Origin of the sequence: Micromonospora sp. DT31 (genome assembly GCF_049841795.1) — a bacterium.
Taxonomy (GTDB): Bacteria; Actinomycetota; Actinomycetes; order Mycobacteriales; family Micromonosporaceae; genus Micromonospora.
Genome location: NZ_JBNCKZ010000003.1, coordinates 30186 through 260871, shown reverse-complemented (window position 1 = coordinate 260871; position 230686 = coordinate 30186). Strand labels below are relative to the sequence as shown.

Below are 230686 nucleotides of genomic sequence, written 5' to 3'. Positions count from 1 at the left end.
ACACCCAGGCCAGCGGCACCAGCGGGACCATCAGGTTCACCAACGTGGGCTACAACGGGCAGGTCGGCGCCGGGCAGTCGACGAACTTCGGCTTCCAGGGCACCGGCACCGGTCCGGGCGCCACGGCCACCTGCGCCGCCTGACCCCACCCACCGGATGCGGCGGCCCGGCGCGGAGGACCACCCTCCGCGCCGGGCCGTCGCGCCACGTCCGCGCCGACCGTCCGGCGTCCCCGCCGGGCGGGACCGGCGGGCCGGTCAGTCCGCCATGGGACCCCGGTCGCTCCTCGCCGGGTCGGGCGCCGGCTCGGCCGGGATGCCGGCGGCGCCCCTCATCGTGACGGCGCGACCCGGCGTGTAGCCGTACTCCCGGGCGAAGGCGGAGATGAAGGCGGACGGGCTGGCATAGCCGATGCGCCGGGCGACCTCGCCCACCGGCCGGGTCTCCAGCAACGCCAACGACGCGCGCAGGCGCAGCTTCGTCCGCCACCGGGAGTACGACATGCCGAACTCCCGGGCGAAGTCCCGCTGCAGCGTCTTGACGCTGACGTGCAGGCGGTCGGCCCATTCGGCCAACCCGGTGGCGTCACTCGGATCCCGTGCCAGGGCGGTCGCGACGGTCACCGCGACGCCCGGGCCGCCGGTCGGCCGGCCGTCGACCGGCAGGGACCGCGGGGTGAGCCCGGCCATGATGCGGCTCCGGGCTTCGGGGGCGTCGCGTTCGTCGTACCCCCGATCGGTGAGGGCGAGCACGAGCCGGGCCGCCCCGGCGTCGATGGCGGCGACGCCGGCTCCCAGCCCGTGCAGGGCGGGGGGCACCTCACGCAGGCAGATCCGGTAGACGCTCTGCCGGTCCGCCGCGTGCACCTCGTGGGTCACCGCCCGGTGCACCCAGAAGACCTCGTCGGGTCCGACGAATGCGGTGTGCCGACCCTGGCGGGCGGAGAGCAGGCCATCGGGTGACCAGTAGAGCTGGTGCAGGAAGTCCTCCCGCTGCTCGGCGAACGCCAGTCGGGCCACCGAGCGGTACCGCAGCACGAGGATGCCGTCGGGGCGGCCGAGTCCGTAGCCGAACTCCTCGCAGCTGACCGGATCCGCCGTGATCGGGCCGGTGACCATCGCGCTCTGACCTCTCCCCGACATCGGTTGACCTCTCGGCGACATTCCGCCGAGGGAAGTAAGGCTAACCTAACCTGTGCAGCCCAGCGGGGTTGCCACCCTATAGAACCCCTCGAAGGAAACTGGCAGATGTCCGTACGACAGCACTGGCGCCTGATCGCCGCCGCGGCAGCGACGCTCGCCGTGGTCACCGGTTGCGGCTCCGACGGCGACGAGGCCGCCGGGAAGTCCGACACCGCGGCGACCCGAGTCTTCTCCGCCGACAACGGTGAGATCAGCATCCCGGCCGACCCCAAGCGCGTCGTCGCCACCGGCTACGCGGTGCCGGTCCTGATCGAGGCGGACGCTGCCCTGGTGGGCGTCTCCAGCTGGAAGCGCGGCCTGGCCATGATGACCGAGCAGGACCGGGCCACCTACGACAAGCTGCCGAAGGTCGCCGGCGAGGCCGCGGCCGAGACGAACTACGAGGCCGTCGCCGCCGCCAAGCCGGACCTCATCGTGATCGGGGTGCCGAAGCCGGCGCTGGGCAGCATCGACATGAAGCGGCTGGAGAGCATCGCGCCCGTCGTCGCGATCGGCCCCACCACCCCCGACGCCTGGCGTGAGCTGTCCCGCCGGCAGGCCGACGCCGCCGGCCGCAGCGCGAACCACCAGGCGGCCAAGGAGGCGTACGAGAAGAAGGCCGGCGAGCTGAAGGCCAAGTACGGCACCGCCCTCGCCGGTCTGAAGTTCGGGCACGTGGGCAGCTACGGCGAGATCGCCAAGGGCACCTTCCACCGCGAGTTCGCGGGTTCCTGGGGCACCAACATCGCCCAGGACGCGGGCGTGACCTACTACGGCGAGGTCAAGGAGAAGGGCGGCGGCGGGCTCGACGTCACCGAGTACCCGGCGATCGAGGAACTGCCGGAGAGCCTCGGCACGGCCGACGCCGTCACCTACACGCTCCAGCCCGACGGCACCCCCGCCGAGGCGGTGAAGCAGGTGCTCGACTCCGCACTGTGGAAGAACCTGCCGGCGGTCAAGGCCGGCCGGGTGTTCGGCGTGCGGTACACGGAGGCGGCGACGTACGAGTCAGCCCTCAAGACGCTCGACTCCATCGACAAGGCGTTCGAACCGCTGCTCGCCCGATGACAGTGGATCGTTCCGACCCGGCCGGCCGGGTCGCCGCCCACCACCGCGCCGGCACCGGCACGACCCGGATCGGCTACCCCATCGGGGTACGCCGAGTCCGGGTCGTCGCCCGGCAGCGGTTGACCCCGCGCATGCTGCGGTTGACCCTCGGCGGCCCGGCTCTCGCCGACTTCCACACCTACCAGGCGGACGACCACATCAAGATCGTCTTCCCGGAGCCGGACGGCACCCGGCGCGACCCCGTCCCGGACGGGCAGGGAATGCTCGACTGGCCGCGCCCGATGCCGCCCACCCGCAAATACACGGTGCGTCGCTACGATCCCGCCGCGCCCGAACTCGACCTGGACTTCGTCCTGCACGACGGCGGGCTCGCCTCGACCTGGGCGGACACCGCCGAGGTCGGCGACGAGGTGACGATCGCGGGCCCGCCCGGGGCGAAGGCGTTCCCGCACCACTACGACCACTACGTCTTCGCCGTCGACGCCACCGCCCTGCCCGCCGTCGCCCGATGGCTGGAGGAGTCACCGGCCGACGTGTCGGCGCATGTGGTGGCCGAGGTCGACGCCGCCGAGCGGGACTACCCGCTGGCAACGCGCGACGCGGTGACGGTGACCTGGCTGGTGCGCGAGGGCGGCCACTCCACACTGGCGGAGACCGTGCGGTCGCTGCCCCTGCCGCCCGGCCGGACGTTCCTCTTCGCGGCCGGCGAGGCGACCGACGTCCGGCCGCTGCGCGCCTGGCGAACCGACCGCCTCGACTCGCTGGTCACCGGTTACTGGAAACGCGGAGTCGCCGGGCTTGAAGACTGACCTGACCCGTCGGGTGACGTTCCTTCTCGTGTCCGCCGCGCTGCTCGTCGTCGCGGCGGGCGCGAGCATGGCGGTGGGCGCGCGCACCGTCGCGCCGGCCGAGGTGTGGCGCGCGTTCGCCGACTTCGCGGGCACCACGGACCATCTCGTCGTACGCGACATCCGGCTGCCCCGTACCCTCCTCGGCATCTGCGTCGGCGCCGCCCTCGGCGCGGCCGGATCACTGATCCAGACGTTGACCCGCAACCCGCTCGCCGAGCCCGGCATCCTCGGCGTGACCGCCGGGGCAGGCTTCGCGATCAACCTGGGCGTGCTCGTCGGCGTCGCCGGGTCGCAGGCCGGCCAACTCGTCCTCGCGGTGGCCGGCTCCGCCGTGGCCGCGGTCGTCGTCTACGCCGTCGGGCGGGCCTCGCCGCTGCGGCTGGTCCTCGCCGGGGTCGCGCTGAGCTGGGTCCTGATGGGCGTCTCGCTCGGCCTGCGGCTGGGCTTCCCCGACGTCTTCGACAGATACCGATTCTGGTCGGTGGGGGCGCTGGCCGGCGCCGAGCGGACGCCGTTGGTGCTGCCCCTGCTGGTGACCGTGGCCGCGCTGGTCGCCGCGATGGCCGCGACCCGGCCGTTGAACGCGCTCGCCCTCGGCGAGGACGTCGCGCACGCGCTCGGCGCCCACGTGACCCGGATCCGGATCGCCGTCCTGGTGCTCGTCACCGTGCTCACCGGCGTCGCCACCGCGGTCGCCGGCCCGATCGCGTTCGTCGGGCTGATGGTTCCGCACCTGGCCCGTCGGTTGGCCGTCGACTCGATTCCGTGGATCACCGGATACTCGATGCTGCTCGGGCCGATCCTGCTGCTCGTCGCGGACGTCAGCGCGCGGGTCCTGCTGCCCACCGGCGAGGTCCCGGTGGCGATCGTCACCGCGTTCCTGGGCGCCCCGGTGCTCATCTGGGCGGTCCGCCGCTACGGGGCGGCGGCGCTGTGAGCACGGTGACGCTGCGCGCGGGGCGGGTCCTGGTCGCGGTCGAACGGCGCTCGACGGTCGTCGCGGCGGGCCTGGTCGCGGCCGCCGCGGCCCTCGCCCTGCTGGGCCTCTGCCACGGGCAGGACTGGGCCACGCCGACGGAGGTGTTCGACGCCCTGTTCCGGGGCGGGGACGCGGCCGTCGTGATCCGCGAGTGGCGGCTGCCGCGGGTGGCCGCGGCACTGGTCTTCGGCGCCTCCCTGGGGCTGGCCGGGGCGGTCTTCCAGAACCTGACCCGCAATCCGCTGGGCAGCCCCGACGTGATCGGCCTCGACGCGGGCGCGTACACCGGCGCGCTGGTGGCGATCACCCTGCTCAACGGCACCGCCGGGCAGCTCGCGGCGGGGTCGGTGGCGGGCGGCCTGCTGGCCGCCGCGCTCATCTACGTGCTGTCGCTGGACTCCGGGCTCAGCGGCCTGCGGCTGATCGTCGTCGGGATCGCCGTCAACGCGATGCTGACCGCGCTCAACTCCTGGATCGTGCTGCGGGCCGAGATCGACGTGGCGCTCGCCGCGACCGGGTGGAACGCCGGTTCACTCAACGGCGTCGACTGGTCCGAGGTGCGGCTCCCGTTCGCCGTCATCGGCGTGTTCGTCCTGCTGCTCGTGGTGATCTCGCACGCCATGCACCAGGCGGCGCTGGGCGACGAGATCGCCCGGACCACAGGCGTACGCCTGGGCCGGCTGCGGCTGCTGCTGGTCCTGGCCGGTGTGGGCTGCACCGCGACGGTGACCGCGGTGGCCGGGCCGGTCGTGTTCATCGCGCTCGCCGCACCCCAGATCGGCCGGCGGCTCGCGCGGGCCGCGGGTGTGCCCCTGGTGCCGGCGGCGCTGACCGGCGCGGTGCTGCTGCTCGCCGCCGATCTCGTCGCGCAACTGCTGCTCGCGCCGGTCGCGTTGCCGGTCGGCGTGGTCACCACGGTGATCGGCGGTGGCTATCTCATCTGGCTGCTCGGCATGGAGGTGAAACGACGGTGACCAGCCGCCTGATCGCGGAGGACGTCACACTCGGCTACGGCGAGCGGGTGGTGTCGTCGCGGGTGAACCTGGCCGTGCCGGACGGCGCGTTCACGGCGATCGTCGGGCCCAACGCGTGCGGGAAGTCGACGTTGCTCAAGGCCCTGGTCCGGCTGCTCACGCCGTCGTCGGGCGTGGTGCGCCTGGACGGCCTCGACGTCGCCGCGCACCGGCCGAAGCGGTTCGCCCGTCAGGTCGGCTTCCTGCCGCAGGGCCTCGTCGCGCCGGAGAACATCGCGGTGCGGCGGCTCGTCGCCCGGGGTCGCTACCCGCACCAGTCCCTGCTCGGCACCGGCTCGGCCGCCGACGAGGAGGCCGTCCGGTCGGCCATGGCGGTGGCCGGTGTCACGGACCTGGCCGAGCGGCCCGTCGAGGAACTCTCCGGCGGGCAGCGGCAACGGGTCTGGATCGCGATGGTGCTGGCGCAGGAGACGCCGTACCTACTGCTCGACGAGCCCACCACCTTCCTCGACATCACCCACCAGTACGAGCTGCTGGCGCTGTTCGCACGGCTGCGCGACGAGGGACGCACGGTCGTCGCCGTGCTGCACGACATCAACCAGGCGTGCCGGTTCGCCGACCACATCGTCGCGATGAAGGGCGGCCGGGTCGTCGCGCAGGGACCACCGGCGGACGTGGTGGACGCCGACCTCATGCGGGAGGTCTTCGGGCTGCCCAGCATGGTGATGCCGAACCCGGTCACCGGCACCCCGATGGTGGTGCCGACGGTCTAGCGCCGTACGCGCAGTGGGATTTTGCACTCCCAGTGCACTTGTCTCGGTTTCCGTGGCTGTCTAGCGTCACACCATGGCTGACTCGTGGACGTTCGCCGTCGATCGTGACGATCTCGCACATACCACGCTCGTCGACGGCGCGGCACCCGCCCTCGCCGCCGGGGAGGCGTTGCTCCGCGTCGATCGCGTCGGCCTGACGGCCAACAATGTGACGTACGCGGTACTCGGCGACGCGATGCGCTACTGGGAGTTCTTCCCACCCGAGCGACACGGGCTGGACCGGCGGTGGGGCCTCCCGCCGCTGTGGGGCTTCGCCGAGGTGACCGCGTCCACCGTGCCCGGGGTGGAGCCCGGCCAACGGGTCTACGGCTACCTCCCGCCCGCCGGTCATCTCGTGGTGCGCCCCGACCGGGTGGACGGGACCGGGTTCCGGGACGCGAGCGCGCACCGCACCGACCTGCCCTCCCCGTACAACGCGTACCGGTCGACCACCGGCGACCCCGCCTACCGGGCCGACCAGGAGGACCTGCTCGTCCTGTTCCGCCCGCTGTTCTTCACCTCGTTCATGCTGGCCGACCAGGTCGCCGACAACGACTTCTACGGCGCGCGGTCGCTGGTGCTGTCGTCGGCGTCGAGCAAGACGGCGTACGCCGCGGCGTACGAGCTGCACGGCCGCGGCCCACGCCTGGTGGGACTCACCTCGCCCGGCAATCTCGACTTCACCCGGTCACTCGGCTGCTACGACGAGGTCGTCTCCTACGACCACGTCGACACCCTGGACGACGTCCCCACCGTCTACCTGGACCTGTCCGGTGCGCCGGCGACCCGGGCCGCCCTGCGCGGCCACCTAGGCGACCGGCTCGTGCGGGACATCGCCGTCGGGCTCACCACCCAGACGCCCAACGCGGCCGCCGCCGAGGAGGTGTTCTTCGCGCCGGTGCAGATGCGCAAGCGCCGGCAGGACTGGGGCCGCGAGGGCCTCGACGCGCGGTTCACCGACGCCTGGCAGCGGTTCGCTGAGGTGGTGAGCGGATGGCTCGACGTGCGGCCGGGTAGCGGGCCGCAGGCGCTGCGGGACGCGTGGCGTGAGGTCGTCGCCGGCCGTACGCCACCCCGGGTGGGCCACGTCGTGCAGCTCTGAGCCGCCGGATCGGCCGGCACGCGTTAAGCTGTGGAGGCGGGGTGTGCCGATGGCCTGTCGCCAGACCCGTCCCGTCCCCTTGCTTTTCCACGGTTTCCCAGCCGCCGATGACTGAGTCGCGCGCTGCCGTGCAGATTCTCTTGGAGCACCACGTGCCCGATACGACATCCGCCCTGAATCCCTTCAGCATCGAGGGTGGCCTGGTCATCGACCCCGAGCGCAGCCCGGCAGCCGACATCAGCGCCGACTCGATGACCCGCTTGCGTACGCCGTTCGCGGCCCAGACGCCGGCCCGGAAGAGGACCGACGAGTCCGCCAACCGCTGACCGTCACCCGGCCCGGCTATCGTGCCGGCATGGGGATCAATTCGTCCGCCGTCGCCGCCGCCTTCCTCGCGGACAGGCCCGCCGACGGTGTCGATCTGAGGCTGTTCGGCCAGTTCGCCGGTTCCTGGCTGCTTGACTGCACGGAATACGACCCCGACGGATCATCGACTGTTCGCCGCGGCGAATGGCACTTCGGGTACGCGTTGGGTGGGCGGGCGACCACCGATGTCTGGATCCTGCCCGGCGTCGAACACGGCGTCAGCGTGCGATTTCCCGACCCCGCCGCAGGTGCGGGGGTCTGGCGGTCGACGTGGGTCGGACCGGGCCGGCGCCGGACGCACACCTTCCTGGCGTCTCGGGTCGGCGATCAGATCGTGCTCGACGGCGGCGATCTGCGCTGGGCCTTCTTCGACATCGAGGCCGCCGCGTTCCACTGGCGCAACGAGGCGCAGCAGCCCGACGGGACGTGGCAGCTTCAGCAGACGTTCCGCGTGTGGCGGCAGAGCTGACCCACCGGACAGGCCGGCCGATCGACGGATCACCTCGTGCCGTCGGCCGGCGCTCCGGTCGGTGTCGAACCGATGTGCGGCAGCCGCAGGGCCGTCACCCGCCTACCCTGATGCCCGGTGAACCTCCGGCAGCGCAAGAAGCTCACCGACCGCCTGATGGCGTCGCTGCTACGTGACGATCTTCCGGCCGTCGTCGCGCTGTTGCGCGCGGGAGCAGATCCGAACGCGGCAACCCGTGACGACACCACGCCTCTCTACCCGGGGCGCGGATCCGAACCTTCGCGAGGACCACGGCTGCGAGCTGTCACCGCTGGAATGGGCCGTCCGAGGTGGCCACACCGGGACGGCGGCGTTGCTCGGGGGCACGCCTTCGCCGAACTCGGCATCGCCCGCCGGGGGGAGCTGACCCGCCGGGCGGTGGCGCCCGACCGGGGCCGGCGCACGTGATCGGCGTGATGCAGCGTGGCGGATCAGGGGGGCAGACTGGGCGAGGTGGAAGACAACATGAGAGTCACCTTCTGGTTCGATCCGGTGTGCCCCTTCACCTGGAGTACCTCCCGCTGGCTTGTGGACGTCGCCGGCCGTCGCGACGTCGAGGTGACCTGGCAGGTGATGAGCCTCGCCATCCTCAACGCGGACAACGAGGTGCCCGAGCAGTTCCGCGAGGCCGCCCAGCAGGCCCCGCGCGCCCACCGGGTGCTGGTGGCCGCGGAGCGTGCCCACGGCACGGAGGCGCTGGGGCGTCTCTACACCGCGCTGGGTTCGCGGCTGCACGAGAAGGGCGAGCGGATCGGCCCCGACCTGCTCGCCGGCGCGCTGGCCGACGCGGGGTTGCCCGACGAGTTGCGCGGCAGCATGGACGACGAGTCACTCGACCCGTTGGTGCAGCGCAGCCACGACGAGGCGCAGGCCCGGGTGGGGACCGCGAGCGGCAGCCCGGTGCTGGCGATCGGTGACCGGCCGGCGTACTTCGGGCCGGTCGTCACCCCGGTGCCGGAGGGTGCGGCGGCCGACCGGCTCTTCGACGCGCTGCTGCTGCTGTCGGCGGTGCCGGAGTTCAGCGAACTGAAGCGCGCCCGCGGGCAGGCCTGACCGGCCCTTCGAAGGGCCCACCGTGACGACGGGTGACGTACTCGACGGTCGCGCGCAGCACCACGCGGCCGGTTGTCGGGGTGCCTCGGCCTCGTCGTGACAGCCACGCGACCGACCGGGGCAGGCTGGCCACCCTGATGACCGACGGCTAGAAAATCTAGGTGGAAGAGACTAGACATCTTCTGTGGGGTGACATACTGTTCTTCGAGTCGAGAAGAAAGATCCGTCAGAACGCAGACGGGCTGCCCGGGTTGTGAGGTCACGACGGGTGGCGCGGAGAGGGACAGGATTCATCGTTTCCTCCCCAGAAGCAGTGGGAGCACGTCACCCGGTGTGAGACGAGCCGGGACGCAGGTGGGGCCGAGGTTCTTTCGGGGCTCCAGCTGATGTTCGCCGTACGTGTGAGGGGCCATGAAGTCGCGTGGGCTCCGGCACCGGCGGACCGTACGTCAGCCAGGAAACGAGTAGCAGAGGAAAGGGAGGGCCCGTACACCGTTGGATCGCCCGCCGTCGGCCGTCAACACAGGCCGGGCGGACACCGCAGTTCCCATCGAACGAGAGGTGGTCTCCGGTCACGCATATGCGATCCTCGCACCCGAAGCCGTCAATGGCGGCTCGTGCGGATATGTCAAGCCGACGTTCCTGTCGGCAGATGGTGTTCTGACCCGTAACCCTGGGCCCCGGCGCGTCAGCGCCGGGGCCCTCGACGTGGAGGTGGCATGGGGCAGAACCCCGACGACATGTTCGGCGATGAGAACTACCCGGCCTACACGATCGGCCAGGTCGCGGAGATGCTCGGCACCACGCAGGACTTCCTGCGCCGCGTGGACGAGGCGAAACTGATCAACCCGCACCGCTCCGCCGGTGGGCACCGCCGCTACTCCCGCTACCAGATGCGCCTTGCAGCCCGGGCCAGGGAGATGGTCGACCAGGGCACCGCCCTGGAAGCAGCCTGCCGGATCATCATCCTCGAAGACCAACTCGAGGAGGCCCTGCGGCAGAACCAGAACCGGGACCAGCAGCACGGCACAGGGCGACACGACTGACCGGGCCGCCGCCGGGTGTGGTCGCCGGCCGGCTCATCAACCTGTTGGTGCTCGGGTGTCGGTGAGGGGGCTGCGGCGGTGAAACGTGGTGTGCCGGCCGACCTACGCCGGCCGGCGGCGGTTCACCTGCCGGCGGAATAGGGTAGGCCGGGAATCGTCGGTGGGGAGGCTGTTGTGGGCTTGCTGTTGTCGGTCCGGCCGGGGCGGGGTTGCACCGTGCTCGAGGTGCGTGGCGAGCTGGACATGGCGACGTCCCCGCAGTTGCGTGAGGGCCTGCAACGGTTGGTCGACGCGGGTGACCGCCAGGTGGTGGTGGACCTGGCCGGGGTGGGATTCATGGACTCCAGTGGTCTGGGTGCGCTGGTGTTGATGTTCAAGGCGTTGCGGGAGGTCGGCGGTCGGTTGTGCCTTGCTGCGGTGCAGCCGGCCGTGCGTACCGTCCTGACGGTCACGTCGGTGGACCGCGTGATCCCCGTCTATGACGGTGTGCGGGCGGCTGAAGCCGGGGCGCCGGCCACGAACCACGTAGCAGGGGATTAGTCAGTCGGGCAGCGCGGTGCTTGCGCGCGTTTGGTCGGCGCCGGCGCTGGTACGCCGGTCCTCGCTGTGCCCGCCGTGCCAGTCGAGGATGAACAGGGTGGCGTCGTCGGCCAGTGTCGGTCCGCTGACCTCGAGGACGGCGTCGGCCAACGCCCGGGCGGCCTCGCGTGGATGCAGACCGGTGATCGACCGCAGCATGGTCGGCAGATCGAGGGCGGCGGCGTTGCGCTCCCGCATGCCGTCGGTGACCACCACCAGGCGGTCGCCGGGTCGCAACGCGATCTCGCCGGCGTGGTGTTCGGCGTCGGCGAACATGCCCAGCGGAAAGTTCGGCGGTAGTGGCAGCGTCCGGGTGTCTCCGTCGCGTACCAGAATCGGCGGGACGTGCCCGGCGTTGAGCAGCGCGCAGACCCCGGTGCGCAGGTCGAGACGGCCGAGGACCGCGGTGATGTAGCTGCCGGGCACGGTGGTGTGTCTGGCCACGTCGGCATTCGCCGCGTCGGCCTGCTCCACCAGGCCCACCCCGCGGCGTCGGCTGTTGCGCAGGCTGCCCACGCCCAGGGTGGCGGTCAGCGCGCTGGCCACCCCGTGGCCCATCGCGTCGGTGACACTGAAGTGCAGCACGTCGCGGGCGAGGCTGTAGTCGAAGGTGTCCCCGCCGATACTCGCGGCGGGCTCCAGCCAGCCGGACAGGGTGAACGCGCTGGCCTCACACGTGAACGAGGCGGGCAGCAGGCGACGCTGGATCTCCCCGGACAGGGTGAACGGAGTGGTCCGTTGACCCCACTCGAACAGGTCGGTGTACCGCCGGCTGGCGATCACCACGTACGCCAACACGTGTGCCGTACGGCTGATCGCTCCCAGCGCCCGCGGGTCCGGCTCGGCCGGCAGGATCATCTCGAGCAGGCCGATCGCCTCACCGCGGTCGGTCACCGGCGCCAACACCGTGCACCCGTCCGGCTGCGGGACGACCTGCACCGTCTGGGTGCGCAGTGCCTGCTCGGCGGGACCGCCGTCGAACGGCATCACCGTGGCGACCTCATCACCGCCCCGAGGTGGCTCACCGGTCCCTTCCAACGGCACGTGGGCCAGCCGGACCAGCGCCCGACCGCTGAGGTCCGCGATCAGAAACGCGACGGTACGTGCCTTCAGCGCCGCACCGAGTTCCCGGGTCACCGCCTCGACCGCCTCGACCGGCGAGGCGTTCTCCGCCGCGTCCAACATCCGCGCCACGATCAGCCCTTCACTGCTCTCCACTGATCGAGCGTACGAGACTCGGCCGGTCGTCGCCGGGCACGAGGATCGGCACGGTGACGGCGACAGCACAGCTCACGCGCATTCGCGCCGGTGGAGGCTGGCCGGTTTTCGCACGTCGGTCCGCGATGTCGCTGACCCGTGTTCGCGGGGTTCACCGCGGGCCCAGCCCGGTGCGCCCGTCGACAAGCTCACGCACGATGTCCAGGTGACCGGCGTGCCGAGCGGTCTCCTCGATGACGTGCAGCACGATCCGGCGTAGGTCGGTGGTCTGCGATGCCAGCGGCTCGTCCGGGTGCCGGCCGGCAGCCGTCGCCGTCAACGGGGACGCGGCGATGATCGCGTCCGAGATCCGGCACTGATCGCGATAGAAGCCGAAGACCTGGGCCGGCGATCGGGTCGTGACGAGCGGTGTGTGGTCGTCCGGCCAGGGCAACGGCTCGGCCGAACCACGGAAGATCTCCTGGAACCAGTGGCGCTCCGCGTGGCGGAGATGCTCCACCAGCCCGAGCGGCGACCACCCGGAGGGCAGGACGGACATTCGCAGCGAGGTCTCGTCCAGGTCCGCCAGGACGGCTCGGATGCTGCCCCGCTGACACTCGAGGAACTCACACAGCGCGGCCTTCTCCACATCGATCGTCATCACGGCGCCAGGTTGGCGGGCGACGCCGACACTTTCGGGGAAGGAGCCGGGTGGGACGGGCGGCCTGACCGGCCCCACGGCGGGAGACCGGGAGCAGGACTGACGGTCACCGTCGTGCGCAAGCCGGGCGAGGTCGAGTGCGACATCAGCCCGTCGATGCGGCACGCGCAGGAGTTGCTACTCGCGGATCTCCATTTCCGCCACCAGTCCGTCCTTGAACCGGTAGACATGCGTGACGGTGTGATCCGCGAGCGTTGCCCCGGTCTTGTCGCGGACGACCTGATGGACGGTCACGGCGACACGACCGTCGGCCTCCGGGACGATCGCCGTCGGCACGACTGTCGGTTCAAGTTGGTCCCACTGCCTGCGCCAGTACGCGCTCACCTGGTCGCGGCCGTGGACGAGGCCCCCCTCCCAGCCGTTCGGCCAGGACACGTCCGGCGTCATGGCGGCCAGCAGTGCGGGGATGTCACGTTCGTTGAAGGCTGCGTAGAGAGCCGTGAGCCGAGTCTCCGATGTCGCGGGTTCCGGCGAGTTCATCGAACCAGCATGGTTGATGGACCACCCTCGTGGAAGTTCGCCTCGCCGTCAGCAGAATGCGGGAAACTCCGTCCTGATTGCCTGAGCTGGTCGCCCTCTTTCTGGGGTGACCGGCGAGAGTCGGGCGGTGACGTGTCGGGTGGGGTTGTGGTGCCCGTCGGGTTGTGACCAGAACCGACGGGCGACAACGGCTCCGGTTCAGGTGATGATGAGCCCGAGGCCGAGGGTGATTACCCCGGCGCAGAGGCTGAGGGCTCCGATCCAGAGCAGGATGATGAGTTTGTTGGGTCGGGTGGCCCCTTTGCCGAGGGAGGAGAGGAAGAAGCCGGCGGACATCAGCGCGGCCGCGATCGGTGTGCCGAGTCGGGCGATCCAGAGGGTGATGCCGGACAGGTTGGTGGAGTCGACGAGGAGCAGACCGACCAGTCCCAGTGTTACCAGCACACCGGCGTGGGCGTGGCCGGCGCGGGCGAATGCGGTCTGGAAGGGGGTCATCTCCACTTGGCCGCGGGCGACGCGGGTGAGGAACCAGCCGCCGAAGGCGATGGTGACGATGGTCAGCAGCATGGCGCCGGCGATTATCCGGCTCTCTGTGCTGAGGGTGAGGGTGGTCATGGGTCTCCTGTCTGAGGTCTGGTGCGGGGTTCAGCGGTGGGTGCTGTTCCGTTCGCCGGCGGGGGGTTGTGTCAGCGACCGGCGTCCAGTGCGGATTTGGGCAGTCCCAGTTCTCGGGCCAGGTCGGCCAGTTCGATTTCGAAGAGCAGGCCGGCTTCGTCGCCGATGGATCGGGTCAGTCCCATGGATTCCAGGCAGACCACCCCGTACAGGCGTAGCCAGCAGCGGGTGAAGGTGATGGCCGCGAGGCTGTTGGGCAGGGGTACCGCCAGCCTCTGCAGGAGCCGTTCGGCGAGGGTCGCGGTGTCGGCCACGTGGGACTGTGGCTGCATCTCGGGGATGTCGTACTCGTTCCACAGGTCGGCGAAGATGACGGCGAAGAGCCCGCCCACCTGCCGGCGGGCCTGCCTCACCGGCGTGCCTTCCTCCGGCGAGACCGGGATGATCAGGGAGAACTGGAACTCCCGGGAGTGTTCGACCGCCCAGCGGCGCAACGCCCGACTGGCCACGACGAGTCGCCCGGCGGTGTCACCGGGGTCGATCCGGTCGACCTCACTGGAGATGTACTCGGTGAGCTCGTCCAGGGTGGCCACGAGCACCGCGTCCATGAGGTCGCGATGACTGCCGAAGTAGCGGTAGACCCCGGGTGCGGTCATGCCCATCTCGCGGGCGACCGCGCGGATGGTCAGGGCCTCCGCGCCCTGGCTGGCCAGGATGTCCCGGCTGACCGAGATGAGTTCCCGCAGCGTGGCGTCCCGGACCCGCTGTCGTCGGGTCAGGGGAGGCGGCACGGTTCCCTCCACGGCTCGGGCCTCCTTTCGGCGCGAACTTGGCCACGCGTCGGACTCCGCTGCGCGTATCCGGTTCAGGACCGTCATGTTATCGCATGTTAACTCTAGCTTCTAACGCTAGCGGCTGCGTCAGCGTTAAGCTAACGTTGCGGTCACTCGCGTAAGTTGCCAGGGGGGCGTCAAGGTGGACGTAGCAGGTCTGGAGCCCGGTCCAGAGGCACACGCGCATGACGCTGGCAGAGGTGCGGGCGAGGTGGTGGCACCGGCATCGGTGCTCGGTGGTCGCTCGGCGCTGCTCGTCGTCGCGTGTCAGGCCGGGGACCAGGCCGCGTGGTCCGAGCTGATCAGCACCTACTCCCCGGTTGCCTGGTCGGTCGCCCGGTCGTTCCGGCTGCGCACCGCCGACTGCGAGGACGTCTGTCAGGCGACCTGGCTGCGGGTCGTGGAGAACATCCACCAACTGCGTGAGCCGCGGAAGCTGGCCTCGTGGCTGGTGACCATCGCCCGCCGGGAGGCGATGAAGCAGGTGAAGCAGGAGCGCCGGCAGGTGCCGATCGGCGACAACGCGCCCTTCGAGGCATGGCCCGACGATGCCGCCGCGGTGGTGGAGGAGGTCATCGTGAACCGCTCGGAGGATGCCCGGCTGAGGACCGCCTTCCGGTGTCTGGACAAACAGCACCAGGCCCTGCTGGCCATGCTCCTGCGCGAGCCCGCGATGAGCTATGACGAGATCAGTGTCGTCCTGGGTATCCCTCGCGGCTCGATCGGCCCCACCCGCAACCGCCTGCTGCGTCGGCTGCGCGAGAGCGTCCAGCCCCAGCTCGCCCTGGCCGGCTGACCTCCGGCCCTCCCACCGCGACGTCCGCACCCTCGGCGGGAATCCCGTGGAAGAAGTGCAATGCCCGAGTTTCGCCGCCTCCATTTACCGGGCGTGCCCAAGATTTTCCGGGGCCCTGACGGCTTCCCCTTTACGACATATTGGCGGACTGGATTTTCGTAAAAAAATCTCGCTCGTGAATGTATCCAGGGCGCCGACTGTCCACTCTGTATAGGGGAGGGAGCCGGACCCGGCTCTTCGCACGGAGGAAGAAGTCGGAGACGGGAGGACACGGGTGACTCCTCGAGTGGCAGTGGTCGGCGCGGGGATCGCGGGTATGTCCGCTGCCTACCACCTGCGAGACGACGCCCAGGTGACCCTGTTCGAAGCTGATTCGAGACTGGGTGGCCACGCGAACACCATTGAGGTTCAGGAGGGCGATCGGACGCTCGGCCTGGACACCGCCTTCATCGTCTACAACGAGGCGCACTACCCGATGATCGCCAAGTTCTTCGGCGAGCTGGGGGTGCAGACCCAGGACCACCCCGGACAGTTCTGCTTCTTCGATCTCGACCGGCAGCGCAGCTACGTGTCGGAGGACTTCGAGCTGACCGAGGAGCAAATCGGGCAGCGGTACGACGCCGACTTCACCGACCTGTGGCGCGAGGCCCGGCGCTTCCAGAGCGAGGCGCCACGCGACTTCATCCGGCGCAGAGCCGACATCCCGCTCGGCGACTACCTCGACCGCAACCGCTACAGTGCGGCCTTCCGTTATGGCTTCGTGGTGCTCATCGCCACCGCCGCCTGGTCGGTGCCGGCCGAGCGGATCTGGGAGATGCCGGCCAGCACGATCATCGCCTTCTTCTTCGCCCACGGCCACGAGGGCCTGGGTGGGCAGAGCGCCCCCTGGCGTACCGTCACCGGTGGCAGCATCAACTACGTGCGCAAGGTCGCCGAGCGGTTTACCCAGTCCGGGGTGGACGTCCGGGTGAACGCGCCGGTCGGGCAGGTCCGCACCGAGGGCCACCACGTCGTCGTGCACGGCCCGGGCGGGCCGGAACGCTTCGACTACGCGGTGCTCGCCACGCACGCCGACGACGCGCTGGGAATGCTCGCCGAGCCGACTCCCCGCCAGCAGCGACTCGACCCGATCCGCTACCACGGCACCCGGGCGCTGCTGCACGGTGACGCCTCCGTGATGCCGGCCGACCGGCAGCGGTGGCGCAGCTGGAACTACGGGCGCGTCGGCGACGGTGAGGAACAGCGGTCCTGGGTCGTCTACCACCTCAACACGTTGCAGCACCTCGACGCCGAGCGAGACTACTTCGTCACCCTCGACTGCCCGATCGAGGCCCGCGACGAACTCGTCATCCACGAGATGGCCTACCGACACCCCATTCTCACCAACGAGGTCCGCGCCCTCCAGCGGGACATCCATTCGATCAATGCCGACGAATCGCGGATCAAGTTCGCCGGCTCCTACTTCCATTCCCGAAAGATGGGAATCGACATCATCGGCAGCCATGAATCAGCATTCGACTCCGGTGCTGCCGCCGCCGAAGCCGTCCGACGTACCGCCGGAAAGAATTCCCGGTAGATCGGCATGTCGCCGGGGGGCGACCTCGGCGACGCATGTGGTCGGGAACGGCCGTACTTATCCAGCCATGAACGGAGCATGTGTTCGCCATGCCCGTAAACGGTCCGAAGCGAGGATGCGATGACAGATCAGGTGACCACCCGTTCCGATGCCGCGCTGACCGAGGGCGGGGTCCGCGACTGGTTGGTGGGAAAGATCGCGCACCGGTTGGGCGTACCCACCGAGCAGGTGAACGTCGACCAGTACTTCGACGAGTTCGACCTGGACTCCACCGAGGCCCTGGTGCTCTCCGGTGAGCTGGAGAACTGGCTCGGATTCGACCTGGAGACGACCGCGCTCTGGTACCACCCGACCATCAACGAACTCGCCGGCTACATCGTGGAGAAGCAGCGCGATGCGAAGGCATGACCGGCAGCCACCCGAGGTGGTGACCCGCGTCGGGGAGGCCGGACCAGAGGCGCGTGCGGTGGTCCTGGTGCACCCGGGGGCACTGCCGGCCACCGTCTACGCCGACCTCGCCGCCGCGCTGGCGCCCGCCGCGGCCCTGCACGTGGTCAACCTGGATCAGGTGCCGGAGTACTTCGAGGCGGCGCTGCACGGCGGTACGCCGGTCACCTCGATCCCGGCCCTGGCCCAGCGGGTCGCCGACGAACTGCGGCGGCGTGCCCTGACCAGCGGCCGGTGGTGCCTGGCCGGCTGGTCGTTCGGCGGCGTGGTGGCGCTGGAACTGGCCGGGCTGCTCGCGGCCCGCGAACGCCCCGACGCGCTGCTCGCCCTGGACAGCATCGCGCCGGTGCCGGAGTACACCGCACTCGACGGTGACCTCGACGACGCCGAGGTGCTGCGCTGGTTCGCCATGTACCTGGGCGCCCGCCGCGGTGTCGAACTCCCGACGGCCGGGTTGGCCCTCGGGGATCGCGAGAGCGGGCTGCGCACGCTGCTCGACCTGGCCCGCGAACACGGTGCGGTCCGGGACGACACCACCCTGCCGGGGCTGCGCAAGGTGCTCGACGCGTACCTGCAGGGCTTGATCCGCAACAACCGGCTGGCGCAGGCGTACGAACCACGGCGGTCGCCGGTGCCGGTGGTGCTGGTCCGGCCCGAGCGGGGCCTGCTGGACGTACCGGATCCGTTGGGCTGGCGGTCGCTGGCCGAGGACCTGACGGTGCTGGGGTGCCCCGGCGACCACTACACGATGCTGCGGGACCGAACGGCCGTGGACCGGATCACCGGTACGGCACGTGACCTACTGGGCGAGGGTGCCGACCCGGCACCGGCCGGCGGCGGCACCCGTACCGCCAACCGGCCGCCCGTCACCGACCACGAGACGTTATCGACCGGAACGGACCGTGTCATGGACAGTGACAACACAGCCCCCCGCCGGATGGCGGACACCCCCATCGCGATCGTCGGACTCGGCGCGCTCTACCCGCGCTCCGGTGACCTGACGGAGTTCTGGGGCAACGTGGTCGACGCCGCCGACTGCATCGAGGACGTGCCCGAGACGCACTGGCGGATCTCCGACTACTACGACCCCGACCCGAAGGCACCGGACAAGACGTACGCCAAGCGCGGCGGCTTCGTGCCCACGGTGCCGTTCAACCCGCTGGAGTTCGGCCTGCCGCCGAACACCCTGGAGATCACCGACGTCTTGCAACTGCTCAGCCTGGTGGTCGCGAAGCAGACCTTGGCCGACGCCGGCGCACCGGACGCCAAGTGGTACCGCAAGGAGCGGACCGGCGTGGTGCTCGGCATCACCGGGGCCAACTCGCTCACCCAGCCGCTGGCGACCCGGTTGCAGACGCCCGTGCTCAAGGAGGTCGTCCGCAGCTGCGGTCTGAGCGAACGCGACGCCGAGGAGATCTCGTCCAAGTTCGTCAAGGCGTTCGCCCCGTGGGAGGAGCACTCCTTCCCGGGCATGCTCGGCAACGTCGTGGCCGGCCGGATCGCCAACCGGTTCGACTTCGGCGGTACCAACTGCACGGTGGATGCGGCCTGCGCCAGTTCGCTGGCGGCCATCCACTCGGCGGCGGCGGAGCTGATCGCCGGCCGGGCGGATCTGATGATCACCGGCGGCTGCGACGCCGAGAACACCATCCTGATGTACCTCTGCTTCTCCAAGACCCCGGCGTTCTCCAAGGCCGGCGACATCCGGCCGTTCGACGAGAACGCCGACGGCACACTGATCGGCGAGGGCATCGGCATGCTGGCGCTCAAGCGGCTGGCCGACGCCGAACGCGACGGGGACCGGATCTACGCGGTGCTGCGCGGCATCGGCACCTCCAGTGACGGCCGGTTCAAGAGCATCTACGCCCCGCGCAAGGAGGGCCAGGTCGTCGCGCTGCGCCGGGCGTACGAGGACGCCGGCTTCGGCCCGGAGCAGGTCGGCCTGATCGAGTGCCACGGCACCGGCACCGCCGTCGGCGACCTCACCGAGGTCAGTGCCCTCAAGGAGGTCTTCGCGGCGGCCAGCGACGAGCGCAACTTCGCCGCGGTGGGGAGCGTCAAGAGCCAGATCGGCCACACCAAGGCCGCCGCCGGTGCCGCCGGCATGATCAAGTCGTCGCTGGCGCTCTATCACAAGCTCCTGCCGCCGACGATCAACGTCGACAAGCCCCGCGCGGCGATGGGCTTCGACGACTCCCCGTTCTACGTCAACACGAGGACCCGGCCGTGGATCCTCGAACCGGAGCGTCCCCGCCGCCGGGCGGCGGTCTCCTCGTTCGGCTTCGGTGGGACGAACTTCCACTGTGTCCTGGAGGAGCACGACCCGACCGGTACCGGGCTGGCCGTGCTGCACCGCACCTCGCGGGTGCACCTCTGGCACGGCACCGACCCGCAGGCGCTGCTGACCCAGGCCCGGGAGTACCCGGACGGGTCGGCCGAGGACGCGCCGGTGTCGGCCGGACACGCCCGGCTGGCCGTGGTCGCCCGCGACGACGCCGAGCGCGACGAGTTGCGGGAGGCGGCCTGCCTGCGGATCGCCGACAACCCGACCGCCGAGTCGTTCGAACTCCCCCGTGGGGCGTACTACCGTCGGGCGGCCGCGAACACCGGCAGGGTGGCCGCGCTCTTCGCCGGCCAGGGCAGCCAGTACGTCTCGATGGCGGCCGAGGCCGCGGTCTCGGTGCCGCCGGTGCGAGTGGCCTTCGACGCCGCGGCGGCGCACTTCGCCGGGGCCGAGGCGCTGGGCCGGGTGGTCTTCCCACCGCCGGCCTTCGACGACGCCACCCGTGACGGGCAGGAGGAGGCGCTGCGGCGCACCGACTACGCCCAGCCGGCGATCGGCGCCGTCTCCGCCGGCCAGTACACCTACCTGCGGGAGCTCGGTTTCACCGCCGAGGGTGCGCTCGGGCACAGCTTCGGCGAGCTGACCGCGCTCTGGGCCGCCGGCAGTCTCCGTGACGAACAGTTCTACGCGCTGGCGAGGGCACGCGGCGCGGCGATGGCCGAGCGCAGCGGCGCAGACAGCGACGACCCGGGCACCATGGCGGCCGTCCCGGCCGACCGGCCGACGGTCGAGCGCCTGCTCGACGGCCACCCGGACGTCGTGATCTGCAACATCAACGCGCCGGACCAACTGGTCGTCGGCGGTGGCAGCAAGGCCGTCGCGACGTTCGTCGAGGCATGCCGGGCGGCCGGGGTCGACGCCAAGGCGCTGCCGGTGGCCGCTGCCTTCCACACCCGGTACGTGAGCCACGCCGTGGACCGTTTCGGCGCCGCCGTCCGGCGGGCCACCGTGGGCCGGCCGGAGATCGCGGTCTACGCCAACACCGAGGGCGCCAGCTACGGCGCGGACACCGACGAGAACGCCCGGGTCCTGGTGCAGCAGCTCGCCAACCCGGTCGGATTCGCGCCCCGGATCGCGCAGATGTACGACGACGGTTTCCGGGTCTTCGTCGAGTTCGGACCGAAGAAGATCCTGGCGGGCCTGGTACGTCGGGTGCTGGCCGACCACCCCGACGTCGTCGTGCTCTCCGCCGACGCCGGATCGGGTCGCGACAGCGACCGCGCACTGAAGCAGCTCGCCGCACGGCTGGCCGTCCTCGGACTGCCGCTGACCGGATTCAACCGCTACCAGGCGGTGGCCAGCCGGCCGCCGCGCACCGAGGGGATGATGATCGAGTTGAACGGTGTCAACTACGTACCGGAGGGGCGCCGCCGGGACTACCAGGAGGCGCTGCAGAACGGATACCGGGTCGAGGGGAGCCGGGCCACGCCGCCGGCCCCCGTCGCGGCTCCGAGCGTGGCGATCGACGGCAACGGCCACAACGGCAACGGCCACAACGGCAACGGCCACAACGGCAACGGCCACAACGGCAACGGTCACGCCGTGCCGGGTCAGCTGGTGCCGAGCGTCGGTGCGATCGCCGCGAGCCACCTCGCCATGCACGGCGACTACCTGCACAACCAGCTGCGCCTGTCGGAGCGGCTGACCAACCTGGTCGAGGAGGGCAGCCGGCGGCACGACGGTCCGGCCGACAACGTGATCGCCGGTATCACCGCGATCGCCGAGCACAGCCTGGCCATCGGGCAGAGCCACACCTCGGCCAGCGAGGTGCTGCGCAGCTTCGCGCAGCTGGAGACCACCATGGTCGCCCCCGGCACCATGATCGACTACAACCCGGTCATCCACCAGCCGGCCGTGCCGGCGAGCCAGCCGCCGGCGATCGGCGCCGCCCAGCAGTACGGCTGGAACAACGCGACGGTCAACGGCCACGCGCCGCAGGCCGCCGCTCCGGCGTACGTACCGGAGGCCATCCAGCAGGCTGTGCCGGCCTCTCCCGCCGTGGCCCCGGCCCCGCCCGTCGCGGCACCCGCCGCCCAGGTCGCCCCGGTCGCCCAGGCCGCCCCGGTCGCCACCGCGGATGCGGACACGGTCCGGACCGCACTGCTGGACATCGTGGCCGACAAGACCGGCTACCCGACCGACATGCTGGACCCGTCGATGGACGTCGAGGCCGACCTGGGCATCGACTCCATCAAGCGGGTGGAGATCATGGGTGCGTTGCGGGAGTCGTTCCCCGGCTCGCCGTCGGCCAGCCCGGAGCGCCTGGCCGAGCTGCACACGCTCGACGACATCGTCCACTTCGTGGCGCAAGCAGCGGCCGAGGCGACCGGAGCGGAGGTGGTGAGCGGCCCAAAAGCTGAACGCCTGCCCCGGATCGACCGGTGGCAGGCCAGCCTGATCCGGCTCCCGGCTCCCGACCGGCGGGACAAGGCGTACCGGGCCCACCCGGTGGCCCTGCTGACCGGGGCCGGCGGCCCGCTCGCCGACGCGCTCGCCGACGCCCTGACCGCCGCCGGCTGGCGGACCAGGCAGGCCGGTGAGCCGTACGACGAAGGACTGGACCTGGTGCTCTACCTGGCGCCGGAGCAGGCCGACAACCCCGCCGCCGCCACGGCGGTACTGCGCGAGGCGGCCCTGCTGGCCCGCGACGTCCAGCGTCCGCTGGAGCACACGGCCGAGGGCTCCCGGGCGGCGTTCGTCACGGTGGCCCGGCTGGACGGCCGGCTCGGCGTGGCCCCGTCCACCGGTACCGCCGAGGCGGCGGAGCTGGCCACGGTCACCCTGGGTGGTCTCTCCGGGCTGGTGAAGACGCTGGCCATCGAGGCGCCGTCGGTCTACTGCCGGGCGGTCGACGTGGCGGCCGGACTGCCGGCGTCGCGGGTGGTCGACCTGCTCCTCGACGAACTGCACGACGCCGCTGCCTCGGTGCGCGCGGTCGGGCATGACGCCGACGGCGCGCGGTGGACCACCCGGCTGGCCGCCGGACCGGCGTACGCGGAGGGCCCCAAGGTCGCCCCGCCCGGACCGGAGGACCTGCTCGTGGTCACCGGTGGCGGACGCGGCGTCACCGCGGCCTGCGTCACCGGCCTGGCCCGCGAGTACGGCGTCAGCCTGCTGCTGCTGGGCCGCACCCCGCTGGCCGACGAGCCGGCGTGGGCCGAGGGGGTGCCCCTGGAGCAACTGAAGGGCGCGATCGCGCGGGCGCTCAAAGCCGACAGGGCGAAGGTGACCCCGAAGGACGTCGAGCGGCGCTTCCAGGAGCTGAAGGCGCAGCGGGAGATCCGCCGGACGCTGACGGAGGCCTCCGCCGGCGGGTCGAGGGTCACCTACCTGCCGGCCGACGTGACCGACCCGGACACGCTGCGTACCGTGCTGGCCGAGCACCGCGACCGGATCACCGGCCTGGTGCACGGTGCCGGTGTCCTCGCCGACCAGCTCATCGTGGACAAGCGCCCGGAGGACATCGACCGGGTGCTGGGCACGAAGCTGACCGGCCTGGCGAGTCTGCTGGCCGCGCTGGACACCGACCGGCTGCGGCACGTGGTCCTCTTCTCGTCGGTTGCCGGTTTCTTCGGCAACCGGGGGCAGTCGGACTACGCGATGGCCAACGAGGCGCTCAACCGGATCGCCTCCCGGCTGCGCGGAGCCCGCCCGGACGCCCGGATCACCTCGATCAACTGGGGTGCCTGGGCCGGCGGGATGGTGACCCCGGAGCTGGCCCGCCTCTTCACCGAGCGCGGCGTGGACCTCATCCCGCTGGAGACCGGGGTCCGGATGTTCACCGAGCAGTTCAGCGCTGCGCACTCGGCCGACCTGGTCACCGTCATCGGGCCGGACAAGCCCCTGTTGGAGGCCGAGCCCCGGCCACTGCCGGCCGACGGGGTCCGGGTGACCCGGGAGCTGGCCGGCCTGCGCGACGAGGCGGTCCTGACCGACCACCGCATCGGTGAGCACGCGGTGCTGCCGACGACGGTGGCGCTGGGCGGGATGCTGGCCACCGCCGCGGCGGTGACCGGGGTACCGGCCGCCGGGGCGCGTGACTTCGCCGTCCTCAAGGGCGTGGTTCTCGACGCCGAGGCGCCGCGGCGGCTGCGCTTCCTGGTCACGCCCGGCGACTCCGGCATCCGGGTCGACGTGCGGGACGAGGCCGACCGGCCCCGCTACCGGGCGGTCATCGAGACGGCGGGCCCCACCGGCCCGGCGCCGCGGTTGACCGGTCTACCCGGCACCGACGCCGGGGAGGAGACCACGGCGTACGTCGACGGAACCCTCTTCCACGGCGAGACGCTGCGCGGTCTGCGTCGGGTCCTCGACCCGCGCCGCCGGATGGTCCTGCTGGCCGAGCTGCCGGACACGCCGGTGGCGCAGGGCGCCTGGAGCACCGACCGGTACGACCCGGCCCTGGCCGACCTGCTGCTGCAGGCGGTGCTGGTCTGGGTGCGCCGGCACACCGGCCAGGCGAGCCTGCCGACCAGCATCGGCCGGGCCGAACTGTACGCGCCGATTCCCACCGGGGAGTCCTTCCTGATCGTGGTCGACGAGGTCACGGTCGGCGGCCCCACGGTGCGCTGCACCGTCAGCGCCTGCACGACCGACGGGGCGGTCCTGGTCCGGTTCACCGGGGTCCAGGCGATCGTCCGGGACAACGGGGACATGCAGTCCACGTCCAACGCACGCTGACACACCCTGCGGATGGAGAGTCATGTCCACGCCAGAGCACGTCGCGGGGACCAGCACCGGACAGGAGCCCGTAGCGATCGTCGGGATCTCCTGCCTGCTGCCCGGCGCGGAAACACCCGAGCAGTTCTGGGCCAATCTGCGGTCCGGGGCGGACCTGCGTCGCCCCGGTGGCCGCGAGGTGTTCGGCACGGACGAGTCCGTCCCCGGCGGGTGGGGTGACCCGGAGCACCGGGTCACCGCCACCCGGGGCGGGTTCGTCACGGAGCCCACAATCGACCTGACCGGCCTGCGGATCCCGGCGGCGAAGCTGAACCGGCTGGACAAGGTGGTCCGGTGGCCGCTGTACACCGCCCGCCGGGCGCTCGCCGACGCCGGCATCGGGGAGGACTCGCCGGTACTGGCCCGTACCGGCGTCATCCTGGGCAACTACGCCTTCCCCACCGAGTCCTCGGTGCGGGCCTGCCTGCCCCTGGTACGCGAGGCGGTGACCGCCGGCCTGCGGCAGGCCGGGCTGGACCTGCCGTCGGCCGCGCCGGCCGGCGCGGCCGACGTCGAACCGGCGGACATGTGGCCGTTCGGCCTGCCGGCCACGGTTCTCGCCAACGCCCTCGGCCTGGGCGGCACCCGGCTGACCCTGGACGCGGCCTGCTCCTCCGCGCTGTACGCGTTGGCCCTGGCCCGGAGCTACCTCAGCGCGGGCCACGCCGACGTGATGCTCGCCGGGGCGGTCTGCGCCCCGGACCCGCTCCTGATCCACCTCTCCTTCTCGGACCTGAAGGCCTTCCCGGCCAACGGGATGAGCCAGCCCTTCGACGGCCGGTCGGCGGGCATCGTGACCGGTCAGGGCGCCGGGGTCTTCGTCCTGAAGCGGCTCGCCGACGCCCGGCGCGACGGTGACCTGATCCACGCCGTACTCGGCCCGATCGGGCTGAGCAACGACGGGGCGGGCGGCCACCTGTTGACCCCGCGCAAGGACGGGCAGATCGAGGCGTACCGCCGCACCTACCTGGACCACGGCCTCGACCCGGCGCAGGTCGACTACATCGAGTGCCACGCCACCGGTACTCCGCTCGGTGACGGGACCGAGCTGCGCGGGGTGGCCGAGTTCTTCGCCGGGCGGGGAGGCGTCCCGCCGCTGGGCTCGGTGAAGGGCAACGTGGGCCACCTGCTGACCGTCGCCGGCTTCACCAGCATGCTCAAGGCGATCCTCGCGCTGCGGCACGGCACCGTCCCGGCAACCCCCGGGGTGGAGCAGCCGCTGCGTCCCGCCGACGCGCTCCCCGCCGCCGACAAGGTGGTCCTGACCCAGCGCCCCTGGCCGGTGCCGCGGGTCGACCGCGACCCGGCGCACCGGGTCGCGGCGGTCTCGGCGTTCGGCTTCGGCGGTACCAACGCGCACGCCATCCTCACCACCGACTCGGCCGCCGACGCGGTGCTGGCCGGAGCGGTCATCCCGGCCGGGGCGACCGCGTCGGGCGGCCTGCCGGGGACCGGGCGGCTCGCCCTGGTGGGGCTGGGGCTGCGGGCCGGGCCGCTGACCGACGTGGCGGCCTGGGAGGCGATGGCCCGCACCGGCACGCCGGCACTTGTCGACCGCCCGGAGCCCCGCTGGTACGGGCTCGCCGGGGCCGACCCGGAGGACACCGCGCACGCCGAACGGGCCGGGTACGTCGAGACGATCGACGTGGACGCCCGCACCTACCGAATCCCGCCGGGTGAGCTGGGCTTCGCCAACCCGCAGCACCTGCTCCTCTTCGAGGCGGCCGAGCAGGCCCTGCTCGACGCCGGCTACGCCCCGCCGCCGGCCCGGGTACGCGCCGACCAGCTGCCGCAGCGGCGGGTGGCGGTGGTCGTCGCGATGGAGATGGAACCGCGTACCCACACCCACCGGGCCCGCTTCGACATCGGTGCCCACGTCCGCGCGGAGTGCGCGCGGGCCGGGCTGACCCTCGACGAGGAGGCGCTGGCCCGGCTGGAGAGCGCGGTGCGCGCCGGGGTGCACGACCCGATCGGCGCCAACGAGGTGCTCAGCTACATCGGCAACATCATGGCCAGCCGGATCTCCTCGTCCCGGAACCTGACCGGCCCGTCGTTCACCATTGCCGCCGATGCCACCTCCGGTGCCCGCGCCCTGGAGGTCGCCCAGATGCTGCTGCTCGACCCCACCGTGGAGGCGGTCCTGGTCGGTGGGGTGGACCTGGCCGGCGGTATCGAGAACGTGATCACCCGGGCCGCGGTGGCCGCCGCCGGCGGAACCGCACCGCCGGTGCCCGGCGACAGCGCCGCAGTGGTCGTGGTCACCCGCCCCGACGATGCCGCCGGTCGGCGGGTCTACGCCACGGTGGAGTCGGTGGCGGTGGCGGTGGCGGTGGCCGGCGACCCGGGCGGCGCGGGGGCGGCGTTGGCCGCGGCGAGTGCCGCCGGACTCGCCGCCGCCGGCCGGGACACCGCCGAGGTGGACTACCTCGAACTCGCCTCGGCACCCGTCGCCGATGCCCTGGCCGGCCTGGCCGCGGCGTGGCCGGGCGGCCCCGACGACGACGGCTGCCTCATCGGTGGTGCCGCCGCCCTGGTCGGTGAGACCCAGCAGGCCTCGGTGCTGACCGCGCTGGTCAACGCGGCGTGCTGGCTGTACCGGGCCGAACTGCCCGCCACGCCGGCACCGCTGCGCGAGGCGTTGGCCGAGCTGCCGGCCTCCCGACTGGAAGTGTCGGTCGAGCCGATGCCGTGGCTGCGCCGCCGCCGGGACACCCCCCGGGTGGCCGCCGTGGCGGCCTGGGACGCCCGGCCACTGGCCGGCGACAACACCGCCGCGCACCTGGTCGTGACCGGTGCCGACACCGTCGGGACGCAGGTCGAGGTCGACTGGCGGGCCACCACCGGGCACCTGATGCTGGCGATCAGCGCCGACGACGCCACGACCATGACCGACCTGGTCCGGCAGTACCGATCCGCCCTGGAGCGGGGCCGCGACCCGTGGGAGCTGGTTCGCGAGGCGGCGCCGCGCAGCGGCAGTCGACGCTTCACGGCTGTACTGGTCGCCGCGGACGGTGAGCGGCTGCGCCGCGAACTCGACGCCGCCGAGCGGGACCTGCCGGGCGTGCTCGGCAACGGCGGCGAGTGGGCCACCCCGGGCGGCAGCTTCTGCACCGGTCGTCCGGTCGGCGAAGGGCGGGTCGCATTCGTCTACCCCGGCGCGTTCACCAGTTACCCGGGGGTGGACCGGGACCTGTTCCGGCTCTTCCCCGGTCTGCTGGAACGCTTCGAGGCCGAGGCGGACCGGCCTCGGGACCGGTTCAAGCAGCGCTGGCTCTACCCGCGCGGCGCCCGGCCGGTGCAGCGCCGGGACCTGATGCGCCACGAGGAGCGGCTGATCGAGGAGATCCCGGTCCTGCTGGCCGCCGGCACCAACACCGCGGTGCTGCGTACCCAGTTGCTGCGCGATGTGCTCAACGTCGTCCCGCAGGGCGGCTTCGGCTACAGCCTCGGCGAGAGCAGCATGCTCTTCGCGATGGATGTCTGGGCCGCCGCCGCCCGCGACGACACGAAGCTGGCGGCCACCCCGCTCTTCCGTGACCGGCTGCGCGGTCCCAAGCACATGGTCCGCGAAACCTGGTCGTTGCCGGCCGACACCCCGGACAGCGCGGTCTGGGTCAGCTACGTGCTGCTCGCCGGTGAGGAGCCGGTACGCGCGCAGATGACCGGCTTGGACCGGGTCTTCCTCACCCACGTCAACACCCCCCGCGAGGTGGTGGTCGGCGGCGATCCGAGCCAGGTCAAGGAGCTGATCAGACGGGTCGGTTGCCAAGCGGCCAAGGCGCCTGCCAACCACGTGATGCACTGCCCGGTGGTCGACCCGGGGCTTGCCGAGCTGGCCGAGCTGAACCGGTATGCCGCCGGTGCGGCCGAGCCCGGTCTGGAGCTCCTCTCCGCCTTCGATCACGACACCGTCGACCCGACCGACCTGGAGACGGTCGCCGAGCGGATCGCCTGGACGCTGCGCAGCACCATCGACTTCGCCCAGCTCACCCGGACCGCGTACGACCGGGGTTTTCGCTTCTTCGTCGAGGTGGGCCCCGGTGCCACCTGCACCCGCTGGATCGGCGAGACCCTCGCCGACCAGCCGCACGTGGCGGTCTCGGTGGACCGCCGGGGCGTCCCGGTGGCCGCCGCCCTCGCCCAGGCGCTGGCCCGGCTGGCCAGTCACGGCCTCCCGGTCGACCTGGGCCGGCTGCTCGGTGGCCCCGAGCCGGTGGTCGAGGCCACCGGTGGCCGCCGCCTGGTGCGCACCGTCCCCTGCGGTGGGGAGTCGATCGTCCGACGGGTCGCCGACCGGGCCGCCGGAGTTCTCGAACACATCGAGCGCGAGACGCCTACCGTCGTCGCGCACGCCCCCGAGGTGGTGCCCGCTGCCATGACCGATCCCACTGTGCACTGGCCCGAAGAAATCATCACCGTCGACGGCGAGCCTTTCGTCTTCCTGCCTCCCGCCGCCGCGTCGGTCGCCCCCGCCGGCCAGTCGGCCGAGAGCCCGAACCGGGACGTCTCGACCGTCGACCTGACCGCGCTGTCCGGCGGCGGCGACGGCACCCTGACGGCCCGTCGGGTGCACGCCGCGCGGACCGGACCGCAGCGGCTGCACTCCCGCTGGTCGGCCGGTCAGCTCCAGCGCCCCGCGCAGAGCCCGATGGCGGCGGTGGCCGCCCTGGCCGCCCGGGTCGTCGAGGCGCACCGGGCGGCCCTGCGCGCCCACCACGTGATCCTCGACAACGCGGTCACCCAGTTGGAACTCTCCGTCGGCGGCGCGACCGCCCCGGGCAGCGGCGACATCCCGCCGCCGGCCGGCGGTACGCCCGATCCGCGTGGTGACCGTCCGGTCTGGGACGAGGCGGACCTGCTGGAGTTCGCCGCCGGCCAGGTGGCCAAGGTCTTCGGCCCGGAGTACGCGGAGATCGACGGCTACCGGGTGCGGACCCGGCTGCCCGAGCCGCCGTACCTGTTCGTCACCCGGGTCACCGAGCTGACCGGACAGCGCGGGGTCTTCGAGCCGTCGACGATCACCACCGAGTACGACGTACCCGTCGGCTCCTGGTACAGCGTGGACGGTCTGGTGCCCTGCGCCGTCACCATCGAGGCCGGGCAGTGCGACCTGCTGCTGATCAGCTATCTGGGCATCGACCTGCGCAACAAGGGGGAGCGGGTCTACCGCCTGCTGGACAGCACGCTTGTCTTCCACGGCCCGCTGCCCCGCGAGGGGCAGACCCTGCGCTACGACATCTCCATCAACCGGTTCGTCTGGAACAACGACGCGCTGCTCTTCTTCTTCAGCTACAAGTGCTACGCCGACGGCGAGTTGATCCTCGAACTGCTCGACGCCTGCGCCGGGTACTTCAACAAGAGCGAGTTGGACAGCTCCCTCGGAGTGGTCCTCTCCGACGCCGACCGCAAGCGGCGCGCCGGGTTCGAGCGGACCTGGTTCAAGCCGTTGGCGCGTACCGAGCGCACCTCCCTGAGTACCGCGGACCTGGAGCTGCTGACCGAGGGGCGTCGCGCCGAGGTCTTCGGCCCGGCCTGGGACCAGGGCGACGCGAACCGGTCGCTGCGGCTGCCCACCGAGATGCTGCGCATGATCGACGAGATTCCGCAGGTCGACCGGCTCGGCGGCCCGTGCGGACTCGGTGAGCTGACCGCGATCAAACGGCTGGTGCCGGACGGTTGGTACTTCAGGTGCCACTTCCCCGGTGACCCGGTGCTCGCCGGCTCGATGGTCGCCGAGGGCGGCGTGCAGCTGCTCCAGACGTTCGCGATGTACCTGGGCATGCACCTGGTCCTGCCGGACGCCGAGTTCCAGTCGGTGCCGGGGCTCAAGACCGAGGTCAAGGTCCGCGGACAGATCACCCCGGACACCACCGAGATCCGCTACCACGCCGAGATCATCGAACTGACCCTGCTTCCCCGCCCGACGGTGATCGCCGACCTGACCGTCTACGTCGGCGACAAGCCGATGGTGGCGATGCGCAACTTCGGCGTACAGATCCGGGAGAAGGCGGGCACCCCGTACCGGCCGGGTGCAGGCGGGAACCCGGAGTTCCTCGGCCGGCGCAACACCCTCGGCGAGACCGCGTTCATCAACGAGCTGCACCTGGCGCACGCCGCCAAGGGCGATCTGGGCACCGCCATGGGGCCCGAATTCGACATCTACCACGACCGGCGGGCACCGCACATCCCCAACGGCGACTTCCAGTTCGTCGACCGGATCATGTCGCTGGAGGGCACCCGGGGCGTGCTCAAGCCGGGCGCCGAGATGGTCACCGAGTACGACTCCCCGCCCGAGGCCTGGTACTACGCCGACAGCCCGACCGGCAACATGCCGAACTGCGTGCTCATGGAGACCTCGCTCCAGGCGGCCATCCTCTGCGGCTACTACCTCGGCGCGACCCTGGCCCACCCCGACGACGAGTTCGCCATCCGAAACCTGGACGGCAAAGCCACCCTGGTCAAGAACGTCCACCTGGCCGGCAAGACGATCCGGCAGCACACCACGATGCTCTCCAGCCAGGCGGTCACCGGCGCCACCCTGCAGAACTTCCGCTACGAGCTTTCCGCCGACGGCGAGGTCTTCTACGTCGGCGAGTCGATGTTCGGCTACTTCACCGAGGCGGCACTGGCCAACCAGGTGGGGCTGGACGCCGGCAGGTACCTCCCGCCGTGGCTGGGGGAGCAGACCGGCCTGGACCCGGCCCGGGTCCGCCGGTTGCCGGTACGCGCCGACGAGCGCTGGCGCACCCCGCACCCGCGTAGCGGGCTGCGCCTCGGCAACGGGCACCTGGAACTGGTCGACGAGGTCACGGTGGTGGCCGACGGTGGCAGGCACGGCAAGGGCTACCTGCTCGGCACCCGGCTGATCGACCCGGCCGACTGGTATTTCACCTGCCACTTCCACCGTGACCCGGTGATGCCCGGCTCGCTGGGCGTGGAGTCGGTGATCCAGGGCCTGCAGGCGTACGTGATCGAGGCCGGGCTCGCCGACGACATCCCACACGCCCGGTTCACCTCCCCGGTGGACGTGGCGATGGGCTGGAAGTACCGGGGCCAGATCCTGCGACCCGACGGGGAGATGACCTTCGACCTGCACGTGAAGGAGATCCGTCGGGAGACCGGCCGGCTGCTGGTCGTCGCGGACGCCAGCGTCTGGAAGCCGGGCCTGCGGATCTACGAGCTGACCGATGTCGCTGTCGAGGTTCGGTCCGGCGTCGCTGCCGGCCGGGGAGAGTGAGACGCCATGACCGTCACCGTCCAACCGACCGTCCCCGCCATCGGACCCGCCGCACCCGTCGAGCAGAGCCCGGTGCACGTCGATCCCGCCGGGATCCGGGCCGCCCTGGGCCGGCTGGAAGAGCCGGCCTTCGTGGTCCGCGTCGGCAACGGGATCGGCGTGAGCAACCAGCAGCCCGCCTCGGCCGCCTCGGTGCTCGCCGCCGTCGGCCCGTTGACCCCGGAGCGCCTCGGTGACGCCAGCTTCCGGGCCCGCCACGGCCTGCGCTACGCCTACATGGGCGGGGCGATGGCCGGCGGGATCGCCTCCGAGGACCTGGTCGTGGAGCTGGCCCGGGCCGGCTACCTGGGCTCCTTCGGTGCCGCCGGGCTGCTGCCGGAGCGCATCGAGCAGGCCCTGGGGCGGTTCCGCGCCGAGCTCGGGCAACTGCCGTACGCGGTGAACCTGATCCACGCCCCGAGCGAGGAGGAGTTGGAGCGCGCCGGGGTGGAGCTCTTCCTCAGGTACGGGGTGCGCTGTGTGGAGGCTTCGGCCTTCATGGACCTCACCCCGCACATCGTCCGGTACCGCGTCGCCGGCCTCGGCCGGGACCGGCAGGGCCGGGTCGTGGCCGGCAACCGGGTGATCGCCAAGGTCTCCCGTCCCGAGGTGGCCGCGAAGTTCCTCAACCCGGCCCCCGCGTCGATGGTCGCCGACCTGCTGGCCCGCGGGCTGATCACCGCGGAGCAGGCGGAGCTGGCCCGGCTGGTGCCGATGGCCGACGACATCACGGTCGAGGGGGACTCCGGCGGGCACACCGACCGGCGTCCGCTGATCGCCCTCTTCCCGGTCATCGCCGCGCTGCGCGAGGAGGCCCAGCGCCGACTCGGGTACCCGGTGCGGATCGGGGCCGCCGGTGGCCTGGGAACCCCCGCCTCGGTCGCCGCCGCCTACGGCCTGGGCGCCGACTACGTGGTGATCGGCTCGGTGCATCAGGCGTGCGTCGAGTCGGGCACCTCCGACCAGGTCCGCACGATGCTCGCCGCGGCCGGGGTGGCCGACTGCGACATGGCCCCGGCGGCGGACATGTTCGAACTCGGCGTGGACCTGCAGGTGCTGCGCAAGGGCACCCTCTTCCCGATGCGTGCCCGCCGCCTCTACGAGTCCTACAAGCTCTACGACGGTATCGAGGCGCTGCCGGCCGATGAGCGCACCCGGCTGGAGACCCAGGTCTTCCGCCGGCCGCTGGACGACGTCTGGACCGACGTGCAGGAGTACTTCACCCGGCGCGACCCGGCGCAGTTGCAGCGGGCCGGCAAGGAGCCGCGCCGCAAGATGGCGCTGATCTTCCGCTGGTACCTCGGGATGGCCTCGCGCTGGGCCAGCGTCGGCGAGGGTGACCGGGCCGCGGACTACCAGGTGTGGTGCGGGCCGGCGATGGGCGCCTTCAACGACTGGGTGGCCGGCACCGACCTCGCCGAGCCGGGCAACCGGCGGGTGGCCCGGGTGGCGCGGGAGCTGATGCGCGGCGCGGCGTTCACCAGCCGGGTGCAGCAGCTGACCCTGGCCGGGATCCGGTTGCCGGTGTCGGTGCGGTCGTACCGCCCGGGGGGTGTGTCGGCGTGACCGGCGCACTGGAGACCGGGACACTGACCCGGTTCGCCGCCGCCGCCGAGCTGGACCGGTCGCTGGGCGATCCCGCGGACGGGCGCAACCCGTACGGCTTCCGCGCCGCGGTGGCCCGGGACGAGGCGGCGGCGTTCCCCGCCGCCCTGGCCGCCGCCGTCGGCCCCGCGCTGCGCCGGTCGTACGTGCCGCGGGCCGACGGCGGCACGCTCAGCGGCGGCGACGAGACCCTGATGACGGTACGCGTCGCCGCCCGGCGGGACCTGACGGTGATGCCGGCGACCATGTTCAGCATCACCGCCGCCACCTGCGTCCTGCTGGCCGGAGACGCCGGCCAGCGGCAACGTGTGGTGGAGCTGCTGGGGCGCGGTGGCGCGGTCGGCTTCGCGATGACCGAGGTGGAACACGGCAGCGACCTGCTCGCCAACGCCTGCCGACTGGAGCCGTGCGACAACGGCGGTTACCGGCTCTGGGGAGCCAAGTGGCTGGTCGGGCTCGGTGACCGGGCGGAAGCGCTGCTGGTCTGCGCCCGTACCGGGCAGCGAGGGCCGGGGGCGTTCACCCTGGTGCTGCTGGAGGGGCCGCTGGTCGCGGCCTGCCGTACCGAGGTCCGCCCGAGCAGTGGAATGCGCGGCATCGGCCTGGCCGGTTTCGACTTCGCCGGCATCCCGGTCCCGGCGGACGCTCTGGTGGGGCCGGTCGGTCGAGGGCTGGACGTGGCGATGCGGGCGATGCAGCACGTCCGGGTGATGAGCACCGGGGCGAACCTGGCCGCCGCCGACTCGGCGCTGCGCTGGGCGCTGGACTTCACCGCCGCCCACCGGGTGGCCGGCAAGCCGCTGGCCGCCATGGCGCAGACCCGACGGCAGCTCGCCACGGCCGCGACCGCGCTGCTGGCGATGGAGGCCGGAGCGCTCGGCGCGGCGCGGGCGCTGCATCTGGCGCCGGAGGCGGAAGGGCTCTGGTCCAGCGTGGTCAAGCAGGTCTGCACGGACGCCTCGGCGGACGTCTTCCAGCGCTGCGGCGACCTGCTCGGCACCCACGCCCTGCTGCGGGACGGTTTCGCGGCGGCCTTCGACACGTTCCGCCGGGACAACGCCGTGGTCCGGCACATCGACACCGGGCCGGTGGCGAATCTGCGCCTGGTCACCACCTCGTTGACCCAGTGGGCGCTGACCGGTCAGCCAGGCTCCACCCTGGACACCGCCGCACTCTTCGACCTGTCCGGGGTGCTGCCGGAGGCCCGGCTGGACGCGTTGACGGTGGCCGGCCGAGGCGACCCGGTCACCTGTGGCCTGCCGGTGATCGTCGACCGGGTACGCGCCGAGCTCTCCACCGTCGACGGTCCGTTCGCCGCCGCCGCCGTGCAGGCCGTCGCCCGGCTGCGCACCGCGCTCGTCGGTCAGCTCAGCCGGGTCGCCGGGCTGCTGGAGAGCCGTCGGGGCGGGGCGGCGCCGGACCTGCTGGAGGAGTCGGAGCGGTTCTGCTTCCTGCACGCCGCGGCGAGTTGCGTGCACCTGTGGTGGGCCAACCGGCACAAGCCGCTGCTGGGCGGTGCCGCCGGTGACCCGCACTGGCTGGCGGCGACGGTCAGCATCCTGCTGGCTCGGGCCGAGGGCGGCACCTGGCGCCTCCCGGCCGACCTGGTGGAACCGATGTACCTGTCGCTGGACCGGTTGCACGCCGACGGTCGGCTGATCTCCGTCGCCGCGTTGCCGTTGGCCGAACACGACCGCGTCGGAACGAGGAAGGGGTGCACCCCGTGACCGTCAAGAACCAGATCGCGGTGGCCGAGGAACTGGAGCGCTACCTCGGTGACCCACACGATCCGTCGAGCCCGATGTCCTTCGAGACGGTCCTGAGCTACGACGAGCGTGAGGAGTTCCCTCATGAGCTGGTCGGCCTGCTGCAGCGCTGGCAGTTGCACGAGTACTGCCTGCCGACGGCCTTCGGCGGCCGGGCCGGCGACGTCGAGGTCGGCTTCAACCTGCTGCGGCTGGTGGCGCGTCGCGACCCCACGGCGGCGACTGCGCTGATGCTGACCGATCTGGCGTTCATGCCGGCCTGGATCGCCGGCACGGACGAGCAGAAGCGGTACTTCGTCGACGCCATCAACCACGGCACCCGGATGGCCTGGGGGCTCTCCGAGCGGGAGCACGGCAGTGACGTGCTCAGCAACGAGATGCGTGCCGAACGCGTCGAGGGCGGCTACCTGCTCACCGGCGAGAAGTGGCTGATCGGCAACGCCACCATCGCGGACGCGGTGAGCGTGCAGGCGCGTACCAACGAGCGGGGTGGTCCGGGCGACTGGTCCATCTTCTCCGTGGAGAAGCGCAAGGCCCCGGCCGGCGCGGTGGTGGAGTTGCCCAACGAGCGGCTGCACGGGCTGCGCGCGTTGGACATGAGCGGCATCCGGCTGGAGAAGCTCTTCGTCCCGGACTCGGCCCGCCTCGGTGCCGAGGGCCAGGGCCTGGAGATCGCGCTCAAGAGCGCGCAGGTGGCCCGGACCACGATCAGCAGCATGGCGTTGGGCGGGGTGGACACCGCCATGCGGGTGACCCTGGACTTCGTCACCGAGCGGGTCATCTTCGGCCAGAAGGTCATCGACATGCCGTACACCCGGCGCCAGCTCGCCGAGTGTTTCGCCGACCTGGTGGTCGCCGACTGCGTCAGCACCGGTGCGGTCCGGGGGTTGCAGGCCAACCCGGGGCAGACCAGCGTCTTCTCCTCGGCGGTCAAGTACTATGTGCCGACCTCGCTGGAGCGGATGATGTCCCAGCTGTCGGTGGTCCTGGGCGCCCGGCTCTACCTGCGCTCGCACCCGCACTACGGCATCTACCAGAAGTTGCTGCGTGACGTGCTGGTGGCGATCTTCGCCGACGGCAACACGGTGGTGAACCTCAAGAACATCGCCCTGCAACTGGACGGGCTGCTCAAGACGGTACGCGGCCCGGTCTCCGCGGAGGCGGCAGCCCACATCGAGCTGCAGTACAACCTGGACAGCGCGCTGCCGGAGTGGCGTCCCGAGAAGCAGCAGCTGTTCAGCCGGGGCGGCGACGACACCGTCCTGCTGCTGCCGGACTCGATCCGGCTGTTGCGCGAGCAGGCCGGGGCGCGCGCCGACGAGCGGCAGCGGGAGTGGCTGACCCGGGCCGCCGACGTGGCCGAGGCGCTGCACGGCCAACTGGAGCGCATCGACGCGGAGGTGCAGCGGCTGCGTACCGAGCACGGCCGGGGCTTCGCCGGGACCGCGGAGCTGTTCCGCCTGGCCGAGCAGTATTGCGCGATCCACGCCGCCGCCGCCACGGTGCACCTCTTCACCCGGTCGGCCGCGGTGCTGGTCGAGCCATTCCCGGACGGTGCCCTGCTGCTGGCCTGCCTGGAACGGCAGTGGCGGCAGTTCGACCCGGCCCGCCCGGTCACCGACGCCGACGTGGTCGACCGGGTGGTGGAGATCCTGCGCGGGCTGCACGACGAGCGCCGGCTCTTCTCGTTCTGGCAGTTCCAGCTCAGCGCCTCCGGAGAACGGCGATGAGCATCGTCGCGGTCCGGCCGCGGGGCGTCGGCGGTGTGCCGGTCGCGGCACGCGATCCGCGGCCGGCCGTGACCCGGGGACGCCATCGGCGGTTCCACATTGAGCGTCCGAACACCGGCCGCACCCTGGCCGCCGTCATCCGCCGGTCCCGTACCCGCACCCGGTGCGGGTACGCGCCCTCCTGAAAGGAGTTACCCGATGAACCCACGCCGTGGTCTCGTGGCCACCATCGTGGCCGCCTCCGTCCCGATGTTCCTGGTGGCCCTGAACAACCTCGTGGTGAACACCGCACTGCCGGAGATGAGCAAGGATCTCGACGCCAACCTGAACGATCTGCAGTGGGTGGTGAACTCGTTCGTGCTGGCCTTCGCCGGCCTGCAGTTGACCGCGGCGGCGCTCGGCGACCGCCTCGGCCGACGCAAGGTCTTCGTCGGCGGCCTCGTGGTCTTCGTGGTGGCGTCGGCCGCCTGCGCCATGGCCGAGACGACCGAACTGCTGATCGCCGCCCGGGTGGTGCAGGGCATCGGCGCGGCGGCGGTCTTCCCGCTGTCGCTGACGATGCTCGCCGCGAGTGTGCCGCCGCGCAGGCGGAACCTGGCGGTAGGACTCTGGGGAGCTGTCTCGGGTACCGCCGTGGCGATCGGCCCGCTGGTCGGCGGCGCGGTCACCGAAGGGCTGAACTGGCAGTGGATCTTCTGGGTGAACGTGCCGATCGGCCTGATCGCGATCGGGCTGATCTACTGGGCGCTCGGTGAGAGCCGGGGTGCCGGCAAGGGCCTGGACCTCCTCGGGATGCTGCTCGGTGGCGGCGCGGTGACCGTCGCGGTCTGGGCGATCGTCGAGGCCGAGGCGCGGGGCTGGAGCAGCCCCGAGATCCTGGGGGCGTTCGTCGCCGCGGCGCTGCTGCTGGTCCTCTTCGTGGCCTGGGAGCGGCGTACCCCGGACCCGCTGCTGCCGTTGACCTTCTACCGCAGCCGGCCGTTCGTGCTGAGCAACCTGGTGTCGCTGGCGATGTACTTCGGCGTCTTCGGCTCGATCTTCCTGCTCGTGCAGTACCTCCAGGGCCCGCTCGGCTACTCGCCGCTGGAGGCGGGTGTGCGGACGCTGCCCTGGACCCTGATGCCGATGTTCCTCGCCCCGGTGGCCGGCCTGCTGACCAGCCGGGTCGGTGGCGGCCCGCTGATGGCCCTGGGGCTCACCCTCCAGGCCGGTGCGCTCCTCTGGATCGGCATGCTGGCCGAGCCGGGCCGCGGGTACACCGCGTTGATCCCGGCGATGGTCGTCGCCGGTATCGGCATGGGGCTCACCTTCGCCCCCAACTCGGCGACGGTGCTGGGCTCGGTCCGGGACGACGAGCACGGCAAGGCCTCCGGCGCCAACAGCACCCTGCGGGAGGTCGGTGGTGCGCTCGGCATCGCCGTCCTGGCCACTGTCTTCCAGCAGTCCGGCGGTGTGGTCGGTCCGGACCCTGCCGCCGGCCCGGACGCCTTCTTCGACGGCTTGGTCCCGGCGCTCTACGTCGGTGCCGCCGTGGTGGCCGCGGGCGCCCTGGCGGGGGCGCTGATTCCCCGTGAGAAGCGGGTTTCCGGGCCGACCGCGACCGCCGCCGACACCCCGACGGCCGCCGGGGTGACCGAGCCGCTGTCGAGCGGCGCGATCGGCCCACTGGCTGACACCGCCAGGCGTGAGGCGGACCCGACCCGGGCGTGACGACGACTTCTGGGTGCCGGGCCGGTGGGTCGTCCGGTCCGGCACCCCACCGGGGCAGACCACAGCAGACCAAGACCGAAGGTGCGGGCCGATGAATGTCCGGCGAGCGGTGGGCGTCGAGGAGCTCTCCGTCACACCACCCTCGAGTTGCACCGCCGGGTGCTGGGGCATCCGGACTTCCGAACCGGGAAGATCACCACATACTTCCTTGGCCAGTACTTGAGCAGCACCGATACATCACCGTAGTCTTACTGCTACTTTCCGTGTTTGCCTGGATCTAGGTGCTCCCCACGGAACGTCGCGGCGAACCCGCTATGGTCGGGCGATTGTTCTCGGTGGAGGATTCGCTGCAGTAAGAGGGGTGATTGACCCGAAGGGTCGTAGAGCTATGGACCACACCCAGGAAGGTGAACTTCAGGAGAGCATGGAACAGCTCAGGGAGTTGATCGGCAGGATGCCGGACGGCATGGCTGAGCGGCTGTGCGCCGAGGTGGTGACTGCGCTCACCCGGCAGGAGGCCGGCACGACCGGCGACGAGCCGTCGACATCGGAGCAGTAGGACTCCGGCGGGTATTCCGGCCGGTCGGGTGACATGGACGTCGGGCGCCGGGGTGTGTCAGTCGCCGCCGGTGCCCGGCGGCGAATGGGCCGGCGGAGCTGGCGCACGATGCCGCAGACCGTCGATGAGCAGGTCGATGGCGGCGCTGCCCACCTGGTACGGCGAGGCGTCCGGTTCGATGGTCCCCAGTACGTCGTCGAGGTGCAGGGTGGCCACACCATGCACCATTCCCCAGGCGGCCTGGGCGACCTGCCGGTCGTCGAGGCACGCTCGGATCTGCCCCTGCTCCTGTGCCTGCCGAACGCAGGTCAGCAGGGTGGTGAAGGTGGCCGTTCCGGCGGCAGAGCGCAGCGGATCCCGTTCGCGTTCGCCGAAGAGCAGTCGGAACACCGCCGGCTGGTGGGCCGCGAACTCGATGTACTGCCGCCCGAGGGCCGCCAGCCGCGCCAACGGATCGTCGGGATGCCGCTGCTCGGCACGTCGCAGCGCCGCCCCGAACTGGTCCCAGCCGCGCTCGACCACGGCGGCCACCAGCGCGTCCTTGGTGGCGAAGTGCCGGTACGGCGCGGCGGTGCTCACCCCGGCGGTGCGCGCTGCGGCGTTGAGACTGAAACCTGGTAGGCCGTTCTTGGCGATGAGGTCCACCGCGGCGTCCAGCAGTGCCTGCCGGAGGTTTCCGTGGTGGTAGCCGGTTCGGGTCGCGCCCGCCGCCGCGGTCTCTTCCGTTGCCTGCTCACCCATGTTGACGCACTCTAACATGCAGGCCCGAACGGGAAATGGGTCCGCGTTGCCGTAGCGGGGAGTGCCGGTAACCGACTATATTGGCCATGTAAGAACCCGTTCACATTGAGTCCTGGCGACTGCTGTCAGTGGTCGCACCGCCCTTCCGGAGGTAACCGCCGATGACCATCGAACCCGGCGCCCGCCAGAGCCCGGACGTGACGGGCGGGGCATCGTCGGCGAAAGCCGACGGCCGACGCATCGGCAGGCCCGAACGGGACCGCACCATCGCACTGCTCAGCGAAGCGGTCAGCGCGGACTACCTGACCTTTGTCGAGTTCGAGGAGCGCAGTGAGCGCGTCGCGCTCGCCCGCGACCACGCCGACCTCGACTCTCTCACCCGGGACCTGCCATCCGACCTGCCGAATCGGATGGCCCGGGACGAGCGCCGCGCCCGGATCTCCCGAGCCGCCCTGCTGGGGGTGCGCATCCACGTCGGCGTCTACCTGGCTGTTTCGGCCTTCATGGTCGTCCTCTGGCTGGTCATCGGCATGACCGCCGGCGCCTGGTATCCGTGGCCGATCTGGCCGATCCTCGGCTGGGGCGTCGGTGTGCTCGGGCACGCCGTGCCGGTGACCCTGATGGCCCGCCGCCGGCCCGGCGCCCGACCGTTGGGGTGAGCGACAGCGGTCCGCAGCGCCCTTCCGGCCGGGTGCGCCGCCGCCGTGGCCGTACCCCTGGACGCGCACGACGCGATCATGGTGGGTGCGCCGCGCGGCCTCGATGACCTTCGTCGTAATGGTTCCTAATGATCCTCGGCCATGAGCCACCACGCCCCCCGCCCGGTGGACATCACGGAACACTTCCCAGAGTTGAGGGAATACTCGGCAACGGCCACGCGGCTGCATCCCCGACCCGGAACGCCCACGACCGCCGACAGCTCGGTCGGCGGCCCGCTGCTCTGGCCGGCCGGTGTGCACGGACGGCGACGACCACCACGTCTTCCAGCTCAGGACACCGGCGACCGTCCGCCGCAGCCGGGAGCTCTACGCGGCGGCGAGCGCTCGGGCGGCTGCGGGCGGAAGTCGGTACGACCTGACCGACGAGGAACGGGCGGAACTGCCGGCCTCCGACTTCTCCGAACCGGACGACCTGGTAGACCAGCCGATCCCGCTGGTCCGGTGGCGCAGCTCCGCCGTCGGGACGTCCCTGACTTCGCCGGCCCGGACGACACCGACCTGTTGCAGGTGTTGTGGTGCCCGCTGGACCACCCGGAGGAGGGCTACAACCCGCGGGTGCGGCTGTACTGGCGGCGCAGCGCCGACGTGACCGGGCCGCTGGACGTGGCTCCCGAACCGCCCGTGGTGAAACGACTCCTACCTGCCGGCCCTCTGCGTGGTGTATCCGGAACAGGCCCGGATCACCGCGTGGGAGGGAGGAGCCGAGGGCGAGGATGAGGAGGCCGGCCGCAGCTACCAGTACGACCTGTCCCTGACGCCCGGGCTGGAAGGTGGGCGGCTTCGCGAACTGGTCGCTGACCGACCCGCATCCCATGAATTGCGCCGAGTGGGCACCGCGACGACGCTGCTGTTCACCGCCGACTCCGGCGAGTGGCACGGACAGGTGACAGTTGGCCGCCGGCGGAGGAACCGGCGCAGGCGCCGCCGAACCCCACCGGCCTGTCGATCGGCCGCGGCCGGCCTCGCCGGCCGTGCCGCGATCCGCGTCGCCGTCGACCTCGCCGACGAGCAGCTCATCGACCGAAACGCGGCCCTACGGCGGATATGCTGCCGTCGCAGCCACCGGCAGCGCACGGAACGCTGTCCGCCCCCGCGGCGGGTGCCACCGCGTCGAGACCCGTGACCGAGGTGGTCGTGACCCGGGCGAGGTCCTTGTCGGGCGCGGTGCCGATGACGCGGCCGGCGCATTGGACGAGTAGGCCGTCGTAGGAGATCGGGCCGGCGAGGAGGAGGCTTGCGATCTCATCGGGAGCGGCGTCGCCCAGGGTGAGCGCGTCCACGATCTCCAGGCGCACCGGGACGCCGAGCGCGGCGCGGATCCGGGCGCGCCTCCGGCGCCAAGCAAGCTCAGTGGCCAGGTCCACTCACCGCGATGGGGCCGATGACAGATCATGTGCTACGGTAACCAAGTTGCAGTTTTGATTTCCGTAGACGTTTTCCGGCGCCTGATGGGGCATCTAAACCCGTCCAGGCGCTTCTCGTTTTTCGTGTCGTTTCGACGCGGGTGATCAACGCGGCGGCGTGCGGGTCCGCACAATGCGGTCTCCAACAGCCTGCGAAGGAGCAGACATGACTACAGGCACCGTGAAGTGGTTCAACGCCGACAAGGGCTTCGGCTTCATCACCCCGGACGGCGGCGGCGCTGACGTCTTCGCCCACTTCTCCGCGATCTCGGCGAGCGGCTTCCGCAGCCTCGACGAGAACCAGAAGGTGGAGTTCGACATCACCCAGGGTCAGAAGGGCCCGCAGGCGGAGAACATCCGCCCGCTCTGATCCACATTCCGTGAGCGGCGGCCCGACTGGTTCAGCGGGCCGCCGTTCGGCGTCTCATACGCTTACCGCGGCACAGCGAAATCGTCTGATCGGCAAGAGGCCGGCCATCTCGGTGTGGAGCCAGCTCATTACCGCCCCGCGTTCTCCCCGTGGATCGATCAGGCCCCGGGCGCTAGTCTGCGACGGTCGACTGTCAGCCGCCCAATGCGCGCCTCTGGCTCATGAACGAGACAGGCACAAACGTCGACCCGTACCTGACGTACGGTCGCGGGCAGGTTAAGCACACCATGGTCGGACTCGACGCCTTACCTCCCTGATGACTGTCAGCCAGCCGGGACCCGGGGTGCACGGCGTTACGTCCTGAAGGGTTGATAACTATGACGACGACCTACTCGGGTCCTGCGAGGCTGATCCTGGTCGACGGCGCCTGCATCTCCGGCATGGCTTCCCTCAGTACCAACCAGCGCGGCGGGCTCAACGGCTGGGGCGGCACGTTCCGTCCGGACGAGATCACGACAGACCTTCGCAACGCAGTCGAAGGGCTGCAATTGGAACTGCCCTACGATCGGGTGGGGACAGTCGCCGTCACCGGCATCCGTAAGCTACTCGCCACGCAGGTGTTGATGTCGTTGGCAGGCCGCGGACCCGCACCATTCTGATCGTGCGGCGCTCGTCCACCGCTGCATCGCCGCAGCGACGCGGTCACTGTGCCAGGAACCGTCACTCTCCAGCCGCTGACCGGGCGTTCCGGGTGCGTCACGAGGGGTGCGTGCAACGCGCAGCCCTTCCTTCGCAGAAGAGTGCGCGCACCTGGCCCTGTCGGTTCCGCCTGAAAAATGACCCTCTGGTGCGGCTGACTCGACCGTCGCCAGCCCCCCGGGAGTGTCACTCGCGGGTCAGCCCTGGTGGCAGCGCGTCTTCGTCGGGTCGGATCTGTCGGGCGTTGGCCAGCGGGTCGCGTTCGAGGGTGTGGATCAGTGGTGTCGGGCCGCCGATGCAGGTCCAGGTGTCGTCCCAGAGCGCGGAGACCAGCCATGACCGGTCGGCGGGGAAGAACAGGTCGGGTAGCGCTCCGTCAGCGTGGCGTATGTGACCACCGCTGCGCCAGGTGAGGGCCTGCTCGGGGCCGGCCTGGACCAGAACGTACGGCCAGTTCCAGTAGAGGAACACCCTGGGGGCGTGGGGGAAGACGACGTCGTGGGCGCCGGTGTCGAGGTAGGCCAGCCACCACGGCTGGTCGGCGGTGTGTGCGGTGAGGTCCTCGATCAGGGCGTGCTCGTAGGCGGCGGTGACGTCGTCGGTCTGGCGCGTGGTGGCGTAGGCGTCGAAGACCGGCGGGATGGCGGTGGTGATCGAGATGCCGGCAGTGGTGTGCCCGGCGATCCAGCTCACGTCGGCGGCGGCGCCGATGCGCCAATGCCGCCCGTCCTTGTTGACCTGCACACCGCTATTCAAGTCGCTGCGGCGACGGTTGGCGTGGGAATCAGGCCGGCCTCGGAGCGGCGGCCGGCGACCAGCCGTCGTGGGCCACGATGCCGTACGCCTGCCCTGCGCGCGGTGGAGCGCTGATGCTCCGCAGGTCTCGCACATGGTGTCCGGGGTGCTGGCCGGCGACGGCGGCAGGCTTAGGGTTGCCGCCCGCAGGGCCGGGGGTGGGGAGGCTGAAGTGTGTTCCGCCGTGATCGTGGCTGAGCCTCGAGGTGCCACCCACGCGGACGGCGCCGGCGCGGGGGTCGTGGCGAGTCGTCGCGGGGTGACGGACATGGCTCATCCGCCCTCACGCGGTGAGCGGGGCGGCAGCGGGACGCTGGCGACGTCGGTCGCCGACGGGGGAGTCGGGCCGGACCCGGCCGGGCCGCCGAGCTGTGTCCCGGGACGGCGGTCGAGCATCCTCAGCTGCACGATCCGGGCGGTGCCGGGCAGGGCGACGAGCAGGACCCCGAAGACCGCGGCCAGCAGCAGCGCCACCCCCATCGGCAGGGTGCCGTGAGCGCCGAGGAACGACACCTCGGCACGTTGCCCGTTCTGCAGTACGAAGATCAGGAGCAGCAGGAGGACGAACGCGAACACCACGGCAGCGACCCACACGCCGCCGACCCGTGAGCGCTTCACCGCCGGCCGCCGGGGCATCGTACGAGGAGCTCCGGTGCCGCCGCGGCCGTCCGGCGGGAGGGTCGAACATGACTGTTCCGGGGTGCGGTCATCACGAACCGCCGGGCCCTGCCTCGACTGCTTCCATACCGGGCGACCGGTGTCGGTCGCCGACCTGACCCAGACCACTGTCCGATGGCCGAGGTTCACCGCCGCCGCGGCCGAGGTCGGCTTCGCCGCGGTGCACGCCCTGCCCATGCGCCTACGCTCTGAGGTGATCGGCGCGCTGAACCTCTTCGACGTCCGACCGGGAGCCCTCGACGAGGACAAGCTCGCATCGGTCAGGCGCTCGCCGACGTGGCCACCATCGGACTGCTGCAACACCGCGCCATCCACCGACGCGACATGCTCACCGAACAGCTGCAAACCGCTGTGAACAGCCGTGTCCTGATCGAACAGGCCAAGGGAATCCTCGCCGAACGCCTCCAGGTGGACGTGGGTCATGCCTTCGCGTTACTGCGCGACGGCGCCCGCAGCCGCAACCGGCGACTGTCCGAGCTGTCCCAGGCGATCGTCGACGGCTCCGAGCAGCTCGCGCCGGCGCCAGTCACCCACCGGTCCGGCTGACGACCGGTTCGACACCCGAGTGCGCCTCCCAGAGCCCGTCCAAGTGTCGGTCGGGGAGATGAAGGCGTACGGTGACGGTGTCGCCCGGGTCCCCGGTGGCCGCCATCCTCGCCGCCACCAGCCCGTTAGGGGCGTTGAAACAATGGTCACCTCCGCCGTGACACCCACAGCCGTCTCCTTCCCTCCGACGCTGGGCCCGGCTACCGGGGACAGCGAACAACTGCTGCGTCGACGCGCAGCGCTGAACGCCGATGATCCCGACCGGGCCCGGCTGCGGAACCGGATCATCGAGGCGAACCTGCCGATGGCGGGTCGACTGGCCCGGCGGTACACCGGTCGCGGGGAGTCCTACGACGACCTGGCACAGGTCGGCGCGCTCGCCCTGATCAAGGCCGTCGACGGGTACGACAGCAGTCGGGGCGTGCCGTTCGCCTCCTACGCGGTCCCGACCATTCTCGGCGGCATCCGGAAGCACTTCCGCGACACGGCCTGGGCGATCCGGGTGCCGCGTGCGGCCCAGGAACTGGGCGCACAGGCGCCCGAGGCCCGGGGCAGGTTGGCGCAGCAACACGGTCGCCAACCGACGGATCAAGAGCTCGCCGACGACCTGGAGGTGACCGTCGCCCAACTCCTGGCCGCCGTCGCCGCCCTCGGTGTCTATCGCCTGGCGTCGCTGAGCGAGCCACGGTCCGGGGCCGACGGCATCCATCACCACGCCCGCAGCGGCGCCGCCGATGCGGGATACCCGGCCGTGGACGCTCATCTCAGCCTCAAGCTGCTCCTCGCGGCTCTTCCCCCACGCGAGCGCCAAATCCTGACCATGCGGTTCTACGGTGATCTGACCCAGGCGGAGATCGCCGCCCGGGTCGGACTGTCCCAGATGCACGTCTCCCGGCTGCTGAAGCGCTCGCTGGCCCAGCTGAGAACCGAGATGCTCCGTTGACCCGCTGCCGGCCGGGCACCGCTCGGGCGTCCGGGCCGAGCCGTCGAGATCACCAGGAGGAAGTCATGGCCGTTCGACCGATCACCGCCGCTGGACCTTCGCCACCGGTCATACCACCACCGCTACGCATGACCATCCCGAAGAGCTTCTCAAGGGGGCAGACGATGAGGATCGCCAGGTACAGGATCGTTGCGGCCCTACGCGAGCGCGGCCAGCAGTTCCGGGCCGACTGGGTCGAGCGGGAACTGCCGGAGCGGGTGGACCCGGCCAAGCACGTGGGGCTGCTCGCCACCCTGCGTCTCGATCCGGCCGACCTCGCCGACGCGCCGTCCCCGTGAGGGTCGCCCTGCTCGGGCCGGTCGCCTGGCGGACACCCCCACACCACTACGGCCCCTGGGAACAGGTGACCGGTCTGCTGGCCGAAGGGCTGGTCACACGTGGCGTGGACGTGACCCTCTTCGCGACACTGGACTCCGTCACCTCCGCCGCCCTCGACGGCGTGTGCCCCGGGGGGTACGCCGACGACCCGAGCATGGACGGCCGGGTGTGGGAGGCGATGCACGTCTCCCACGCGATGGCCCGCTCGTCGGAGTTCGACCTGGTCCACAGCCACCTCGACTGGCTGCCGCTGGCCTTCGCCGAGCACTGCCGTGCTCCGCTGCTCACCACCGTGCACGGCTTCTCCGGCCGGGGGATCCTCCCCGCGTACGCCCGGGCCCGCTCGTCCTACGTGTCGATCTCCGACGCCGACCGGACCGCCGAGCTCGACTACGTCGCCACGGTGCACCACGGCGTCGACCTCACCGGGCTGCCGTTCACCCGCGACGCCGGCCCGGGACTGGCCGCCTTCGGCCGCATCCATCCCGACAAGGGCACCCACACCGCCATCGAGATCGCCCACCGCGCCGGCCGACCACTGACCATCTGCGGCATCGTGCAGGACGAGCAGTACTTCGCCGAACAGGTGGCCCCGCACATCGACGGCGACCAGGTCGTCTTCCTCGGATCGGTCGGCCCTCACCGCCGTGCCGAGGTGCTGGGCGCGAGCTCCGCGCTGCTGCACCCGATCGCCTTCGACGAGCCGTTCGGGCTGTCGGTGGTGGAGTCGATGGTCTGCGGCACGCCGGTCGTCGCGTACGCGCGGGGGTCCATGCCGGAGGTCGTCGACGAAGGGGTGACGGGGTTCCTCGCGCAGACCGTCGAGCAGGCCGTCGACGCCGTCGCCCAGGCTGCCGGGCTGGACCGGGCCGCCTGTCGGACCCGCGCCGGGCAGCGCTTCGGCGCGGACCGGATGGTCACCGACTACCTGGCGGTCTACGACCAGCTCACCCGCCGATCGCACCGCTGAACCCGATCACGCCCACGAACCCGTTCCGCCGGCCACACACGCTGGCCAGCGTGCGCCGACACCGCGTGAGGCCGTCCCCGTGTACCCCGGAGGCGGCCGACAACCGGAAGGCCCGACACCCATGCTCAGCTACGGATTCCTCAGCACCCACCCACCGACCCGGTGCGGACTGGCCACCTTCAACTGCGCCCTCGCCGCCCAGCTGACCGCCGACGGTACGCGCGGCGGCATCGTCCGGGTCACCGACCGCGGCGACGACCTGCGGGCCGGACCCGGGGTCGTGCACACCTGGTCGACCCGCACCCAGGCCGGCTGGCGGGACGCCGCGACGGCCCTGAACGCCTTCGACGTGGCCGTCGTCCAGCACGAGTACGGGATCTACCCCGGCGCCGACGGCGAGGACGTCCTGCCGCTGCTGCGCCGGCTCACCGTGCCGAGCATCGTGGTCCTGCACACCGTGCTCCGCCGACCCTCGCCCCGGCAGAAGTCCCTGCTGGAGCAGATCGTCACCGCCGCCGGAGCGGTCGTCACGATGACCGACACGGCACGTGACCGGCTGCTCGTCGGCTACACCGTACGTCCGGACAAGGTGACGGTCATCCCGCACGGCGCCGCCGACCATGTCCGCGTGCCCGCCGACCGGCGGACCCGCCCACACCTGCTCACCTGGGGGCTGCTCGGTCCCGGCAAGGGCGTCGAGTGGTCGTTGCGGGCCCTCGCACGGTTGCAGGACCTCGAACCGACCCCCACCTACACCGTCGCCGGCCGGACCCATCCGAAGGTGGTCGAACACCAGGGGGAGGCGTACCGGGCGGGACTGCACCGGCTCGGCGCGCAGCTGGGCATCGCACACGCCGTGGACTACCAGGACGTCTACCACGACCAGGCCACCCTCGGCCGGCTGATCCGCTCCGCCGACGTCGTCGTCCTGCCCTACGACTCCCGCGAGCAGGTCACCTCGGGGGTGCTCATCGAGGCGGTGGCCGCCGGGGTTCCCGTCGTGGCCACGGCCTTCCCGCACGCCGTCGAGCTGCTCACCGGCGGCCCCGGTCTGGTCGTACCCCATCAGGACCCGGCGGCGCTGGCCGACGCGATCCGGCGGATCCTGACTGAACCGGGCCTGGGCGCGCGGCTGGCCGGCCGCGTCCGACCGCTGGCCGCGGACCTGCGCTGGCCGGCGGTGTCGGCCCGCTACGGCGCGCTCGCCGAGCGGCTCGTCGCCGCCCGCCGTCCCGCAGTCAGCGCGGCGTCGGCGTGACCGCGACCACCGGTCTGTCCAGCCTGCCGGGCAGCGGCCGCCGACATCCGACGCCCCGGCCGAGCTTCGCGCACCTGAGCCGGTTGAGTGACGACACCGGCCTGTTCGAGCACGCCCGGCACGCCATCGTCCGCCGCGAACACGGCTACTGCACCGACGACGTCGCGCGCGGCCTGGTCGTCACCAGCCGCGAGCCGGAGCCGACCGAGGAGGTGCTCCGGCTCGCCGAGCGCTACCTCGCGTTTTTGACCCATGCCCAGGACGCCGCAGGCGCCTTCCGCAACCGGCTCGGCCACGACCGGCGCTGGACCGACGAGCCCGGCCTCGGCGACTGGTGGGGCCGGGCGCTGTGGGGGCTCGGCACCGCAGCGGCCCGCAGCCCCGCGCCCTGGATCCGGGAGGAGGCGCTGGTCGCCTTCGGTCGGGGCGCCACCAGACGCGCCCCGACCCCGCACGCGATGGCCTTCGCCGGGCTCGGCGCGGTCGAGGTGCTGCGCCGTCACCCGGGCCACACCGACGCGGCCGCACTGCTGAAGGCCGCGGCCACCACGATCGGCGCCCCTGGAGCCGACCCGCTCTGGCCCTGGCCACAGCCACGGCTGACCTATGCCAACGCGGCCCTCGCGGAGGTCGTCATCGCCGCCAGCCAACTGCGCCACGACGGACCGTCCCTCGGCGACGGCCTGCGGATGCTGACCTGGCTGCGCGACGTCCAACTGCGCGACGGGCACCTGGCGGTCGTACCCGCCGGCGGTTGGGAACGCGGTGCGCCGCGGCGGTGCCACGACCAGCAGCCGATCGAGGTCGCCGCGTTCGCCGACGCCTGTGCCACCGCCGCCGACGTCACCGGCGACCCCGGCTGGGAGGTCGGGGTACGGCAGGCGGTGGGATGGTTCCTGGGTGAGAACGACGTCGGCACGCGGATGTGGGATCCGGCGACCGGCGGTGGCTACGACGGGCTGACCGCGCACGGACCCAACCTCAACCAGGGCGCCGAATCCACCCTCGCCCTCATCTCCACCCTGCAGCACGCCCGGCGATGGTCGTGACCGACACCCTGGCCGTCCGGCACGGCGCCACCCTTGCCCCGGATCCACGCCGGGTCGTCGTCAAGCTCTTCGTCCCGGGTGAGGACGCCGCCCTGGTACGCACCCGCGCGCAGGCGCTCATCGACCGCGTCGCGCACCTCGACGACGAGGAGACCGGCCGGCTGCTGAGGGACACCTTCGACCGCTTCGGCACCCGGCACCGCAACCTGGACGGCACCTTCCACCACCACTACGACCTCGTCCGGCACCGCATCGCCCGGGCCCGGGACCTACCCCCCACCACCCGGCTCCTGATCGGCGCCTACTTCAGCCACGAGTACGCGGTCGAGGCCGCCGCGCTGTGTAACCCGTCCATGGTGGAACACCCCGACCAGTCCGGTCTGGACGCCGGGCAACTGCGGGTCGCTATCAGCCTGCGCCAGATCGGCGAGGGACACCTGTCGTCCATCGGATTCGCCACCGCAGTCCTCGGACCCGGGCGCCGGCTCGCCGTCGCCGACCGGTCCGGCCCGCCCGTCGTCGGGCAGCGGATGGCCGTACGACACCGCCGGGACCTCCTCGCCGCCGGCCTGACCGAGGTGGACTGCGACAACGAGATCACCGCCACCGTGCTGGACGCCCTGCCCGACCGGTACGACGAGGCCACCTTCGAGCGGGTGCTCGGCAACCTGCCACCGGACCTGCTCTCCCGCAGCACCGGACCGGACACCCTCGAACACGTACGCCGCACCAACGCCGCCACCTACGCCACGACCTTCCCCACCGACACCGCCCTGCACCAACGGGTGCTCTGGCCAGCCGTTCCGGCGGAGAGCAACGGCATGGAGGACGCCCGGTTCGTCAGGTTCGTGGACGATTCCGGACCCGTGTACCGGGCCACCTACACCGCCTACGACGGACGGCACATCGCCACCCGCGCGCTGGCCAGCACCGACCTGCGCCGCTTCGAGAGCACCCCGATGCGCGGGCCGGGCGCCCGCAACAAGGGCGTCGCGCTGTTCCCCCGTACCGTCGGCGGCCGGCACCTCGCCCTGTGCCGCGCCGACGGCGAGACCATCGGCCTGACCTGCCTGGACGGTGCGAACCGGTGGCAGGAACCGGTGCCGCTGCACGCCCCGCAGGACAGTTGGGAACTGATCCAGGTCGGCAACTGCGGATCCCCTATCGAAACCGACGCCGGCTGGCTCGTGCTCACCCACGGCGTCGGTCCGATGCGCCGATACGCCATCGGCGCACTCCTGCTCGACCTGCACCGACCGGAACGGGTCCTCGCACGGCTTCCCGGCGCGCTCCTGTCACCCGACGAGGCCGACCGGGACGGATACGTACCCAACGTCGTCTACTCCTGCGGCGGGCTCATCCACGCCGGCGAGCTGTGGTTGCCGTACGGGGCCAGCGACGCCCGGGTCGGTTTCGCCACCGTGTCGGTGGCCGCGCTCCTCGATGTGATGGCACGATCGCCGTACCGCCCTGCCGTGCCGGCGGCGGAGTAGGCTGGGGGCATTCGCCCCGGACCCCGGCGACGCGCTGAGCGTCCATGCCGGGAGGATCCATGAGCATCATCGACCAGACCGTCGGAGCGGCGCCGCCGGGGTCGCGGCGCCGCCGGGGTCGCAGCGCCGTCGCGGCAGCGACTACGCCGAACTGTTGAGCCGGGTGCGCCAGGCGGGTCTGCTGGAGCGGCGCCCGACCTACTACCTGGTCATGATCGCCGTCAACGCCGCGTTGGTCACCGCGGGCTGGACGATCTTCGCCCTGGTGGGGGACTCGTGGTGGCAACTGGCCACCGCCGGGCGCAGTGGATCACGACGGCTTGGCAGTGCGCGGTCTGGTGCGTCTTCGGTGTCGCGCTGGTGGCGGCGGTGTCCTGGGTGGCGTACCAGCCGGGTGCACCCGCCGAGCGGCCGGGCGCTGGTGCTGGCCGCGGCCGGCCGGCAAGGTGATTGCGATCGTCGGTGAGAACGGTGCGGGTAAGACCACGCTCATCAAGCTGCTGTGCCGGTTCTACGACCCGACCGCCGGTCGGATCCTGATCGACGACCGGGCGGCGGTGGATGCGGCGGTCGAGCGGGCCGGGGCCACCGACGTGGTGGCCCGGCTGCCCGCCGGGCTGGGCACCCATCTGGGCGCGACGTGGCGGGACGGTGTCGACCTCTCGTTCGGGCAGTGGCAGCGCGTGGCCCTGTCGCGCGGCTTCATGCGCGACGACCCTCTGGTACTGGTGCTGGACGAGCCGGCCGCGGCGCTGGACGCGGAGACCGAACATCAGCTGTTCGAGCGGTACGCGGCGGCGCGGCAGCCACATGGTGGCCAGGGTGGGCGGATCACCCTGCTTGTCTCGCACCGATTCTCCACCGTCCGGAGGGCTGACCTGATCGTGGTGCTGGACGGGTCACGGGTGGTCGAGGTCGGCTCGCACACCGAGTTGATTTCGGCCGGAGGCAGGTACGCGGAGCTCTACGGCATCCAGGAAGCGGCCTACCGCCAAGTCGGCCGGCGACGGAACTGACCTCATCCTGTCGATCCGGCCACTTCTTCGAGCGGTGCAACTTTCCGGGTGGGCGGTTCCGTTCTACCTCCGTCACGAGGAGGCAGTGGACTTGAAAGCCGAAGACGAACAAGCATTCCGCGAGTTCGTGACGTCAGAGATGCCGTCACTGCGCAAGCTGGCGTACGTGACCTGCGGCGACTGGCACGCGGCGGAGGACGCCGTGGCCAACGCCCTGGTCAAGCTCTACCCCCGCTGGCGGAAGCTGGACCGGCCCGATCTCTACGTCAAGACCATGGTCTACCGGGCCGCGGTCGACGAGACCCGTCGGCCGTGGCGACGCGAGCGGTCGGCCGGTGACGCCATGCCGGACATCGCGCTGCGCGACCCCGCCGATGCGACCGACGAGCGGATGCGCCTGCGGGCGGCGCTCGACGCGGTGCCACCCCGGCAGCGAGCCGCAGTTGTGCTCCGGCACTACCTGGACCTGAGCCTGGAGGACACCGCCAGCGTCCTGAACTGCACGGTGGGCACGGCCAAGAGTCAGGTCTCCCGTGGCCTGACGAAGCTGCGCAAGTCACTCGGCGGAAGCCGTACCGATCTCAATGAAACGTCGATAAAGGAGTGGACCCATGCGGTTGCATGATCTCGTGGACGCGGTAACGGGCGATGAGCCGCCGATGTCCCGCACCACCGACGACATCGTCATGGCAGGGCGGCGGGCTGAGCGCCGCCGTCGGGCCGGATTCGCGTCAGCCGGCGCGGCGGGCCTCGTCGTGGCCGTGGTCGCCGGTGCGTTCGTGGTACCGACCCTGGGTGCCGAGCAGAGCTCCCCGGCCGCGCCGATCGTGGCCGGCGCGGCGGCGTACAAGCCGGCCGGGGCCGAGTGGCCCGAAGCCGTGCCGTTCACCTTCACCTTCAGCGGGTACGACGCCGGCACGCTGCATGTGCAGGACCCGATCGTCGCGTCCACCGCGTACCAGATCGCCTCCGTCTACTCCGACGGCCACACCTCGAACGACAAGCCCATGACCGCCCAGGAGGTGGAGGAGCAGGGCGACGCGTTCTTGCGGAACAGGGAGAACGGTAAGCCGTCCCTCTGGGCATACCTGACCGTCTACCGGCCCGGTGCCTTCGATCCCGCCAAGATCAAGGACGGCGCGAGCGTCACCGTGGCTGGGCGCAGGGCCGTGCAGGCGACGCTGCCGGTCGGCCTTGACCCGCAGCGCCCGGTGGATGGCGGCAACAAGCTGTTCGCCTGGGAGTACGCCGACAACGCCTGGGCGGCTGTCACGTCGTACTCCGGCGACAAGGCCACGCCGAGCTTCGAGGAGCTGGGCGGCCTGGTCGAAGGCCTGAAGCCCAGCAGGCCGACGCCGGCCCTGCTGCCCTTCAAGGTGGGCTACCTGCCGGACGGTTACGTGCCGTTGCAGATCGGCACCCACGCCACGTCGGGCCTCGGCGGCATCGCCACGGCCCGCGCCGGCGACTACGGCGGCGCGACGTACACCAAGTCCGCCGTGCCCACCACTGGACTGACCGCACCGTACGACGCGACCGAGGGCGGCATCAAAGACGGGTTCCGCATCTCCGTCATCCCGAGTAGCAGCGCGGACCAGACGCCGGAGCCCGGTGTGACGGAGTGCTACGACGCACCCGACCGGCCCGGGAGGGACGGCTCGCCGCTCGGCAGTTGGTGCCAGTTCTGGAGCGCCGACGGCACAGTCGTCCTCGAGGTCAGCGCCCCTGGGCGCGGTAACACGTTGTCGCGGGTCGAGCTGGAGAAGATCGCCAAGGGGATCACGGTCGCCGACGTCGAGGACGAGTCGACCTGGACTCCGGCCGCGACCGCCCTGCGGGCATGACGGATGGTTCGGCGCGGGTAAGCGAGGACAACCGCCCGTCCCTCGACGAGTACACGAATCTCTCGTCCGCTTTAGGTCTTCTGTGAGCCGCCCGACGGGGACGTCTGATCATCCGTGGCCGGCCCGGCTGAGGTCGGGCTGAGAGGGTGGTTCGGACGGGCCTGTCGGTGAGTGGAGGGCCGGCTGCAGCCGGGGGGTGGTGGGGGCCCCCCCCGCGGGGGGGGCCCCGCCGCCCGCGCCGCCGCCCGCGAACGGTACGGCCTGGAGCGGTTCCTCGCCGACTGGGACCGGCTGCTGGAGGAGGAAGTATGCGCATCGCGATGATCTCGGAGCACGCCAGCCCGCTCGCCGTCCTCGGCGGCGAGGACGCCGGTGGCCAGAACACGCATGTCGCCGAGCTCTCCGCCGCACTCGCGGCCGTCGGTCACGACGTGCGGGTCTACACCCGGCTGGACGCGGTGGACCTGCCGGTGAACGTGCGCACCCCGGACGGGTACGAGGTGGTGCACGTGCCCGCCGGACCGGCCGAGCCGGTGGCCAAGGACGACCTGCTGCCGTACATGCCGGCGTTCGGACAGTGGCTGGCCGACCGGTGGCGCACCGGCGACTGGCAGCCCGAGGTGGTGCACGCCCACTTCTGGATGAGTGGCCTGGCCGGGCTCGCCGCCGCCCGGCGCGCCGGCGTGCCGCTGGTGCAGACCTACCACGCGTTGGGCAGCGTCAAGCGCCGCCACCAGGGCGCCCAGGACACCAGCCCACCGGGGCGGATCGACCACGAGCGGCGGTTGGGCCGCTCGGTGGACCGGGTGGTGGCCCAGTGCCAGGACGAGATCGCTGAGCTGGTGCGGATGGGTGTGCCCCGGCCCCGGATCACGGTCGTGCCGTCGGGGGTGAACCTGACCACGTTCTCCCCGTTCGGCCCGGTCGCCGACGGCGGCGGCCGGGCCCGCGTCCTCACCGTCGGCCGACTGGTCGAGCGCAAGGGCTTCCAGGACGTCATCCGCGCCGTGGCCGAGGTGCCGGACGCCGAGTGCGTGGTGGTCGGCGGGCCGCCGGCCGGGCTGCTGGAGGCCGACCCGTACGCGCGGCGGCTGCGCTCGCTCGCCCGGTCGCTCGGCGTCGCCGACCGGGTACGCCTGGTCGGCGCCGTGCCCCGGGAGGAGATGGGCAGGTGGTACCGGTCGGCGGACGTGCTCGCCGCCGCCCCCTGGTACGAGCCGTTCGGGCTCACCCCGCTGGAGGCGATGGCCTGCGGCGTGCCGGTGGTCGGCACCGCGGTCGGCGGGCTCATCGACACGGTGGTGCCGGGGCGCACCGGCGACCTGGTGCCGGCCCGGGAACCGGCGGCGCTCGGCGCGGCGCTCCGCGCCCTGCTCGACGACCGGATCCGCCGCTTCGCGTACGCCACCGCCGCCCGGGAACGGGCCCGCACCCGCTACTCCTGGGCCACCGCGGCGGACCGTCTCACGGAGCTGTACGGCGAGGTCGCCGCCGTTCGCCGCCCGACCCGGGTGGTCGCCTGATGGCGGCGCCCACGCCGGCGGCCGGCGCGGCGATGCTCGAGGAGCACCTGACCCGGTTGGCCGCCGCGATGCTGCCGCTGCGGGAGGCGGAACCCGTTCTCGCGCGCTGGGGTGCGGAACTGGCGCGGTGCCTGCTCAGCGGCGGGCGGCTGCTGGTGGCCGGCAACGGGGGCAGCGCCGCCGAAGCCCAACACCTCACCGCCGAACTCGTCGGCAAGCTCCGCCACGACCGGCAGCCCCTGTCCGCCATCGCCCTGCACGCTGAGACCAGCGCCCTCACCGCCATCGCCAACGACTACGGCTACGACGAGGCATTCGCCCGCCAGGTCCGCGCCCACGGCCGCCCCGGCGACCTGCTCCTGCTCATGTCCACGAGCGGCACCAGCACCAACCTCCTCGCCGCCGCCCGCGCCGCACACGAGGGCGGGCTGCGCTGCTGGGCCTTCACCGGGCCGGCGCCCAACCCGCTCACCGACTGCTGCCACGAGCACCTGGCGATCGACTCGCCGGACGGTCAGGTGGTGCAGGAACTTCACCTGGTCGCGTCGCACGTGCTCTGCGAGTACGCCGAGCGGGCGCTGCCCACGGCGCTCGCCGAACCGGTGCGCACCGGCGTCGAGGTCCCGCTCGAACGACCGCAGCCGCAGGTGGCACCGGGAGGTGGCGTATGACGGTGGTGGTGCTCGGCGACACTCTGCTGGACCGGGACGTGGAGGGTCTGGTGAACCGGCTCTGCCCGGACTCCCCGGTGCCGGTGCTGGACGAGACGGTGTCGGTGGACCGGCCCGGCGGCGCGGGGCTGGCCGCGGTGTTCGCGGCCGCGCAGGGCGCCGACGTCGCGCTCGTCACCGCGCTGGCCGACGACGCCGGCGGGGCGCGGCTGGCCACCCTGCTCGCCGCCGCCGGGGTGCGGGTGTACGCGTTGCCGCTGGCCGGCGCCACCCCGGAGAAGATCCGGTTGCGGGCGCGCGGGCGGGTGCTGCTGCGCCACGACCGGGGCGGGGCGGCCGGTGTGCCGGGCCCGCCCAGCGAGGCGGTGCTGCGGCTGCTCGCGGGCGCGTCCGCGGTGCTGGTCAGCGACTACGGCCGGGGCGTCGCCGGGCATCCGGCGCTGCGCGCCGCGCTGGCGGCCACCGGGGCGCCGGTGGTCTGGGATCCGCATCCGCGCGGCTGCGCCGCCGTGCCGGGTGTGCACCTGGCGACACCGAACGAGCCGGAGGCCCGCGACCTGGCCAAGACGCCGCCGGGCGGGTCCCGGCTGGCCGCCGCGTCCCGCAGTGCCCAGGCGCTGCGCCGGCGTTGGCAGGCGCGCGCGGTCGCGGTGACCCTGGGCGGGGATGGGGCGCTGCTCAGCCACGCCGGTTCCACCCCGCTGGTGGTGCCGGCGCCGGCCGCCGAGGGGGACACCTGCGGGGCGGGGGACCGGTTCGCGGCGGCGGCGACGCTGGCCCTGGCCCGGGGCGCACTGGTGTCCGAGGCGGTGCAGGAGGCGGTGGCCGAGGCGTCCGCGTACGTGGCCGGGGGTGGCGTGGCGACCGCGCTGCCGCCTCCGGTCCGGGCCGTCGCCCCGGCGGTGGTCACCGGCGGTGGGGAGCGGATCGGGGCCGCGGCGGCCGGTGAGGTGGTGGCCCGGGTGCGCGCCTCCGGGGGGACCGTGGTGGCCACCGGCGGCTGTTTCGACCTGCTGCACGCCGGGCACGTCGCGACGCTCCAGGCGGCCCGGCAGCTCGGTGACTGCCTGGTGGTCTGCCTGAACTCCGATGCCAGCGTGGCCGGGCTGAAAGGGCCGGAGCGCCCGGTCGTGCCGCAGGGCGACCGGGGACGGCTGCTCGCTGCGCTGGGCTGCGTCGACGCGGTGCTGATCTTCGACGAGTCGACGCCGGAGGCCGCGCTGTCCTGGCTGCGCCCGGACATCTGGGTCAAGGGCGGCGACTACGCCACCGGCGGCGGTGAGCCGGTGCTGCCCGAGGCGGAGATCCTGGGCCGCTGGGGTGGGCACACGGTGGTCGTGCCCTACCTGGACGGCCGGTCCACCACCGACATGATCGCGGCGGCCCGGGCCGGTCGGGGCCACGCGGGCCGGCCGGTCGCCGTCGCGGAGGCCGCCACGCAGGCGGTCGTCCGGTCCACGGCGAAGGGAGCACCATGAACGCGCGAGGCAACCAGCGGGGTGCGCAGTGAAAGCCGGGTCGACGGTCCTGGTCACCGGGGGGTCCAGCGGGCTGGGCGCGGCGGTGGTCGCCGCGGTGGGCCGGGCCGGCGGGCGGCCGCTGGTGCTGGATCGGCAGGGCCCCACCGACGGGGTGCCCTGGGTCGAGTGCGACCTGGCCGACACCCGCGCCGCCGAGGCCGCCACCCGGGACCTCGCGGAACGCTACGGCGGGCTGGACGCCGTGGTCACCGCCGCCGGCATGGACGTGCCGGGGAAGCTGGCCGACGTGCCGGCGCAGACATGGGAGCGGATCGTCACGGTGGACCTGCTCGCCACTGCGGCGGTGATCCGGGCCGCGCTGCCCTGGCTGGAGATCTCCCGGGGCACCGTCGTCACGGTCGCCTCCACGCTCGGGGTCAAGGCGGTCAGCGACGCCACCGCGTACTGCGCGGCGAAGTTCGGGGTGGTCGGCTTCACCCGGGCGCTGGCCGCCGAGCTGGCCGGCACGGTCGGGGTGACGCTGCTGGTCCCCGGCGGCATGCGTACCGCCTTCTTCGACGAACGGGACACGCAGTACCGGCCCGGCCCGGACGCGGCGCTCAACGAGCCGTCCGACACCGCCGCCGCGGTCATGTTCGCGTTGTCCCAGCCGGCCGGTTGCGCGGTCCGTGAACTGGTGGTCTGCGCCGAGCGGGAGTCCTCCTACCCGTGATCCTGGTGCTGCGGGCGCTGGGGGTCGGCGACCTGGTCACCGCCGTGCCGGCGTTGCGCGGTCTGCGCGCCGGCCTGCCCGGGCGGGAACTGGTGCTCGCCGCCCCGTCCTGGCTGACGCCGCTGGCGGAGCTGACCGGAGCGGTCGACCGGGTGCTGCCCACCACCGGGCCGGACCGCATCGCCTGGACCGGCCCGCCGCCGGAGGTGGCGGTCAACCTGCACGGTCGGGGACCGCGGTCGCACCGGGCACTGGCCGCGGTCCGTCCCGGTCGGCTGCTCGCCTACCGCAACCCGGGCGCGGGTCATCGCGCCGGCCCGGACTGGGACGACGACGAGCACGAGGTCCGCCGCTGGTGCCGGCTGCTGCACGCGTACGGGTTGCCGGCCGACCCGGGTGACCTGACGTTGCGGCGTCCGGCGGCGGTCGACGTACCGGCCGGGGTCACGTTGCTGCACCCGGGGAGCAAGATCCCGGCCAAGCGTTGGCCGGCGGATCGCTTCGCCGGGCTGGCCCGGTCACTGGCCGCGCGGGGGCACCGGGTGGTGGTCACCGGTTCGACCGACGAGCGGGCGCTGGCCGAGCGGGTCGCCCGCGACGCCGGGTTGCCGCCGCAGGCGGTGCTGGCCGGCCGCACCGGACTGGCCGAGCTGGCCGCGCTTGTCGCCGGCGCGCGGCTGGTGGTCAGCGGCGACACCGGCGTGGCGCATCTCGCCACCGGTTACGGCACCGCCTCGGTGGTGCTGTTCGGGCCGGTGCCGGCCGCGCACTGGGGGCCGCCGGGCGACCGGCCCCGGCACCGGGCGCTCGGCGCGCTCCGGTCCGCCTCGGCCCACGCCGATTCGACCGGATCCGGCGGGGTAGGAACCCACCCGACGTTGGATGCCATCGGGATCGACGAGGTGGTGGCGGCGGTGGCCGAGGTGGAACGGGTCTCCGGTGCGGTTGCGGCGTAGCGATCCGGGCCGGCCCGGATACCGGCGTCGGCGGCGGGGCAAGGGGTGGCTCTTCCTCGATCCGACGGGTGAGCCGGTGCGCGACGCCGCCGAGCTGGCCCGGCTGCGTGCGCTGGTCGTTCCGCCCGCCTGGCAGGACGTGTGGATCTCGCCGTACCCGAACGGGCACATCCAGGCCACCGGCATCGACGCGGCCGGCCGCAAGCAGTATCTGTACCACCCGCGGTGGCGGCGGAAGCGGGACGAGGCCAAGTTCGACCACGTTCTGGAGGTGGCCCACCGGTTGCCGACGCTGCGCGAGCGGGTCGGTCACGACCTGGCGTTGCGTGGGCTGTGCCGCGAGCGGGTGCTGGCCACCGTCGCCCGACTGCTCGACATGGGGGCGTTCCGGGTGGGCAGCGAGCAGTACGCCACCGGCGAGGACCCCACCTTCGGGGTGGCCACGTTGCGCCCCGAGCACGCCCGGTCCCGGAACGGCTGCGTGGTCTTCGAGTTCCCGGCCAAGGGCGGCATCGAACAGGTCCACCGGGTCGAGGACGCGGAGCTGTGCCGGGTGCTGCTCCACCTGCGCCGTCGTCGCCGCGCCCAGGAGCGGCTGTTCGGCTACTGGGATGGCCGGGCCTGGCGCGACGTGCGCAGCGACGAGGTGAACGACTATCTCCGGGACGCCAGCGGCGGGGAGATGACCGCGAAGGACTTCCGCACCTGGCACGCCACCGTGCTGGCCGCCGCGGAGTTGGCCACGGTGGGCCCGCAGCGTTCCGCCACCGCCCGCCGGCGCGCGGTGGCGGCGGTGATGCGGTCGGTCGCCGGACTGCTCGGCAACACCCCGACGGTGGCCCGCACGTCCTACGTGGACCCGCGGGTGGTCGACCTCTTCCACGACGGGGTGCTGGCGCCGGTGCGTCCGGACATGCCACGCGAGGCGGTGGAGAAGTCGGTGCTGGCGCTGCTGGAGGAGGAGACCGGCTGAAACGGACCGGCCCCGTCGATCCTGGGGGGAGTTGACGGGGCCAGTGTGACCGTCGCGTGACGGGCGGGCACCACCGGGCGGCCGCCCGCGGCGTGGTCGCCGCGGGCGCCGCGCCACGGCCCCCCCGATATTCCGGGCCCGCACCGCGAGCGGCGCCGGCCCGGTTTCAGTATGGGCGGCCCGAGTTGACGGTGGACGCCTCGCTGTTGACGATCCGTGCCGGTTTCAGGTGCCGGACCCGGTAGGCCTGCGGCGTCTCCGCCTGGGCGGCCCGGAAAGCGCGGCTGAAGTGGGCCTTGTCCCGGAATCCCCAGCGGCCGGCGATGGCCTGGATGGACCGTCCGCCCAGCGTCGGGTCGGCCAGGTCCCGCCGGCACCGGCTCAGTCGCTCGTCGCGGATGTACGCCCCGACGGTGGTCTCCTCGGACTCGAAGAGCCGGTGCAGCGAGCGCACCGAGATGTGGTGCGCGTCGGCGATCGCCTGCGGGTCCAGGGCAGGGTCACCGAGGTGCTGCCCGATGTACGAGCGCACCTGGGTGAGCAGGGCGCGCCGGCGGATCTCGGTGGGCACGGCGTCCTCGGAGACCAGGTTCCGGCCGAGCATCGTGGCGATCAGGTCGAGCCCGACGCCGCTGAGGCGGTCGGCGTCGGCGGCGTGGTACTGCTCCGGGTGGTCGGTGAGCCGGATGAGGAAGTCGGCGAGCAGCGCGCCGACGCCCTCGGAGCCGGAGATCCGGCCGGCGAACAGGGGAACGAGCCGTTGGTGGGACAGCGGCAGCGAGTCGTACGGGATGAACGCCGAGATCGCCCTGGCGGACTGGGCCCCGTCGGCGTGGTGAGTGATCTGCTGGGGCCGGGCGGAGTCGTAGAAGGTGAAGTCGCCGGGCTGGCAGACCCCGCGTTGCCCGTCCTGGCCGGCCACCCCGGTGCCGGTGAGGGTCAGCGCGAGGACGTAGCAGTCCGCCTCCGAGCGTTGGATCAGCTTGCGGGTACGGATCCCCTCCAGCGACGGGTAGCGGTGTCGGATCACCTGCATCCGGCCCAGTTCGAGGAACTCGGCCCGGGCCCGGAAGTCGTCCGCGTGGTCGGTGCGCACCCGCATGGATCCGGGGGTGCTGGCCAGCCGGTCCAGCCACAGGCCGAAACGGTCGGCGGCCGGCACCTGCTCGGTGTCGAAGATCTGTCTGCTCAGCGCTGCGTCCACGAACGACCCCCGCGGTTGGTCATGCTCCACAGAGCAAGACGCCCCGGGGGGGCCGAAAAGCAACACTCCGCTGGACGTGATGTGTGTCATAGGCAACGAGCCGACGTGGCCGGGTGCCACCGTCAGTCGTTCAGTACCTGCGACAGCCGGTCCCGGAAACGCCGCTCCGAGTCGCTGACCACGTCGCCGCCGAGGCCGAGGATGCCACCGCTGGACGCCGCACCCACCACCTGCTCGGCGATGTCCACCAGCCAGTGCCGGTAGGCCCCGGCCTGCCCCTCGTCCACCCGCCCGGCGAGCAGGGCGGACGCCGCGCCGGCCCGGGCCAGCACGTCCTCGATCATCGCCTTCGGATCGTCCGGCGTGATCACCGGCAGCTCCGCGCCGGTCTCCGGGTCGCCCACCCGGGTGACGATCTCGCCGGCCACCGCGGCCACCAGCGGGCTCGCCGACTCGCGGCCGGCGGCGATGGTCTGCAGACCGGCGGCGTTCTCGGCCATGGTGCGGCGGGTGCCGTCGGACTCGGCGGCGGCCGCCGCCGTGAGCACGGACTGCGGTAGCCCCACCAGCAGCCCCCACTCCTCGTCGGAGACACCGAACCGGGTGTACGCCGGCTGCTCGATCACGATCAGGCCCCTTTCGCCATGGTCGTCGTTGTCGACGGGCGCCGCAGCGGCGCCCGGGTCAGGTTAGTCGAGTTCCAGCAGGCCCTGTTCGGACACCACGGGCACGGAGAGCGTCTTGTAGCCCACCTCGTCGAAGAGCACCGTCATCCGGTCCTCCTCGTAGCTGAGCACCAGGCCGGCGCCCCACTCCGGATGGCGTACCTGGCTGTGCACCGGGAACGGCCCGACCGCACCGTCGCCGGCCACACTGGTGCCGGCGTGGCAGTTGTCGCAGTGCCCGCAGACCTCGTGCATCTGCTCGCCGAAGTAGGCCAGCAGGGCCTGCCCCCGGCAGCCGGTGGTCTCGGCGAACGCGCGCATCATGTCGGTGCGTGACCGGGTGACGGTCTGCTGCCGTTCCGCCTCGGCCAGCGCGGCGCGACCGCACTCGACGGCGTCCGGGGCGTACCGGGGGGCGCCGACGCGCTGCCGGGCCCGGGGTTCGGCGGCGCCCACCTGCTCCAGCAGGGACAGGTACTGACCCAGCTTGCGCGGGCCGAGGCCGGTCAGCTCCCGCAGCTCCTTGCGGGTGCGGGCCTTGCCGCGCAGCACCGCGGCGAGTTCGCTGAGCTCCTGGGCGTCCGGCAGGCCGCCGCTGAAGTAGCGCTGCAGGCCGACGTCCTCGGCCCGCCACAGCAGCAGCACCCGGGCCGGTGCGCCGTCCCGGCCGGCCCGGCCGATCTCCTGGAAGTAGCTGTCCGGCGAGTCCGGCAGCGCCATGTGCGCCACCCAGGCGATGTTCGGCTTGTCGATGCCCATGCCGAACGCCGAGGTGGCCACCATGATCGGCACCCGGTCGGCGAGGAACGCCTCGTGCAGCTCGTGCCGGGCCGCGGTGGGCATGCCCCCGTGGTAGAACTCGGCCGGGAAACCGGCGTCGGTGAGCCGCGCGGCCAACTCCTCCGCGGCCCGGCGAGTCGGCACGTAGATGATGCCGGGCCGGGTGTCGTCACGCAGCAGCGCGGTCAGCCGCCGCCAGCGGTAGTCGTCGGTCGGGCAGTGGGCCACCTCGAGGAACAGGTTGGGCCGGTCCAGCCCGGACACCACCACCTCGGGCTCACGCAACCGCAGCCGGGCGATGATGTCGTCGCGGACCGGCGGGGAGGCGGTGGCGGTCAACGCCACCACCGGCGGGCGGCCCATGCCGTCGATGAGGTGACCGAGCGCCAGGTAGTCCGGCCGGAAGTCGTGCCCCCAGGCGGAGATGCAGTGCGCCTCGTCGATCGCCACCAGTGCCGGCTTGAGCGAGCGGACCTCGGCGAGCCGGTCCGGGTTGCTCAACGCCTCCGGCGTGATGAACAGGAACTCCGCCCGGCCGGCCCGGATGTCCTCGATCGCCTCGGCCTGCTGGGCGGCGCTCTCGTCGGAGCTGATCCGCACCGCGCGCAGCTCCGGGCGCTGCCGCTCGTTGAGCGCGGCGATCTGGTCCTGCTGCAACGCCAGCAGCGGGGAGATGACCACGGTCGGGCCGGGAATCAGGCTGGCCGGGATCTGGTAGATCGCCGACTTGCCGGCGCCGGTGGGCAGCACCACCAGGGCGTCGCGGCGTTTCATCACGGCGCGCATGGCGGCCAGCTGGTTGGGCCGCAGCGCGGTCCAGCCGAACAGGTTCCGCGCCGCCCGGCGCAGACTGGTGGAGTGCGTGGTCAGTTTCATCAAGCGCCTCAGCTACCCCCGGCGATCCCCGCCGAAACCGCAGCGGCCGGTCACCGCAACCGGGGCAGGACCTCGCGCTGGTAGAGGTCGAACAGACCCTGCCAGTGCGGGCCGGTGTTGGCCACGTAGACCTCGTCGTACCCGGCCTTGGCGTACCTGTCGATCATCTCCAGGTGGGCGTCGGCGTCCGGTCCGCAGACGAACGCCTCCCGCACCTGCTCGGGGCGGACCAGTTGCGCGGCCTGCTCGAAGTGCCGCGGCGAGGGAAGCACCTGGGACAACTCGCCGGGTACGCCCGCGTTGGGCCAGCGCTCGTACGCGATCCGCGCGCCCTCGTCGGCGCTGTCGGCGTACGCCGCCTTGAATCCGCCCTGGCACGGCTTGTCCCCGCCACCGGCGTCGCGGAAGCGGCGCACCATGTCGGCGTCGGGCATGGTGCTGACGTAGCCGTCGCCGATGCGCGCGGCCAGCTCGATCGACTTCGGGCCGAAGCCGGAGACGTAGATCGGCGGCGGCGTGTCCGGCCGGGTGTAGATCCGGGCGTGCTCGACGGTGTAGTGCTTGCCGTGGTGGTTGACGAAGTCGCCCTGCCACAGCTCGCGGATCACCGCGACCGCCTCCTCCAGCATCTCCAGCCGCACGTCGGCCTGTGGCCAGGCGTCGCCGAAGATGTGCTCGTTGAGCGCCTCGCCGCTGCCCACCCCGAGCACGAAGCGTCCCTCATGCAGCACCGCGCTGGTGGCCGCGGCCTGCGCGATCACCGCCGGGTGGATGCGGACGGTCGGGCAGGTCACCGCCGTGGTCACCGGCAGCCGGCAGACCTGGCTGAGCGCGCCGATGGTGGACCAGACGAACGGGCTCTGGCCCTGCGCGTCGACCCACGGGTGGTAGTGGTCGGAGATCCACAGTGCCTGGAACCCGGCCTCCTCGGCGCCGCGCGCCTGGGCCAGCAGTTCCGCCGGGGTGTACTCCTCACTGGACAGGAAGTAGCCGATCTTCATGGTGCCCCCTTCGCCGGTTTCCGGACATCGCAAGCCCTACCCCGGGCGGCGGGGTCCAACCGGATGACGGGGGGATCAGCGGCGGAACATGGCGCGGATCGCGAGCAACAGGAACAGGCCACCGACGACCAGCCCGAGCAGGCGTACGCCGGGGATGTCGGCGGCGCTGGTGGCGTCGGCGAGCAGCAGGTCGGCCATGGAGGCACTCTGTCACGGGTCGCCGGGAGGGCGCCACCGCCTAACAGTAAGGATTGTTGACTATTTAGTGGGGCGGTGTGACCATGGCAGCACCGCCGGTGTCGGCGGGTCCGTGGGGGAGACGGGGGTACGGCCGCGCATGAGCCAGCGCATCGTGGGATCGACCGGAGACCTGGCGGCGCTGGCCGCCGCCGTCCTGCAACCCGGATTCGTCGGCACCACGCCGCCGCCGTGGGTGTGCCGCTGGCTCGGTGAAGGGCTCGGCTCGGTCGTCCTGTTCGCCCGCAACGTGGTCGACCACGACCAGGTCGCCGCGCTCACCGCCGGCCTGCGGGCCGAACGCCCGGACGTCGTCGTGGCCATCGACGAGGAGGCCGGCGACGTCACCCGGATCGAGTCGGCCCGGGGCAGCTCACGGCCCGGCAACCACGCCCTGGGCGCGGTCGACGACCCGGCGCTGACCGAGGCGGTCGCCCGCGACCTCGGGGCCGAACTGGCCGCGGTCGGCGTCACCCTCGACTACGCCCCGGACGCCGACGTCAACTCCGACCCGGACAACCCGGTGATCGGGGTACGCGCGTTCGGCGCCGACCCGCACCTGGTCGCCCGGCACACCGCCGCCTGGGTGCGCGGGCTTCAGGCCGGTGGTGTCGCCGCCTGCGCCAAGCACTTCCCCGGGCACGGCGACACCCGCGTCGACTCCCACCACGACCTGCCCCGCATCGGCGGCGACCGGGCCCGGCTGGACGCCGTCGAGCTGGCCCCGTTCCGGGCCGCGGTGGCGGCCGGGGCGCAGGCCGTGATGACCGGCCACCTGCTGGTGCCGGCGCTGGACCCGGACCTGCCCGCCACGCTCAGCCCACGGGTGCTGGGCGGGCTGCTGCGCGAGGAGATGGGCTTCGGCGGCGTGGTGGTCACCGACGCGGTGGAGATGCGCGCGGTCGCCGACCGGTACGGCTTCGCCGGCGCGGCGGTACGCGCGCTTGTCGCCGGCGCCGACGCGATCTGCGTCGGCGGGGAACGGGCGACCGAGGCCGACGCCCGGGAACTGCGCGACGCGATCGTGGCCGCGGTCATCGGCGGGGAACTGCCCGAGGAACGGCTGGCCGAGGCGGCGAAACGGGTCGGTCAGCTCGCCGCCTGGAGCGTCGCCGCCCGCACCCGCCGGGTCACCGGCCCGCCGCCCGCCGACGGCACCCCGATCGGTCTGGCCGCCGCCCGCCGGGCGGTCCGGGTCCGCGGCGACGCCGGGCTGTTGCCGCTGGCCGGGCCCGCGCACGTGGTGGAGTTCGCGCCGCCGCGCAACATCGCCATCGGCGAGGAGACCCCGTGGGGGATCGCCGCGCCGCTGGCCCACCTGATGCCCGGCACCACCACCGTCCGGTACGCCGCCGACGCCGTCCCCGCCGACCCGGGCACCGGCCCGGCCGACCGGCCGCTGGTGCTCGTGGTCCGCGACCTGCACCGCCACGACTGGATGCGGGCGGCGGTAGGCCGGGCGCTCGCCGCGCGCCCGGACGCGGTGGTGGTCGAGCTGGGGGTGCCGGAGGTGGTCACCGGCGCGGTGCACCTGGCCACCCACGGCGCCACCGCCGCCGCCGCCCGGGCCGCCGCGGAACTGCTGGCCGGCACCCGCCGACCCTAGGGGGCGTCGACCACCAGGTCGGCGTACTCCGGGTGGCGGTCGACGAACGAGGCCACGAAAGAGCACCGGGGCACCACCTGCCCACCCCGGGCGCGGATCTGGTCCAGCGCGCCCCGGACCAGGGCCGCGCCGACGCCCCGGCCCTGGAACCGGTCGTCGACCTCGGTGTGCGTGAGGACCAGCACCTCGCCGCGCGGCTCGTACCCGACGAACCCGCCGAGCGCGTCGTCGATCAGGATCTGGAACCGGCGCTCGGCCAGGTTGTCCTGCACCAGGAAGCTCACCGGGTCATCCTCCCTCCGGACGCGGCCAGCCGGTCCAGTTCGCCCAGCAGCCGGTCCACCTCGTCCACGGTGTTGTAGTGGTAGACGCTGGCCCGGACCGCGCCGCCGCTGTCCCGCAGCCCCATGGTCCGGAAGTACTCGTAGGCGTAGTAGTCACCCGAGGACAGGCACAGCCCCGCCTCGCCCAGCGCCGCCGCGGTCTGCGCCGGTGCCAGGCCGGCCACCCGGAACGACACCGTGGGGCAGCGCCGGGCCGGCGAGCCGTAGACGGTGACGAAGGACCGGTCGGCCAGCCCGGCGAGCAGCCGGTCGAAGACCGCCTCCTCGTGCGCCTGGGCGGCGGCCAGCCCGGCCCGTACCCGGGTGCGCCGGTCCCCGGTGGCGGTCGGGTCGAGACCGGCCAGGTGATCCACCGCGGCGGTCACCCCGGCCAGCAGCGGGAAGCTCGGCGTGCCGTACTCGAACCGGTCCGGCACCGTGTCGGCCGACGGCAGCAGCTTCGCCGGACGCAGCGCCGCCCACCGGGCCGGGTCGGCGACCATCGCCGCCAGGTGCGGCCCCGACCACTTGTACGCGCTGGTCACCAGGAAGTCCGCGCCCAGCCCGGCCAGGTCGGTGGGGCCGTGCGGCACCGAGTGCACCCCGTCCACGAAGACCGTCGCGCCGACCGCGTGCGCGGTCTTGGCGATCGCCGACACGTCCGGTGCGGTGCCGATCGCGTTGCTGCCGGCGGTCACCGCGACCAGCCGGGTGCGGTCGCCGACCAGGTCGGCGTACTGGCCGGCGGGCAGTTCCCCGGTCACCGGGTCGAACTCGGCCCAGCGCACCGTCGCGCCGGCCGCCTCGGCGGCCTGCACCCACGGCCGGACGTTGGCGTCGTGGTCCAGCCGGGAGACCACCACCTCGTCACCGGACCGCCAGTGCGCGCCGAGCGTCCGCGCCAGGGTGTACGTCAGCGCGGTCGCGCTCGGTCCGAGCACGACGCCCGACGGGTCCGCGCCGAGCAGGTCGGCGACCGCCGCCCGCGCCCCGGCGACCTGGTCCAACGCCCGGCGTCCGGGCACGAAGGCGGTGCTGCGGTTGCCACCGGCGGCGCGCATCGCGGCGGTCACCGCGTCGACGACCGGGGCGGCGGTCTGGGTGCCGCCGGCACCGTCGAAGTGGACGAAACCCTCAGCCAGCGCCGGATAGGCGGCCCGTACCCGGGCGACGTCGAATGCCATCCCCGCACCCTAGCCCGCAGGGCAGGGCAGCTGCCCGAGGCGTCCGGCAGCGGCCGGGCCCCGCCTGACACCTCGGTGCGGCAACGCGTCCCGCCGGGCGGTGGCCGGCGCCACGTACCCTTGGCGGGGTGACGAATCGACGCGCCACCCCCGCCCCCGCCCGCCGTGTCGCCGGCCTGTTCGCCGGGCTCGCCCTCAGCGTCGCCCTGCTGGCCGGTTGCAGCTCCGAGGGCGCGGAGACCAACTGCGGCCTGGACGCCTGCACGATCACCTTCGACCGGGGCGTGGCGGCCAGCGCCTCCATCCTCGGCGTCGAGGCGAAGCTCGTCAGCGCCCAGGGTGACCAGGTGACCGTGGAGGTGGCCGGCGAGCAGCTCACGCTCACCGTCGGCCAGCAGGCCACCGAGGTCGCCGGCCTGCAGGTCAGCCTGGACAGCGTCACCGACGAGCAGATCGTGCTCCGGGTGGCGCGCAACGGCAACGGCTGATCCGTTTCGGCCGTGGCGGCGGGCGGTGACGTTTGGAAAACCGCCCGTCGGGAGATTGTGGGCTCATGTCTCTCACCCGTAACGCCGGAGCCACCGCCGCCCAGGCCAGAAACAGCCGGTGGCTTGAACTGTTGACCCGTGCCGGTTTCATCGGCTATGGCGTCGTCCACCTCCTCCTCGCCTGGCTGGCGCTGCAGATCGCCTTCGGCAAGTCCGGCGAGGAGGGCAACCAGAACGGTGCCCTGCGCACGCTCGGCGAACAGCCGATGGGCAAGTTCCTCCTGATCGCGATGGCCGTCGGTCTGTTCGCCATGGCGATCTGGCAGGCGTTCGAGGCGATCGGCGGCCACGTGTCCCGCACCGGCAAGGAGCGACTGTTCGAGCGGATCGCCTCGGCGTTCCGGGTCGTCGTCTTCGTCTGGCTCGGCTGGACCGCGATCAAGGTCGTCCAGGACGCCAGCGCCAACGCCTCGGACCAGCAGCAGCAGTTCTCCGAGAAGCTGATGACCTCCGACGGCGGCCGGTGGCTGGTCGGGCTGGCCGGGCTGGCGCTCGCCGCGCTCGGCATCGGCATGGTGATCTACGGCCTGAAGAAGAAGTTCGAGCGCAATCTCAAGACCGGCGAGATGAGCGCCAAGACCCGTCAGCTCACCCGCCGTCTCGGCATGGCCGGGTACGCCTCCCGGGGCGCAGTGTTCGCCATCGCCGGCGTGCTCGTTCTGGTCGCCGCGGTGAACTACGACCCGGAGAAGGCACGCGGCCTGGACGCCGCGCTGCGTACGCTGCGCGACCAGGCGTACGGCCCGTGGCTGCTGGCGCTCATGGCGCTGGGGATCGCCGCCTTCGGTGTCTACTGCTTCTTCCAGTCCCGGTACCGCAAGGTCTGATCCTGGTCGATACCAGGACCGCCGGGCACCATTGGGCCTTTGCCCGATTCCCGCCCGAGCGGAGGGAGAAGGAGTTCCGTGCAGAGTTATCTCGTGACCGCCGCCGCCGCGCTCGCCGCGGCGGCGATCGCGTTGGTGGTGGCCCAGGTCGTGCACCGGGCCACCCGTCGGTTCGGCCGTCGCTCGCGGCTGATGACGGAGCTGACCGAGCACTCGCACCGCTCGTTCCAGGTGGCGGCGATCGTGGCGGCCGTGCAGATCGCGGTCCGGTTCACCACCACGTACGCGGTGGGCAGCCCGTGGCGGCAGTTCGTGCTGCACACGCTGGTGCTGGCGATGATCGCGGCGACCGCCTGGCTGGTGGCGTCGCTGCTGGTGGTGGCTGAGGACACCGCGCTGGCCCGGTTCCGGGTGGACGTGCCGAACAACAGGCACGCACGGCGGGTCCGGACCCAGGTGGTGCTGCTGCGCCGGTTGACCATCGCGGTGATCGTGATCCTCACGGTCGGCGTGATGCTGATGACCTTTCCGGCCGTGCGCGGTGTCGGCGCCGGTGTGCTGACCTCCGCCGGTGTGCTCGCCGCGGTGGCCGCGTTGGCGGCGCAGAGCCTGCTCGGCAACGTCTTCGCCGGCCTCCAGCTCGCGTTCAGCGACGCGGTGCGCCTGGACGACGTGGTGGTGGTCGAGGGGGAGTGGGGCCGGATCGAGGAGCTGACCCTCAGTTACGTGGTGGTGCAGGTCTGGGACGACCGCCGGCTGATCCTGCCCACCTCGTACTTCACCAGCCGGCCGTTCCAGAACTGGACCCGCACCGAGGCGGCGGTGCTCGGCACCGCCGAGTTCGAGCTGGACTGGGCGGTTCCGGTGCAGGCCATGCGGGAGGAGTTGCGTCGCCTGTGCGAGGGCACCGAGCTGTGGGACGGCCGGGTCTGCGTGCTGCAGGTGACCGACGCGACAGGCGGCCTGGTCAAGGTCCGCGCGCTGGTGAGCGCCGCCGACGCGGGCAGCCTGTGGGACCTGCGCTGCATGGTCCGCGAGCACCTGGTGACCTGGGTACGCGACCACCGCCCGACCGCCCTGCCCCGGCTGCGCGCCGAGGTGGGCGACACCTCCGGGCCGCTGCCCTGGCAGGCGGTGCCGGCCCGCCGCCCGGCCCGCCGCCCGGCCGACACCGAGGCGCCCGACGACGCGCGGGTGTTCGGCGGCAGCGACGACGGGGAGGCCCGCAGCGAGGTGTTCGTGGGCCGGGAGGATCACGCCGAGGCGCGTCGCTGACCTCGTACCCCGATCGGGCGGACCCGGCCGGACCGGGTTTGTCCGGCCGGTTGCGGGGGATCTGCTGCGCACGCCCCGGATCCGGTGCTCGCGGCACCGGGTCCGGTGACGCGGGGCCGGACGGACCGGCCGCCGACCGCAGGATTGACGGGCGGCGACTCCGGGCATACAGCGCGGTGATGATGAAAGGAGGACAGCATGGCTGACATCGCGAGTCGCAGCACGTCCCGGACCGGGCACGAGCCGTCCACCGCGGAACTGGTGCAGCGCGCCACCGAGCAGGTCACCCGACTGGTGCGGGACGAACTGACGCTGGCCCGCGCGGAGCTGACCGAGAAGGGCAAGCACGCCGGGATCGGGATCGGTCTGTTCGGCGGCGGCGGGGTGATGGCGCTCTACGGCGGCGGAGCGCTGGTGGCCACCGTGATCCTGCTGCTGGCGCTGGTCATGCCGGCGTGGCTGGCCGCCCTGATCATGGCGGTCGCCCTGTTCCTGATCGCCGGGATCCTGGCGCTCGTGGGTCGCAAGCAGGTCAGCCGTGCCGTCCCACCGGTGCCCCAGGCGGCGGTCCGCAGCATGCGCGCGGACGTCGACACGGTCACCGCCGCGGTGAAGGACGGGAGGCGGGCATGACCGGCAACGGAACCGGGGACGTGGCGGCGCTCCGCGAGGAGATCCGCCGGACCCGGGTGGAACTCGGCGAGACGGTGGAGCTGCTGGCGGCTCGGGCCGATCCGAAGGCGCTGGTGCGGCACTCGGCCGAGCAGGCGAAGGCGCGGATGCGCGCGCAGGCGTCGCTGACCGCGGCCCGGGTGCGCGGGCAGGCCGCGCAGCGGGTCCGGTCGGTCCGCGCGCAGGCGTACGAGAAGGGTGAGGCGGTCGGACGCAACCCGTTGCCGTGGGCGGCCATCGCGGCCGGCGCTCTGGTGACCGCGGTGGTGCTGGTGATCGTCCGAGGGAGGCGCAGGTGAGCGGCAGGATGGGTAAGGCGGCGTACCGACCGGTGGGGGTGCTGCTCGGCCTGGCGGCCGGCGCCGTCGCCGGTGCGCTCTTCCGGCAGGTCTGGAAGTTGACCGCCGGGGACGGGGAGGCGCCGAGCGCCACCGACGAGGACCGCCGTTGGGGCGAGGTGTTGGCCGCCGCGGCCCTGCAGGGGGCCATCTTCTCGGCGGTGCGGGCGGCCGTGGACCGGGGTGGGGCGGTCGGCGTCCGCCGGTTGACCGGCCGCTGGCCGGACTGACCCACAGGCGGAGAAGGCCCTTCACCCGAGCGGGTGAGGGGCCTTTCGCATGGCCGGATCGGACGCGTCGTGGCACCCGCTCGACCGTCAGGTCACATGTCGGAAAATTTCCTCCGTCAGGGCTGTGCGAAGTTTTTCCGTACGTGGTTTGCTTTCTCTCGCTGTTGAGAGACGCGTGGGTTGAGAGAAGTCTCCTCCGTGGGGGCCGCCTCAGGCGCCGCTGCTCGACAACGGCCATCCGGCCGCACGGCGTGCTCGGCCACCAGTTTTAGAAGGAGATACACATGGCGCAGGGAACCGTGAAGTGGTTCAACGCTGACAAGGGCTTCGGCTTCATCACCGTCGACGGCGGGGGTGCTGACGTGTTCGTCCACTTCTCGGCCATCGAGACCAGCGGCTACCGCACGCTGGAGGAGAACCAGCGGGTGGAGTTCGAGATCGCCCAGGGTCAGAAGGGTCCGCAGGCCGAGCAGGTCCGCCCCATCTGAGCTGACAGGTGCACCGGCCGCGCCGGCCGCGCCGACTGGTGCGCGAACCCCGCATCCCGTACGGGATGCGGGGTTTCTCCGTCTCGGGCCCCGTCCGTCGGGTCGGGACGCCCTCAGCGTCGCCGGGCCCGCATGCCGAGCCAGAGGGCCACGAGGCCGACCAGGACGAGCGCCGAGCCGACCACCGCCCAGATCCGCTCGTCGCTCATCACGCTGCCCTCGACGTAGCCCAGCCCGAGCACCGTCCACAAGGCACCCACCACCACGGCGACCAGCCCCACGGTGAGCCGGAACCAACCCCTCATCGTTCCCCCTCCGACGACGACCGTCGGGCTCCAGGATGCCCGCCGGGACCGGTGGCCGGCGACGCCGCGCCGGCCGTGCGGCTCACCACCTGTCGTGCACCTGCGGGCGGATCAGCTCGTCGTAGGCGGCCCGCACCGCGGTCACTTCCACGTCGGACAGCGAGGGCTGGCCGGCCGCCTCGGCGTTGCGTCGCGCCTGCTCGGGGGAGCGGGCGCCGGGGATCACCACGGTCACACCGGGCTGGTCGAGGATCCAGCGCAGCGCGAACTGGGCCATCGTGCGCCCGTCGCCGACCAGCGGGGCGAGCCGGCGCACCGCGGCGAGGCCGAGGTCGTAGTCGACGCCGGAGAACGTCTCGCCCACGTCGAACGCCTCGCCGTGCCGGTTGAAGGTGCGGTGGTCGTTCTCCGGGAACGTGGTGTGCTCGTCGTAGCGGCCGGTGAGCAGGCCGCTGGCCAGCGGCACCCGGGCGATGACCCCCACCCCGGCCGCGGCGGCGGCGGGCAGCACCCGCTCCAGCGGCTTGTGCCGGACCGCGTTGAGGATGATCTGCACGCTGGCCACGCCGGGGCGGGCGATGGCGGTGAGCGCCTGGTCGCTGGTCTCCACGCTGACCCCGTATCCGGCGACGCGTCCCTCGCCGACGAGCGTGTCGAGGGCGTCGAAGACGCGGTCGTCGGCGAAGACCGCGGTGGGCGGGCAGTGCAGCTGCACCAGGTCGAGCGTGTCGACGCCGAGGTTGGCCCGGGACCTGTCGGTCCAGGCCCGGAAGTTGTCGAGCGTGTACGCCTGCGGCGTCTGCGGCACCCGACGGCCCATCTTGGTGGCGACGGTCAGCCCGTGCCCGGGGCGGGAACGCAGGAACCGGCCGATCAGCGCCTCGCTGCGGCCGTCGCCGTACACGTCGGCGGTGTCCAGGAACGTGACGCCCGCGTCGACCGCGGCGGCCAGCACGGCCAGGGCCGCGTCCTCGCCCACCTCGCCCCAGTCGCCGCCGAGCTGCCAGGCGCCGAGTCCGATGATGCCGACGTGCCGGCCGAGCCGGTCGAAGCTGCGCTGTTCCACCCGGCCGAGCCTAGTGACGGGGTTGCCGCGGCGCGCGTCGGGCCGTAGAGTTTCAACAAAACGTACGTACGGTTTGGGGGATGTCATGTGGGACCCGCGCACCTACCTACGCTACGGCGACGAACGCTCCCGCCCGTTCCACGACCTGATGGCCCAGGTCGGCGCCACCCACCCACGCGCGGTGGTCGACCTCGGCTGCGGTCCCGGCACCCTCACCGCCACACTCGCCGCCCGGTGGCCCGACAGCCGGGTAACCGGCCTCGACTCCTCGCCCGAGATGATCAGCCGGGCGGGCGCCGACGGCGGCCCGGTCGGCTACGCCGTCGCCGACGTCCGCGACTGGCAGCCGGAACCGGACGTCGACGTGCTCGTCGGCAACGCGCTGCTGCAGTGGGTGCCCGAACACCGCGAGCTGCTCACCCGCTGGGCCGCCGGGCTGCCCGCCGGAGCCTGGCTGGCATTCCAGGTGCCCGGCAACTTCACCGCCCCCTCGCACCGGCTGCTGCGCGAACTCGCCGGGCAGGAGCCGTGGCGGGACCAGCTCGCCGGCCGGCTACGCGAAGCCCCCGTCGACGAGCCCCTCGACTACGCCACGCTGCTCGCCGACGCCGGCTGCGCCGCGGACGTCTGGGAGACCACCTACCTGCACCTGCTGCCGGCCACCGGCGCCGAGCACCCGGTGCTGACCTGGATGGAGGGCACCGCGTTGCGCCCGGTCCGTGCCGCGCTCACCGACGACAGGTGGAGCGACTTCCGCGCCACGCTGGGGGTGCGGCTGGCGCAGGCCTACCCGGTGCGGCAGGGTCGGGTGTACTTCCCGTTCCGCCGGATCTTCATGGTGGCCCGCACCGGCACCCGTGCAGAGGAGACCTCGTGACCGACCTGCCCACCTTCATCGCCGGACTGCCCAAGGTGGAGCTGCACGTGCACCACGTCGGCTCCGCCTCCCCCCGCATCGTCGCCGAGCTGGCCGCCCGGCACGAGGGCCGCAGCCCGGTCCCGGCCGACCCGCAGGCGCTCGCCGACTACTTCGCGTTCCGCGACTTCGCCCACTTCGTCGAGGTCTATTTGAGCGTCGTGGACCTCGTCCGCGACGCCGACGACGTCTGGCTGCTCACCCACGAGGTGGCCCGGGAACTGGCCCGACAGCAGGTCCGGTACGCCGAACTGACCGTCACGCCGTACTCGCACGTGCACCGGGGCATCCCGGCGCCGGCGTTCTGCGAGGCGATCGAGGACGCCCGCAAGCGGGCCGAGGCCGACTTCGGCATCGTGCTTCGCTGGTGCTTCGACATCCCCGGCGAGGCCGGGCTGGCCGCCGCCGAGCAGACCCTGCGGATCGCGCTCGACGAGCGACCCGACGGGCTGATCAGCTTCGGCCTCGGCGGCCCCGAGATCGGTGTGCCCCGGCCGCAGTTCAAGCCCTGGTTCGATCAGGCTCGGGCGGCCGGGCTGCGCTCGGTGCCGCACGCCGGCGAGACCACCGGCCCGGAAACCATCTGGGACGCGCTGCGCGAACTGGGCGCCGAGCGGATCGGCCACGGCATCTCCGCCGTGCACGATCCCGCGCTGCTGGCCCACCTCGCGCAACAGCGGATCCCGCTGGAGATCTCGCCGACCTCGAACGTCCGGACCAGGGCGGTGGCCAGCCTGGCCGAGCACCCGCTGCCCCGGCTGGTCGAGGCCGGCGTACCGGTCAGCATCAACTCCGACGACCCGCCGATGTTCGGCACCACGCTCAACGACGAGTACGCCGTGGCCGCCCGCCTGCTGAACCTCGGCCCCGACGGGGTGGCCGCGCTGGCCCGCGACGCAGTGGCCGCCGCGTTCCTCGCCCCGGCCGACCAGGCGCGGATCAACGCCGAGATCGACGCGTACCGGGCTGCCGCCGCGGGCTGAGCGGGCGTACCGCCCGCCGGGAGAGAGCGGCGCGCGACGGGAGCGAGGTGTGGGGGGACCGGACTCCCGCCGCGCGCACGATCCGACGGCCGGAAGGTGTTACGGGGCGTCCCGGCCGACGGAACTGATGGGTTCTGTCCGTGATCCTGACACTCCGCAGCGGCATGCCGGGTGTCGTTAACGCACTCCTAAGGAGAACTTGCGCCCACGCACAGCAACGGTCAACGCGGACGCGGCCAACGCCGCCCGGCACGCGGCTCCCGGGACTCCCGGGCCATCCGGCCGACCAGCCCGAACCGGTTGACCGGGCGGGGCTCCGCGTCCGGGTCGGCCAGCAGCATGACCACGCTGGCCCCGCCGAGGCGGGCCCGGTCGATGCTCACCGAACCGCCGGCCTGCAACGCGACCCGCTTGGCGATGTCCAACCCCAGCCCGGTCGAGCCCTGGTCGCTCGTGCCCCGGCGCAACGCCCGGTCCGGGTTCGCGATGCCCGCCCCGGCGTCGTCGATCCGGATCGCCACCCACCCGTCGCGGCGGCTCACCGCCACCTCGAACGCGGTGCCCTGCGGCGTGTACCGGAACACGTTGCCGATCACCGCGTCGAGCGCGGCGGCCAACTCGGCCCGAGGCACCGGCGCCGGGATGCGCAACTGCGCCCCGAGCACCCGGTGGGGCCGGTTCTGGTCCCCGGCCAGCGCCGACCAGAACACCATCCGGTCCCGGACCACCTCGCTCACGTCGCAGGACGCCGGAGCCGTCTCCTGGCTGACCGCCTTACGGGCCGTCGTGATCAACTGGTCGACCTCGCCCTCCAGCGTGACGATGGCCTGCCGGATCCGCCGGATCCCGCGCCGCCGGTCCAGCTCCGCCTCGCTGAACGTGCCGATGCTGGTGTCGTCGGACTCCAGCGCCTCCGCGTCCAGCCGCAACGCGGTCAACGGCGTGCGCAGCCGGTGCGACAGGTCGGCGACCAACTCGTGCTCGTCGGCGCGCAACGCCGTCAGCCGCTCCGTCATCCGGTTGAACGCGTACCCGGCCTCGGCCAGCTCCCGCGGGCCGGACGGCTCGACCCGGACGTCCAACTCCCCGGCGCCCACCGAGAGGGCGGCCTTGACCAGATCGCCTGTGGCGTCCACCGCCCGGGCGGCCACCCGGTCGACCACGACCACCGCCGCGCCCACCAGTGCCACCGCCACCGCGAACAGCAGCAGCCAGGCCCCGTCGCCGTCGAGGGACTCCTCGGGTACGAAGACCTCCACCACCGCGACCCGGTCGCCGAGCACCACCGGGTCCAGTTGCAGCACCCCGCCGTCCACCTCGGTCACCACCGAACGCCGCCGCTCGGCGGCGTCCGCCAGCGCCGCGGCGTCGGCGCGGCCCGCCGACTCGTCCGCCCCGATGCCGTGCACCACCGGCCGCAGCGCCGGATCGTCACCGCCGGCCGCGGCCACCGCCCGCCGGACCACCTCCGGGTCGGTGCTGACCGCGAGCGCCCCGGTGACCAGGGCGGCGCGGCGCGCGGCGTCCGCCAACTGCTCCTCCCGGTCGCGGTCGGCCAGGGTGATGCCGAGCGGAACGAGGAACGCGAGCGCGACCAGGCTGCACATGCCGGCGGTGAGGCCCGCCAGCACCGTCCTCAGTCCGGCGCCACCAGACGGAAGCCGACCCCCCGCACGGTGCGCAGGTAGCGCGGTTTCGCCGCGGACTCGCCCATTTTGCGGCGGAGCCAGTACAGGTGCACGTCGATGGTCTGGTCCTCGCCGACCGATGGCTGCCGCCATACCTCCTCCAAGAGTTCCCGCCGGGACACTACCCGGCCGGGACGCGCGGCGAGATACGCCAACAGGTCGAATTCCTTGCGGGTCAGCGCCAACGGCTCGCCGTCCAGGATCGCGCTGCGCTCACCCACGTCGACCCGCAGCCCGCCCACCGTGTGCACGGCCGGTGCCACCGTACGGCTGGCCCGGCCGGCCCGCCGCAGCACGGTGGTGATCCGGGCGTCCAGATGCGCCCCGGTGAACGGCTTGACCATGTAGTCGTCGGCGCCGGCCCGCAGCAGCCGCACCACCGACTGCTCGTCGTCGCGGGCGGTGGCGATGATGATCGGCACGTCGGTGATGCCGCGCAACATGCGCAACGCGTCCGAGCCGTCCAGGTCGGGCAGGCCCAGGTCGAGCACCACCAGGTCGGGGGTCTCCGCCGCGACCCGGCGCAACGCGTCCAGCGCCGTGCCCACCGCGTGCACCGCGTGCCCCCGGTCGGTCAGCGAGCGCAGCATGGCACCGCGTACGACGTGGTCGTCTTCGACCAGGAGGACCGATGCCACCTCAGCACCGTACTCGGCGTGGCAAACCGGGTGCGTTGCGGTGGCCCGGGCGAGCGGGCAAGCTGGGACAGCGATGACGTTCACGCTCTTCCCCGACACCCGCCTCGCGCTCGCCCGCGACGCGCTGGCCGGCCTGTCCGTGGGCGACGCCCTCGGTTCCCAGTTCTTCGTCCCCGGTGGGGCGGTCGCACCGTGGCCGGACGCGTTGCCGCCGGGCCCGTGGCCGTGGAGCGACGACACGGAGATGGCGTGCTCCGTGCTCGGCGTGCTCGCCGCGCACGGCCGGATGGAGCCCGACGCGCTCGCGCTGGCCCTCGCCGCGCACTACGACCCGGCCCGCCGTTACGGCGCGGGCGCGGTCGAGCTGCTGGAACTCATCCGCGGCGGCACGCCGTGGCCGGTGGCCGCCGCGTCGGCGTTCGACGGGCAGGGCTCCTGCGGCAACGGCGCCGCCATGCGCGTCGCGCCGCTCGGCGCGTGGCACGCCGACTCCACCCGGCGCGCCGCCGAGCAGGCCCGCGCCTCCGCCGAGGTCACCCACGCCCACCCGGAGGGCGTCGCCGGTGCGGTCGCGGTCGCGGTGGCCGCCTCGCTGGCCACCCGCGCCCGCCTCGACGGCGACCTCCCCGACCCGGCCCGCCTGCTCACCGTCGTGGCCGGCACACTCGACCCGGCCGGCGAGGTGCACCGGGGGGTACGCCGGGCCGCCGAGCTGCTCGGCCGCCCGGCCGCTGAGGTGGCCGACGCACTCGGCAACGGCTCCCGGATCACCGCGCAGGACACCGTGCCGTTCACGCTCTGGGTGGCCGCCACCCGGCTGTCCGACTACCCGGCCGCGATCCGGGCCTGCGTGGAGGTCGGCGGCGACGTGGACACCACCGCCGCGATCGTCGGCGGGATCGTCGCCGCCTACGCCGGGGTCGGTGCGCCCGGCGGCGTGCCGGAGGGCTGGCTGGCCGCCCGCGAGCCGCTTCCCGGCTGGCTCACCACGCCCGCCTGAGGGCCGCGGACCGGACCGGCTCACCCGCCCGAGCGGGCCGGGGCGGGTGAGCCGGCCCCGGCGCCGGACGTGTCGGGGGAGCGGGTCGGGGTGGGATCGCCGGCGGCGTCGGCCGGGAGCGTCAGGTCACCGCGTCGGCGGCGGCTGAGCAGCCAGCCGAGCACCGCGCCGCCGGCCAGACCGGCGAGCAGGCCGCCACCGAGCAGCAGGTCCGCGCTCGGCCCGTCCTCGCTGGCCGGGCCACCGCCGGTCGCCCCGACCGGCGCCGCGCCGCCCCGAGGGGCATCCCCGGCGTCGCCCGCGGCATGGCCGCCGTGCGGGGCCTCGCCACCGGTACCGGCGGCGCCGTGCGCGGCGGCGCCGGGCAGCGGCGGCAGCAGGGTGAGCGTCGGCGCCGGGTGCGCGCCACCGACCGGGTCCGCCCAACGGACCACCGTGCCGTCGGCGTACGTCTGGACCACGGTGAACGTCAACCGGTCGGTGGCCGGCATCGGCCCCATGCCCAGCGGCAACCGCGCCGGGCCGGTGCCGGCGTTCGGTACCCGCAGCCAACTGACCGCGTGGGTCACCTGGTTCAGCTCGGCCGCGTGGATCCCGGGGACCGGCCGGTCGAGGGTGCGGGTGGTGATGGTCGGCGCCCAGTCCGGCACGGACAGCGGGTACACCTCACCGATCGGGGCGTCCACCGGCATGGTCAGCTCGATCCGGTTGGTCCGGGTGCCCGGCCGGTCCGCCGGCACCACCACCGACAGCTCGACGGCGTCGCCCTGGCGCACCTCGGTCGGGGAGGTCGTCACGCTCACCCCGGCGGCGTCCGCCGCGCCCGGCCAGCCCACCGCCCCGGCGAGCGCGGCGGCCAGCAACGCCGCCGCCCATCGGCGCTGACGGGTCATCGTCATGGTCGTCCCCATCCTCATCGACCGGGGCCGGTCCGGCTCCGGCCCCACCTGAGTAGTTCGGGTGGCAGGGCGCAAAGGTTCAACGCGACACCGAACTCGTGGGCGACGGGCACCGGCGTCGGCGGTGGGACGGGTCCGGGCGACCGATAGCATCGCAGCAGCCGGTCACCGGCCGATCCGTACCGTCGACGACAGGAGTCACCGTGTCCGCACCCCGTACCCCCGCTGTGGCCGACCCCGTCGTCGTCGCCGCCGGGACCACGGCGGCCGACGCGGTGGCCGCGGCCGGCCTGCCGACGAGCGGACCGAAGGCGGTCGTGGTGGTCCGCGACCCGCAGGGCCAGCTGCGTGACCTGGACTGGACGCCGGCCGAGGAGGTCGCCGTCGAGCCGGTCGGGCTGGACAGCCCGGACGGGCTGAACGTGCTGCGCCACTCCACCGCGCACGTGCTGGCCCAGGCCGTGCAGGACATCTTCCCCGAGGCGAAGCTCGGCATCGGCCCGCCGATCGAGAACGGCTTCTACTACGACTTCACGGTGGACAAGCCGTTCCAGCCGGACGACCTGGCCAAGCTCGAGAAGCGGATGCAGGAGATCGTCAAGTCCGGCCAGCGGTTCCGCCGCCGCCGCTTCGGTGACCTGGCCGAGGCCCGGGCCGAGCTGGCCGCCGAGCCGTTCAAGCTGGAGCTGATCGAGGTCAAGGGCGAAGGGCTGGACTCCTCCGAGGTGATGGAGGTGGGCGGCGGCGAGCTGACCATCTACGACAACCTCGCCGCGAACGAGGACAAGGTCTGCTGGTCGGACCTGTGCCGCGGCCCGCACCTGCCGAACACCCGGCTCATCGGCGCGTTCAAGCTGATGCGCTCCGCCGCCGCCTACTGGCGCGGGTCGGAGAAGAACCCCCAGCTCCAGCGGGTCTACGGCACCGCGTGGCCGACCCGGGACGAGCTGAAGGCGTACCTGCGGTTGTTGGAGGAGGCCGCCCGGCGCGACCACCGCAAGCTCGGCGCGGACCTCGACCTGTTCAGCTTCCCCGACGAGATCGGCTCCGGTCTGCCGGTCTTCCACCCCAAGGGCGGCGTGCTCAAGCGGGTGATGGAGGACTACGTCCGCAACCGCCACATCGAGGAGGGCTTCCAGTACGTCGGGACGCCGCACATCTCGAAGGAGGGCCTGTTCCACACCTCCGGGCACCTGCCGTACTACGCGGACGGGATGTACCCGCCCATGGAGTTGGAGGGCGCGGACTACTACCTCAAGGCCATGAACTGCCCCATGCACAACCTGATCTACCGGTCGCGCGGGCGGTCCTACCGTGAGCTGCCGATGCGGCTGTTCGAGTTCGGGTCGGTCTACCGCTACGAGAAGTCGGGCGTGGTCCACGGGCTGACCCGGGTGCGTGGCCTCACCCAGGACGACTCGCACTCCTACTGCACCCGGGAGCAGGCGCCGGGCGAGATCAAGCACCTGCTCGGGTTCGTGCTCAGCCTGCTGCGTGACTTCGGCATCGACGACTTCTACCTGGAACTGTCGACCCGCGACGAGGCCCGGCCGGACAAGTTCGTCGGCTCCGACGAGGACTGGGCCACGGCCACCGCCGTGCTGGAGCGGTGCGCCACGGAGACCGGGCTCGACCTGGTGCCGGACCCGGGCGGCGCGGCCTTCTACGGCCCGAAGATCTCCGTGCAGGCGAAGGACGCCATCGGCCGCACCTGGCAGCTGTCGACCATCCAGTACGACTTCAACCAGCCGAAGGGCTTCGGGTTGGAGTACCAGGCCGCCGACGGCACCCGGCAGCAGCCCGTGATGATCCACTGCGCGAAGTTCGGGTCGATCGAGCGGTTCATCGGCGTGCTCACCGAGCACTACGCGGGCGCCTTCCCGGCCTGGCTCGCCCCGGTGCAGGTGGTCGGCATCCCGATCCGCGAGGACCACACCGACTACCTCCAGGACTTCGTCACCACGCTGCGCAAGCAGGGCATCCGGGCCGACGTCGACGCCGGTGACGACCGGATGCAGAAGAAGATCCGTAACGCCCAGCAGCAGAAGATCCCGTTCATGGTCATCGCCGGGGACGACGACGTGGCCGCCGGCACGGTCTCCTTCCGTTACCGGGACGGCTCGCAGCGCAACGGCGTACCGCTCGACGAGGCGGTGGCCCACGTCCGCGAGGTGGTGGACTCGCGTACCAACGCCGGCCCCACCGCAGCCGAGGCGTAGTGCGGAGCCGGCCCGACACCGGTGTCCGGCTCGGCGGCGGGGCGGCCCGGATCGTAGGATCGCCGGTGTGACAGGGGCGCAGCGGCACACCGGGCACGGCGACGACGGCATGGCGGACGGGCTGGACCGGCTCTGGACGCCGCACCGGATGACGTACATCTCGGGTGAGGACCGGCCCGAGGGTGGGTACGAGAAGCCGGCCGGCTGCCCGTTCTGTCTCGCGCCCGGGCTGCCGGCCGAGCAGAGCCTGGTGGTGGCCCGGGGCGAGCACGTCTTCGCGGTGCTCAACCTCTACCCGTACAACCCCGGTCACCTGCTGGTCTGCCCCTACCGGCACGTGGCCGACTACACCGAGCTCGACGCGCCGGAGACGACGGAGTTGGCCGCGTTCACCAAGGCCGCCATGCGGGTGGTCCGGCACGTGTCCAGCGCGCACGGCTTCAACCTCGGCATGAACCAGGGCGGCGTGGCCGGCGCGGGCATCGCCGCGCACCTGCACCAGCACGTGGTGCCCCGCTGGGGCGGGGACGCCAACTTCATGCCGGTGATCGGCCGTACCAAGGTGCTGCCGCAACTGCTCGCCGACACCCGGGACCTGCTCGCCGCGGCCTGGCCGGCCTGACGCGGGGACAACGGCACCGCCGCCGCCGACAGTACGATCTCGCTCATGGCCCTGCTGCACCGCGCGGAACTGCGTCCCTCGAAACTGGAGTTGCTCGCCGGTTGGCTGCCCGACCGGCAGTGGTTCGCCGGGGAGGCCGGCGCCCCGGTGACCCGGGTCGCGGCATACCGGTTCGACGACCCGGCCGGCGCGGTGGGCATGGAGACGCTGCTGGTACGCGCCGGTGACGGCCCGGTGCTCCAGGTCCCGCTGACCTACCGGGGCTCCCCGCTGGCGGGGGCCGACGGCTTCCTGGTGGGCACCGTGGAGCACTCGGTGCTGGGCCGCCGCTGGGTGTACGACGCCTGCGGCGACCCGGTGTACCCGCCGTCGCTGGCTGCCGCGGTGCTCGCCGACGCCGGGCAGGCCGAGGAGTACTTCGAGGTCGACGGCGAGCGGCAGGTACGCCCACCGAGCATGACGGTGGCCGGCAGCCGCACCGGGCGGCCGGTGCCGACCGGCCCGGCCGGCGTCGGTCCGGTCGACGGTGCTCCCGTGGCCGGTGGCCCGCCCGACCGTGGCCCGCGCGACGGCGCGGTGACCGTGGTCCGGGTCGGGGAGGTCGAGCTGGCGCTGGTCCGGCGGCCGGTGCCGGCCGAGGTGCCGGCGGCGGGTGGACTCACCGGCGCGTGGCCGGGGCAGGACGCGCCGGTGCTGCTGGCATACGCCCACTGACCGGCACGGGCTCGCGGCGGCCGTCCCGCCCGTGACGGCGGATCAGCACCGTCCTGCGGCGCCGGGCGCCACCGTCGGTGACGGCGGCGGGACGCGCAGGTGGCTGATTCGCCCGCGGACGCCGGGAAGGTGACAGGATTCGGCGATGGCAGTCAGCAGGCGACCGCTGGGGCGCAGCGGCATCGAGGTCAGCGCGCTCGGCATGGGCTGCTGGGCGATCGGCGGCCCGTGGGCCGAGGGCGCCCGCCCGCTGGGCTGGGGCGCGGTCGACGACGACGAGTCGGTACGCGCCGTGCGCCGCGCCCTCGACCTCGGCGTGACGCTCTTCGACACCGCCGACACCTACGGCGCCGGCCACGGCGAGCGGGTGCTCGGCCGGGCCCTCGCCGGCCGCCGCGACGAGGCGGTGGTCGCCACGAAGTTCGGCTACACGTTCGACGAGCGTGCCCGGCAGGCCACGGGTGAGAACGCCTCGCCGCACTACCTGCGCCGAGCGGTGGTCGACTCGCTGCGCCGGCTGGACACCGACCACATCGACCTCTACCAACTGCATCTCGGCGACCTGCCGCTGCCCCGCGCCGAAGCGCTGATCGGCACGCTCGACGAGCTGGTCGCCGCCGGGCTGATCCGGGCGTACGGGTGGAGCACCGACCGGGCCGACCGGGCCGCCGCGTTCGCGCAGGCCGCCCGCGGCGCCGCCGCCGTGCAGCACGCGCTGTCGGTGCTGCGCGACGCCCCGGCCATGCTGGACACCTGCGACAAGCACGACCTGGCCAGCCTGGCCCGGGGGCCGCTCGGGATGGGGTTGCTCACCGGCAAGTACACGCCGGAGTCCACGCTTCCCCGCGACGACGTGCGCGGCCTCGGGCCGACCTGGCTGGAGTGGTTCCGCAGCGGCCGGCCCGCCCCGGAATGGCTGCGCCGGGTCGTCGCGGTCCGCGACGCGCTGACCGCCGACGGTCGTACCCTCGCCCAGGGGGCCCTCGGGTGGATCTGGGCGCGCAGCGGCCGGGCCGTGCCGATCCCCGGCGCGCGCACGGTCGCACAGGTCGAGGAGAACGCCGCCGCGCTGGACCGTGGTCCGCTCACCCCGGACCACTTCGCCGAGGTGGAGCGGCAGTTGGCGGCGGTGCGCTCGGCCGCGCTGCGGGACGCCGACCGCCCGCACTGGCCGATGCCCCCCGTCCCCGCCGTCCGCCCCTGACCCACCCTCAGGGGGTGGTGGCTTCCTTGCGGGCCTGGTCGGCCAGGTGGGGCGGCATCGGCTCGTGGCGGGCGAACTCGCGACGGAACGTGCCGGTGCCGGCGCTCATCGCGCGCAACTCGACCGCGTACCGCAGCAGCTCGGTGGCGGGCACCTCGGCGCGGACCAGCGTCCGACCCTCGGCGTCCGGGTCCGGCTCGGTGCCGAGCACCCGACCACGCCGCCCGGACAGGTCGCCCATCACCGCGCCGACGGAGGAGTCGGGCACCCGCACGGTGACCTCGTCGACCGGCTCCAGCAGCGTGGGCCGGCCCTTCTCGGCGGCGTCGCGCAGCGCCAGCGCGCCCGCGGTCTGGAACGCCGCGTCGGAGGAGTCGACGCTGTGCGCCTTGCCGTCGACCAGCGTCACCCGCAGATCCACCACCGGGCAGCCGGCGACCAGGCCCCGTTCCATCTGGGCCCGCACCCCCTTCTCCACCGACGGGATGTAGTTGTGCGGGACCGCGCCGCCGACCACCCGGTCGACGAACTCGAAACCGGCGCCACGGGGCAGCGGCTCCACCTCGATGTCGCAGACCGCGTACTGGCCGTGGCCGCCGGACTGCTTGACGTGCCGGCCGTGCCCGCGGGCGGCGGCGGTGAACGTCTCGCGCAGCGCCACCCGGACCGGCTCGGTGTCCAGTTCCACGCCGCCGCCGCGCAGCCGGTCCAGCACCACGTCGGCGTGCGCCTCACCCATGCACCACAACACCAGTTGGTGGGTCTCCGGGTTGCGCTCCAACCGCAACGTCGGGTCACCGGCCACCAGCCGGGACAGGTTGCGCGCCAACGCGTCCTCGTCGGCCCGGCTGCGCGCCACGATGGCCACCGGCAGCAGCGGCACCGGCATCTCCCAGGGCGCGATCAGCAGCGGCTCGTCCTTCGCGGAGATGGTGTCGCCGGTCTCCGCGCTGCCCGACTTGGTGACCGCGCACAGGTCGCCGGCCACGCAGGCGGGCACCTCGCGCAGCGTCGCGCCGAGCGGGCTGTAGATGTGGCCGACCCGCTCGTGGGCGTCGTGGTCGGGGTGGCCGCGCTCGGCCATCCCGTGCCCGGACACGTGGATCACCTGGTCGGGGCGCAGCGTGCCGGAGAAGACCCGGACCAGCGAGACCCGCCCGACGTGGCGGTCCACCGTCGTCTTGACCACCTCGGCGACGAGCGGACCGTCCGGGTCGCAGGTCAGCGGCGGGCGGGGTGAGCCGTCCACGCCGGTGACCGCCGGCAGTTCGTGTTCCAGGGGGGACGGGAACGCCGAGACCAGGCCGTCGAGCAGCGCGTCCAGGCCGACGCCGGTCTCCGCGCAGACCGGCACCACCGGGTAGAAGTGGCCGCGGGCGACAGCCGTCTCCAGGTCGGTGATGAGCACCTCGGGGTCGATCTCCTCGCCGCCGACGTAGCGGTCCATCAGGGTCTCGTCCTCGCTCTCCGCGATGATCCCCTCGATCAGCTCGTCGCGGGACTCCTGGATGGCCGGCAGGTGCTGCGGGTCCGGCTCGCGCACCGCCGCCGGCAGCCCGGCGGAGTAGTCGTACACCCGGCGGGTGATCAGCCCCATCAGGCCGGCCACCGACTCGCCGTCGTCGCCGAGCATGGGCAGGTAGAGCGGGAGCACGTTGTCGCCGAAGACCCGCTGGCACAGCGCCACCGCCTCGTCGAAGTCGGCGCGCGGGTGGTCCAGCCGGGAGACCGCCACGGCGCGCGGCATGTCCACCGCGGCGCACTCCTCCCACAGCGCGGCGGTCGCGGCGTCCATGCCGTCCACGGCGGAGACCACGAACAGGGCCGCGTCGGCGGCGCGCAGTCCGGCGCGCAGCTCGGCCACGAAGTCGCCGTAGCCCGGGGTGTCCAGCAGGTTGACCTTGACGTCGCGGTGGGTCAGCGGGGCGCAGGCCAGGCTGACCGAGCGCTGCTGGCGTACGGCCGCCGGGTCGTGGTCGCAGACCGTGGTGCCCTCGGTGACGGCGCCGGCCCGGCCGATCGTGCCGCTGGCCGCCAGCAACGCCTCGACCAGGGTGGTCTTGCCGGCGCCCGAGTGCCCGACGAGCACCACGTTGCGCACCCTGCCGGGCTCGGTCACCACCGGCGCGCCGCCGGTGACACCCTTGTCGTTCTTCTGCGCCATCGCGGCGCACCTCCCTCAACCGGTGGTGGTGGCGACCGCCGCGGGCGACGGGGAGCGGACCCGGAACGGTGCCGCGGCGATATCTTCCGGTGATCTCCTGCTGCACGGGAACGCGGACCGGTTATCCGGTGATCCGGCTCACCTCCCGGGTCGATCTCACACCCGCGCGGGTGTCGGCACAAGGTCCGCCGGGCGGGTCGTCCGCCCGGCTGTGTCCCCGGTCGCTGCCGGCCGTTATCGTGGGACCGCCATGGCGAAGATCTTCCAAGTGACGGCCCGCGCGGGCATGACCCGCGTCGTGGAGCCGATCGCCCGCGCGCTGCTGCGTGCCGGCGTGTCCCCCAACGCGGTCACCGTGACCGGCACGGTCGGCGTGCTCGTCGGCGCGCTCGGCTTCGGCGCGCGCGGCCACCTGGTCGCCGGCGCGCTGATCGTCACGGTCTTCGCGCTCACCGACCTTCTCGACGGCACCATGGCCCGGATGAGCGGCGGCTCCACCCGGTTCGGGGCGTTCCTCGACTCGAGCATGGACCGGGTCGCCGACAGCGCGGTGTTCGGTGCGGTCGCGTTCTGGCTGGCCACCGAGCACGAATACTCAGGCGTGGCGGCGGCGCTGATCTGCCTGGCCGCGGGCGGGCTGGTCTCCTACGTGAAGGCCCGCGCCGAAGGGCTCGGGATGACCTGCAACGTGGGCATCGCCGAACGCACCGAGCGGCTGCTCATCGTCGGGGTGGGCGGCATCCTCACCGGCGTCGGCCTCGACCGGGCACTGGAGGTCGCGCTCTGGCTGCTCGCCGCCGTCTCGATCTTCACGGTGGGTCAGCGGATGGCGCACGTCCACCGGCAGGCCCAGCGGGTCGGCACGGAGTGAACCTCACCGAGGCGGGCTTCGTGGCGGGCTGGCGCCTGGTCCGGGCGCTGCCCCGGCCCGTCGCGGCCGCGGCCTTCCGGGTGGGCGCCGACCGGGCCCACCGCAGGGACGGCGCGGCTACGCGTCGACTGCGCGCCAACCTGCGCCGGGTGGTCGGCCCGGAACTGCCCGAGGCGGAGCTGGACGCGCTGGTCCGTGCCGGCCTGCGCTCGTACGCCCGCTACTGGATGGAGGCGTTCCGGCTGCCCGGCCTGAGCCGGGCGGAGATCCTCGCCGGGTTCCACCTCGACGGCCAGGAGTTGCTCGCCGCGGACGTGGCGGCCGGGCGCGGCGCGGTGGTGGCGCTGCCGCACGCCGGGAACTGGGACGCGGCCGGGGCCTGGGTGGCGGCCACCGGCTGGCCGATGACCACGGTGGCCGAGCGGCTCCCGAAGGGCGTCTACGAGCGGTTCGTCACCTTCCGGGAAGGGCTGGGGATGGAGATCCTGCCCAACACCGGCGGCCCGCGGCCCGCGTTCGACGTGCTCGTGGACCGGTTGCGCGCCGGGTTCGTGGTGCCGCTGCTCGCCGACCGGGACCTCTCCGCCCGGGGCGTGGAGGTGGACTTCTTCGGCAGCCGGACCCGGATGCCGGCCGGCCCGGCGCTGCTGGCCGTCCGCACCGGCGCCCCGCTCTACGTGGCCTCGTTGTGGTACGAACCGGACATCGCCTGCGCCTCGATCGACGGCCCGCTGCCGCTGCCGGATCCGGACAGCGCCCCGCTCGACGCGCGGGTGCGCGCGGTGACGCAGCGCATTGCCGACGGTCTGGCGGCGGGCATCGCCCGGCATCCGCAAGACTGGCACATGTTGCAGCGGATGTGGCTGGACCAGAACCGGGACGGCACGGCCACCCCGGCGACCACCGGGACGGCCTAGAGGGGGGCGCAATGCGGATCGGCATCGTGTGCCCGTACTCGTTCGACGTGCCGGGCGGGGTGCAGAACCACGTCATGGACCTGGCCGAGGCGCTGCTCGGGCTCGGCCACGAGGTGAGCGTGCTGGCGCCGGCCGACGAGGACTCGGCGCTGCCCCCCTACGTGGTGTCGGCCGGTCGGGCGGTGCCGCTGCCGTACAACGGGTCGGTGGCCCGGATCGCGTTCGGCCCGGTGTCCACCGCCCGGGTGCGCCGCTGGATCACCCGGGGCGCGTTCGACGTGCTGCACGTGCACGAGCCGCTCACCCCGAGCCTGTCGATGCTCGCGGTGCTCTGCGCCCGCGGGCCGGTGGTGGCCACCTTCCACACCGCGATGACCCGTTCCCGGGTGCTCTCCGCGGCCCAGGGCGCGCTGCAGATCCTGCTGGAGCGGATCACCGCCCGGATCGCGGTCAGCGCGCTGGCCCGCAAGGTGCAGGTCGAGCACATGGACGGTGGCGCGGTGGAGATCCCCAACGGGGTGGCGGTGGCGAAGTTCGCCGGGGTGGCGCCGCTGCCGGGCTGGCCGGGGGAGTGCGCCCCGGGTGTCGGTGGCACGCTGGGTTTCCTGGGCCGGTTCACCGAGCCGCGCAAGGGCTTCCCGATCCTGCGCGACGCGTTCGTCGCGCTCGCCCCGCACCGTCCGGGGCTGCGCCTGCTGGTGGCCGGGCCGGGTGACGCCGACGAGTTGTACGGGCGGTTCCCGGCCGACCTGCGCGACCGGGTCACGTTCCTCGGCCTGGTCTCCGAGGCGGACAAGGCGCGCATGCTGCGCAGCGTGCACCTCTACGTCGCACCGAACACCGGCGGGGAATCCTTCGGGATGATCCTCACCGAGGCGCTGGCCGCCGGGACCACGGTGGTCGCCAGCGACCTGGACGCGTTCCGCCGGGTTCTCGACGGCGGGCGGGCGGGTCGGCTGTTCCCCAACGGGGACGCGGTCGGGCTGCGTGCCGCGGTCACCGAGCTGCTCGACGACGACGGTCAGCGGGCGGGCCTGACCGCCGCCGGTGACCAGGTGGTGACGTTTTTCGACTGGCCCGTGGTTGCCCGGCGCGTTCTGGAGGTATACGCAGCCGCGATCGAGGCCACCGACGGCCGGGTCATGGACCAGGAGTGGGCGGGGCTGGTCTGACGGCGGTGGCCGCTGGGGCCGCTGTGACGAGCGCGTCGACCGGTGCCCGCGCCGGCCGGCCGGGATGAGGAGCAACACTACGATGCCGGGCATGTGGTGGGTGGTGGTCGCGGTCGGCGTGCTCGGGCTGGCCTCGGCGTACCTGATCTGGACCTCGGGCCGGGTGCAGCGGCTCCAGGTCCGCGCCGACTCGGCGGCCCGCGCGCTCGACGCGCACCTGCTGCGCCGCGCGGCCGCCGCGGCGGTCCTGGCCGAGCAGCGGTTCGGGGTGGAGCTGTACGCGGCCGCCCGGATCGCGTTGGACGCCGTCCCGGAGGAGCGCGAGGCCGCCGAGAACGATCTGACCCGGCAGTTGCGGGCGGTGCGGCTGGACCCGGACGACGCGTCCTGCGCGGCGGTGATCGCGGCGAGCCGGCGGCTGGCACTGGCCCGGCAGGTGCACACCGACCTGGTGCGCGACGCCCGTTCGGCGCGGGGGCGGCCGGTGGTGCGGCTGTTCCGGATGGGGCGGGGTCGGGAGTGGCCCACCTACTTCGACATCGACGATCCGACGCTGGCCCAGCCCGTCGACGTCACCACCGGCTGACCGGCGCGTGCGGCTGCCGTGACGGCGGCCACAGGGCAGGCCACCGGTGCTTCGATTGGCTGTCGAAAGCGGTGTCGTGTCGGCCGTAGCATTCCGGCGCAGCCACCTACCGAGTGCGCCGAGGAGTGATGACCCGTGTCCGAGTCCACCGCACCGACCGCTGACCCCGCCGTCGGCACCGCCCGCGTCAAGCGGGGCATGGCCGAGATGCTCAAGGGCGGTGTGATCATGGATGTGGTCACCGCCGAGCAGGCGAAGATCGCCGAGGACGCCGGCGCGGTGGCGGTGATGGCGCTGGAGCGGGTGCCGGCCGACATCCGCGCGCAGGGCGGCGTGTCCCGGATGAGCGACCCGGACATGATCGACGGCATCATCCAGGCCGTCTCCATCCCGGTGATGGCCAAGGCCCGCATCGGGCACTTCGTGGAGGCGCGGATCCTCCAGGCGCTCGGCGTCGACTACGTCGACGAGTCCGAGGTGTTGACCCCGGCCGACTACGCCAACCACATCGACAAGTGGGCGTTCACCGTCCCGTTCGTGTGCGGGGCGACGAACCTGGGCGAGGCGCTGCGCCGGATCACCGAGGGCGCCGCGATGATCCGCTCGAAGGGCGAGGCGGGCACCGGGGACGTCTCCAACGCCACCACCCACATGCGGCGGATCCGGCAGGAGATCCGCCGGCTCCAGTCGTTGCCGGCCGACGAGCTGTTCGTCGCGGCCAAGGAGTTGCAGGCCCCGTACGAGCTGGTCAAGGAGGTCGCGGACCGGGGCAGGCTACCGGTGGTGCTGTTCACCGCGGGCGGCATCGCCACCCCGGCGGACGCGGCAATGATGATGCAGCTCGGCGCCGAGGGTGTCTTCGTCGGCTCGGGAATCTTCAAGTCCGGCAACCCGGCCCAGCGGGCCGCCGCGATCGTCAAGGCCACCACGTTCCACGACGACCCGGACGTGCTGGCCAAGGTGTCCCGCGGTCTGGGCGAGGCGATGGTCGGCATCAACGTCGACGAGATCCCCCAGCCGCACCGCCTCGCCGAGCGCGGCTGGTGACGGTAAGGAAGGGCACCCTGTTAACGCCTCCGGTAGAGGAGGGGCCCCCTTTTAACACCCCGGAAGGAGCACCGTGGCCGTACCGGTGATCGGGGTGCTCGCGTTGCAGGGCGACGTACGCGAGCACGTCGCCGCGCTGACCGGCGCGGGCGCCGACGCCCGGCCGGTGCGGCGGCCGGGCGAGCTGGACGCGGTCGACGGCCTGGTGGTGCCGGGCGGCGAGTCGACCACGATCAGCAAGCTGGTGGACATCTTCGAGCTGCGCGAGCCGATCGACAAGCGCATCGCCGCCGGCATGCCCGTCTACGGTTCCTGCGCCGGCATGATCATGCTGGCGGCCGAGGTCCTGGACGGCCGCTCCGACCAGCGCGGCTTCGCCGGCATCGAGATGACGGTGCGGCGCAACGCGTTCGGCCGCCAGGTCGACTCGTTCGAGGCGCCGGTGGCGCTCACCGGCGTCGACGGCGGCCCGTTCCACGCCGTGTTCATCCGCGCGCCCTGGGTCGAGCGCGTCGGCCCGGACGTCGAGGTGCTCGGCATCGTGACCGAGGGCCCGGGCGCGGGTCGGATCGTCGCGGTGCGGCAGGGCAACCTGCTGGCCACGTCGTTCCACCCGGAACTGACCGGCGACCTGCGGCTGCACCGCTCCTTCGTGGACCTCGTCCGGGTTGCCTCCTGAACATCCCGGACGGACCCGCGTCGGTCAGCCGGCGACGGCACGCAACTGTCCGGGACGCCGGCCGAGGAGCCGGTCCAGGCCGGCGGCGGAGGCGGCGTCCGCGGGAAGGTGGACGACGATCCGCTGGTGGGCGGTGTCGGCCAGCTCCAGGGTTTCGTAGGCGAGCCGCAACAGCCCGACCTCCGGGTGCCGCAGTCCGCGGACGCCGACGCGCGGGGCCGCCACCGGATGCCGCTGCCACCGGTCGGTGAACTGTGTACCCGCCGTCCGGGCCAGCCGGTCGGCGAAGGCGTCCGTGGCCGGGTCACCCCGCCGCAACCGGTGCAGCTCGGCGACCTGCTGGTCGGCCAGCTCCGCCCACTCCGGGAAGTGGTCGCGGGCACGTTCGTCGGCGAGCGTGAACCACAACAGGTTCGGCCGGGCGCCGTCGAGCAGACCGAGCGGGCGCCCGAGCCGGTCGAAGGCGTCGTTCCAGGCCAGCACGTCGCTGAGCTGGTTGACGACGTACGTCGGCGCGTCGCGGAGCCCGTCGAGCACGGCCCGGACGGTCGGGCGGACGGCGCGGGCGGCGGACGGTCGCTCGTGCGGACACAGTTGCCGGCTGTGGCCGGCCGTCGCGAGCTGTTGCAGGTAGGCCCGGTCGGCGTCGTCGAGGAGCAGGGCGTCGGCGAGCGCCGCGAGGATCTCCGGCGAGGGCCGGCTGTCGCGCCCCTGTTCCAACCGGGTCAGATACTCGACGCTGACCTGGGACAGCGTCGCCAGTTCCGCCCGGCGCAGACCGGGGGTGCGGCGGCGCGGACCGGGGGCGAGACCCACGTCGGCCGGCCGCAGCGCCTCCCGGCGACTGCGCAGGAACGCCCCCAGCTCGCCATCCATCACCCAGACAGTCTGGCACCGGCGGCCCGCCCGAGGGTGGCCCCGGTGGGGCCACCCTCACGCCGGTCTCCCGGACGGCCGGTTGCCGGGCCGACGATCGTCGGCATGAGCACTACACAGACAGCAGGACCGATCCGGATCGGTCTGATCGTGGGAAGCACCCGCCCCGGCCGTCGTGGCGTCGCGGTCGTCCGCTGGGCCGCACAGGTGGCCTCCCGGCACCCGGCGGTGCGTACCGGATGCGCCGAGGTCGAGGTGATCGACCTGGCGGAGCAGGCGTTGCCGTTGCTCGACGAGCCCGTGCCGGCGATGTTCGGCGACTACCGGCAGCCGCACACCCGTCGGTGGAGCGCGGTCGTGACCACCTACGACGCGTTCGTCCTCGTCACTCCGGAGTACAACCATTCGATCCCCGCCGGGCTGAAGAACGCCGTCGACTACCTGTACGCCGAGTGGAACGACAAGGTGATCGGGCTGCTCGGTTACGGCGTGCAGGGCGGCGGCCGGGCCACCGACCACCTGCGGTTGATCATGGCCGAGGTACGTGCGGTGGTCGTACCCACCGAGGTCTCCCTCCCGATCTTCACCGACTTCGACTTCTCCGGGTCCGACCCCGGCGATCCCACCGCATCCGGCGTCCTGGCGCCGGGCGCGGGGCGGGACGAGTCGTTGGCGACCATGCTGACCGAGATGGTGACCTGGTCCACCGCACTACGGGCCGGCACCCCGGCCGTCGACAGCGGCCCGGAGTTGGCGGGGTGAGCGTGGAGACGATCCTGATCCGCTACCGGGTCCGCCTCGAGCACCTGTCGGAGCACCTGCTCCTGCTCCGCGCCGTCCACGACGAGATGTCCCGGCGACGGCCGGCCGGGCTGAGCTACGTCACGTTCCAACTGGACGACGGACGCGGCTTCGTCGAGGTGGCCGTGGGACCGGAACTGCCCGGACCGCTGCCCGCGCTGGAGTCGTTCCGGCGCTACCGGGCCGACCTGGAGGCCCGCTGCGAGGAACCCGCCACGTTCGACTTCACCGTGGTGGGGTCGTACGGCTTCGGGGAATGACCTGCCGGTCCGCCCCCCGGTCACTCCGGTTCGAGGGAGGGGCGGGCCGGTGCCGTGCGGTGCGTGACAGTGACCCGCCCCCCGCCGGTAGGATTGCCGAGATTCGGCAGGGCCATCAGCCCGCTGCGGCTCCCAGCGGAGATCACGGCACCTCGGCGTGCGCCAGCGGGCTGCGGGGCGTGTGCGGTGCGGTCGATGCAGACGGCGGGTAGCAACGGAGGTAACAGATGTCCGGCCACTCAAAGTGGGCGACGACCAAGCACAAGAAGGCGGTCATCGACGCCAAGCGCGGCAAGATGTTCGCCAAGCTGATCAAGAACGTCGAGGTGGCGGCCCGCACGGGCGGCGGTGACCCGGCTGGCAACCCGACCCTCTTCGACGCCATCCAGAAGGCGAAGAAGAACTCGGTCCCCAACGACAACATCGACCGCGCGGTCAAGCGCGGTTCGGGCCTGGAGGCCGGTGGCGCCGACTGGCAGACCATCATGTACGAGGGTTACGGGCCGAGCGGCGTGGCGATGCTTATCGAGTGCCTCACCGACAACCGCAACCGCGCGGCGACCGAGGTGCGTACCGCGCTGACCCGCAACGGCGGCTCGCTCGCCGACGCGGGCTCGGTGTCGTACATGTTCTCCCGCAAGGGCGTGGTGATCGTCCCCAAGGGTGGCACGACCGAGGACGACGTGATGATGGCCGTGCTCGACGCGGGCGCCGAGGAGGTCAACGACCTGGGCGAGGCCTTCGAGATCGTCTCCGAGCCGACCGACCTGGTCCCGGTGCGCACCGCGTTGCAGGACGCCGGCATCGAGTACGAGTCGGCCGAGTCGTCGCTCATCCCCAGCGTGAACGTGCCGCTGGACGAGGAGGGCGCGCGCAAGATCTTCAAGCTGATCGACGTGCTGGAGGACTGCGACGACGTGCAGAACGTCTACGCCAACTTCGACGTCTCCGACGAGGTGATGGCCGCCGTCGGCTGAGTTGCCCCACGCGCCGGCGAGGAGGAAACAGGTCGCGGTGAGCAGCAGCAGCGCCAGCGCCAGGACGGGCTCCCACGGTGCGGCGTCGCCGGTGAACAGCCGCACCGGCATCGCGACGGGCGAGGAGAACGGCAGGTACGACATGATCCGCATGGCGGTGTCGTTGTCGTGCAGGAAGACCACCGCGAAGAACGGCGCCATCACCGCCAGCTGCACCGGGGTGGCCGCGGCGGCGATGTCCTCCTGCCGGTTGACCAGCGCCCCGGCGGCGGCCCACATCGCCGCCAGCAGCAGGAACCCGAGCAGGAAGAACGGCAGGAACCAGCCGATCGCGGGCGCGACCAGACCGAACATGTCGCCGCCGTCGGTCAGGCGCATCCCGGCGAGCGCGACGACGGCGATCAGCGCGATCTGCCCGAGCGCCAACGCGCCGGCGGCGAGGATCTTGCCGGCCAGCAGCGCCCGGACCGGCACGGCGGCCACCAGGATCTCCACGATCCGGGTCTGCTTCTCCTCGGTCACGCTCTGGGCGATCTGCATGCCGGAGGTCTGGGACATGAAGAAGAAGACGAACGCGAAGGCGAACGGCGCCAGGTACGCGGCGAGCGGGTCCACCGCGTCGGGGTCGAGCAGCTGCACCGCCGGGGCCGCGCTGAGTGCCTGCACCACGTCGCTGGGGGCCTGGTCGTCGGCGAGTACGGTGGGGCCGGCGACCACTGCCGCGTCCACGTCGCCGTCGCGTACCGCCTGTTCGGCGGCGGCGTCGTCGGCGACCACGCGGACCTCCAGCCCGGCCGCCCGCAACGGTTCGGCGCCGGCGGCGGTCACCGCCACCGTGGACGGGCCGCCGCCCTGCATCATGGCCGGCACCACGGTGGCGACGACGGCGAGGAGCAGGAAGATCGCGGTGCTGTAGAGGAACGTCTTGTCCCGCAGTTTGACCTTGATCTCGCGGGCGGCGACCAACCGGGCGGCCTGGTAGGTGTTCACTGGTTCACCTCTCGGAAGATCTCGGCGAGGGACGGGACGACCGGTCCGAAGGCCCGCACCGGGCCGCGGGCCAGCGCCGCGCGCAGCACCGACTGGTCGTCGGCGTTCGGGTCGAGGTCGAACACGGCGCGGGCGCCGTCGAGGTCGACCAGCCGGACGCCGGGTTGGTCGCGCAGCCAGCCGGCGTCGCCGTCGACCACCAGCTCGAACCGGGGCAGGGTGTATGCGGCCCGCAACTCCTCCCGTGGCCCGGCGGCCCGGATCATGCCGCCCGCGATGATCACCAGGTCGTCGCAGAGCCGTTCCACCACGTCGAGCTGGTGGCTGGAGAAGAGCACGGGCGTTCCGGTGGCGGCCCGTTCCCGCAGCACGGCGACCACCATGTCGACGGCCAGCGGATCGAGCCCGGAGAAGGGCTCGTCGAGGACCAGCACCTCCGGGTCGTGCACCAGTGCGGCAGCGATCTGGGCCCGTTGCTGGTTGCCCAGCGACAGGGTCTCCAGCAGGTCGTCGCCGCGCTCGCCGAGGCCGACCCGTTCCAGCAGCGCGTCGGTGCGCCGCCGTGCCCCGGCCGCGTCCAGCCCGTACAGCCGGCCGAGGTGGATCACCTGTTCACGGGGGGTCATCTTCGGGTAGAGGCCGCGTTCCTCAGGCATGTAGCCGAAGCGGCGGCGGTCCTCGGCGGTGAGCGGGTGTCCCCGCCACGTCACCTGTCCGGCGTCGGGGGCGAGCACGCCGAGGACGATCCGCATGGTGGTGGTCTTGCCGGCGCCGTTGCCGCCGACGAATCCGGTCATCCGTCCGGCGGTCACGTCGAAGGAGACGTCTTTGAGCACCTGACGGTCGCCGAAAGTGCGGTCGACGCCGTCGAGGCGGAGCACGCTGGTCATGGCGCCGACGCTACGGGCGGGCCGGGTACCCGTCGTCACGCCCGCGGCTGACCGGGTGGTCCGTCGCGGGGCGGACATGGTCATCCGCCGGGACGCACCACCCCGTGCTCGTACGCGAACACGACCGCCTGCACCCGGTCGCGCAGCCCGAGCTTGGCGAGCACCCGGCTGACGTGGGTCTTCACGGTGGCCTCCCCGACGTGCAGGACCTCGGCGATCTCGGCGTTGCTCGCCCCGCGCGCGACAAGTTCCAGCACCTGTCGCTCCCGTGGGGTCAGGTCCGCGGTCGCGGCGTCGTGCCCCGGGTCGGGCGGCAATGCGCCGGGCCGGGCGAACGTGGAGATCACCCGCCGGGTCAGCGCCGGTGTGATCAACCCGTCACCGCGCGCCACCACCCGTACCGCCTCGACCAGCTCCTCCGCGCTGCCGTTCTTCAGCAGGAACCCACTGGCCCCGGCGCGCAGCGCCGCGAACAGGTAGTCGTCGCGGTCGAACGTGGTGAGGATCAGCACCGCGGGACCGTCGGCGTCAGCGGTGATCCGCCGGGTCGCCGCCAGGCCGTCGAGCACCGGCATCTCCACGTCCATCAGCACCACGTCCGGGGACAGCGCGGAGGCCATCGTCACGGCGCGTTCCCCGTCGGCGGCCTCGCCGACCACCTCGATGTCGTCCTCCACCTCCAGGATGACCCGGAAGCCGGTCCGGACCAGGTGCTGGTCGTCGACGAGCAGGACCCGCAGCGGCGCGTCCGGCGCGCTCACGCCGCCCGCCCGGCGGGTGCGACGGCCAGCGGGATGCGGGCCCGGACCCGGAACCCGCCGCCGGGGCGAGGGCCGGCCTCCATCTGGCCGCCGTGGGCGGTGACCCGTTCCCGCATGCCGATCAGGCCGAGTCCGGCCCCGGCGGCGGGAACGCCACCGTGCCCGTCGTCGCTCACGTCGATCTCCAATTCCCGGGCCAGGTAGCGGACCCGCACGTCGAGCGTGGTGGCGTGGGCGTGTTTGACCACGTTCGTCACCGCCTCCTGCACGATCCGGTACGCCGCCTGCGACACCGAGCGCGGCAGCGGCACCGGTTCGCCGTACACCCCGAGTTCGGTCCGCAGTCCGGTCTGGCGGGCGCGGTCGACGAGCGCGTCGAGCTGGTCGAGGCCGGTGCTGTCCGCCGAGGCGGTGGCGGTGCCGGTCAGGTCGCCCGGGTCGCGCAGCACGCCGAGCATCCGGCGCAGCTCGTCGACCGACGTGCGGGCCGTCTCCTCGATGGCGGTCAGGCTGGCGCGCGCCTTGTCCCGGTCGCGGTCGAACACGCGCCGGCAGGCGGCGGCCTGTACGCCCATGACCGACACGTGGTGGGCGACCACGTCGTGCAGCTCGCGGGCGATGCGCACCCGTTCGCCCATCACCGCGCGTTCGTGCGCCTCCGCCTGGGACCGGCGCAACTGCTCGGCCTGTTCCCGCAGTTCGTGCCGGCGGCGCGCGGCCACCCAGGCGGTCTGGCCGGAGTAGTAGGCGAACGCGAAGAACAGCAGGTTGTACAGGATCCCGTTCATGACGGCGGCGAGCACCGGCGGCACCGGGCCGGCGGCGTCGGTGAAGGCGGCCGTGGAGAGCTGCTCGGCCTGCAGGCCGAGGGCCAGCCCGAACCAGCCGAACATGGCGGCGATGATGGCGATCCGGACGCGGCCGGCCATCCGCCGGTCGGTGCCCCACGCGCCGAGCGTGTAGAGGGCGGCGAACAACGCTCCCGAGGGGAGTTGGGCCAGCGGGACGGCCCGGGCCTGCCCGGCGACGAAGGCGATCGAGACGAGCACCGCGACGGCGGCGGGCCAGCGCCGCCGTACGGCCAGCGGGGCGGTCACCGCGACGGTCCACCCGATCTGCTCGGCCAGGCCGGGCGGGGGGCCGAGCGCGAAGGCGCCCGTGCTGCGGGCCAGCGTCAGCTCGAACAGGGCCAGCACGGTGACCGCGAGGCCGATCCACAGGTCGGTGCGGAGCTGCCGGGCCGTGGGAGGCGGTCGCTGCCAGCCTGCGGTGGGTGTGGTGCGCACGGTAAGACCATGCCACCGGCCGGCAGGGGCGCGGCGGCCGGTGCGTAATCCGGTGGTCCGGGCGACAGTCGGTTGCGTAGCCTGCCCGGATGCTGATCCCCGACCTGCCGCTGCGGACCGGACGCCTGGTGCTGCGCGCGTTCACCCGGGACGATCTGGCCGTGGTCCGGGACTACCGGGGCCGGGCGGAGGTCACCCGCTTCCTCTACCACGAGCCGTACGACGACGCCGCCGCCCGGGCGGCGATCGACCGGCTGGTCCGCCGTACCGCGCTGCGGGAGCCCGGCGACGTGCTCAACCTGGCCGTGACGCTCGCCGACACCGGCGGGTTCGTCGGCGACGTGCTGCTGAACTGGACCAGCGGGGAGCACCGGCAGGGCGAGATCGGGTACGTGGCCCACCCGGACCACACCGGCCGGGGTTACATGACCGAGGCTGCCCGCCAGATGCTGCGGCTGGGCTTCGACGGGCTGGGCCTGCACCGGATCGTCGGCCGGCTGGACGCCCGCAACGCCCCTTCGGAGCGGCTGCTGCGGCGGTTGGGCATGCGCCGGGAGGCGCACCTGCGGGAGAACGAGTTCGTCAAGGGGGAGTGGGCCGACGAGCTGGTCTACGCCCTGCTGGCCCGGGAGTGGCAGGCGGCGGCCTGAGTGTCGGCGTACGCCGGCCCGGCGCGCGGGCCGGACCGGCGTACCCGGGCCGGCGGGTGAGCCGCCGGCCGACGTGGATCAGCAGGGCCCCTGGCGGAATCCCCGCTCGACGTGGGACGCCAGGCCGGCCTCGTAGTAGCCGACACCGGGGCGGATCGGGTGGTCGGTGAACAGCTCGACCCGCGACCCGACCCGGACCAGGTACGCCTCGGCGTCACCGGCGTCGTTGCGGATCATGGCCCCGCGCGGGCCGTAGATGCGCTCCAGTTCGGCGAAGGGCATCCCGACCGACGCCCCGGCGGGGGAGCGCGGCGGGGCGGTGGCCGTGCCCACCGACACCAGCCGCCCGTCGCGGAAGGTCAGGATGATGGCCCCGGCCCAGACACCGGTGGCGCCGGCGTGTCGTATCCCGGTGCAGCTGTCCGCCGTCCAGCTGATCAGCCCGGCGGCGGCGAGGCGGTCGTACCGGATGCCGATGCGGTAGGGGCCGGCGCCCCGGACGCTGAGGATGTCGCGATGCTCGGCCGCCGTCCGGACGGTGCCCGGCACGTGGTCGGCGCGGCCGGTCGCGGTGCCGGGTGCAGCGGCGGAGGCGGCCGGCCCGGTGACGGCGGCCGGCGCGATGCCGGCCAGCGCCAGCAGCGCGGTGAGGATGGTGGCCGGGAGACGGTTCATGGTGGAGCTCCTTCCGTCGGGTTCTGCTGTCCTGTTGGTCTCCGGCCGGACCGGTTCGGTTCGGTTCGTCTACGGTCGGGGTGACGGTGGCCGGGCGGCGGTCCCGGAGGTGAGGCGATGACCAGGCCGGTGCGCATCGGCGCCTTCCGGGTGGAGCGCCTGCTCGGGACGGGGTCCTTCGCCACGGTCTGGCTCGGGTACGACCCGGCGCTGCGGGACCGGGTGGCGATCAAGGTGCTGGCCGAGAACTGGAGCCACGACCTGCGGGTGCGGGAGCGGTTCCTCGACGAGGCCCGGCTGCTGCGGCGGCTGGACCACGACCGCCTGGTCCGGGTGCACGCCGTGGGTGAGCTGCCCGACGGGCGGCCGTACGCGGTGCTGGCCTGGGCCGATGGCGGCAGCCTGCGGGATCGGCTGGCGGGTGGTCCGCTGCCGGTGGGGCGGGCACTGGCGGTGCTCGACGAGATCGCGGCGGGGGTGGCGGTGCTGCACCGGCACCGGGTGGTGCACCGTGACCTGACGCCGGGCAACGTCCTGTTCCACGGCGGACCGGGCGGTGAGCGGGTGCTCATCGCCGACCTGGGGTTGGCCAAGGCGCTGGCCTCCGCCTCCGGCCTGACCGTGCGGGCGGGGACGCCCGGCTACATGGCGCCGGAGCAGGAGGACCCGCTGGCGGTCGTCGACACCAGCGCGGACGTGTTCGGACTGGGCCGCCTGGGGTGGCGGCTGCTCGGCACCGGCGGGGCGGCGGCCGGCGACAGGCGTCCCGGTGGGGCGCGGCTGCGTGCCGGGGTGCCGCCGGGGGTGGACGCGGTGTTGCGGACGGCCACCGCGGTCCGCCCGGCCGACCGCTACCCGGACGCCACCGCGTTCCGGCGGGCGTTGCGCCGGGCGGTGGACGGCGGACCTCCGGTGGACCGGGCCGGGCGGATACCCCATCCGCGTGGGTTCGTGCCGGCGGTGGGGCTCGGGGTGGTGCTCGCGGTCGCGGGCCTGGCCGCGGGGGACGCGGCACGCCCCGGCGCGGCCGGCACGGTGGGCCGCAGCGGGCCGCTGACCGTGGTCCTGCCGGCCGGCTGGCGGGCCGAGGGCACCGGCTGGGCCGGACAGTACGGCGACGACGGTGAGCTCGAACCGGCGCTGGTGATGTCCCCGGACCCCCGCGCCTGGGCCACCGACCCGACCCTGCCGGGTGCCTTCGTCGGCCTCTCCGCCGGCACCGCGCGGCGCACCGGCCCGGTCGGTTTCCTCACCGAGCGGCCGCACGCCGACTGCGCCGCGGCACCTGTGCGTCGCACCCGGCAGGGCGGTGTCGAGTGGGTGGTCGTCGCGTTCACCTGTCCGGCCGGCCGGCCGGTGATCGTCGAGGCGGCCGCCACGGGGCCGGCCGGACTGCTCTACGTGCAGCTCGTCCCGCCGCCGGGTGGGGGCGCGGACTTCGTCGACCTGGTGCTCGCCGGGGTGCGGGCCGGATAGGCCGCGCGGTCAGACCACCACGACCGTGATCGGGTACGCGCGGCCGTCCTGCGGGATGGTGACGACCACGGTGCCGGTGCGCACGAACCGGATGTCCACCACGCCGGCCTCGTAGGTGCGGGAGACGAGGTCCTCCCGGTCCACCGTCACCTCACCCGGCCCGATCCCCTGGATGCGCAGCACCCCACCGGCGGCGAAGCAGAGCGACCGCACCAGCGCCAGTTCGGTGTCGGCGAGGACCAGGTCGTACCGGACCGGGCCGTGGCACGCGGCCGGCGGTGTGGTGCCGGCGGGCCGGGGGGTCCGGGGCGCGGAGGGCGGCCGGGACCGGGTCGGCGGGTTCGGCGGTGCGGCCCTCGACGGGGCCCTGGCCGGGCCGGTGGAGACGGGTGGTGCCGGGGTGGACGAGGTGCCGGCGGGCGGTGCCGGCGCGGTGGACGTGGGCGCGGCGGCGACGGTGCCGGCCGCCGGCGGCCGTACCGGCAGTGGGGAGACCGGATGGTCGGCGCAGGCCGACGCTCCGGCGATGACGACGAGCGTGGCCACGGCGGCGCCGCGCCGCCGCCCTCGGCCGGGTGGCTCAGTCATCGGACAGCCGCCGCCGCAGCTGCCGGCGGGCCTCGTGGATCCGGGACTTCACTGTCCCTTCCGGCACGTCCAGCAGGGCGGCGATCTCCCGGTAGCTCAGCCCGAGCACGTCCCGCAGGGTCACCGCCTCGGCGAGGTCCGGCGGGACCGCGTCGAGCGCGTCGAGCAGGTCGAGCCGGGTGCCGGCCACCACGCTGGTCCGGCGGGGGTCGGGCCGCTCCGGCAGTGCGACGCCGCGGGCCTCCCGCTGCGAGCGCCGCCGCAGCGTCCGGTAGGTGGAGCGGGCCCGGTTGGCGGTGATGCGGTACAGCCAGGTGTCGAACGACGACCGCTGCTCGAACCCGACTATCCCACGGGCGAGTGCGAGCAGCGCGTCCTGGCAGGCCTCTTCGGCGTCCTGCCGGTGGGGCAGCAGGCGGGCGCACTGGCGCAGCACCTCCGGCCGTACGGCGGCCAGCAGGGCGTCGAGCGCCTTCCGGTCGCCGCGCGCCGCCGACCGGGCCAACTCGTCGGTGCCGTCGGGGAGGGGCATCAGGGGTGTCCAGTGCTCGCCTGTGGTCCGGGGTCCTCAGGCTATGCCCCGGGTGGTCGTGTCGCCGCGGCCGAGTCGGGCAGCCGACGAACGTTCCCCCGGCGCCGACGGCGCCGGGGGAACGGGGGGAGCAGCCGTCGGCTCCGGGCCGGCGTCCTCCGCCCGCCGGCCCGGAGCCGGGTCTCAGCGGGCGGCGCGGCGGGCCTTGACCGCGCTGTCGATCACGTCCCAGATCGCGACGAGCACGACGACCGCCGCGGCGACCCGGGTGAACTCGGCGGTCCCGCCGTCGCGCAGCCAGGCGAACCGTTCGACCAGCTCCGGGTTGAGCAGCCGGTCGGTGAGCAGCAGCCAGAGCACCGGGGCCGCGAACGCCAGGTTGAGCACCGCGTTGACCGCCACCAGCGGCCAGGTCCACCGCCCGGACCGGAACTTGGCGATCTCCAGGCCGACGGTGGCGAGCAGCACCACGATCAGGGCCGGCAGCCAGAAGCTCCACAGCGCCGGGTCGAGCGCCGGCAGCCGGGTGCCGTCGTCGGTGCTCCAGCGCTGGAAGTGCTGACCGATCAGGAAGCCGACGGTGGCGAGCAGGAACACCACCGAGGCGATGCTGTCGGAATGGCTGATCTGCCGCTCCCGCTTCTCCTCGGGGAGCTGGTCGACCGTCCACTCGGGCAGGCCGAGCGGCGTGCGGGTGCGCTCCAGCACCGCGAACACCAGCGTGACCCAGAACGCGATCTGCACGGCGGTCTGCATGGCGGACACGACAGCCGCGCCGATCGCCGCGCCCGGCTCGCCGTCGAGCAGCGCCTTGCCGAGGCCGGCGAGCACGCCGACGATCGCCGGGATGTACGTGAGCAGCAGCCGCAGCAGCCGCCACCAGGTCAGGTAGTAACGCGGGCCGATCAGTTGCAAAGTGCGGTCGCTGTAGCGGGCCGCGAGCTGCTCGGGACTGCCCAGCTCGGTGAGCACCTCGCGCTCGGCGGAGGCGTGGTCCTGCCCGGCGGCGATCCGGCCGTCGATCATGTCGGCGATGGAGCCGCGCAGCTCGTCGGCGAGTTCGGGGCGGCGCTGGGCGGGCACGGTCCGCATGGTCGCGGCGACGTAGCGGTCGGTCAGGGAACTCATCGTTCCGCTCCTTCGATCAGTTCGGTGACGGACGTCCGCACCGCGGTCATGTCATTGAGCAGGAGGTCCAGCACGGCTCTGCCGTCGTCGCTGGTGCGGTAGAACTTGCGCGGCCGGCTTTCCTCGGTGTTCCACTCGCTGGTCAGCAGGCCCTGGTCCTCCAGCCGGCGCAGCAGGGGGTAGAGCGTGTTGGCGTCGACCGCGAAGCCGTGCGCGGCCAGTCGTTGCAGCAGTGCGTAGCCGTAGTCGGGGCGGCGCAGGGCGACCAGGCAGGCCACCACGACCGTGCCCCGTCGTAGCTCCTGGAGATGGGTCCGGAGGACCTCTTCGCTGACCATGTCCAACACCATAGTGTGTGCCACACACCATTGCAACGGGTAATAACATCGGGTGGCGTACATGGGGTGCCGGAGAGACCCGGACCACCCTCGGCGCGGACGGTGGAGCCCGCACGATCACCTCGGTAGGGTGGGTCGGTCGACTCCGACGCAGCTTGATCCACAACCCGGGGGGCGCCACGCATGGGCGATTCGTTCGCGCATCTGCACGTACACACCGAGTACTCGATGCTCGACGGGGCGGCCCGGCTCAAGGACCTCTTCGCCGAGGCGGCGCGGCTCGGCATGCCGGCGGTGGCGATCACCGACCACGGCAACATGCACGGCGCGAACGACTTCTACAGGCAGGCGATGGCCGCCGGGATCACCCCGATCCTGGGCGTCGAGGCGTACGTGGCGCCGGAGTCGCGCTACCACAAGGCGCGGGTCAAGTGGGGTCGGCCGGAGCAGAAGAGCGACGACGTCTCCGGTAACGGCGCGATCACGCACAAGACGATGTGGGCGCGCAACGCGCAGGGCCTGAAGAACCTGTTCACCCTCAACTCGCGGGCGTCCATGGAGGGCCACTACGTCAAGTGGCCGCGGATGGACATGGAGCTGATCGCCGAGTACGCCGAGGGGATCATGGCCACCACCGGCTGCCCGTCCGGCGCGGTGCAGACCCGGCTGCGGCTGGGCCAGTTCGACGAGGCCCTCAAGGTCGCCGCCAGCTACCAGGACATCTTCGGCAAGGACAACTACTTCGTCGAGATCATGGACCACGGCCTCGCCATCGAGAGCCGGGTCCGTGAAGGGCTCACCGAGATCGCCCGCAAGCTGAACATCCCGCCGGTGGTCACCAACGACTCGCACTACACCGTCGAGGAGCAGGCCACCGCGCACGACGTGCTGCTCTGCGTGCAGACGGCCAGCAACATCGACGACCCGAACCGGTTCCGCCTCGAGGGCGGCGGCTACTTCATCAAGAGCGCCGACCAGATGCGCGCGGTCGACTCGTCCGAGCTGTGGCAGCAGGGTTGCCGCAACACGCTGCTGGTCGCCGAGAAGGTCGACCCGACCGGGATGTTCGAGTTCCACAACCTGATGCCGCGCTTCCCGGTGCCGGAGGGGGAGACCGAGGAGTCCTGGTTCCGCAAGGAGACCTTCGCCGGCCTGGCCCGCCGCTACCCGGGTGGCATTCCGGAGGGGCACGTCGTCCAGGCCGAGTACGAGCTGGGCGTCATCAACCAGATGGGCTTCCCGTCATACTTCCTCGTCGTCGCCGACTTCATCCAGTGGGCGAAGAAGCAGGGCATCGCGGTGGGTCCGGGTCGTGGTTCGGCCGCCGGCTCGCTCGTCGCGTACGCGTTGGGCATCACCGACCTGGACCCGATCCAGCACGGCCTGATCTTCGAGCGGTTCCTCAACCCCGAGCGTGTCTCGATGCCGGATGTCGACATCGACTTCGACGAGCGCCGGCGCGGTGAGGTGATCAAGTACGTCACCGACAAGTGGGGTGAGGACAAGGTCGCCCAGATCGCGACCTTCGGCACGATCAAGGCGAAGGCCGCGATCAAGGACTCGGCCCGGGTGCTGGGTTACCCGTACGCGGTCGGCGACCGGATCACCAAGGCGATGCCGCCGGCCGTGATGGGCAAGGACATCCCCCTCACCGGCATCTTCGACACGAAGCACCCCCGCTACGCCGAAGCCGGCGAGATCCGCGGCCTGTACGACTCCGACCCGGACGTCCGCAAGGTGATCGACACCGCCAAGGGCATCGAGGGGCTGATCCGGCAGACCGGTGTGCACGCCGCCGGCGTCATCATGTCCGCCGAGCCGATCATCGAGCACATCCCGTTGATGCGCCGCGACGCCGACGGGGCGATCATCACGCAGTTCGACTACCCGACCTGCGAGTCGCTCGGGCTGCTGAAGATGGACTTCCTCGGCCTGCGCAACCTGACGATCATCGACGACGCGGTCAAGAACATCGAGCTCAACCACGGCACGAAGCTCGACCTGCTGGCCCTGCCACTGGACGACAAGGCCGCGTACGACCTGCTTGCCCGCGGTGACACCCTCGGCGTGTTCCAGCTCGACGGCGGGCCGATGCGGTCACTGCTGCGGCTGATGAAGCCGGACAACTTCGAGGACATCTCCGCCGTTCTGGCGCTCTACCGGCCCGGCCCGATGGGCGTCGACTCGCACACCAACTACGCGCTGCGCAAGAACGGCCTCCAGGAGATCACCCCGATCCATCCGGAGCTGGAGGAGCCGCTGCGGGAGATCCTGGCGCCCACCCACGGCCTGATCGTCTATCAGGAGCAGGTGCAGCGCGCCGCGCAGATCCTCGCCGGCTACACCCTCGGTCAGGCGGACCTGCTGCGCCGGGCGATGGGTAAGAAGAAGAAGGAGATCCTCGACAAGGAGTTCATCCCCTTCCGGGACGGCTGCCGCGAGCGCGGCTACTCCGACGAGGCGATCCAGGCAGTGTGGGACGTCCTGGTGCCGTTCGCCGGGTACGCCTTCAACAAGGCGCACTCCGCCGCGTACGGTCTGGTGTCCTACTGGACGGCGTACCTGAAGGCGCACTACCCGGCCGAATACATGGCGGGGCTGCTGACGAGCGTCGGCGACGACAAGGACAAGATGGCGCTGTACCTGTCCGAGTGTCGCCGGATGCGCATCCAGGTGCTGCCGCCGGACGTGAACACGTCGGCCGGGCCGTTCACCCCGGTCGGCAAGGACATCCGCTTCGGCCTGGCGGCGGTGCGCAACGTCGGCGCGAACGTCGTCGCCTCGATCATGCGATGCCGCCAGGAGAAGGGCGACTACACCGACTTCTACGACTTTTTGTCCAAGGTGGACGCGGTGGTCTGCAACAAGAAGACGATCGAATCGCTGATCAAGGCGGGCGCGTTCGACTCGATGCAGCACCCGCGCAAGGGCCTGCTAGCGGTGCACGCCGACGCCATCGACGCGTACGCCGATGTGAAGCGCAAGGAGGCGGTCGGCCAGTACGACCTCTTCGGCGCCGGCTTCGGCGAGGCGGACACCGGCGGCAGCACCACGGTCATGCCGGTGATCGGTGAGGGGGAGTGGGACAAGCGCGACAAGCTCGCCTTCGAACGCGAGATGCTCGGCCTGTACGTGTCCGACCACCCGCTGTTCGGCCTGGAACACGTGCTCGGCGCGGCGGCGGACACCACGATCGCCGCGCTGTCCGAGGAGGGCACCGTCCCCGACGGCGCGGTGGTCACCCTGGCCGGCATCCTGTCCGGGGTGCAGCGCCGGGTCACCAAGCAGGGCCGGGCGTGGGCGTCGGCCACCCTGGAGGACCTGGCCGGCGGCGTGGAGACGCTGTTCTTCCCCAACACCTACGAGGTCATCGGGCAGTACATCGCCGAGGACGCCATCGTGGTGGTCAAGGGCCGGGTGGACCGGCGCGACGACACCCCCCGCATCATGGCGATGGACATGTCCATGCCGGATGTCAGCAGCACCCCGGGGAGCAAGCCGGTCACGCTGACCATCCCGGTGCACCGCTGCACCCCGCCGCTGGTGGAGCGGCTCAAGGAGACCCTGGTGCTGCACCCGGGCGACACCGAGGTGCACGTCAAGCTGCTCAACGGCGGCAAGGTGACCACGCTGCGCCTCGGCCCGTTCCGGGTGGCGGCGACCACCGCGCTGATGGGTGACCTGAAGAGCGTCCTCGGCCCGGCCAACGTGAGTTGACCGGGCCGAGCGCCGCCGGCTCGGTGGCCGGGACGTACCGCTAGACGCGGGTGACGCGGATGGCGTCGGCGATCACATAACCGGTGCTGCCGGTCCACCGGCTGACACCCACCTTGTTGGCGTCCCCGGCGGCCAGGGTGAAGGTGCCCAGCGAGCGCCACGCGCCGCCGTTGGCTGTCTGGTTCACCGAGACGGTCTGGTTGCCGCTGGTGGTCGACACGATGTACGGCGTGCTGGTGTTGTAGCCGCTGACGGCCGGATACCACGCCTCCACCCGGTAGGTGGCGGTCGCCGGGATGTTCACCTTGTACCAGGCCGTGTCGCTGGCCGCGACCGGGTTGGCGTACCGGTAGTCGGCACCGTAGCGCTGCGCCGAGTACGTCGAGGTGCTCCAGTTGGCGCTCGCGGTGAACCGGCCGGCGGTGGTGTTGTCCACGATCGTCGACCAGGCCGTCGGCGGGGGAGTGGTGCCGCCGGTGACGAGCTGCATGTAGTAGGTCCAGTTCCAGTTCGGACCCGGGTCGGTGTGCGTGGCACCCGGCACCTGGTTGTGCCCGATGATGTTGTTGCGGGTCTTCGGGATGCCGTACTTGTCGCACAGGTACCGGGTCAGCGCCGCCGACGACCGGTACATCGCGTCGGTGTACCAGGAGGCGTTGTCGACGTACCCCTCGTGCTCGATGCCGATCGACTGGGTGTTGTAGGTCCAGTTGCCGGCGTGCCAGGCGATGTCCTTGTCCCGCACCATCTGGGTCACCGCACCGTCGGAGGAGCGGAGCAGGTAGTGCGCGCTGGCGCTGGCGGCAGGGTTCTGGAACCAGCTGATCGAGCCGGAGTAGCTGCCCTGCATGGTGTGGATGACGATGTAGTTGATCGGGTACGCTGACTCACGGCTGGAGGCCGTGTAGTTGGACGAGCTGGCCGGCACCCAGGCCGCCGGGCCGTAGTCGGTGCTCAGGGTGCCGAAGTCGCCGCTGCCCAGCGGCGCCACGTCGGTGTACCGGCCCCGCTGCGGTGCGACCGGACGGCCGTCCACGCTGACCTGGCCGGTGGCCGTGGTCGCGATGAAGCCCCGGGCGAGCATGTCGTACACGGAGTCGGCGTACAGCCGGGCGGTGGCCTCGTCCGTCGAGCCGCCGTAGCGGGCGATCGGGCCGTACCACTGGTTGACGTCGTCTCGCTGCGCCGAGGTGAGCCCGGCCTCGTCGGCGTAGGAGCGAAGCACCGCCGCCGCGCCGGCGACGTTCGCCGCGTCCCGGGTACGCAGGTCGCCGCGGTCCAGACGGGTCCGGCGCGCCGCCTCGTCGAGGGTCCGCACCTTCGGGTTGCTGGTCAGGTGCATCACGCCGTATCCGCCGGAGGCGCTGGGCTCGCCGCCGTGGCCGTCCAGGCGGGTTTCGGCGTACCCGAGCGCGGCGAGCAGGTCGCGCGGCACGTCGGAGTCGGCCGCGGCCCGGTCGAAGGCGGCGGCGAGCGGCTGTGCGCCGTGCGGTGGCGCGGCCTGGGCTGACTGGCCGGTCAGGCCGATCGTCAGGATCATGGCGCCGCCGAGCAGCTGGCTCACCCGACGCGAGGGTCTCCGAATTGTCACGTCACTCCTCGTCGACTGCATGGGGCGACGGTGATCACGTCGCCGGTTCGCCGCACCTTATATCGTGACGTTCGTCGATGTCGATACCTTGCATCGACCGACTCTTTGCTGAAGACTTCCTTCAGATCTGCGCCGCGCGTCGACGTGACCCGACCCGTGCCGTCGCGGTGTTGCCCGACAAGCCACGGCCGGGCAGCATCGGGTGGATGCCGCCCACCGACCTGCTGCGCGTCCGTGACCTGGTGCCCGATTTCCTCGCCTGCGCGCAGCTGCGGCGGGCCGCGCCGCCGCAGCTGTGGTCCTCCCGTTACCTGGCCGGGCACCCGGACGTGGTCCGGGCGCTTCGGCGCGACGGCCTCTGGTCCGAGCCCGCCGAGGTGGCCGCCGTCCTGGACGGGCTCCGTGACCGGGCCGCCGACCTGGCGGTCCGCGCCGAGACGGTACGCGCGTCGCTGCCCGACGGCGTCGCTGCGGTGGCCGACGAGCTCGGCTGGTCCGGCGAGGGCGGGCCCGTCGAGTGCGTGGTGCTGGTCGGGCTGAACGCGGCGAACGGCTGGGCCGCCGAGCTGAACAGCGGGTACGCGCTCTTCCTCGCCGTGGAACAGCTCGGGCCGTCGGAGGACCTCGACATGCTCATCCGGCACGAGGCCGCGCACGTGGTGCACGACCGCCGCGCCGGCATCCGGGACTGGCCCGAGCACGGGGTGGCGAACGCGCTGTTCACCGAAGGACTGGCCACCCAGGTCACGGCGGAACTCGACGGCGGCCGGCCGGACGAGGCGTACCTCTGGTTCGGCCGGCCCGGCCAGCGGCCCTGGCTCGACGAGTGCCGCCGCCGCTGGCCGGAGATCCTGCGCCGGATCCGCGCCGACCTCGACGCCACCGACCCGGAACACCATGCCCCGTACTTCCTGATGCGGGACTCACCGCTCGGTGACCTGCCGAAGCGTTGCGGCTACCTGGTCGGGCTGGCCGCGGTGCGGAAGCTGCGGCAGCGACACCACCTGCCCGAACTCACCGCCTGGCCGCTGCCCCGGGTCCGGGCCGCGATGGCGGCCGTGTCGGCCGACCTGCCGGCGCCCGGCTGAGCCCGTCACGCCGGCCGGTACTCCATCTCCGGCCGGCCCGGTGTCCCGTACCGGGGGGTCCGGGTCGCCCGCTCCACCGACACCAGATACTCCAGGTAGCGCCGCGCGGTCACCCGGGAGATCCCGGTCCGCGTGCCCACCTCGGCGGCGGACCGGCCCTCCCGGCCCAGCGCGGCCAGCACCCGGTGCAGCGTCTGCTCGTCCAGTCCCTTCGGCAGGGTGTGCGCCGCCGCGCCGCGCAGCGTCGCGAACATCCGGTCCACCTCGTGCTGGGCGGCCACCTCGCCCCCGCCCAGCGCGTGCCGGCGATATGCGGCGTACCGCTCCAGCTTGTCGCGGAACGCGGCGAAGGTGAACGGCTTGAGCAGGTAGTGGGTGACCCCGAGGGAGACCGCGGTGCGCACCGCGGCCAGGTCCCGCGCCGAGGTCACCGCCAGCACGTCGACGCCGCAACCGGCCGTCCGCAACGCCCGGCACACCTCCAGTCCGTGCAGGTCGGGCAGGTGGAAGTCGAGCAGCACCAGGTCGACGTCCGGGCCGGCGCCGGGCCGCAGGGCCGCCATCGCCGCCCGAGCGGTGTGCGCGACACCGACCACCACGAAGCCGGGCACCCGCTCGGTGTAGGCCCGGTGCGCCTCGGCCAGCACCGGCTCGTCCTCCACCACGAGCACCCGGACGTCGCTCACCGGGCCTCCGGTCGGGGCAGCGGCAGCCGGACCGTGAAGACCGTCTCGCCGTCGTCGGTGCGGGTCACGTCGGCGGTGCCGCCGTACCTGCGGACCACCTGCCCGACCAGGGCCAGGCCGAGCCCTCGGCCGGTGTTCTTGGTGGACCAGCCGCGCCGGAACGCGTCGGTCACCCGGTCCGGCGCGAGACCGGGGCCGCTGTCGCCGACGCGTACGGTCAGTTCGTCGTCGCCGGCCCCGACGAAGACGCGGACCCGCCGTGGCGGCGGGGTGCCGGCCACCGCGTCGAGCGCGTTGTCGACCAGGTTCCCCACCACGGTGATCAGGTCGGTGCCGGGCAGCGGGCTGCCGTCGAGCCGGCAGTCCGGCTCGATCACCAGGTCCACGCCGCGTTCCCCGGCACGCGCCGACTTGCCGAGCAGCAGGGCGGCCAGGGCCGGCTCGGCCACCGCGCCGACCACCCGGTCGGTGAGCTGCTGGGCGAGCGCCAGGTCGCGGGTGGCCAGCCGCACCGCCTCGTCGGTACGGCCCAGTTCCACGAGCGTCAGCACGGTGTGCAGCCGGTTCGCCGCCTCGTGGGTCTGGTCCTGCAACGCCTCGGTCAGCGCGCGCACCGAGTCCAGCTCGCTGGTCAGCTTGCGCAGCTCCGTCTGGTCGCGCAGGGTCAGCACGGTGCCGAGGACCGTCCCCTCGAAGCGGGTGGTGCGCTGGTTGGCCACCAGCACCCGGTCGCCGGTCAGGATCGGCTCGTCGTGCGCGTCGCGCCCGGCGGCCAGCAGTTCGGCCACCGCGGGCGGCAGGTCGATCCCGGCCACCGGCCGGTCGGTCACCGCCGCGTCGTCGGCCAGCCCGAGCAGGCGTCGACCCTCGTCGTTGACGAGCGCCACCCGGCGGTCCCGGGTCAGCACCAGCAACCCCTCGCGTACGGAGTGCAGGACCGCGTCGTAGTACTCGTACATCCGGGTCATCTGGGCCGGGCCGAGCCCGTGCGTCTGCCGGCGCAGCCGACGGCTGAGCAGCCACGAGCCGGTGGCCGCGAGCGCCAGCGCCGGGACGGCCGCGCCGAGCAGCACCGGCGCCTGGGCGAGCAGTTTCCGGTTGATCGTCCGGGTGGTGATGCCGACGGACACCAGCCCGAGGATCCGCCTGTCGTCGCCGTACACCGGGACGACCGCGCGTACCGACTCGCCGAGCGTGCCGACGTTCGTCACGGTGAACGGCTCGCCGGCCAGGGCCGGGCCGATGTCGCCGATGAACGGCCGACCGATCAGCTCGGCGGTCGGGTGCGAGTATCGGGTGCGGTCGGGGGCCATCACCACCACGAAGTCCGTGCCGGTGGCCACCCGGGTGGCCTCCGCGTACGGCTGGATGGTGGCCGCCGGGTCGGGGGCAGTAAGCGCGGCGCGGACGCTCGGGGAACTGGCGACCGCCTGCGCGACGGCCAGCACCTCGTCCTCGGCGGCCTGGTGGGAGTCGCTGCGGGCCAGCCACACCGCGCCGCCCGCGCCGGCCAGCACCAGCAGCGTCACCACCACGGCCTGCAGGGCGAAGAGCTGCCCCGCGATGCTCCACTGTCGCCGTGCCACATCCGCCTCCCTCCCGCAGCCCGGCCGCAGGTCCGGCGTACCGCGCCCGCGGCGATCCGCCTCGTGTCGGGCGGGTGAACAGAATGAACGTAACCGTGTGCTCCGGTGAGACCTGCTTCACATTGTGGACATGGAAACCCCCACCTCCACCCCCGCCCCCGAGGCGGCCCCGTCCGCCCGGCGGGACCGCACCCGGTATCTCTACCTGGCGGTCATCGTCGCCGTCGTCGCCGGCATCGTGCTGGGCCTGGTCGCGCCCGACGTCGGCAAGGCGCTGAAACCGCTGGGCACCGGCTTCGTGGACCTGATCAAGATGATGATCAGCCCGGTCATCTTCTGCACGATCGTGCTCGGCGTCGGTTCCGTGCGGCAGGCGGCCAAGGTCGGCAAGGTCGGCGGCCTCGCGCTCGGCTACTTCCTGGTCATGTCCACGGTGGCGTTGGCCATCGGTCTCGTGGTCGGCAACATCATCCATCCCGGCTCCGGCCTGGACCTGGGCCCGGACGTGGCCGACGCGGGCCGGTCGGCCGCCGGGGACGAGAGCGCCGGCACTGTCGACTTCCTGCTCGGGATCATCCCGACGACGTTGCTGTCCGCGCTGACCGAGGGCGAGGTGTTGCAGACCCTGCTCGTGGCTTTGCTCGTCGGCTTCGCCGTGCAGGGGATGGGCCGCCGGGGTGAGCCGGTGCTGCGGGCGGTCGGCGTGCTGCAACGCCTGGTCTTCAAGGTGCTCGCGATGATCATGTGGCTGGCGCCGATCGGCGCGTTCGGCGCGATGGCCGCCGTGGTCGGCGCCACCGGCGTGGACGCGTTGAAGAGCCTGGCCCAGATCATGCTCGGGTTCTACGCCACCTGCCTGATCTTCGTGGTGCTCGTGCTGGGCCTGCTGCTGCGCCTGTTCGCTCGACTCTCGATCTTCTCGCTGCTGCGTTACCTGGGCCGGGAGTTCCTGCTCATCCTCTCCACCTCCTCGTCGGAGTCCGCGCTGCCCCGGCTGATCGCGAAGATGGAGCACTTCGGCGTCAGCCGACCGGTCGTCGGCATCACGGTCCCCACCGGCTACTCGTTCAACCTCGACGGCACCGCCATCTACCTCACCATGGCCTCGCTGTTCGTGGCCGACGCGTTGGGCAAGCCGCTGGCCGTCGGCGAGCAGATCTCGCTGCTGGTGTTCATGGTGATCGCGTCCAAGGGCGCGGCAGGCGTCACCGGCGCCGGACTGGCCACCCTGGCCGGTGGGTTGCAGTCGCACCGGCCCGACCTGGTCGACGGGGTCGGCCTGATCGTGGGCATCGACCGGTTCATGTCCGAGGCTCGCGCGCTCACCAACTTCGCCGGCAACGCGGTGGCCACGGTGCTGGTCGGCACGTGGACCGGCGAGTTCGACCGGGAGCAGGCCCGCGCCGTGCTCGCCGGGGAGCTGCCGTTCGACGAGTCCAGCATGCTCGACGAGCACGACGACGACCGTCCGGTCGACGACGCGCCGTCCGGCGCGCGGCGTCCCCTCGCCGACTCCACCGCCTGACCCGCCCCGTCCGCGCACGGGTCGGCGTCCGCCGGGGGGAGCCGCGAGAGCGGGATTGGCGGTGTCGGGGTGGCGGCACGGACCGCTAGCGTCGGCGACATGCAACTGGAGCAGGCGCAGAAGTTGTGGCACCCGGAGCCGGGCTGGCTCAACACCGCCACCTACGGGCTGCCACCCGAGCCGGCGTGGGACGCCGTGCAGCGGATGCTCGTCGACTGGCGCACCGGCCAGGTGTCGTTCGAGGTGTACGAGGAGCCGGTCCGGCGTTCCCGGGCGGCGTTCGCGCGGCTGGCCGGTGTGGACGTCGCCGACGTGACCGTCGGCGCCACCGCGTCACAGCTGGTCGCGCCGATCGCGGCCAGCCTGCCGGCGGGCGCGACCGTGGTGGTGCCGGAGAACGAGTTCACCTCGATCCTGTTCCCCTGGCTGGTGCAGCAGGAGCGCGGGGTGCGGGTACGCACCGTGCCGCTCGCCGGCCTGGTCGAGGCGATCGACGCCGACACCGACCTGGTGGCGTTCAGCCTGGTGCAGTCCGCCGACGGCACGGTGGCCCCGTACGACGAGATCGTCGCGGCGGCGCGGGCGCACGACGCGTTCGTCGTGGTCGACGGCACCCAGGCGTGCGGATGGCTGCCGGTGCGGGCGGACCGGGCGGACGCGGTGGTGGTGTCCGCGTACAAGTGGTTGATGGCGCCGCGCGGTGCGGCGTTCGCCTACCTGGCCCCGGCGCTGCGGGAGCGGATGCGCCCGGACGCCGCCGGCTGGTCCGCCGGCGGCGACCCGCACAGCTCCTACTACGGCCCGCCGCTGCGCCTGGCCGACGACGCGCGGCGGTTCGACATCTCCCCGGCCTGGCTCAGCTACGCCGGGGCCGCCCCGGCCCTGGAACTGCTCGCCGACCTCGACCCGGAGGCGGTGCGCGCGTACGACGTGGGGCTGGCCAACCGGTTCCTCGCCGGGCTGGGCCGCCCGCCCGGGGACAGCGCGATCGTCTCGGTGGACGTGCCGGACGCGCAGCGGCGGCTGGTGCGCGCCGGGGTGCGCGCGGCGGTCCGGGCCGGCCGGGTCCGCGCCTCGTTCCACCTCTACACGACCGAGGCGGACGTGGACCGGGCGGTCGAGGCGCTGACCGGCTGACCGCTCAGGCCAGGTGACCGCCGATCTTCGTGTAGCCGCGCAGCAGGTCACGGGAGATGATCAGCCGCTGCATCTCGTCGGTGCCCTCGAAGATGCGGTACAGCCGGACCTGCCGGTACCAGCGTTCGATCGGCAGCTCGCGGGTGTAGCCCATGCCGCCGTGGATCTGGAGCACCCGGTCCACCACCCGGTTGACCATGCCGGCGCCGTAGAGCTTGCCCATCGACGAGGCGTGCCGCGGGTCGAGGCCCGCGTCGACGGTCCAGGCGGAGCGCAGGATCAGCCAGCGGGCCGCCTCCAGTTCGGTCTCCGAGTCGGCGATCATCCACTGGATGGCCTGGTTGGTGGCGATCGGCGCGCCGAACGTCTCCCGGGTGTTGGCGTGGTCGATCGCCATCTGCAGCACGCGTTCGGCGATGCCGATCGCGTGCGAGGGGATGGTGTAGCGGCCCTTGCCGATCCACTCCATGCCGAGGGTGAAGCCCTGCCCGATCTCGCCGAGGATGTTGCGGTGCGGCACGCGGACGCCGTCGAAGATCAGCGAGGCGGGGCCGCCCTCGCCCATGGTCTGGATGAACTCCGACCGCCAGCCCATGGTGCGGTCCACCAGGAACGCGGTGGCGCCGCCGCGCCGGGCGCCCTTCTCCGGGTCGGTCACCGCGACCACGATGGCGAAGTCCGCGTCGTTGCCGTTGGTGATGAACGTCTTCTCGCCGTCGAGGACCCAGTCGTCGCCGTCGCGACGCGCGCGCAGCTTGATGTTCGCCGCGTCCGACCCGGCGCCCGGCTCGGTGATGGCGAAACAGGAGATCCGTTCCCCCTCGATGGTGGGGATCAGGAACTCCCGCTTCTGCTCCTCGGTGGCGTGGAACAGGATGTTGTCGGCCTCGCCGCCGAACCGGAACGGCACGAAGCTGCGGCCCAGCTCGGTCCAGATCAGCGACTGCATGACCGCCGGCAGCGCCATCCCGCCGTACTCCTCCGGGGTGGCCAGCCCCCAGAAGCCGAACTTCTTCGCCTTGAGCTGGAGTTCGCGCAGCTCGGAGCGGTCCAGGCCGGGCTGGTGGGCGCGCTCACGGCGCAGCACCTCCGGCTCCAGCGGCATCACCTCTCGGGTGACGAACGCGCGGACGGTGTCCCGGATCGCGCGTTCCTCGTCGGACAGTGCGAAGTCCACGGTGGCTCCCTCAGGTCGGCTACCTATAAACTAGCGCTGGAAGTTTTCCCGCGTCCAGACCCGATGTCGAAGGGAGGATGATGACGAGGTGCCCCGACCCCGACAGGCCCTGCTCACCCGCGATCGGATCGTGGAGACCGCGCTCGCGCTCATCGACGCCGACGGCCTGGACGCGCTGTCCACCCGGCGGCTCGCCGCCGCGCTCGGCGTGCGCGGCCCGTCGCTCTACAACCACTTCGCCACCAAGGAGGAGATCCTCGACGCGGTGGCCGACAGCGTCGCGGCGACCGTCGACATCAGCGTCTTCGAGGAGTACGACTGGCTCGACGCGCTCGGTCGCTGGGCGCGCTCCTACCGGGCCGCGCTGGCCGCGCACCCGAACGTCGTGCCCTACCTGGCGCGCGGCCCGGGTCGCCGGCCGGCGGCGCTGGCCATGGCCGACGCGGTCTACGGGGCGCTGGCCCGGGCCGGCTGGCCGCCCGCCCGAGCCACCCACGTCGGCGCCGCGATGCGTTACTTCGTCGCCGGATCGGCGCTCGGCTCGTTCGCCCGCGGCTTCGTCGAGGACCCGTCGCTCTACGCCGCGCACCCGCACCTCAACCAGGCGCACCGGCTCCCCGGCCACCAGCGCAGCGTCGACGAGGGCGCGTTCGCGCTCGGCCTGGACGCGTTGCTGCACGGGCTCGCCGCCGAGTACGCCAGGACCGTCGCCCCGCTGGAACGCGTCGGCGGTCCGGAGTAGCGTCGAAACTCCCACCGCTAGTTTCCGCCGCCCCCGAAGGACACCATGGACCTCGCCGCCCCGCCCGCCCTGCTGACGCGCCGCCACCTGCACGTCGCCGGCGCATGGGTCGACCCCTCGTCGGGCGACACCATCCCGGTGGAGAACCCGGCCACCGGCAAGACCGTCGGGGAGGTGCCCGCCGGCGCCCCCGCCGACGTCGACCGCGCGGTGGCCGCCGCCCGGGCCGCGTTCCCCGGGTGGGCGGCCACCGCCCCCGCCGACCGGGCCGCCCACCTGGACCGGCTGTACACCGCGCTGGCCGCCCGCGCCGACGAGATCGCCCGCACCGTGGCCACCGAACTGGGCACCCCGCTCAAGCTCGCCACCCGCGTCCAGGCAGGCCTGCCGCTGATCGTGCTGCGGGGCATGGTCGAGCTGGCCGCCCGCCCGACTGCAGAGCAGGTCGTCGGCAACTCGCTCGTGGTCCGCGAGCCGGTCGGCGTGGTCGGCGCGATCACCCCGTGGAACTATCCGCTGCACCAGGTGGTGGCGAAGGTCGCGCCGGCGCTGGCCGCCGGGTGCACGGTGGTGCTCAAACCCAGCGAGCTGACGCCGCTCACCGCGTACCTGCTCTTCGACGCGGTCACGGAGGCCGGCCTGCCGCCCGGCGTGGTCAACCTGGTGCCCGGCACCGGCCCGGTGGTCGGCGAGGCCCTCGCCGCGCATCCCGACGTCGACCTGGTCTCGTTCACCGGCTCCACCGCCACCGGCCGGCGCATCGCGCACCTGGCCGCCGACCGGATCGCCCGGGTCGCGCTGGAGCTGGGCGGCAAGTCGGCGAACGTGATCCTGGCCGACGCGGACCTGCCCACCGCCGTCAAGGTCGGCGTCGGCAACGCGCTGCTCAACTCCGGCCAGACCTGCACCGCCTGGACCCGGATGCTGGTGCACCGCGACCGCTACGCCGAGGCGCTCGACCTGGTCGCCGCGGCGGTCGCCGGCTACCGGCCCGGCGACCCGTTCGACCCGGCCACCCGACTCGGCCCGCTGGTCTCCGCGGCCCAGGCGCAGCGGGTACGCGACCACGTCGACCGCGCGCTCGCCGACGGCGCCCGGCTCGTCGCCGGTGGACCGGACGCGCCACTGCCGCCGCACGGGCACTTCGTCGCGCCCACCGTCTTCGCCGACGTGCACCCGGACAGCGCGCTGGCCCAGGAGGAGGTGTTCGGGCCGGTGCTCGCGGTGATCCCGTTCGCCGACACCGACGAGGCGGTCGCCATCGCCAACAACTCCCGGTACGGGCTGGCCGGCGCGGTCTGGTCGGCCGACTCCGACGCGGCGCTGGCCGTGGCCCGACGCATGCGTACCGGCCAGGTGGACATCAACGGTGGCGCGTTCAACCCGCTCGCCCCGTTCGGTGGCTACAAGCAGTCCGGCCTGGGTCGGGAGCTGGGCGGATACGGCCTGGAGGAGTTCACCGAGCTGAAGGCGATCCAGCGATGAAGGCCCTGGTGGTGCGCGGCCGGGGGGAGACGCCGACCGTCGAGGACGTACGCCTGCCCGCGCCCGGCCCGGGTGAGCTGCGGATTCGCATCCGTGCCGCCGGCATCTGCCACTCCGACCTGGCCATGGTGGACGGCACGCTGGCGCCCGCGTACCCGCTGGTGCTGGGCCACGAGGCGACCGGGGTGGTGGCGGAGGCCGGGCCGGACACGACGCTTGCCGTCGGCACGCCCGTGGTGCTGAACTGGGCACCGGCCTGCCGCGACTGCTGGCACTGCCGGCACGGCGAACCCTGGCTGTGCACGGCCAACCCCGGCGCCTCGACACCCCGGGGCGTCACGGCCGCCGGTGAGCCGCTGGCCGTGACGCTCGGGCTGGGCGCGTTGGCCGAGGAGGTGGTCGTGCCGGAGCGGGCCGCCGTGCCGGTGCCGGCCGGCCTGCCTGCGGCGCAGGCGGCGCTGCTGGGCTGCGCGGTGCTCACCGGCGTCGGCGCGGTCCGCAACACCGCACGGGTCGCGCCCGGCGAGTCGGTAGCGGTGATCGGGCTCGGCGGGGTGGGCCTGGCCGTGCTCACCGCCGCGCGGCGGGCCGGTGCCGGGCCGATCCTCGCCGTGGACGTGGTGGAGGCCAAGCGGGAGTTGGCGCTGGCCGCCGGGGCCACCGACTTCCTGCGCTCCGACGACCGGCTGGGCAAGGAGGTCCGGGCGCGCACCGACGGGCGCGGGGTGGACCACGCGTTCGAGTGCGTGGGCCGGTCGGTCACGATCCGCGCCGCCTGGCGGATGACGCGGCGCGGGGGAGCGGTCACCGTGGTCGGCATGGGCGGCAAGGACGACATGCTCAGTCTCTCCGCGCTGGACATCTTCCACTCGGCGCGCACGTTGCGTTCCTCGGTCTACGGCTCGACCGACCCGGACCGTGAGGTGCCGGGGCTGGCCGCCGCGCTCGCCGCCGGCGACCTGGACCTGGCGCCGCTGGTGAGCGGGACGGTGCCGCTGACCGAGGCGCCCGCGGCGCTGGACCGGCTGGCGCGCGGCGAGGGGGCCCGCTGGGTGGTCACGTTCCCCGAGTGACCCCGGTGGCCCGGCGGTGGCCGTGGGCAGGGGGGCCGCAGTGCCCCCCCCCAGGCGACGCGGAGTGACGCTACGATCCGGGCATCATGATCGTGCCGCGTCTCCGTGCGCTCGCCGCCACGGCCCCCGCCGCCCGTCCCGCGCCACCGCCGGTCACCCTGCCGTCCTGGTTGCTCCTGCCTGGTCTGCTGGTGTTGGCGGGGTCCCTCGCCGCGTACGCCGTCTTCCTGGACCACGACCCGCTGCGCGGCACGGACCTGTGGATGTACATCGGTGGCGCCCGGTCGTTCCTGGACGGCGAGCCGGTCTACCGGCTCGGCTACGGGACGCTGAACCTGCCCTACACCTACCCGCCGATCACGCTGCCGCTCCTGACGCCGCTGACGCTGCTCGACGACCGGACCGCCCTGTACGTGTGGACCGGGGCGGGCCTGCTGGCGATGCTCGCGGCGCTGTGGTTCACCACCCGGATGCTCGGGTACCGGGGCGCGTCGGGTCGGCTCGGCCTCGCCGCCGCGGTGCTCGCCGTGCTCGTGTGGAGCGAGCCGCTGCACCGCACCTTCTTCCTGGGCCAGATCAACGTCTTCGTCCTGCTGCTTGTGGTGGCGGACCTGGCCCGCCCGGACCGGAGCCGGTTCAAGGGCGTCGGTATCGGCGTCGCCACCTCGGTCAAGCTGCTGCCCGGCCTGTTCGTGGTCTACCTGCTGCTGACCCGCCGGATCCGGGCCGCCCTGGTGGCCGGGGCGGCGTTCGCCGCGCTCGCCGTGCTGGGCGCGATCGTCCAGCCGGGCGGCTCGTACGACTACTGGATCGCCGGGCGCGGTTTCGACTCGTCCCGGCCGCTCGCGACCTCCGGCCCGCGGTACGTCGGCAACCAGTCCCTCCAGGGTTTCGTGGCACGCGTGCTCGGCAGCGACGAGTTGAACAGCGGGCCGTGGATGCTGGCCGTGGTGCTCGCCGGGGTCGCCGGCCTGGCGCTCGCCGTCGCTCTGCACCGGCAGGGCGAGGAGGCTGCCGCGATGGTGGTGGTCGGTTTCACCACGCTCGCCGTCTCCCCGGTGAGCTGGTCGCACTACTGGATCTGGGCCGGCCCGACGGCGCTGGTCCTGATCGACCTGGCGCGGCGTGCCCGGGGCCCGGCCCGGTTGCCCGCAGCCGCCCTGGCGGTGGCCGCCGTGCTGCCGTTCCTGCTGTGGCCCGGCCCGGACCGCACCGGTGCGACGGTCCCGCGTGGCCTGATCTGGAAGTCGGGCCACATGGAGGGGGCGGCGAAGACCCTGGCGGCCGACGCGTACCTGCTGACAGCGCTCGTCCTGGGCCTGATCGCCGTGGCGTGGCTGCTGCTGCTGCGACGTCGTCGCCCCGCCGACGCGGCGGAGCCTGCCCCGGCGGAGCGCGAGCCGGTGTGATCCGGCCCACCGGTGCGGTGCCGGGATCGCATCCCGGCCGGACCGGTTCGGCCCGAGCGCATCCAAACCGTGTCGTCGCGCCGAATTCCCGGGTAGTGATCGTCTACCCGGGAGGTGCTTCTGGTGGTGACCGAGGCGATGCCGGGCGACGCCGTCGAGGACGTCCGCAAGCACCTCACGCTCGCCGCGGAGGACCTGGACGGTAACCGGGTCGCCGCGCTGGTCGTCGAGGCCGCCGGACGCTGGGGCGTGGCGGCGGTCTGGGAGCGGGTCTGCGCGCCGATGCTGGCCGCGCTGCCCGGGCACAGCGGCGTCGACGTGGCGGTGGAGCACGCGTTCTCCGAGGGGATCCGGTCCGGCCTGGACGCCCTGCTGCGGGAGCCGGGGCGGACGGTGCCGGGCGGCATCCTGCTCGCCGCGGCGGAACAGGAACTGCACTGTCTCGGCCTGCACGCGCTCGCCGCCGCGCTGCGGGAGGCGAATCTGGGCAGTGTGCTCCTGGGCGCCGCCCTGCCGTGGCCCGCGCTGGCCAGTGCCGTACGCCGCAGCTGGCCGCACACGGTGGTGGTGTGGTCGCAGACGCCGGTGACCGGCCGGGCGTACCGGATGGCCCGGTTCGCGCGGGAGTTCCCGTCGGTGTGGGTGCACAGCGCCGGGCCGGGCTGGGTCGTGCCACGGGCCGGGCATCTGACGACCCTGTCCGACGCGCTCGCCACCTGCCGTGCGGCGGCGGGGCGCCGCGCCGGGCCGACCTAGGTCGACGGGCCGGCGCGGAAGCCATGCAGCAGCGCGGCGACTGCTGCTTCGGGGGCGAAGTCGTCCTCGGGGGAGGCGAGCTGGTTGCCGAGCAGCCCGTCGATCAGCGCCAGCAGCATCCGGAAGTGGGCCGACGGGTCGGTCGAGCCGAGCGTGGCGAGCAGCGGCTCCCCCCAGCCGGCCAGCCGTGCCCGGCCGGCCTCGATCGCCGGGCGTAGGTCGGGCCGCACGGCCGCCTCGACGAACAGCGCGTACCGGGCGAGGGTGACCACCCGCCCCTGGTCGGTGAACTCCCGGACCAGCCGGCCGAGCACCCGGGCGAACGCGGCGGCGTCGCCGGGCGGCAGGTCCACGGCAAGCCGTTGCCATGCCAGTGTCTCCACCTCGACGAGCCGGTCGAACACGCCGGCCACCAGCGCCTCCCGGGTGCGGAACCGGTTGGACGCCGAGCCTTCGGGCAGGCCCGCCTCGGCGTCCACGGCCCGGTGGGTGAGCTGACGCGGGCCGCCGGTGCCGAGCACCCGGATGGCGGCGTCGAGCAGGAGTTGCCGGCGATCGGTCACCCGCTCACACTACAACCGTAGTGCGTCCGACTACACCTGTAGTACGGTAGCGGCATGGGCGGGCGCGCGGTCGTGGTGGGTGGCGGGATAGGCGGGCTCGCGGCGGCCATCGGCCTGCGGGCCGCAGGGTGGGAGGTGACCGTCCTGGAGCGGGCGGCCGGACTGCCGGACAGCGGCACCGGCCTCGGCATCTGGCCCGGCGCGATGCGCGCCCTGGACGCGCTCGGCGTCGGCGACGAGGTGCGCCGTCGGGGACGCCGCCAGCCCGGTGGATCGATCCGGCGCCCGGACGGCAGTCGCATCGCCACCATCGACGTCGACCGGCTGGAACGCCGGCACGGCGAGACGGTGCACCTGGTCACCCGGCCCGTGCTGCTCGCCGTCCTGGCGGGCGCACTGCCCGGCCCGGCGCTGCGCCTGGCCACCCCGGTGACCGACCCGGGGCCGCTGCTCGACGCGTACGACCTGGTGGTGGGCGCGGACGGGATCAACAGCGTGGTGCGCGCCGCGATGCACGGCGGACGCTACCCGTTGCGTTACGCGGGCGCGGTGGCCTGGCGCGGCGTGGTCGACCTGGACCTGTCCGAGGGTGGCGAGACCTGGGGGCGGGGGCGCAAGTTCGGGCTCACCCCGGCCGGGCCGGGCCGCACCAACTGGTACGCCGCCGTGCGGCTGCCCGAGGGGCATCCGGCGCCGCCGGACGACCGCGCCGAACTGCGCCGCCTCTTCGGTGACTGGCACCACCCGGTGCCGCGGGTGCTGGACGCGCTCACCCCGGCGGGGATCCTGCGGCACGAGATCCGTGACCTGACGCCGCTGCCGTCCTACGTGGCCGGCCGGACCGCGCTGCTGGGCGACGCCGCGCACGCCATGACCCCGGACCTGGGACAGGGCGCCTGCCAGGCGCTCGTCGACGCGGTCGCGCTTGCCGACTGCGTCCGCGAGGCTGGCGACCTGGCGGCCGCGCTGCGGGCGTACGACCGACGCCGGCGGCGTCCGACCCAGCGGATCGCGGCCGGGGCGCGGTGGGCGGGACGGCTCTCCGGCGTGCGGCGTCTGCTGCCGGCGCGTGACGCGCTGCTGCGGTTGGCGCTGGCCGCCGGTCCGCCCGCCTGACCTGCCGCGCGCACGGCGGCGCACACGGCACGGCTGTGATCTGGGGCACATTCGAAACGATACGGTTCCGTATCGAAACTCGTCCGCCTACGCTCGGCTGCATTACGAGTCCGTCCCGTATCGTATTTCGACGCGGGTGAGCCGGGGGAGCACACCGAGTGGAACCGCACGAGAACACCGGACATCCGAGGAGGTGGGCGATCCTCTCGGTGCTGGTGATCAGCCTCCTGGTGGTCGTCCTGGACAACACCATCCTCAACGTCGCCCTGCGCACCCTCGCCGACCCGGTACACGGCCTGGGCGCCACCCAGGGCGAGCTGGCCTGGGCGATCAACTCCTACACGCTGGTCTTCGCCGGCCTGCTCTTCACCTTCGGCGTCCTCGGCGACCGGTTCGGTCGCCGACGCTTGCTGACCCTCGGGTTGGCACTGTTCGGGCTGGCCTCGCTGCTGTCGGCGTACGCGCAGGACCCGATGCAGCTCATCGCCGCGCGCGCCCTGATGGGGATCGGCGGCGCGGCCATCATGCCGTCGACGCTCTCGATCATCTCCAACGTCTTCGACCCGCGCGAGCGCGGCCGGGCCATCGGCGTCTGGGCCGGCGCGGTCGGCCTCGCCGTGGCGATCGGTCCGGTGCTCGGCGGCGCGCTGCTGGAGCACTTCTGGTGGGGCTCGGTCTTCCTGATCAACGTGCCGGTGGTGGCGGTCGGCACGGTGCTCGTGGCGGTGCTGGTCCCGGAGTCCCGCGACCCCGCACCGGGCCGGGTGGACCTGATCGGCGTACTGCTGTCCGTGGTCGGTCTGGTCGCCCTCACCTACGGCATCATCGACGGCGGCGAGCACGGCTTCGGTCGGCCGCAGGTCTGGGTCGCGATCGCCGGCGGCCTCGCGGCGCTCGGCTGGTTCGTGGCGTACGAGCGGCGCAGCGACCACCCGGCCCTGGACGTCCGGCTGTTCCGGGTGCCCCGGTTCGCCGCCCCGGTGGCGCTGGTCGGGCTGGTCTTCTTCGCCGCCATGGGGGTGATGTTCTTCGGCGCTTTCTACCTGCAACTGGTGCGTGGCTACAGCCCGCTGCAGAGCGGCCTGCTCTTCCTGCCCTGCGCGGCGGCCCAGCTGATCTTCGCGCCGCGCAGCGCGGCGATGGTCCGCCGCCACGGCGGCCGGGCGGTCGCCACCGTCGGGCTGTCGCTCACCGCCGCGGCCCTGGGCTGCTTCGTCTTCATCGACGCGGACACCCCCATCTGGGTCTTCTCCGCGCTGGGCTTCGTCCAGGGTGCCGGGATGGCCAACATCATGCCGCCGGCCACCGAGTCGATCATGTCGTCGCTGCCCCGCGAGAAGGCCGGCGTGGGTTCGGCGGTCAGCAACACCGTGCGTCAGGTGGCCGGCGCGCTGGGCGTTGCGGTACTCGGCTCGCTGCTCTCCGCCGTCTACCGCGAGCAGGTGGCCCCGGCGACCGCCGCACTGCCCGCGCCGGCCCGCGAGGCGGCCCGCGAATCGGTCTCCGGGGCGTACGCGGTGGCCGACCGGCTCGGTCCGGCGGCGCCCCGCCTGCTCGACGCGGCCAACGACTCCTTCGTCTCGGCGATGCACTGGGCGGCCGGCGTCTCGGCGGTGGTGGCCGCACTCGGTCTGATGATCGCGCTGCGGTGGCTGCCGAGCCGGCCGCCCGCCGACGCCACCCCGGCCGGTGAGCGGGAGTTGGCCGGGACCGCCTAGGTTCGTGGACAATGTCCGCATGACCTCCACGGCGGATGCTCCGCGGTCGCCCGGGCGACCGCGGAGCGCCCGCGCGGACGAGGCGATCGTGGAGGCCACCCTCGACCTGCTCGCCGAGGGCAGCACCGTCGAGGCGCTGTCCATCGAGGCGATCGCCGCGCGTGCCGGCGTCGGCAAGGCCACCATCTACCGACGGTGGCGGGGCAAGGAAGCGCTGGTCCTGGACGCGCTGCGGACGCTGCGGGGCCCCGCGCCGCGCACCCGCGGGTTGTCGCTGCGCGACGACCTGGTGCTGCTGGTCGGCGCCGTCGGGCAGCACGCCGACCCACGCGTACGCATGATCATGCCGTGCCTCACGTCGGAGGTGAGCCGCAACTCGGCGCACCGCCGAGCGTACGAGGCGATCATCGAGCCCCGACGCCAGGCGTTGCGCGAGGTCCTGTGCCGCGCGGTCGACGACGGGCAGCTGCGCGCCGACCTCGACATCGAGATGGCGATGGCGCTGTTCACCGCGCCGATGCTGACCCAGCGAATGCTGCACTGGCATTCCGAGGTCGACGAGGGGCTGCTGGCCGAGCGGATCGTGGACGCGGTCCTGGACGGCCTGCGCCCCCGCTGACCGGCGCGGCTCAGCCCGCCGGTGTGCGCAGCCGGTGCAGGCGCAGCGCGAGCTGCACCTCAAGCGCCCGCTCCGGCCGCTGCCAGTCCGCGCCGAGCAGGTTTCCGACCCGCTCCAGTCGCTGGGTCACGGTGTTGACGTGCACGTGCAGCTGTTCGGCCGCCCGGGCCAGGCTGCCACCGACCCCGAAGTACGCCTCCAACGTCCGCACCAGCGCGGTGCCCCGGCGGGCGTCGTAGTCCACCACCGGCCCCACTGTCGCGGTGAGGAACCGGGCCACGTCCTGGTCCCCGGCGTCGCCGACCGCGCCGAGCAGCAGGCCGACGAAGCCGAGCTCGGCGGTGCTCGCCCCCTGCCCGGAGCGGCCCAACGCGCCCAGCGCGCCCAGGCAGCGCTCCGCCTCGGTGAACGTCACCGCGAGCGACGCCGGGCCGGTCGACGGCCCGCTCGCCCCGGCGGTGACCGGGCGTCCCGTCACCCGGGACAGGTCCCGGGCTACCGCCCGGGCGGCGCCACCGGCATCCCGGCCGGGCAGCATCAGCACCACCCGCCCGTCGCGCGCCGCGGCCAGACCACCCCGGGTCGAGGTGTACGTGGTGGCCCAGGACAGCACCCGCTGCCGGGCCGAGCCGGTCTCGGCGAACGCGTCGTCGCCGACCGCCACCAGCACGTGCGGGGCGTCCAGGTCCACCCCGATCCGGCGGGCCCGCGCGCGCAGCGCGTCGGTGTCGCGCAACGGCCTGGCGATCAGGTCGTCCAGCAGTTCGCCCCGGACCCGTCCCTCCGCCTCGGCCACGGTCCGGCGGAACAGCAGCAGCAACGCGGTCACCAGCGCGGCGCGCTCCAGGATCCGCTGGTCGGCGTCGACCAGCTCGTCGTCCGGGCGCAGCACCAGCGCGCCCAGGTTCTCCGCGCCGGCGACCACCGCGGCGTACCAGAGCGGACCGCGGCGCACACTGCGCCCCTCGGCCCGGGAGGCCGCCACCGCCTCGACGATGTCCGCCCGGTCCGGCTCCGCTATCTCGCCGACCCGGGCCAGCCGCCGGCCCTCGGCGTCCAGCGCCAGCAGCGTCCCGCCGAGCACCTCGGTGACCGCCGCCGCCACGTCCTCCATCCCGCCGCCGCGCAGCACCAGCGCGGTCATCCGGTCGTGCGCGGCGGCGGCCCGCTCCACCGAGGTGCTGTGCGCCCGGATCGTGCTGTTCGCCGCTGACAGCTCCGCCAGCGCGGAGCGGGTCTCGGCGAGCAGCCGGGCGGTGTCGATCGCCACCGCCGCGTGCGCGGCCAGCGAGACCAGCAGCGACACCTCCTCCCGGGCGAACGGCCGGGCCGAGCGGTTGGCCGCGTACAGCACGCCGATCACGTTGGAGCCCAGCCGCAACGGCACGCCCAGGATGGCGACCAGGCCCTCCTCGCCCACCCCGCCGTCGATCTCGCCGGTGTGCCGGAACCGCGCGTCCTGCTGGTAGTTCGCGGTGACGTACGGGGTGCCGGTCTGCGCGACCAGGCCACCGAGGCCGTCGCCCAGCTCCAGCCGCAGCCGCTGGAACCGGGCCGAGACCGACCCGTCGGTCACCCGCATGTACGTCTCGCCGCGCTCGTCGTCGTTGAGCGTCATGTACGCCACGTCGGTGCCGAGCAGGATCCGCGCCCGGTGCACGATCGCGCGCAGCACGTCGTCCAGGTCGCGCAGGCCGGCCAGGTCGCTGGCGGTGTCGTACAGGCCGGACAGCTCGGTCTCCCGGCGCCGCCGGCGCTCCAGCAGCGCCCGCACCCGCAGCGCCACCACCTTCGCCTGCTCCAGCTCGGCCAGCCGGTCGGCGGGCAGCGCGGCGGCGCGCGCGGCGACCAGCGGGCCCTCGAACTCGACCGCGCCCGCCTCGCGCGCCAGCAGTTCCAGGAACTCCACCGGCGACGACATCCTGCGGGACACTAGTTCGCCGTCCAGCCCCCGTCGAGGGCGATCGAGGTGCCGGTGAGGAACCCGGCCGGCGGCGAGCACAGGTACGCGACCAGCTCGGCCACCTCCTCCGGCTCGATCAGCCGCTTGATCGCCGCCCGGGCCAGCATGATCTTCTCGACCACCTCGTCCTCACCGATGCCGTGGCGGGCCGCCTGGTCGGCGATCTGGCTCTGCACCAGCGCGGTGCGCACGTACGCCGGGTTGACGCAGTTCGCCGTCACACCGTGCCCGGCCCCCTCCAGCGCCACCACCTTGGACAGCCCTTCCAGCGCGTGCTTGGCCGAGACGTACGCGGCCTTGAACGGCGAGGCGCGCAGCCCGTGCACCGAGGAGATGTTGACGATGCGGCCCCAGCCGCGGTCGTACATGCCGGGCAGCGCCCGGCGGATGAGCAGGAACGGCGCCTCCACCATCACCCGTTGGATGTACTCGAAGCGCTCGATCGGGAAGTCCTGTACCGGCGCGACGTGCTGCAGGCCGGCGTTGTTCACCACGATGTCGGCGTCGAACTCGAGCCGGTCCACCGCCACCGGGTCGGCCAGGTCGACGCCCTCGGGGCGGCCGCCGGCCTCGGCGGCCACCGCCTCGGCCGCGGCCATGTCGCGGTCGAGCACCACCACGCTCGCGCCGGCCGCCGCCAGGCGCAGGGCGCAGGCCCGTCCGATGCCGCCGCCACCGCCGGTCACCAGCGCGGTGCGACCGCTGAGGTCGACGTGTACGACGTGGGGGGCCGCCACCGGTTCTGCCGTCATGGCGCATGAAGTTACGAGCCGGGTGCGCTCCGGCACATGGGGTGGCGCCACATACTCGCCCGTTGCGCTGTGTGGTGTGCCGCGTCACCGGTGGCGCTCGGCGTGTCCGGCGATCCGGGCGTCGGAACGCACCAGTAGGGTGTGTCGAACACACGTACTGCTGGGGCTCGGGGAGGAGGCGGCGTGCGCGTGCTGGGCGTCGACCCGGGGCTGACCCGGTGCGGGGTCGGCGTGGTCGAGGGCCAGCCGGGCCGCCCGTGCGCGCTGGTGGCCTACTACGTGGTCTACACCGACCCGGCCGACGATCTGCCCCTGCGCCTGCTGCACCTGGACCGCTCGCTGACCGACCTGGTGGCCGAGCACACGCCGGACGCGGTGGCCGTGGAGCGGGTGTTCAGCCAGCACAACGTGCGTACCGTGATGGGCACCGCGCAGGCCAGCGGCATCGCGGTGCTGGCCGGTGCCCGGGCCGGGTTGCCGGTGACGACCTACACCCCGAGTGAGGTGAAGGCGGCGGTGACCGGCTCCGGGCAGGCCGACAAGGCGCAGATGACCGCCATGGTCACCCGCCTGCTGCGACTGCCCGAACCGCCCCGGCCGGCCGATGCCGCCGACGCGCTGGCGCTGGCCATCTGCCACGTCTGGCGCGGCGGCACCCGGTCCAAGCTGGCCGCCGCGGCGCACCGGGCCCGACGAGGAGGGACGCGATGATCGCCAGCGTACGCGGCACGGTGACCGCCACCGGCCCGGACCACGCGGTGGTGGAGGTGGGCGGCATCGGACTCGCCGTGCAGTGCGCCCCCGGCACGCTGGCCGAGCTGCGCGTGGGCCAGCCGGCCCGGCTGGCCACCAGCCTGGTGGTCCGGGAGGACTCGCTCACCCTCTACGGCTTCGCCGACGACGACGCCAAGCAGCTCTTCGAGCTGCTGCAGACCGCCAGCGGGGTCGGTCCCCGGCTGGCTCAGGCGGTGCTGGCCGTGCACACCCCGGACGCGGTCCGCAAGGCCCTCGCCAACGCCGACATCGCGGCGCTGACCCGGGTGCCGGGGATCGGCAAGAAGGGCGCCGAGCGTCTGGTGCTGGAGTTGCGCGACCGTGTCGGTCCGGTGCCGATCGGTCCCGACGGCGCCGCCGGGGTGACCGCCGGCGCCTGGCCTGATCAGGTGCGCCAGGCGCTGGTCGGGCTCGGCTGGTCGGCCGCCCAGGCCGAGCAGGCGGTGGTGGCGGTCGCCGAGACCGTCGACGGGGAGACCCCGCCGGTGCCGGTGCTGCTCAAGCAGGCGATCCGCCTCCTGGGCCGCACGCGATGACCGGCGCGCGCGTCCCGGTCGGCCGCCGCCCGGGGCAGGTCCACCGATGACCGGCGACAACCTGGTCTCGGCGTACGTCAACGACGCCGATCTGGACGCGGAGGCCAGCGTCCGGCCGAAGCGGCTGGCCGAGTTCATCGCCCAGGACCGGGTCCGCGACCAGCTCGACCTGCTGTTGCAGGGTGCGATGCGGCGTGGTTCCCCGCCGGACCACATTCTGCTGTCCGGGCCGCCCGGGCTGGGTAAGACCAGCCTGGCCAACATCGTCGCGGCCGAGCTGGGCGCGGGGATCCGGGTGACGAGCGGACCGGCCATCGAGCGCTCCGGTGACCTGGCCGCGATCCTGACCAGCCTCACCGAGGGTGACGTGCTTTTCATCGACGAGATCCACCGCATCGCCAAGCCGGCCGAGGAACTGCTCTACAGCGCCATGGAGGACTTCCGGGTCGACGTGGTGGTCGGCAAGGGGCCGGGCGCGACCGCCATCCCGCTTGACGTGGAGCCGTTCACGCTTGTCGGCGCCACCACCCGGTCGGGCCTGCTGACCGGCCCGATGCGCGACCGGTTCGGCTTCGTCGCGCACCTGGACTTCTACGCCCCGGCCGACCTGGAGACGCTGCTGCACCGGTCGGCCCGGATCCTCGGCGTGCCGATCACCGCGGACGGCGCGGCGGAGATCGCCGGCCGGTCCCGGGGCACCCCGCGGATCGCCAACCGGTTGCTGCGCCGGGTCCGCGACTATGCCGAGGTGCGGGCCGACGGGGTGGTCACGGTGGAGACGGCCCGGGCCGCGTTGACCGTCTACGACGTGGACGCGCTCGGCCTGGACCGGCTCGACCGGGCGGTGCTCACCGCGCTTGTCGACTCGTTCCGGGGTGGCCCGGTGGGGTTGTCCACGCTCGCCGTGGCGGTGGGGGAGCAGCCGGACACCGTCGAGGAGGTCTGTGAGCCGTTCCTGGTCCGGGCCGGCCTGCTGGCGCGTACGCCGCGGGGGAGGGTGGCGACGGAGGCCGCCTGGCACCACCTGGGGCGCACGCCCCCTAATGGTACATTTGGGGTGGATGCCCCGCGTGGTCCCGATCTGTTCTCGGTGCAGACCGACCAGCCGTGATCCTAACGTGATCTGTGCCGCATTCGGTCTTCTCAGGAGCAGGGACTAGACTTCGCCGCGGTCTGTACAGGACGTGAGAATCCGCTTCCGCTGCGGCGCCTTCCGGTGTCGGGGCGGAGGCCAACCGGAAGGTCTTTACCGTGCTTTACGCAGCAGCGAGTGGCGGGGGAGCGGGCGGCTTTATGCCACTCCTCATGATCGCTCTGCTCTTCGTCGTCATGTACTTCATGATGATCCGCCCGCAGCAGAAGCGCCGCCGTGAGGCCGAGCAGATGCAGTCCGGGCTCGCCCCGGGCGACGAGGTGGTCACCATCGGCGGCCTGCACGGCACGGTCACCGCGGTGGAGGACGAGACGGTTCTGCTGGAGGTCGCGCCCGGCGTGCAGACCCGGTACGCCCGTCCCGCCGTGGCCCGGGTGGTCAAGCGGTCCGAGGCGCCGGCCGTCGAGGAGATCAACGAGGAAACCGAGTCGGTCAAGGAGTGACCCGTGGCCCCGGACGGGGCAGCGGAACCATTCAGACAAGTGGATAGTTGGGTCGGCGCCCGGCGCCGGTACGCGGCCAGGCCCGCGCGGCGCCCCCGCGCCGTGCCCGGGCCGGCCTGCCGTCAGCCGGTGTCGACCCACCGGAGCAGTCGGGCGGACACCCCCGGCCCGACAGTTGTCGCCGCCGCGCGAGCGGTGCGACCGTACAGGGAGACAGGACAGCCGTGGCACCACCTCAGGGACAGATGCGCCCCGGACGGCAACTGGCCGTGCTCGGGTTCATCTTCGTCGTCCTCTATCTTTTGGTGTTCTTCTCGGGCGGCGCCAGCGGCGGCTGGAAGGACCGGCTGGAGCCCCGGCTCGGCCTGGACCTCGTCGGCGGCACCCGGCTGACGCTCGAGGCCACCAACACCGTGGACGGCAAGCCGCCGACCGCCGGCAACCTCGAGGAGGCGCGCCAGATCATCGAGAGCCGGGTCAACGCGTACGGCGTGGCCGAGGCCGAGGTGGTCACCGAGGGCAACCGCAACATCGTCATCTCCCTGCCCGGCCAGAACCGCGACCTGACCGACGTGGGAAGCGCCGCCGAGCTGCGCTTCCGCAAGGTCCTCAAGGCCACCGACGGCAGCGGCGCCGTCGCCGCGCCGGCGCCGACCGCCGCCCCGGCCCCGTCCGGCAGCGCCGCCCCGGCCCCGTCGGGCAGCGCGTCGCCGAAGGCCAGCGCGAGCCCCAAGGTCAGCGCGTCGCCGAGCGGCGGCGGGCAGGGCGGCATGGCCCCGACGCCGAGCGCCAGCGCCCCGGCCGCGCCGTCGGCCTCGGCGAGCGCCGCCGCGCCCAGCCCGAGCGCCAGCGCCGAGCCGGTGCCGCAGAGCATCGAGCAGCAGCGCAAGGCGGTCGAGCAGAAGGTGGGCCCGGGTCCCTGGGCCGCCGCCTCCGGCCTGCAGGCACCGGCCGACCTGACCACCGACCCGTCGCTCGCCGACAAGCTCAAGCCGTTCGGTGCGCTCTCCCCGCAGGAGGTTGGCGCGCTGCCGGTGGAGATGCAGTTCAACGTCCCGACCATCACCTGCGCGCAGCTCGACAAGCGGCCGGCGGCGTCGATCAAGGACGAGAAGCAGCGGGCGGTGGCCTGCGAGTCCGGCGCGAAATACCTGCTCGACGCGGCCAAGGTGCTGGGCACCGACGTCAAGAACGCCTCCGCCCAGCTCGACCAGACCAGCTCCTGGGTGGTCAGCCTGAACTTCACCCCCAAGGGCCAGGAGAAGTGGACCGCGCTGACCCGCGAGGCGTTCAACAACGAGGGCCAGGCCTGCGACCAGACCGCGTTGGGCCAGGACGGCAAGTGCCGGGTCGCCGTGGTGCTGGACAACAAGATCGTCTCGTCCCCGGAGATCCAGGGCGTGCTGACCGGCGACTCGCAGATCACCGGCAGCTTCGACAACAAGTCCTCCAACGCGCTGGCCAGCCAGCTCCGCTACGGTGCGCTGCCGGTGACGTTCGAGCCGCAGGAGCAGCAGAACGTCACCGCGACGCTGGGTGACAGCCACCTCAGGGCGGGCCTGCTGGCGGCCGGCATCGGCATGCTGCTGGTCATCATCTACTCGTTCTTCTACTACCGGCTGCTCGGCTCGGTGATCTTCTTCAGCCTGGTGCTCTCCGCGGTGCTCGTCTTCGGCGCGCTCGTGGTGCTCGGCCGGTCGATCGGCTTCACGCTCACCCTCGCCGGCATCGCCGGCATGATCGTCTCGCTCGGTGTCGCGGCGGACTCGTTCGTCATCTACTTCGAACGGCTCAAGGACGAGATCCGGGAAGGCCGCAGCCCACGAAGCGCGGTGCCGCGGGCCTGGATCCGGGCCCGCCGGACGATCGTCTCGGCGAACGCGATCACGCTCATGTCGGCCGTGGTGCTCTACATCGTCTCGGTCGGCGCGGTGAAGGGCTTCGCCTTCGCGCTCGGCCTGGCGACCGTGCTGGACCTGCTCGTCGTGTTCCTCTTCCGCCACCCGATCATGACGATGTTCGCCCGGACCCAGGCGTTCATGTCCCCGCGGGTCAGCGGCCTGGGTCGGGCCCTGCCGGCCCGGTCGGCAGAGCCGGGCACCGCCCGCAACGCGCGCGTCAAGGAGGCCTGAGATGGCAAAGAGTGGTCTGGCCGCCCGGCTCTACCGGGGCGAGGCTGGTCTCAACATCGTCGGGCGCCGCAACCTGTGGTTCGGGGTGGCCGGCGGGCTGGTCCTCATCGCCGTGCTCAGCTTCGCGATCAGCGGCTTCAAGCTCGGCATCGAGTTCGCGGGCGGCAACTCGTTCCAGGTGCCGGCCAGTGTCGGCACCCTGGAACGGGCCGAGCAGACCGTCGACGAGGTGCTCGCCGACGAGGCCCCGGGTATCGAGGTGGTCAGCGCCCAGAAGGTCGGCGGCACCAGCGGCGAGTTCTACGAGATGCGTACCGGGCAGCTCAGCGCGGAGCAGGCCAACGCGGCCAAGACCTCGATGGCGCAGGAGTTCGGCATCCCCGCCGACCAGATCAGCGGCAACCAGGTCTCCGAGGCCTGGGGCGACCAGGTCACCTCCCGCGCGCTGCTCGGTCTGGTGATTTTCGTCGCGGTGGTGTCGGTCTACCTGGTGCTGCGCTTCGAGTGGCGGATGGCGGTCGCCGCGATCGTCTCGCTGCTGACCAACCTGGTCCTCACCGCCGGCATCTACTCGCTCGTCGGCTTCGAGGTCACCCCGTCCACGATCATCGGCTTCCTGACGATCCTGGGCTTCGCGCTCTACGACGTGGTGGTGGTCTTCGACAAGGTGCAGGAGAACACCAGAGGCATCACGGCCAACAACAACCTCACCTACGGCGAGGCGTCCAACCTGGCGCTCAACCAGAGCCTGATGCGGTCGCTGAACACCTCGGTGGTGGCGCTGCTCCCGGTCGGCGGTCTGCTGTTCATCGGTGCCGGCCTGCTCGGCGCAGGCACCCTGAAGGATCTCGGCCTGGTGCTGTTCGTCGGTATGGCGGTGGCGTTCCTGACCTCGATCGTGCTCGCCACGCCGCTGCTGGTGCTGCTGAAGAACATGGATCCGCGGATCAGCGCGCACAACAAGCGGGTGCTGTCCCGCCGGGCGGCCGTCGCCCGGGGCGACATCACCCCGAGGGGCGCCGCGCGGGCCACCCCGGCCGGCGAGACGCCGATCGACCCGGACAACGCCGCGCTGGCCGGTGCCGCGCCCAAGGTCGGTGCCCGTCCGGCCGGCAAGCGCGCCGGCGGCGCCCGCGGCGGGCGTCCCGCCGGTGGCGGGGGCAACCGGCCGGGCGGCGCGAAGCGCCGCTGACCCAGCGGGACCCGGGCATCATCGCCCGACGGCGTCCGTCATGCTTGTGTCACGGCATGACGGACGCCGTCGTCGTTTCGAGAGGACATGGGACGCACCGTGACGGAAACCCACACCGCAGCGGTTCGGGGAGACAGCGGCCCGCAGGTCGCCCAGCTCGTCGCCAGCCGGCTGCTCGACGTGCCGGACTTCCCCAAGCCCGGCGTCGTGTTCAAGGACCTGATGCCGCTGTTCGCCGATGGCGCGGCGTTCCGCGAGGTGATCGACGGCATCATCGCCTACCACGGGCGGGACAGCTTCGACGTGGTCGCCGGCATCGAGGCACGCGGGTTCGTGCTGGCCGCGGCCGTCGCGTACGCCACCGGGCTCGGTGTGGTGCCGGTGCGCAAGGCCGGCAAGCTGCCCCGGGCCACGCACGCCGCCTCCTACGCGCTGGAATACGGGGAGGCGACGCTTGAGGTGCACCAGGACGCGTTCACCGCCGGCCACCGGGTGCTCGTGCTGGACGACGTGCTCGCCACCGGCGGCACCGCCGAGGCCACGCTCGACCTGGTGGAGCGGGCCGGTGGCACGGTCGCCGGCTTCACCGTGCTGCTGGAGCTGGGCTTCCTCGGCGGTCGTCAGCGGCTCGCCCCGCGCCCGGTCCATGCCCTGCTGACCGTTTGACGCCCTCAGGCCCGCGGCGCCGTCCGGGACCGGCCGTCCGGGGGAGCGGCGGCGTACCCTGCGTACGGGTACCATTGCCCATTGCCTGACCCGGCGGGTGACCCCGGGGCAGGTGCCCGAGGGTCGGGGGACCTCGGGGGCGGCGGAGCCGCCGGGGTGAGCCCCGGCGACCGGCGCGGAACAACACCGACCCCCGGGTCGGTTGAACAGACGTCGGCCGGACGGCCGACGCGTCCCGGCGAGCGGTGAGGAGGCCGGTGTCCCACGATGTCGTCCCTCCGGTGGAGGGCACGGTGCACCCGACAGGCGACGCGGACGGCTCGGTGACCGAGCGCAGCGGCAACCCGCCGGCCGGTGCGACCGGCGCCGCCGGCAGCGCGCCGGACGCGACGGCCGACGGCGGGGCGGTCGTGGTGCCGTTCCCGACCGAGACCGCAAGTGATTCCTCGACCAGCGGCGGTTTCGCCCTTTCCAACGCGCCGACCGGTCGGCGGGTGCGCGCCCGGCTCGCCCGGTTCAACGCCCCCTGGCAGACCTCGCAGGTCAGCGAGGTGCTGGAACCGCTGATCGCCACCCACCGGGAGAACCATCCCAAGGCCGACGCGCGGCTGTTGCAGCGTGCCTTCGACACGGCCGCCCGCTGGCACTCGGGTCAGTACCGCAAGTCCGGCGACCCGTACATCACCCACCCGCTGGCCGTGGCGACGATCCTGGCCAACCTGGGCATGGACACCACCACGCTGGTGGCGGCGCTGTTGCACGACACCATCGAGGACACCGAGTACACCCTCGACCAGATGCGCGCCGACTTCGGCGGTGAGGTCACGCTGCTCGTCGACGGGGTCACCAAGCTCGACAAGGTCAAGCTCGGCGACGCGGCCAAGGCCGAGACCATCCGCAAGATGGTGGTCGCCATGGCCAAGGACCCGAGGGTCCTGGTGATCAAGCTGGCCGACCGGTTGCACAACATGCGGACGCTTACCTTCCTGCCCCGCCCGAAGCAGGAGCAGAAGGCCAAGGAGACGCTGGAGATCCTCGCCCCGCTGGCGCACCGCCTCGGCATGAACACGATCAAGTGGGAGCTGGAGGATCTGGCCTTCGGCACGCTGTTCCCGAAGCGGTTCGAGGAGATCAACCGGCTGATCGGGGAGCACCAGCCGCAGCGTGAGGCGCTGTTGCGCCAGGTGACCCAGAAGGTGTCGACCGACCTGAAGGCCGCCAAGATCAAGGCGGAGACGACCGGCCGGCCGAAGCACCTCTACTCGATCTACCAGAAGATGATCGTGCGGGGGCGCGACTTCAACGACATCTACGACCTGGTCGGGGTGCGCATCCTGGTCGACACGGTCCGGGACTGCTACGCGGCGTTGGGGGTCATCCACGCCAACTGGCAGCCGGTGCCGGGTCGGTTCAAGGACTACATCGCGATGCCCAAGTTCAACATGTACCAGTCGTTGCACACGACTGTCATCGGGCCCACCGGCAAGCCGGTGGAGATGCAGATCCGCACCTACGCGATGCACCGCACCGCGGAGTTCGGCATCGCTGCGCACTGGAAGTACAAGGAGCACAAGGGCACGCCGGTGGTGGGCCCGCCGGCGCACATCGACGAGATGACCTGGCTGCGGCAGCTGCTGGACTGGCAGCGGGAGGCGGCGGACCCGAGCGAGTTCCTGGACGCGTTGCGCTTCGACCTGTCCAGCCAGGAGGTGTACGTCTTCACCCCGAAGGGCGACGTCATCCCGCTGCCGACCGGTTCGACGCCTGTGGACTTCGCGTACGCGGTGCACACCGAGGTGGGGCACAAGTGCATCGGCGCGCGGGTCAACGGCAAGCTGGTGCCATTGGAGTCGACGCTGTCCAACGGCGACGTGATCGAGATCTTCACGTCGAAGTCCGAGACGGCAGGTCCGACGCAGGACTGGTTGGGCTTCGTCAAGAGTCCGCGCGCCCGCACCAAGATCCGGCAGTACTTCAACAAGGAGCGGCGCGAGGAGGCGATCGAGGCCGGCAAGGACGCGATCGTCAAGGCGATGCGCAAGCAGGGCATGCCGTTGCAGCGGCTGCTCACCTCGGACGCGCTGATGGCCATCGCCCGTGACCTGCACCTGCCGGATGTGGCGTCGCTCTACGCGGCGGTCGGGGACAGTCAGGTCTCCGCCCAGTCGGTGGTGCAGAAGCTGATGGCGTCCTACGGCGGCGAGGAGGGCGCGGCGGAGGATATCGCCGAGACCGCCGTCGCCACCCGGCCGCCGCGCAGTCGGCAGAGCAGCGCCGACCCGGGCGTGGTGGTCCGCGGCGTCAGTGACGTCTGGATCAAGCTGGCCCGCTGCTGCACGCCGGTGCCGCCGGACTCGGTCTTCGGTTTCGTCACCCGATCCGGCGGGGTCAGTGTGCACCGGGACGACTGCGCCAACGCCGAGGACCTGCGCGCCCAGCCGGAGCGGGTGGTCGAGGTGAGCTGGAAGCTCACGTCGGCCTCCACGTTCCTGGTCGCCATCCAGGTGGAGGCGCTGGACCGGCACAAGCTGCTCGCCGACGTGACGCGGATGCTGTCTGAGGAGCGGGTGAACATCCTCTCCGCCACGGTCACCACCACCCGGGACCGGGTGGCGGTGAGCCGCTTCAGCTTCGAGATGGCCGACCCGAAGCACCTGGGGCACCTGCTGGCCGCCGTGCGCAAGGTCGACGGCGTGTTCGACGCGTACCGGGTCACCTCGGGGGCCTGAGGCACCACGCGAGAGCGCCCGCCAGCTGTGTCAGCCGGCGGGCGCTTCGTCGTGCGGTGGGAGGATCAGCCCTGCGCCGGGCTCATGGTCACCTTGGTCATGGTGATCTCCTTCTTCGGGTGGCCACCGCCGGCCTGCTTGGCGAACGCGCCGTCGTCACCGGCCGTGGCGACCTGCTTCACCACGTCCATGCCGCCGGTGATCGTGCCGAGCACGGTGTAGTTCGGGTCGAGGTTCGAGTCGCCGTACACGATGAAGAACTGGCTGCCGGTGCTGCCCGGCTGCCCGCTGTTGGCCATCGCGATGACACCCTCCGGGTAGGGCGGGCGCTTGTTCGTCGGCAGGTTCTCCTCGGGCAGGTTGTAGCTGGGGCCGCCGGTGCCGTCGGTCTTTCGCCAGCCCGTGCCGGTGGCGCTCGGGTCACCGCACTGCAACACCTGGATGCCCTGGGTGACCAGGCGGTGGCACTTGGTGTTGTCGAAGAAGCCCTTGCTCGCCAGGTGCGTGAAGCTGCCCGCGGTGCAGGGCACGTTGGCGCGGTCGATCTTGGCGGTGATCGGACCCAGGTTGGTGTCGATCGTCATCGTCTGGGTGCCCTTGTTCGGCTGCTGCGCAGGCGGCATGCCGACGTCCTTGATCTGTGGCGGCCGCCCCTGCTTGGGCACCTCGGTGTACGCACACTGGGCGAAACCAGCGGCCGTGCCGCCGGTCGGGGTCTCCTCGTCGTCGCCGAGGGCGGTGACCAGCCACACCGTGCCGGCCACCACCAGCACCAGTACGGCGGCGGCACCGACGATCGCCTGCGTCTGCCGGCGCTTGCGGGCCTTGCCGGCCCGCTCGGCCATCTCCCGCTCGAGGCGGGCCCGCGCCGCCGCGCGCTGGCGGTCTCTGGTGGACGTCACGGTCACTCCTCACGTGCTACCTGTGTCCGTCGGCGGCGCCCGCCGTCGGGGTGTGGGCGCCGGCGGCGGAGCCACCGGCGCGAAGGTCGGTCAGCCGGCGCTGGGGCTCGCCGAGGGCGTGCCGGAATCCGCCGGCGCGGTTGTCGGCTCGCCGACGGTGAGGCTCTGGATCACCACGTCCGTCTTCGGCTTGACCTTTGCTCCACTGCCATTGTCCACGGTCGGCTGGCCGCCGATCTTCTCCACCACGTCCAGCCCACCGGTGACGTTGCCGACCACCGTGTACTTCGGCTCGGCGGGGTTGGCGTCCTTGAAGAAGATCAGGAACTGGCTGCCGTTGCTGCCCGGCGGGTTGCCGATCATGGCAACCGTGCCCTTCGGGTACGCCGGCGGCTGCCCCGGCGCCGCCGATGCCGACGGGGCGGGCTCCGGCGCGGTGGGGCGGTTCTCGTCGTAGAACGAGTAGGTCGGGCCGCCGAGGCCGGTGCCGGTCGGGTCCCCGCAGCGCAGCGCGCCCTCCGCGGTGATCTCGTGGCACTTGGTGTTGTCGTAGAACGAGCGGCCGGCCAGGTGCGCCAGGCTCGCCGCACCGCAGGGGGCGTCGGTCAGGTTGAGCGCGACGGTGATCGGCCCACCCTGGTTGGTGGTGACCGTCATCGGCCGGGTGCCCGAGGTGGGCAGGTCCTTCGTCGCCGGGGTGCCGACGTCCTTGAGGTTGGTGTTGGCCGCGGCGTCCTGCGGCGTCCAGAGGCACACGTCCCCGGCGGCCGATTTCTCCGGCTCGGAGTCGAACGCGCCGAGCGCCCAGGCGGAGCCGACCGCGATCAGCGCGACCACCACCGCCGCGCCCACCCCGGCCCGGATCTGCCGGCGGCGCTTCGCGACGGCGGCCCGCCGGGCGAGTTGCCGGTCGAGCTTGGCCCGCGCCATTTTGCGCTGCCGATCCCTGCTGGAAGCCACAGGTGCTCCCCTTCCTCTGCCTGATCGCCGCCGGCGCCGGGCGCCGCCCGCCGTCGTTCTCGGGTGCGCCACGCCACACGCCCGCCAGAGTGTACGGGTAGGGACTGTGAACGTGGGGCACGAGGTCCGCCTGGGCTTATCGGATGTTGTCACTGGGGCCACCGGGGCGCCCCCGGTCCGGTGGTGGGCGAAAACCGCTGACGGGTACGGCTAGGCTGCGGTGAGAGGACAGACGACCGGACGAAAAGGGGAGCGACGTGCTCGTGGCCGGCTTTCCCGCGGACGCCTTCGGCACCAACTGCTATGTGGTGGCGACCGGGCCGGGGGAGCAGTGCGTGGTGGTCGACCCCGGCATCGGGGTGCTCGACCGACTCGACGCCGTGCTCGCCGAGCACCGCCTGCACCCGGCCGCCGTGCTGCTCACCCACGGCCACCTCGACCACACGTTCTCGGTCGCCCCGGTCTGCGGCGCACGCGGCATCCCGGCGTACATCCACCCGGACGACCGCGAGTTGTTGGCCGATCCGGGCAAGGCGCTGTCGATGGACCTCACCCAGCTCTTCGGCGGTCGCCTGCCCTACGCGGAGCCGGACGACGTGGCGGAACTGACCGACGGCGCGACCCTGTCGCTGGCCGGGTTGGAGATCACCGTCGACCACGCACCGGGCCATACCGGCGGGTCGGTGCTGTTCCGGCTGCCCGGCGCCGGCTCGCCCTGGGAGGCCGACCAGGTCTGCCTCTCCGGTGACGTGCTCTTCGCCGGCTCGATCGGCCGCACCGACCTGCCGGGTGGCAGCATGCCCCGCATGCTGGCCAGCCTCCGGGAGAAGGTTCTCCCGCTGGCCGACGACACCGTCGTCCTGCCCGGCCACGGCCCCGCGACCACCATCGGCCGCGAGCGCGCGAGCAACCCCTACCTCGTCGAGGTGGCGGACACCGGCGACGCGCGCCCGGCCGCGCCCACCCGCGGCCTCTGACCGCGACGGACTTCCCCGCTCACGCGGGTTCGAGGAGTACGCCATGAGCAAGCCCACGCCCATCTCCGGCTTCCCCGAGTGGACGCCGGCCCAGCAGATGATCGAGCAGTCGGTGCTCGACCGCATCCGCACCACGTTCGAGCTGTATGGCTTCGCACCGCTGGAGACCCGCTCGGTGGAGCCGCTGGACCAGCTCCTGCGCAAGGGGGAGACCTCCAAGGAGGTCTACCTGCTGCGCCGGTTGCAGTCCGACGACGACGGCGGCCCGGCCGGTGACGACGCGCTGGGGCTGCACTTCGACCTGACCGTGCCGTTCGCCAGGTACGTGGTGGAGAACGCCGGCAGGCTTCAGTTCCCGTTCCGCCGCTACCAGATCCAGAAGGTGTGGCGGGGTGAACGCCCGCAGGAGGGGCGCTACCGGGAGTTCCTCCAGGCCGACATCGACATCGTCGACCGGGACACGCTGCCGGCGCACTACGAGGCGGAGATGCCGCTGGTGATCGGCGACGCGCTGCGGTCGCTGCCCATCCCGCCGGTACGCATCCAGGTCAACAACCGCAAGATCTGTGAGGGCTTCTACCGGGGCATCGGTCTCACCGACACGGAGGCCGCGCTGCGCGCGGTCGACAAGCTCGACAAGATCGGGCCGGCGAAGGTGGCGGAGCTGCTGGCTGAGACCGCCGGGGCGAGCGAGGCCCAGGCCAAGGCCTGTCTGGCGCTGGCGGAGATCTCCGCGCCGGACACCTCGTTCGCCGACGCGGTGCGCGCGTTGGGGGTCAGTGACCCGCTGCTCGACGAGGGGTTGGCCGAGCTGACCGCGGTGGTGCAGACCGCGGCCGCGCACGCGCCCGGCCTGTGCGTCGCCGACCTGCGCATCGCCCGTGGGCTGGACTACTACACCGGCACCGTCTACGAGACGCAGATGATCGGCTACGAGCGGTTCGGTTCGATCTGTTCCGGCGGCCGGTACGACAACCTGGCCAGTTCCGGCAACGTCCGCTTTCCCGGGGTGGGCATCTCCATCGGGGTGACCCGGATGCTCGGCCTGCTCTTCGGGGCGGGCGCGTTGACGGTCTCCCGCGACGTGCCGACCTGTGTGCTGGTCGCGGTCACCGCGGAGGAGCAGCGGTCGGCCAGCGACGTGGTCGCGGCGGCGCTGCGCTCGCGGGGCATCGCCACCGAGGTGTCGCCGTCGGCGGTGAAGTTCGGCAAGCAGATCCGGTACGCCGAGCGGCGGGGCATCCCGTACGTCTGGTTCCCGGGTGCCGACGGTGACGAGGTCAAGGACATCCGGTCCGGCGAGCAGGTGGCCGCGGTGGCCGGCCAGTGGACGCCGCCGGCGGCGGACCGGACGCCTGTGGTCGGCCGGGCCCGCACTGGCGCCTGAGGCGGTTTTTCCCTACGGTGGCGTAAGTTACGCCACCGTAGGGAGAACGTCGTGACCATCCTCAGCCAGACCGCCCTGCTGCACGAGCTCGAGCCGGTGGTCGAGAAGAACCTCGACCGTCACCTGTCGCTGGCCAAGGAGTGGTTCCCGCACGAGTACGTGCCGTGGAGCGAGGGCCGCACCTTCGACGGCCCGCTCGACGGCGAGGCGTGGGCCGAGGGCGACTCGACGCTGCCCGAGGTGGCGCGTACCGCGCTGATCGTGAACCTGCTCACCGAGGACAACCTGCCCTCGTACCACCACCAGATCGCCACGCTCTTCGGACGCGACGGCGCGTGGGGGACCTGGGTGCACAGGTGGACCGCCGAGGAGGCGCGGCACGGCACCGCGATCCGGGACTACCTCACGGTGACCCGGGCGGTCGACCCGGTGGCGTTGGAGCGGGCCCGGATGACGCACATGTCCGCCGGCTTCAGCAACGCCCACGACAAGGAGATGCTGCACTCCCTGGCGTACGTGTCGTTCCAGGAGTTGGCCACCCGCATCTCGCACCGCAACACCGGCCGCGCGACAGGTGACCCGCGGTGCGAGGCGCTGCTGGCCCGGGTCGCCGCGGACGAGAACCTGCACATGGTCTTCTACCGCAACCTGCTCGCCGGGGCGTTGGAGGTGGCGCCCTCCCAGGCCATGCGGGCGGTCGCCGACGTGCTGGCCGACTTCGAGATGCCGGGCGCGGGCATCGAGGGGTTCACCCGCAAGGCGGTGGCCATCGCGCTGGCCGGCATCTACGACCTGCGTCAGCACCGCGACGAGGTGGTGCTGCCGGTGCTGCGTCAGTGGGACCTGTTCGAGGTGACCGGTCTGAACGCCGACGGCGAGGCCGCCCGCGAGCAGATCGCCGAGCACCTGGACGTGCTGGAGACCCAGGCGTCCCGGTTCGAGGAGCGCCGCGCGGCCCGGGCCGCCCGGGTGGCCGCCCGCGCCTGACCCGCCCGGCGCTCCCGACTCCACTCCCGCGGGGGTGGAGTCGATCACCCGTGCCCCGACGACCGGTCGTCGCCGGGTCTGACAGTCGGTGTCGATGTTGTTGCCCGGGCGTTACATCGGGCGCCGGTGCGAATCGGGCAAATTCTTCTCTTGCTTAGGATCTTAAATGTGTGAATACTTTGGTCACCCGGACGGTTTCCCCAGGTCGCCCGGGTTGCCATCGGGCGTTCCCCCATGACAGCGCCCGTTCACCCCCATTCGGAGGTTGTTACATGCGACCCACGCTCCGCCGTGCCGCCACCGTCGCCCTGGCCGGCACTCTGGTCACCGGCTCCCTGCTCGGCGCGCCCGCCCAGGCCGCCCCCTCGCCGGCCTCGCCGGACGCCGTCGCCACCCTCGCCGACAAGCTCGGTGACCGCGCGGCCGGCGCGTACGCCGGTGCCGACGGCACGATGATCGTCGCGGTGACCGACGCCGCCGCGGCCCGCCAGGTGCGCGCCGCCGGCGCCACCGCGAAGCTGGTCACCCGCGGCGCCAACCAGCTCAAGGCCGCCACCAGCGAGCTGGAGCGGTCCGCCAAGATCCCCGGCACCGCCTGGTGGACCGACCCGGCCACCAACCAGGTCGTCGTCTCCGTCGACAGCACCATCACCGGCGCCAAGCTGGAGCGGGTCAAGGCCGCCGCCGCCCGCACCGGCGGCGCGGTCCGCATCGAGGCCGAGGCCGGCGTGCTGAGCACCCGCATCTCCGGTGGGCAGGCGATCTACGCCGGTGGCGGTCGCTGCTCGCTCGGCTTCAACGTGCGCAGCGGCTCGACCTACTACTTCCTCACCGCCGGGCACTGCACCAACATCGGCACGACCTGGTACTCCAACTCCAGCCGCACCACCGTGCTGGGCACCCGGACCGGCACCAGCTTCCCGGGTAACGACTACGGCATCGTGCGGCACAGCAACTCGGCCAACGCGGCCGGCAACGTGTCCCTCTACAACGGCAGCACCCAGGACATCACCTCGGCCGGCAACGCCTACGTCGGCCAGTCGGTCCGTCGGTCCGGCAGCACCACCGGCCTGCGCAGCGGCAGCGTGTCGGCGCTCAACGCGACCGTGAACTACGCCGAGGGCAGCGTCTCCGGCCTGATCCGTACCAACGTCTGCGCCGAGCCGGGCGACAGCGGCGGCTCGCTGTTCAGCGGTACCACCGCGCTGGGCCTCACCTCCGGCGGCAGCGGCAACTGCTCCTCCGGCGGCACGACCTACTTCCAGCCGGTCACCGAGGCGCTCAGCCGCTACGGCGTGAGCGTCTTCTGATCCACGCACCGAAACGAGCGGGCCGCCGGGTGACCGGCGGCCCGTTCCGCGTACCCGACCGGGTGGGTGACGGACCGGAGGCGCGGGCTCGACGGGTGCCCGGTGGCGGACCGGCCCGCCCTGACAGAATGCGGGAAGCAGTGAGTGGACCAGATTGAGGAGACGCCAGCCGTGATCCGTACCCACAATGCCGGAAGCCTGCGCGCCGCGGACGCCGGTTCGACGGTGACGCTCGCCGGGTGGGTGGCCCGCCGGCGCGACCACGGCGGTGTCATCTTCGTCGACCTGCGTGACGCCTCCGGCGTCGTGCAGGTGGTCTTGCGCGAGGAGGACGCGCACGCGCTGCGCAACGAGTTCTGCGTCAAGGTCACCGGCGAGGTGACCCGCCGGCCCGAGGGCAACGAGAACCCGGAGCTGCCGACCGGCGAGGTGGAGGTGACCGCGACCGCGTTGGAGGTGCTCTCCGAGGCCGCGCCGCTGCCGCTGCCCATCGACGACCAGGTCGAGGCCGGTGACGACATCCGGCTCAAGTACCGCTACCTCGACCTGCGCCGGGGTGGTCCGGCGAAGGCCATGCGGCTGCGTTCGCGGGCCAACCAGATCGCCCGGTCCGTGCTGCACGACCGGGACTTCCTGGAGATCGAGACACCGACGCTGACCCGCTCCACCCCGGAGGGCGCCCGCGACTTCCTGGTCCCGGTGCGCCTTCAGCCGGGCAGCTGGTACGCGCTGCCGCAGTCGCCGCAGCTGTTCAAGCAGCTGCTCATGGTCGGCGGGATGGAACGCTACTACCAGATCGCGCGCTGCTACCGCGACGAGGACTTCCGCGCCGACCGGCAGCCGGAGTTCACCCAGCTCGACATCGAGATGTCGTTCGTCACCGAGGACGATGTGATCGACCTCGGTGAGGCGATCGTCACCGCGTTGTGGAAGGACCTGGCCGGCCACGAGATCAGCCGGCCGATCCCGCGGATCACCTGGCACGACGCGATGGCCCGGTACGGCTCGGACAAGCCGGACCTGCGCTACGGCGTGGAGCTGACCGAGCTGACCGACTACCTGCGCGGCACCGGGTTCCGGGTGTTCGCCGGCGCGATCGACGCGGGCGGGTACGTCGGCGCGGTGGTCATGCCGGGTGGGGCGGGCCAGACCCGCAAGGAGCTGGACGGCTGGCAGGACTGGGCCAAGGCGCGCGGTGCGCGCGGCCTGGCCTACGTGGTCCTCGACGCCGAGACCGGGCAGGCGCGCGGCCCGGTGGCCAAGAACCTGTCCGAGGCGCACCTGTCCGGGCTGGCCGACGCGGTCGGCGCGAAGCCCGGCGACGCCGTCTTCTTCGCCGCCAGCACGAACACCCGGGAGGCGCAGGAGCTGCTCGGCGCGGCCCGGATCGAGATCGCCAAGCGGTCCGGCCTGGCCGACGAGAGCGCCTGGGCGTTCTGCTGGGTGGTCGACGCGCCGATGTTCGAGCCAGTCTCCGACCAGGACGGCGGCGCGGCCGGCTGGACCGCCGTGCACCACCCGTTCACCTCGCCGAACGCCGACTGGGTGGACCGGTTCGAGGAGGCGCCGGACCGGGCGCTGGCCTACGCGTACGACATCGTCTGCAACGGCAACGAGATCGGCGGCGGCTCGATCCGTATCCACCGGGGTGACGTGCAGCAGCGGGTGTTCGACCTGCTCGGCATCACGCCCGAGGAGGCGCGGGACAAGTTCGGCTTCCTGCTGGAGGCGTTCAAGTACGGCGCACCGCCGCACGGCGGCATCGCGTTCGGCTGGGACCGGGTCTGCATGCTGCTGGCCGGCGCGGACTCGATTCGTGAGGTGATCGCGTTCCCGAAGACCCGGGGCGGCTTCGACCCGCTGACCGGCGCGCCCACCCCGATCACCGGGCAGCAGCGCGCCGAGGCGGGCGTCGACGCCAAGCCGAAGGCGCCGGCGGCACCGCACGCCGGCACCGCCGGACCTGCCGCGCCGGTGGCCGACCCGACCTGATCGTCGCTTCGTCGAAAGGCCCGCGTCATGATGACGCGGGCCTTTTCGATCTCCAGGGGGACGGCATGAACCTGCTCGTGGTGGGCGCCAGTGGCTTCCTCGGCGCCGAGGTGTGCCGGCAGGCGGTGGCCGCCGGGCACCGGGTGGTCGGCACGTACCACCGCGCCTCCGTCGCGGTGCCGGGCGTCGCGTCGCGCCGGCTCGACGTGACCGACCGCGCCGCCGTGCGCGCGCTGCTGACCCGGGTACGCCCCGATGCGGTCGTGGCCACCCCCTACCGGTACGACGACTGGACGGTCACCGCGGACGGGGCGGCGCACGTGGCGGTCGCCACCGCCGAGGTGGGCGCGCGGCTGGTGCACCTGTCCAGCGACGCGCTGCACGCGGGGCGGCCGACCCCGTACCTCGACGACGACGTGCCCACGCCGCTGCACGCGTACGGGGCGGCGAAGGCCGCGGCGGAGACGGCGGTGCGCGCGGTCGACCCGGGCGCGGCGCTGGTGCGGACGTCGCTGATCGTGGGGGAGGGGAGCAAGCAGATCCAGCTCTGCCGGGACGCGCTGGCCGGCCGGGCCACGTTGTTCACCGACGAGTTGCGCTGCCCGGTGCACGTCGCCGACCTCGCCGCCGCGGTGCTGGAGCTGGTGGCGGCCGAGTACGCCGGGCTGCTCAACGTGGCCGGGCCGGACGCGGTGAGCCGCGCCGGGCTGGGGCTGCTGGTGGCCCGGCACGACGGCGTGGACCCGGGCGCGCTGCGCACGACCACGATCGCCGCCGCCGGGCTGCACCGCCCGGGTGCGGTGGTGCTGGACTCCGGTCGTGCCGCCGGGCTGCTGAGCACCCGGCTGCGTGGCGTCAGCGAACTGTACGGCTAGTTCCACAGTTTCTTTGCAAGGTTCTTGTGCATGGAAAGCGTGCACAGATATTGTGCATCCCATGGAGGAGAGAAAGCGGCCCGAGGCCCGCACCGTACGCATCGACCACCGCCAGGTCCGCGCCCTGGCCCAGCCGTTGCGCATGCGGCTGATCGGCGCGCTGCGGGTGGGTGGCCCGGCCACCGCCACCGCGCTGGCCGAGGCGCTCGGCACCAACAGCGGCGCGACCAGCTACCACCTGCGCCAACTCGCCGAGGTGGGCCTGGTCGTCGAGGACCCGAGCCTCGGCACCGGCCGCCAGCGCTACTGGCGGGCCGCGCACGACGTCACCAACTGGGAGTCCAGCGACTTCGACGACGACCCGGACGCGCGGGCCGTCATCGAGTGGATCGAGGCGGACTACGCCCGCTTCTTCGCCCAGCACGCCGAACGCTGGTTCGCCCAGCGGCACCGGTGGTCGCCCGCCTGGCGCGACGCGTTCGGCATGGGCGACTTCTTCATGCGGATCCCGGTGTCCCGGCTGGAGGCGATCAAGGAGGAGGTCTTCGCGCTCTTCGAACGGCACCGCGACGCCACCGACCCCGACGACCCCGACGCCGAGACGGTGCAGTTCTACCTCGCCGCCCTGCCGATGGACGCGGTCTATCCCCGGTCCGCCCCGCCGTCCACCGAGGAGCAGCCGTGACCGCGCTGTCGGTACGCCAGATCCGGTCCCGCTACCTCACGCTCTACGGGCTGCGCTGGCTGCCCCGCGGCCTGCTCATACCGGTGATGATCCTGCTGATGCAGGAGCGCGGGCTCACGCTGTCCCAGATCGGCCTGGTCGCCACCGCGCAGGGCCTGGTCGTGCTGGCGCTGGAGCTGCCCACCGGCGGCTTCGCCGACGCGCTCGGCCGCAAACCGGTGCTGCTCGTCGCCTGGGCGCTGGGCCTTGGCTCGCTGGCGCTGATGGCGGTGGCCGACACGTTCTGGATGTTCTTCCTGGTCTGGGCGTTGCAGGGCATCTACCGGGCGCTCGACAGCGGCCCCCTGGAGTCCTGGTACGTCGACGCCACGCTGGCCGTCGACCCGAAGGCCGAGTACGAGCGCGGCCTCGGCTGGGCCGGCACCGTGGTCGGTGTGGCCATCGGCGCGGGCGCCCTGCTCAGCGGCGGCCTGGTCGCGCTCGGCCCGGTCGGACCGGTCAGCGCACTGGCCGTGCCGGTGCTGGTCGCCGCCGTGCTCCAGGCGGTCTCCATCGTGGCACTGCTGGCGCTGATGGCCGAACGTCGACCGGCGTCCGGCCCGGCCGCGCTACGCGCCTCGGTGGTCGACGCGCCCCGGATGGTCGGGCAGGCCGTGGGTCTCCTGCGCCGCAACCGGGTGCTCGCGGCCCTGGTCGCGGTCGAACTGTTCTGGGGCTTCGGCATGGTCACGTTCGAGTCGCTGCTGCCGGTACGCCTCGCCGAGGTGATCGGCGACCCGGACCGCGCGGCGGCGCTGCTCGGCCCCGCCAGCTCGGCGGCCTGGCTCGCCAATGCCGCCGGTGCCGCGCTCACCCCGTGGCTGCTGCGCCGCCTCGGCGCCGCCCCGGCCGCCGCGCTGATGCGCGTCCTCCAGGGCGTGACGGTGGTCGGCATGGGTCTGCTGGCCGGCCCGGTCGGCATCCTCGTCGCCTACCTGGCCTGCTACGCCGTGCACGGCGCGTCGAACCCGCTGCACATGGGGCTGCTCCACCGGCAGGTCGACGGTCCGTACCGCACAAGCGTGCTGTCGCTCAACTCGATGGCCGGCCAGCCGGCCGGTGCGCTCGGCGCGGTGACGCTGACCGCGCTGGCCGACGCCACGAGCGTCAGCGTCGCCATGCTCGTCGGCGCGGTGGTGCTGGCCGTGGCCGCGCCGCTCTACCTGCCGGCCTGGCGCGTCGCCCGCCGTACCCCGTCGACCGGCACCGTCGAACCGGAGGGCGCCGGCGGCCCCGGTCACTCCGGCCTGGTCGCCGAGCCGACCGGCCCGCCCCTCGACCCCGCCGATCCGGTGGTCGTGCCGGCTCCCACCGGCCGCGACTGAGCCCGACCGCCGGGGCCGTCGCCCGGTTCGGGTGGAACGTCATGGGTGTCTCCGGCCCTTTTCGACACCCATGACGTTCCACCCAGCGGTCCCGGCGGCGGTGTTTTTGCGGCAACGGGCGGGGGAGGGGGAGAAGGGGCTCAGGTGAGGCGGACGGAGGTGCGGTGCTCGGTGGCGGCGAAGCCGAGCCGGCGGTAGAGCCGGATCGCGCCCACGTTGTCCGGGTAGACGCCCAGCGCCACCGCGGCGTACCTGTCGAAGAGGGCACCCGTCATCCCGGCGGTCAGCGCCGCGCCCAGCCCTCGGCCGCGTTGCCCGGGCGCGACCGTCAACCCGGCCAGGAAGCCGATGTCCCCCCGGCTGCGATCGGCGCCGCAGGCGAGCAGTCGGTCACCGTCGCGGATGCCGTACCAGTCGACGATGCCCGGGTCGCCCGGCCGGGAGGTGGTGCCCGGAAACGCCTCCTCGATCAGCGCCGTCAGCGCGGCGTGGTCGGCCTCGGTGAGCCGGACCACCCGCTCCTGCTCCGGCTGCCGCGTCGGCGGGTCGGTGGTCCACAGGAAGTCCCACTCGGTCAGCCGGGCCACCGGCAGCCGCGCGGTCACCGCGGCCGGATCGGCACGCGGCAGGTTGACCGACTGGCCGGGCCGCAGCGTGCCGCCCGCCCGCTGGGCGGCGAAGACATCGAGCGCGGGGCCCGGGACGCCGACCGCCCCGCCGACCGACCACTCGCCGGTCGGCAGCAGCCACCCGACCGCGCCGCCGTGCCGCCATCCCCGCACGGCCTGGTCGCGCCGCAGGGCGTGCCTGGCGAACGGGTGGTGGCCGGCCGCGGCGAGTACCGTCTCCCGCCCGGTCAGCGCCTCGTCGACCGTGATCATGTCCCCAGCCTACGAGCGCCCCCGGCCGGTACCGGAACTCGGCCACTGCCGGTTCCAGGATGGAGATTGACGAACAGTCCGATTGGGTACATCCGTCGCCGACCTGCTGGTAACCCCCACCGGAGGAATGACATGCTCGCCATTCTCGCGGCCATCGTGTTCGGCTTCGCGCTGCTGCTGGACTTCATGAACACCGACCTCGGCGCACCCGACCTGTTCAGCACCCAGACCCTCATGCTCATCGGCTTCCTGCTGCTCTCGCTCTACCTGGCCGGGGTCGGCGCCGGCCCGCGCGGTGGTGGCGGTGGCGGTGGCGGCCGGTGGTACCGGGGCCGTCGGCCGGGTCGCGGCTGACCGGAAAGGACCACCCGGGTCGGGTCGGCGGCGCGATTCCGGCGCTGTCGGCCCGGCCCGGTACTGTTCCCGTGATGGATTCCGACGCCCTCTTCACCCTCGGTGAGCCTGCCCGAGCACCCGGTGCACCCGGCGGCTCCGGCGGCGGCGACGGCTTCACCGAGACCCGGGCGGATTCGCCCCTGCCGGTCCGGATGCGCCCGGCCGGCATCGACGAGCTGGTCGGGCAGGAGCACCTGCTCGCCCCCGGGGCGCCGCTGCGCCAACTCGTCGAGGGCGCGGCGCCGATGTCGGTCATCCTGTGGGGGCCGCCCGGCAGCGGGAAGACCACCATCGCGCACCTCGTGGCCCGCACCACCGACAGGCGCTTCGTGGCGATGTCCGCGCTGTCCGCCGGGGTGAAGGACGTCCGCGCCGTGATCGAGACCGCCCGCCGGCAACGCCGCTCCGGTGGGCCGCCGACCGTGCTGTTCATCGACGAGGTGCACCGGTTCAGCAAGACCCAGCAGGATTCGCTGCTCGCCGCGGTCGAGGACCGGACGGTCACCCTGCTGGCGGCGACCACCGAGAACCCGTACTTCTCGGTCATCTCACCCCTGTTGTCGCGGTGCGTGCTGCTCACGCTCCAGGCGTTGGACGACGACGCCGTGCGCGGACTGCTGCGCCGCGCGGTCGCCGACGAGCGCGGCCTCGGCGGTGCGCTGGTGCTGACCGAGGAGGCGGAGGACCACCTGGTCCGGCTCGCCGGCGGGGACGTCCGCAAGGCGCTCACCGCGCTGGAGGCGGCGGCGGCGACCGCGACGGCGCTGGGCGCCGGCCGCATCGACCTGGCCGTGGCGGAGCAGGCGGTGGACGTGGCCGCCGTGCGCTACGACCGGGACGGCGACGCCCACTACGACGTGACGAGCGCGTTCATCAAGAGCATGCGCGGCTCGGACGTGGACGCGGCCCTGCACTGGCTGGCCCGGATGCTGGTGGCCGGTGAGGACGCCCGGTTCATCGCCCGCCGCCTGGTGATCTTCGCCAGCGAGGACGTCGGCATGGCCGACCCCACCGCGCTGACCGTGGCCACCGCCGCGGCGCACGCGGTGGAGTACGTGGGCCTGCCCGAGGTGCAGCTCAACCTGGCCCAGGCGGTCATCCACCTGACCACCGCCCCGAAGTCGAACTCGGCGACCACCGCCATCGGGGCTGCCGTCGCCGACGTACGCGCGGGGCGCGGTGGCCCGGTGCCGCGCGGGCTGCGCGACGCCCACTACTCCGGTGCGCGGGGTCTCGGCCACGGCGCCGGCTACCGCTACCCGCACGACGACCACCGGGGGGTGGTCACCCAGCAGTACGCTCCGGACGACCTCGTCGGCACCGACTACTACCAGCCCAGCGGGCACGGTGCGGAACGGGCGGTGGCCACCCGGCTGCCGCTGCTGCGCCGGATCGTCCGAGGGCTGCCGACGCCGGCGACCCGGGTCGGCGCCCCGGTCGCCGTGGCCGGGGCCCGAGCGGGCGGCAGCGAGCAGGCAAGCGGGGCGAGTGAGGGCGGCAGCGACGCCGCCGAGGGGGATGAGCAGTGATGGCGCGTGGTCCGGACCGGCCGGCGGACGGCCCCGACGAGCAGCGTGATCCACGGCCCAAGGGGCGCCGGTGGGGCCGCGGTCGGGCCGAGCCCGAGCCGCAGGAGGCGGTCGCCAGCGAGGAGTTCGGCTGGATCGACGACCTGCGCAGCGCCAAGCAGCAGGGCGGCGAGCTCGGCCCCGGCGGGGACGCCCCCGCCGGTCGGGGCGTTGCGCCCGAGCCCGGCCCCGCGCCGCGGCCGGGCACCGGGCCGGGTCCCGCGCTGCTGCCACCGCCGGCGGCCGGTGGGCCCGCTCCGCGCCCTCCGGTGTCGGGCCCGCAGCCACCCAGGACAGGTCAACCGCAGCCACCGGCAGCAGGTCGGCGCGTCCCGCGCCCACCGGCCACGGGACGTGGCCCGGACGTGCCCGCCGCCCCACCGGTGCGGTCCGGTGGTACGGATCCGGCCGGGCCGCGCGTGCGGTCCGGTGGTACGGATCCGGCCGGGCCGCGCGTGCGGTCCGGTGGTACGGACCCGGCCGGGCCGCGCGTGCGCTCGGGCGGTACGGACCCGGCCGGGCCGCCAGTGCGGTCCGGTGGCACCGACCGCGCCGCGCCGCGCCGCCCGGTGCAGGGGCCGTGGCCCGGTATGCCCGAGGCGACCCGACCGCCCGGACCGCCACCGCGCCGAGACGCGGACGGCCCCACCGGCCAGCAACCGCCGGTCGCCGGGCGTCCCGCCACCGCCCGCGTCACGCCGCCGGCCGGACCGGAGCCGACCTTCGCACCGCCGCAGGGTGGCCGCCGACCGGGCTCCGAGGACACCGGGTCCATCCATCCGGTGTCCGGCCCGAGCGGGCGGACCCGCCCCGACGACGCACCCGGCACCCGACCGGTCCCCGGTGCCGGCCACCGCGCCGCACCTGACGGTCCGTCCGGCCGCGCCCCCGATACCGCCACGGGCCCCGGTGGTCGGCGCCGGGCACGCCCCGAGGAGCCCGGCGCCTCCGTGGTGCCGTCCAGCGGAAACGCGCCGGAGGTGCCCGGCGTCGCACCGGAGCCGTCCCGGCCGCCGCGGCGCGCCGCCCACGACGGGGGCGGTGAGCCACGCCCGCAGCGGCCGGACCGCCCCGCCGACTGGCTGCGGCAGGCCGGCCGCACCCCGCACACCGACCCCGCCATGCCGGCTGCCCGCCGCCCGACCGGCCCGGGGCCGACCGAGCCCGCAGGCGGTCCCGGTGGGCGGGCCGGCGCCTCCGCACCGCCGGCCCGGCCCGGCCACGCCGGCCCGGCCACACCACCCGCGCGGCCCGGACAGCCCGGCCCCGTCCCGCCACCCGCACGCGCCGGGCAGCCCGGCCCGGGCGCGCCCATGGGACGGGAGTTCAGCGGCCCGGCACGCTCCGCCCAGCCTGGCCCCACCGGGCCGGCCCGCCCCGTCCAACCCGGCACGCCCGGCGCGGCCGGGCCCGACGCGTCGGCGCGCTCGGTGACCGCCGGCCCACAGGCGCCGGTACGCCCCGCGCCGGCCGGTCCGGGCGCAGTCCCGGGCGCCGGGCCGCCCGCGACCACCGGGGCGCCGCCGCACCCCGGTCCGGCGCGGGGAGCGGCCCGACCCGGGGGCCCGCCGGGCAGCGGCAACATCCCCGGACGCCCGGCCGGACCGCCCTCGCACGGCGACCCGGCACGCACCGGCGGCATGCCGGTCGGGGGCGGCCGTCCCGCCGGTCGCGGCCCGGTCGGCGATCCGGCCCGACCCGGTGCCCCGGTGCCGCAGGGCGAGGCCGGTCGTGCCGTAACCGGTCGGGGCGCGCCCCGACCGGGGCATCCGGGCGAGACGCGTGGCCCGACCCGCCCCGACGACACGGTCGTGCCCGGTGCCGGCGTGCCCCGGCCGGGGGCCGCAGCCGGTCACCGTGCCGGCGTCGGGGCTACGCCGGCCGGCGCCCCGGTGACCGCGCGGGCCGCCGCCGGTGTGGCCCGGCCCGTCGGACCGGACGAACGAACCACCGGCCGGGCGACCCCGGTCGGGCCGGGACCGGAACGCCCGGGTGGCCCCGGCGCCGGTGCGCCGCCCGGCACGTCGGCGGTGGTGCGCGCGGCTGCCGTCGTACCTCCGGGTGAACCGGCGGGGCCGCGACCGCCCGGACCGGCGTCCGACGACGGCGACGCGCCGGCGGGTGCCCTGCGCGGCGCCCGCTCCGAGTTGCGTCGGCAGATGCGCGAGCGGCGGCGCCTGCGGATGGGCGTGCTCGCCCTGGTCAGCCTCGTGCTACTGGGCGCGGTGCCGCTCTACTTCGGGGTCAGCGCGCTCAGCCGCGACCCGGTCTTCGACACCCTCGACGCGCTCGACGTGCCGTCCTGGGCGCAGACGAAGACCGTCGACAACGTCAGCGGCAGCCGTTGGTGCCTGCAGGACTGTCGACTGCGCGAACGCGCTGTCGAGTCGGAGCAGGGGTGGAAGGAGACGGTCGCGGTCTACGAGCAGGCGTTGGCCAGGGACGGCTGGCGACGCTGGCAGGTCGACCGCTGCCCGGAGGAGAAGCTCGCCGGCAGCTACACCTGCTGGCGCCGGGACGAGCTGACGCTCGACCTCTGGGTCCGCGACCCCACGTGCACACCGCCGCCGGTGGACGGCGCTCCGGCCCCGTCTGCCGCGCCCGCAGCGGCGACGTGCACCGGCTCGTTGGTGTCGGTGAAGGTGCGTAACGCGGTCGACGACGAGCGCACCGGGCCGACACCGACAACGGACCCGTCGCTCACCGGTGAGGACCCGTATCCGACCTTCAGCGACGACCCGCTCGGCGAGGTGACCCCCTCACCGTCGTGAGCCGACTTCCATCACGGACGGTAGGGTCTGGGGCTGGCGCGCCCGTCCGGGCCCGGTGACCGGGTCGGCGTGGTGCGAAATGGATAGGTACGGTCGCGCGTCGTGGGGCGTCGGGTCCCGGGACACTGCTTGAGGAGGACGTGGGCGTGAACGGTAGCGAGGTCGCTTGGCTGGTTCTGGCCGGCGCGTTCCTGATGCTGGTGCTCGTGCTGGCGGTTCCGATCCTGCGGCTGCGACACACCGTGGACGCGACCACCCGCATGATCAACGACCTCAACGACCGCACCGCGCCGCTGCTCGGCGACGTGAACACCACGGTGAAGAGCGTCAACGTGGCACTGGAGCAGGTGCAGACCTCGCTGGACGGGGTGAACCTGCAGCTCGCCAAGGTGGACACGATGACCAACCACGCGCAGAACGTCACCGCGAACGTGGCGAACCTGGCCACCGTGGTCTCGGCCGCCGCCGCCAACCCGCTGGTCAAGATCACCGCGTTCGGGTACGGCGTGCGCCGGGCCGCCTCCGCCCGCCGGCACGCCGAGACCGAGCGCGAGGTGCGCGACACGATCAAGCAGCAGCGCCGGGCCGCCAAGCGCGGCAACCGCTGACCTCGACCGGCGTACGCGGAGGGATGAGAGCATGAGGCGGTTGTTCTGGCTGGGCATCGGCCTGGCCGTGGGTGTCCTGGTGGTGCGCAAGGCCACCCGGACGGCGCAGGCGTACACCCCGGCGGGCATCGCCAGCGGGCTGTCCGAGTCCGCAGGCGGTCTGGTCGAGTCGATGCGGGCGTTCGTGGACGACGTCCGGGCCGGGATGGCCGAGCGTGAGCAGGAGATCCACGAAGCCTTCGCCCGTGGCGAAATGTACGACGATCAGTTCGCCGAGCTGCGGGAGGACCCGCGGATCGGCGATCGAGAGATTTTCCCGGAGGACCCCCAGCGATGAAGACGGCGGAGATCAAGCGGCGGTTCCTCGCCCACTTCGAGGCGAACGGGCACGCCGTGGTGCCGTCCGCTCCGCTGCCCGCCATCAGCGACCCGAACCTGCTGTTCATCAACGCCGGCATGGTGCAGTTCGTGCCCTACTTCCTGGGCCAGCAGACCCCGCCGTACTCGCGGGCGACGAGCGTGCAGAAGTGCATCCGCACGCCGGACATCGACGAGGTCGGCAAGACCAGCCGCCACGGCACGTTCTTCCAGATGAACGGCAACTTCTCCTTCGGTGACTACTTCAAGTCCGGGGCGATCCCGCTCGCCTGGGAGCTGGCCACCAAGCCCGCCGACGCGGGCGGGTTCGGGCTGGACCCGGAGCGGATCTGGGCCACCGTCTACCTCGACGACGACGAGGCGTACGACATCTGGCGCCGCACCGGCGTGCCGGACGAGCGGATCGTGCGCCGGGGCAAGGCCGACAACTTCTGGTCGATGGGCATTCCCGGCCCGTGCGGCCCGTGTTCCGAGCTGTACTACGACCGGGGGCCCGCCTACGGCCGCGAGGGTGGCCCGGAGGTCGACGAGGACCGCTACCTGGAGTTCTGGAACCTCGTCTTCATGCAGTACGAGCGGGGCCCGGGCGCCGGCAAGGAGGATTTCCCGATCCTCGGTGACCTGCCGGCGAAGAACATCGACACCGGCATGGGCCTGGAGCGGATGGCCTCGCTGCTGCAGGGCGTGGACAACCTCTACGAGATCGACGAGGTCCGGCCGATCCTGGACAGGGCCGCCGAGCTGACCGGCAAGCGTTACGGCGCGCACTCCGGGCAGGCGGCGAACCAGTCGCACCCGGACGACGTGCGCCTGCGGGTGATCGCCGACCACGTGCGTACCTCGCTGATGCTGATCGGCGACGGGGTCACCCCGTCGAACGAGGGCCGCGGCTACGTGCTGCGCCGGATCATGCGCCGGGCCGTCCGGGCGGTGCGGTTGCTCGGTTACCAGGACCGGGCGCTGCCGGAGCTGCTGCCGGTGGCCCGGGACTGCATGGCCCCGTCGTACCCGGAGCTGGCCGAGGAGTTCGGCCGGATCTCCCAGTACGCGTACGCCGAGGAGGACGCCTTCCTCGCCACGCTGCGCGCCGGCACCACCATCCTGGACACCGCCATCGCCGAGACCAAGTCGGCCGGTAAGCCGGCGCTGTCGGGTGACAAGGCGTTCCAGTTGCACGACACGTACGGCTTCCCGATCGACCTCACCCTGGAGATCGCCGCCGAGCAGGGGTTGCAGGTCGACGCGGACGGCTTCCGCCGGCTGATGGCCGACCAGCGCAACCGGGCCAAGGCCGACGCGCAGGCGCGCAAGACCGGGCACACCGACGTGTCGGCGTACCGGTCGGTGCTCGACGGCGGCGGGCCGGTGGAGTTCACCGGCTACACCGAGCTGCACCGGGAGTCCCGGGTGCGCGCGCTGCTGGCCGGTGGCGCCACCGTTCCCGCGGCGGTCGAGGGCGACACGGTCGAGCTGGTGCTCGACACCACCCCGTTCTACGCCGAGGGCGGCGGGCAGCAGCCCGACCAGGGTCTGATCACGGTCGGCGGCGGCCAGGTCGAGGTCTTCGACGTGCAGCAGCCGGTGCCCGGCCTGATCGTGCACCGGGCCCGGGTGGTGCGCGGCGAGGTGCGGGCCGGGGAGACCGGGTACGCCGAGATCGACGCGTCCCGGCGGCGGGCGATCTCCCGGTCGCACACGGCGACGCACCTGGTGCACCAGACGATGCGCAACTTCCTCGGCGAGTCGGCGACGCAGGCGGGTTCGCTGAACGCGCCGGGCCGGCTGCGGTTCGACTTCAACACCCCGACGGGCGTGGCGCCGAGCGTGCTGCACGACGTGGAGCAGCAGGTCAACGAGGTGCTCCTGGCCGACCTGGAGGTGCACGCGTTCATCACCAGCCAGGAGGAGGCCCGCCGGATCGGGGCGATGGCCCTGTTCGGCGAGAAGTACGGCGAGCGGGTCCGGGTCGTCGAGGTCGGCGACTACGCCCGGGAGTTGTGCGGCGGCACCCACGTGGCCCGCTCGGCCCAGCTCGGCCTGGTGAAGATCCTGTCCGAGGCGTCGGTGGGTTCCGGCGTACGCCGGATCGAGGCGCTCGTCGGCATGGACGCGTTCGGCTTCCTGGCGCGTGAGCACCTGCTGGTGTCCCGGCTGGCCGAGCTGTTCCGGGTGCCGGGGGAGCAGGTCGCCGACCGGGTGGAGCAGACCGTCACCCAGTTGCGGGACGCGGAGAAGGAGCTGGAGAAGCTGCGCGCCCAGCTCGTGCTCGGCGGTGCCGGCGCGCTGGCGGCGCAGGCGAAGGACGTGCGCGGGGTCGCGTACGTGGGTACGGAGGCGCCCGAGGGCGCGGCGGCCAACGACGTGCGGACCCTCGCGCAGGAGATCCGGGGCCGGATCGACGCGGCCCGCCCGGCGGTGGTCGCGGTGGCGGCCCGCGCCAACGGCAAAGCGTCGCTCGTGGTGGCCGTCAACCAGGCCGCGCGGGGGCGGAACCTGAGCGCGAAGGATCTGGTCAAGGCGGCGTTCTCCGGCCGGGGCGGTGGCAGCGACGACCTGGCCCAGGGCGGCGGCCTGCCCGCCACGGAGGCGCCGACCCTGCTGGTCACCGTCGAGCGGGCGGTCGCCGACGCGGCATGAGAGCACCGATCGATGCCAGGGCGGGCCGGCCGGTCCGCCCTGGCCCGTACCGGCGGGGGAGAGGTCCGGTAGATGGCTGAGCTGTCCCGTGGGGTCCGGCTGGGTGTGGACGTCGGTCAGGTCCGGGTGGGTGTGGCCCGGTGCGACCCGCACGGCATCCTCGCCACGCCACTTGTCACGTTGGCCCGCGACCTGACCGCGGAACCGGACGCGGTGCCCGCCGACATGGCCGAGCTGGTCCGGTTGGCCGCCGAGCACGAGGCGGTGGGCGTCGTGGTCGGGCTGCCGGTCAACCTCGCCGGCAAGCACGGCCCGGCGGCGGCGAACGTATCAGCCTATGCCACCCGTTTGGCCGATGTAATGGGGCCGATTCCGGTGACGCTGACGGACGAGAGGATGTCGACCGTCGTCGCGAGTCGTAGGCTGGCCGAACGGGGCGTCCGGGGAAAGCGCCAACGAGCGGTGGTCGACCAGGCCGCCGCGGTGGAGATTCTGCAGAGCTGGCTGGACGCACAGCGGAGGCGGACGCAATGATCGACGATCTTGATCTGGGGTTCGACGACCAGGACAGGGGGGAGAAGGGCCGGCACCGGCGCGGCGCGGTGCGCCGACGGCAGGGCAAGTCCGGCGGCGGTCGGGGGAAGACCCTGCTCGCCCTCGCGCTCGCGTTCGTGTTGCTGGGCGGCATCGGTGGCGGCGCGTTCTACGGCTTCGACCGGGTCCAGAACTACTTCGTCACCCCCGACTACGACGGTTCCGGCACCGGCGAGGCGACCGTCGAGATCAAGCAGGGCGCGCTGATCGCCGACATGGCCAACGCGCTCGTCGCAGCGGACGTGGTGAAGAGCACCAAGGCGTTCATCGAGGCGGCCGAGGAGAACTCGCGCAGCAAGAACATCCAGCCCGGCACGTACAAGCTGCGCAAGCAGATGAGCGGCGACGCGGCGGTCTCGGCCCTGCTGGACCTCAAGAACAAGATCGTCAGCGGGATCACCATCCCCGAAGGGCTCACCGCCAAGAACGTCTACCAGCGGCTGTCCAAGCAGACCGAGATCCCGGTCAAGGACTTCGAGGCGGCGGCGAAGGACCCGGTGGCGCTCGGCATACCGGACTGGTGGTTCAAGCGGTCCGACGGCAAGACGGTCAAGCCGTCGATCGAGGGCTTCCTCTTCCCGGACACCTACGAGATCCCGCCGAAGGCCACCGCCGAGACGGTGCTCAAGCTGATGGTGGACAACTTCCTCACCGTCACCTCCGGCATGCAGTACGCCGAGAAGGTGCAGAAGGAACGCGGCGGCATCACCCCCTACGAGGCGCTAATCGTCGCCTCGCTCGCGCAGGCCGAGGCCGGAAACAAGGTCGACCTGGGCAAGGTCGCCCGGGTGGCGTACAACCGGGTCTACGGCGAGTTCGACTGCAACTGCCTGGAGATGGACGTCACGGTCAACTACTACCTGGAACTGACCGGGCAGAAGACAAAGGCGTCCAAGGACATGAGCGGCGCCGAGCTGGACAATCCGAAGAACCCGTACAACCGCAAACTGCGGGGCCTCATCCCCACGCCGATCAACAACCCGGGCAAGGAGGCGCTGGAGGGCGCGCTGCGCCCGCCGCCGGGCAAGTGGCTCTACTTCGTGGCGATCAGCAAGGACGGCCGCTCCGCGTTCGCCGATACCTACGACGAGCAACTGCGCAACGAGCGGAAGGCCAAGGAGGCCGGGATCATCTGATGGCCGATCCCCGCCGTGCCGCGGTCGTCGGCAGGCCGATCGCCCACTCGCTCTCCCCGGCGATCCACAACGCCGGGTACGCGGCGGCCGGGCTGACCGGCTGGTCGTACACCAGGATCGAAGCCGGCGCCGACGAGCTGCCCGGCCTGGTCGCAGGCCTCGGCCCGGAGTGGGCCGGGCTGTCGGTGACCATGCCGGGCAAGGAGGCGGCGCTCGCGCTGGCCGACGAGGTCTCGCCGGTCGCCGCCGCCGTCGGTGCCGCCAACACGCTGGTACGCCGGCCCGACGGCACCTGGTACGCGGACAACACCGACGTCACCGGCATGGTCGAGGTGCTCACCGGCGCCGGCTGCGTGGCCGGGGCGGTGGTCACCGTGCTCGGCGCCGGCGGCACCGCACGTGCCGCGATCGCGGCGGCGGCCCGGATCGGGGCGGCCGAGGTGACTGTGGTGGCCCGCCGCGCGGAGGCGGTCGACGAGCTGCGTCCGGTCGCGGCGGCGGCTGGCATGCCGCTCGCCGGTGCCGAGTGGGACGGGGCGCCCGCGCACGCCCGCGCCGACGTGGTGATCTCCACAGTGCCCAAGGGCGTCGCCGATCCGCTCGCCGACAATTTCGACTGGCGGCCGGAGTCGGTTTTCTTCGACGTCGTCTACGACCCGTGGCCGACACCGCTCGCCGTGGCGGCGCTCGCCGCGGGATGCCGGGTGGTCTCCGGGCTGGATCTGCTGCTGGCCCAGGCGGTCGGCCAGTTCGAGGTTTTCACCGGCGTCCCCGCCCGGCGCGAGGCGATGCGCGCCGCGCTGACGGTGGCCCGGCCCGGCTGAGGCCACCGTCTGGCCGCTGGGTCATGGAGCGGACCCCGGCCTGGCTCACCGCCACGGCGCCTGGCCCGCGACTACGAAACCCACTGCGCAACGTCCGAGGCCATGATCCGATGGGCCGCCCTCGGCGGCATGCTCCGCCGCCTTGCCCGAGGCGAAGCCACCGCTGACAACACCTCGCCTTCGACACACCCGACTGACAGGGCGGATCACAACTCCAACGGCACGGTGAAGTGGCGCGAGGACGGCAAGGACGTCCGGACCAACTACACCTACGACGCCAAGGGCAACCTCACCCAGGTCACCGACCCGACCGGCATCACCACCTTCGCCTACGACCGGTTCGGCCGGCAGACCGGCAAGTCGGTGCCCGGTTCGGCGAACCTCGTCCACGAGTACGACCGCAACGGCAACCTGACGAAGTACACCGACGGCGGCGGCTCGGTGACCTACGCGTACAACCAGGTCAACCTGCTCACCTCGCTGCTGGAGCCGGGTGCCGCCACGGCGGTCACCTTCACCTACGACGAGAACAACCGCCGCCGGTTCATGTACCTGCCGACGTCGCCGCGGATCACCGTAGAGATGAAGTATGACAAGTCGGGCCGGCAGACCTCCATCACCGCCACCAACGACAGCACGGCGGCGAAGCTCTCCTCGTTCACCTACAACTACTCGAAGGTGGTAAACGGGGTCACAGTGGACACCGCGCAGCGGCAGAAGGTCACCGACCTCAACGGCACGACCACCTACTCCTACGACAAGCTCAACCGGTTCACCGGTGCCTCCGGCGCGCTGTCCCGCAGCTACGACTACGACGAGAACTTCAACCGCACCTCCAAGACGGAGAGCGGCAGCACCACGTCGTACAGCTACAACAACGCCCACCAGCTCACCTCGGCCGGATCGACTACCTACTCGTACGACACCAACGGCAACACCACCGGCTCGTCGTCGGGTTGGGCGTTCTCCTACAACTCGGTGAACAACCAGACCACCTCGATCACGAAGCCGGGTGGCACGGCGTTGGCTCCACTGGCCTACGGTGGCGCCGACCAGACCGAGCGGCGGGGCGCTGGCTCCACCACGTACGTCACCTCGACCCTGGGCGTGGCCTCGGCCAGGACTCCGGCCGGCGTCAGCAGCACCGTGACCGCCAACTCGACGGACCCGGCGCCGGGGACCACCGATCACTACACCCGGGACAACAGCGGCTCGCTGATCGGCATGCGGGCCAACGGCGTCCGGTACTACTACCTGGTCGACGGGCTCGGCTCGGTGGTGGGCGTGGTCAACGGCAACGCCACCAAGGTCAACTCCTACAGCTACGACCCGTACGGCAACCAGTTGTCCGCGTCGCAGCAGGTCTCCAACCCGTGGCGGTACGCCGCAGGTCAGTTCGACGGGGGGACCGGCCTGACCAAGTTCGGTGCCCGCTACTACGACGGTGGCCTGGGCCGGTTCACCCAGCGGGATCCGTCGGGTAAGGACTTCCCGTACACCTATGCCGGCGGTGACCCCGTCAAGAACGTCGACCCAAGTGGACACGGTTTCCTCGAGTTCGCGGTGGGGGGCCTGGTGGGAGCGGCTGCCCTGGTGCTGTTCTCGGCCGCTGGGGCTCCGCTCGCCGGTGCCTTCGCCGCGGGCTGCGCGGCGGCAGGAATCGAGTCCTACCTCTCCGGCGAAGGTGCCGGTATGGCATTGGCGAAGTGCGCCGGAGGAGGCCTGCTCGGTCTCGGTGGCGGATGGGCGGCTGGGAAGGTGGGTGGAATCTTCGCCAGCAAGGTCTAATGCAGAAGAGGCGAGATGGGAGGGCTCTGGTGAGCAGGTCGTCACGGATCGCAACACATGCGCTCGTTGTCGCCACGCTCGCGGGCGCCGGCTACCTGGTGGGACTGGCCTTCCAGAGATTGCTCGACAGCTCCGGTTCGTCAGTCTGGATACTGGCGGTGATACCCCCAGCGGTGTACCTGATGAGCCGTGGCCGCCAGGAGAGGAGTCGTGAGATGCCGAATCGGCTGTTCGCGGGATTGTTCGCCATGGTTGCAGGCGCCGTAGCGTTCTTCCTCGTACTGGAGAGGAGTGTCTTCGTCGCCGTGATCGCCCTGGTCCTCTCGCTGGCCGGCATGGTGATGGCGGTCGTCGCCGCCCGCCATGGCCGGCGAGGTGCCGGTCGACGAAGCTGACCGACGAAGGACGGCGAGCCGCCCTCGGACCTTCCGGGTCCGGGGGTGGTTTGTCGTCCGGTGCGGAGATGTCCGGCGTGGTCGCGCTGGTGACGTCCGCTGGGCGGGACGCCCCGGGCACGCCGCCTCTCCGCTCGCCCGACGTGACAGACTGACCCCCGTGTTGCGCTGGCTGACTGCAGGTGAATCGCACGGACCCGCCCTCGTCGCGATGCTGGAGGGCGTGCCCGCCGGCATCGAGGTGACCACCGGGGAGATCTCCGGTGAGCTGGCCCGGCGCCGGCTCGGCTACGGCCGGGGCGCCCGGATGGCGTTCGAGCAGGACGAGGTCGAGATCATCGGCGGGCTCCGGCACGGGGTGACGCTCGGCAGCCCGGTCGCGATCCGGGTGGGCAACTCCGAGTGGCCGAAGTGGCAGACGGTGATGGCTGCCGACCCGGTCGACCCGGAGGAGCTGGCCCGCCAGGCGCGCAACGCGCCGCTGACCCGGCCCCGGCCGGGCCACGCCGACCTGGCCGGCATGCAGAAGTACGGCCACACCGACGCCCGGCCGATCCTGGAGCGCGCCAGCGCCCGGGAGACCGCCGCCCGGGTCGCCGTGGGCACCGTCGCCAAGGCGCTCGTGCGGCAGGCGCTCGGCGTCGAGATCGTCTCGCACGTGGTCGAGCTGGGCCCGGTGGCGGTGAAGCCGGGCCTGCGCCCCACGCCGGAGGACGCCGCGCGCATCGACGCCGACCCGCTGCGCTGCCTCGACGCCGAGGCCAGCGCCCGGATGGTCGCCGAGGTCGACGCCGCGAAGAAGGCCGCTGACACGCTCGGCGGCGTGGTCGAGGTGCTCGCGTACGGAGTGCCACCCGGCCTGGGCAGCCACGTGCAGTGGGACCGCAAGCTCGACGCCCGCCTGGCAACCGCGCTGATGTCGATCCAGGCGATCAAGGGTGTGGAGATCGGCGACGGGTGGCAGCAGGCGCGCTCGCGTGGCTCCGAGGCGCACGACGAGATCGTGCCCTCCGCCACCGGGGTGCGGCGGATCACCGACCGGGCCGGCGGGCTGGAGGGCGGCATCACCACCGGTGAGCCGCTGCGGGTGAAGGCGGCGATGAAGCCGATCTCGTCGCTGAACCGGGCGCTGGCCACCATCGACGTGACCACCGGCGAGCCGGCCACCGCGATCAACCAGCGTTCCGACGTCTGCGCGGTGCCGGCGGCGGCGGTGGTCGCCGAGGCGATGGTCGCGTTGGTGCTGGCCGAGGCGGCGGTGGAGAAGTTCGGCGGCGACTCGGTCGCCGAGATGCGCCGTAACCTGACCGGCTACCTCGACAGCATGGTGATCAGATGACCCGGCCGGTCTGTGTGCTGGTAGGGGCGCCCGGCTCCGGCAAGACCACCGTCGGCACGGCGCTCGCCGAGGCGCTCGGCGTCGGCTTCCGGGACACCGACGCCGACATCGAGAACCTCGCCGGCAAGCCGATTGCGGAGATCTTCGTGGACGAGGGGGAGGAGCACTTCCGTACCCTCGAACGAGCTGCCGTGGCGGCGGCGCTCGCGTCGCACGCGGGCGTGCTCGCGCTCGGCGGCGGCGCGGTCCTGGCCGAGGAGAACCGGGCCGCGCTGATCGGCCACACGGTGGTGCACCTGTCGGTGGAGCTGCCCGACGCGCTCAAGCGGGTCGGTCTGGGTGCCAGCCGCCCGATGCTCGCGTTGAACCCGCGCGCCACGCTCAAGCATCTGATGGACCAGCGCCGCCCGCTCTACGCCGAGGTGGCGACCGCGACGGTGGTCACCGACGGGCGTACGCCGCAGGAACTGGCGGCGGAGATCGCCGCCCTGCTCAAGCCCTGACCCGCCCCGCCCCCGGCTCCCTCGGTGGAACGCCGCGGGTGTCTCGTCGGCGTTATGGCACCCGTGGTGTTCCAGTCGGCGTGGAGGCGGGTGGGTGGAACGCCATGGGCGGTGAGGTGGCGTGCCGGCCGGGGGCGGTCGGTGCCGGCGCGGGGTGGGCCGGTCAGGCGTTGGCGGCAGCGGTCCCGGCCGCCCGGCGTCCGGCGCGGCGGCGTCGGGCCGGTTCGGGCCGCCAGGTGGCGAGCAGCGCCAGCGCCAGCGCGATCTCGGCCAGGTCGCCGAGGTAGTACATGAGCGTGGCCCCGGCCCGCAGCTCGGCAGTGGTCGCCGGCACGTCCACGAACAGCCCGGCGTAGAGCAGTTGGGCGATGGTGGCGTGCGCCGCCACCCCGAACCCGATCACCACCAGCCGCACCGGTACGCGGGGGCGGTGCGGGCCCGGGTCCGGCCCGGCGATGGACCAGGCGAACAGGTAGCCGCTGAGCAGGAAGTGCAGATTCACCAGCGTGTGCAGCAACGGGTTGTCCATGGTGGCCCGGTACAGCGGGGTGAGGTAGAGCAGCCAGAGCCCGCCCGCGGTGAGCAGCAGGCCGGTCACCGGGTGGCCGAGCACCCGCGCGACCGGATGCCGCAGCAGGTGCACGAGGGCCCGGCCGGTACGCCGGTCCAGCGTGCGCAGCAGCAACGTGACCGGTGCGCCGAGCACCAGTGCCAGCGGTGCCAGCATCCCGATCAGCAGGTGCTGCCACATGTGCCCGACGAAGTCGCCGGCGGGCCACAGCAGCCCGGCTGCCAGCAGCAGCGCGCCGAGCCCGAAACTCGCGGTTCGGCCGTGCGGCCAGCCCGGTCCGCCCGGGTCGCGCAGCCGCAGCGCGGCGGCCAGGTACGCCCAGAACAACGCGATCGGGATCAGCGCGGTCGCCGGGAAGCCGCCGGCGTCGTGCCCGGCGTGCGCCAGGCTCACCGGCGCTCCGGCGCGCAGAGGTCGACAGCGCGGGCGCGGCGCTGGATCGCCCAGCCGACCGCGATCAGCACCACGCCGAGGGCGAGGAACCCGAGGTCCCACCAGAGCTGGTTCGGGCCGCTGCGGACGTGGTGGATGCCGAGCAGGTGGTGGTCGATGATGCCTTCGACCAGGTTGAACAGGCCCCAGCCGATAAGCGTCCAGCCCCACAGCATCGGCGAGCGCCACAGCCGGCCCCGGGAGCTGGTGACCCGGGAGTAGAGCAGGGCCAGCCCGGTGAGCACCGCCACCCAGGTGACCACGTGGAACAGCCCGTCCCAGAGCGTGTTCATCTCCAGCCCGGGCACGGTGTCCACGGGGTACTCGCGGATGCCGACCCGGTCGCTGCCGGTGCTGCTGAGCAGGTGGTGCCACTGGAGCACCTGGTGCAGGACGATGCCGTCGACGAAGCCGCCGAGCCCGACGCCGAGGATGGCGGCGGGCAGCCGGATGCTGGTGGCGGTCTCCGGTGGGGTCGCGTGTGCCCTCGTCTCGCTCATTCCGGGCGCCCTACCCGGGATGCGGCCGCCCAAACACCCGAGGAGTGGACAGTCGCCGCGCCGAAGGGGCGCGCTGGACTAGGCTGCCGGCGATGGACGAGGTGACCCGGATCCCGGTCGGCGGCGAACGGCCGTACGACGTGCTGGTGGGACGTGACCTGCTGGACCCGCCGCCGGTGCTGCTGCCCGGCGCCGAGCGGGTGGCCTTCCTGCACGCGGCCCCGCTCAAGGCGCTCGCCGACCGGCTCGCCGGCCGGGTGCGCGAGGGCGGCGTGACGCCGCTGCTGATCGAGGTGCCGGACGCCGAGGCGGGCAAGCACGTCGACGTGGCGGCCGCCTGCTGGGACCAGCTCGGCGCGGCCGGGTTCACCCGTACCGACGCGGTGGTCGGGGTGGGCGGCGGCGCGGTCACCGACCTGGCCGGTTTCGTCGCGGCCACCTGGCTGCGCGGCGTGCGCTGGGTGCCGGTGGCGACGTCGCTGCTCGGCATGGTCGACGCGGCGGTGGGCGGCAAGACCGGGATCAACACGGCCGCCGGCAAGAACCTGGTCGGCGCGTTCCACCCGCCGGCCGGCGTGCTGGCCGACCTGGCGACGCTGGACAGCCTGCCCCCGGCCGACCTGGCCGCCGGCATGGCCGAGGTGGTCAAGTGCGGCTTCATCGCCGACCCGGTGATCCTCGACCTGGTCGAGCGGGACCCGGCCGCCGCGCTGGACCCGACCGGGCCGGTGCTGCGGGAACTGGTCGAGCGCGCGGTCCGCGTGAAGGCCGAGGTGGTCGCCGGTGACCTGTGCGAGTCCGGGGTACGCGAGGTGCTCAACTACGGGCACACCCTGGCGCACGCGATCGAGAAGGTGGAGGGCTACCGCTGGCGGCACGGCCACGCGGTGTCGGTCGGGCTGGTCTACGCGGCCACGTTGGCCCGGCTCGCCGGCCGCCTCGACGCGGCCGACGCGCAGCGGCACCGCCGCGTGCTGACCGCACTCGACCTGCCCACCGGCTACCGGGCCGAGGCCTGGCCGGAGCTGCTGGCGGCGATGCGGGTGGACAAGAAGGCCCGGGGCAGTCGGCTGCGCTTCGTGGTGCTCGACGGCCCCACCCGCCCGGCGATCCTGGAGGCGCCGTCGGACGACCTGCTGGCCGCCGCGTACGCGGAGGTCAGCTCGTGAGGGTGTACGTGCTCAACGGGCCGAACCTGGGCCGGCTCGGCACCCGCCAGGTCGACGTGTACGGGTTGACCAACTATGCCCAGCTGGCGGCCGACTGCGAGCGGCACGGTCGGGAGCTGGGGCTGGACGTGGTGGTCCGGCAGACCGACGCCGAGGCCGAGATGTTGGCGTGGCTGCACCAGGCGGCGGACGAGGAGGCGCCGGTGGTGCTCAACCCGGCGGCCTGGACGCACTACTCGGTCGCGGTCCGGGACGCCTGCGCGATGCTGCGTGGTCCGCTGGTCGAGGTGCACATCTCCAACATCCACGCCCGGGAGGAGTTCCGGCGCCACTCGGTGATCTCGGCGGTGGCGACCGGGGTGATCTGCGGCCTGGGCGTGGACGGCTACCGGCTGGCCCTGCACCACGTGGCGGCGCGCGTCGCCGCCGGCACCTGAGCCGGGCTCGTCTCGTCGGGCGAGTCCGATTCGACAGAGCGAGTAGACTTGGCCGGTCTGTCCGCCAATTGATGATCAAGGCAGGAAATGGCCACCACCAACGACCTGAAGAACGGCCTGGTACTCAACCTGGACGGCGAGCTGTGGGCCGTCGTCGAGTTCCAGCACGTCAAGCCCGGTAAGGGTGGTGCCTTCGTGCGCACCACGCTGAAGAACGTGCTGTCCGGCAAGGTGGTCGACAAGACCTTCAACGCGGGCACCAAGGTCGAGACCGCGACCGTGGACAAGCGCACCATGCAATACCTGTACGCCGACGGCGAGGACTACGTCTTCATGGATCTGGAGACGTTCGACCAGATCACCGTGCTGGGCGCCACCGTCGGTGACGCCGCCAACTACCTCCTGCCGGAGGCCGAGGCGACCGTCGCCACCCACGAGGGGGTGCCGCTCTACATCGAGCTGCCGACCTCGGTCGTGCTGGAGGTCACCTACACCGAGCCCGGCCTACAGGGCGACCGGTCGACCGGCGGCAACAAGCCGGCCACCGTCGAGACCGACGCGACCGTGCAGGTGCCGCTGTTCATCACCACCGGTGAGAAGATCAAGGTCGACACCCGCGACGGCCGTTACCTCGGCCGAGCCTGATGGCCGAGGGCCCCAAACAGCAGATGCCGGCGCGTCGCAAGGCGCGTAAGCGGGCGCTGGACGTGCTCTTCGAGGCCGACCTGCGGGACCGCCCCCCGGTCGAGGTGCTCGCCGGCTATCTGAAGCGGATCGAGCAGCCGCGACCCGACCACCTCGGCTACGCGGTCGGGCTGGTCGAGGGCGTGGCGGCGCACCTTGACCGGATCGACGAGACGATCGCCAGCTACGCCGAGGGGTGGACGCTGGACCGGATGCCGGCGGTCGACCGCAACCTGGCCCGGATCGCCGTGTACGAGCTGCTCTACGTCGACGAGATCGACGACGCGGTGGCGATCAGCGAGGCCGTGGAGCTGGCCCGGCAGATGTCCACCGACGACTCGCCCCGCTTCCTCAACGGCATCCTCGGCCGGATCGCCGAGTACGCCGCGCGTTGAGCCGCCGACACCCCGCACGACGAAGGGCCCGCGCCGACCGGCGCGGGCCCTTCGTCGTAGCGGTCAGGACGCGAAGAACGCCCGCGGGTCGGCGACCAGCACACCGTGCTCGGTGAGCCGCTCGATCAGGCCGGACGGCGAGGCGTCGTACACGATCGCCAGGGCGCGCAGGTCGTCGGCGCGGATGGACAGCACCCGGCCGTTGTAGTCACCGCGCTGCTGCTGGATGGCCCGGGCGTAGCGGGCGACGTACGCGAGGTCCTCGGAGGCCTCGTCGTAGAGCCGCTCCAGGTCCAGCACGATCTTGCTGGTGGGCTCGTGCCGCACCCCGCTGCCGTCGGGCAGCAGTTCGGAGACGGGAACGCGGTAGAAGTCGGCCAGCTCCGCCAGGCGGGACACCGTGACGGCGCGGTCGCCGCGCTCGTAGGAGCCGACCACCACGGCCTTCCACCGCCCGTTCGACTTCTCCTCCACCCCCTGCAGGGACAGGCCCTGCTGCTGGCGGATGGAGCGCAGGCGGGCGCCCAGCGACTTGGCGTATTCAGAGGGCATTCGGACACTCCCAGTGCTGCTCGGGGTTCTCCCAGCTATCGCTACGGAGCGTGACGGTACGGGGATTGCGACACGTGGTCAAGTGTTGCGCTCCGCCCGCTCCGGAGGCCGGTACGGCTTGTCCCCATTTCTCCGGGCTGACCGGCAGGTCAGGGCCGGCGACGACCGGCCGGGTAACCGCTGGTAACGTGGCGTGAAGCCCCGGTCGGACCACACGTGGCCCGCTGGTGCGCAGACCAGACGTCCTTTAACGACCCGTCCCGTGAGGCGGGGAAGGAGGTCCGCCGTGGCCTACCCACCGGCTGCCTCGTCATCGCCGCCGCGACAACCCTCGGTGAAGGTGATCCTCGCCGCCGCCGACGTCTCGCGGGTGGTCGACCGGATCGCCCACCAGATCCTGGAGAAGACCCAGGGCGCCGCCGACACCGTCCTGCTCGGCATCCCCACCCGGGGCGTGCCGCTGGCCCGCCGCCTCGCGGCCCGGATCAGCACGTTCGAGGACGTGACCGTCCCGGTCGGCGTGCTGGACATCACGCTCTACCGCGACGACCTGCGCCGGCACGCGACCCGCGCGGTGGGCCCGACCGACCTGCCGACCGGCGGGATCGACGGCAAGCGGGTGATCCTCGTCGACGACGTGCTCTTCTCCGGCCGCACCGCTCGGGCCGCGCTGGACGCGCTCAGCGACGTCGGTCGCCCGGCGTCGGTGCAGCTCGCCGTCCTGGTCGACCGCGGTCACCGCCAGCTCCCGATTCGCGCCGACTACGTGGGCAAGAACATCCCCACCGCGCTGGCCGAGAACGTCAAGGTCACCCTCGCCGAGACCGACGGCACCGACGAGGTGCGACTGTACGGAGGCAGTGCCCTGTGAGCGCGAGGAGTGCAGCGGAGCGGAGCCCCGCAGTCGCGAACGAAAGGTCAGCTCTGTGATCCGGCACCTGCTCTCCGGGGCGGACCTGGACGCCGCCACCGCCACCCTGGTCCTGGACACCGCCGCCGAGATGGCCACGGTGGCCGGCCGTGAGGTCAAGAAGCTGCCCGCGTTGCGCGGTCGTACCGTGGTGAACCTGTTCTACGAGGACTCCACCCGGACCCGGATCTCGTTCGAGGCGGCCGCCAAGCGACTCAGCGCCGACGTGATCAACTTCTCGGCCAAGGGGTCGAGCGTGGCCAAGGGGGAGAGCCTGAAGGACACCGCGCTCACCCTCCAGGCCATGGGGGCCGACGCGGTGGTGGTCCGACACCCGGCCTCCGGCGCGCCGCACCGGCTGGCCGACTGGGTGGACGGTTCGGTGGTCAACGCCGGTGACGGCACCCACGAGCATCCCACCCAGGCGCTGCTCGACGCGTACACGATGCGCTCCCGGCTGGGCCGGCTCGACGGCCTGCACGTGGCGATCGTCGGCGACGTGCTGCACTCCCGGGTGGCCCGCTCCAACGTGCTGCTCCTGTCCACCCTCGGTGCCAAGGTCACCCTGGTCGGCCCGCCCACGCTCATCCCGGTGAACATCTCCGCCGCCCTCGCCCCGGACACCGACGTCTCCTACGACCTGGACACCGTTCTTCCCGGTGTGGACGTGGTGATGATGCTGCGGGTGCAGCGGGAACGGATGGGTGACTCCTACTTCCCGTCGGCCCGGGAGTACGCCCGGCGCTACGGGCTCGACGGGCCGCGGATGCGCCGGCTGCCCGAGCACGCGATCGTCATGCACCCCGGCCCGATGAACCGGGGCATGGAGATCACGCCCGAGGTGGCCGACTCGTCCCGCTCCACCATCGTCGAACAGGTCGCCAACGGGGTCTCCGTGCGGATGGCCGTGCTCTACCTGCTGCTCGGAGGGAACAACCGGTGACCACGTACCTCATCTCGAACGTCAGCGTGGTCGGTGGCGAGCCGACCGACCTGCTCATCCGCGACGGCGTGGTGGTCGAGGTCGGCGCCGGGCTGGCCGCGGCCGGTGCCACGGTGCTCGACGCCACCGGCCTGGTGGCACTGCCCGGCCTGGTCGACCTGCACACCCACCTGCGGGAACCCGGCCGGGAGGACGCCGAGACGGTCGAGTCCGGGTCCCGGGCGGCGGCGCTCGGCGGCTACACGGCGGTGTGCGCGATGGCGAACACCTCGCCGGTCGCGGACACCGCCGGGGTGGTCGAGCAGGTCTGGCGGCTCGGCCGTGAGGCCGGCCTGGTCGACGTGCAACCGATCGGCGCGGTCACGGTCGGGCTGGCCGGCGAGCGGCTGGCCGAGTTGGGCGCGATGGCCGACTCAGCGGCCGGGGTGCAGATCTTCTCCGACGACGGGCACTGCGTGGCGGACCCGAGGCTGATGCGCCGGGCGCTGGAGTACGTCAAGGCGTTCGACGGGGTGATCGCCCAGCACGCCGAGGAGCCCCGGCTGACCGAGGGCGCGCAGATGCACGAGGGCGAGGTGTCCACCCGGCTCGGTCTGACCGGCTGGCCGGCGGTCGCCGAGGAGGCGATCATCGCCCGGGACGTGCTGCTGGCCGAGCACGTGGGCAGCCGCCTGCACGTCTGCCACGTCTCCACCGCCGGCAGCGTGGAGGTGCTGCGGCAGGCCAAGGCGCGTGGTGTGCGGGTGACCGCCGAGGTGACGCCGCACCACCTGCTGCTGACCGACGAGCGGGCGCAGACGTACGACCCGGTTTTCAAGGTCAACCCGCCGCTGCGTACCGCCGCCGACATCGCCGCCCTGCGGGAGGCGCTGGCCGACGGCGTGATCGACGTCATCGCCACCGACCACGCGCCGCACGCCGTGGAGGACAAGGAGTGCGAGTGGGCGTACGCCCGCCCGGGCATGCTCGGCCTGGAGACCGCGCTGTCCATCGCCCTCGACGTGTTCGGCCCCCGGTGGGACCTGATCGCCGAGCGGATGTCCCGCACACCGGCCCGGATCGCCGGCCTGGACGGGCACGGCCTCGACCCGGCGCCCGGCGTGCCGGCCAACCTGACCCTGGTCGACCCGGCCGCCCGTCGCGTGATCGAACCGGCGGAACTGGCCAGTCGCAGTCGCAACACCCCGTACGCCCGCATGACGCTGCCGGGTCGCATCGTGGCGACCTTCCTGCGCGGCGAGCCGACGGTTCTGGACGGAAAGGCTGTCAAGTGATCCGAGCGAGGAACGCAGCGGAGCGGAGTCCCGCAGTCCGGATCGGAGGGGTCATGGTGATCCGAGCGAGGAACGCAGCGGAGCGGAGTCCCGCAGTCCGGATCGGAGGGGTCGCAGCATGATTCGCAGGCGTTCGGCGATTCTCGTCCTGGAGGACGGGCGCACCTTCCACGGCGAGGCGTACGGCAGCGTCGGTGAGACGTTCGGTGAGGCGGTCTTCAACACCGGCATGACCGGCTACCAGGAGGCCCTCACCGACCCCTCCTACCACCGGCAGGTGGTGGTGCAGACCGCGCCGCACATCGGCAACACCGGGGTCAACGGCGAGGACGACGAGTCCGGTCGGATCTGGGTGGCCGGGTACGTGGTGCGCGACCCGGCCCGGATCAGCTCGAACTGGCGCGCCACCGGCGGGTTGGAGGACCGGCTCGCCGCCGAGGGGGTGGTCGGCATCAGCGGGGTGGACACCCGGGCGCTGACCCGGCACCTGCGGGAGCGCGGCGCGATGCGGGTCGGCATCTCCAGCGTCGAGGACGATCCGGCGGCCCTGCTGGAGCGGGTCCGCCGGTCGCCGCAGATGGTCGGCGCGGACCTGTCCGCCGAGGTGACCACCGACAAGCCGTACGTGGTGCCGGCGCAGGGTGAGCACCGGTTCACGGTGGCCGCCCTGGATCTGGGCATCAAGCGCAACGTGCCGCGCCGGCTCGCCGCGCGCGGGGTCACCACCCATGTGCTGCCCGCCGGTTCGACCATCGAGGATCTGCTCGCCACCGGTGCGGACGCGGTCTTCTTCTCGCCGGGCCCGGGTGACCCGGCGACCGCCGAGGGGCCGGTGGCGTTGGCCCGGGAGGTGCTGACCCGGCGGATTCCGCTGTTCGGCATCTGTTTCGGCAGCCAGATCCTCGGCCGGGCGTTGGGCTTCGGCACCTACAAGCTGGGGTACGGCCACCGCGGCATCAACCAGCCGGTGCTCGACCGGGTCACCGGCAAGGTCGAGGTGACCAGCCACAACCACGGTTTCGCGGTGCAGGTGCCGGGTGCGGGGGACGGGGCGGTCGTGCCCGACCAGGTGATCGACACCGAGTTCGGCGGGGTCCGGGTCTCGCACGTGTGCCTCAACGACAACGTGGTCGAGGGGCTGCGGGCCGTGGACGTGCCCGCTTTCACCGTCCAGTACCACCCGGAGGCGGCGGCCGGTCCGCACGATGCGGACTACCTCTTCGACCGCTTCGCCGAATTGATCGAGGGGCGCAAGGATGCCTAAGCGGACCGACCTCAGGCACGTGCTGGTGATCGGCTCAGGGCCGATCGTTATCGGACAAGCCTGCGAGTTCGACTACTCCGGCACCCAGGCCTGCCGGGTGCTGCGCAGCGAGGGCCTCCGGGTCAGCCTGGTCAACTCCAACCCGGCGACGATCATGACGGATCCGGAGTTCGCCGACGCCACGTACGTCGAGCCGATCACCCCGGAGTTCGTCGAGCTGGTCATCGCCAAGGAGCGCCCGGACGCGCTGCTGCCCACGCTCGGCGGGCAGACCGCGTTGAACACCGCGGTCGCCCTGCACGAGGCGGGCGTGCTGGAGAAGTACGGCGTCGAGCTGATCGGCGCGAACATCGAGGCGATCAACCGGGGTGAGGACCGGCAGCTGTTCAAGGAGATCGTGGCGAAGGCCGGCGTACGGCTGGGGGTGGCCGACCCGGCGGCGCTGGTGCCCCGCTCGCGGGTCTGCCACTCGATGGACGAGGTCCGGGACACCGTCACCGAGCTGGGCCTGCCGGTGGTCATCAGGCCGTCGTTCACGATGGGCGGCCTCGGTTCCGGCATGGCGCACAGCGACGAGGACCTGACCCGCATCGCCGGTGCCGGTCTGGCCGCCAGCCCGGTGCACGAGGTCCTGATCGAGGAGAGCGTGCTCGGCTGGAAGGAGTACGAGCTCGAACTGATGCGCGACCGCCACGACAACGTGGTGGTGGTCTGCTCGATCGAGAACGTCGACCCGATGGGCGTGCACACCGGGGACAGCGTCACGGTGGCGCCGGCCATGACGCTCACCGACCGGGAGTACCAGCGACTGCGCGACCTGGGCATCGCGGTGCTGCGCGAGGTCGGGGTGGACACCGGCGGCTGCAACATCCAGTTCGCGGTCAACCCGGCCGACGGCCGGATCGTCGTGATCGAGATGAACCCCCGGGTGTCGCGTTCCTCGGCGTTGGCGTCGAAGGCCACCGGCTTCCCGATCGCGAAGATCGCCGCGAAGCTCGCCATCGGCTACACGCTCGACGAGATCCCCAACGACATCACCCGCAAGACGCCTGCCGCGTTCGAGCCGACGCTCGACTACGTGGTGGTGAAGATCCCCCGGTTCGCGTTCGAGAAGTTCCCCGGCGCCGACCCGGAGCTGACCACCACCATGAAGTCGGTGGGCGAGGCGATGAGCCTGGGTCGCAACTTCACCGAGGCGCTGAACAAGGCGATGCGCTCGATGGAGACCACCTCGTCCGGTTTCTGGACGGTCCCCGACCCGCAGGGCGCGACCCGGGAGAACACCCTGGCCGCGTTGCGGATGCCGCACGACGGGCGGCTCTACACGGTCGAGCGGGCGTTGCGCCTCGGCGCGTCGATCGCCGAGGTGTCCGAGGCGTCCGGCGGCATCGACCCGTGGTTCCTGGACCAGATCGCCTCGCTGGTGGAGTTGCGCGCCGAGATCGTCGACGCCCCGGTGCTCGACGCGGCTCTGCTGCGGGTGGCCAAGCGGGCCGGTCTGTCCGACCGCCAGCTCGCCGCGTTGCGCCCCGAGCTGGCCGCCGAGGACGGGGTACGCACGCTGCGGCACCGCCTCGGGGTCCGGCCGGTGTACAAGACGGTGGACACCTGCGCGGCGGAGTTCGAGGCGACCACGCCGTACCACTACTCGACGTACGACTCGGAGACCGAGGTGGCGCCCTCGGCCCGGCCGAAGGTGCTCATCCTGGGCTCCGGGCCGAACCGGATCGGGCAGGGCATCGAGTTCGACTACTCGTGCGTGCACGCGGTGCAGGCGCTGCGCTGCGCGCCGCTCGGCACCGATGCCGGTGCCGACGGCGTGGGTTACGAGACGGTCATGGTCAACTGCAACCCGGAGACCGTCTCCACCGACTACGACACCGCCGACCGGTTGTACTTCGAGCCGCTGACGTTCGAGGACGTGCTGGAGGTGTGGCACGCCGAGGACTCCTCCGGGAAGGCGGCCGGGGGCCCGGGCGTGGTCGGGGTGATCGTGCAGCTCGGCGGGCAGACGCCGCTCGGCCTGGCCCAGCGGCTCAAGGACGCCGGGGTGCCGATCGTGGGCACCTCCCCGGAGTCGATCCACCTGGCCGAGGAGCGCGGGGCGTTCGGTGCGGTGCTGGCCCGGGCGGGGCTGCGGGCCCCCGCGCACGGCATGGCCACCTCGTACGACGAGGCGAAGGCGATCGCCGACGAGATCGGGTATCCGGTGCTGGTCCGCCCGTCGTACGTGCTGGGTGGCCGGGGCATGGAGATCGTCTACGACGATGTCACGCTGCGTGACTACATCGGCCGGGCCACCGCCATCTCGCCCGACCGCCCGGTGCTCGTCGACCGGTTCCTGGACGACGCCATCGAGATCGACGTGGACGCGCTCGTCGACGCCGACGGTGCCGTCTACCTGGGCGGCGTGATGGAGCACATCGAGGAGGCCGGCATCCACTCCGGGGACTCGTCGTGCACGCTGCCGCCGATCACCCTGGCCGGGTCGCACCTGGCGCAGGTGCGCCACTACACCGAGGAGATCGCCCGCGGCGTCGGGGTGCGCGGGCTGCTCAACGTCCAGTACGCCCTGCAGGGCGACACACTGTACGTGCTGGAGGCCAACCCGCGTGCCTCGCGGACGGTCCCGTTCGTGTCGAAGGCCACCGCGGTGCCGCTGGCCAAGGCGGCGGCCCGGATCGCCCTGGGCGCCACCATCGCGCAGTTGCGCGCGGAGGGGATGCTGCCGCCCACCGGCGACGGCGGCGCCATGCCGGCGGACGCGCCGATCGCGGTCAAGGAGGCGGTGCTGCCGTTCAAGCGGTTCCGCACACCGGCCGGCAAGGGCGTCGACGTGTTGCTCGGCCCGGAGATGCGCTCCACAGGTGAGGTGATGGGCATCGACACCGGGTTCGGGCAGGCGTTCGCCAAGTCGCAGGCGGCCGCTTACGGCTCGCTGCCCACGTCCGGGAAGATCTTCGTCTCGGTGGCGAACCGCGACAAGCGCGGCATGATCTTCCCGATCAAGCGCCTGGCGGACCTGGGCTTCGAGATCGTCGCCACCACCGGCACGGCCGAGGTGCTGCGCCGGCACGGGATCGCCTGCGAGCAGATCCGCAAGCACTACGAGTCCGGCGCGGGTGCGGACGCGGTGTCGCTGATCCTCGGCGGCGACGTGGCGCTTGTGGTGAACACGCCGCAGGGTTCGGGCGCGAGCGCCCGCTCGGACGGCTACGAGATCCGCAGCGCGGCGGTGAGCGCGGACATCCCGTGCGTCACCACCGTCCCCGGTGCCGCCGCCGCGGTGATGGGCATCGAGGCGCGGATCAACGGCGACCTGCAGGTCCGTCCGCTCCAGGATCTGCACGCCGCGCTGCGGGCGAACGAGTGACCCCGCGCCGCGACGCGCCGATCACGAGGGTGGCGGCAGTCGGGGAGATCGACTCCGGGCGGCGGGCCGGGACGTGATCTTCGAGCGGGTGGTGCGGCCCCGGTTGTTCTCGCTGCGCGGCGGGGATGCGGAGGGGGCGCACGAGTGGACGTTGGAACGGTTGGCGAGGGCGTCGCGGCGGCCGGCGCTTCTCGGGGCGCTGCGCCGGGCGTACTTTCGGTCGGCGCCGCGCGACGTGTTCGGGGTCCGGTTCCCCAACCCGGTCGGGTTGGCGGCCGGGATGGACAAGAACGGCGTCGCGTTGCCGGCGTGGCCGGCGCTGGGCTTCGGCTTCGTCGAGGTCGGCACCGTGACCGCGCACGCCCAGCCGGGCAACCCCCGGCCCCGGCTGTTCCGGCTGCGCGACAGCGCGGCCGTGATCAACCGGATGGGCTTCAACAACGCCGGCGCGCAGGCCCTGGCCGACCGGCTGGCGGCGCTGCCGCGCCCGCTCGGCGTGCCGCTGGGCATCTCCCTCGGGAAGTCCAAGGTGACCCCGCTGGACGAGGCGGTCGAGGACTACCTCACCTCCTACCGGGCGCTCAGGGGGCACGGTGACTACTTCGCGGTCAACGTGTCCTCGCCGAACACCCCGGGTCTGCGCTCGTTGCAGGACCGCTCGCACCTGGACGCGCTGCTCGCCGCGCTGGTGGGGGAGAAGCCGGTGCTGGTGAAGATCGCCCCTGACCTGACCGAGGCGGCGGTGGCCGAGCTGCTGGAGGTCTGCCTGGAGCGGGGCGCGGCGGGCGTCATCGCCACCAACACCACGCTGTCGCGCGACGGTCTGGCCCCGGCCGACCGGGAACGGGGCGCCGAGGCCGGCGGACTGTCCGGTCGGCCGTTGACCGGCCGGGCCCGGGAGATGGTCGCGTTCGTGCACCGGGAGACCGGCGGGCGACTGCCGGTGATCGGCGTCGGCGGCATCCTCGACCCGGACGACGCGACCCGGATGTTCGACGCCGGCGCGTCCCTGGTGCAGCTCTACACCGGTTTCATCTACCGGGGTCCCGCGCTGGCCCGCGCCGTCACCCGCGCCGCCCCGCACCCCCGATGACCCCGCCTTCGCGGGGGAGGGGAAGGAGGAGCCGTGACGCCTGAGGAGATCCTGGCGGCGGACCGCCGGCACGTGTGGCACCCGTACGCCGCGCTGCCGCCGGCCGGCGCGCCGTACGTGGTGGACAGCGCCGAGGGCGTACGCCTGCGCCTGGCCGACGGGCGGGAACTGGTCGACGGCATGTCGTCGTGGTGGGCGGCGATCCACGGCTACCGGAACCCGGTGCTGGACGCCGCGGTCACCGACCAGCTCGGCCGGATGAGCCACGTGATGTTCGGCGGGCTCACCCACGAGCCGGCGGTGCGCCTGGCCGGCACGCTCGTGGAGCTGGCCCCGGACGGCCTGGACCACGTCTTCCTGGCCGATTCCGGCTCGGTCGCCGTCGAGGTGGCGGTCAAGATGTGCCTGCAGTACCAGCGGGCCCGGGGTCGTCCGGGGCGTCGTCGGCTGGGCACCTGGCGGGGCGGCTACCACGGCGACACGTTCCACCCGATGAGCGTGTGCGACCCGGAGGGCGGCATGCACCACCTGTGGGGCGACGTGCTGCCCCGGCAGGTGTTCGCGCCGGTGCCGCCGGCCGGCTTCGACACGCCGCCCGACCCGGCGTACGAGGCGGTGCTGCGGGACGCGGTGCGACGGCACGCCGACGAGCTGGCCGCGGTGATCGTCGAGCCGGTGGTCCAGGGGGCCGGCGGGATGCGTTTCCACCATCCGCACTATCTGCGGGTGCTGCGCGAGGTCACCCGGGAGCACGGCGTCCTGCTGGTCTTCGACGAGATCGCCACCGGCTTCGGCCGGACCGGGCGGATGTTCGCCGCCGAGCACGCCGGGGTGACGCCGGATGTGCTCTGTGTCGGCAAGGCGCTCACCGGTGGCTACCTGACGCTGGCCGCGGCGCTGTGCACCCCGGAGGTGGCGCGGGGGATCTCCGCCGGCGGGGTGCTGGCGCACGGCCCGACGTTCATGGGCAACCCGCTGGCCTGTGCGGTCGCCAACGCCTCCGTGGACCTGCTGCGCGCCGGGGACTGGGCCGGGCGGGTGGCCGGCGTCGGCGCGGGACTGCGGGCCGGCCTGGAGCCGCTGCGCGGTGTGCCCGGGGTGGTCGACGTGCGGGTGCTCGGCGCGATCGGGGTGGTGCAGCTCGACCACGAGGTCGACGTGCCCCGGGCCACCGCCGCGGCGGTGGGCGAGGGGGTGTGGTTGCGTCCGTTCCGGGACCTCGTCTACACCATGCCGCCGTACGTCTGCGACGCCGCGGACGTGGCGCGGATCGCGGCCGGGGTGGCCGCGGCGGTCAGGGCCGGCTGAGCCGGCGGTACGAGCCGGTGCGGCGGGAGGTCCGCCGCCGGACACGCCAGGCGGCCCCGGTGCCGTCGGAGGGGGAGAGACACGATGGAGACGTTCGGCGTCCGCCTGCACCGGGCCGTGGCGCGACGAGGGCCGCTGTGTGTGGGGATCGACCCGCATCCGGGGTTGCTGGCCGACTGGGGACTGTCCGACGACGTCGAAGGGCTGGAGCGGTTCAGCCGCACCGTGGTGGAGGCGATCGGGGACCGGGTGGCCGTGGTGAAGCCGCAGTCGGCTTTCTTCGAGCGCTTCGGCTCGCGCGGGGTCGGGGTACTTGAGTCAACTATCCGACAGTTACGGGATGCCGGGGCGCTCGTTCTGCTCGACGTCAAGCGCGGCGACATCGGCTCGACGGTGGCCGCGTACGCCTCGGCGTACCTCGATCCATCCAGCCCGATGTATGTCGATGCGGTCACCGCGAGCCCCTACCTGGGAGTAGGTTCGCTGGCGCCGATGTTCTCGGTCGCCGCCGCGCACGGAGGCGGGGTGTTCGTGCTGGCCCTCACGTCCAATCCGGAGGGTGCCGCGGTGCAGCGCGCGGTCGGTGCCGACGGGCGCACCGTGGCGCAGGCCGTCATCGAGGAGATTTCGCAGCTCAACCAGGGTGCCGAGCCGCTCGGCAGCTTCGGTTTGGTGGTCGGCGCGACCATCGGGGAGACGGGTCACGACCTCGGTTCGGTGAACGGTCCGTTACTCGCACCGGGGCTTGGCGCCCAGGGTGGCACGCCCGCCGGGCTACGTACCGTCTTCGGCTCGGCCCTGCCGTGGGTGCTGCCGTCGTACTCCCGGGAGGTGCTCGGCGCGGGCCCGGATCCGGCCGCGCTGCGGGCCGCGGCCGACCGGGTACTGGCCGAGTGCCGGGCCGCCCTGAACCCCGCCGACTGACTGACTGCTCGGTCACTTTGCGTTGATCATGGCGCGCCCACGTTGCCGAAATCTCCGTTGAACGCTAGTTTTCCCCGCGCTGGGAACCACGGACCCCTTTGGTTGCCAGCGACACCACGTTTCACAGATGCGGTGGGGCGCTCCGCCCGCCGTACTAGGGACCTGAGGAGAACTGGTGCCGCTCCCGTCACTGACCCCCGAACAGCGCGCTGCCGCGCTGGAGAAGGCCGCGGAGATCCGCAAGGCCCGCGCTGAGCTGAAGGAGCAGCTCAAGCAGGGCAAGACCACCCTCGCCACCGTCCTCGAGCGGGCCGAGTCCGACGACGTCGTGGGCAAGCTGAAGGTTTCGGCAGTGCTCCAGGCGATGCCGGGCATCGGCAAGATCCGGGCGACCCAGATCATGGAGAAGCTCAAGATCGCTGACAGCCGTCGCCTGCGTGGCCTCGGCGAGCAGCAGCGCAAGGCTCTGCTCGGAGAGTTCGCCGCCAACTGAACGGCCCGCCGTGTAGAAACAAGCGGTGAGCACGGATGACGAGGCGCGCTCGGCGGCTCGGCTCACTGTCCTGTCCGGCCCGTCCGGGTCCGGCCGGGACAGTGTGGTCGAGGCGGTCCGGGCGCGCCTTGCGTCCGTCCGGGTGCCGGTGGTCGCCACCACCCGGACGCCGCGTCCGGGCGAGCGGGACGGCGTGGACCGCCTCTTCCTCGACCCGGCCGGCTTCGACCGCCTGATCGCCACGGGCGAGATGCTGGAGTGGTGCCGGATCGGGTCGTACCGCCGGGGGGTGCCCCGCGCCGCCGTGCGGTCCGGTCTCGCCGAGGGCCGGCCGGTGCTGCTGCCGCTGGACCTGACCGGCGCGGTGGCGGTCGGCGCGGCGGAGCCGCGGGCCCGGTTGGTGCTGCTCGCCCCGCCGGCGTACCGGCCCGGCCCGCACCTGGCGGGCGTCTTCGTCCACGCCGTGACGCACGACCGGACCGATCGGGCCGCCGACGAACTGGTAGGCTTGCTCGGTTCAGCCGGCCACCGCCTCCAGGGGCGGCGCACGAGACGCAGAGGTTAAATTCGTGGGATCCATCGCCACCAATCCCGAGGGCATCACCAACCCGCCGATCGACGAGCTGCTCGAAAAGACCACCTCGAAGTACGCGCTCGTCATCTTCGCCGCCAAGCGTGCCCGTCAGGTCAACGCCTACTACAGCCAGCTCGGTGAGGGCCTGCTGGAGTACGTCGGCCCGCTGGTGGAGACCACCCCGCAGGAGAAGCCGCTCTCGATCGCCATGCGCGAGATCAACGCGGGCCTGCTCACCGCCGAGCCGACCGACCAGCCGTAACCGCGCCCGTGCCGATGCCCGCCGAGATCGTCCTCGGGGTCGGCGGCGGGATCGCCGCCTACAAGGCATGTGAGCTGCTCCGCCTCTTCACCGAGTCGGGTCATCGGGTCCGGGTGGTGCCGACCGCCTCGGCGCTGCGCTTCGTCGGGGCGCCGACCTGGGCGGCCCTGTCTGGCCAGCCGGTCGCCGACGATGTCTGGTCCGACGTGCACGAGGTGCCGCACGTGCGGCTCGGGCAGCACGCCGACCTGGTCGTGGTCGCCCCGGCCACCGCCGACCTGCTCGCCAAGGCCGCCCACGGCCTCGCCGACGACCTGCTCACCAACACCCTCCTGACCGCCCGGTGCCCGGTGCTGCTGGCCCCGGCCATGCACACCGAGATGTGGGAGCACCCGGCCACCGCGGCCAACGTGGCCACGCTGCGTTCCCGGGGCGTCCGGGTGATCGAGCCGGCGGTCGGCCGGCTGACCGGGCGGGACACCGGCAAGGGCCGGATGCCCGACCCGGCCGAGATCTTCGCGGTGGCCCGCCGGACGCTGGCCCGCGGCGCCGACGCCGGGGCCGACCTGGCCGACCGGCATGTGGTGGTCACCGCCGGTGGCACCCGGGAACCGCTGGACCCGGTCCGCTTCCTGGGCAACCGGTCCTCCGGCAAACAGGGGTACGCGTTCGCCCGGGCCGCCGTGGCCCGGGGTGCCCGGGTGACGCTCGTCGCGGCGAACGTGTCGCTCGCCGACCCGGCCGGGGTGGACCTGGTCCGGGTGGGGACCACCGAGGAGTTGCGGGTGGCCACCCTGGCCGCGTCAGCCGACGCGGACGCCGTGGTGATGGCCGCCGCCCCGGCCGACTTCCGGCCCGCGCACTACGCGAGCGGTAAGATCAAGAAGTCGGAGGACGGCAGCGCGCCGACCATCGAACTGGTCACCAACCCGGACATCGCCGCCGAGCTGGGGCGCCGCCGCCGGCCCGGCCAGGTTCTGGTGATCTTCGCCGCCGAGACCCACGACGCGGAGGCCAACGGCCGGGCCAAACTGGCCCGCAAGGGCGCCGACCTGATCGTCGTCAACGAGGTCGGCGTCGACAAGGTCTTCGGGGCCGACACCAACGCGGCCACCGTGATCGGCGCCGACGGCGCCGTGCACCACCTGCCCGAACAAGCCAAGGAGGCCCTGGCCGATGCCGTCTGGGACCTCGTCGTCGCCCGGCTGCCGTCGCCCTCCTGACGACCGCCGCTCGCGTTCGACCCTTCGCGGTCGGAGGAGCATCGTTAAAATGCCGCCGAGCGACCTTTCAAAGTCATCACATGCTTAGGAGTGCCGTGACACGTCTCTTCACGTCCGAATCGGTCACGGAGGGCCACCCGGACAAGATCGCCGACCAGATCAGTGACGGCATTCTCGACGCGCTGCTCGCGCAGGACCCGCACAGCCGAGTCGCGGTCGAGACGTTGATCACCACCGGCCAGGTGCACGTCGCCGGTGAGGTCACCACCAAGGCGTACGCCGACATCCCGACCATCGTGCGGGAGACCATCCTCGGCATCGGCTACGACTCCTCGAAGAAGGGCTTCGACGGAGCGTCCTGCGGCGTCAGCGTCTCCATCGGCGCCCAGTCGCCGGACATCGCCCAGGGCGTGGACAACGCCTTCGAGCTGCGGACCGGGGGCTCGGAGAGCGCACTGGACGCGCAGGGCGCGGGCGACCAGGGAATGATGTTCGGCTTCGCCTGCTCCGAGACGCCCGAGCTGATGCCGCTGCCGATCGCGTTGGCGCACCGGTTGTCGCGCCGGCTCGCGGCGGTCCGCAAGGACGGCACGGTCCCCTACCTGCGGCCGGACGGCAAGACCCAGGTCACCATCGCCTACGAGGGGCTGCGCCCGGTGCGCCTGGACACCGTGGTGGTGTCCAGCCAGCACGCCGCGGACATTTCGCTGGAGTCGCTGCTCACCCCGGACATCCGCGACCACGTCATCGCGCCCGAGCTGGAGGGCCTCGGCCTGGACACCGAGGGCTACCGGCTGCTGGTGAACCCGACCGGCCGGTTCGAGATCGGCGGGCCGATGGGCGACGCCGGCCTGACCGGCCGGAAGATCATCGTGGACACCTACGGCGGGTACGCCCGCCACGGCGGGGGCGCGTTCTCCGGCAAGGACCCGTCGAAGGTCGACCGGTCCGCCGCGTACGCGATGCGCTGGGTCGCCAAGAACGTGGTCGCCGCCGGGCTGGCCGAGCGGTGCGAGGCGCAGGTCGCCTACGCGATCGGCAAGGCGCACCCGGTGAGCCTGTTCATCGAGACGTTCGGCACCGAGACCGTGCCGGTCGCCGCGATCGAGAAGGCGGTCACCGAGGTCTTCGACCTGCGTCCGGCCGCCATCATCCGGGACCTGCACCTGCTGCGCCCGATCTACCAGCAGACCGCCGCGTACGGCCACTTCGGCCGGGAGCTGCCGGAGTTGACCTGGGAGGGCACCGACCGGGCCGCCGACCTCAAGTCGGCCGCGGGAGCCTGAGCACCGTTACGCGCCGCGACCGGCGACCCGCACCCGGGTCGCCGGTCGCGCGCGTCTGCGTGGACGTGCCGCTGCCGCACCTCGACCGCCCGTTCGACTACCTGGTCCCGGAGGCGCTGGACGCCGACGCGCGCCCGGGGGTGCGGGTGAAGGTCCGCTTCGCCGGCCAGCTCGTCGACGGCTGGCTGCTGGAGCGCGTGGCCGAGTCCGCCCACCCGAAGCTGGCGTACCTGGAGAAGGTCGTGTCCGCGGTGCCGGTGCTCTCCCCGGACGTGGCCCGGTTGGCCCGCGCGGTCGCCGACCGGTACGCCGGCAGCCTGGCCGACGTGCTCCGCCTGGCGGTGCCGCCCCGGCACGCCCGCGCCGAGAAGGCCGTCACCGCCGCCGACGCGCCGCCCACCGACGCGCCATCCGTCGCCGCCCCGCCCGCCGACACGCCCGCACCGAACAGCGACCCGACGTCCGGCGCCGCCGCACCGCCGGCTGCCCCCGACGCTCCCGCACCGGACGCGGTGGACCCCCGTGGCTGGGGGGACTACCCGGCCGGACCGGCGCTGCTGCGCGCGCTCGCCGCCGGCCGGGCGCCGCGCGCCGTGTGGTCCGCGCTGCCGGGGGAGAACTGGGCCGACAGGTACGCCGACGCGGTCGCCGCCACCGTGGCCGGTGGCCGGGGTGCCGTGGTGGTGGTCGCCGACGCCCGGGACCTGGACCGCCTCGATGCCGCGCTGAACACGGTGCTCGGCCCCGGCCGGCACGTCCGCCTCACCGCCGCCGACGGTCCGGCCCGCCGCTACCGGGCGTTCCTGACCGCCCACCGGGGTGAGGTCGACGTGGTGATCGGCACCCGGGCGGCGATGTTCGCCCCGGTGCGCCGGCTCGGCCTGGTGGCGGTCTGGGACGACGGGGACGACCTGCACGCCGAGCCCCGCGCGCCCTACCCGCACGCCCGGGACGTGCTGCTCACCCGGGCCCAGCTCGGCGGGACCGCCGCCCTGGTCGGCGGGTACGCCCGTACCGCCGAGGCCCAACTGCTGGTGGAGACCGGCTGGGCCCGGGAGGTGGTGGCCGACCGGGCCGTGGTGCGCGCGCGTACCCCGGCCATGGCGCCCACCGGCGACGACCCGCAACTGGCCCGTGACCCCGGCGCGGCGTCGGCGCGGCTGCCCAGCCTGGCGTGGAGCACCGCCCGGGACGCGCTGCGCGCCGACCTGCCGGTGCTGGTGCAGGTGCCCCGCCGCGGCTACGTGCCCTCGATCGCGTGCGCCGAGTGCCGGCTCCCGGCCCGCTGTCCGCACTGCGCCGGGCCGCTCGCGCTGCCGGCCGCGCAGGGCATCCCGGCCTGCCGCTGGTGCGGACGGGTGGCCGCCGCGTACGCCTGCCCGGAGTGCGGCGGGCGGCGGCTGCGCGCCTCGGTCACCGGTGCCCGGCGCACCGCCGAGGAGCTGGGCCGGGCGTTCCCCGGCGTGCCGGTACGCACCTCAGGCCGGGAGGAGGTGCTGGCCGGCGTGCCCGGCGGGGCAGGGCTGGTGATCGCCACCCCAGGCGCCGAGCCGGTCGCCGAGGGCGGCTACGGCGCGGTGCTGCTGCTCGACTCGTGGGCGCTGCTGACCCGCGCGGACCTGCGGGCCGGCGAGGAGGCGTTTCGGCGGTGGACCGCCGCCGCCGCGCTGGCCCGTCCCGGCGCGTCCGGCGGCCGGGTGGTGGTGGTCGCCGACGGCGCGCTCGCCCCGGTCCAGGCGCTGCTGCGCTGGGACGCGGCCTGGTTCGCCGCCCGGGAGCTGGCCGAGCGCCGGGAGTTGGGCTTTCCACCGGCCGTGCGGATGGCGAGCGTCACCGGCCCGGCCGAGGCGGTGGCCGACCTTCTGGCCGGCGCCCCGCTGCCGGACGAGGCCGAGGTGCTCGGCCCGGTGCCGGCCGAGGAGGGTCGGGAACGGATGCTGGTGCGGGTTCCCCGGGCGCGCGCCGCCGCCCTGGCGGACGCGCTGCACGCCGCCGCCGGACGGCGCAGCGCCCGCAAGGCCGCCGATCCGGTCCGCCTGCAGGTCGACCCGCTCACCCTCTTCTGACCGGTGACGACCGGCCGGTGACCGCCCGCATCCGGGCCCTCGCATACGGTCGTGACCTGGGCTTTGTCGCACACCTGGTCCGGTAATCGGGTGGCGCTCGCGTGATAGCATCGCCCGTCATGCCCAGCCGTGCGGTATGACCGTGCGGAACACGGCGCGGCGGGCGCCAGAGCACGTCGGGCCGACACGGATTCCTCGTCAGTCAGCCGGTGAGCAGGGGTGGACCAGTCGTGACCGTTCGTCAGTCGATCGTCTTCAACGGTGACCTCGGCAGCGGCAAGAGCACCGTTTCCGTGGAGATCGCCAAGCGACTGGGCCTGCGCCGGGTCAGCGTCGGTGACCTCTACCGCCAGATGGCCCAGGAGCGGCAGATGACCGCGCTGCAGCTCAACCTGCACGCCGAGCTGGACCAGGCCGTCGACGGCTACGTCGACCAGCTCCAGCGGGACATCGCCGCCTCCGGCGAGTCGCTCGTCATGGACTCCCGCCTGGCCTGGCACTTCTTCACCGACGCCCTCAAGGTGCACATGATCACCGAGCCGACCGAGGCCGCCCGGCGGGTGCTCGCCCGCCCGTCCGGCCCGGCGGAGAGCTACACCTCGCTGGAGGAGGCGCGGGCCAAGCTGCGCGAGCGCAGCGAGAGCGAGCGGGGCCGCTTCATCGTCCGGTACGGCGTCGACAAGGCCCGCCTGCGCAACTACGACCTGGTCTGCGACACCACCCGGGCCAACCCGGAGCAGGTCATCCAGCACGTCGTCGACGTCTACGAGGGCCGCCTCGGCGCGGACGTGCTGCGCGCCGGCCAGCCGCTGCTGCTGCTCGACCCGAGGCGGGTCTACCCGACCGAGGACGTGGCGACGCTGCGCGGGCTCTGGGACACCGACCGGGCCGAGGGTGGCGACGAGGCCCCGGAGCCGCTGAGCATCGGCTACACCGGTGAGTACTTCTTCGTCGTCGACGGGCACCGGCGGCTCAGCGCCGCGGTGCGGGCCGGGCTGCCGATGGTCGCCGGCCGGTTGGTCGCCGAGGTGGACGAGCCGGTGGTCGGCGGCGTGAGCGCGGTCGACTTCTTCGCCGCCCAGGTCCGCCCCGGGCTGATCCACGACTGGGAGGACGCGAACGGCATCGCGCTGCCGCTGCCGGAGCACGCGCTGCTCGGCGGTGGTCCGGTGCTCGCCGGGGAGCCGAACGCCGGCGCCTGACCGGACGCGACGCGCGGGGGCGGGGGACCGCCGGATGCGGCGCACCGGCGCATGATGGGAGTCTCCGACGCCTGGGGAGGCCGCCCGTGGATCCCGCCGACGCGCTCGCGCTGCTGATGTCCCCCGAGGGCAGGGTCGACCCCTACCCGACGTACGAGCGGCTGCGTGAGCACGGCCCGATCGTCCAGGCCGGGCCGCTGTTCTACCTGGTCACCGGGCACGCCGAGGCCGACGCGATCCTGCGCGACGCCCGGTTCGGCGTGCTCGACGACGCGCTGCGCGACGAGTTCATGCCCGGTTGGCGGGAGAGTCCGGCGACGATGTCGATCTCCCGGTCGATGCTGCGCACCAACCCGCCGGACCACAGCCGGATGCGCCGGCTGGCCGCCGGGGCGTTCACGCCGCGCCGGGTCGCCGCCATGCGCGACGTGGTGCGCGCGCAGGCCGACGAGCTGATCGACGCGATGCTCTCCGCCGGGCAGCCGGTGGACTTCATGACCTCGTTCGCGTACCCGTTGCCGGTCGGGGTGATCTGCGAGCTGCTCGGCGTGCCGGGGGCGGACCGGTCGCTGTTCCGCCGTTGGGCCACCGACCTGACCGGCTTGCTGGAGCCCGAGATCACCGCTGACGAGTTGGCGGCGGCCGACCGGGGCGCGGCGGAGCTGCAGGCGTACTTCACCGAGCTGGTCGGGGCCCGGCGTCGCGCGCCCGCCGACGACCTGACCAGCGCGCTGGTCCAGGCGCACGACGGCGGCGAGCGGCTCTCCGGCGACGAGCTGCTGGCCAACCTGATCGTGCTGCTGGTGGCCGGCTTCGAGACCACGACGAACCTGCTCGGCAACGGCCTGGTGGCGCTGCTGGCGCATCCGGACGCGGCGACGGCGCTGCGGGAGCACCCGGAGTCCGCCCCCGGGTACGTCGACGAGCTGCTGCGCTACGACTCGCCGGTGCAGCTCACCTCCCGGATGAGCACCGCGCCGTCACGGCACGGCGGGGTGGACCTGCCGGCGCGGAGCTGGGTCCTGGTGCTGCTCGGCGCGGCCAACCGGGATCCCCGCCGCTATCCCGAGCCGGCGGGCTTCGACCCGTGGCGCCCGCAGATCCACCCGCTGTCCTTCGGGGCCGGCCCGCACTACTGCCTGGGCGCGGCGCTGGCCCGGCTGGAGGCGCAGGTGGCGTTCCCGCTGCTGCTGCGCCGGCTGCCCGAGCTGGCGGTGGCCGGCACGCCGCAGCGGCGGGTCCGGTTGACCCTGCGTGGCCACGCCACGCTGCCGGTGCGTGTGGACCGGCAGGCGGCGACGGTCACCGTTCCCGGTGCGGGACCCGGGGCGGTGGGACCGACTCCGTAGACTGGTCGGGCATCGCCCGTCCCAGACAAGGAGCCACGCCGCGTGACCGTCCAGCCCATCCGTCTGTTCGGCGACCCGGTGCTGCGCACGCCGGCCGATCCGGTCGTCGACTTCGACGTCGAGCTGCGCAGGCTGATCGCCGACCTGACCGACACGATGCGTGAGCAGAACGGCGCCGGCCTCGCCGCGCCGCAGCTCGGGGTGGGCCTGCGGGTGTTCACCTTCGACGTCGACGACGTCCTCGGCCACCTGGTCAACCCGGTGCTGGAGTTTCCCGATCCCGAGGAGCAGGACGGCCCGGAGGGCTGCCTGTCCATCCCCGGGCTCTACTTCGACACCAAGCGCCGGCAGAACGTGATCGCCAAGGGCTTCAACGGCTACGGCGACCCGGTGCAGATCGTCGGCACCGGGCTGATGTCCCGCTGTGTGCAGCACGAGACCGACCACCTCGACGGGGTGCTGTTCGTCGACCGGCTCGACCCGGCGGCCCGCAAGGAGGCCATGAAGGCGATCCGCCAGGCCGAGTGGTACGACCAGGCCGCCCCGCCCACGGTGAAGCTCAGCCCGCACGTCGCCGGCAATCCGTTCGGTCTGGGGCGGTGACCCGGATGCGCCTGGTCTTCGCCGGCACGCCGGCCGTCGCCGTACCGGCCCTGGACGCGATCGCCGCCTCCGGGCACGAGCTGCTGGCCGTGGTCACCCGTCCCGACGCCCCGGCCGGCCGGGGCCGCGGGTTGGCCCGCTCGCCGGTCGGCGCGTGGGCGGACGCGCACGGCGTGCCGGTGCTCACCCCGGCCCGGCCGCGCGAGCCGGAGTTCCTCGACCGGCTGCGGGAGTTGGCGCCGGACTGCGTGCCGGTGGTCGCCTACGGCGCGCTGGTGCCGTCGGTGGCGTTGGCGATCCCCCGGCACGGCTGGATCAACCTGCACTTCTCGCTGCTGCCCGCGTGGCGGGGCGCGGCGCCGGTGCAGCACGCGGTGCTGCACGGCGACGCGCTCACCGGGGCCAGTGTCTTCGCGTTGGAGGAAGGGCTGGACACCGGCCCGGTCTTCGGCACCGTCACCGACGAGATCCGCCCCGCCGACACCTCCGGCGACCTGCTGGAGCGTCTCGCGCATTCCGGCGCCGGTCTGCTGGTCGCCGTGCTCGACGCGATCGGCGCCGGGACCGCCCGGGCGGTGCCGCAACCGGCCGACGGCGTCTCGCTGGCCCCGAAGCTCACCGTCGAGGACGCCCGCGTGCGCTGGCAGGACCCGGCGTTCGCGGTGGACCGGCGCATCCGCGCCTGTACGCCCGCGCCCGGCCCGTGGAGCACCTTCCGCGACGACCGGGTCAAGCTCGGCCCGGTCACCCCGCTGCCCGACGGCCCGGAGCTGAAGCCGGGCGAGCTGCTGGTGGAGAAGTCCGGCGTGCTGGTCGGTACCGCCACCACCGCGGTCCGGTTGGGCGAGGTGCGCGCCGCCGGCAAGAGGGCGATGCCCGCCGGCGACTGGGCGCGCGGCGTCCGGGTCACCGCCGGTGAGGTGTTCGCGTGACCGGCCCGGACCGCCCCGTCGAGGGCGAGCGACCCCGGGGACATGCGCCCGAGCGCGCCTCCGGCGACCGCCCGCGCGGCGACGACCGCCCGCGCGGCGACCGGTTCGGGGGCGGTCGGGATCGCGGCGACCGGTTCGGCGGCGACCGGCGGGGTGGGCGTCGACCGGCCCGGCCGGCGGTGGACCTGCCCCGACAGGTGGCGTACGAGGCGGTCGCGGCCGTGCACCGCGACGACGCGTACGCGAACCTGGTGCTGCCGGCGATGCTGCGCGAGGCCGGGCTGCACGGCCGGGACGCCGCCTTCGCCACCGAGCTGACCTACGGCACGTTGCGGCACACCGGCACGCTCGACGCGATCGTCACCGACGCCGCCGGGCGGGACGTGCAGCGCATCGACCCGCCGGTGCGCGACGCGCTGCGGATCGGGGCGTACCAGATCCTGCACACCCGGGTGCCCGCGCACGCGGCGGTCTCGTCCACCGTGGACCTGGTCCGGTCGGTCGCCCCCGGCGCCACCGGTTTCGCCAACGCGGTGCTGCGGGAGATCACCACCCGGGACGCCGACGCCTGGGTGGCGAAGCTCGCCCCGGCGGAGCAGACCGACCCGATCGGGCATCTGGCGCTGGCGTACAGCCATCCGCAGTGGATCGTCCGGGCCTTCGCCGAGGCCCTCGGCGGCGACCTGGGCGAGACGGCCCGGCTGCTGATGGAGGACAACGAGCGCCCGCCGGTGCACCTGTGCGCCCGGCCCGGGCTGGCCGACGCGGTGGCGGTGGCCGACGAGGTGGGTGGCGCGCCCGGCGCGTTCTCCCCGTACGCGGTCTACCTGCCCGGCGGCGCGCCGGGTGACCTGTCGGCGGTGGCCGACGGCCGCGCGCACGTGCAGGACGAGGGTTCGCAGCTGGTGGCGGACGCGTTGGCGGGCGCGCCGCTGGACGGCCCGGACGAGCGGTGGCTGGATCTGTGCGCCGGTCCGGGCGGCAAGTCCGGGCTGCTCGGCGCGCTGGCCGCGACCCGTGGGGCGCGGCTGACCGCCGTCGAGGTGGCCGAGCACCGGGCGCGACTGGTGGAGCAGGCCACCCGAGGGCTGCCGGTGACCGTGCTGCACCTGGACGGGCGGGATGTGGGTGGTGACCCGAAGCTGCCCGAGGGGCACTTCGACCGGGTGCTCGTCGACGCGCCGTGCACCGGGTTGGGCGCGTTGCGCCGCCGTCCGGAGGCGAGGTGGCGACGTCAACCGGCGGACCTGCCGCAGTTGACCCGGTTGCAGCGCGAGTTGCTGACCGCCGCGCTGCGCGCGGTCCGGCCGGGCGGCCTGGTCGCGTACGTGACCTGTTCGCCGCACGTGGTGGAGACGCACGTCACGGTGACCGAGGCGGCCCGGCGCTGCGGCTTCCCGGTCGACTTCGTCGACGCCCGGCCGTTGTTGCCGGCCGGCATGCCCGGACTGGGGGACGGCCCGACGGTGCAGCTCTGGCCGCACCGCCACGGCACCGACGCCATGTTCCTGGCGATGCTGCGCAGGGGCTGACCCGCTCCCACCGGGATGCCCGAACGGCATCCCGGTGGGAGGAGGGGTCCGGTGGGATGTGACACCCCGTTGACTGTTCGATCGAGACATGTAACTGTTCCGATCACCGGTCCCGGCACCCCGCCCGCCGAACCCCCACGAGGAGCCTCCATGAGACGTAGAACGCCGACGACGAGCCTCGCGCTCGCCCTCGTCGCCACCCTGACGACGGCCGGCCTGGCCGGCGCCGCCTCCGCCGCCGCGCCGGCCCCCGCCCCCGCCGCCGTCGCGCTCGCCGCACCCGACGTCTCCCTGGCCAACGTCCAGGCCCACCTCACCCAGCTCGGCACCATCGCCAGCAACAACGGCGGCAACCGGCGGGCCGGCTCGGCCGGCTACGCGGCGTCGGTGAGCTACGTCAAGGGCAAGCTCCAGGCCGCCGGCTACACCGTCACCGAGCAGACCTGCACCACCTGCACCTACCCGGGAAGCAACCTGATCGCCGAGTGGCCGCAGGGCCCCACCGACCAGGTGGTCATGTTCGGCGCGCACCTCGACGGCGTGGCCGCCGGCCCCGGCATCAACGACAACGGCTCCGGCTCCGCCTCGCTGCTGGAGAACGCCCTGGTGCTGGCCGCCCAGCGGCCGACCATGACCAAGCGCGTCCGGTTCGCCTGGTGGAACGGCGAGGAACAGGGCCTGCAGGGCTCGAAGTACTACGTCAACCAGCTCAGCTCCACCCAGCGCGGCTACATCAAGGGCTACTACAACTTCGACATGGTCGGCTCGCTCAACGGCGGCTACTTCATCAACCGGATCACCTCGGCCACCGCGGCGCCGCTGAAGGCGTACTGGGACTCCTTCGGCATCGCGCCCGAGGAGAACACCGAGGGGCAGGGCCGTTCCGACGACTACTCGTTCGCCAACGCCGGCATCCAGACCTCCGGCTACGCGGCCGGCGCCAGCTACACCAAGACCTCGGCGCAGGCCAGCAAGTGGGGCGGCACCGCGGGCGCGGCGTACGACCCCTGCTACCACCGGTCCTGCGACAACACCAGCAACATCAACACGACAGTCCTCAACCGCAGCGCCGACGGCATCGCGTACGCGATCTGGCAGCTCGCGGTTGGCGGCGGCACGCCGAGCAACGACTTCTCCGTTGCGGTGAGCCCCACCTCCGGCAGCGTTGCCCGGGGCGGCTCCACCACCGCCACGGTCAGCACCGCCACCACCGCGGGCAGCGCCCAGACGGTGGCGCTGTCGGCCAGTGGCGCCCCGAGCGGGGTGTCGGTGAGCTTCAGCCCGTCCTCGGTAACCTCCGGCAGCTCGGCCACCATGACGGTGACCGCGTCCTCGACGGCGACCACCGGTACGTTCACGCTCACCGTCACCGGCACCGGCTCGGCCACCCGCACCGCCAGCTACACCGTCACCGTGACCGGCGGCAGTGGGAGCTGTACCGGTGGGCAGCTCATCGGAAACAGCAGCTTCGAGTCCGGCACCAGCCCGTGGACGGCCAGCTCCGGCGTCATCACCAACAGCTCCAGCCAGGCGGCCCGCACCGGCTCGTACAAGGCGTGGATGAACGGGTACGGCTCCACGCGTACCGAGACGCTGTCCCAGTCGGTCACGCTGCCGGCCGGCTGCACCAGCTACACCCTGTCCTTCTGGCTGCACATCGACACGGCCGAGACGACCACCTCGGTCGCGTACGACAAGCTGACCGTGCAGGTCGGGTCGACCACGCTGGCCTCGTACTCGAACCTGAACAAGGCCACCGGCTACACCCAGCGCACCTTCAACCTGGCCGGGTACGCCGGCCAGACGGTGACGCTCAAGTGGACCGGGGTCGAGGACTCCTCGCTGCAGACCAGCTTCGTCGTCGACGACGTGACGTTGCAGGTCGGCTGAGAGGTCACGGGTGGGGTGGGCCCGCCGCCCGCCCCACCCGTGCCGCCGGTCTCAGCTGACCGGCAGGACCCTGCCGCCGCCACCCTTCGCCGACCGGGTCAGCGCCCGGTCGGCGACCCAGAGGAAGCACTGCACGCCCCGGTCCCCGTCACGCCACTGCTGCTCGTGGGGGTGGTAGATGATGGTGCCGGCCCGATACTGCACGGTGTTGTCGTCGGGCAGCTTCGCGTAGGCGGCGATCAGACCCCGGCAGGCGCGGTGCGTCCGCGTCGACGCCCGTTCGAACTCGGCGTAGCTGACATCCGGCGCCTGGTAGACCCCGACGAACTCGGCGTGGTGCTTCGCGGTGCACGCCACCGGCCGCATCGCCTGCACCTCGCCGCCGCCCAGCTTGGGGTTGAAGCAGCCGAGCGCCAGCGGCGACCCGGGCTTGAGCGCGCCCCGCAGGCTGCCGGTGCGCTGGGTCACGGCGCCCTCGTCCAGGTCGGTCACCTCGGCGACGTCGCAGCGGTACCAGCGGGCCCCGCCGGACCAGGCGAGCGCGGAGGGGAAGACCACCGTCAGCCGCAGCCGCCCGGACCGCCAGTCCGCCCCGACGGCGCGGGTGACCTGCCGGGCGCATCCGGTGTGCGCGGCGCGCACACCGGCCGAGCCGGCCCGGGGTGGGGCGGCGGCGTCGGCCTCCCGGGCGGTGAGCGTGCCCACGTGCAGTGTCTCCGTGCGGTGCGCGGCGGCGCAGTCGACCGGCTGGTAGCCGCTGAGGTAGCCGACGTCGGCGACGGTGGGGTGACAGGCCCCGGCCCGGGGCACGAAACCCACCGGCGCGGCGAACGCGGGCCAGTCGTCGGCGAGGTCGCGGTCCACCCCGGACGGCACGGCGCAGCCGCCGAGCGCCAGTGCCGCCACCACGCCCGTGGCGACCGCCGTCCACCATCTGCGCATCGCGCCCGACCTCCCGCCGCCCGACGTCGCCCGGCCACCCGGGACGCCCCGGCGGTGCAGCTTACGGCAGAGGTCAGATGACCGGCAGCCCTTCGGGGCCGGCCCCGCGCACCGAGCGGGTGAGCTTGCGGTCGTCGCTCCACAGGAAACAGCGCACCCCCCGGTCGCCCTCCTCCCACTCGCGCCGCGACGGCGGGTAGAAGATGGACCCGGCCCGGTACGGCAGTTCGGCGTTGTCCGGCACGTCGGCGAACGCGGCGATGAGCGTCATGCAGCGCCGGTGGGTGCCCGACGCGCCCTCGGTGAACTCCACCCAGCTCATGTCGCGTTCGGTGTAGACGCCGACGAACTCGGCCCGGTGCGGTTCGGTGCACAGCACCGGCGCCATGTAGTTCAGGTTCTTGCCGATCAGCTTCGGGTCGAAGCAGCGGTGCAGCAGCGTGCTGTCCCCGACCAGGGCGCCGCGCAGGCTGCCCACCCGGTTGACCGGGCGGGTGTTGTCGATGCTGTCGGTCTCGGCCAGGTCGCACCGGAACCACCGGGCGCCGGCCGCCCACGCGGTCGCCGGGGGAAGCGCGATGGTCAGGGTGAGCCGGGCGGCGTGCCAGTCACCGCCGATCATCTCGCGGGTGCGCTTGTCACACTCGACGCGGGCGTCCCGCAGCGCCGGTGAGCCCGGCTCGGGGCGGGCGCCGAGGGCCACCGGGCCGGTGAACGTGCCGACGTGCACCGTCTCGGCCAGGTGGCTGCCCGCGCAGTCCACCGTCTCGTACGTGGCGGCCGGCACCACGCCGGTGAGCCGCGGCAGGCACGCGTCGGCAGCCGGGACGAACAGGCGCGGCGCCGGCAGTGCCGCCCAGTCGTCGACCAGGTCGCCCTCGTCCCGGTGCACCTGGACGCAGCCGGTGAGCAACACCGCCGCGGCGCCGGCCAGCGCGAGCGCGTGGAGCCACCGTCGCATCGTCCGCCCCTTCCGGGAGAGCCGGCAACCGGTCACCGCGGACCCGGGCAGCGTCGTCCGCCGCGGCCGGGCGTACAGCACAGGTGACCGTCCGAATAGGAGTTTCGTCACTGTTGGGGCGATCGGCCAGTGGTCGGCGGCTATTCGTGCCGGTTTTTCGCCCGCTCGGTCCGCTTTTGCACCGCGGGTGATGGTCGGGTGACGTTCTGTCGCGCGGGGTGACGTGCCGCCACCGTCGGGCCGCCGCGTTCGTACACTGGCCGGGTGACCGTACCGCCGCTGATCGTCGCGCCCAGCATCCTGGCCGCCGATTTCGCCCGCCTCGCCGACGAGGTCCGTGCCGTGGAGTCCGCCGCCGACTGGCTGCACGTGGACGTCATGGACAACCACTTCGTGCCCAACCTGACCATCGGCCTGCCGGTGGTGCAGAGCCTGCTGGCCGCCACCGACCTCCCGTTCGACGTGCACCTCATGATCACCGACCCGCGCCGTTGGGCACCCGGCTACGCCGACGCCGGGGCGTACAACGTGACGTTCCACGCCGAGGCGTGCGACGACCCGGTGGCCCTGGCCAAGGACCTGCGTTCGGCAGGTGCCAAGGCAGGGCTGGCCATCGACCGGGACACGCCGATCGAGCCGTACCTGGACCTGCTGCCCAGCTTCGACACGCTGCTGATCATGACGATCAAGGCCGGTTTCGGTGGCCAGCGCTTCCTCCCGCAACTGCTGGACAAGGTGCGCGCCGCGCGCCGGCACGTCGACAGCGGGCACCTGGAACTGCGCATCGAGGTCGACGGCGGCATCGCCGCGGACACCATCGAGCAGGCCGCCGCGGCCGGCGCCGACGCGTTCGTCGCCGGCACCGCCGTCTACGGCGCCGACGATCCCGCGCAGGCGGTACGCCGCCTGCGCGGGCTGGCGGAACGTGCGATGACCGGGGCCTGAGGTGGACCCGGCCGGTGAGCGCCCCGACGTCATCCTGGTCGTCGACGACGACGAGGACATCGCCCGGTTCGTGGAGTTCAACCTGCGCCTGCACGGCTTCGAGGTGCTGCACGCCGCCGACGGCCAGGAGGCGCTGGAGGTCATCGAGCGGCAGCGGCCCGACCTGGCCGTGGTCGACCTCATGATGCCCCGCGTGGACGGCCTGGAGCTGACCCGCCGGCTGCGCGCCGACCCGATGACCTCCGCCCTGCCGGTGATCATGCTGACCGCCAAGGGGATGACCCAGGACAAGGTCAACGGGTTGAGCGTCGGCGCCGACGACTATCTGGTCAAGCCGTTCGACACCCTGGAACTGGTGGCCCGGGTCAGCTCCACGCTGCGCCGCAACAAGGAGTTCCGGGAGGTCTCGCCGCTGACCGGGCTGCCCGGCAACAGCCGGATCCGGCGGGAGATCAGCGACCGGGTGCGCAACGGCGTCGACTACGCCGTCGGCTACATCGACATCGATCGGTTCAAGAGCGTCAACGACAGGTACGGCTTCGTGCGCGGCGACGAGTTCATCTCGGCCCTGGCCCGCAGCCTGCACCGGGCGGTGGTGGCGATCGGGCTGCCGCCGGCCTTCCTCGGTCACGTCGGTGGCGACGACTTCGTCGTCGTCTGCGCCCCGAACCAGGTCCGGCCGCTGACCAGCCGGGCCGTGGTGGACTTCGAGAAGGCCGCCGACGCGCTCTACGACGCCACCGACCGGGAACGCGGTTTCGTCGAGTTGAAGGACAGGCGCGGCAACATCCGCCGGGCCGCCCTGGTCACGCTCTCCATCGGGGTGTCGCTGTCCGACAGCGGCAAGCGGTTCACCGACCCGCTGGAGGCGATCGCGGTGGCCTCGGAGATGAAGACGGTGGCCAAGAGCCAACCGGGCTCGTACGTGGCGGTGGACCGCCGCCGGGGCGTGACCTGACCGGCGGTCTGTGAGGTAGATCGCCTCTGTTGCGCGCGCCCCGCCGCAACGTGTAAGACTTCCGAGGTACCCACCACGCGCTGGCGGGGCTCGGTGAAATTCCGAACCGGCGGTGATCCACGGCCCGACCGTGGTAAGCCCGCGACCCGGACGGCTTCGGCCGGACGGTGGACCTGGTGAGAATCCGGGGCCGACGGTTGGGGTGCGGCTCGTCCGCCCCCAGACAGTCCGGATGGGAGACAGCGCGCGGAACGGGGGAGGCCCCTGCGGGCGCTGAGCACCCTCAGCCGCCGCGTGGGCTCCTCGGGGTCGGCGTCGCCGTCCCCGGGATCTCCGTCGCCGCGTGCCCGCGGCCCTCCGTGCCGCTTACCTCCCACACCGCCCGCGCGTCACCGGCGAGCGGGAGGGCAGGCGATGGCGAGTGTCTCCGTCGACGAGGCGATGCGTCGTGCCGTCGAGTTGGCCGCCGGCGGCCTCGGCGCCACCAGCCCCAACCCCCTCGTCGGCTGCGTGCTGCTCGACGCCGACGGCGAGGTCGTCGGCGAGGGCTTCCACGCCTACGCCGGTGGTCCGCACGCCGAGATCGTCGCGCTGGCCCAGGCCGGCACGCGCGCCCGCGGCGGCACCGCGGTGGTCACCCTGGAACCCTGCGACCACACCGGCCGCACCGGCCCCTGCAGCCACGCCCTGATCTCGGCCGGCGTGGCGCACGTGGTGGTCGCCGTCCCGGACCCCAACCCGGTGGCCTCCGGCGGCGCGGCCACCCTGCGCGCCGCCGGGGTGCGGGTCACCCTCGGGGTACGCGCGCAGGAGGCCGAGGCCGGCAACGTCGCCTGGCTCACCTCGATGCGCCGCGGCTGGCCGTACGTGACCTGGAAGTACGCGGCCACGCTCGACGGGCGGTCCGCCGCCGCCGACGGCAGCAGCATGTGGATCACCTCGGAGGCGGCCCGGAGCGACGTGCACGCGCTGCGCGGCACCGTCGACGCGGTCCTCGCCGGGGTCGGCACCGTGCTCACCGACGACCCCCGCCTCACCGCCCGCAACCTGCGCGACGGCACCATGGCCATCCGGCAGCCGCTGCGGGTGGTGGTGGACAGCTCGGGGCGTACCCCGGTCGACGCCCGGGTCCGCGACGGCGCGGCGCGGACGTGGGTGGCCACCGCGGCGGAGGTCGGCGCCGACCCGGACGGTCGGGTCGACCTGCCGGCGCTGCTCGCCGAACTGCATCACCGGGGCGTACGGGCCGCGCTGCTGGAGGGCGGCCCGACGCTGGCCGGCGCGTTCCTCGCCGCCGGCCTGGTCGACCGGGTCGTCGGGTACGTTGCGCCGAAGCTGCTCGGCGCCGGCACCACCGCGTTGCGCGACGCCGGTGTGCGCACCATCGCCGACGCCATCGACCTGGAGATCACCGACGTTACGCAGGTCGGCCCCGACCTGCGGATCACCGCGCTGCCCCGGAAGAGGGAGGCCTGAACCATGTTCACCGGCATCGTCGAGGAACTGGGCGAGATGGTCAGCAGTACCGCAACCGCCGACGACTCGGCCCTGGTCGCCATTCGCGGCCCGCTCGTCACCTCGGACGCCCGGCACGGCGACTCCATCGCGGTCAACGGCGTCTGCCTGACCGTGGTGGACGTCGACGGCGGCGTGTTCACCGCCGACGTGATGGGTGAGACGCTGCGCCGCACGGCGCTCGGCACGCTGCGCCCCGGCGACCCGGTCAACCTGGAGCGCGCCGCCGCGCTGGACAGCCGGCTCGGCGGGCACCTGGTGCAGGGGCACGTCGACGGGGTCGGCGAGGTCGTGGCCCGGGAACCGGCGCAGCGGTGGGAGACGGTCCGGTTCCGGCTGCCGGCCGGGCTGGCCCGGTACGTGGTGGAGAAGGGCTCGATCACCGTGGACGGGGTGTCGCTGACGGTGGCCGAGGCCGGCGACGACTGGTTCTCCGTCGGGCTGATCCCGACCACGCTGTCGCTCACCACGCTCGGCGCCAGGAAACCCGGCGACCCGGTCAACCTCGAGGTGGACGTGCTGGCCAAGTACGTCGAGCGGCTGCTCGGCGACCGCAGTGCCGGAGGCGTCAGGTGATGGGGCCGCTCGGTTGGCTGCTCGACGCCCAGGTGCAGGTGGCCGGCTCGGCGGTGCTGGTCCGGGAGATCGTCGGTAACGGCTTCGGGCTCGCCTCGGCGCTGTTCGGCCTGCGCCGGGTGGTGTGGGCGTGGCCGGTCGGCATGATCGGCAACGCGCTGCTGTTCACGGTGTTCCTCGGCGGCGTCTTCGTCACCCCGCAGGCGCACGACCTCTACGGCCAGGCCGGCCGGCAGGTCTTCTTCTTCTCGGTCAGCGTGTACGGCTGGTGGCGCTGGTCACGCAACCGCCAAGCGGGCGACGGCGACGAGCCGGCCGTGGTGCCCCGCTGGGCCACCTGGCGGGAACGGCTCGGCCTGCTCGTGGCCGCGGCCGTCGGCACCGCCGCCGCGTACCCGGTGCTCGCGGCGCTCGGCTCCTGGGGCCCGCTGCCGGACGCCTGGATCCTGGTCGGCAGCCTGCTCGCCACCTACGGCATGGCACGCGGCTGGGTGGAGTTCTGGTTGATCTGGATCGCCGTCGACGCGGTCGGCGTCCCGCTGCTGCTGCGGGGCGGCTTCTACCCGTCGGCCGCCATGTACCTGTTCTACGGCGCGTTCTGCGTCGCCGGCCTGTACACCTGGTGGCGCACGTCCCGGGCGCCGACCGCGCCCGCCCCGATCCCCGCGACGTATCCGGAGGTTGTGGCATGACCACGTTCGGTTCGATCGAACAGGCGGTGGCGGACATCGCCGCCGGACGACCCGTGGTGGTGGTCGACGACGAGGACCGGGAGAACGAGGGCGACCTGATCTTCGCGGCCGAGCTGGCCACCCCGGAGCTCGTCGCGTTCATGGTCCGGCACACCTCCGGCTACATCTGCGTGCCGCTGACCGAGGACGAGTGCGACCGGTTGGACCTGCCGCCGATGCACCACACCAACCAGGACCGGCGGGGCACCGCGTACACGGTGACCGTGGACGCCCGGGAGGGGGTCAGCACCGGCATCTCGGCCGCCGACCGGTCGCACACCATCCGGTTGCTCGCCGACGCCGGCACCGACCCGACCGACCTGGCCCGCCCCGGTCACGTGGTGCCACTGCGTGCCCGCGCCGGCGGGGTGCTGCGCCGTCCCGGGCACACCGAGGCGGCGGTGGACCTGACCCGGATGGCCGGGCTGCGTCCGGCCGGGGTGCTCTGCGAGCTGGTCAACGACGACGGCACCATGATGCGCCTGCCTGACCTGGAGAAGTTCTGCGCTGAGCACGGGCTGACCCTGGTCACCATCGCCGACCTGATCGCGCACCGGCGGCGTACCGAGAAGCAGGTCGAGCTGGCCGCCGAGGCGCGGATGCCGACGCCGTACGGCGTGTTCCGGGCGTTGGGTTACCGCGCCGAGCACGACCCGGCCGAGCACGTCGCACTTGTCATCGGTGACCTCGGCGACGGGCAGGACGTGCTGGTCCGGGTGCACTCGGAGTGCCTCACCGGCGACGTGTTCGGCTCGCTGCGCTGCGACTGCGGACCGCAGTTGCAGGCCGCGCTGGCCCGGGTCGCCGTGGAGGGGCGCGGCGTGGTCCTCTACGTGCGCGGGCACGAGGGCCGCGGCATCGGCCTGCTGCACAAGCTGCAGGCGTACCAGCTCCAGGACCAGGGTCGCGACACCGTGGACGCGAACCTGGACCTGGGACTGCCGGCCGACGCCCGCGACTACGGCACCGGCGCGCAGATCCTCTACGACCTCGGCGTCCGCTCGATGCGGCTGCTGACCAACAACCCGGCCAAGCGGGCCGGCCTGGAGGGGTACGGCCTGACCGTGACCGGCCGGGAGGGCCTGCCGGTGCGGTCCAACCCGGAGAACGTGCGCTACCTGCGTACCAAGCGGGACCGGATGGGTCACCTGTTGGACGGACTGGACGAGGTGACCGAGGCGCCGATGGGCCGCCCGGTCGCCGGTGACGAGATCGGAGCGTAGGGCGATGGCGGGTTTCGGGGAGCCGGGCGTGAGCGCGGTGGACGCGGCCGGGATGACCGTCGGCGTGGTGGCCGCCCGGTGGCACGGCGAGCTGACCGACCACATGACCGAGCGTGCGGTGGCCGCCGCCCAGGCGTGCGGCGCGCGGGCGGTGGTGGCCCGGGTGGCCGGTTCGGTGGAGCTGCCGGTGGTGGCCCAGGCGATGGCCCGCCGCTACGACGTCGTCGTCGCGCTCGGCGTGGTGGTCCGCGGCGCGACCGCGCACTTCGACTACGTCTGCCAGTCGGTCACCGAGGGCCTGACCCGGGTGGCGCTGGACGAGGGCAAGCCGGTGGCGCACGGGGTGCTCACGGTGGACACCATCGAGCAGGCCCGGGACCGGGCCGGTCTGCCCGGCTCGGCCGAGGACAAGGGCTGGTCGGCGACCGTCGCGGCGCTGGACGCCGCCCTGGCCGTCCGCGCCCTGGCCGCCCAGTCCGCCGACCGCGTCGGCTTCGCCTGATCCCACCGGCCGCGTCGCATCCCGGTCGCGGCGCTCCCCACCGGCGGAGGAACACCTGTTCCCACACTGCCTTTCGAGCTGATATCACCAGCGACTCAGCGCCCCCGACCCCGGTTCCCACCGCACCCCGATGCCCCAGCCCGGCGGGTCATGCTCCGGCGGACCGCGGTTTCCCGCCCAGCCCGTCATGCTCCGGCCTCGTTTCCCCCTCTGGCCGTGGTGCCTTCGGATCCCGGCCGTGGTGCCTTCGGATCCCGGCCGTGGTGCCGTCGGATCGGGCCGTGGTGTCTACGGATCCGGCCGTGGTGCCGTCGGATCCGGCCGTGGTGTCTCGTGACATGGCCGCGCCGCCGCCCTGCCCGGCCCCGGCACCTCCAGCGCAGGGCAGGGTGAGTCGTTGCTGATATCAGCTCGAAAGGCGGCCATGGAGATGGTCTTCGGCTGGGCGTAGGCCCCACGTCGGGAGTGCCGCGCGTCGCGGTCGCGCGGTGCCCACCCGGCGGCCACGGCGGTCATGGAGTGGACGGGGGCCCACCCGCCGCGACGGGTCACCGGGTGCGGCTGGAAGAATTGCCTTCCGTGAAGACGTTCGAGGAGTTGTTCGCCGAGCTGCAGGCCAAGGCCGCCGCCGGCACCCCGGGCTCGGGCACGGTCGACGCGCTCGCCAAGGGCGTGCACTTCATCGGCAAGAAGGTCGTCGAGGAGGCGGCCGAGTCGTGGATGGCGGCCGAGCACGAGGGTCCGGAGCGGGCGGCCGAGGAGATCTCCCAGCTGCTCTACCAGGCGCAGGTGCTGATGCTGGCCACCGGCCTGGAACTGAAGGACGTCTACCGACATCTGTGAGTGCCCGTCCGCTGATCATCCGATCGAACGAAGGAGCACTCCCATGCTGCGTGTCGCCGTACCCAACAAGGGCACCCTGGCCGATTCGGCCGCCGGGATGCTGCGCGAGGCGGGCTACCGCCAGCGCACCGACCCGAAGGACCTGGTCTGCCGCGACGAACAGAACGACATCGAGTTCTTCTACCTGCGGCCCAAGGACATCGCCACCTACGTCGGCTCCGGTGACCTGGATGTCGGCATCACCGGCCGTGACCTGCTGATCGACTCCGGGGCGCCGGCCGAGGAGGTGCTCGACCTCAACTTCGGGCGGGCCACGTTCCGGTTCGCCGCCCGGCCCGACGACGTCGCCTCCGTCCAGCAGCTCGGCGGGCACCGCATCGCCACCGCGTACCCGGGTCTGGTCCGGCGGCACCTCGTCGAGCTGGGTGTGGAGGCCGACGTGATCCGCCTGGACGGCGCGGTGGAGAACGCCATCCGCCTCGGCGTGGCCGACGTGGTCGCCGACGTGGTGGAGACCGGCGCCACGCTGCGCCAGGCCGGCCTGGTGGTCTTCGGCGAACCGCTGCTGCGCTCCTCGGCGGTGCTGGTGCGCCGGGCCGGCGCACCCGGCGGCGGCCAGCAGGAGCAGTTGATGCGGCGGCTGCACGGCGTGCTCGTCGCCCGCCGCTACGTGATGCTCGCCTACGACGTGCCGGCCGGCCTGCTCGACCAGGCCAGCTCGCTGACCCCGGGCATCGAGTCGCCGACGGTCTCGCCGCTGCACCGGGAGGGCTGGGTCGCGGTGCAGGCGATGGTGCTCCGCGACGACGTGCACCGGATCATGGACGAGCTGTACGAGCTGGGCGCCCGCGCGATCCTGGTCACCAACATCCACGCCTGTCGGCTGTGAGGCCGCTGCCGCTCCCGGCCGCGCTGGCCGTGGTCGTGCTGGGCGGCGTGGCCTCGGCAGCGCAGGGCGCGGTCAACGCCGAGCTGGGGGAGCGCACCGGCGATCCGGTCCTCGGCTCGGTGGTCAACAACCTGGGTGGCTGCCTGCTGGTGCTTGTCGGCCTGGCGGTGGTCCCGTCGATGCGCGCCGGGTTGGCCGGGCTGCGCCGCTGCGGCCTGCCCTGGTGGGCCTACCTGGGCGGGGTGGGCGGCGCGGTGATCGTGCTGGTCGCGCCGGTGGTGGTGCCGGTGCTCGGGGTGGCGGTGTTCACCATCGCCCAGGTGGGCGGCGGCAGCCTCGGCGGCCTCGCGGTGGACCGGGCCGGGCTGGCCGCCACCGGGCGGCCGCCGCTGACCCTGCCCCGGGTCGGCGGCGCGGTGCTCGGCGTGGGTGCGGTGGCCCTGGCGCAGCTCGGTCGCCCGGTCGGTGACCTGGCGCTCGGCCTGGTCCTGCTCGGCGTGGTGGGCGGGCTGGCGGTGGCCGGGCAGTCGGCGCTCAACGGCCGGGTAGCCGCGTCGGTCGGGCCGGCCGCCGGTCTCGCGGTCAACTTCGCGGTCAGTACGGCGGTGATCGGCGCGGTGGCGCTGTCGGTCGGCGCGCTGGCGGGACAGCCGCGCTGGCCGACGCAGTGGTGGCTGTACGTCGGCGGCCTGTTCGGTGTCGGGATCGTGCTCGCCCTGCTGGTCGGCGTGCGCGCGGCCGGGGTGCTGCGGACCGGGCTGGCGCTGGTGGCCGGACAGCTCGGCGGCGCGCTGCTGCTGGACCTGGCCCTGCCCGGCGGCCCGGGTGTCCGGCTGCCGGTGCTGGCCGGCGCCCTGCTCACGCTGCTGGCCGTGGTGGTGACCGGGTTGTCCCGACGCGGCCCGGTCCGTGTGGCGGCCGAAGGCGACTCCGCGCCGGATGGCAGACTGGTCGGGTGAGCGATTCCGTGGTGACCGTCCGGCCCCGCCGTATCCGGGTCGTCTGCTGGGCGTCGGCCGTCGCGCTGGTGGTGGTGTTCAGCCTCGTCGCGACGTCGCTTACCGGTGCCACCGGCAACGGCTACGGCACGTTCCAGCGCGGGGACCAGTTCGCCATGATCGGCCTGGGTGTCTTCGGCGCGCTCGGCTTCCTGCTGTTCACCCGGCCGCGGGTGATCGCCGACGCCAGGGGCGTGCGGGTGCGCAACGTGCTCGGCTCGTACGAGCTGCCCTGGGAGGTGATCCGCGGGGTCCGGTTCGACCGGGGCGCCCCGTGGGCCAGCCTGGAGCTGCACGACGACGACCTGCTGCCGATGGTCGCGTTGCAGGCGGCCGACAAGGACAGCGCGGTCGAGGCGGTCCGCGCGTTGCGCCGCCTGCACCAGGCGCACCTGGCGGCGCTGGCCGCCGGCCAGTCGGCACCGCGCTGACCAGCGGGCCCGGTTTGGGTGGCCCTGGGCCGGGGGTGTAGTGTTGCCGAGTCGACCAGACCGCCCCCGTCGCTGACGTGCGGGCGGTCGCGAAGTGGAGCGCCCGCTCCCACCCGAGTCGCCGCCAAGGTGGCCGGGTCCGGTCCCCGGTTTCGGGCACGCCCCGATGCCGGATGCGCGATCCTGTGATCGTGCCGACCGGTCGAGTGGGCCCTGGCATGCGCCAGGGCCTTCTGCTTTCCGGGTCGGCTCCCACCCGGGAGCCCGCGGAGTCGGCACCGTAGGAGACTCGACTCGAGGAGGCCCCATCAGCGTCGAACCACGCGTGAACGAGCAGATCCGGGCACGTGAGGTCCGACTGGTCGGTCCTGAGGGTGAGCAGGTGGGCATCGTCCCGCTGGAGCGCGCCCTGCAGCTGGCCGCGGACGTCGACCTGGACCTGGTCGAGGTTGCGCCGATGGCGCGCCCGCCGGTGTGCAAGCTCATGGACTTCGGCAAGTTCAAGTACGAGAGCGCACTGAAGGCGCGCGAAGCGCGGCGTAACCAGCAGCAGACCGTCATCAAGGAGATGAAGCTCCGGCCGAAGATCGACCCGCACGACTACGAGACCAAGAAGGGTCACGTGGTGCGGTTCCTCAAGGCCGGCGACAAGGTCAAGGTGACGATCATGTTCCGCGGTCGGGAGCAGAGCCGCCCGGAGCTGGGTTACCGGCTCCTGCGCCGGCTCGAGTCCGAGATCACGGACCTGGGATACGTCGAGGCCGCGCCGAAGCAGGACGGTCGAAACATGATCATGGTTCTCGCTCCGCACCGGGCCGTCAAGGCCTCCGCGGTCGCCGCCACGGCGTCCCGCGGTGGACCGCGCGACCGAGCTGCGGAAGAGTCGGCCGCCCCGGCGACCGACGGGACCCCGGCGGCCGGCGAGACCGCAGCAGCCGGTGACACCGGCACGACCGCTGACACCAGCGGCCAGTAACAGGGGAGAGGCGTTCCACATGCCGAAGATGAAGAGCCACACGGGTATGGGCAAGCGGGTCAAGGTGACCGGCAAGGGCAAGATCGTCGCCGAGCAGGCCGGCAAGCGCCACCTGCTGGAGGGCAAGTCGTCCACCCGCACCCGTCGGCTTACCGGCACCGTCGAGGTCGCCAAGGCCGACACCAAGCGCATCAAGAAGATGCTCGGCCGCTGACGCGCGCCACCTGAACCGAAGAAGGAGTTGAGATGGCACGCGTCAAGCGGGCTGTGAACGCCCAGAAGAAGCGTCGTACCCTGCTGGAGACCGCGAGTGGCTACCGCGGTCAGCGCTCCCGGCTCTACCGCAAGGCCAAGGAGCAGGTGCTGCACTCGATGCAGTACGCCTACCGGGACCGTCGCGACCGCAAGGGCGACTTCCGGCAGCTCTGGATCCAGCGGATCAACGCCGGCGCCCGGGCCAACGGCCTGACCTACAACCGGCTGATCCAGGGCATGCGCCTGGCCGGCATCGAGGTCGACCGCAAGATCCTGGCCGACATGGCCGTCAACGACGCCGCCGCGTTCGCGGCGATCGTCGAGCTGGCCCGCGCCGCCGTGGCGGCCGAGGGCACCGGTGGCGCCGCGGCCCAGGCCGCCTGACCCACCCGTACGGCAGATCGAGGCGTCTCCCATGCAGTCACCGTCGCAGGGGAGACGCCTCGACGCCGTCTCCGGCCCGTTCACCCCGCGTACCCCGAGGGTCGCGGCGGCCCGCCGGCTGCACCGCCGCCGCGACCGCGAGCAGACCGGCCGGTTCCTGGCCGAGGGGCCGCAGGCGGTCCGGGAGGCGCTGGCCCGCCCCGGCACGGTGGTCGAGCTGTTCGGCACCCCGGCGACGCTGGACCGGTACGTCGACCTGGCCGCCGCCGCGGCCCGCACCGACGTGCCGGTCTCCGAGGTCACCGACGACGCACTGGCCGCGCTCACCGAGACCGTGACCCCGCAGGGCCTGGTGGCGGTCTGCCAGCACCTCGACGTACCCCTGGACCAGGCCGTGGCGCGCGGGCCGCACCTGGTCGCCGTGCTCGCCGGGATTCGTGACCCGGGCAACGCCGGCACCGTGCTGCGCACCGCCGACGCGGCCGGCGCGGGCGTGGTGGTGTTCGCCGGGGAAGCCGTCGACCCCTACAACGGCAAGTGTGTACGCGCCTCCGCCGGCAGCCTGTTCCACGTCGACGTGGTGCGCGCCGCCGACCCGCTCGCGGCCGTCGAGGCGCTGCGGGCCGCCGGCCTGGCGATCCTCGCCACCACCGGGTACGGCGACAGCGACCTGGACGACCTCGCCGACGCCGGCCGGCTGGACACGCCCACCGCCTGGCTGTTCGGCTCGGAGGCACACGGCCTGCCCGACGAGCTGACCGCCGCCGCCGACGCGCGGGTCCGGGTGCCGCTGCACGGGCGAGCCGAGAGCCTGAACCTGGCTGCGGCGGCGGCCGTCTGCCTGTATTCTTCCGCCAGAGCACTGCGTGGCCCCCGGGGCGCGCGGAACACGGCCACGAACGACACAGCAGGGGAGTCCACCTCGTCATGAACGCGTCACGGCGTTCGTTTAGCCAGCCCGCCGGTGTCGGCGGGCGGCGGGCCTGACCCTTCCCCCTGCACGACTCCCACCGGCGGGCTGCGGCGAAGCCGCGCGTCCGTAGACTCGCCTAGCCGCCCGCGAGGGCCGGCGCCGCCGTGAGGGAGTGCCCGTTCACCATGAGCTACCGCAACGATCCGTACGACCCGAAGCAGGTCGCCCTGCTCGACCCGGGCGCCCTGGCCGGGGCCGTGGCCGACGCCGAGAAGGCGTTCGCCGACGCCGCCGACCCGGACGCGTTGACCGCGCTGCGTTCCGCGCACCTGGGCGACCGGTCCCCGGTGTCCCTGGCCCGCCGGGAGATCGGCGCGTTGCCGCCGGCCGCGAAGTCCGACGCCGGCAAGCGGGTCAACGAGGCCCGCCGCGCCATCGAGGCGGCGTACGCCGCCCGGCAGGAGATCCTGGACCGGGAACGGGCGCAGCGGGTGCTGGTCGAGGAGCGGGTCGACGTGACCCTGCCGTACGACCGCCGCCCGCGTGGGGCCCGCCACCCGCTGAGCGTGCTGACGGAGCAGATCAGTGACCTGTTCATCGGCATGGGCTACGAGGTGGCCGAGGGCCCCGAGGTCGAGTTGGAGTGGACGAACTTCGACGCGCTCAACATTCCGGCCGACCACCCGGCGCGCGGGCTGATGGACACGTTCCACGTCGCACCCGAGGGGTCCGGCCTCGTTCTCCGCACGCACACGTCGCCGGTGCAGGCGCGCACCATGCTCAGCCGCAAGCCGCCGATCTACGTGGTGGTGCCGGGCCGCGTCTACCGCACCGACGAGATGGACGCCACCCACGCGCCCGTCTTCCACCAGGTGGAGGGCCTGGTGGTGGACCGGGGCATCACCATGGCGCACCTGCGCGGCACGCTGGACCACTTCGCCCGGGCCATGTTCGGCGAGGGCGCGAAGACCCGCTGGCGGCCGCACTACTTCCCGTTCACCGAGCCGTCGGCGGAGTTCGACGTGTGGTTCCCGGAGCACCGGGACGGGCCGCGGTGGGTCGAGTGGGGCGGCTGCGGCATGGTCAACCCGCGGGTGCTGCGCGCCTGCGGCATCGACCCGGAGGTCTACTCCGGATTCGCGTTCGGCATGGGCATCGACCGGACCGTGATGTTCCGGCACGGCGTCAGTGACATGCGGGACATGGCCGAGGGCGACGTGCGGTTCACCCGCGCGTTCGGCGCCTGAGCTACGGGAACGGTGGTTTAACAGTCATGCGAGTTTCTGTCAGTTGGCTGCGGGAGTACGTGGACCTGCCGGCCGACCTGCCCACCGGCGACCTGGAGCAGGCGCTGGTCGACCTCGGCATCGAGGTGGAGTCGATCGTGGACCTGCGGGAGACGGTCACCGGTCCACTCGTCGTCGGTGAGGTTCTGGAGATCGAGGAGTTGACCGGCTTCAAGAAGCCGATCCGTTTCTGCCGGGTGGACGTCGGCGCCGCGAACGGCACCGGTGAGCCGCAGGAGATCGTCTGCGGGGCGCGTAACTTCGCCGTGGGCGACCGGGTCGTGGTGATCCTCCCCGGCGGGGTGCTGCCCGGCGGCTTCGCCATCGGTGCGCGCAAGACGTACGGGCGCAACTCCCACGGCATGATCTGTTCGGCGAAGGAGTTGGGTCTGGGCGACGACCACTCGGGCATCATCGTGCTGCCCGGCGACGTCGGGGCCCGGCCGGGTGACGACGCCCGGCCGGTCGTCGGCCTGGACGACGTCGTGGTCGAGATGGAGATCACCCCGGACCGCGGGTACGCGCTCAGCGTCCGCGGTATCGCCCGGGAGCTGTCGCACGCCCTCGGGGTGCCGTTCCGCGACCCGGCCGACGTGCCCGCGCCCGGTGCGACCGCCGAGCCGGCGTACCCGGTGGAGGTCCGCGACCCGGTGGGCTGCGACCGGTTCGCGGCGCGGATGGTGCGCGGCGTCGACCCGGGCGTGCCGACGCCGGAGTGGATGCGGCGGAGGCTGACCGCGGCCGGGGTGCGCAGCATCTCGCTGCCGGTCGACATCACCAACTATCTGATGCTTGAACTCGGCCAGCCGATGCACGCCTTCGACGCCGACCGGATCGCCGGGACGCTCGTGGTGCGGCGCGCCGAGCCGGGGGAGAAGCTGACCACGCTGGACGGGGTGAGCCGTGCCCTGGCCGTCGAGGACCTGGTCATCTGCGACGACACCGGCCCGGTCTCGCTGGCCGCGGTGATGGGCGGCGAGACCAGCGAGGTGCTGGCGACCACCACGAACGTGCTCTTCGAGGCGGCGCACTGGGACCCGGCGACGGTCGGTCGCACCGCCCGCCGGCACAAGTTGTTCAGCGAGGCCGCCAAGCGGTGGGAGCGGGGGGTCGACCCGGCGCTGCCGCTCGTCGCGCTGGAGCGGGCGGTCCGGCTGCTCACCGAGCTGGCCGGCGGCACGGCCGGCGCGGAGGTGCTCGACATCGACCACGTGCGCCCGCGTACGCCGGTGACGCTGCCGGTGGACCTGCCGTCGCGGCGCATCGGGGTGTCCTATCCGCCGCAGCGCGTGGTGGAGCTGCTGGAGCAGGTCGGTTGCGCGGTGACGCGGGGCGTCGACCGGCTCGGCGAGGACCCGGGCGCGGTCGGCACGGCCGCCGGTGCGGTGGAGGCGCTGAGTGTGACGCCGCCGAGCTGGCGGCCCGACCTGACCGACCCGGCCGACCTGGTGGAGGAGGTGGTGCGTCTCGACGGCTACGACCGGGTGCCGTCGGTGCTGCCCACCGCGCCGGCCGGCCGGGGCCTGACCTGGCAGCAGCGGCGCCGCCGGACGGTGGCCCGCTCGCTCGCCGAGCGCGGCTACGTCGAGGTGCTGGCTCCGCCGTTCGTGGCGCCGGAGACGGCCGATCAGCTCGGCCTGCCGGCCGACGACCCGCGCCGGCCCGCGGTGCGGCTGGCCAACCCGCTGTCTGAGGAGGAGCCGCTGCTGCGTACCACGCTGCTCGGCCCGCTGCTCGGCATCGTCAAGCGCAACGTCGGGCGGGGCCAGCGGGACGTGGCGGTCTACGAGATCGGCGCGGTCTTCCATCCGCGTCCGGGTGCCGGTGCCCCGCCGGCGATGGGCGTGGACCGGCGGCCCACCGACGAGGAGTTCGCCGCCGCCGACGCGGTGGTGCCGGCGCAGCCGCGGCACGTGGCGGTGGCGCTCACCGGGGACATCGAACCGGCCGGCTGGTGGGGTGCGGGTCGGGCGGCCGGCTGGGCGGATGCCGTCGAGGCCGGCCGGGCGGTGCTCGACGCCGCCGGCATCCCCGCCGACCGGGTGCGCGTGCGGGCCGGGCAGCGGGCGCCGTGGCACCCGGGGCGCTGCGCCGAGCTGCTGGTGGACGACGTGGTCGTCGGCCACGCGGGTGAGCTGCATCCGGCCGTGGTGGCGACGCTGGAGCTGCCCCGGCGCACCAGCGCCATGGAACTCGACCTGGACGCGCTGCCCGCTGCTCCGGCGGCGGTCGGCCCGACCATCTCCACCTTCCCGCCGGCCCTGATCGACGTGGCGTTGGTGGTGGACGCCTCGGTCCCGGCGGCCGAGGTGCGGGCCGCGCTGGTCGAGGGCGCGGGCGCGTTGCTGGAGGACGTGCGGTTGTTCGACGTGTACACCTCGGAGCAGCTCGGTGCGGGGCGCAAGTCGCTGGCGTACAAGCTGACGTTCCGGGCGCCGGACCGGACCCTGGCGGGTGAGGAGGCGGTGGCCGCGCGGGACGCGGCGGTCGCCCGGGCCGCGGAATGCGTCGGCGCGACCCTGCGGGGGGCCTGACCGGCCCGGTGACCCGAGGTGGTGGGCGACCGGTCGCCGGCTCGCGGCGCCGGTCGCCCACCATCATCGCGGTCAGATCCAGCCGCGTAGAGCCGCTTCCACACCGGCCTGAAAGCGGCTCTCGGCGTCGAGGCGCTTCATGAGGTCGGCGACCGTCCGGCGCACGGTGCGTTCGGACAGGCCGAGCTGGCGGCCGATCGCCTCGTCGGTGCGCCCGTGGCGCAGCAGCCGCAGGATGGCGCTCGCCTGCCTGGTCAGCCCTTCGACGTTGCCGGCCCACCGGGACAGCGGGACGCTCTTCTCCCACAACAGGTCGAACAACAGGCAGAGCGCGGACACCAGGCGGACGCTGCGGATTTCCACGGCCCCCCGCCCGACGTGCGATTCGATCGGCAGGAGAGCGATTCTGCGATCCACAAGCGTCATCCGCACCGGGGCCCCCGGCAGGACCCGGCTCTCCTCCCCGTATTCGGCCATGTCCTGGGCATAGGCGCAGGAGGCGGGGTCCTGAAGAACGGTCTCCTGGTAGATGTGCCGGATGGTCACCCCGCGAGCCAGCGCCATCCGGCTCAGCGCTCCGCCGCTGTCCCTGATCTGCGGTGGAATTGTCGGGCCGCCGGTCAGCATCAGGACGCTCTCGGCGGCGGTGCGGGCGTGCTCGGAGAGCCGGTCCTGCAGCTCGTCGACCCCGTTCAGTCGGACGATCTCCTCCCGTTCGTGGTGGCCCTCCCGGCGGCGGGCCAGGACCGAGGCGCGGGTCGCCTGGATCCGGGCCTGCTCGGCGACCGTCCGCTGCTCCGCCTGGTCGAGCAGGACGAGCAGGCCGAGCTGCGGGTTCACCGCGCGGAGGCTGCCCGGACGGTTCGACGAGGGCAGGATCATCGCGTGGTCGGCCAGCGCGGTGAGGGCGTCGTGGACCGCTGTCTCCGGCATGTCGAGGCCGGTGACGAGGTCGTCGACGTCCCACGTCGGGTTGTCCACCATGGCCCAGTAGACGGCCTCGTCGGTGGCTGACAGCCCTGCCCTCTCGAGCACTTTGCCTCCCCCGGTATTCGATGATCACACTAATGGCCGCGAGGCCGCAGGATGGATAACAGGTTGATATACCTGGCATTAACGTCAGTGATGACAGCCAATTGGACAGGTGCCTCTACGAGGCCAAACTGAGAATGCCTGGTTAATGCGCCGGAGTGCGCGGCGGAACCGGCCACGGCCGGTTCCGCCGGTGTTCGGGGACGTGACGGGACCCGGTGTCAGGGACCACCCTCGTGGCAACACCCGCGACCGGCGGGCGATGCGGAAGGGGCGGCGATGCGGACACGCCGACGATGGGCGACGCCGAGGCGCGAACCCGGACGGCCCGGCTCAGCGGAGGCTTGCCGTGCTGCTCACCCGGCTCGCGCTGCGGCCGCCGGACGATGACCGTGGCCTGTCCGCGGGCGAACTGACGGACCTGCTGTGGCTCAACGCCACCGCGGCTGACGGCATCCGCCACATCCATGCCCGCTCGATCGCCGGGCGGCTGGCCGTCGCGGTCTTCACCGTCGCCTCCGAACAGGCGATCTCCGACTACATCGTGCAGCGCGTCTGCGAACGCGCGATCCGCAGCGTACCGGCGCTGCGCGGCTGGACGGTCACCTGACGGGTGCTCGTCGGACGAACACCGAGGGGAGCACCGTGGAGTCACATGTGGCGAGCCTGCCCGCCCGGCGCGACCCGGAGCCGGCGGCGTCCACGCCGGCCGTCGCGTTCCGCGTCCTCGGCCCGCTGACCCTGACCACGGACGCCGACGCGCTGGTGCTGCCGCCGTCGAAGGTGACCTGCCTGCTGGCGGCGCTGCTGTTGCACCCGGACGAGGTGGTGTCCGTCGCCACGCTGCAGCAGGCGATCTGGGGCGACGACCCGCCCGTCTCGGCCCGGGCCGCTTTGCAGACCTGCGCGCTGCGGCTGCGTCAGCTGTTCCAGCGGCACGGGCTGACCTCGAACGTGGTCCGGACCGTGCCCGGCGGCTACCAGATCACCGCCGGTCCGCAGACCGTCGACCTGATGCGATTCCGTGAGCTGGCCGGTCGGACCCACGCCGAGGCGGACCCGGAGACGGAGCTGGCGACGCTGGAGGAGGCGCTCGCCCTGTGGAGCGAGCCGATGCTGGCCAACGTGCCGTCGGAGGCGCTGCACCGCGACGTGGTGCCCCGGGTGAGCGAGGAACGCGTCCGGGTCATCGAACGGCTCTGCGACCTCAAGATCGGATTGGGTCGTGACCGGTCGGTGCTGGTGGACCTGTGGACCGCGACCCGCGTCTATCCGGCCAACGAGCGCTTCGCCGCGAGACTCGTCGAGGTGCTGTACCGCACCGGCCGGCAGGCCGACGCGCTCACCGAGCTGCGCCGGGTCAAGGAGCACCTCGACAACGAACTGGGCGTCGGCCCGGGGGCGGGACTGCGCCAGTTGGAGCTGACCATCCTGCGCGGCGAGACGCCGACGCCGGCGGTCGCGGCGCCCCGACCCGCGCCGCCGGCATCCGTCCGCCCGCCCACCACCGACGCCGGCTTCGTCGGCCGGGCGGCGCTGTGCCGCGCCGTCGCCGACCGGCTGCGCGGAGGAACCCGCATTGTGGTGCTCAGCGGACTGCCGGGCGTCGGCAAGACCGCCCTGGCCCAGCACGTCGCCGGCCTCGTCGCCGAGGACTTCCCCGGCGGCGTGTGGCCGGTGGAGCCGGACGCCGCCGACCCCGCGACCCAGGCCACCTCCGCCGACGGCCGCCGCCTGCTGCTGGCCGACGACGTCGCCGACGCGTCGCTGGCCCGGGGGTTGCCGACGCTGCTGGGGCCGGACGACGTGCTGCTGGTGACCAGCCGGCCGAGCCTGTCCGCCCTGGTCGCCCGGCTCGGCGGTTGGCTGCACCGGGTCGAACCGCTGAACCGCCAGGAGGCCCTGGACCTGCTCGGCGTGGCCCTGGGGGCGGACCGGGTGCGGGCCGAGTCACCGGCCGCGGCCGAACTCGCCGCGCTCTGCGAGCACCTGCCGCTGGCGCTGCGGATCGCCGCCACCCGTGTCCTGCTGCGCGCCCGGATGACCCTCGACGAGGCCGTCGCGTGGCTGGGCGTCGACCCCGTCGGACGACTGAGCCTGCCCGGCGACCCGGAGATGTCCCTGGCCGGCCGGCTCGACGAGGCGCTGGTCCGGGTCGGCGACGTGCTCGCCGACGCCTTCCTCCGGCTCTCCGCCGCGGCGCCGGGGACGATCACCGTCCCCGACGCGGCCGGGCTGCTCGGCGTCGACCGGGCCCGCGCCCGCGAGCTGCTCGACGACCTCGTCGACCAGAGCCTGATGGAAGAGGCCGCGGACCAGTATCGGATCCGTGGCCTACTGCGGCGGCACGCGCACGGCGTGGCCGGCCGACGACCGAACCCCGATGGAATGAAGAAGGGAACCCTCGGATGAGCACTGCCTACGAGACGGTGGCTCAGACCCGGCCGCGGATGCGACACGACGTGCTGTTCACACGCACCGAGGACGGAGTGCTGTTCCACAACGCCAGCAGCGGTTTCCGGCTGTCCTCCGGCACCGCCTACCGATTGGCGGCACTGCTCGTGCCGCACCTCAACGGGCGCAACCGGATCGCCGACATCTGCCGACCGCTGCCGGCCGCCCAGCGCGACATGATCGGCGAACTGGTCGACGCGCTCTACGCGCGTGACTTCGCTCGGGACGTGCCGGTCGAGGAGGACCCGGAGACGGTCCTCGACCCCGCCGTGACCGCCGCGTTCGCCGCCCAGATCGCCTACGTCGACCACTACGCCGACCGGCCGGCGCACCGCTTCGCCGCCTTCCGCGACACCCGGGTGGCGGTGCTCGGCGACGGCCCCGTCGCCCGGGCCTGCGCCACCGCGCTGCTCCGCAACGGCGCCGCCGGGGTGACCGTGACGGCCGCGGTCGCGCCGGGCCTCGCCGACGAGTTGGCCGCGCTGACCGAGGCGGGATGCCCGGCCACGGTCGACGAGTTGCCCGACGGCGACGCCGACTGGGCCGACCTGGACGCGGGCCTCGTCGTGGTGGCGGCCGGTGACGGCGCACCCCGCGACGCGCTGCGGCTGCTCGCGGCAGGCATTCCGGACGGCCGGCTGCTCCTGCCGGCCTGGGTCTGCGGCGAGCGGATGCTCGTCGGTCCGGTGCAGGGAGCCGGGCGCCGGGGGTGCTGGTGCTGCGCGATGAACCGGCTGACCGCCAACGACGACACCGCCGCGGCCGCCGCGGTGTGGCGGGTCGCCGCCCTGCCCGCCGGGACCGCGCCCGCCGCCGCCGGGCCGGACGGCCCGCTGGCCGCGATGATCGGCAACCTGCTGGCGTACGAGGTCTTCCGGCTCACCACCGGCGCGCTACCCGCGGAGACCGACGGCGCGGTGATCGTCCAGCACCTGGCCTCGCTCGACGTGCTGACCGAGCCGCTGCTCACCCACCCGCGGTGCGCGTTCTGCCCGGCGGAGTCCCCGGAGCCGGCCGCGGCGGACCTCGCGCTGGACGAGCCGGCCGTCGGCTCCGCTGACGAGTCGGCGCGGGCCGAGGCGGCCGTGGCACGGCTCGCCGCCCACCAACCACTGCTCCAGCCGCACCTGGGTGTGTTCCGCCGCTACGACGACGAACGCTGGGACCAGACCCCGATCAAGATCGGCGCGGTCGAGCTCACCGATCCCGGGGGTCGCCGCCGCACCGTGCACGCGTTCGACGTACACCACGTCGCCGCGGCCCGGCTGCGGGCGCTGCGCGTCGCCGCGGTGACCGTCACCGGCCAGGCGGCCGTGCTCCGGCCGCCGGCCGCCGACGCGCCACGGCTCGACGCCACCCGGCTCGGCCTCGGCTCCGGCTGGGGTGAGCCCTGCGCGGGCGGCTGGGCGGCGGCCCGCTCGCTGTTCACCGGCGCGGCGGTGGCGGTGCCGGCCGCGGTGCTGGAACCGTTCGGGGCGGCCAACCGCGCCCGCGGCGCGGAGCCGACCCGGGCCGGCACGGGCGCCGGCGGTGACCTCGCCGAGGCGGTGCGGTCCGGGCTGGCCTCGGCGCTGGCCTACCGCGCGGTGCGTGCGGTCGTCGAGGGCCGGTCCGCCGCGCGGCAGGTACGCCTGGACACCCGCGGAGCCGATCCGGAACTGGTCTTCCTGACCAAGTCGGCGGCGAACCTCGGGATCACGGTGGAACTGCTCGACCTCACCGGCGCCCCGGAGGCAGGGCTGAGCGTGCTGCTGGCCCGCCACCTCGACCCGACCGACGGCCGGTGGCGGTACGCCGTGGCGGGCGACCCGGTCCACACGGTCGCCGCCGTGGCGGCGCTGCGCGACGTGCTGGGCCAGGCGGCGCTGCGCGCGCAGGAGCCGGCGGTCACGCCGGACACCGGTGACGCGCTGCTGGACGAGTTCGACGCGGGCACGCTGGCGGTGGCGGACACGACGCCGGCCGCCGACACCGCTCTGAGCTGGTCGCAGCTGCGGGAGCGGCTGCGCGGGCGGGGAGACGACGTCCTGGTGGCGTCGGTGGGCGGCGCGGACCTGGCCGCCGGCGGCCTGGTCGCGGTCAAGGTGCTGCTGACCAGGCAGGAGGGCCGGTGAGTCACGTCGCCGCGACCGACGAGCTGGTCTGCGCCGGGCTGGCCCGGCTGCTGGCCGAGCGCGGCTGCGCCGCCGAGGTGGTCGCCCTGGGCGTACGGGACGAGCTGACCGCGCCGGCCCGCCCGGCCCACGGGCCCCGGGTGCTGGTTTACGGGCACGTGGTCCTGCTCGGCCCGGCGACGCCGTCGGGTGCCTGCGCGACCTGCCTGGCCCGGCGCTGGCAGGCGGTGCGGCACCGCGACCTGCGGGACGCGGTCGAGTTGGGCGGCGACACGCGGGCGGCCGGCCCGTGGCCGTACGCGATCGCGCTCGTCGCGGACTTCCTGGCCGCGCTGATCGCGGCCCACCACGGCGGTGCCCCGGCGCGGGGCGCCACGGCCGCGGTGCTCCAGGTCGACCTGCAGACCCTGCGGGTGCGCCGGGTCCCGTTGGTGGCGGACCCGCAGTGCCCGGCCTGCGGCGGCACCGTCGCGGACGCGCGCGACCTCGCCCCGATCGAGCTGACGCCCACCGCCAAGAGCGACCCGGCCGGTTTCCGGGGACGGAACCTCGACGACTACCCGCTGGACGTGGAGGCCTTCGCCAACCCGGTGTGCGGGGCGCTCGGCTCGACCCTGTGGCAGGACCTGACCTCGCTGTCCACCGCGCCGGCGATCGGCTCGTTCACCCTGCGCAGCGGTCCCTACCTGCGCGAGACGCTCTACGGTGGACACGCCGACGGCTACCGGCGCAGCGCCCGCATCGCGGTGCTGGAGGGACTGGAACGCGCCGCCGGGCTGCGTCCGCGGCGCAAGCGCACGGTGGTCACCGCGAGCCTGCGGGAGCTGGGCGACGACGCCCTCGACCCGCGCGAGTGCGGCGTCTACGCCGACGACTTCTACCGGGCCAACCCGTACGTGCACCGGTTCGCACCGGACCGGCCGATCACCTGGGTCTGGGGCTGGTCGCTGCGCGACCGGCGGGCGGTGCTGGTTCCCGAGGTCCTGGTCTACTACCACGCCGCCGGCGTCGAGGAACGCTTCGTCCAGGAGACCTCGAACGGGTGCGCGTCGGGCGGCTCGCTCGTGGAGGCGGTCTACCACGGCCTGATGGAGGCGATCGAACGCGACGCGTTCCTGCTGGCCTGGTACGGCGCACGGGCCCTGCCGGAGATCGACCCGGCCACCATCGACCGGCGGCAGACCCGGCTGATGATCGACCGGCTGGCCATGTACGGCTACCGGGCCCGGTTCTTCGACGCCCGGATGACCTTCGACATCCCGGTGGTGACCGCGGTCGCCGTGCGCGAGGACGGCGGCCTCGGAGCCCTCGCGTTCGGCGGCGGCGCGAGCCTCGACCCGCAGGCCGCCGTCACCGCGGCGTTGTGCGAGATCGCCACCGACTCGGTGATGGTGCGGCTGCGCGCCGGCGCCGACGAACCACGGCTGCGGACCATGGTCACCGACTTCTCCCAGGTGCGTGGCCTGCACGACCACCCGCTGCTGTACGGGCTGCCGGAGATGCGGCAGCACGCCGCGTTCCTGCTGGACAGCGGCCGTCCGCCGGCCGCGATGGCCGACCTGTACGGGCCGGGTCGTCCCGCCCCGCCGGTCTGCGCCGACCTGCGGGACGACCTGGAGTACTGCCTCAAGGCGGTCACCGGGCACGGGTTCGACGTTATCGCCGTCGACCAGACCACCCCCGAGCAGCACGAGGTGGGACTGGCCACGGCGAGCGTGCTGGTGCCCGGCCTGCTGCCCATCGACTTCGGCTGGATGCGCCAGCGCGCGCCCCACGCGCCCCGGCTGCGTACCGCCTTCCGTACCGCCGGGCTCCTCGACCGTGACCTGCGCGACGACGAGATCCACTCCGTTCCCCACCCGTTCCCGTGAGGTGCGCCATGACGTCCGAACCCGCCGGCTACGCCCACGCGTACGCCACGGCGATCCTGCGCCGCGGCCGGGAGCCGATGCCCCCGGTCGACTTCACCCCCAACTGGGCGGACGCGCCCCGCCGGGGCAAGTACTACCCGGCCGCGCCGGCCTTCGCGCTGCCGGAACCACCGTCGGCGGATGCCCCGCTCGACACCGCGCTGCGCCCGGACGCCGACGCCGACGAGCCGTTCACCACGCGCCTGCTCGCCGGCATGCTGCGCGACTCCTACGGGCTGCTCGGCCGGCGGCTGGGCGTACAGGCCAACACCGACCTGGCCGCGCTTCCCTCGTACGCGCACGCCAACTGGCACCGGGGCACCGCCTCGGGCGGCGGTCTCTACCCGTGCAGTGTCTACTGGGTCGCCGGGCCGGGGGCGGGGGTCGTCCCCGGCGTCTACTACTACGCCCATGCCCGGCAGGCCATGCAGCGGCTGCTGGCCGGGGACGTCACCGATCGGCTCGACGCGGCGGTCGGTCGACCGGAGCCGGCCTCCCAGTTCCTGGTGATCGGCGTCAAGTTCTGGCAGAACGCGTTCAAGTACAACAACTTCTCCTACCACGCGGTGTCGATGGACGTGGGCACCCTGTTGCAGACCTGGCGGTTGTGGGCCGGTGGCCAGGGCCGGCGGATCCGGCCGGTCCTCTGGTTCGACCAGGCCGCCGTCGCCGACCTGCTCGGTCTGGATCCCGACGCCGAGGCGCTCTTCGCCGTCGTGCCGCTCACCTGGGCGGACCAGGACCGTGCCGACCGGGTCGACAGGGTGCCGACGGGGCCGGTCCGGGTCCGGCACGCCGACCGGGAACGCTCCGGCACCCGGCTCGACTTCGACCTGCTGCGGCGGATCAACCGCAGCACCGCCGCGGCGGTGCGGCGACCACCGGTCGGCGCGCTCGCCGACGCCGGCGCGCATCCGGCACCCACCCGCGCCGGGCACGTCGCGCTGCCGGCGGCCGCGCCCATGGACATGCCGGTCGGCGCGGCCCTGGCCGGTCGGCGCAGCAGCTTCGGCCGGTTCCTGGCCAGCCGGCCGATCTCCGCCGGGCAACTCGCCGCGCTGCTGACCGCGACCGCCGCCACCACGGTGCCCAGTGAGATCGACGGCCCCGCGGACCGGCCGCTGGCCAAGCTCTACGCGTTCGTCAACCACGTCGACGGCGTGCCCGCCGGCGGCTACGAGTACGACCCGGACACCCACGGGCTGATCCCGGCCTCCGCCGGGCCGCCCGGCAGGTTCCTGCAACGCAACTACTTCCTGGCCAACTACAACCTGGAGCAGGCCGCGGTCGTCCTGGTGCCCACCGTCCGCACCCACGCGGTGCTCGACGCCACCGGCGACCGTGGCTACAACCTGGTGAACGCCACCGTCGGGGCGATCTCGCAGACCTTCTACACCGTGGCCGCCGCGCTGCGCCTCGGCGCCGGGGTGGCGCTGGGCTTCGACAGCGTCTCCTACGTGGAGGAACTGGCGCTCGCGGACACCGGCGAGTTCCCGTTGCTGATCATGTTGGCCGGGCACGACCGTCCGGGTGTCGGCGACTACCGCTACGAGCTGTCATGACGGCGACCGTGCCGGCGTCGGACGTACGGCCGTCCACCGCGACCCCCGACTGGCGCACCGGCGACTGGTTCACCGCCCGGATCGCCGGCCTGCCGCTGTCCACCGTCGACGGGCTGCGCTGTCCCCGCGCGACCGACTGGGCCGAGGAGGTGCTCGCGCTGCGCGGCCGGCTCGCCGACGACGGCGCCCGGGTCGGCGACCAGTTGCACGAGCTGATCAGGGGCAACGAGGACGAGGAGGCCCGGCGGCGGCTGCTGGCCCTGCGTCGGCAGGTCCACAACAACGTGCTGCCCGCCGACCCGGGGCCGGCCCTCGCCGTGGTCGAGTGCATCCACCCCGGGTCCGCGCCGGACCTGCGGCGGTGGTTGGCCGGCCGGGAGCGGCTGGCCCGGCTGGAGGACGAGGGCGCCGCCGTGTTCGCCGCCGACGTCGCCCTGTCCCGCCGGCGACTGTGGGAGCTGGCCGACGAGCCGCGGCTGCGCGGCGGGCTCCAGCTCGCCTCGCCCACCCTCGACCAGCAGCTCGCCACCGGCGCCCCGCCGGATCCGGCCCGCCCGGCGAACAAGCGCACCCGCCGCGTCGAACGCTCACTGCTGTCCTACCTCTACCGCACCGCCTGCAAGACCAGCCCGTTCAGCACCTTCACCGGGGTGGCGCTCGGCCGGTTCGACGACGACGCCGAGGGTCTCGGGGTGGCCGTCGGGCAGCGGTGGCAGCGGCACGTCCGACTCAACGTCGTACTGGTCAGCCGGATCGCCGACCTGATCAGCGCCGATCCGGTGCGGCGCGGCGACCTGCCGGTGGCACTGAGCCCCGGCTGGCGGCGCGACGCCGAGCGGATCCGCTACGTGCGGCACTGGGTGACCGCCGGTGACGACAGCGTCGCGGTCAGCTTCGACGCGGTCCGGGACGGGCTGTTCTTCCTGCGCCGCAGCGGGGTCCTCGACGAGCTGACCGCGTTGCTGCAGCGACGCGGCACGATCCGCGGGGCCGAACTGGTGGACCGGTTGTGCGAGCGGACCGGCGCGGACCGGGCCGACGGGCAGGCGTACCTGTCCACCCTGCTGGCCCTGGGCATGCTGCGCCTGGTCGGCCTGGACGTCGACGTGCACCGCCCCGACCCGGTCCGGGCGCTGGCCGGCGCGTTGTCCGGCCTGGACCGCCCGTGGGCGGCGCGGACCGCCGCCCACCTCACCGCGATCGCCGCTCTGGTGGACTCCTACCGGGACGGGGACCTGGTCCGGCGCCGGCAGGTGACGCAGGACCTGCGGGCGGCGGTGCGGGCGACCATGGCGGACCTCGGCGAACCGGACCCGCCGCTGCCGCAGACGTTGCTCTACGAGGACAGCCGGGTCGACGGGGGGCCGTTGCCGGTGAGCGCCCCCGCCTGGCGGCGGCTGGTCGGCGGTGGGCTGGACGCGGTGGAACGGGTGCTGCCCGCGTTCGACCAGAACCTGCCGCACCGAATCATGTTCCACGGCTTCTTCCTGGCCCGGTTCGGCGTCGGCGGCCGGTGCGACGACCTGCTGCGTCTGGTGGAGGACTTCCACGACGACCTCTACGACCAGTACGCCTCCTACGTGGCCGGCCGCCGGTCGTTCGCCGAGGACGGCAGCTACACGCCGGAGGAGAACTGGCTGGGCCGACCCGAGATGACCGCGCTGGACGCGGCCCGGCAGGCCTTCGCCGACCGGATGCGCCGCCTGGTGGAGGCGGACCCGGAGCGCACCGAGCTCACGCTTCCGGACGCGGTGCTCGACGAGGTGGGCGACCTGCTCGGCGCCGCCGCCGGCGGGTTCCGCCCGCAGGGGCACTTCGCGCAGGTGGCGTGGCGGGACCCGGAGCCACTGCTGGTGCTCAACCAGTCCTTCGGCGGGCTGTCCTTCCCGTTCAGCCGGTTCACCCACTGTTTCGCCGGGGACACGCCGAGCCTGGCCGAGCGGCTGCGCGCGCAGGCCCGGTCCGTCGCCCCGCCGGGTGCGGTCTTCGCCGAGCTGACCGGCGGGGCGGCCACCACGAACCTCAACCTGCACGACCGACTCACCGACCACGTCATCGTCTGCCCCGGCGAGACCAGCGACGTCGAGGCGGATCGGCAGCTCACCCTCGACGACCTGCACCTGGTGCACGACCCCGACACCGACCGGGTGGTGCTGCGTTCCACCCGCCTCGACCGCGAGGTGATCCCGGTCTACCTCGGCTACCTGGTGCCGATGGCGCTGCCGCAGATCCCGCGTACCCTGCTGCTGCTCTCGCCCGCGTCGATGGTGCGGCTGGACCCGTGGCGGGGCGTGCCCGCCGGCCCCGCGGTCGACGGCGTGACGACCCGGCCGCGACTGCGTGCCGGCAACGTGGTGCTCAGCCGCCGTAGTTGGTCGGCGCGGGCCGCCGACCTGCCGCGCACCGACGACCCGAGCGCCGACGCCGAGGCCTTCCTGCGCTGGCGGCGGTGGCGCGCCGGGCACGACCTGCCGACCCGGGTCTTCGCCACCGTCCACCCCGCCCGGTCGGCCCGGGCCGGCGGCAACCCGAAACCGCAGTACGTCGACTTCGACAGTCCGCTGTCGCTGCAGGCGCTGCGGGCCTCGCTCGACGCCCCCGACGACCGGGTGGTGCTGCGCGAGATGCTGCCGGCCGCCGACGAGTTGACGGCCCGCGGTGAGCACGGCGGCCACGTCTGTGAGCTGGCCGTGGAGACCTTCCGCACCGACCCTGGGAGGACCCGATGACCGTGTCGGCCGCCGCGCCCACCGACCCCCGCGGGGAATGGCTGGCGCTGCACGTGTTCTACGCCGCCAACCCGCAGCCGCTGCTCGTGGATTGCGTGGCGCCACTGATCCGCGAGCTCACCGACAAGGACCTGCTCGCCGGGCACTTCTTCATCAACTACTGGCTGGAGGGGCCGCACGTGCGGCTGCGCCTGCGGCCCCGTACCCCGTCGGACGAGCCGGCGGTGCGGGCGCTGGCCGAGGCGGCGATCCGCCGGTTCCTGGCCACCCGCCCCGCCCTGTACGCGATGGGCACCGGCTATCTGCGCGAGCTCTACGACATCCTGTTCGCCCTGGAGTTCCCGGCCGGTCGGCCGGCGGAGCTGGTCGACGGGAACGGCCAGATGCTGCTGCAACCCAACAACTCGATCAGCTACCGGCCCTACGAGCCGGAGTACGGCAAGTACGGCGGGCCGGACGGCATCGAGGTCGCCGAGTGGCACTTCGCGCACTCCAGCGACATCGTGCTGCGGTCCCTCGCGTCGATGAACCTGCACCTGCGTCCGGTGCTGCTGGGCACCGCCGCCCAGTTGATGACGGTGCTGGCCGGGACGTTCCTGCCGGACCGGGCGGAACTTGTCGACTTCCTCGACCGCTACCACCACTTCTGGCACCGGGCGTTCGCCGGCACCGAGCTGATCGGGGCCGAGGAGTACCGCCGGATGTACGACGGGGTGGCACCGGAGCTGGGGCCGCGGGTCGAACGGATCCTCACCCTGGTGGCGGCCGGGGACCTCCAGCGGCTGCCCGGTTTCCTGCGCGGGTGGGCCGAGCACGCCGGGGAGCTTCGGGAGCGGGTGCTCGGACTGGCCGCGTCCGGCCGGCTGACCCTGCGGTCCTGGGACGGTGGCGGGGAGCGGGTCGTCACCGACCCGGCTGAGGCGCTGGCCGCGCTGCTCTCGCCGTACCTGCACATGACGAACAACCGGCTGCACGCCACCATCCGCGACGAGGCCTACCTGTCCTACCTGCTCGCCCGCGTACTGCGCGAGCCGGCGGTGGCGGCGTGACCGGCCCGACGCTGCTCGGCAAGCGTCCCCGCCTCCGCGACGATCTGCTGTTCTCCCGCCCCCTGAGCCGTGGCCCGGCCACCGTCCACCTGGTCAAGGACCGCCGCAGCGGCCGGGCGTTCGAGCTGTCGGCCAAGGAGCGCTTCCTGGTGGGCCGGCTCGACGGGGTCCGTTCCCTGGCGGAGGTCGGCGAGGAGTACGCGGCCGCGTACGGCCGCCGGCTCGGCGACGACCACTGGGTGCGGCTGCTGTGGCTGCTGCACGAGCGGGGTCTGCTGGTCGGCGGGCCGGGCGAGCCGGAGGTGGTCCCGGCGGTGCGTCACGGCCGGGTCGACAGGTGGGCGCTGCGGCTGCGACGGCTGCTGGGCCCGGCGTCGGTCGCCGGGTGGGGCCTGCTGATGGCGGCGCTGGTGGCGGCCGTCGCCTGGTACGCCGGCCCGCTGTGGCAGGCGGCCCGCCCGGCGTTCACGGATCCGCTCAGCCTGCTGCTGCTCGGGCTGCTCGCCTGGGCGGGTGCGGCCATGCACGAGTTCGCCCACGCGTTGACGGCCGTCCGGCTGGGCGCCACCGTCACGCGGATCAACCTGGTCACGCTCACCTGCCGGATCGAGGACTACGCCTTCCTGGCGAGGCGGCGGGACCAGGTGGTGATCGCCGCCGCCGGGGGAGCGGCCAACGGGGTGGTGATGCTCGTCGTCGGCGCGGTGCTCGCCGTCCTGCCGGGTGCCTTCGCCGACCACCTGTTCAGCGCCTACGTGCTGGTCGCCGCCGCGCAGACCGTGGTCAACTTCGTGCCGCTCCCGCCGTTGGACGGCTACAAGATGGTCAGTCATGTCCTGGACACGCTGGACCTCGCGCCGGAGAGCCGCCGCTACCTCTGGGCCGTCCTCGGCCGGTTGCCCCGCCGCGGCCGGGTCCGCTACCCGCGGCGGGCCGCCGTACGCCTCGGTCTGTACGGCCTGTGGTGGCTGTTCGCCGTCGTGGCGGTGGCCGCCTGTGTGGTCTACATCGTCGGCGCGCTACTGGAGTCCACACTGGGCGTGCTCGGTCATGTCCTGCCCGCCGCGGTCGTCGGTCTGACGCTCGCCGGTTGGCTGGCACGGCCCCGGCGTGCCCGCCCCGCGGGTCGGTCCTCCGGGCCGCACCCGCAGAACCTCGAAGCCCACCAGCGAAAGGCGTGACCATGTCAGCCACCGACGATCCAGCAATCGTGCTGGACTCCGTGAGCAAGTCGTACGGCGAGGTGAGAGCGGTGGACGACGTCTCCGTCTCGATCGGCCGGGGCGAGTTCTTCGGCATGCTCGGCCCCAATGGCGCGGGCAAGACGACTCTGATCGAGATGATCGAGGGCCTGCGGACCCCGGACCGCGGCGCCGTGCGGGTGCTCGGCATGTCGCCGACGCCGCGCAACCTCGATCTGCTGCCGATGATCGGGGTGCAGACCCAACGGTCGGCGTTCTTCACCCGGTTGACCGCCCGGGAGCACCTGGTGACCGTCGCCGCGCTCTACGGCCTGCCCGCCTCCGCCGCGGACCGGACGTTGAAGCTGGTCGGGTTGGCCGGTTCGGCCGACATCCGGGTCACCAACGTCTCCGGTGGGCAGCGCCAGCGCCTCGCCATCGCCTCGGCGATCGTGCACGACCCCCAGGTGATCTTCCTGGACGAGCCGACCGCCGCTCTGGACCCGCAGGCCCGTCGTGACCTCGGGCAACTGCTGCGGGAGCTGAAGGCGGCCGGCAAGACCATCGTCTACACCACCCACCACCTGGACGAGGCGCAGGGGCTGTGCGACCGGGTCGCGATCCTCGCCGCCGGGCGCATCCTGGCCCTGGACAGCCCTCGGGAGCTGATCGCGCGGTCCGGCGTCGGCACCCGTCTCGTCGTGCCCGCCGGCCGGCTCAGCGCGGAGCAGGCCGGCCGGATCGACGGCGTCGACGGGATCGACGTCGAGGACGGCGCGGTCGTCCTGCGTACCAACCACGCGGCCCGGGTGCTGGCCGCACTCGGCGCCGAGGGCGGTCTCGACGAGGTGGAGACCCGCCCGGCCACCCTGGAAGACGTCTACCTGCAACTGATGGGAGCGCCGCAGGCATGAGCGCATACACCGCACTGGCCCGGGCCAGCTACAAGGCGAGCGTCCGGGACGCCACGACGCTGTTCTTCACGTTCGCGTTCCCGCTGGTCTTCCTGGTCATCTTCGGATTGATCTTCGGCAACCAGGAGGTCGCCGAGACCGGCCACGGATACATCGACTTCATCGCGCCGGGTGTGCTGTCGTGGGGCCTGGCCAGCGCCGCGCTGTTCGGGGTGGCGTTCACGCTGATGCAGTGGCGCAACGACGACCTGCTGCGCATCATCCGGCTCTCGCCGACGAGCATCTGGTCAGTGGTCGGCTCCCGCTACGCGGTCGCGCTCGCCATCGGCGTCGCACAGAGCCTGCTCTTCGTCGGCATCGCGATGCTGCCGTTCCTCGGCATGCGTCCGGACGGGAAGTGGCCGCTGTTCCTGCCGATGATGCTGCTGGCGGTGACCACGTTCCTGGCGTTGGGCCTGATCGTCGGCTCGCGCGCGGACACCGCCGAGGCGGTGGCCGCGATCGCCAACTGCATCGTGGTGCCGATGGCCTTCCTGTCCGGGTCGTTCTATCCCCTGGAGCTGATGCCCGGGTGGTTGCAGGGCATCTCCCGGGCGCTGCCGCTGCGTTACGTCAACGACGGCATGGCGTACGCCTTCACCGGGTTCGGCACCATGACCGACTACCTGGTGGCGTGCGGTGCGCTCGTCGCCTTCGCGGTCGTGTTCGCGGTCGTCGGCGTGCGTACCTTCCGGTGGAGCCACAGCTCGTGACCGGGCCCGCGGCGGCGGCGCCCCCGGTCCCGCTGTCCGCCGCCGCGGCCCGGCTCGACGAGCACCTGCGCCGGCGGTGGGCGGCGCGGCCGGTGGGCCCGCCGCCCCGGGTGGCCACCCTGGGTGCCGTGGACGCGCTGGCCGGGGCGGCGCCGCACCGCCGGCACGCCTCCGTGCACCTGAGCGCGGACGCGGTGCTTGTCGGTCCGGTCGCCGGCGCCCTGCCGGGGGCCGCCTGCGGGCACTGTCTGGCCATCAGGTGGCAGCGGCTGCGTGGTCGCAGCGAACGCGACGCGCTGGAGACCGGTGACCGGACGACCGCGGTCGGGCCGTGGCCCAGGCTGACCGCCTACCAGCTCGACGCGGTGTGGGAGCTGTACCGGGCGGTGTACGCGACGCCGGCCCGGCCCGCGCCGCCGACCTGGGACGACCCCAGCCGGCGGCTCGCCCGGGTCAGCCGCCTGGAGCTGGACACGCTGCGGGTACGTACCCACCCGGTGCTGGCGGAGCCGCGCTGCCCGGCGTGCGCGACGGCGCGCCCCGACTCGCCGGCCGAGGTGCCGCGGCTCGACCGGGCGGCGCCGAAGCCGGCCGTGGACGCCTACCGGCTGCGCTCCCCGGGGGACTACCCGCTGCCCCGGGCCGCACTGGTCAACCCGGTCTGCGGGGCGCTCGGGGCGGGTACCCGGCTCACCATCACCTCGCCGACCACCGCCCCGGTCACCGGCAGCGTCTTCATCCGGGGCTACGGCGGGCTGCTCGACGTCTCCTGGAGCGGCCAGTCCACCGGTTACGACGCCAGCCACGAGCTGGCGTACCTGGAGGGTCTGGAGCGGCACGCGGGCACCCACCGGCGGCGCAACCTCACCCCGGTCGTCGCCGCGTACGCGGACGTCGCGGAGCACGCGCTGCACCCGGACGAGTGCGGCAGCTATCCGGACGAGGTGTACGAGCGCGACCCGATCCTGCGCCGCTTCCAGGCCGACCGGCCGATCCCCTGGGTGTGGGGTCGGGACCTGCACAGCGGCCGACCGGTGCTGGTGCCCCGGCGGCTCTGTTTCTACAGTTCCCCGGCGGCCGACGACACGTTCGTGCTCTCGTCCTCCAGCGGCTGCGCCACCGGCAGCTGCCTGGCCGAGGCCGCGCTGTTCGGGTTGCTGGAGCTGATCGAGCGGGACGCCTTCCTGCTCGGCTGGTACGGCAACCTGACGCTGCCGAGGATCGACCTGGCGAGCTGTTCGCCGGCGGTGCGGGCGATGGCCGACCGGGCCGAGTTGCAGGGCTACGCGCTGCACGCCTTCGACAACCGGGTCGACCTCGACGTGCCGGTGGTGACCAGCCTGGCGGTCCGCCACGACGGCGGGCCCGGGCTGCTCTCCTTCGCGGCCGCCGCGCACGTCGACCCGGAGCAGGCGGTGGCCGGCGCGGTCGCCGAGGCGCTCACCTACATCCCGCACCAGCCGGCGACGGTGCGCAGCCGGCGGGGAGAACTGGAACGGATGGCCGACGACTACGGCCTGGTCCGTCGGCTGCCGGACCACTCGGCACTGTTCGGTCTGCCCCGGATGGCCCGGCACGCCGCGACCTACCTGCACGACGCGGTGGCGCGGGACGTCGCGCAGGTCTTCGCCGACCACCGCGGGGTCGGCGCCCGGGACCTTCTCGACGACCTGGGCCGGGTCCTGGACGTCCTGCGCCGGCGGGGTCACCGGGCGATCCTGGTCGACCAGACGAGCCCGGAGCAGGAGGCGGTGGGGCTGCGGTCGGTGTGCGTGGTGGTGCCCGGTCTGCTGCCGATCGACTTCGGTTGGCTGCGTCAGCGGGCGTTGCACCTGCCGCGCCTGCGTACCGCCCCGCACGCGGCGGGGCTGGCCGGTGCCGTGCTCACCGACGACGACCTGCGTCGCGTTCCCCACCCGTTCCCCTGAGCCGGCCGTCGCGCCGACGGTCGGACACGCGCGCGGCGGGGGGCCCCCCGGGGGGGGGGGGCCCCCCGCGGGCACCGGGGGGGGCTGGGC

At 73.1% G+C, this 230686-nt stretch carries 210 protein-coding genes, 2 pseudogenes and 1 riboswitch (1 of these 213 running past the window's edge); of the genes and pseudogenes, 163 read left to right on the top strand and 49 right to left on the bottom strand.

Annotated elements, in window-relative coordinates; genetic code table 11:
• On the top strand, positions 1–143 hold the end of the coding sequence (locus tag ACLQ2X_RS07650; protein ID WP_425680250.1) for a glycoside hydrolase family 6 protein. The gene continues 1231 nt to the left of window position 1, outside the view; the window shows 143 of its 1374 coding nt (coding positions 1232–1374); the start codon falls outside the window, past its left edge; the stop codon is at positions 141–143.
• A 114-nt stretch (positions 144–257) separates the two neighbouring features.
• Here ACLQ2X_RS07650 and ACLQ2X_RS07645 read toward each other — a convergent pair whose 3' ends face one another.
• A complete protein-coding gene (locus ACLQ2X_RS07645) occupies positions 258–1142 on the bottom strand; it encodes a helix-turn-helix transcriptional regulator (RefSeq protein ID WP_425680249.1) in 885 nt (294 codons plus the stop codon).
• A gap of 105 nt (positions 1143–1247) precedes the next feature.
• Between ACLQ2X_RS07645 and ACLQ2X_RS07640 the strand changes: the two genes are divergently transcribed.
• From ACLQ2X_RS07640 to ACLQ2X_RS07590, 11 genes are all read left to right on the top strand, one after another.
• Complete coding sequence (locus tag ACLQ2X_RS07640; protein WP_425680248.1) at positions 1248–2249, top strand: ABC transporter substrate-binding protein; 1002 nt, start codon at positions 1248–1250, stop codon at positions 2247–2249.
• Positions 2246–3058 carry a siderophore-interacting protein gene (locus ACLQ2X_RS07635; RefSeq protein WP_425680247.1) on the top strand — a complete coding sequence of 271 codons (813 nt, stop codon included), beginning with the start codon at positions 2246–2248 and terminating at the stop codon, positions 3056–3058. The genes ACLQ2X_RS07640 and ACLQ2X_RS07635 overlap by 4 nt, the downstream gene beginning before the upstream one ends.
• Positions 3048–4037: a FecCD family ABC transporter permease gene (locus tag ACLQ2X_RS07630; protein WP_425680246.1), complete on the top strand. Its 990-nt coding sequence runs from the start codon at positions 3048–3050 to the stop codon at positions 4035–4037. The genes ACLQ2X_RS07635 and ACLQ2X_RS07630 overlap by 11 nt, the downstream gene beginning before the upstream one ends.
• On the top strand, positions 4034–5053 hold the full coding sequence (locus tag ACLQ2X_RS07625) for a FecCD family ABC transporter permease (RefSeq protein WP_425680245.1): 1020 nt from the start codon (positions 4034–4036) through the stop codon (positions 5051–5053). The genes ACLQ2X_RS07630 and ACLQ2X_RS07625 overlap by 4 nt, the downstream gene beginning before the upstream one ends.
• Complete coding sequence (locus ACLQ2X_RS07620; RefSeq protein WP_425680244.1) at positions 5050–5826, top strand: ABC transporter ATP-binding protein; 777 nt, start codon at positions 5050–5052, stop codon at positions 5824–5826. The genes ACLQ2X_RS07625 and ACLQ2X_RS07620 overlap by 4 nt, the downstream gene beginning before the upstream one ends.
• A 73-nt stretch (positions 5827–5899) precedes the next feature.
• Entirely contained in the window at positions 5900–6967 is a 1068-nt protein-coding gene (locus ACLQ2X_RS07615; protein ID WP_425680243.1) for a DUF2855 family protein, read from the top strand.
• A gap of 152 nt (positions 6968–7119) precedes the next feature.
• Positions 7120–7293 (top strand): hypothetical protein, encoded by a 174-nt coding sequence (locus tag ACLQ2X_RS07610; protein ID WP_425680242.1) that lies wholly within the window; start codon positions 7120–7122, stop codon positions 7291–7293.
• A 29-nt stretch (positions 7294–7322) separates the two neighbouring features.
• A complete protein-coding gene (locus ACLQ2X_RS07605; protein ID WP_425680241.1) occupies positions 7323–7802 on the top strand; it encodes a hypothetical protein in 480 nt (159 codons plus the stop codon).
• 504 nt (positions 7803–8306) lie between these two features.
• On the top strand, positions 8307–8894 hold the full coding sequence (locus ACLQ2X_RS07600) for a DsbA family oxidoreductase (RefSeq protein WP_425680240.1): 588 nt from the start codon (positions 8307–8309) through the stop codon (positions 8892–8894).
• Positions 8895–9613: 719 nt separating this feature from the next.
• Positions 9614–9940, top strand: coding sequence for a MerR family transcriptional regulator (locus ACLQ2X_RS07595; protein ID WP_425680239.1), 327 nt, complete (start codon positions 9614–9616; stop codon positions 9938–9940).
• Positions 9941–10114: 174 nt separating this feature from the next.
• The gene (locus ACLQ2X_RS07590; protein WP_425680238.1) at positions 10115–10480 is read left to right on the top strand and encodes an STAS domain-containing protein; all 366 of its coding nucleotides are present in this window, start codon (positions 10115–10117) and stop codon (positions 10478–10480) included.
• On the opposite strand, the gene ACLQ2X_RS07585 is transcribed toward ACLQ2X_RS07590, so the two are convergent.
• The 5 genes from ACLQ2X_RS07585 to ACLQ2X_RS07565 form a co-directional block, all read right to left on the bottom strand.
• A complete protein-coding gene (locus tag ACLQ2X_RS07585) occupies positions 10481–11737 on the bottom strand; it encodes a PP2C family protein-serine/threonine phosphatase (RefSeq protein WP_425680237.1) in 1257 nt (418 codons plus the stop codon).
• Between the two features lie 151 nt (positions 11738–11888).
• Positions 11889–12377 carry a DinB family protein gene (locus ACLQ2X_RS07580; RefSeq protein WP_425680401.1) on the bottom strand — a complete coding sequence of 163 codons (489 nt, stop codon included), beginning with the start codon at positions 12375–12377 and terminating at the stop codon, positions 11889–11891.
• A 177-nt stretch (positions 12378–12554) separates the two neighbouring features.
• Positions 12555–12917 carry a nuclear transport factor 2 family protein gene (locus ACLQ2X_RS07575; RefSeq protein WP_425680236.1) on the bottom strand — a complete coding sequence of 121 codons (363 nt, stop codon included), beginning with the start codon at positions 12915–12917 and terminating at the stop codon, positions 12555–12557.
• Between the two features lie 198 nt (positions 12918–13115).
• Positions 13116–13532, bottom strand: coding sequence for a hypothetical protein (locus ACLQ2X_RS07570; RefSeq protein WP_425680235.1), 417 nt, complete (start codon positions 13530–13532; stop codon positions 13116–13118).
• A gap of 71 nt (positions 13533–13603) precedes the next feature.
• Entirely contained in the window at positions 13604–14323 is a 720-nt protein-coding gene (locus ACLQ2X_RS07565) for a TetR/AcrR family transcriptional regulator (protein ID WP_425680234.1), read from the bottom strand.
• A gap of 253 nt (positions 14324–14576) precedes the next feature.
• Here ACLQ2X_RS07565 and ACLQ2X_RS07560 point away from each other — a divergent pair, with 253 nt between their 5' ends.
• The 10 genes from ACLQ2X_RS07560 (at position 14577) to ACLQ2X_RS07515 (ending at position 38893) form a co-directional block, all read left to right on the top strand.
• Positions 14577–15161 carry an RNA polymerase sigma factor gene (locus tag ACLQ2X_RS07560; protein WP_425680233.1) on the top strand — a complete coding sequence of 195 codons (585 nt, stop codon included), beginning with the start codon at positions 14577–14579 and terminating at the stop codon, positions 15159–15161.
• Positions 15162–15435: 274 nt separating this feature from the next.
• Complete coding sequence (locus ACLQ2X_RS07555) at positions 15436–16737, top strand: NAD(P)/FAD-dependent oxidoreductase (protein ID WP_425680232.1); 1302 nt, start codon at positions 15436–15438, stop codon at positions 16735–16737.
• Positions 16738–16857: 120 nt separating this feature from the next.
• A complete protein-coding gene (locus ACLQ2X_RS07550) occupies positions 16858–17145 on the top strand; it encodes an acyl carrier protein (protein WP_425680231.1) in 288 nt (95 codons plus the stop codon).
• Positions 17132–24208, top strand: a complete 7077-nt coding sequence (locus ACLQ2X_RS07545) for an SDR family NAD(P)-dependent oxidoreductase (RefSeq protein ID WP_425680230.1) — start codon at positions 17132–17134, stop codon at positions 24206–24208. Before ACLQ2X_RS07550 ends, ACLQ2X_RS07545 begins: the two co-directional genes overlap by 14 nt.
• A gap of 22 nt (positions 24209–24230) precedes the next feature.
• Positions 24231–31484, top strand: a complete 7254-nt coding sequence (locus tag ACLQ2X_RS07540; protein ID WP_425680229.1) for a beta-ketoacyl synthase N-terminal-like domain-containing protein — start codon at positions 24231–24233, stop codon at positions 31482–31484.
• Between the two features lie 6 nt (positions 31485–31490).
• A complete protein-coding gene (locus ACLQ2X_RS07535) occupies positions 31491–33089 on the top strand; it encodes a PfaD family polyunsaturated fatty acid/polyketide biosynthesis protein (RefSeq protein WP_425680228.1) in 1599 nt (532 codons plus the stop codon).
• Positions 33086–34855 carry an acyl-CoA dehydrogenase family protein gene (locus ACLQ2X_RS07530; protein ID WP_425680227.1) on the top strand — a complete coding sequence of 590 codons (1770 nt, stop codon included), beginning with the start codon at positions 33086–33088 and terminating at the stop codon, positions 34853–34855. The genes ACLQ2X_RS07535 and ACLQ2X_RS07530 overlap by 4 nt, the downstream gene beginning before the upstream one ends.
• Positions 34852–36624 carry an acyl-CoA dehydrogenase family protein gene (locus tag ACLQ2X_RS07525; protein WP_425680226.1) on the top strand — a complete coding sequence of 591 codons (1773 nt, stop codon included), beginning with the start codon at positions 34852–34854 and terminating at the stop codon, positions 36622–36624. The genes ACLQ2X_RS07530 and ACLQ2X_RS07525 overlap by 4 nt, the downstream gene beginning before the upstream one ends.
• A 198-nt stretch (positions 36625–36822) precedes the next feature.
• Positions 36823–38334 (top strand): MFS transporter, encoded by a 1512-nt coding sequence (locus ACLQ2X_RS07520; RefSeq protein WP_425680225.1) that lies wholly within the window; start codon positions 36823–36825, stop codon positions 38332–38334.
• Positions 38335–38722: 388 nt separating this feature from the next.
• A complete protein-coding gene (locus ACLQ2X_RS07515) occupies positions 38723–38893 on the top strand; it encodes a hypothetical protein (protein ID WP_425680224.1) in 171 nt (56 codons plus the stop codon).
• A gap of 57 nt (positions 38894–38950) precedes the next feature.
• Here ACLQ2X_RS07515 and ACLQ2X_RS07510 read toward each other — a convergent pair whose 3' ends face one another.
• The gene (locus ACLQ2X_RS07510; protein ID WP_425680223.1) at positions 38951–39634 is read right to left on the bottom strand and encodes a TetR/AcrR family transcriptional regulator; all 684 of its coding nucleotides are present in this window, start codon (positions 39632–39634) and stop codon (positions 38951–38953) included.
• Positions 39635–39795: 161 nt separating this feature from the next.
• Between ACLQ2X_RS07510 and ACLQ2X_RS07505 the strand changes: the two genes are divergently transcribed.
• Positions 39796–40293, top strand: coding sequence for a DUF1707 domain-containing protein (locus tag ACLQ2X_RS07505; protein ID WP_425680222.1), 498 nt, complete (start codon positions 39796–39798; stop codon positions 40291–40293).
• Between the two features lie 1073 nt (positions 40294–41366).
• On the opposite strand, the gene ACLQ2X_RS07500 is transcribed toward ACLQ2X_RS07505, so the two are convergent.
• Positions 41367–41717 carry a hypothetical protein gene (locus ACLQ2X_RS07500; protein ID WP_425680221.1) on the bottom strand — a complete coding sequence of 117 codons (351 nt, stop codon included), beginning with the start codon at positions 41715–41717 and terminating at the stop codon, positions 41367–41369.
• A 205-nt stretch (positions 41718–41922) separates the two neighbouring features.
• Here ACLQ2X_RS07500 and ACLQ2X_RS07495 point away from each other — a divergent pair, with 205 nt between their 5' ends.
• Positions 41923–42126: a cold-shock protein gene (locus ACLQ2X_RS07495; protein ID WP_282758621.1), complete on the top strand. Its 204-nt coding sequence runs from the start codon at positions 41923–41925 to the stop codon at positions 42124–42126.
• A 377-nt stretch (positions 42127–42503) separates the two neighbouring features.
• The gene (locus ACLQ2X_RS07490; RefSeq protein ID WP_074475368.1) at positions 42504–42785 is read left to right on the top strand and encodes a hypothetical protein; all 282 of its coding nucleotides are present in this window, start codon (positions 42504–42506) and stop codon (positions 42783–42785) included.
• Between the two features lie 226 nt (positions 42786–43011).
• Here the strand turns inward: ACLQ2X_RS07490 and ACLQ2X_RS07485 are convergent, their stop codons facing one another.
• Positions 43012–43569, bottom strand: a complete 558-nt coding sequence (locus ACLQ2X_RS07485; RefSeq protein WP_425680220.1) for a hypothetical protein — start codon at positions 43567–43569, stop codon at positions 43012–43014.
• 324 nt (positions 43570–43893) lie between these two features.
• Entirely contained in the window at positions 43894–44214 is a 321-nt protein-coding gene (locus ACLQ2X_RS07480; protein WP_425680219.1) for a LapA family protein, read from the bottom strand.
• A 58-nt stretch (positions 44215–44272) separates the two neighbouring features.
• Here ACLQ2X_RS07480 and ACLQ2X_RS07475 point away from each other — a divergent pair, with 58 nt between their 5' ends.
• From ACLQ2X_RS07475 to ACLQ2X_RS07385, 19 genes and pseudogenes are all read left to right on the top strand, one after another.
• Positions 44273–44653: a GAF domain-containing protein gene (locus ACLQ2X_RS07475; RefSeq protein ID WP_425680218.1), complete on the top strand. Its 381-nt coding sequence runs from the start codon at positions 44273–44275 to the stop codon at positions 44651–44653.
• Positions 44575–44844, top strand: a complete 270-nt coding sequence (locus ACLQ2X_RS07470) for an ANTAR domain-containing protein (protein WP_425680217.1) — start codon at positions 44575–44577, stop codon at positions 44842–44844. The genes ACLQ2X_RS07475 and ACLQ2X_RS07470 overlap by 79 nt, the downstream gene beginning before the upstream one ends.
• Before the next feature lie 157 nt (positions 44845–45001).
• Complete coding sequence (locus ACLQ2X_RS07465) at positions 45002–45787, top strand: SigB/SigF/SigG family RNA polymerase sigma factor (RefSeq protein ID WP_425680216.1); 786 nt, start codon at positions 45002–45004, stop codon at positions 45785–45787.
• 164 nt (positions 45788–45951) lie between these two features.
• Positions 45952–46125, top strand: coding sequence for a hypothetical protein (locus tag ACLQ2X_RS07460; protein ID WP_425680215.1), 174 nt, complete (start codon positions 45952–45954; stop codon positions 46123–46125).
• On the top strand, positions 46122–47135 hold the full coding sequence (locus ACLQ2X_RS07455; RefSeq protein ID WP_425680214.1) for a glycosyltransferase family 4 protein: 1014 nt from the start codon (positions 46122–46124) through the stop codon (positions 47133–47135). The genes ACLQ2X_RS07460 and ACLQ2X_RS07455 overlap by 4 nt, the downstream gene beginning before the upstream one ends.
• Before the next feature lie 121 nt (positions 47136–47256).
• Positions 47257–48393, top strand: coding sequence for a glycosyltransferase (locus tag ACLQ2X_RS07450; RefSeq protein ID WP_425680213.1), 1137 nt, complete (start codon positions 47257–47259; stop codon positions 48391–48393).
• Positions 48390–49442 (top strand): glycosyltransferase, encoded by a 1053-nt coding sequence (locus ACLQ2X_RS07445; protein ID WP_425680212.1) that lies wholly within the window; start codon positions 48390–48392, stop codon positions 49440–49442. The genes ACLQ2X_RS07450 and ACLQ2X_RS07445 overlap by 4 nt, the downstream gene beginning before the upstream one ends.
• Positions 49433–50935: a glycoside hydrolase family 130 protein gene (locus ACLQ2X_RS07440; protein WP_425680211.1), complete on the top strand. Its 1503-nt coding sequence runs from the start codon at positions 49433–49435 to the stop codon at positions 50933–50935. The genes ACLQ2X_RS07445 and ACLQ2X_RS07440 overlap by 10 nt, the downstream gene beginning before the upstream one ends.
• Before the next feature lie 154 nt (positions 50936–51089).
• The gene (locus ACLQ2X_RS07435; RefSeq protein ID WP_425680210.1) at positions 51090–51401 is read left to right on the top strand and encodes a hypothetical protein; all 312 of its coding nucleotides are present in this window, start codon (positions 51090–51092) and stop codon (positions 51399–51401) included.
• Entirely contained in the window at positions 51382–51951 is a 570-nt protein-coding gene (locus ACLQ2X_RS07430; protein WP_425680209.1) for an ATP-binding cassette domain-containing protein, read from the top strand. The genes ACLQ2X_RS07435 and ACLQ2X_RS07430 overlap by 20 nt, the downstream gene beginning before the upstream one ends.
• A 34-nt stretch (positions 51952–51985) precedes the next feature.
• Complete coding sequence (locus ACLQ2X_RS07425) at positions 51986–52576, top strand: SigE family RNA polymerase sigma factor (protein ID WP_425680208.1); 591 nt, start codon at positions 51986–51988, stop codon at positions 52574–52576.
• Complete coding sequence (locus ACLQ2X_RS07420; RefSeq protein ID WP_425680207.1) at positions 52563–53795, top strand: hypothetical protein; 1233 nt, start codon at positions 52563–52565, stop codon at positions 53793–53795. The genes ACLQ2X_RS07425 and ACLQ2X_RS07420 overlap by 14 nt, the downstream gene beginning before the upstream one ends.
• A gap of 222 nt (positions 53796–54017) precedes the next feature.
• Positions 54018–54119 (top strand): annotated as a pseudogene (locus ACLQ2X_RS07415) (glycosyltransferase family 1 protein); the annotation flags it as partial.
• The gene (locus tag ACLQ2X_RS07410) at positions 54104–55318 is read left to right on the top strand and encodes a glycosyltransferase (protein WP_425680206.1); all 1215 of its coding nucleotides are present in this window, start codon (positions 54104–54106) and stop codon (positions 55316–55318) included. The pseudogene ACLQ2X_RS07415 and the gene ACLQ2X_RS07410, both read left to right, overlap by 16 nt.
• Entirely contained in the window at positions 55318–55989 is a 672-nt protein-coding gene (locus ACLQ2X_RS07405; RefSeq protein ID WP_425680205.1) for a D-sedoheptulose-7-phosphate isomerase, read from the top strand. The genes ACLQ2X_RS07410 and ACLQ2X_RS07405 overlap by 1 nt, the downstream gene beginning before the upstream one ends.
• Positions 55990–55994: 5 nt before the next feature.
• Positions 55995–57467: a PfkB family carbohydrate kinase gene (locus tag ACLQ2X_RS07400; RefSeq protein ID WP_425680400.1), complete on the top strand. Its 1473-nt coding sequence runs from the start codon at positions 55995–55997 to the stop codon at positions 57465–57467.
• Positions 57468–57495: 28 nt separating this feature from the next.
• Positions 57496–58182 carry an SDR family oxidoreductase gene (locus ACLQ2X_RS07395; RefSeq protein WP_425680204.1) on the top strand — a complete coding sequence of 229 codons (687 nt, stop codon included), beginning with the start codon at positions 57496–57498 and terminating at the stop codon, positions 58180–58182.
• On the top strand, positions 58179–59138 hold the full coding sequence (locus ACLQ2X_RS07390) for a glycosyltransferase family 9 protein (protein WP_425680203.1): 960 nt from the start codon (positions 58179–58181) through the stop codon (positions 59136–59138). The genes ACLQ2X_RS07395 and ACLQ2X_RS07390 overlap by 4 nt, the downstream gene beginning before the upstream one ends.
• Complete coding sequence (locus tag ACLQ2X_RS07385) at positions 59122–60111, top strand: DNA topoisomerase IB (protein ID WP_425680202.1); 990 nt, start codon at positions 59122–59124, stop codon at positions 60109–60111. The genes ACLQ2X_RS07390 and ACLQ2X_RS07385 overlap by 17 nt, the downstream gene beginning before the upstream one ends.
• A 166-nt stretch (positions 60112–60277) precedes the next feature.
• Here the strand turns inward: ACLQ2X_RS07385 and ACLQ2X_RS07380 are convergent, their stop codons facing one another.
• The 5 genes from ACLQ2X_RS07380 to ACLQ2X_RS07360 form a co-directional block, all read right to left on the bottom strand.
• Positions 60278–61315: a helix-turn-helix domain-containing protein gene (locus tag ACLQ2X_RS07380; RefSeq protein WP_425680201.1), complete on the bottom strand. Its 1038-nt coding sequence runs from the start codon at positions 61313–61315 to the stop codon at positions 60278–60280.
• Positions 61316–61437: 122 nt separating this feature from the next.
• Positions 61438–61941, bottom strand: coding sequence for a hypothetical protein (locus ACLQ2X_RS07375; protein WP_425680200.1), 504 nt, complete (start codon positions 61939–61941; stop codon positions 61438–61440).
• A 63-nt stretch (positions 61942–62004) separates the two neighbouring features.
• Positions 62005–63636, bottom strand: a complete 1632-nt coding sequence (locus ACLQ2X_RS07370; protein ID WP_425680199.1) for a RecQ family ATP-dependent DNA helicase — start codon at positions 63634–63636, stop codon at positions 62005–62007.
• A 50-nt stretch (positions 63637–63686) separates the two neighbouring features.
• A complete protein-coding gene (locus ACLQ2X_RS07365; RefSeq protein WP_425680198.1) occupies positions 63687–64637 on the bottom strand; it encodes a TIGR03557 family F420-dependent LLM class oxidoreductase in 951 nt (316 codons plus the stop codon).
• 75 nt (positions 64638–64712) lie between these two features.
• Positions 64713–64835: a hypothetical protein gene (locus ACLQ2X_RS07360; RefSeq protein WP_425680197.1), complete on the bottom strand. Its 123-nt coding sequence runs from the start codon at positions 64833–64835 to the stop codon at positions 64713–64715.
• A gap of 139 nt (positions 64836–64974) precedes the next feature.
• Between ACLQ2X_RS07360 and ACLQ2X_RS07355 the strand changes: the two genes are divergently transcribed.
• Positions 64975–66480: a glycoside hydrolase family 3 protein gene (locus tag ACLQ2X_RS07355; RefSeq protein WP_425680196.1), complete on the top strand. Its 1506-nt coding sequence runs from the start codon at positions 64975–64977 to the stop codon at positions 66478–66480.
• Here ACLQ2X_RS07355 and ACLQ2X_RS07350 read toward each other — a convergent pair.
• Together ACLQ2X_RS07350 and ACLQ2X_RS07345 are read right to left on the bottom strand one after the other, a co-directional pair.
• Positions 66477–66764: a GNAT family N-acetyltransferase gene (locus ACLQ2X_RS07350; RefSeq protein WP_425680195.1), complete on the bottom strand. Its 288-nt coding sequence runs from the start codon at positions 66762–66764 to the stop codon at positions 66477–66479. The two genes, ACLQ2X_RS07355 and ACLQ2X_RS07350, sit on opposite strands and share 4 nt — an antisense overlap.
• Positions 66761–67987: a cysteine desulfurase-like protein gene (locus tag ACLQ2X_RS07345; protein WP_425680194.1), complete on the bottom strand. Its 1227-nt coding sequence runs from the start codon at positions 67985–67987 to the stop codon at positions 66761–66763. Before ACLQ2X_RS07345 ends, ACLQ2X_RS07350 begins: the two co-directional genes overlap by 4 nt.
• A 128-nt stretch (positions 67988–68115) precedes the next feature.
• Between ACLQ2X_RS07345 and ACLQ2X_RS07340 the strand changes: the two genes are divergently transcribed.
• From ACLQ2X_RS07340 to ACLQ2X_RS07310, 7 genes are all read left to right on the top strand, one after another.
• Positions 68116–68475, top strand: a complete 360-nt coding sequence (locus ACLQ2X_RS07340; RefSeq protein WP_425680193.1) for a hypothetical protein — start codon at positions 68116–68118, stop codon at positions 68473–68475.
• Between the two features lie 65 nt (positions 68476–68540).
• Positions 68541–69362: a DUF1206 domain-containing protein gene (locus ACLQ2X_RS07335; RefSeq protein WP_425680192.1), complete on the top strand. Its 822-nt coding sequence runs from the start codon at positions 68541–68543 to the stop codon at positions 69360–69362.
• Positions 69363–69440: 78 nt separating this feature from the next.
• Positions 69441–70637, top strand: a complete 1197-nt coding sequence (locus ACLQ2X_RS07330; protein ID WP_425680191.1) for a mechanosensitive ion channel family protein — start codon at positions 69441–69443, stop codon at positions 70635–70637.
• A gap of 198 nt (positions 70638–70835) precedes the next feature.
• On the top strand, positions 70836–71270 hold the full coding sequence (locus ACLQ2X_RS07325; RefSeq protein ID WP_425680190.1) for a phage holin family protein: 435 nt from the start codon (positions 70836–70838) through the stop codon (positions 71268–71270).
• Entirely contained in the window at positions 71267–71608 is a 342-nt protein-coding gene (locus tag ACLQ2X_RS07320; RefSeq protein WP_425680189.1) for a DUF3618 domain-containing protein, read from the top strand. The genes ACLQ2X_RS07325 and ACLQ2X_RS07320 overlap by 4 nt, the downstream gene beginning before the upstream one ends.
• Positions 71605–71877, top strand: a complete 273-nt coding sequence (locus tag ACLQ2X_RS07315; protein ID WP_425680188.1) for a DUF4235 domain-containing protein — start codon at positions 71605–71607, stop codon at positions 71875–71877. Before ACLQ2X_RS07320 ends, ACLQ2X_RS07315 begins: the two co-directional genes overlap by 4 nt.
• Before the next feature lie 284 nt (positions 71878–72161).
• Complete coding sequence (locus tag ACLQ2X_RS07310; protein ID WP_425680187.1) at positions 72162–72365, top strand: cold-shock protein; 204 nt, start codon at positions 72162–72164, stop codon at positions 72363–72365.
• A 113-nt stretch (positions 72366–72478) separates the two neighbouring features.
• Here ACLQ2X_RS07310 and ACLQ2X_RS07305 read toward each other — a convergent pair whose 3' ends face one another.
• Positions 72479–72670 carry a hypothetical protein gene (locus ACLQ2X_RS07305; protein WP_425680186.1) on the bottom strand — a complete coding sequence of 64 codons (192 nt, stop codon included), beginning with the start codon at positions 72668–72670 and terminating at the stop codon, positions 72479–72481.
• An 82-nt stretch (positions 72671–72752) separates the two neighbouring features.
• A complete protein-coding gene (locus ACLQ2X_RS07300) occupies positions 72753–73736 on the bottom strand; it encodes an aldo/keto reductase (protein ID WP_425680185.1) in 984 nt (327 codons plus the stop codon).
• Positions 73737–73821: 85 nt separating this feature from the next.
• Between ACLQ2X_RS07300 and ACLQ2X_RS07295 the strand changes: the two genes are divergently transcribed.
• Together ACLQ2X_RS07295 and ACLQ2X_RS07290 are read left to right on the top strand one after the other, a co-directional pair.
• Positions 73822–74613, top strand: a complete 792-nt coding sequence (locus tag ACLQ2X_RS07295; protein WP_425680184.1) for a trans-aconitate 2-methyltransferase — start codon at positions 73822–73824, stop codon at positions 74611–74613.
• Complete coding sequence (locus ACLQ2X_RS07290; protein ID WP_425680183.1) at positions 74610–75635, top strand: adenosine deaminase; 1026 nt, start codon at positions 74610–74612, stop codon at positions 75633–75635. Before ACLQ2X_RS07295 ends, ACLQ2X_RS07290 begins: the two co-directional genes overlap by 4 nt.
• 221 nt (positions 75636–75856) lie before the next feature.
• On the opposite strand, the gene ACLQ2X_RS07285 is transcribed toward ACLQ2X_RS07290, so the two are convergent.
• Positions 75857–77242 (bottom strand): HAMP domain-containing sensor histidine kinase, encoded by a 1386-nt coding sequence (locus ACLQ2X_RS07285; protein WP_425680399.1) that lies wholly within the window; start codon positions 77240–77242, stop codon positions 75857–75859.
• Positions 77243–77271: 29 nt separating this feature from the next.
• Positions 77272–77961, bottom strand: coding sequence for a response regulator transcription factor (locus tag ACLQ2X_RS07280; protein ID WP_425680182.1), 690 nt, complete (start codon positions 77959–77961; stop codon positions 77272–77274).
• A 73-nt stretch (positions 77962–78034) separates the two neighbouring features.
• Between ACLQ2X_RS07280 and ACLQ2X_RS07275 the strand changes: the two genes are divergently transcribed.
• Positions 78035–78961 carry an ADP-ribosylglycohydrolase family protein gene (locus ACLQ2X_RS07275; protein WP_425680181.1) on the top strand — a complete coding sequence of 309 codons (927 nt, stop codon included), beginning with the start codon at positions 78035–78037 and terminating at the stop codon, positions 78959–78961.
• 20 nt (positions 78962–78981) lie between these two features.
• Here the strand turns inward: ACLQ2X_RS07275 and ACLQ2X_RS07270 are convergent, their stop codons facing one another.
• Positions 78982–79860, bottom strand: coding sequence for a DUF1775 domain-containing protein (locus tag ACLQ2X_RS07270; protein ID WP_425680180.1), 879 nt, complete (start codon positions 79858–79860; stop codon positions 78982–78984).
• A gap of 203 nt (positions 79861–80063) precedes the next feature.
• Between ACLQ2X_RS07270 and thrS the strand changes: the two genes are divergently transcribed.
• The 4 genes from thrS to ACLQ2X_RS07250 all read left to right on the top strand — a co-directional run bounded on the left by thrS (position 80064) and on the right by ACLQ2X_RS07250 (position 84619).
• A complete protein-coding gene (gene thrS / locus ACLQ2X_RS07265) occupies positions 80064–82079 on the top strand; it encodes a threonine--tRNA ligase (RefSeq protein ID WP_425680179.1) in 2016 nt (671 codons plus the stop codon).
• A gap of 109 nt (positions 82080–82188) precedes the next feature.
• Positions 82189–82701, top strand: a complete 513-nt coding sequence (locus ACLQ2X_RS07260; protein WP_425680398.1) for an HIT family protein — start codon at positions 82189–82191, stop codon at positions 82699–82701.
• Positions 82702–82746: 45 nt separating this feature from the next.
• Complete coding sequence (locus tag ACLQ2X_RS07255) at positions 82747–83415, top strand: CG0192-related protein (protein ID WP_425680178.1); 669 nt, start codon at positions 82747–82749, stop codon at positions 83413–83415.
• Positions 83416–83560: 145 nt separating this feature from the next.
• Positions 83561–84619, top strand: coding sequence for an aldo/keto reductase (locus ACLQ2X_RS07250; RefSeq protein ID WP_425680177.1), 1059 nt, complete (start codon positions 83561–83563; stop codon positions 84617–84619).
• Between the two features lie 7 nt (positions 84620–84626).
• Here the strand turns inward: ACLQ2X_RS07250 and ACLQ2X_RS07245 are convergent, their stop codons facing one another.
• Positions 84627–86783 (bottom strand): elongation factor G-like protein EF-G2, encoded by a 2157-nt coding sequence (locus tag ACLQ2X_RS07245; RefSeq protein WP_425680176.1) that lies wholly within the window; start codon positions 86781–86783, stop codon positions 84627–84629.
• A 250-nt stretch (positions 86784–87033) separates the two neighbouring features.
• Between ACLQ2X_RS07245 and pgsA the strand changes: the two genes are divergently transcribed.
• From pgsA to pdxT, 6 genes are all read left to right on the top strand, one after another.
• Positions 87034–87654: a phosphatidylinositol phosphate synthase gene (pgsA, locus tag ACLQ2X_RS07240; protein ID WP_425680175.1), complete on the top strand. Its 621-nt coding sequence runs from the start codon at positions 87034–87036 to the stop codon at positions 87652–87654.
• Positions 87651–88571: a phosphatidylinositol mannoside acyltransferase gene (locus ACLQ2X_RS07235; protein ID WP_425680174.1), complete on the top strand. Its 921-nt coding sequence runs from the start codon at positions 87651–87653 to the stop codon at positions 88569–88571. The genes pgsA and ACLQ2X_RS07235 overlap by 4 nt, the downstream gene beginning before the upstream one ends.
• A gap of 11 nt (positions 88572–88582) precedes the next feature.
• Positions 88583–89743: a glycosyltransferase family 4 protein gene (locus tag ACLQ2X_RS07230; protein ID WP_425680173.1), complete on the top strand. Its 1161-nt coding sequence runs from the start codon at positions 88583–88585 to the stop codon at positions 89741–89743.
• A gap of 91 nt (positions 89744–89834) precedes the next feature.
• Positions 89835–90329 (top strand): hypothetical protein, encoded by a 495-nt coding sequence (locus ACLQ2X_RS07225; protein ID WP_425680172.1) that lies wholly within the window; start codon positions 89835–89837, stop codon positions 90327–90329.
• A gap of 135 nt (positions 90330–90464) precedes the next feature.
• Positions 90465–91376, top strand: a complete 912-nt coding sequence (gene pdxS, locus ACLQ2X_RS07220) for a pyridoxal 5'-phosphate synthase lyase subunit PdxS (RefSeq protein WP_425680171.1) — start codon at positions 90465–90467, stop codon at positions 91374–91376.
• A gap of 73 nt (positions 91377–91449) precedes the next feature.
• On the top strand, positions 91450–92055 hold the full coding sequence (gene pdxT / locus ACLQ2X_RS07215) for a pyridoxal 5'-phosphate synthase glutaminase subunit PdxT (protein WP_425680170.1): 606 nt from the start codon (positions 91450–91452) through the stop codon (positions 92053–92055).
• A 24-nt stretch (positions 92056–92079) separates the two neighbouring features.
• On the opposite strand, the gene ACLQ2X_RS07210 is transcribed toward pdxT, so the two are convergent.
• Positions 92080–92931 (bottom strand): helix-turn-helix transcriptional regulator, encoded by an 852-nt coding sequence (locus ACLQ2X_RS07210; protein WP_425680169.1) that lies wholly within the window; start codon positions 92929–92931, stop codon positions 92080–92082.
• Between the two features lie 105 nt (positions 92932–93036).
• Between ACLQ2X_RS07210 and ACLQ2X_RS07205 the strand changes: the two genes are divergently transcribed.
• The 3 genes from ACLQ2X_RS07205 (at position 93037) to ACLQ2X_RS07195 (ending at position 94969) form a co-directional block, all read left to right on the top strand.
• A complete protein-coding gene (locus tag ACLQ2X_RS07205; RefSeq protein ID WP_425680168.1) occupies positions 93037–93693 on the top strand; it encodes an NADPH-dependent FMN reductase in 657 nt (218 codons plus the stop codon).
• Entirely contained in the window at positions 93690–93992 is a 303-nt protein-coding gene (locus tag ACLQ2X_RS07200) for a hypothetical protein (protein WP_425680167.1), read from the top strand. Before ACLQ2X_RS07205 ends, ACLQ2X_RS07200 begins: the two co-directional genes overlap by 4 nt.
• Before the next feature lie 227 nt (positions 93993–94219).
• Positions 94220–94969 (top strand): YebC/PmpR family DNA-binding transcriptional regulator, encoded by a 750-nt coding sequence (locus ACLQ2X_RS07195; RefSeq protein ID WP_425680397.1) that lies wholly within the window; start codon positions 94220–94222, stop codon positions 94967–94969.
• A 9-nt stretch (positions 94970–94978) separates the two neighbouring features.
• Here ACLQ2X_RS07195 and ACLQ2X_RS07190 read toward each other — a convergent pair.
• From ACLQ2X_RS07190 to ACLQ2X_RS07175, 4 genes and pseudogenes are all read right to left on the bottom strand, one after another.
• Positions 94979–95959, bottom strand: a pseudogene (locus tag ACLQ2X_RS07190) (ABC transporter permease); the annotation flags it as partial.
• Positions 95956–96849 carry an ABC transporter ATP-binding protein gene (locus ACLQ2X_RS07185; protein ID WP_425680166.1) on the bottom strand — a complete coding sequence of 298 codons (894 nt, stop codon included), beginning with the start codon at positions 96847–96849 and terminating at the stop codon, positions 95956–95958. The pseudogene ACLQ2X_RS07190 and the gene ACLQ2X_RS07185, both read right to left, overlap by 4 nt.
• Before the next feature lie 80 nt (positions 96850–96929).
• Positions 96930–97610: a response regulator gene (locus tag ACLQ2X_RS07180; protein ID WP_425680165.1), complete on the bottom strand. Its 681-nt coding sequence runs from the start codon at positions 97608–97610 to the stop codon at positions 96930–96932.
• A complete protein-coding gene (locus tag ACLQ2X_RS07175) occupies positions 97607–98896 on the bottom strand; it encodes a histidine kinase (RefSeq protein ID WP_425680164.1) in 1290 nt (429 codons plus the stop codon). Before ACLQ2X_RS07175 ends, ACLQ2X_RS07180 begins: the two co-directional genes overlap by 4 nt.
• Before the next feature lie 89 nt (positions 98897–98985).
• Between ACLQ2X_RS07175 and ACLQ2X_RS07170 the strand changes: the two genes are divergently transcribed.
• Entirely contained in the window at positions 98986–99546 is a 561-nt protein-coding gene (locus tag ACLQ2X_RS07170; RefSeq protein ID WP_425680163.1) for a GNAT family N-acetyltransferase, read from the top strand.
• A gap of 78 nt (positions 99547–99624) precedes the next feature.
• On the opposite strand, the gene ACLQ2X_RS07165 is transcribed toward ACLQ2X_RS07170, so the two are convergent.
• Complete coding sequence (locus ACLQ2X_RS07165; RefSeq protein ID WP_425680162.1) at positions 99625–100221, bottom strand: hypothetical protein; 597 nt, start codon at positions 100219–100221, stop codon at positions 99625–99627.
• 117 nt (positions 100222–100338) lie between these two features.
• Here ACLQ2X_RS07165 and ACLQ2X_RS07160 point away from each other — a divergent pair, with 117 nt between their 5' ends.
• On the top strand, positions 100339–101697 hold the full coding sequence (locus ACLQ2X_RS07160) for a serine/threonine-protein kinase (protein WP_425680161.1): 1359 nt from the start codon (positions 100339–100341) through the stop codon (positions 101695–101697).
• Positions 101698–101706: 9 nt separating this feature from the next.
• Here the strand turns inward: ACLQ2X_RS07160 and ACLQ2X_RS07155 are convergent, their stop codons facing one another.
• The 4 genes from ACLQ2X_RS07155 to ACLQ2X_RS07140 all read right to left on the bottom strand — a co-directional run bounded on the left by ACLQ2X_RS07155 (position 101707) and on the right by ACLQ2X_RS07140 (position 104283).
• Positions 101707–102285, bottom strand: a complete 579-nt coding sequence (locus ACLQ2X_RS07155) for a hypothetical protein (RefSeq protein WP_425680160.1) — start codon at positions 102283–102285, stop codon at positions 101707–101709.
• Entirely contained in the window at positions 102278–102817 is a 540-nt protein-coding gene (locus ACLQ2X_RS07150; protein ID WP_425680159.1) for an RNA polymerase sigma factor, read from the bottom strand. Before ACLQ2X_RS07150 ends, ACLQ2X_RS07155 begins: the two co-directional genes overlap by 8 nt.
• Positions 102818–103000: 183 nt before the next feature.
• On the bottom strand, positions 103001–103945 hold the full coding sequence (locus tag ACLQ2X_RS07145) for a permease prefix domain 1-containing protein (protein ID WP_425680158.1): 945 nt from the start codon (positions 103943–103945) through the stop codon (positions 103001–103003).
• Entirely contained in the window at positions 103942–104283 is a 342-nt protein-coding gene (locus ACLQ2X_RS07140; protein ID WP_425680157.1) for a PadR family transcriptional regulator, read from the bottom strand. The genes ACLQ2X_RS07145 and ACLQ2X_RS07140 overlap by 4 nt, the downstream gene beginning before the upstream one ends.
• Positions 104284–104466: 183 nt before the next feature.
• On the opposite strand from ACLQ2X_RS07140, the gene dnaE reads away from it, so the two are divergent.
• Entirely contained in the window at positions 104467–108000 is a 3534-nt protein-coding gene (gene dnaE / locus ACLQ2X_RS07135; protein WP_425680156.1) for a DNA polymerase III subunit alpha, read from the top strand.
• A gap of 40 nt (positions 108001–108040) precedes the next feature.
• Here the strand turns inward: dnaE and ACLQ2X_RS07130 are convergent, their stop codons facing one another.
• Complete coding sequence (locus ACLQ2X_RS07130; protein WP_425680396.1) at positions 108041–108991, bottom strand: N-acetylmuramoyl-L-alanine amidase; 951 nt, start codon at positions 108989–108991, stop codon at positions 108041–108043.
• Between the two features lie 806 nt (positions 108992–109797).
• Between ACLQ2X_RS07130 and ACLQ2X_RS07125 the strand changes: the two genes are divergently transcribed.
• Positions 109798–110679, top strand: a complete 882-nt coding sequence (locus tag ACLQ2X_RS07125; protein ID WP_425680155.1) for a DUF2268 domain-containing putative Zn-dependent protease — start codon at positions 109798–109800, stop codon at positions 110677–110679.
• A gap of 5 nt (positions 110680–110684) precedes the next feature.
• Here ACLQ2X_RS07125 and ACLQ2X_RS07120 read toward each other — a convergent pair whose 3' ends face one another.
• Both ACLQ2X_RS07120 and ACLQ2X_RS07115 read right to left on the bottom strand, forming a co-directional pair.
• Positions 110685–111365 (bottom strand): response regulator, encoded by a 681-nt coding sequence (locus ACLQ2X_RS07120; RefSeq protein WP_425680154.1) that lies wholly within the window; start codon positions 111363–111365, stop codon positions 110685–110687.
• Positions 111362–112951, bottom strand: coding sequence for an ATP-binding protein (locus ACLQ2X_RS07115; RefSeq protein WP_425680153.1), 1590 nt, complete (start codon positions 112949–112951; stop codon positions 111362–111364). Before ACLQ2X_RS07115 ends, ACLQ2X_RS07120 begins: the two co-directional genes overlap by 4 nt.
• A 130-nt stretch (positions 112952–113081) precedes the next feature.
• Here ACLQ2X_RS07115 and ACLQ2X_RS07110 point away from each other — a divergent pair, with 130 nt between their 5' ends.
• Both ACLQ2X_RS07110 and ACLQ2X_RS07105 read left to right on the top strand, forming a co-directional pair.
• Positions 113082–114476 (top strand): cation:dicarboxylate symporter family transporter, encoded by a 1395-nt coding sequence (locus ACLQ2X_RS07110; protein ID WP_425680152.1) that lies wholly within the window; start codon positions 113082–113084, stop codon positions 114474–114476.
• 99 nt (positions 114477–114575) lie between these two features.
• Positions 114576–115613, top strand: coding sequence for an aminotransferase class V-fold PLP-dependent enzyme (locus ACLQ2X_RS07105; RefSeq protein WP_425680151.1), 1038 nt, complete (start codon positions 114576–114578; stop codon positions 115611–115613).
• 4 nt (positions 115614–115617) lie between these two features.
• On the opposite strand, the gene ACLQ2X_RS07100 is transcribed toward ACLQ2X_RS07105, so the two are convergent.
• On the bottom strand, positions 115618–116790 hold the full coding sequence (locus tag ACLQ2X_RS07100) for an acyl-CoA dehydrogenase family protein (RefSeq protein WP_425680150.1): 1173 nt from the start codon (positions 116788–116790) through the stop codon (positions 115618–115620).
• Between the two features lie 88 nt (positions 116791–116878).
• Between ACLQ2X_RS07100 and ACLQ2X_RS07095 the strand changes: the two genes are divergently transcribed.
• From ACLQ2X_RS07095 to ACLQ2X_RS07075, 5 genes are all read left to right on the top strand, one after another.
• A complete protein-coding gene (locus tag ACLQ2X_RS07095) occupies positions 116879–117532 on the top strand; it encodes a TetR/AcrR family transcriptional regulator (protein WP_425680149.1) in 654 nt (217 codons plus the stop codon).
• A gap of 45 nt (positions 117533–117577) precedes the next feature.
• Positions 117578–119017: an aldehyde dehydrogenase family protein gene (locus tag ACLQ2X_RS07090; protein ID WP_425680148.1), complete on the top strand. Its 1440-nt coding sequence runs from the start codon at positions 117578–117580 to the stop codon at positions 119015–119017.
• The gene (locus ACLQ2X_RS07085) at positions 119014–120090 is read left to right on the top strand and encodes an alcohol dehydrogenase catalytic domain-containing protein (protein ID WP_425680147.1); all 1077 of its coding nucleotides are present in this window, start codon (positions 119014–119016) and stop codon (positions 120088–120090) included. The genes ACLQ2X_RS07090 and ACLQ2X_RS07085 overlap by 4 nt, the downstream gene beginning before the upstream one ends.
• 86 nt (positions 120091–120176) lie before the next feature.
• Entirely contained in the window at positions 120177–121499 is a 1323-nt protein-coding gene (locus ACLQ2X_RS07080; RefSeq protein ID WP_425680146.1) for a glycosyltransferase 87 family protein, read from the top strand.
• Positions 121500–121622: 123 nt separating this feature from the next.
• On the top strand, positions 121623–122255 hold the full coding sequence (locus ACLQ2X_RS07075) for a transcriptional regulator (RefSeq protein WP_425680145.1): 633 nt from the start codon (positions 121623–121625) through the stop codon (positions 122253–122255).
• Here the strand turns inward: ACLQ2X_RS07075 and ACLQ2X_RS07070 are convergent.
• Positions 122252–122818 (bottom strand): TetR/AcrR family transcriptional regulator, encoded by a 567-nt coding sequence (locus ACLQ2X_RS07070; protein ID WP_425680144.1) that lies wholly within the window; start codon positions 122816–122818, stop codon positions 122252–122254. The genes ACLQ2X_RS07075 and ACLQ2X_RS07070 overlap by 4 nt on opposite strands.
• A 54-nt stretch (positions 122819–122872) precedes the next feature.
• Here ACLQ2X_RS07070 and ACLQ2X_RS07065 point away from each other — a divergent pair, with 54 nt between their 5' ends.
• From ACLQ2X_RS07065 to ACLQ2X_RS07055, 3 genes are all read left to right on the top strand, one after another.
• A complete protein-coding gene (locus ACLQ2X_RS07065) occupies positions 122873–123934 on the top strand; it encodes an FAD-dependent oxidoreductase (RefSeq protein ID WP_425680143.1) in 1062 nt (353 codons plus the stop codon).
• 158 nt (positions 123935–124092) lie between these two features.
• Positions 124093–125652: an MFS transporter gene (locus ACLQ2X_RS07060; protein ID WP_425680142.1), complete on the top strand. Its 1560-nt coding sequence runs from the start codon at positions 124093–124095 to the stop codon at positions 125650–125652.
• A 19-nt stretch (positions 125653–125671) separates the two neighbouring features.
• Complete coding sequence (locus tag ACLQ2X_RS07055) at positions 125672–126271, top strand: TetR/AcrR family transcriptional regulator (RefSeq protein ID WP_425680141.1); 600 nt, start codon at positions 125672–125674, stop codon at positions 126269–126271.
• A gap of 10 nt (positions 126272–126281) precedes the next feature.
• On the opposite strand, the gene ACLQ2X_RS07050 is transcribed toward ACLQ2X_RS07055, so the two are convergent.
• Positions 126282–128192, bottom strand: a complete 1911-nt coding sequence (locus tag ACLQ2X_RS07050; RefSeq protein WP_425680140.1) for a helix-turn-helix domain-containing protein — start codon at positions 128190–128192, stop codon at positions 126282–126284.
• A gap of 11 nt (positions 128193–128203) precedes the next feature.
• Positions 128204–128986 (bottom strand): 3-hydroxybutyrate dehydrogenase, encoded by a 783-nt coding sequence (locus tag ACLQ2X_RS07045; RefSeq protein WP_425680139.1) that lies wholly within the window; start codon positions 128984–128986, stop codon positions 128204–128206.
• 183 nt (positions 128987–129169) lie between these two features.
• Between ACLQ2X_RS07045 and ruvC the strand changes: the two genes are divergently transcribed.
• The 8 genes from ruvC (at position 129170) to ACLQ2X_RS07005 (ending at position 138611) form a co-directional block, all read left to right on the top strand.
• Positions 129170–129697: a crossover junction endodeoxyribonuclease RuvC gene (gene ruvC, locus ACLQ2X_RS07040; protein WP_425680138.1), complete on the top strand. Its 528-nt coding sequence runs from the start codon at positions 129170–129172 to the stop codon at positions 129695–129697.
• Positions 129694–130296, top strand: coding sequence for a Holliday junction branch migration protein RuvA (gene ruvA / locus ACLQ2X_RS07035; protein WP_425680137.1), 603 nt, complete (start codon positions 129694–129696; stop codon positions 130294–130296). Before ruvC ends, ruvA begins: the two co-directional genes overlap by 4 nt.
• A gap of 46 nt (positions 130297–130342) precedes the next feature.
• Positions 130343–131407 (top strand): Holliday junction branch migration DNA helicase RuvB, encoded by a 1065-nt coding sequence (gene ruvB, locus ACLQ2X_RS07030; RefSeq protein ID WP_425680136.1) that lies wholly within the window; start codon positions 130343–130345, stop codon positions 131405–131407.
• Positions 131408–131547: 140 nt separating this feature from the next.
• A complete protein-coding gene (gene yajC / locus ACLQ2X_RS07025) occupies positions 131548–131892 on the top strand; it encodes a preprotein translocase subunit YajC (RefSeq protein WP_425680135.1) in 345 nt (114 codons plus the stop codon).
• A 224-nt stretch (positions 131893–132116) separates the two neighbouring features.
• Positions 132117–134024 carry a protein translocase subunit SecD gene (gene secD, locus ACLQ2X_RS07020; protein WP_425680134.1) on the top strand — a complete coding sequence of 636 codons (1908 nt, stop codon included), beginning with the start codon at positions 132117–132119 and terminating at the stop codon, positions 134022–134024.
• A gap of 1 nt (position 134025) precedes the next feature.
• Positions 134026–135216, top strand: coding sequence for a protein translocase subunit SecF (gene secF, locus ACLQ2X_RS07015; protein ID WP_425680133.1), 1191 nt, complete (start codon positions 134026–134028; stop codon positions 135214–135216).
• A gap of 99 nt (positions 135217–135315) precedes the next feature.
• The gene (locus ACLQ2X_RS07010; RefSeq protein ID WP_425680132.1) at positions 135316–135882 is read left to right on the top strand and encodes an adenine phosphoribosyltransferase; all 567 of its coding nucleotides are present in this window, start codon (positions 135316–135318) and stop codon (positions 135880–135882) included.
• A 281-nt stretch (positions 135883–136163) separates the two neighbouring features.
• Positions 136164–138611, top strand: coding sequence for a RelA/SpoT family protein (locus ACLQ2X_RS07005; RefSeq protein WP_425680395.1), 2448 nt, complete (start codon positions 136164–136166; stop codon positions 138609–138611).
• A 65-nt stretch (positions 138612–138676) separates the two neighbouring features.
• Here ACLQ2X_RS07005 and ACLQ2X_RS07000 read toward each other — a convergent pair whose 3' ends face one another.
• Positions 138677–139513 carry a peptidylprolyl isomerase gene (locus ACLQ2X_RS07000; RefSeq protein WP_425680131.1) on the bottom strand — a complete coding sequence of 279 codons (837 nt, stop codon included), beginning with the start codon at positions 139511–139513 and terminating at the stop codon, positions 138677–138679.
• Positions 139514–139603: 90 nt separating this feature from the next.
• On the bottom strand, positions 139604–140473 hold the full coding sequence (locus ACLQ2X_RS06995; RefSeq protein WP_425680130.1) for a peptidylprolyl isomerase: 870 nt from the start codon (positions 140471–140473) through the stop codon (positions 139604–139606).
• Between the two features lie 257 nt (positions 140474–140730).
• On the opposite strand from ACLQ2X_RS06995, the gene ACLQ2X_RS06990 reads away from it, so the two are divergent.
• The 8 genes from ACLQ2X_RS06990 to ACLQ2X_RS06955 all read left to right on the top strand — a co-directional run bounded on the left by ACLQ2X_RS06990 (position 140731) and on the right by ACLQ2X_RS06955 (position 150050).
• Positions 140731–141450 carry an MBL fold metallo-hydrolase gene (locus ACLQ2X_RS06990; protein ID WP_425680129.1) on the top strand — a complete coding sequence of 240 codons (720 nt, stop codon included), beginning with the start codon at positions 140731–140733 and terminating at the stop codon, positions 141448–141450.
• A gap of 43 nt (positions 141451–141493) precedes the next feature.
• Complete coding sequence (gene hisS, locus ACLQ2X_RS06985) at positions 141494–142837, top strand: histidine--tRNA ligase (protein WP_425680128.1); 1344 nt, start codon at positions 141494–141496, stop codon at positions 142835–142837.
• A 51-nt stretch (positions 142838–142888) separates the two neighbouring features.
• Entirely contained in the window at positions 142889–143824 is a 936-nt protein-coding gene (locus ACLQ2X_RS06980) for an acyl-ACP desaturase (RefSeq protein ID WP_425680127.1), read from the top strand.
• A gap of 272 nt (positions 143825–144096) precedes the next feature.
• A complete protein-coding gene (locus ACLQ2X_RS06975) occupies positions 144097–145134 on the top strand; it encodes a S1 family peptidase (protein WP_425680126.1) in 1038 nt (345 codons plus the stop codon).
• 171 nt (positions 145135–145305) lie between these two features.
• Entirely contained in the window at positions 145306–147126 is a 1821-nt protein-coding gene (gene aspS, locus ACLQ2X_RS06970) for an aspartate--tRNA ligase (protein ID WP_425680394.1), read from the top strand.
• A gap of 65 nt (positions 147127–147191) precedes the next feature.
• Positions 147192–148001 (top strand): sugar nucleotide-binding protein, encoded by an 810-nt coding sequence (locus tag ACLQ2X_RS06965; protein WP_425680125.1) that lies wholly within the window; start codon positions 147192–147194, stop codon positions 147999–148001.
• Positions 148002–148062: 61 nt separating this feature from the next.
• Positions 148063–148686 carry a winged helix-turn-helix domain-containing protein gene (locus ACLQ2X_RS06960; protein WP_425680124.1) on the top strand — a complete coding sequence of 208 codons (624 nt, stop codon included), beginning with the start codon at positions 148063–148065 and terminating at the stop codon, positions 148684–148686.
• Positions 148683–150050: an MFS transporter gene (locus tag ACLQ2X_RS06955; RefSeq protein ID WP_425680123.1), complete on the top strand. Its 1368-nt coding sequence runs from the start codon at positions 148683–148685 to the stop codon at positions 150048–150050. The genes ACLQ2X_RS06960 and ACLQ2X_RS06955 overlap by 4 nt, the downstream gene beginning before the upstream one ends.
• Positions 150051–150190: 140 nt before the next feature.
• Here the strand turns inward: ACLQ2X_RS06955 and ACLQ2X_RS06950 are convergent, their stop codons facing one another.
• Complete coding sequence (locus tag ACLQ2X_RS06950) at positions 150191–150931, bottom strand: GNAT family N-acetyltransferase (protein WP_425680122.1); 741 nt, start codon at positions 150929–150931, stop codon at positions 150191–150193.
• 132 nt (positions 150932–151063) lie between these two features.
• On the opposite strand from ACLQ2X_RS06950, the gene ACLQ2X_RS06945 reads away from it, so the two are divergent.
• From ACLQ2X_RS06945 to ACLQ2X_RS06885, 13 genes are all read left to right on the top strand, one after another.
• Positions 151064–151285, top strand: coding sequence for a hypothetical protein (locus ACLQ2X_RS06945; protein ID WP_425680121.1), 222 nt, complete (start codon positions 151064–151066; stop codon positions 151283–151285).
• Positions 151286–151359: 74 nt separating this feature from the next.
• On the top strand, positions 151360–152856 hold the full coding sequence (locus ACLQ2X_RS06940) for a replication-associated recombination protein A (RefSeq protein WP_425680120.1): 1497 nt from the start codon (positions 151360–151362) through the stop codon (positions 152854–152856).
• A gap of 2198 nt (positions 152857–155054) precedes the next feature.
• Positions 155055–155666: a hypothetical protein gene (locus ACLQ2X_RS06935; RefSeq protein ID WP_425680393.1), complete on the top strand. Its 612-nt coding sequence runs from the start codon at positions 155055–155057 to the stop codon at positions 155664–155666.
• 146 nt (positions 155667–155812) lie between these two features.
• Positions 155813–156274 carry a DUF948 domain-containing protein gene (locus tag ACLQ2X_RS06930; protein ID WP_425680119.1) on the top strand — a complete coding sequence of 154 codons (462 nt, stop codon included), beginning with the start codon at positions 155813–155815 and terminating at the stop codon, positions 156272–156274.
• 31 nt (positions 156275–156305) lie between these two features.
• Positions 156306–156611, top strand: a complete 306-nt coding sequence (locus tag ACLQ2X_RS06925; RefSeq protein WP_425680118.1) for a DUF6167 family protein — start codon at positions 156306–156308, stop codon at positions 156609–156611.
• The gene (gene alaS, locus ACLQ2X_RS06920; protein WP_425680117.1) at positions 156608–159289 is read left to right on the top strand and encodes an alanine--tRNA ligase; all 2682 of its coding nucleotides are present in this window, start codon (positions 156608–156610) and stop codon (positions 159287–159289) included. Before ACLQ2X_RS06925 ends, alaS begins: the two co-directional genes overlap by 4 nt.
• 72 nt (positions 159290–159361) lie before the next feature.
• Positions 159362–159823, top strand: a complete 462-nt coding sequence (gene ruvX, locus ACLQ2X_RS06915; RefSeq protein ID WP_425680116.1) for a Holliday junction resolvase RuvX — start codon at positions 159362–159364, stop codon at positions 159821–159823.
• Positions 159820–161019 carry an endolytic transglycosylase MltG gene (gene mltG / locus ACLQ2X_RS06910; protein WP_425680115.1) on the top strand — a complete coding sequence of 400 codons (1200 nt, stop codon included), beginning with the start codon at positions 159820–159822 and terminating at the stop codon, positions 161017–161019. Before ruvX ends, mltG begins: the two co-directional genes overlap by 4 nt.
• Positions 161019–161843, top strand: coding sequence for a shikimate dehydrogenase (locus ACLQ2X_RS06905; RefSeq protein WP_425680114.1), 825 nt, complete (start codon positions 161019–161021; stop codon positions 161841–161843). The genes mltG and ACLQ2X_RS06905 overlap by 1 nt, the downstream gene beginning before the upstream one ends.
• A gap of 225 nt (positions 161844–162068) precedes the next feature.
• Positions 162069–163631, top strand: coding sequence for an RHS repeat-associated core domain-containing protein (locus ACLQ2X_RS06900; RefSeq protein ID WP_425680113.1), 1563 nt, complete (start codon positions 162069–162071; stop codon positions 163629–163631).
• Positions 163632–163660: 29 nt separating this feature from the next.
• Positions 163661–164026 (top strand): hypothetical protein, encoded by a 366-nt coding sequence (locus tag ACLQ2X_RS06895; RefSeq protein ID WP_425680112.1) that lies wholly within the window; start codon positions 163661–163663, stop codon positions 164024–164026.
• Positions 164027–164186: 160 nt separating this feature from the next.
• Positions 164187–165365, top strand: coding sequence for a chorismate synthase (gene aroC, locus ACLQ2X_RS06890; RefSeq protein WP_425680111.1), 1179 nt, complete (start codon positions 164187–164189; stop codon positions 165363–165365).
• Positions 165362–165868 carry a shikimate kinase gene (locus ACLQ2X_RS06885; protein ID WP_425680110.1) on the top strand — a complete coding sequence of 169 codons (507 nt, stop codon included), beginning with the start codon at positions 165362–165364 and terminating at the stop codon, positions 165866–165868. Before aroC ends, ACLQ2X_RS06885 begins: the two co-directional genes overlap by 4 nt.
• 163 nt (positions 165869–166031) lie before the next feature.
• Here the strand turns inward: ACLQ2X_RS06885 and ACLQ2X_RS06880 are convergent, their stop codons facing one another.
• Positions 166032–166832: a cytochrome c oxidase assembly protein gene (locus ACLQ2X_RS06880; RefSeq protein WP_425680109.1), complete on the bottom strand. Its 801-nt coding sequence runs from the start codon at positions 166830–166832 to the stop codon at positions 166032–166034.
• The gene (locus tag ACLQ2X_RS06875) at positions 166829–167371 is read right to left on the bottom strand and encodes a DUF2243 domain-containing protein (protein ID WP_425680108.1); all 543 of its coding nucleotides are present in this window, start codon (positions 167369–167371) and stop codon (positions 166829–166831) included. Before ACLQ2X_RS06875 ends, ACLQ2X_RS06880 begins: the two co-directional genes overlap by 4 nt.
• A 92-nt stretch (positions 167372–167463) precedes the next feature.
• Between ACLQ2X_RS06875 and aroB the strand changes: the two genes are divergently transcribed.
• The 4 genes from aroB to nusB all read left to right on the top strand — a co-directional run bounded on the left by aroB (position 167464) and on the right by nusB (position 170056).
• Positions 167464–168540 carry a 3-dehydroquinate synthase gene (gene aroB / locus ACLQ2X_RS06870; RefSeq protein ID WP_425680107.1) on the top strand — a complete coding sequence of 359 codons (1077 nt, stop codon included), beginning with the start codon at positions 167464–167466 and terminating at the stop codon, positions 168538–168540.
• Positions 168537–168977, top strand: a complete 441-nt coding sequence (gene aroQ, locus ACLQ2X_RS06865) for a type II 3-dehydroquinate dehydratase (protein WP_425680106.1) — start codon at positions 168537–168539, stop codon at positions 168975–168977. The genes aroB and aroQ overlap by 4 nt, the downstream gene beginning before the upstream one ends.
• A gap of 87 nt (positions 168978–169064) precedes the next feature.
• The gene (gene efp / locus ACLQ2X_RS06860) at positions 169065–169622 is read left to right on the top strand and encodes an elongation factor P (protein ID WP_425680105.1); all 558 of its coding nucleotides are present in this window, start codon (positions 169065–169067) and stop codon (positions 169620–169622) included.
• Between the two features lie 23 nt (positions 169623–169645).
• Complete coding sequence (nusB, locus tag ACLQ2X_RS06855) at positions 169646–170056, top strand: transcription antitermination factor NusB (protein ID WP_425680392.1); 411 nt, start codon at positions 169646–169648, stop codon at positions 170054–170056.
• 63 nt (positions 170057–170119) lie between these two features.
• On the opposite strand, the gene ACLQ2X_RS06850 is transcribed toward nusB, so the two are convergent.
• Positions 170120–170608 (bottom strand): transcriptional regulator BldD, encoded by a 489-nt coding sequence (locus ACLQ2X_RS06850; protein WP_013285505.1) that lies wholly within the window; start codon positions 170606–170608, stop codon positions 170120–170122.
• 286 nt (positions 170609–170894) lie between these two features.
• Here ACLQ2X_RS06850 and pyrR point away from each other — a divergent pair, with 286 nt between their 5' ends.
• The 20 genes from pyrR (at position 170895) to ACLQ2X_RS06750 (ending at position 195109) form a co-directional block, all read left to right on the top strand.
• Positions 170895–171479, top strand: coding sequence for a bifunctional pyr operon transcriptional regulator/uracil phosphoribosyltransferase PyrR (gene pyrR, locus ACLQ2X_RS06845; protein WP_425680104.1), 585 nt, complete (start codon positions 170895–170897; stop codon positions 171477–171479).
• 55 nt (positions 171480–171534) lie between these two features.
• A complete protein-coding gene (locus tag ACLQ2X_RS06840) occupies positions 171535–172461 on the top strand; it encodes an aspartate carbamoyltransferase catalytic subunit (RefSeq protein WP_425680103.1) in 927 nt (308 codons plus the stop codon).
• The gene (locus ACLQ2X_RS06835) at positions 172458–173735 is read left to right on the top strand and encodes a dihydroorotase (RefSeq protein WP_425680102.1); all 1278 of its coding nucleotides are present in this window, start codon (positions 172458–172460) and stop codon (positions 173733–173735) included. Before ACLQ2X_RS06840 ends, ACLQ2X_RS06835 begins: the two co-directional genes overlap by 4 nt.
• A gap of 121 nt (positions 173736–173856) precedes the next feature.
• Complete coding sequence (carA, locus tag ACLQ2X_RS06830; RefSeq protein ID WP_425680391.1) at positions 173857–174999, top strand: glutamine-hydrolyzing carbamoyl-phosphate synthase small subunit; 1143 nt, start codon at positions 173857–173859, stop codon at positions 174997–174999.
• Positions 174992–178372, top strand: a complete 3381-nt coding sequence (gene carB / locus ACLQ2X_RS06825) for a carbamoyl-phosphate synthase large subunit (protein ID WP_425680101.1) — start codon at positions 174992–174994, stop codon at positions 178370–178372. The genes carA and carB overlap by 8 nt, the downstream gene beginning before the upstream one ends.
• A gap of 73 nt (positions 178373–178445) precedes the next feature.
• Positions 178446–179465: a quinone-dependent dihydroorotate dehydrogenase gene (locus tag ACLQ2X_RS06820; RefSeq protein ID WP_425680100.1), complete on the top strand. Its 1020-nt coding sequence runs from the start codon at positions 178446–178448 to the stop codon at positions 179463–179465.
• 33 nt (positions 179466–179498) lie between these two features.
• Entirely contained in the window at positions 179499–180773 is a 1275-nt protein-coding gene (locus tag ACLQ2X_RS06815; RefSeq protein WP_425680099.1) for an adenosylmethionine--8-amino-7-oxononanoate transaminase, read from the top strand.
• An 84-nt stretch (positions 180774–180857) separates the two neighbouring features.
• Positions 180858–181697, top strand: coding sequence for an orotidine-5'-phosphate decarboxylase (gene pyrF / locus ACLQ2X_RS06810; protein WP_425680098.1), 840 nt, complete (start codon positions 180858–180860; stop codon positions 181695–181697).
• A gap of 175 nt (positions 181698–181872) precedes the next feature.
• Complete coding sequence (gene mihF / locus ACLQ2X_RS06805) at positions 181873–182190, top strand: integration host factor, actinobacterial type (protein ID WP_013285515.1); 318 nt, start codon at positions 181873–181875, stop codon at positions 182188–182190.
• Between the two features lie 25 nt (positions 182191–182215).
• Positions 182216–182755, top strand: coding sequence for a guanylate kinase (locus tag ACLQ2X_RS06800; RefSeq protein ID WP_425680097.1), 540 nt, complete (start codon positions 182216–182218; stop codon positions 182753–182755).
• A gap of 4 nt (positions 182756–182759) precedes the next feature.
• Positions 182760–183026, top strand: a complete 267-nt coding sequence (gene rpoZ / locus ACLQ2X_RS06795; protein ID WP_013285517.1) for a DNA-directed RNA polymerase subunit omega — start codon at positions 182760–182762, stop codon at positions 183024–183026.
• 14 nt (positions 183027–183040) lie between these two features.
• Positions 183041–184249 carry a bifunctional phosphopantothenoylcysteine decarboxylase/phosphopantothenate--cysteine ligase CoaBC gene (gene coaBC, locus ACLQ2X_RS06790; RefSeq protein WP_425680096.1) on the top strand — a complete coding sequence of 403 codons (1209 nt, stop codon included), beginning with the start codon at positions 183041–183043 and terminating at the stop codon, positions 184247–184249.
• Between the two features lie 95 nt (positions 184250–184344).
• Positions 184345–185535, top strand: a complete 1191-nt coding sequence (gene metK, locus ACLQ2X_RS06785; RefSeq protein WP_425680095.1) for a methionine adenosyltransferase — start codon at positions 184345–184347, stop codon at positions 185533–185535.
• A 59-nt stretch (positions 185536–185594) separates the two neighbouring features.
• Positions 185595–187601 carry a primosomal protein N' gene (locus ACLQ2X_RS06780; RefSeq protein WP_425680094.1) on the top strand — a complete coding sequence of 669 codons (2007 nt, stop codon included), beginning with the start codon at positions 185595–185597 and terminating at the stop codon, positions 187599–187601.
• Between the two features lie 230 nt (positions 187602–187831).
• Complete coding sequence (locus ACLQ2X_RS06775) at positions 187832–188803, top strand: AAA family ATPase (protein ID WP_425680093.1); 972 nt, start codon at positions 187832–187834, stop codon at positions 188801–188803.
• Positions 188804–188889: 86 nt separating this feature from the next.
• On the top strand, positions 188890–190152 hold the full coding sequence (locus ACLQ2X_RS06770) for a cytochrome P450 (protein WP_425680092.1): 1263 nt from the start codon (positions 188890–188892) through the stop codon (positions 190150–190152).
• A 42-nt stretch (positions 190153–190194) separates the two neighbouring features.
• Positions 190195–190755, top strand: coding sequence for a peptide deformylase (gene def, locus ACLQ2X_RS06765; RefSeq protein ID WP_425680091.1), 561 nt, complete (start codon positions 190195–190197; stop codon positions 190753–190755).
• A gap of 5 nt (positions 190756–190760) precedes the next feature.
• Positions 190761–191687 (top strand): methionyl-tRNA formyltransferase, encoded by a 927-nt coding sequence (fmt, locus tag ACLQ2X_RS06760; RefSeq protein ID WP_425680090.1) that lies wholly within the window; start codon positions 190761–190763, stop codon positions 191685–191687.
• Entirely contained in the window at positions 191684–193219 is a 1536-nt protein-coding gene (locus ACLQ2X_RS06755; protein WP_425680089.1) for an RsmB/NOP family class I SAM-dependent RNA methyltransferase, read from the top strand. Before fmt ends, ACLQ2X_RS06755 begins: the two co-directional genes overlap by 4 nt.
• 150 nt (positions 193220–193369) lie before the next feature.
• Complete coding sequence (locus tag ACLQ2X_RS06750) at positions 193370–195109, top strand: M28 family peptidase (protein ID WP_425680088.1); 1740 nt, start codon at positions 193370–193372, stop codon at positions 195107–195109.
• 51 nt (positions 195110–195160) lie between these two features.
• Here the strand turns inward: ACLQ2X_RS06750 and ACLQ2X_RS06745 are convergent, their stop codons facing one another.
• Positions 195161–196051 (bottom strand): septum formation family protein, encoded by an 891-nt coding sequence (locus ACLQ2X_RS06745; protein ID WP_425680087.1) that lies wholly within the window; start codon positions 196049–196051, stop codon positions 195161–195163.
• A gap of 73 nt (positions 196052–196124) precedes the next feature.
• On the bottom strand, positions 196125–197012 hold the full coding sequence (locus ACLQ2X_RS06740) for a septum formation family protein (RefSeq protein ID WP_425680086.1): 888 nt from the start codon (positions 197010–197012) through the stop codon (positions 196125–196127).
• Positions 197013–197276: 264 nt separating this feature from the next.
• Here ACLQ2X_RS06740 and rpe point away from each other — a divergent pair, with 264 nt between their 5' ends.
• The 17 genes from rpe (at position 197277) to pheT (ending at position 212971) form a co-directional block, all read left to right on the top strand.
• Positions 197277–197957, top strand: a complete 681-nt coding sequence (gene rpe, locus ACLQ2X_RS06735; protein ID WP_425680085.1) for a ribulose-phosphate 3-epimerase — start codon at positions 197277–197279, stop codon at positions 197955–197957.
• 1 nt (position 197958) lies between these two features.
• Positions 197959–198915, top strand: a complete 957-nt coding sequence (locus ACLQ2X_RS06730) for a GGDEF domain-containing response regulator (RefSeq protein WP_425680084.1) — start codon at positions 197959–197961, stop codon at positions 198913–198915.
• A gap of 75 nt (positions 198916–198990) precedes the next feature.
• Positions 198991–199163: riboswitch (FMN riboswitch) on the top strand.
• A gap of 166 nt (positions 199164–199329) precedes the next feature.
• Positions 199330–200391 carry a bifunctional diaminohydroxyphosphoribosylaminopyrimidine deaminase/5-amino-6-(5-phosphoribosylamino)uracil reductase RibD gene (ribD, locus tag ACLQ2X_RS06725; RefSeq protein WP_425680083.1) on the top strand — a complete coding sequence of 354 codons (1062 nt, stop codon included), beginning with the start codon at positions 199330–199332 and terminating at the stop codon, positions 200389–200391.
• A 3-nt stretch (positions 200392–200394) separates the two neighbouring features.
• Positions 200395–201006: a riboflavin synthase gene (locus tag ACLQ2X_RS06720; protein WP_425680082.1), complete on the top strand. Its 612-nt coding sequence runs from the start codon at positions 200395–200397 to the stop codon at positions 201004–201006.
• The gene (pnuC, locus tag ACLQ2X_RS06715) at positions 201006–201698 is read left to right on the top strand and encodes a nicotinamide riboside transporter PnuC (protein WP_425680390.1); all 693 of its coding nucleotides are present in this window, start codon (positions 201006–201008) and stop codon (positions 201696–201698) included. The genes ACLQ2X_RS06720 and pnuC overlap by 1 nt, the downstream gene beginning before the upstream one ends.
• Positions 201695–202960, top strand: coding sequence for a bifunctional 3,4-dihydroxy-2-butanone-4-phosphate synthase/GTP cyclohydrolase II (locus ACLQ2X_RS06710; RefSeq protein ID WP_425680081.1), 1266 nt, complete (start codon positions 201695–201697; stop codon positions 202958–202960). The genes pnuC and ACLQ2X_RS06710 overlap by 4 nt, the downstream gene beginning before the upstream one ends.
• 4 nt (positions 202961–202964) lie before the next feature.
• On the top strand, positions 202965–203462 hold the full coding sequence (ribH, locus tag ACLQ2X_RS06705) for a 6,7-dimethyl-8-ribityllumazine synthase (RefSeq protein ID WP_425680080.1): 498 nt from the start codon (positions 202965–202967) through the stop codon (positions 203460–203462).
• Positions 203463–204041: 579 nt separating this feature from the next.
• The gene (locus ACLQ2X_RS06700) at positions 204042–204305 is read left to right on the top strand and encodes a phosphoribosyl-ATP diphosphatase (protein ID WP_043324932.1); all 264 of its coding nucleotides are present in this window, start codon (positions 204042–204044) and stop codon (positions 204303–204305) included.
• Positions 204306–204348: 43 nt separating this feature from the next.
• Positions 204349–205194, top strand: coding sequence for an ATP phosphoribosyltransferase (gene hisG, locus ACLQ2X_RS06695; protein ID WP_425680079.1), 846 nt, complete (start codon positions 204349–204351; stop codon positions 205192–205194).
• A complete protein-coding gene (locus ACLQ2X_RS06690; RefSeq protein WP_425680078.1) occupies positions 205191–206153 on the top strand; it encodes a DMT family transporter in 963 nt (320 codons plus the stop codon). Before hisG ends, ACLQ2X_RS06690 begins: the two co-directional genes overlap by 4 nt.
• Entirely contained in the window at positions 206150–206623 is a 474-nt protein-coding gene (locus tag ACLQ2X_RS06685) for a PH domain-containing protein (protein WP_425680077.1), read from the top strand. Before ACLQ2X_RS06690 ends, ACLQ2X_RS06685 begins: the two co-directional genes overlap by 4 nt.
• A gap of 325 nt (positions 206624–206948) precedes the next feature.
• Positions 206949–207599, top strand: coding sequence for a translation initiation factor IF-3 (infC, locus tag ACLQ2X_RS06680; protein ID WP_425680076.1), 651 nt, complete (start codon positions 206949–206951; stop codon positions 207597–207599).
• A 19-nt stretch (positions 207600–207618) separates the two neighbouring features.
• Positions 207619–207813, top strand: a complete 195-nt coding sequence (rpmI, locus tag ACLQ2X_RS06675; protein ID WP_425680075.1) for a 50S ribosomal protein L35 — start codon at positions 207619–207621, stop codon at positions 207811–207813.
• A gap of 32 nt (positions 207814–207845) precedes the next feature.
• Entirely contained in the window at positions 207846–208238 is a 393-nt protein-coding gene (gene rplT / locus ACLQ2X_RS06670) for a 50S ribosomal protein L20 (protein ID WP_354866882.1), read from the top strand.
• A 31-nt stretch (positions 208239–208269) separates the two neighbouring features.
• Positions 208270–209169, top strand: a complete 900-nt coding sequence (locus tag ACLQ2X_RS06665; protein ID WP_425680074.1) for a TrmH family RNA methyltransferase — start codon at positions 208270–208272, stop codon at positions 209167–209169.
• A gap of 167 nt (positions 209170–209336) precedes the next feature.
• Positions 209337–210398 (top strand): phenylalanine--tRNA ligase subunit alpha, encoded by a 1062-nt coding sequence (gene pheS / locus ACLQ2X_RS06660; RefSeq protein ID WP_425680073.1) that lies wholly within the window; start codon positions 209337–209339, stop codon positions 210396–210398.
• A 26-nt stretch (positions 210399–210424) separates the two neighbouring features.
• Positions 210425–212971 (top strand): phenylalanine--tRNA ligase subunit beta, encoded by a 2547-nt coding sequence (gene pheT / locus ACLQ2X_RS06655; protein WP_425680072.1) that lies wholly within the window; start codon positions 210425–210427, stop codon positions 212969–212971.
• Positions 212972–213043: 72 nt separating this feature from the next.
• Here the strand turns inward: pheT and ACLQ2X_RS06650 are convergent, their stop codons facing one another.
• Positions 213044–213955: a LuxR C-terminal-related transcriptional regulator gene (locus tag ACLQ2X_RS06650; protein ID WP_425680389.1), complete on the bottom strand. Its 912-nt coding sequence runs from the start codon at positions 213953–213955 to the stop codon at positions 213044–213046.
• Positions 213956–214352: 397 nt separating this feature from the next.
• Here ACLQ2X_RS06650 and ACLQ2X_RS06645 point away from each other — a divergent pair, with 397 nt between their 5' ends.
• The 11 genes from ACLQ2X_RS06645 to ACLQ2X_RS06595 are packed head-to-tail and all read left to right on the top strand — an operon-like array spanning position 214353 to position 230596.
• Positions 214353–214613, top strand: coding sequence for a hypothetical protein (locus ACLQ2X_RS06645; RefSeq protein ID WP_425680071.1), 261 nt, complete (start codon positions 214353–214355; stop codon positions 214611–214613).
• A 35-nt stretch (positions 214614–214648) separates the two neighbouring features.
• Positions 214649–216415: a BTAD domain-containing putative transcriptional regulator gene (locus ACLQ2X_RS06640; protein ID WP_425680070.1), complete on the top strand. Its 1767-nt coding sequence runs from the start codon at positions 214649–214651 to the stop codon at positions 216413–216415.
• The gene (locus ACLQ2X_RS06635) at positions 216412–218571 is read left to right on the top strand and encodes a TOMM precursor leader peptide-binding protein (protein ID WP_425680069.1); all 2160 of its coding nucleotides are present in this window, start codon (positions 216412–216414) and stop codon (positions 218569–218571) included. The genes ACLQ2X_RS06640 and ACLQ2X_RS06635 overlap by 4 nt, the downstream gene beginning before the upstream one ends.
• Complete coding sequence (locus ACLQ2X_RS06630; RefSeq protein WP_425680068.1) at positions 218568–220442, top strand: TOMM precursor leader peptide-binding protein; 1875 nt, start codon at positions 218568–218570, stop codon at positions 220440–220442. Before ACLQ2X_RS06635 ends, ACLQ2X_RS06630 begins: the two co-directional genes overlap by 4 nt.
• A gap of 8 nt (positions 220443–220450) precedes the next feature.
• A complete protein-coding gene (locus ACLQ2X_RS06625; RefSeq protein WP_425680067.1) occupies positions 220451–222043 on the top strand; it encodes a nitroreductase family protein in 1593 nt (530 codons plus the stop codon).
• On the top strand, positions 222040–224772 hold the full coding sequence (locus ACLQ2X_RS06620) for a lantibiotic dehydratase (RefSeq protein WP_425680066.1): 2733 nt from the start codon (positions 222040–222042) through the stop codon (positions 224770–224772). Before ACLQ2X_RS06625 ends, ACLQ2X_RS06620 begins: the two co-directional genes overlap by 4 nt.
• Complete coding sequence (locus ACLQ2X_RS06615) at positions 224769–225821, top strand: lantibiotic dehydratase C-terminal domain-containing protein (protein WP_425680065.1); 1053 nt, start codon at positions 224769–224771, stop codon at positions 225819–225821. The genes ACLQ2X_RS06620 and ACLQ2X_RS06615 overlap by 4 nt, the downstream gene beginning before the upstream one ends.
• Entirely contained in the window at positions 225818–227002 is a 1185-nt protein-coding gene (locus ACLQ2X_RS06610; protein WP_425680064.1) for a peptidase M50, read from the top strand. The genes ACLQ2X_RS06615 and ACLQ2X_RS06610 overlap by 4 nt, the downstream gene beginning before the upstream one ends.
• 2 nt (positions 227003–227004) lie before the next feature.
• Positions 227005–227916 carry an ABC transporter ATP-binding protein gene (locus ACLQ2X_RS06605; RefSeq protein WP_425680063.1) on the top strand — a complete coding sequence of 304 codons (912 nt, stop codon included), beginning with the start codon at positions 227005–227007 and terminating at the stop codon, positions 227914–227916.
• A complete protein-coding gene (locus tag ACLQ2X_RS06600; RefSeq protein WP_425680062.1) occupies positions 227913–228668 on the top strand; it encodes an ABC transporter permease in 756 nt (251 codons plus the stop codon). Before ACLQ2X_RS06605 ends, ACLQ2X_RS06600 begins: the two co-directional genes overlap by 4 nt.
• Entirely contained in the window at positions 228665–230596 is a 1932-nt protein-coding gene (locus ACLQ2X_RS06595; RefSeq protein ID WP_425680061.1) for a TOMM precursor leader peptide-binding protein, read from the top strand. The genes ACLQ2X_RS06600 and ACLQ2X_RS06595 overlap by 4 nt, the downstream gene beginning before the upstream one ends.
• Positions 230597–230686: the final 90 nt, after the last annotated feature.

Bases quoted from the DNA above. Each gene is read 5' to 3' on its own strand.
- ACLQ2X_RS07505 (WP_425680222.1), top strand. From the start codon at position 39,796: ATGACCATCGAACCCGGCGCCCGCCAGAGCCCGGACGTGACGGGCGGG.
- ACLQ2X_RS07140 (WP_425680157.1), bottom strand. From the start codon at position 104,283: ATGGTCAGCGAAGAGGTCCTCCGGACCCATCTCCAGGAGCTACGACGG.
- ACLQ2X_RS07055 (WP_425680141.1), top strand. From the start codon at position 125,672: ATGACCTCCACGGCGGATGCTCCGCGGTCGCCCGGGCGACCGCGGAGC.
- ACLQ2X_RS07160 (WP_425680161.1), top strand. From the start codon at position 100,339: ATGACCAGGCCGGTGCGCATCGGCGCCTTCCGGGTGGAGCGCCTGCTC.
- ACLQ2X_RS07210 (WP_425680169.1), bottom strand. From the start codon at position 92,931: ATGGATGGCGAGCTGGGGGCGTTCCTGCGCAGTCGCCGGGAGGCGCTG.
- ACLQ2X_RS07580 (WP_425680401.1), bottom strand. From the start codon at position 12,377: ATGACGATCGATGTGGAGAAGGCCGCGCTGTGTGAGTTCCTCGAGTGT.
- ACLQ2X_RS07405 (WP_425680205.1), top strand. From the start codon at position 55,318: ATGGCGGCGCCCACGCCGGCGGCCGGCGCGGCGATGCTCGAGGAGCAC.
- coaBC (WP_425680096.1), top strand. From the start codon at position 183,041: ATGCCCGCCGAGATCGTCCTCGGGGTCGGCGGCGGGATCGCCGCCTAC.
- ACLQ2X_RS07305 (WP_425680186.1), bottom strand. From the start codon at position 72,670: ATGAGGGGTTGGTTCCGGCTCACCGTGGGGCTGGTCGCCGTGGTGGTG.
- ACLQ2X_RS07325 (WP_425680190.1), top strand. From the start codon at position 70,836: ATGGCTGACATCGCGAGTCGCAGCACGTCCCGGACCGGGCACGAGCCG.
- pheT (WP_425680072.1), top strand. From the start codon at position 210,425: ATGCGAGTTTCTGTCAGTTGGCTGCGGGAGTACGTGGACCTGCCGGCC.
- ruvB (WP_425680136.1), top strand. From the start codon at position 130,343: ATGACCGGCGACAACCTGGTCTCGGCGTACGTCAACGACGCCGATCTG.
- ACLQ2X_RS06925 (WP_425680118.1), top strand. From the start codon at position 156,306: ATGAGGCGGTTGTTCTGGCTGGGCATCGGCCTGGCCGTGGGTGTCCTG.
- ACLQ2X_RS07090 (WP_425680148.1), top strand. From the start codon at position 117,578: ATGGACCTCGCCGCCCCGCCCGCCCTGCTGACGCGCCGCCACCTGCAC.
- ACLQ2X_RS07255 (WP_425680178.1), top strand. From the start codon at position 82,747: ATGGCCCTGCTGCACCGCGCGGAACTGCGTCCCTCGAAACTGGAGTTG.
- ACLQ2X_RS06850 (WP_013285505.1), bottom strand. From the start codon at position 170,608: ATGCCCTCTGAATACGCCAAGTCGCTGGGCGCCCGCCTGCGCTCCATC.
- ribD (WP_425680083.1), top strand. From the start codon at position 199,330: ATGGCGAGTGTCTCCGTCGACGAGGCGATGCGTCGTGCCGTCGAGTTG.
- ACLQ2X_RS07570 (WP_425680235.1), bottom strand. From the start codon at position 13,532: ATGACCACCCTCACCCTCAGCACAGAGAGCCGGATAATCGCCGGCGCC.
- ACLQ2X_RS07155 (WP_425680160.1), bottom strand. From the start codon at position 102,285: ATGACTGAGCCACCCGGCCGAGGGCGGCGGCGCGGCGCCGCCGTGGCC.
- rplT (WP_354866882.1), top strand. From the start codon at position 207,846: ATGGCACGCGTCAAGCGGGCTGTGAACGCCCAGAAGAAGCGTCGTACC.
- ACLQ2X_RS06975 (WP_425680126.1), top strand. From the start codon at position 144,097: ATGCGACCCACGCTCCGCCGTGCCGCCACCGTCGCCCTGGCCGGCACT.
- ACLQ2X_RS06650 (WP_425680389.1), bottom strand. From the start codon at position 213,955: ATGGTGGACAACCCGACGTGGGACGTCGACGACCTCGTCACCGGCCTC.
- fmt (WP_425680090.1), top strand. From the start codon at position 190,761: ATGCGCCTGGTCTTCGCCGGCACGCCGGCCGTCGCCGTACCGGCCCTG.
- ACLQ2X_RS06625 (WP_425680067.1), top strand. From the start codon at position 220,451: ATGACGTCCGAACCCGCCGGCTACGCCCACGCGTACGCCACGGCGATC.
- ACLQ2X_RS07150 (WP_425680159.1), bottom strand. From the start codon at position 102,817: ATGCCCCTCCCCGACGGCACCGACGAGTTGGCCCGGTCGGCGGCGCGC.
- ACLQ2X_RS06665 (WP_425680074.1), top strand. From the start codon at position 208,270: ATGCAGTCACCGTCGCAGGGGAGACGCCTCGACGCCGTCTCCGGCCCG.
- ACLQ2X_RS06750 (WP_425680088.1), top strand. From the start codon at position 193,370: ATGAGACGTAGAACGCCGACGACGAGCCTCGCGCTCGCCCTCGTCGCC.
- pnuC (WP_425680390.1), top strand. From the start codon at position 201,006: ATGGGGCCGCTCGGTTGGCTGCTCGACGCCCAGGTGCAGGTGGCCGGC.
- pheS (WP_425680073.1), top strand. From the start codon at position 209,337: ATGAGCTACCGCAACGATCCGTACGACCCGAAGCAGGTCGCCCTGCTC.
- ACLQ2X_RS07080 (WP_425680146.1), top strand. From the start codon at position 120,177: ATGATCGTGCCGCGTCTCCGTGCGCTCGCCGCCACGGCCCCCGCCGCC.
- ACLQ2X_RS06615 (WP_425680065.1), top strand. From the start codon at position 224,769: ATGACCGTGTCGGCCGCCGCGCCCACCGACCCCCGCGGGGAATGGCTG.
- ACLQ2X_RS07460 (WP_425680215.1), top strand. From the start codon at position 45,952: ATGAGGATCGCCAGGTACAGGATCGTTGCGGCCCTACGCGAGCGCGGC.
- ACLQ2X_RS07635 (WP_425680247.1), top strand. From the start codon at position 2,246: ATGACAGTGGATCGTTCCGACCCGGCCGGCCGGGTCGCCGCCCACCAC.
- ACLQ2X_RS06965 (WP_425680125.1), top strand. From the start codon at position 147,192: ATGAACCTGCTCGTGGTGGGCGCCAGTGGCTTCCTCGGCGCCGAGGTG.
- ACLQ2X_RS06905 (WP_425680114.1), top strand. From the start codon at position 161,019: ATGGCCGATCCCCGCCGTGCCGCGGTCGTCGGCAGGCCGATCGCCCAC.
- mltG (WP_425680115.1), top strand. From the start codon at position 159,820: ATGATCGACGATCTTGATCTGGGGTTCGACGACCAGGACAGGGGGGAG.
- ACLQ2X_RS07495 (WP_282758621.1), top strand. From the start codon at position 41,923: ATGACTACAGGCACCGTGAAGTGGTTCAACGCCGACAAGGGCTTCGGC.
- ACLQ2X_RS07105 (WP_425680151.1), top strand. From the start codon at position 114,576: ATGCAACTGGAGCAGGCGCAGAAGTTGTGGCACCCGGAGCCGGGCTGG.
- aroB (WP_425680107.1), top strand. From the start codon at position 167,464: ATGGACGAGGTGACCCGGATCCCGGTCGGCGGCGAACGGCCGTACGAC.
- ACLQ2X_RS07645 (WP_425680249.1), bottom strand. From the start codon at position 1,142: ATGTCGGGGAGAGGTCAGAGCGCGATGGTCACCGGCCCGATCACGGCG.
- ACLQ2X_RS07365 (WP_425680198.1), bottom strand. From the start codon at position 64,637: ATGAAGATCGGCTACTTCCTGTCCAGTGAGGAGTACACCCCGGCGGAA.
- carB (WP_425680101.1), top strand. From the start codon at position 174,992: ATGCCTAAGCGGACCGACCTCAGGCACGTGCTGGTGATCGGCTCAGGG.
- ACLQ2X_RS06745 (WP_425680087.1), bottom strand. From the start codon at position 196,051: ATGCGCAGATGGTGGACGGCGGTCGCCACGGGCGTGGTGGCGGCACTG.
- ACLQ2X_RS07370 (WP_425680199.1), bottom strand. From the start codon at position 63,636: ATGAAACTGACCACGCACTCCACCAGTCTGCGCCGGGCGGCGCGGAAC.
- ACLQ2X_RS07490 (WP_074475368.1), top strand. From the start codon at position 42,504: ATGACGACGACCTACTCGGGTCCTGCGAGGCTGATCCTGGTCGACGGC.
- ACLQ2X_RS07575 (WP_425680236.1), bottom strand. From the start codon at position 12,917: ATGAACTCGCCGGAACCCGCGACATCGGAGACTCGGCTCACGGCTCTC.
- ACLQ2X_RS07410 (WP_425680206.1), top strand. From the start codon at position 54,104: ATGCGCATCGCGATGATCTCGGAGCACGCCAGCCCGCTCGCCGTCCTC.
- ACLQ2X_RS07285 (WP_425680399.1), bottom strand. From the start codon at position 77,242: ATGTGCAGCCTGGTCGCGCTCGCGTTCCTCGTTCCGCTCGGCATCACC.
- ACLQ2X_RS07045 (WP_425680139.1), bottom strand. From the start codon at position 128,986: ATGACGGCAGAACCGGTGGCGGCCCCCCACGTCGTACACGTCGACCTC.
- ACLQ2X_RS07275 (WP_425680181.1), top strand. From the start codon at position 78,035: ATGACGTTCACGCTCTTCCCCGACACCCGCCTCGCGCTCGCCCGCGAC.
- ACLQ2X_RS06635 (WP_425680069.1), top strand. From the start codon at position 216,412: ATGAGCACTGCCTACGAGACGGTGGCTCAGACCCGGCCGCGGATGCGA.
- ACLQ2X_RS07600 (WP_425680240.1), top strand. From the start codon at position 8,307: ATGAGAGTCACCTTCTGGTTCGATCCGGTGTGCCCCTTCACCTGGAGT.
- ACLQ2X_RS07270 (WP_425680180.1), bottom strand. From the start codon at position 79,860: ATGACGATGACCCGTCAGCGCCGATGGGCGGCGGCGTTGCTGGCCGCC.
- ACLQ2X_RS07345 (WP_425680194.1), bottom strand. From the start codon at position 67,987: ATGGCATTCGACGTCGCCCGGGTACGGGCCGCCTATCCGGCGCTGGCT.
- ruvA (WP_425680137.1), top strand. From the start codon at position 129,694: ATGATCGCCAGCGTACGCGGCACGGTGACCGCCACCGGCCCGGACCAC.
- pgsA (WP_425680175.1), top strand. From the start codon at position 87,034: ATGGCGAAGATCTTCCAAGTGACGGCCCGCGCGGGCATGACCCGCGTC.
- ACLQ2X_RS07185 (WP_425680166.1), bottom strand. From the start codon at position 96,849: ATGACCAGCGTGCTCCGCCTCGACGGCGTCGACCGCACTTTCGGCGAC.
- ACLQ2X_RS07225 (WP_425680172.1), top strand. From the start codon at position 89,835: ATGTGGTGGGTGGTGGTCGCGGTCGGCGTGCTCGGGCTGGCCTCGGCG.
- ACLQ2X_RS06875 (WP_425680108.1), bottom strand. From the start codon at position 167,371: ATGAGCGAGACGAGGGCACACGCGACCCCACCGGAGACCGCCACCAGC.
- ACLQ2X_RS06720 (WP_425680082.1), top strand. From the start codon at position 200,395: ATGTTCACCGGCATCGTCGAGGAACTGGGCGAGATGGTCAGCAGTACC.
- ACLQ2X_RS07615 (WP_425680243.1), top strand. From the start codon at position 5,900: ATGGCTGACTCGTGGACGTTCGCCGTCGATCGTGACGATCTCGCACAT.
- ACLQ2X_RS06620 (WP_425680066.1), top strand. From the start codon at position 222,040: ATGACGGCGACCGTGCCGGCGTCGGACGTACGGCCGTCCACCGCGACC.
- ribH (WP_425680080.1), top strand. From the start codon at position 202,965: ATGGCGGGTTTCGGGGAGCCGGGCGTGAGCGCGGTGGACGCGGCCGGG.
- ACLQ2X_RS07320 (WP_425680189.1), top strand. From the start codon at position 71,267: ATGACCGGCAACGGAACCGGGGACGTGGCGGCGCTCCGCGAGGAGATC.
- ACLQ2X_RS07595 (WP_425680239.1), top strand. From the start codon at position 9,614: ATGGGGCAGAACCCCGACGACATGTTCGGCGATGAGAACTACCCGGCC.
- ACLQ2X_RS07230 (WP_425680173.1), top strand. From the start codon at position 88,583: ATGCGGATCGGCATCGTGTGCCCGTACTCGTTCGACGTGCCGGGCGGG.
- ACLQ2X_RS06945 (WP_425680121.1), top strand. From the start codon at position 151,064: ATGCTCGCCATTCTCGCGGCCATCGTGTTCGGCTTCGCGCTGCTGCTG.
- nusB (WP_425680392.1), top strand. From the start codon at position 169,646: ATGCCGGCGCGTCGCAAGGCGCGTAAGCGGGCGCTGGACGTGCTCTTC.
- ACLQ2X_RS07440 (WP_425680211.1), top strand. From the start codon at position 49,433: ATGGTCGTGACCGACACCCTGGCCGTCCGGCACGGCGCCACCCTTGCC.
- ruvX (WP_425680116.1), top strand. From the start codon at position 159,362: ATGGCTGAGCTGTCCCGTGGGGTCCGGCTGGGTGTGGACGTCGGTCAG.
- ACLQ2X_RS07515 (WP_425680224.1), top strand. From the start codon at position 38,723: ATGGACCACACCCAGGAAGGTGAACTTCAGGAGAGCATGGAACAGCTC.
- ACLQ2X_RS06740 (WP_425680086.1), bottom strand. From the start codon at position 197,012: ATGCGACGGTGGCTCCACGCGCTCGCGCTGGCCGGCGCCGCGGCGGTG.
- ACLQ2X_RS07065 (WP_425680143.1), top strand. From the start codon at position 122,873: ATGGGCGGGCGCGCGGTCGTGGTGGGTGGCGGGATAGGCGGGCTCGCG.
- ACLQ2X_RS06960 (WP_425680124.1), top strand. From the start codon at position 148,063: ATGGAGGAGAGAAAGCGGCCCGAGGCCCGCACCGTACGCATCGACCAC.
- ACLQ2X_RS07245 (WP_425680176.1), bottom strand. From the start codon at position 86,783: ATGGCGCAGAAGAACGACAAGGGTGTCACCGGCGGCGCGCCGGTGGTG.
- ACLQ2X_RS07360 (WP_425680197.1), bottom strand. From the start codon at position 64,835: ATGGCCGACCTGCTGCTCGCCGACGCCACCAGCGCCGCCGACATCCCC.
- ACLQ2X_RS07125 (WP_425680155.1), top strand. From the start codon at position 109,798: ATGCCGCCCACCGACCTGCTGCGCGTCCGTGACCTGGTGCCCGATTTC.
- ACLQ2X_RS06885 (WP_425680110.1), top strand. From the start codon at position 165,362: ATGACCCGGCCGGTCTGTGTGCTGGTAGGGGCGCCCGGCTCCGGCAAG.
- ACLQ2X_RS06950 (WP_425680122.1), bottom strand. From the start codon at position 150,931: ATGATCACGGTCGACGAGGCGCTGACCGGGCGGGAGACGGTACTCGCC.
- ACLQ2X_RS06710 (WP_425680081.1), top strand. From the start codon at position 201,695: ATGACCACGTTCGGTTCGATCGAACAGGCGGTGGCGGACATCGCCGCC.
- dnaE (WP_425680156.1), top strand. From the start codon at position 104,467: ATGGGCGATTCGTTCGCGCATCTGCACGTACACACCGAGTACTCGATG.
- ACLQ2X_RS07250 (WP_425680177.1), top strand. From the start codon at position 83,561: ATGGCAGTCAGCAGGCGACCGCTGGGGCGCAGCGGCATCGAGGTCAGC.
- pyrF (WP_425680098.1), top strand. From the start codon at position 180,858: ATGGAGACGTTCGGCGTCCGCCTGCACCGGGCCGTGGCGCGACGAGGG.
- ACLQ2X_RS07195 (WP_425680397.1), top strand. From the start codon at position 94,220: ATGTCCGGCCACTCAAAGTGGGCGACGACCAAGCACAAGAAGGCGGTC.
- rpmI (WP_425680075.1), top strand. From the start codon at position 207,619: ATGCCGAAGATGAAGAGCCACACGGGTATGGGCAAGCGGGTCAAGGTG.
- ACLQ2X_RS06600 (WP_425680062.1), top strand. From the start codon at position 227,913: ATGAGCGCATACACCGCACTGGCCCGGGCCAGCTACAAGGCGAGCGTC.
- ACLQ2X_RS07205 (WP_425680168.1), top strand. From the start codon at position 93,037: ATGAGCACTACACAGACAGCAGGACCGATCCGGATCGGTCTGATCGTG.
- ACLQ2X_RS07420 (WP_425680207.1), top strand. From the start codon at position 52,563: ATGCGGTTGCATGATCTCGTGGACGCGGTAACGGGCGATGAGCCGCCG.
- ACLQ2X_RS06935 (WP_425680393.1), top strand. From the start codon at position 155,055: ATGCGCGAGCGGCGGCGCCTGCGGATGGGCGTGCTCGCCCTGGTCAGC.
- ACLQ2X_RS07050 (WP_425680140.1), bottom strand. From the start codon at position 128,192: ATGTCGTCGCCGGTGGAGTTCCTGGAACTGCTGGCGCGCGAGGCGGGC.
- ACLQ2X_RS07335 (WP_425680192.1), top strand. From the start codon at position 68,541: ATGTCTCTCACCCGTAACGCCGGAGCCACCGCCGCCCAGGCCAGAAAC.
- ACLQ2X_RS07550 (WP_425680231.1), top strand. From the start codon at position 16,858: ATGACAGATCAGGTGACCACCCGTTCCGATGCCGCGCTGACCGAGGGC.
- ACLQ2X_RS07260 (WP_425680398.1), top strand. From the start codon at position 82,189: ATGGCGGACGGGCTGGACCGGCTCTGGACGCCGCACCGGATGACGTAC.
- ACLQ2X_RS07165 (WP_425680162.1), bottom strand. From the start codon at position 100,221: ATGAACCGTCTCCCGGCCACCATCCTCACCGCGCTGCTGGCGCTGGCC.
- ACLQ2X_RS07545 (WP_425680230.1), top strand. From the start codon at position 17,132: ATGCGAAGGCATGACCGGCAGCCACCCGAGGTGGTGACCCGCGTCGGG.
- ACLQ2X_RS07355 (WP_425680196.1), top strand. From the start codon at position 64,975: ATGAGCCAGCGCATCGTGGGATCGACCGGAGACCTGGCGGCGCTGGCC.
- ACLQ2X_RS07310 (WP_425680187.1), top strand. From the start codon at position 72,162: ATGGCGCAGGGAACCGTGAAGTGGTTCAACGCTGACAAGGGCTTCGGC.
- hisG (WP_425680079.1), top strand. From the start codon at position 204,349: ATGCTGCGTGTCGCCGTACCCAACAAGGGCACCCTGGCCGATTCGGCC.
- ACLQ2X_RS07605 (WP_425680241.1), top strand. From the start codon at position 7,323: ATGGGGATCAATTCGTCCGCCGTCGCCGCCGCCTTCCTCGCGGACAGG.
- ACLQ2X_RS07110 (WP_425680152.1), top strand. From the start codon at position 113,082: ATGGAAACCCCCACCTCCACCCCCGCCCCCGAGGCGGCCCCGTCCGCC.
- alaS (WP_425680117.1), top strand. From the start codon at position 156,608: ATGAAGACGGCGGAGATCAAGCGGCGGTTCCTCGCCCACTTCGAGGCG.
- ACLQ2X_RS07510 (WP_425680223.1), bottom strand. From the start codon at position 39,634: ATGGGTGAGCAGGCAACGGAAGAGACCGCGGCGGCGGGCGCGACCCGA.
- secF (WP_425680133.1), top strand. From the start codon at position 134,026: ATGGCAAAGAGTGGTCTGGCCGCCCGGCTCTACCGGGGCGAGGCTGGT.
- ACLQ2X_RS07085 (WP_425680147.1), top strand. From the start codon at position 119,014: ATGAAGGCCCTGGTGGTGCGCGGCCGGGGGGAGACGCCGACCGTCGAG.
- ACLQ2X_RS07295 (WP_425680184.1), top strand. From the start codon at position 73,822: ATGTGGGACCCGCGCACCTACCTACGCTACGGCGACGAACGCTCCCGC.
- ACLQ2X_RS07520 (WP_425680225.1), top strand. From the start codon at position 36,823: ATGAACCCACGCCGTGGTCTCGTGGCCACCATCGTGGCCGCCTCCGTC.
- ACLQ2X_RS06940 (WP_425680120.1), top strand. From the start codon at position 151,360: ATGGATTCCGACGCCCTCTTCACCCTCGGTGAGCCTGCCCGAGCACCC.
- ACLQ2X_RS07145 (WP_425680158.1), bottom strand. From the start codon at position 103,945: ATGAGTTCCCTGACCGACCGCTACGTCGCCGCGACCATGCGGACCGTG.
- ACLQ2X_RS06605 (WP_425680063.1), top strand. From the start codon at position 227,005: ATGTCAGCCACCGACGATCCAGCAATCGTGCTGGACTCCGTGAGCAAG.
- hisS (WP_425680128.1), top strand. From the start codon at position 141,494: ATGAGCAAGCCCACGCCCATCTCCGGCTTCCCCGAGTGGACGCCGGCC.
- ACLQ2X_RS07540 (WP_425680229.1), top strand. From the start codon at position 24,231: ATGTCCACGCCAGAGCACGTCGCGGGGACCAGCACCGGACAGGAGCCC.
- ACLQ2X_RS07640 (WP_425680248.1), top strand. From the start codon at position 1,248: ATGTCCGTACGACAGCACTGGCGCCTGATCGCCGCCGCGGCAGCGACG.
- ACLQ2X_RS07170 (WP_425680163.1), top strand. From the start codon at position 98,986: ATGCTGATCCCCGACCTGCCGCTGCGGACCGGACGCCTGGTGCTGCGC.
- ACLQ2X_RS07535 (WP_425680228.1), top strand. From the start codon at position 31,491: ATGACCGTCACCGTCCAACCGACCGTCCCCGCCATCGGACCCGCCGCA.
- efp (WP_425680105.1), top strand. From the start codon at position 169,065: ATGGCCACCACCAACGACCTGAAGAACGGCCTGGTACTCAACCTGGAC.
- ACLQ2X_RS07450 (WP_425680213.1), top strand. From the start codon at position 47,257: ATGCTCAGCTACGGATTCCTCAGCACCCACCCACCGACCCGGTGCGGA.